This is a genomic window from Neobacillus oceani (assembly GCF_046237595.1).
GTDB classification, from domain to species: Bacteria; Bacillota; Bacilli; order Bacillales; family Cytobacillaceae; genus Bacillus_D; species Bacillus_D oceani.
In genome coordinates, this window is record NZ_CP143543.1 from 1,323,621 (window position 1) to 1,554,306 (window position 230,686).

The window sequence follows — 230,686 nt, forward strand, 5'->3', positions numbered from 1 at the left end:
GAAATACCCATCAATAAGTCCAAGGCTGATTTTATTCTTATTAATGGTAAGGCTGTTGCTTATGAAATTAAAACAGGATTAGATAATTTAGATAGGCTCGAAAGCCAAATCAATGATTATTATAAAGCATTTAATCACGTAAGCGTTATTTCATGTGAATCTAATTATGAAAAACTAATGGAAATGTTTAATGATACTAAAGTAGGTGTCTCAATATTAACCGAGAAAGATACGATTAGTATAAAGAAAAAACCAGTTGAAGATAATTCGAGTTTAGACTATTCTGTCATGTTCAAAATATTAAGGAAAAATGAATTCGAAAATATAATTTTGTCTTATTACGGCTACCTTCCTGTCACAACCCAAGTGGCTTATTATAAAGAGTGTTTTAAAGCTTTTTCAAAAATTGACAAGGGAACAGTATATAAATACTTCATTACCGAACTAAAAAAGAGAACGATAACGGAGAATGAAGAATATAAAAATGTCCCTTACGAACTAAAATTTTTAGTGTATTTTTCAAAATTTAAAAAAAGCGATTATTCAAAGCTAAATAGATTTTTAGAAAGACAATGGAGGGGTCAGTAATGTATTTTCCTTATCTAAGGGGTAGGCAGTATGAACTTTTGGCATTAAGAGAATTAGCTCAAAACGATTTAATTGGTGCAAAAGTAACACCAATTATTGAGCCAATAAAACCATCTGCAACTTTGACAAAGACCATCTTAGAATATATTGATACAAATAAGGAAATTGCATTTATAACTAATCCATTAGTGGGAAATTTTTTTGATGATTTTAATGCCCTTAAGGATGAAAAAGTTAGAGACAGTCTTATTGGTTCGTTACAAAAAGGAAATGTTATTGTTTCACATATATTAAACCAAAAAAGCAATTCCCAAATTCACAGTTTATTAGAACAAGGCTTTGGAAATGAAAAATTATTATTGATTTGTGAAGAAAAAGAGTATTTGAATTACTATTTCGAATTCTTTCAAGAAGAAGCCCCAAGATATTGTTTAATACCAGAAGAAAGTGCTTTTCGTAGAAAGATTAAACATAATAGAGTATTGGTTGCTGATAGATTTTCTAAGCAGGCTAAAAATGCAGATTATAGTGCGATAGATGAAGCGCCTTTTTCAGAAGACCATCTGTATTTCAAGGAAGATGGATTCATTGGATTTTCGGACTATTCAATTGTAGGGAAAGGGTATATTGAGTCGGGTTTTGCTCCTTATGCTGTAGCTATACACATAGTTTTTTTTGCAGAAGATAAAAGTCTAAGAATTAAGCACTTTGTTTCAGATTCAAATGACGACTTCAACGATCCAGCAGGTAAATTTTATGAAGCAATTAGAAAACTTGCGGAATGGCAAGAGGAAATGCAATTAGATACTTTTGGCATGAATGAATTTTTAAAACATTTCAAAAACGGAACATATCCAGGTTTAGGGACAGTAAAAAAACTCTCAATTATGCATCACATTGAGCTAGTTAGTAAGTTTTTAGACGGGGTAGAATAATTATGATATGCTGCGAAAAGTGTTTTAAAGATGCAGAGATTAAAGCTATTATAAAAGGTATTAATATTATAGGCGATTGTGAAATTTGCAATAAAAAAAATGTGTACATATATAATACTGAAAAAAACATGGAACTCGTTGAACATTTTAATGGATTATTAGAGATTTATACAACAAGTGACAGTTTTCCGGAAGATTTCCCTAGGGAAAAAGCAAATTTATTGAAAGATGAACTTAATGATAGGTGGGATATTTTTACCATCGATAAAGAAAAAATTTATACCTTAGTGAAAAATATCTGTTCGGAAAAATATTCAGAAATACCAGATCTTTTTGATCTACCAATTGGGATAACAACTCTTTACCAAACAGGCTATTTGGAGGAAAATTCATTAATTAAAACTTTTAAGTGGGAGGATTTTGTAGAGGAAATAAAGACAGTTAATCGATTTCACACAAATCTAGTTAATACAAAAGTTCTTGAAATGTTTTGTGCGTATGCTACAACTTCTTATAGAAAAGGACAGGTATTTTATCGAGGGCGTATTTCTTCCTCTGAAGGTTATCCTGTAGACAAGATGGGAGCACCACCGCCAGGTAAGGCGTCTGATGGAAGGGCTAATCCATTAGGCATAAGTTGTCTGTACCTTGCTAATGATATTGAAACTACTTTTCACGAGGTAAGGGCAAGTGTTTACGATTATGTTTCCATTGGGGAGTTTGAATTACTAGAGGATATTGAAGTGGTTGATTTTATAGCTTTAGATCGAATTAGTCCATTTTCTGCAATTGACATTGAATTACATTCGGTAAACAAAGAACATTTAAGAAAAATCAGCAATGAAATTGCAAAGCCGTTGAGACGTGGAGATAGTTCACTTGATTACCTTCCGACTCAATATATTGCTGAATTTGTAAAAAGTATTGGACATAAAGGAATAAGATTTAAAAGTACCAGAAATGAAAGAGGTTTTAATTTGGCGGTTTTTGATATAAATTTATTTAATTGTACAGAAGTAAAAATTTACGATGTAAAAAGTATAAAATACGATTATGATTCGGTTGATGATTAATCTACCTTTGATAATAAATATAGTAATATTAATAGGGATATATTTAAATTGCCTTGACTTTCATCAAGGTACTTTTTATTTCATTTTTATACTATTTATTTTTTTATGAAATTTAGTTTTACGTGAATTAAATACAAATAAATTACTCACCTAAACTCCGCTTATTCACTATTGGGATAATGCTCATTAGTCTCCAAATTTAGATGTTTTTATCCTTCTATTTTCCCACATACATTGCCTTATCTTACTTATATACCACCTTATATAATGTTTGGGATCTTTCCACAAGATATATTTTTCGACATTAGAGACATTTCATTACGACCAAATTATAAAAGCCGTACTACTACTTTTACCAGCTATACACCGAACCCATCTCGACAAAGTGAAATCTCTGACATTAATTTAAGATGCCAGGAATTATTGATTCGTATAGGCCAAATAGGAAGCAGGGACAGGCAAAAAACTGTCCTCTGCTTCTTTTTAGTTTATGCCCGATTATATGTGGAAAAGTTGAATGTGAGCATGAAACCTTTAATGGTAGGATGATGATTCACGGAATTGCTGACGCAGTTAATTATAGAATGTTTGATTAGTTAAGAGTTACGCTGTGTCTTCATTCGAAGTTATGCATAGGCGTTCTCCATTTCACCCAATCAATCCCGGAGGAGGAATAGGATGCGAGTTCTTGTGATTGGAACGGATGATTTGGCGGGGGAGCATGTGGTCAAGCTGCTTTGCGAGAAACAGCATGAGGCGGTGGTCTTGGCAGGCACGGAAAACCAGGAGGAAGGATTGATGAAACTGGGCGCGAGCGTGGTTGTAAGGACGGTTGGGAATGATTTTTCCGGCGCTTTCGCGGGTTGTGACGCCGTCATTTATTTAGGCGGAGCAAGCCCCCGGACCGGTGAGAGCAAACCCATCCTCATCGACCATCAGCTCGTTCTCGATTCCATTAAGTCGGCGAAACGGCACGGGGTAAAACGCTTTGTACTGCTTAGCGCTTTAAGAGACGATGAAACTGACACGAGCGGTTCTGGTACAACCGGTGCGAAACAAATGCCTGAAGAACAGTTGAGGCAAGAGGGACTTACTTATACGATCATCAGGCCAGGCGAACCTGTGGACAAGCCCGGTAAGGGGAAAGTCGAAATAGCGGAATCCTTCGCCATGGAAGAAGGGGAGATTTCGAAAGAAGACCTCGCCTCGGTGCTCGTCGAGGCACTGGATGCGGAAAATGTTTTTAATAAAACGATCACAGTTACGTCAGGCGAAACACCGATTCGCCAGGCGTTAACAGAATTATAGAGCGCGTATGGAAAAATAATTATCGAACGAAGGGTGATACGATGACGGAGATGAGGAAAATCCTTCCAGCGATTTTAAAAGGAACCGCCGTTTTGGGAGCCGCGGCTGCAGCCGCATACGTGTACCGGAAGGACGATACGCAAAAGCAGCATTCCATAATGAGGAATTTTCCGATAGTCGGTCGAATCAGGTACATCACCGAGCACATCGGCCCCGAGCTCAGGCAGTATTTGTTCCAGAGCAATCTTGAGGGCACGCCATTCCCGCGAAAGGAATTCGAGGATATCGTCAAGGCGGGCAAATACAAGGAAAGGCTGATTGGCTTCGGTTCGGAACGCGATTTTACAAAAAGCGGCTACTATATCCGCAACAGCATGTTCCCATTGCAGAGGGAGGAACTGCGAATCGACAACAGCAGGAAAATCAATACAATGGTCTATAAAGTGGATGAGGAAGGCCTGATCACCAGGAAGGAACATCGGGAGGAAAAGCAGGTGGACCCGTATTACCTGCATGATGAAGATGCTGTCATCATCGGCGCCGATACGTGCAGGAAACCGTTCAAGGTAAAGGGGCTTGTCGGGCAGTCGGCGATGAGTTACGGAGCGCTCGGCAAACATGCGATCACCGCGCTTTCAAAAGGGCTTGCGATTGCTGGAGGGACGTGGATGAATACCGGGGAGGGAGGGCTTTCCGACTATCACCTGGCAGGGAACCCGGATATCATCATGCAGATTGGCCCCGGGCTGTTTGGCGTCCGGACGCCGGGCGGTGAGTTTTCCTGGGAAGAATTCAAGCGGAAAAGTGAAATTGAGCAGGTTAAGGCGTTCGAGTTAAAGCTTGCCCAGGGGGCGAAAATCCGCGGCGGCCACCTTGAAGGCGAAAAGGTGACCGAGGAAATCGCGCGCATCCGCCTTGTGGAGCCTGGCAAAACGATTAACAGCCCGAATCGGTTTTACGAATTCAGCAATTATCATGAAATGTTTGAGTTTGTGGAGCGTATGAGGGACATTGGCGGGAAACCGGTCGGGATAAAAATTGTTGTCGGAGACCTAGATTCGCTTGAAGAGATGGCATCAATCATGAAGGAAACTGGGATGTGCCCTGACTTTATCTCCGTCGATGGCGGGGAAGGCGGAACCGGCGCCACCTACCAGGAGCTTGCCGATGCCGTCGGGCTGCCAATTCAATCGGCGCTGCCTGTCGTTGATGAAATGCTGAAGAAGTATAATGTCCGGGATCGGGTAAAACTTATTGCATCCGGGAAGCTTATTACGCCGGATAAAATCGCGATTGCACTCGCAATGGGTGCCGACCTTGTCAACATCGCGCGTGGCTTCATGATCAGTGTCGGCTGCATTATGGCCGGTAAGTGCCACACGAACTCCTGCCCGGCGGGGGTTGCAACGACCGATCCGAAGCTTCAGGACGGCCTGGTCATCGAAGAAAAAATGTACCGCGTCGCCAATTATGTCATCTCGCTGCGTGAAGGTCTGTTTAACCTCGCAGCGGCGGCCGGCATCGACACCCCGGTCAAATTCAACCGTAAGCACATCGTATACAAGGACGAATGGGGAAGGGTATCCTCCGTCGGCGACATTATCCTTACTCCCGATAAAGTCGATGCCATCAGGGACAAGGAAAGAGCCGCTAAATGAAGTAGTAAAGCAGGGGACGCGTTAACGCCCCCTGCTCTATTTCTACTGTTGCTGGCTGTGTACGTGGGCCATAAGGTCGTCGAACGCGTTGGACCACCCGTCGTACACATAACGATCTCCTGGATGGCCGGCGAATCCGCGCAGGTGGAAGGTCATCTCGGTGCGGTCGCCTTGTTCGGTGAGAGTTAAGGTCACGACAGGGGAGCTCTCGATAGGAGCATCGGGGTAACCCCATGTGAAGACCAGCCTTTCGAAAGGTACGACATCAAGGAATACCCCTCCGGTGGGGAACTCCTCTCCGGTTTCATTGTTTACCATCGTGTAACGGTACCGTCCGCCTTTGCGGACGTCGAAAGAGACGGTCTCCAGGGGTGTTGAAGGCAGCCATTCGGCAAGTTCCTTGTCTTCTGTCCAGGCGCGCCAAACGAGCTCGCGTCGGGCATTCATCTTGCGGGTGATGGTGAACTCAGGTACGGATGTGGGCATGTTCATTTACTTTTCCTCCTTTTTGGTCATGGTTTTGAGGTGTTCCTCCAGTCGGTCGAAGCGCTGGTTCCACTCACGGCGGTGCTTCTCGACCCAGGCCGATGCCTCATTGAGAGGCTCAGTCCGTATCGTCAAAGTCCGCCATTGGGCTTTGGTTGTGCGTTCGATAAGCCCTGCCCGCTCAAGTACTTTGAGGTGTTGGGAAATAGCGGGTGCGCTTATCTCAAAGAGTTCAGCGACCTCCCCGACAGTCGCGGGATTCTGTGACAGCCTGGACAGGATGTTCCGGCGAGTAGGATCGGCGAGTGCAGCGAAGATGAGGCTAAGTGAATCCTTTGTAGTCAATTAAAAGACTCCTTAATTAAGTGTTTTGTTAAATATAAACTAAACGACTTGCCCTTGTCAAATCGACAGGGAATGGCACTGGATTAAGAACCAGTGCCCACTTTAATAAAAATTATTCAAAAATAGTTAGAAAAGTAGAAAAGGGTTTCATTAAAATGATACTTAACTAAGGGATTAGGCAACATAAGGCTGCGAATAGCCAAATGCATTATGGGCAAAAATACGAAAACGGTACTTCGAATTCAATAAATTCTTCTCTTTTTTCGAAATAATCAACATTTTTTTATCATTTTTAGATGATTTTATGAATTTTCCAGAAGTGGAAACCCAATATAAAACTTACCAATATATAAAGTGTATTTATGTTCAAAATAACGGTAGCAAATGTGCAAATTCGTGCTATAATTATTTCGGAATAATAATGAAAATGAAAGCGTTAACCGATGGCCAACGAAATGACGGTTAACGGCTTGCATAGATGGGAGTTCATCATCATGACAATCTTAATTGGAATTTTAGGGATACTTGCACTCATAGCCACCGCCTGGCTTATGTCAAACGACAAGAAAAACATAAATTTTCGTGCAGTAGGGATCATGCTCGCTGTTCAGCTGTTCATAGCCTGGTTCATGCTTAATACTTCAATAGGGCAAAAAGTCCTGCAAGCAATCGTTAACGTCTTTAACAAAGTTCTTTCATTCGGGAACGAGGGGATCGCTTTCGTATTTGGTGACCTCGCAGGAAAGAACTATTTCTTCGTTAACGTCCTAATGATGATTGTTTTCGTCTCAGCATTGCTTTCTATTTTGACGTATACAAGAATTTTGCCATTGGCCATAAAATACATCGGCGGCGCGGTCGCAAAAATCACTGGCCTTCCGAAAATTGAATCGTTTGTAGCGGTAAACTCAATGGTTTTCGGTGATACAACTGCAATCCTATCCGTGAAATCGCAGATTCACAAGCTATCTCCAAACCGCCTGTTTATCGTTGTAACTTCATCTTTGGTTGCTGTATCCTGTTCGATTTTAGGGGCTTACATGCAGATGATTCCTGCGGAGTTTGTTCTTGTAGCCCTGCCAATCAACGTCTTCTCCGGTTTGATTCTTTCTTCAATGGTTAGCCCAGTGTCGAAAGAGGAAGATGAAGAAATTGAAATTAAAGAAATGATCCCTGAGAAATCACTATTCGAGGCAATCGGGAACGGTACATTAATCGGAGGAAAAACAGCATTGATCGTCGGCGCGATGCTCATTACGTACATTGGCTTGCTGGCAATGATCAACTTTGTTCTAGAGAACTTGGTTGGCATGACATTCCAGGAAATTATCGGTTATGTCTTTGCCCCAGTCGCTTTCATTATGGGAATCCCGGCGTCTGAGATTGTCAGGTCCGGCTCCATCATGGGAACAAAGGTAGCTGCCAATGAATTCGTCGCCATGCTTGATTTCATGAAAATCATTCCTGAAATGAGCCCGAAAACGGTCGGGATCGTCTCAGCATTCCTAGTTTCCTTTGCCAACTTCTCATCCATCGGAATTGTTCTCGGAACCGTACAGGCCATCAACGGAGAACAGGCAAGCCGACTGGCCAAGGTTGGATTGAAAGTATTATTCGTCGCAACGCTAGGCTCAGTCCTAACAGGTACGATTGTAGGATTGTTCCTATAATAATGAAGAAACCCAGCCCTCTTCGGCAAGTTATTGCTGAAGGGGGTTTTTTATGGTGTAAAAAAAACGAGCCGTTTGCTTTAATGACAATAACGCTTAAATCAAATTTGATTTAAAACCGTCCCCATTTGATTGACCGTTGCAATCTTTTGGAAAGGGATAGGGTTCGATCTTTTATTTTCTCAAGGAATATCCAGTGTTTCCGACTCAAAATTCCAAAGTTGTTAGCTAAAGAGTAGATGAAATTAACAATACTTTAACGTTTTACACACCAAAATCTGGTTGTTTTTTGTTAACATGAGGTTTATAGTGTTTAATTTGTAGAAAGAGGGAGAGTAATGGCAGGAAAAGCATTGGAAGTTCAATCCTTAACGAAAAAAATTAAGGATAAGGTAATTGTCAACGATGTCAGCTTCTCAGTTGAAAAAGGAGAAATCTTTGGACTGCTTGGCCCGAACGGAGCAGGGAAAACGACTATTATTCGTATGATTGTTAGCCTGATAGGGCGTACCAAAGGAAATGTTATTGTAAATGGTTTTAATTTGGACACTCAATTTAAAGAATCGATGAGTGAAATTGGCGCAATTGTTGAAAACCCAGAATTTTATAAATACCTAAGCGGATATAAAAATCTAAAGCACTATGCAAATATGGCGAAAACCAAAGTTACCGAAGAGCGGATTCAGGATGTCATTAAGCTTGCCGGCATTGAACACGCCATTCACCAAAAGGTTAAGACCTATTCACTTGGGATGAGGCAAAGATTGGGCGTCGCACAGGCATTGTTACATAATCCATCATTATTAATCCTAGATGAACCAACGAATGGGCTAGATCCCCAGGGAATCCGAGAGTTCCGGGAATATTTGAGGTCCATTGCAAAAGAAGGCATTTCCGTCCTCGTATCCTCTCATTTATTGTCCGAAATGCAGCTGATGTGTGATCGATTTGCCATTATTGAACAGGGGAAATTGATTCATATTTCGTCAATTAATCAACTTCATGACGAAGGAAATGACGTACAAACTGTTCTATTCGTGGTAAATAACCTGGAAGCAGCCATGCAGGTTTTAAGGGAAAACGATTTAGGAAATGAAATGAAGATAGTAGGGGAAGACCAGTTTTCTATAAGCCTAGAAAAAGAAGCGATAGCAGCAGCGAATAAGTTATTAGTCACAAATGATATTAGCGTATATGCCATTAACCAAGTCACCGCTTCACTTGAAGATCGATTCCTCGAATTAACTGCAAAGGGAAACAGGAGGTAAAGAATAGTGTCCTTGTTAATTAAGAATGAGATTGGGAAGATTTTTGGAAAGAAATCCAGTTGGATTTATATGGTTATTATCTTGGTTGCTGTCGTCCTTGGTGGCATCCTTCAGAAAAATTTCACAGAGGAACCTAGTAAAAATTGGCGTGAGGAAACACAAGCCCGTGTGAACCAATTGGAGCAGGATTTAAAAACGGCACCTGAAGAAGAGAAAGAATGGATGATGGCGGATTTACAGCAGCAGCAAAAGTATCTAGATGAGAATATTAATCCCAATGCAATGAGCAATTGGCATTTTATGAATCAGACTGTGTATGGCATCACTACGCTTGTTACACTTTTTGCTGTAATCGTCAGCAGTGCCATTGTATCCTCCGAGTTTTCCGATGGAACAATCAAACAGCTGCTAATCAGGCCCCATGAAAGATGGGCAATCCTTTTGTCAAAGTATCTCTCAGCGATCATTTATTCGTTACTGCTTGTTATTGTTCTCATTGTCTCAGGTTATATTGCAGGCTCGCTTATCTTTGGCAGCGGTGAGTTCAACGCCAAGTTTTTTGAATTTGCCCTTGAAGGCGGGAGAAAAATAGCTGAAATTGGACCGCAATTTTTCTTGAAGGTCCTATATTACCTGCCAAGCCTTTTGGTTTTTATTACAATATCCTTCATGCTGTCTACATTGTTTAAAAGCCAGGCTTTGGCGGTTGGAATCGGGATATTTGTTTTGTTCCTGTCTTCAACTCTTGGTGGCCTGATTGTCATGCTGGCAAAAAAATATACCTGGGCGAAATTCCTAATCTTTCCCCACATGGATTTAACTGTGTATGCGCTTCAAGACAAAATACTTGAGGATGTTACACTGCCAATTTCCTTGCTAACATTATCAGTCTATTATGTTATTTTCATGTTACTCACATTTACCATTTTCCAAAAACGGGATGTTAGCATTTGATTTTTCCTGCAAAGTAACACCCGGTATTCATAAGAAAAGAGGAAGATGAAGAAATTGAACTTAAAGAAATGATCCCCGAGAAATCACTATTTAAGGCAATTGGGAACGGTGCATTAATCGGTGGAAAAACCGCTTTGATCGTCGGCGCAATGCTCATTACATATATTGGCTTGTTGGCAATGATCAACTTTGTTCTAGAAAACTTAGTAGGCGTGACTTTCCTGGAAATTATCGGTTATGTCTTTGCCCCAGTCGCTTTCAACATGGGAATCCCGGCGTCCGAGATTGTCAGATCCGGCTCCATCATGGGAACAAAGGTAGCTGCAAATGAATTCGTCGCTATGCTTGATTTCATGAACATCATTCCAGAAATGAGCCCGAAAAAAGTATTATTTGTCGCTACACTAGGCTCAGTCCTAACAGGTACGATTGTAGGATTGTTCCTATAATAATGAAGAAATCCAGCCCTCTTCGGCAAGTTATTGCTGAAGGGGGTTTTTTTGTTTTGTAAAAAGCCAGCCGTTAACCGGCTGGCGTCAACGCACAAAGCCGTCATCCAACAATCAATCTGCCTACGCAAAACCAATAAAAAGGAGACCGTCCCAAAGAATCGTCGTTTTACAATCTTTTGGATCAGCCTCTTGCTTTATTAAATGTTGTCGGTTATTTGATATATGTTTTAGTCGGAAAGAGAAAAGTAACAGCCTAGAAATATGATACAAAAACAGGAATGATATTATTCCTTTAACTGTTCAATTACCGGGTGCTTATCTTCCACAACACACTAACAAGAAAGCTCATATGGCTCTGAGCTTTCTTGTTATAAAAATGAGCTGGATTTTCACATTTTTCATTAGGTATTATTGAAGGTTTAAGAAAACCTGGCCACCTAACATATCATCGTATCGAAGTTGAGCTGTTTCATCAGTTTTTACAAACCCAATGAAATCTTCTTTTTCATTACCTACATTGCCATATTTCGGAGTCTTCAATGATTGTCTGGATGACATAAAACGCTTCAGCTGATTTCTTACTATCAGAGTTCTTATATTCCTCATAGGTGATTAGAGCCTTCCACAAAGCCCATCCTCGTGCTCGATTCCAGGTTCCTTCATCCATTTCTAAAACATCCTTGAAAACTTTCCTGCTCTCATGATCAAAGAAGGTCCAAGCCATAGCCGCATCACACGAAGGATCTCCGACTCCCAGTATTCCGAAGTCTATCACGGCACTAAGCTTCCCATTCTGTACTAATATATTTCCTGGGGCGATATCACCGTGTAGCCATACAGCCTCCCGTTCCCATTTTGATTCTAATGCCAGATTCCAGAGTCCTGTTAAAACAGTTTCATCAAATACATCTCGATTACTTTGGATGGCATTTCTCGTTTCATGGTCATACACAGATAGATGCGCGCCTCTGTAAAAATTATGGGCTCCTGCCAAAGGGCCGCTACTTGCGTCAATGGACTGCAATTCAATCAAAAATCCGCCTAAATCGGCTGCGAATTCATTGAGATCCACGATATTTTCTCTCGTTACTGTCTCTCCATCAAGCCACTTGTAAATAGACCAGGGGAATGGATAATCATCGTTCGTTTTTCCTTTTGCAACTGGGGTCGGAATAGGCAATGAAAGCTTTTTTGCTAAAATCGGCAACCACTTTTGTTCCTTTTCGACTTGCAGTACATAACCAGGGCCACTCGGCAATCTGACACTCATGCCATTGCCCAAGTGGAAAGTACGATTATCATTACCGCTCACTTTAACTGGTTTAATTTCTAAATGTGCCCACTCAGGAAATTGCTCTGCTATCAATTTCGCCACTAATCCGGTATCAATTTTTATCTTAACTCATTCCTTTCCCTGTATATTTCCAATTTAAGTATAAGCTTTCCGTTCAATGTTGTGCATGCATTTTGTAGCAGGGAAAAGGGATAGCCAAAACCATCAAATTCACCTTCAATCAGTTTCCTAAATGTAGTAAAGTTAATTATATATTGAACCGCAGGGAAGTTAAAAAGAGTCAGTTAGTAGGAACAAATACTAACCCGAAAAAGGTGCCCGATATGAAAATTATTACAAAATACCAACTTGAACGGTTGTACCAAACCTTCCATCCTAAGTTGGATTTATCAAATATAATAACGATCGATGATGAAGAATTGGAGAAGGTCCTGCATTATTTTTTGATATTAAAGGAATTTAGCCGAGAAATAGCAGCCGGCTATTCTTTTACCACCGAACAAATCCTTTACAGCCAGTATTATTGGTTTATCTATTTTAAAAATTGATACTTCTCCAAGTATGGATACGATGGCGGCATGGACCAACAGGCATTCAAGCTAATTGAACACATAGCGTACGAACTTAATGACGAAGTTAACTGGGACTTCCTTGAACAAATCACCAATGATTTGGAGACTGGTCATGAATGTTGAAAATGTACAAGAAGTAAGAAAACCAAACGTATAAGGGTGATATTATGGAACAAGAGGGATACGTCTCATTATGGGTTGGGGAGTTTAGCACGTCTGAAGAGTTAAGGGAATATTTATCGATTGAGTATGACGAAGATGGAGATGCCATTCCTTCCAATTTTGAAAAGGATTTTTTCATTGAGTTTTATGATGAAGATTTCCGTGAGGTTGTATTCCATCAACAGCCACTTTCAAGCCTAAACCAATTAATAGCAGGGGCATCTTATGAAGAAGTCATTTTGTCAAAATTCGACGATATGTTTCTAAAAAACGCACCTAAAAAAATAAATGCCGTTGTGTTGTTGTATAACTTTCAATACGAGCCAGGAGTAGAAGTGGCCAAGAGTGGTTTAAACACTCTGCACTATATAGGGGCTGTGGAATATAAATAAAGGAATGTTCCGTTTTAGCCGATGAAACAATTAAATAAATCGTAAACAACACAGAATAAAAAAGAAGATGAACTCCACTTTTTGTCGAGATTCATCTTCTTTACGTTTGAAAGGGCATTAGTCTACTGCCCCTTGAACTGTTCATTTTTGAGTAACACCTTAAATCTTAATATCAATCTTCGCATTCTTCTTTAATTTTTCAACATGCTGAGCGAGTTTTTCCTGCTGTTTTTGCTGTTGAAGAGATTGTTCGATTTGCGGTTTTACTTCTTCAAGCTTTGGAACTTCTTGTCCGGCACCTTTGCTTTGTTCCGCAAATTGATCATACGTTTTTTGAATTTCTTCATCGGTTATTTTACCAGCCGGCATTTCTTTGTCAAAATACTGCTTAAGTTTAATATCATCAGCAATTTTGGTTTCAAGTGTTTTCATATCCATGCCGGATTGTTCAACAGCATCTTCGAACTCTTTTTCTGTTTTAAACTGCTTTTTTAATTCGTCCAGTTGCTTTTTGACATCTTCCTCTGAAGCTTTATAGCTTTTTTTATCTAGGTCTTGAAGAAGAAGAGTTTGTACGACCAAGCTGTCAATTGTTTGGTTTTTCACTAGTTCTGCAGCTTCTTTAGAAGTCGGATCTTGTCCCATTTGCTGCATTTGTCCTTGGACAGATGCTAAAGCGTTATTATAGTCGCTTCCTAAAATTTCTTTATCATTCACAATCGCAACGGTTATCTTTTCATCTATTTGCTGAGCTTTTAATTTCTTTTGCATTTCTTCCATTTTCTTTTGCTGTTCTTTCTGATAATCGGTTTCCTCTTGTTTTGCCTTATCATCATTTTTAGCATCTTTACCTTCTTCATTTCCTCCGCATGCTGCTAAAACAACGGCCAGTAAACCGGTCATGAGTGTATACATCAATTTTTTCATACTATATCTCCTTACTTAAGCTAGAAGTATAATTTTTACTTTTAAAAAATCATCTAGTGCGCATTATATAGGTAATCTTACAAAAAAGAAACAGAAACGGCTCTTTTTTAATATTTTTCATAGGATTGAAACATTTGAAATGGGAAACGATGCCTGTGTAGAAAAGGAAATTGAAAAGCTCAATTTTAAATAATACCGTTCCCAACGGTTATTCATATGTCAATTTAGTCGACGAAATTCTTTTTAGATGCATGGGTAGGTTGAGTGCCACGATTAGGCATTCCATGAAATAAAATAGACCGCTTCGTATAGATACGAGACGGTCTATTTCTATTTACTCAATTAAGAGGAAAGCGCACCCAACAGCACGACAATCACTGTAAATATTAATGCAATAAGGGTATACAAGAGAACAGCCAAAGAGAAGTTCTTTCTAGGGCTATCTGGCCCAAATCCCCAAACCAATATTAAAATAAAATTCACAATAGGAATCCCGAGTAAAAATAGAGTCCAAAACCACTTTCCGACAGTCAATTGCTTATTTCCCAATGTATGTTTCTCCTCTTCTAGTAAATCTGATGCGCTAGCTTCATAGGCCTCTTCATTCGGGCCTTTTGGTTTGTATTGGCTGTAAAGATAAAAGAACCCGCCCACACTAATGAGGAAGGCGACATGGTTAGTCCAGCCAAAAACACCAATTAGTTTTTGAATCATATTAGCTAATGCGATGGACGGGCTGCCCAAAACGATAAAAAACTTTATATCCATGTAGAGTGATTGCAATAATGTAGAAAATGCACCAATTACAAAAACCAATACTACAGAATTAAAAACGTCTTTCTTAGTTTTAAAAATTGTTTTTTTCTTATAAAGAATCACTAGTCCAGAAATATAAAAACCAAGACCAAAATAAACCTTCCATCCTCCGTTAACAAAGGAAAACGCATTACTCAACAAATCGGCCCTGGTAAAAGGATACTCAGGATCAATAGTGGAAAATAACGCATAAAAAATACTTGGCATCCATGATGCCATTAATGCGATGCCAAGCACTAAAACGGCTAAACCGATTTTTTCAATAGCGCTTAACGATTTTAAAAAACCTTTCAACTGTCACACTTCCCACTATAAAATATTAACTTTTTAATCATACGAAAGGTATTTAAAACGGTCAAACTATAATTAATGGAAAAAACCGAATGGAGTATACATTTCTTTTCGGTCTTCCGATCTTCTTCTGAAGCGTATAATAAATCTAGTTTTAATTGAAAAGGAGCCATGATGGGAATTCATAATTACACGGCAAAAATGATGGCGGTTTGAAGGTTATTCGAAAAGTCATCGCCAAGGTTTTTGTAGTGAAGGAATGTTGGAGATTCGTCTTTGGGGATGGAAGAGGGAAGAACTTAAGGCCAAGGGGAAACCATTCCTCTGAAAAAGCAAAACCAAAAACACTGTTTTTTGATAATTCAGATATTTCCCAACTTCCTAAGTCCAATTTTATACGAATATATGTCCGTATTTATATACATGAGGTGGTATAATAAAAGAACAATAGGATACGTGTGTCCAAGGGTGGCCCGGATACTCCTGGTTGAAAGGGGTGATGCCGGTGACAATATACGAATCGCTGACGCTAATGATTACATTCGCGGGATTCGTTGTCACAATACTGGCTTTTACACAAAATAAATAATCCACCCTTGAGTTGCCACTCGGGTGGATTATCTGCCCCAAAGCCGGCCCCTTGCGAGAACCGCCTATTGGAGACCGGACATGGTACCAGCATGTTCGGTCTTTTATAGTATATACGTCTAACCAGGATTTATTATACCATATTCCATAGAATTTCAAACTTCTATAAACTGTTCTCCGATACTTATGTAATTATCCTATTTTCTAAAAATAAAACATGAATGAACGATAATTCGTCAAACTGTTTTTCGTAGCTTAGCATAATGAACCAAAATAAAAACACAAGGCTGCTTTCCTGGCCTTGTGTTTCCTATTTAATAAAACTCCATATGCCCCTTATCCTCCCGGTAATAAGCCAGCCGATCCTCCAGTGTCCCCGTATGTAACTCAAACTTATGGCCATCCGGATCCACAAAATACACCGACCGCTTATCCCGCTCATCCCGCTCACGCCCAGGCAGAATCTCCACACCAAGCTGCTTCAGTCGTTCAACCATCCCGTCAAAATCCGCCTCATCCACCGAAAACGCCACATGCGTATACGACTCCCGAATCTCATTCCGCGGAACATCCTTCTCCACATTCAGCGCCAGCCACATCCCCGCCAAGTCGAAATACGCCGTACTCCGCCCCTTCACCAGAGTCCTCGCACCAAATACATCCCGATAAAATGCCAACGACCTCTCCAAATCGCTCACCGAAAACAAAAAATGATTCAAACCTTTGATAGCCAAACCCCTCAACCCCCAAGCCCTTTTTGTAAAAAGCCAGCTCTTCGGCTGGCGCCAACGCCAATCATTTTGCACCGTTAATTTGGAAAGCTACGCCACCAGTTGGTATCTACGCTCCAAAGCCAGCACTCAACAATTAGACGGGCAACGCACATCGTTCGTTACCTTTCCGTCGGAGCTGTGCTGATAGCAAAATGCAGAAAAAAATACCGAATCAAATGATTCGAATGCAGGTACTGTACTCATAAATAGTTATGCATATTTTATTTCTTCTCCCGCTTCAGATACATCCCTATAGGACCAGACAAGTGACTCTAGTATATTGTCCCATTTTTGTGTAAGGGCAAAGCTTCTTCCTTCCCGTCCCATACTTTGAAGAAGGGAAGGGTTATGAATCAATTTTATTAGTGCTTCTTTGAAGCTTTCAGGATTGCCGGGCTCACATAAAAATCCGGTTACCCCATTCTTGACGAGGTGCTTCACTCCTCCTGAATTCGCGCACACAACAGGGGTCCCGCTTGCCAGTGCCTCGAGTACGACATTTCCGAATGTTTCAGTTGGGGAAGGAAAAACAAAGACATCTGAAATGGAATACACCTCAGCCAGCTCTTCCCCTTTTAAATAGCCGGTAAAAACCATATTGTCAGGAGCGAGTGCTTCCAATTCCCCCCTTATTGGGCCGTCACCGACAATGATCCATTGCACCTGTCGCTTGATGCCTTCCGGGAGGCTTGCTGCAACATTCATCAGGGTGTTGAGATCCTTCTCAGGTGCAAGCCGTCCGGCATAAGTAAAAAGCAATTTATTACCGGCGTTATACCGCAAACGTCCCGAAAATTTATCATAATCCGGGTGGTAGAGGCTGCAATCAACACCCCGTCCCCACAGTTCCAGATTTGTGAAACCGCGCTGCTGCAATTGATTCATTGTTTCTATTGAAGGGGTATAGATTTTCTGGAAAGGCTTATGGAACCAGGCCATGTACTTCCATAAATACTTTGATAAAAATTTAAGGTTGTAATACTTTAAATACTTATCAAAGTCGGTATGATACGAACCAACTAAAGGGATATTCATTTTTTTGGCAAAATAAGAACCGCATAGCCCAATATTGAATGGCGTGGCAACATGGATCAAGTCAGGTGAAAAACGTTCGAGTTCTGCTTTTACTTGGATGAGATTTGGAAATGCCAGCTTGCACTCCGGATAAAGGAATAATGAAAGGCTGGTAAACTGATGAAGATTGTCTGCCACATAATCGGATGGTGATTTTGGAGCAAAAATCTTGCAGGCAATATTATGTTCTTCCAAATAGTCGGCAAGACGCTTAAGAGTACGAGCAACCCCATTCACATCCGGATAATAGGTGTCCGTAAAAATAGCGATTTTCATACTAACCTCCTGGCGAAAAATGAATTAGGAAACTCCTAAATCAAAAACATAAAATCAAGCGGTAAAACGAAAGCTGTCTGTGCATAGAATCCGCCTGTTCCTTGGGGCATGATCAGGAGGAAGGAATGGTTGAATATTCCCTGATTAGGGCCGGCCTTCCAATCGAAATATACGTTATTGGCTCAACGCTCATTTTGTCTAGTGGAAAGCAATTACGGCCATCAATAATGATAGGCTCCTTCATGTAAGTAGCAAATACAGAAGGGCGGAGGTGCCTGATTTGGTCCCAGTCTGTTGCAATAATCGCTGTTTCAGCATCAGTTAATGCCTGGGTGATATCCAGGGCATAATCGATTGTATCGCCGAAATACCTTTTGGCATTCGGAATGGCAGCAGGGTCATAGGCAACCACTTTTGCTCCTTCATCCAGCAACTCCTGGATAATCCTGATTGAAGCGGACTCCCTTATGTCATCTGTATCAGGTTTATAAGCAAGGCCAAGTACGGCAACCTTTTTTCCTAAGAGTGATCCGGCTGCCATTTTTGCTTTTGTTACAGGGAGTGAATGTTGTTTGTTATTTACTTCGATTACTGATTTAAGAAGGTTGAATGGATGCTCGACATTTCCAGCGAGCTTGAGTAGGGCTTTGGTGTCTTTAGGGAAGCAGGAACCGCCATATCCGATCCCGGCACGAAGGAAGTGTGGCCCTATTCTGCCGTCCATACCGATTCCATTGGCTACTTCGTCTATATTCGCGTTGACCTTTTCGCATAAAGCCGCTATTTCATTAATAAAACTTATCTTCGTGGCAAGAAACGCGTTGGATGCGTATTTAATCATTTCTGCACTATTTCGGTCGGTTTTGACAATTGGAATAGCTAAGGGGTGAAATAATTCTTCAAGAACTGCCGCTGCTTCGTTGCTGGAGGCCCCTATGATTATGCGGTCACCATTAAAGAAGTCGAAAATTGCAGAGCCCTCACGAAGGAATTCAGGCAGTGAAACCACAGCTACCGAAACCGGGGGAGGCTTCAGTCGCAGAATGATTTCCTCGATTTTCGCATTCGTGCCGACTGGGACGGTACTCCTCGTACAAATGATTGCGTCCTTTTCGAGGTGTGCTGCGATTGTGTAAGAAGCTGAATAGATAGATTCCAAATTTGCTGAGCCATCCTTGTTTTCAGGTGTGCCGACAGCGATGAAAATGAGGTCGGCATCTGAATAGGCTTCCTGGGGGCTCATAGTAAAGCTGATTCTGTCGGCTTTCCTGTTTTTGTTGAGAAGACCCTCAAGACCAGGCTCATAAATGGTGGAAATCCCTTTTTGCAGAGTATTGATTTTTGTCTCATCTGTATCAATGCAAACGACTTGGTGTCCCATTTCCGCAAGGCAAACTCCATTTACAAGTCCCACATACCCAGTTCCAGCAACAGTGATTTTCATTCAATCCCTCCATAAAATATTCTTGCTTGTATCCATGTTATTAGAGATATACCCATTCTTACTTGAGACATCGTTAAGGGAATGTAAAAGAACTGTAATATTTTTCTAGATAGGTTTACAAGTTCAGATATAGAAAATAGTTACAAATCTAACCGTAACTTTACTGAATATTTGTAGTATCAACACGGAACATTTACGAGTAGTTAATATTGTTTTAGCAGTGTTTCTGTATTGTAAAAGTACGCTTGATTATTAATGGGGGTAATGATGGTGAAAAGTAATCGGAAATCCAACGTATTTAGCAAGGTTATGCTGGCTGGCAGCATGCTGCTTTTAAGCAGCCAAATGAATGTACAGAATGTGAGTGCGGAAACTCGATTTCCAACTTCAATGGAAGTTAAAAAAATTGCCGGCTATAACATGGGGATGACGAACGAAGATGGGGGCGTAGCTGAGATTGTTAAATACAACGCCGACAATAAAAAGTTCTATGTCATTAACGGAGCTGGGCAAACGATTGATATTGTCAGCCTGAAAAAGTTAAAGAAATCCTCTGGTGAAGAGCAGCAGCTTCAAAAAGAAAAATCGATTAACATTGCAGATGCAGTAAACACAGATCAATTTACATACGGTGATGTAACCAGTCTTGATATTGATACATCCAGAAATGTAGTTGTCGCGGCGGTTCAGGAAGCGGATTATACGAAAAACGGAAAGATTATCGTAATGAACTATGATGGGAAAATCCTTAAGACATACGATGCAGGTGTCCAGCCTGATATGGTTAAGCTGACGGATAATGGGAAGTATATTTTATCTGCAGATGAAGGAGAGCCGCGTGCCGGACTTGAACAAGAGGATCCAGAAGGGTCAGTCACGATTGTTGAAGTAAAAACAGGCAAAGTAACCAAAGTGAAATTCAAAGATGAAAACGTAATTGATGACGATGTGCATATCCGGAACAACGGAACGAAAGCGGATGCAGTGAAGGACTTTGAACCCGAGTATATCGCGGTTTCTAAGGATGGTAAAAAGGCATATGTAACCCTGCAGGAGAATAATGCAATTGCAACGATTGATATTAAAGCAGGCAAGGTACTTTCTGTAAAGTCGCTTGGCTATAAAGATCATTCCATACCGGGGAATGAATTAGATGCAGCTAGAAACGGGAAGATCGAACTTGAAAGGCTGCCTATTTTGGGAGCGTATATGCCAGATTCGGTTGCATACGTAAAAATTGACGGTGTTGATTATCTTGTTACCGCCAATGAAGGGGATGCAACGGAGTGGCCTGAAGAAGATTCCACTTTTGTCAATGTCGCCGATTTTAAAGATGTTAAGGATACGATCGAGTTTGATTCAAGCCTATTCAAAGGCATGACGGCTGAAGAAGCACAGGCAGCTTTTGATAAATTGAAAAATTCAGCTGGCTATCAGAAACTTGAAGTATTGACCGATCGTGGAAATGATGCCATCTATACATTGGGGGGACGTTCTTTCTCGATTTGGAAAGCTGATACAATGGAACTTGTCTATGACAGCGGCAGTGATTTTGAAACCATCACCTCACAGCGCTTCCCGGATGTATTTAACTGGTCCAACGATGATGATGAGTTTGAAAAGCGCAGCACGAAAAAAGGCCCAGAGCCTGAAGATGTCAAAATCGGCAAGATTGGCAATGATGTATATGCATTTATCGGTCTTGAAAGAATTGGCGGAGTGATGGCCTATAACATTTCAAATCCGGAAAAAGCACAGTTTGCAAATTATTTTAACAGCAGGGATTTCTCAAAGGCAATTGCTGGTGACGTATCCCCGGAAGGACTTGAGTTCATTGATGCAAACTCGAGCCCAACGAAAAAACCTCTTGTCCTGGTAGGAAACGAGGTTAGTGGAACCGTTTCTGTGAATGAAATTCAAATTGAAAAATCACATCCTGGTAAACGGAAGTAAAAAAGCCTTCAGCAAAAACTAAATCTTCAAAAAAGCCCTATCCGCAACTGAGCTGGATAGGGCTTTTGATTTTAGACACTGACCATAATCCCGACATTCTATGAATTGTTCCACTAGAAAAAAACAAAGAGATACAATCCAGTCCTGTGTCCGTTGAATTAAACGTGACATAAAGCTCCGACTTACATTTAGCGGGTAACGCCAACTGTTGGTTAGTAGTGTTGAGTTCTTAAAAAACAGTAATTTTTATTTCGTTACTGTAATATCGCCGTTTACAGTTGTTAATTTTATCAAGCTCTTTCCGTTTCCAAACACAGAGTTTCTACTGGAATCGCCCAATATATCAACCTTTCCGTTGACTACTTCTACATCGATTGTGGCATTCGTTGGCTCTTTTACAGTTTGAATTTCGATTTTACCATTCACATTTTCAAAATCAATGTTGCGGTCTAAATGATCTGTTACAAAAGATATACTCCCATTTATGACACTCCCGGAAATATCACCTTCAATGTCTTCAAGGAATATTTTGCCGTTATCAGTTCCGACGGTAATTGCAGAGGTTTCCAAACCCCTTAAATCAATTGTTCCATTGATGGTTTTAGCTGATGCATCTTTTATATTTATCTCTTCTGCGTTTACACTCCCATTGCCAACTTCTACCCTCAATGTATTGTACAATTTTTTAGGTACATAAACCTTTATAGCCAGTGCTGAATCTGAAAAGCCAAAGTTGTAGAATTTAAGCTGCTTTTCATCTAAATTCACTGAGAGTGTATTGTTCTGAATATCAGCATCAAAGGTATATTCTCTATCCTTTTTGGCATTCCCTAATAATTCTACTCTCGTTGTTGAATTGTTTGCAGGAATAATTTCTACCCCAGCGTTATCTGCCTTAATATCAATATTGGCGAAATTTTCATTGTTAAATATTCTTTCTTCTTTGATCGACTCAGAATGATTCTTTGCATCAACCGTTAGAAGACTCCCAGTTATACCGACTAATAAAAGAACTAAAGCAACAATGGATATTTTCTTAATATTGAACATGTTTCATGCCGCCTTTCACAACTCGTACATTGTATTTTAAATAACGGACAAATCCATTTGTTGTTGCACGGGTAGCAAAGAACATTCCGATTAAAATAAATAAACCCAGTCCAGCAAGGCCAATCGAAAAGAACAAGTCGAAAAGCTCAAAAATTTGTGGATGTATGGCTACATTTATTAATACCAATATCGGCGAAGCAACAAATGAAACTCCCGCTATCCAGCCAGCAATTATGACACCTGCTATAGCAACAAATGGCCCTAACACAATAACAAGGTTGAAAAATCCCAATCCAATGACCGCCCAAACCGCTCGAAAAATATTACCTGCAGTTGCCGTTTCCTCAACTTTTTCAACACGATGCGTTGCTACTAACTCTTTAGCAATTTGGTGGGGTGAACCAAGTGAAGCGGAAAGTTGTTCCTCAGTCTTTCCTTCTTCTAATCCAATCTCAAAATACTCCTCAATATCTTGTAAAATATCCTGTCTTTCATAAGATGGAAGTCTCCTCAAGGAAGCATTTAGTTCAGCAATAAATTGTTTTTTATTCACCATTTACACCTTCTTCAATTAAATGATTTACCCCATTTGAGAATTCTTTCCACTCATGGAGCAGGTCATGGAGATACGCTCTTCCGTTATCTGTTAGCTTATAATACTTTCTTGGTGGGCCTTCTGAAGATTCTTTTAAGTACGTCGTAAAGTAGCCTTCTTTTGTTAATCGCCTTAATAGTGGATACGCAGATCCTTCAGATATATCAATCTGTTCGGATATCTTTTGAACAAGTTCATACCCATAACGATCTTGCTTATTCAGTAATACGAGAACACATAATTCCAGGACACCTTTCTTAAATTGTACGTTCACTGTTCAATCACACCTCACTCCTTAACATTTTACTACTACACATTATGCAGTACTGGTTTTTTTAGGGTACCTTCATAAAAAAATATATCATACAGTACTATTCAATGCAAGGTACTGAATGATAATTTTTGCATTATTAAAAAGTTGAAGTTTTTCAAACTCATTTCAATCCAATTTAGATATTTTTAATTAAAGACATTTTAATTGAAAGTATTTTAGGATAGGGATAAAATAAACTTGTACGCTAGTAAAACATAAAGGGGATGCATCAGGATGAGGTTACAGGATAAAGTAGCAGTGGTAACAGGAGGCGCTTCAGGAATTGGTTATGCCATCGTAGAGAAATTTGTTAAGGAAGGCGCAAAAGTCGTTGCCGGAGATATTACAGACAACATTTTTGAGCTGGAAAATACATTTGGTGAAAGTGTTAAAGCTGTAAAAGTAGATGTCTCAAAAGAAGCAGATGTTAAAAATCTAATTGAAACCGCTGTAAATACTTTCGGAAAGCTAGATATCTTATGTAATAATGCAGGGATTATTGGGGCCTATGCAAACATAGAGGAATATACGGAGGAACAATGGAATCGAGTGTTAGGCATTAACATAAATGGTCCATTCTTCGGTATTAAACATGCCGTTCCGTATATGAAACAAAACGGTGGCGGCTCCATTATCAATACTGTTTCTATTTCATCCCGGCATGCCACGCCAGGTTCACCAGCCTACGTTACCTCAAAAGGGGCAGTGCTAATGCTCACTCGCCAGGCTGGGCATGATTATGCTCGTGATAACATTCGTGTAAATGGTATTTCACCAGGTGTTGTTAATACTGGTATTTTGAAAGACGTGGACGATGACATGTTGAAAGTATATTCAGAAGCAATCCCGATGGGCAGAATAGGTGAACCTTCAGAACTTGCGAATGTTGTTTGCTTCTTAGCATCTGATGAAGCATCTTATGTCATTGGCCAGACGTACATTGTTGACGGTGGTAAAGATACCATTTAAATCTTCAAAAATTTTTTTATCTATACCTATCAGAATATAAGGAAAATTTCTTTGTTAATAAAATAATTGAAAGAGGGATAGAAATGAGAGGCTGGGAATTTACAACAACGAACGAACCATTGAAACTGGTAGAGAAACCAGACCCAAAAGCTACAGAAGGCCGCGTATTAATTGAAGTGAAGGCTGCTGGACTATGCCACTCGGATGTTGGTGCATTGCGTGATCCAAAATGGTTAAATATCATTGAGCATACACCTATTATTATGGGACACGAAGTTGCTGGTGTGATTAAAGAAGTTGGTCCAGGTGTTACTGGTTATAAAGTTGGCGATCGAGTAGGGGTTTGTCCTGTAAGTAAAGTTGGGTTGGGACCTGGTTATGGATATGATGGCGGTTATGCGGATTTAGTGTCTGCCCCTGCCGTTGACTTAGTTCCCATGCCAGAAGGAATTACTTTTGCACAAGCTGCGGCAGGTACAGATGCTGGAATGACTTCGTATCATGCCATGTTCCAAACTGGCGGTGCAAAACCAGGAATGAAGGTTGGTGTCATTGGCATTGGAGGCCTTGGACAAATTGCGGCACGCGCCGCGGTCGTAAAAGGCATTGAAGTATATGCAGTGGATGTTAGTCCCAAAGCCCGTGAACTTGCAAAAGAACTTGGCGTAAAAGAAGTCTTTGAAGATGTTAAAGAATTGGCACATATCGCACCTGACCTAATCGTTGACTACGCTGGATTTGGGACAACGACTGCGGGAGCTATTGACGTCATTGCTCCAGGAGGAACGGTTGTTCTAGTCGGGATGGGTAAATTAGAATCAACAATCAACACCGATCCTCTTATTCTGAAGGCAGCAACTTTAAAAGGCAGTGTTGGTGGCGATGTTAATGATATCGCAGAAGTGTACAAGCTAATGGCGTCTGGAGATATTGATCCTGCCCTTTCTGAAATTACATTTGATGAAATTTGGGAAGGCCTTCTGAAATTGGAACGCCATGAGGTAGCAGGAAGACTTGTTGCAACAATGGATTAATTTCATAACATATATGGCTCTCCTAATTTTCTTGTTGGGAGAGCCATTTTATTTCTTAAGTAGTGCAACTGTATTATTAAGGGAACAAATCTTTTTTCCAAACCCAACCGTAATTCAAACGCCTATAATTTTCTCAAAATGAATAGAATAACATGCAAAATCGGTTGCGCTTGCCAATAAGGTAAGCGCCTTTTTAATTGATGTTCGTTGCCTTTCATTAAGAATTTAAAATTTCTAAAGATTTGTAGTCTACTCATTCGACTAGGCCTAGCCTCCAGTTGACTTTTTTCTAAAGCAAAAAAGAACCAATTGTTAAGTTTTGGTATAGTTTCCAATTGGTAGTGCAAAAGTCTCATTTCTTAAGTATAATCTTCCTATATTGCAAGGAAAAAGAATTGGGGGATGTTTATGACATGGTTTACAAAATGGGCGTTGCGGAATAGGGCTGCGGTTGTGTTTTCCGTAATTGTCTCGATTATTTTCGGTGTTTTCAGCTATACCACTATTCCGATGGAGCTCATGCCGTCAGCAGATCAGCCTTACATAACGGTTTCGGCAGTAGGCAACGGCTTGGACGCCGTCACCATGGATGAACAGGTAACGCAGCCTATTGAAAAAGCACTGACAGGCATTAAAGGGAAACGCAATGTGGTCGCTGAAACCGGAAATAACTTCACCCAGATGATGATAACGTTCGATTCAGGCACCGATTTAAAAGAAGCGAAGCAACAGATTCAAGAAAACATCTCGATGGTCAACCTTCCAAACGGGGTCATGAAACCATATGTAGTGCTGCTGAATACATCCCAAATCCCGGTTGTCTATTTGGGGCTTACCTTTGATAAAGAAATCGAGAATAAAGAATTAAGTCTCGTAGACAATGAGATTCTTCCTATGTTCAAGAACATTAAGGGCGTAGGGAATGTCATGAGTTACGGAGGAAAAAACCAGCAGGTCATGATTAAGGTCGATCCTGCAAAACTTGCCGCAGCCCAAATCCCCCTCGAAAAGATGTATATGCTCCTCCAAGGCAAAAACGCTACCGTCGCTGTAGGGGAGCAAACCCTGGATAACCAGGCTACAAGCATCGTTGTAACAGGAAAAATTGACAGCCTGGAAGATGTGAAAAACATCCAGTTGAACCCGGCCACTAAATTGAAAGATGTGGCTGAAGTAACAATGGAGAAGGACACTAAGAGCATTACACATATGAATGGAAAGAATTTCATTCAACTTATTGTGCAGAAAGATTCAACGAGTAATGCGGTCACGATGGGCAAGCAGGTAGAAGAAGTAGCGAAGAAGGTTAATGAGGACTATAAAGGAACGTTAGAAGCTACCATATTCATTAATTTGGCGGATACAGTCCTTAATTCGATTAATGCGATGACAAAGGAAGTACTTACAGGTGCCTTCTTTGCTGCCTTGATTATCTGGCTGTTCCTGAAAAGCTTCCGGATGACCCTGATCACAATTGTCAGCATCCCTCTTTCGCTGTGCATAACGATGATTTTACTTTCCTTCTTTGGGGTTACATTGAACATCCTGACTTTAGGCGGTATTGCGGTATCTGTCGGGCGGCTTGTCGATGACAGCATCGTCGTTGTCGAGAACATTTATCGGAGAAAACGGGAGAAAGTTCTCACCCCTGCCTTCATTGTGGATTCAGTTAAAGAAGTCTCGGCTGCGATCACATCATCGACTCTTACAACTGTGGCAGTGTTCCTGCCAATGCTGCTTGCTTCCGGCGGTTTAAGGGATATAATCGGACCGTTTGCGATTACCATTACATGTTCATTGCTTGCATCCCTGTTGGTTTCTCTAACCGTCGTGCCGATGCTCAGCCAGCGTATGATGAAAAAAGTAAAAATCAAAGAGCACAAGAAAGGAGCGTATTATCCGAAAGTACTGAACTGGTCACTGAATCATAAATGGCTTCCAATTGTGATTTCTGTTTTGGTGATTGTCGGCTCAATCGGGTTGTTTGCTTCGATGCCAAAAGGCTCCGTCGACCAAAAGGACAGCGCCTATCTTTCCATTTGGCTGCGCTATGAAAGTGGAACGCAATTCAAGGATATTGAAAACGGGATAAAGAGGATGGAAGACCTTCTTTCCGAACAGAAAGACGTTGTCAACCATATTGTCCAAGTCGGAAATAATGCCGAAGCAGCGCAGTTTGGCGAGCTTCAGGATCCAAACCAGGTCCAGTTCATGGCCTTCGTGAAAGAAGGAGCCGATTCTGTTAAAATCGTTCAGAAACTGCGAAGCGAAAAAGACCAATTTCCCGGGGCGGAATTAGCCGCCAATACATCCGGACTAATGGGTGAGAATAAAACAACCGTATCTGTGGATGTTATCGGCGACAATGAAAAGGACATTCAACAGGCAGCCGATGAAATCAAGAAAACGTTCGAAGGCATTGATGGCGTCCAAAAAGTAGAAACAAATGAAGAAAATCAAAAGCCAACCGTGACGGTTACGGTGGATTCAAGCGTCGCAAATGCACAGGGAATATCCCAGTCGATTCGAGGAATGATCGAGCCGGCAGTAATCGGCACTGTTGAAATCGACGGCCGCAGCACACTGGTACAGCTTGGCGCTATACAGGAAATAAAATCTGCTGAAGATTTAAAGGATCTTCAATTGATGACACCTGAGGGACCGGTTGCTTTGTCAAGCATCGCAACAATTAAGGAGTCAAACGAACCGGGAACCATTTTTTCAAAAGACGGTAACCATTACCTTCAAGTCAACGCCGTTGTCGACCCGAAGAAAATGGTCGATGTAGCCGGGGAAATTAATAAACAATTAGCAGTCTGGAAACAAGGCAACAAATTTGGGGATGGAACGAGCGCTGAAATCACCGGCGCAGCCATGCAGTCATCCGATGATTTAGTGGAGCTTGGGAAACTTGCTCTTTTCTCGATCGGAATTGTGTTCATGATCCTTCTCGTTACATTAAAATCATTCCGGGCGAGCATTGCGATTTTATTATCATTGCCGCTCGCGGCGATTGGATCCCTTTTGGGGCTGGTTGTATCAAAATCAGGCATTGATATTTCATCCGGAATCGGGATGCTGATGCTTGTCGGAATCGTCGTAACGAATGCAATCGTGCTTGTCGACCGGATCCGCCATAATGAAGAGACGATGACCATAAGGGAAGCGATTATGGAAGCAGGAGCTGTAAGACTCCGGCCAATCCTGATGACCGCGTTTGCAACCATTTTTGCCATGGTCCCGCTTCTATTTGCGCACCAATCCGCCATGAGCTTCAATCTAGTTGGCAAGGGGCTTGCTGTCGTCGTTATTTTCGGACTGCTTGTGTCAACTTTCCTGACACTGATCGTAATCCCGACATTCTATGAACTGTTCCATTTCAAAAAGGCAAAAAAACAAAGACAGCTTTCCAGTCCTGTATCCGGTGAATTAAACGTCTAAAACACCAACTTCAGTGAAACAGAGCATGGCAGTGAAGCAGCCTATCAACCTAGGCTGCTTCTTTTTTGTTCATTTTGTATTCATCAGAATTGTAATGATAGCAGAATAATAGTAATGAATTGGCCAGTTGCCAACAAAGGGAAAGTCTTGAAACAGTCTAATTAGCGTTTAGGCTGTTTTTTTATGCTTTTGTAATGGGATTTTCGTGATTTATTTTAGTTTTCTTGGGGACAGGGAAGATTTTAATTATTTAAATATAATAATTTTTGTTTATTTATATTTAAAGATGATATATAATCGTTCGTAAATAACAAACATTTAGCCTGAAAATTTATAAAAACAAAATATTTTTCGGATTAAATTCGAACATATATATTTATTAATAAATTAATGTTCGTAATTCAGGTTGGGTGATACTGGAGGGGTAGTTATATGAACAAGTTTGAAAATAAGTGGATCCGAGCTGTACTGCCAGCTTTGTTGATTCACTGTAGTATTGGGACAGTTTACTGTTGGTCACTGTTTAAGGGCGATATTGCCTCTTATATTGGGAAACCAATAAGTGAAGTGGAATGGGCATTTAGTATCGCCATTTTTGTTCTAGGTATGTCTGCGGCGTTTGGCGGAAAATTTGTAGAAAAAGACATTCATAAGTCGTCCTTGCTTGCGGCCATCTTTTTTGTTGCTGGCATGGCGGGAACAGGGTTCTTTATTTATCAAAAGTCATTGATCGGTATTTATGTTTCTTATGGAATTGTGATGGGAATTGGACTCGGGATCGGTTATTTAACACCGGTAAAAACATTGATGCTTTGGTTCAAGGAGCAAAAAGGGTTAGCCACAGGCCTTGCCGTTGCAGGCTTTGGCTTAGCGAAAGTCATTGCAAGTCCTTTAATGGAAAAGCTGCTCGGAGAAAGAAACAATGAAGGAATATTAGTAAATCAGGCAAATATCTATACGATGTTTTATATTTTGGCAGGCATCTATTTAGTGATGATGGTTGCTGGCCACTTAGCTTTAAAAAAACCAGCAGGTTATGAGGAAGAAAGTGCCCAAAGCATGAGCTTTAGTTATCGAAAAGCGTTAACAAATAAAACATTTATCGGTATTTGGTTGATGTTCTACATTAATATTACATGTGGATTAGCTTTGATTGCGCAGGAAAAAGGCATTTTGGCATTCATCGGATTTGGGGCAATTGGCCTGGTTAGCTCGTTAACAGCTATTTTCAATGCAGGTGGACGAATCATTTTCTCTTCATGGGGAGACCGTTTAAAAGATCGCAACTCAATCTATAAAATTATTTTTATTTCATCGATTTCAGTTATACTACTGACCGTTGTATTTGATGGTATCAATAACTCTTTGGCATTCCTGATTATCGCCTTGCTTTGTATCGTGAATGCAGGGTATGGTGGTGGATTTTCAACCTTGCCGCCACTATTATCTGACCGCTTTGGTTTAAATAGTATTTCAACTGTGCATGGATTATCCTTATCTGCCTGGGCATGGGCAGGGCTGACAGGCAATCAGCTAAGCGCATATGTTCTCGAAAAGACACAATCCTATGATATGGTTTTATATGTCATAATGGCTTTGTTCACCATTGCCACGTTAATTAGTATATTCATTGTTAAACCTGAAAAAGTAAACGTTGAAAGTGAAGAATTCAATAGGAAAGAAGAAATCGCAATCGGATAAATCGTTATTAGCAAAAGTAAAAAGGGATGCCTGATATGGAAGGCATCCCTTTTACGATGATTGATAGTAAATCCCGAGATCTCCTATTATTCCACCATAACCTTGATTTGATCCATCGCATTATACCCGTAACCCTTTCTATTCCAAAAAGGGTCGGCCGGCTGCGTACGGCCAGTTGAATCTGTCGCTTTTGACAGGATCACATATTCACCTTTCTTCGGTACAGTCCATTCATAAGACCAAGGCTGCCAGCCATAACCTTCATGTTTAACATGCTCCGATGTTGCAAGCCGCCACGTGATCCCACCGTCTACACTTATCTCTACCTTTGAAATGAAACCATTACCTGTCCAAGCAATCCCTTTAATTAGATGTTTGCCGGTATTTAAAATTTTCATATCCAAAGGCTTTTGAATCGTGGAGTTCACATTTATTGACGTAACAGGAAAGGCATCTAGATTATTTTCTTTATTTGGGTAATACACATAATCAATTGTTTGAAAGGGACCTTTAAAAGTAGAATCGATCACACGTATTTGTTTGATCCATTTTACGGATGCCATTGCATACCACTGGGGAACAATTAATCTCAGTGGATAACCATGCTTAAACGGAATCGGCTGGCCGTTGTACTCATATGCAATAAGGGTGTCAGGGTGGAGTGCCTTCTCGATCGGCAAACTCCTGGCATATGAGAAAACCTTATTTAAATCGGTCCGTTCGCCATAATCATATCCTTCCACTACAATTTCCTTTGCTCCTTTTCGTATCCCTGAACGTTCAAGCAGTTTCCGTAATGGCACACCCCTCCAATAGCCCTGGCTAATCGCGCCCTTTTCCCATTGTTCCCCAAATACTTTAGGTTCGAAAAAGCGGCGTTTATCCCCTGAACATTCCAATACAACTTGAAGTGTTTTTGAAGGTAATTGAATAATTTTTTGCATCGAAAGCAGCGATGGTTTCGATACAATCCCATTAATCGGGAGCCAATAATTTGAGTAAGAAAGAGCTGGATAAGAAAAGTGATTCCGCTTATAAAATAATTTATCCGGCGTATTGGCAGTATCGATAAATTGGATAGGTGTCTCCTGATTTTCCGGAAACAAACTACGCGTCAGTAAGTATGGCTTCACTTTAGGGCGGTTTAAGCGGTCCATATGTTCCTCCTATTTAGGTAGGTTCATAATGTATGTTTATGAACGATGGGTTCTAATTATAAAGGAAGGTACTTTTGAATTTTTAGGAAGCAAGGAAATGGGCGTTTTAAATCTATTTTAGGCTCTTACACCAGTAACAGCTGCCTAAAAGGAATCATACTTTGTTGAGGAGAGTACACGAATTATCTGATGGAGTTAAATGCCCAAACTGATTAATTAATTCATTCAGCTCTCGCGTCAGGTGTCGGTTTAACCTGATAAATAAATACAAAGGAGAGGGAAAGATGCATAATTTTCAAAATCCATTGCAAAGCTTGGAATTGGCCCCTTACCAAGCTGGTGAGGTAACTTACCTGGATCCTTATAGTGAGGATGCACGGTTTGGCCGTTGCGGAGGGTTTGGCCGTTGCGGTGGCTTTGGCCGTTGTGGAGGCTTTGGCCGTTGCGGAGGTTTTGGTTTTGGCCGTTGCGGAGGCTTTTTCCGTTGTGGCGGTTGTTTTGGTTGCGGCGGTTGCGGCAGCTGCTTCGGTTTTAGTTGCGCTGGTTGTTTCGGTTTTAGTTGTGTCGGCATTGGCTTTTGGATTTAAAAAAATATGTATTTTATCAAAAAAAGTGTCCCTGCGAGCTTATGGCAGGGACGCTGCTTTTTTTGTGGTAATCATATAGGACAAAGAAAACTACATAGAATAATAGTGCAGAGTTGCAATGATTAGAACTAAGGAGGAGCGGAATGACAAAATTGAACCCGTCCACGCGTCTGAAGGTAAAAAGAGATACATTTTATCTGCCTGATCCAGAAGGTGGTGTGTATTTTAGAAATAACGAAAGCTCATTCCGAATGAAAGGCAGTACGATTTATCAATGGATTGAAACACTGATGCCGATGTTCAACGGGGAGCAAACTTTGGGAGAATTAACAGAGGGACTAACGGCCCAGTATCGCACCAGAGTATATGAGATTGGAGAAACGTTGTACAAGAATGGATTTGTACGAGATATAAGTCAAGATCGGCCACATCAATTAAATCCTGCGGTTCTTGAAAAATATTCTTCACAAATTGAATTTATTGAGAATTTTGTTGATTCTGGTGCGTACCAATTTCAGGAGTTCCGTCAAGCTAAAGTTCTGGCAGTCGGAGCTGGTCCCATTTTAGTTTCATTGGTGGGTACCTTAATTGAATCGGGACTCCCTAAATTCGATTTTCTGGTAACTGAATCGATGCCTACAAATCGGCTGCGGATTTCTGAGCTAGTGCAGAATGCCCGTGAAGCCGACTCCGAGGTGGAGGTTAAGGAGGTCCCATTTGAAAGAGGGGAACACAGGAGTTTTTGGAAACAAGCTGTGAGAGCCTATGATTGGGTTCTATATGTCTCGCAGGATGGGAATGTAAATGAGCTAAGAATCCTTAATGATGTTTGCAAGGAGGATAAAAAGGTATTCCTGCCTGCCATATGTTTAGAGCAGGTAGGGTTATCTGGTCCAGTCGTTCATCCAGAATCAGATGGATGCTGGGAGTCTGCATGGCGCCGCCTTCATCAATCTGCCGTTGGGGTAGAACAGCAGCCTAACAACTTCTCTTCAACAGCTGGATCCATTTTGTCAAATGTCCTTGTATTTGAATTTTTCAAGAAGGCTGCAGGCATTGCAGGTTCGACTCAAAGCAATCAAATTTACATGCTTGATCTTGAAACATTGGAAGGCGACTGGTTATCATTCCTTGCACACCCGTTGGTTACGTCTACAAATATAACTCCCAGGCTGTTAGAAGACCTTGATTTAAGGATTGAACATGAATCTAACAGAAATTCTCCACATACTAAACTATTGGAATACTTTAGTCTGCTAACCTCTGAAGAGATAGGAATTTTCCATCAATGGGAGGAACGAAATTTGACACAGCTTCCTCTGGCACAGTGTTATGTTCAGGCAGTTAATCCAGTTTCCGAGGGGCCATCAGAACTTCTTCCCGAAATAATTTGTGCTGGTTATACACATGAGGAAGCAAAACGGCATGCCGGGCTAACTGGCATTGAAATGTACGTTTCACAATTAAGCGATTCACATGTTAAGGGATTTGAAAATCGGAATGACCATGTTGACTCGAGCATTCCCAAGGGTTTTATGGGTATCGGAGCGGGAGAAACCATTGAAGAGGCCGTTTGTCGAGGGCTACAAAGATATTTAGATGAAGAATTGAAAGAAAGAAACGAAGATCAACAGGGCGCGATTTTAGATTTGCAGCAAGGATTAATAGAAGATCAGCATTGCAAATATTATTTAAATGCACTGAACACCTTAAATGGTCCATCCATCATCGAGTTAAGAGACGATGTTCTGGGCTTCCCTGTCATACGGGTAAGGTCGAATGGCCAAAGCTACACGAAGGCAGGTTTAAATTTAACGTTTGCATTACGAAATGCCTTACAACTAGCACTTTTAAATGCTCAAAACCAGGTTCATTCAATGGCAAGGCAGAAAAAAGAGCCAGCCGATTTTCTGGAAAAAAAGGAATCCAAATTCCACATTCCTTCATGTGATGGAATTACTAAATTAGAGGTGCTACATTCTGCCATTCAGGTCTTAAAAGAAAACAGGAAACGCTTATTTGTGTATGATCTTTCGTTCGAACCTTTTTTAAAAGAGGAACTTGCAGGGGTATTTGGTGTACAGGTTCGGGAGGAGGAATCCTATTGGCAGCCTTAATTCTAATGGATGGAAAGGGTTTATTGGCGGATTTCGTCTATAACCAATTGTCCAAAAGCCATAACATAAAGCGTCAAAGTATAGAAGAAGAAATTCCGGTTGAAACAAAATTAGCTCTGGTGCTCCACGATTCCTGGGATCCATCGGTTCATCAAAAAGCGGAAAAACGCTTTAGGGATGCGGGGGTCCCATGGCTTCGAGGTTTCGTTTCGTTTGGGGAAGGAATCATTGGTCCGTACGTACGCCCAGATGCACCGGGGTGTTCTTGCTGTGCTGATATCCGGCTTATAATAGCGGGGCCTGATCAACGAGAAATGTTGGCGTTTCAAGGGAAAAGGGCAGCTGGAGAAGGACCACTGCGTGATGCCTGGGCATCGAATACGGGATTATCTCAAATATCAAATTTGTTATGTAATGAAGTGCAAAAGATTCTACAAGGAGAAGTCAGTAATTTAGAAGGAAGAGTATTCATCACAAACCTTAAAACGCTATCCACCTCTAGCCACTTTTTCTTGCCTGACCCATTGTGCCCGATTTGCAACTCATTACCCATTGATACATCAGAGTTAGCTAAAATTCGGTTAGAATCTAGTCCTAAAATCAATGGTGGCGGTTATCGAAGCCGTTCGATGGATGATTTAAAAGCTGTTCTAGTCAAAGATTACCTCGATTCCCGTACAGGGATTATGAATGGGAAAATGCAAGATATCAGATTGCCGTTTGCTGATGTTTTAGTAATCATGCCTCTCTTTGGTGGAATTGAGGGAGTAGCAGGGAGGACTAATTCTTATGAAATAAGTGAGCTGACTGCCATTTTGGAAGGTTTGGAACGATATTGCGGGATCGAGCCTCAAGGAAAAAGGACAGTCGTTCGTGATAGTTATCACCATTTAAAAAATAACGCATTAAATCCCACAAGTGTTGGTGTTCATGAATCCGAAAACTATGAAAAGCCTCATTTCCCTTTTAAAAAGTTTGAGCCTGACGTCCCAATGGATTGGGTCTGGGGTTATTCATTAGTACAAGAACGGTCGATTCTGATTCCAAAGTTACTTGCCTATTATAGTTTAAGCTGCGGGGAGGGTTTTGTATATGAAACCTCGAACGGATGCGCAGTAGGCGGGAGTTTGGAGGAAGCCATTTTCCATGCCATCATGGAGGTAGTCGAGCGGGATTCCTTTTTGTTAACTTGGTACGCCAGGCTCCCACTCCCACGGCTTGATCTACGTTCTGCAAACGATACAGAATTACAGCTCATGGTGGACCGTATTCAAGAAGTGGCGGGGTATGATCTATATTTTTACAATTCAACGATGGAACATGGAATTCCAAGTGTGTGGGCCATCGCAAAAAACAAACGATCCCACGGCGTAAACATCATTTGTGCGGCAGGTGCAAACCCTGACCCTATAAGGGCAGTAAAAAGCGCGATTTTCGAGCTTGCGGGTATGATGTTTAGGGATGACGAAAAATTGGAGGCAAACAGAGAGAAATATGAAAGGATGCTGCAAGATTCGTTCGCGGTCCGGACCATGGAGGACCATGGGATGCTCTACGGTCTGAGAGAGGCAGAGGAACGACTGAAATTTTTATTAGATGATCATGGTCCCCTACGTACGTTTGCTGAGGAATTTAAGGAGCCGCCGGCCAATGCTGATTTAAAGGATGACCTTCAGGATATCCTGAAGAGGTTCCGGAATTTGAACATGGACGTGATTGTAGTCGACCAAACCTCGCCTAACATCAAACGGAATGGATTATTCTGTGTAAAGGTAATCATTCCCGGCATGCTGCCAATGACATTCGGGCATCACCTTACCCGGGTGAAAGGCCTCGAAAGGGTGCTCACGGTACCCATGCAGCTAGGATTTGAGGATAAACCATTAACGTATGAACAGCTTAATCCATTTCCCCATCCATTCCCTTAGTGGAAGAGTAGGAGGACAAAGATTTGGAGATAGATACATTTCTGCATCAACTGCATTTTGACACGGAAAAAGTCTTTCCGCCAGATTGGGAGGTAGATTGGGAAGACGCGCCGCTTCCTTATAAATTGTACCGTGGCTTACCAGCGATTCCTCTTACTGCTGAAGTCCCCTTAACTTTAAGGAAGAGAGAAGATGATCTGAACCCTGGTCTGGAAGAGCTTGGCCATTTCTTATGGTATGTATATGGCATAACTCAATTCTCTCAATCTCCATTTATTGATGGAGCCAAGGGCGAGAATGTGAGCTTTATTCAGTCGTTACGAAGGTTTGTTCCGTCTGGAGGGGCGTTGTATCCGAATGAATTATATGTGTATGTAAATCTGGACGACGCCCCAACAGGGATTTACCATTACGATGTGGCGCATCATCGGCTTATTTTGCTGCGGGAAGGCAATTACGATGACTACCTATCCAGAAGTCTTGATAACGATTTTCCTATTTCGGACAGTTTCTGCACCGTTTTTGTCTCGACCGTTTTTTGGAAAAACTTTTATAAGTACAATAATTTTTCCTATAGGCTCCAGGGGTTGGATGCGGGTGTAATCATTGGGCAAACACTGGAAGTATCCAATCAGATGGGGTTCTACCCGCGTGTATGTTACCAATTTCTTGATCGGTCTCTTAATCATTTGCTTGGATTATCCGACCACGAAGAAAGTGTTTATGCGGTAATCCCAATAACGTTGAAACCGCATCGGGCCAACGATCAAAAAAGAGAAGAAACCGTGTCTGCATCTGAACTGTGCCGGGAAGTTCCGGTGTTGAATCATGCTACCTATAATCGTTCAAAGAGAGTCATTGATTATCCGATGCTAAGAAAACTGAATGAAGCATCGATGTTCGAAACAACTCAGTCCTTTGTAAGAGTAAACAAAAAGAATGCTGAGGCTCCGTTAGGTCCGGAGATGATCTTCCTGCCAGCTGCGGAGCGCTTTTCATATGATTTCGCATCTGCTTGCAGGAACCGGTATTCTCCAGGTTTTGATTTTACGTTAGGAAAAGTAAGCCAAACACAATTATCCACTTTATTAAAAGAGACATTTTCTTTCCTATATCAAAATGATCTAGACGATACACAGGGACAAATTGGAACTCGTTTTTCTTTATATGGAAGTTTTTATCATGTGGAGGGAATTCCTGATGGTGCTTATTCTTATGACAATGGGACTCATGCACTTCAGAGCATAACCAAGGGAGATCACCGGGAGTTTTTGCAAGCTGGATTAACGATGCCCTTTGTAAATATGAATCAAATTCCACTCTGCATGAATGTAGTTGGAGACAAGGATCACCTCAAAGATATACTGGGTGTTAGAGGATACCGTATACAACAGATGGAAGCGGGCATTCTCGTCCAACGGCTGCTCTTGTTATCGTGTGCTTTAGGAATGGGGGGGCATGCACTATTGGGATTTGATGCGAACCAAAGTGATGAGCTTTTTAGGATCGGTTCGAAAAGAAAAACCTGTTTGATTCAAATTCCCATCGGGCCAACCAATCCTCATGCCTGGTTAAAAGGGAGTTTGCGTAGCTAGGAAAATATTATAAATGGCCAGAGTACTCATTTAAAGCTTTTCTCCGGAAAATTGTTTGATGCCTATACAGACCAAAAGAGCAGGATAAATCATTTCCTGCTCTTTTGGTTTTTACAAAGTAATAGAAATAGCCCTTTAACAACAGATAAAATGTAGATAGTTAGTTTTTGTATTAGGAGTTACTTATTTTTTTCCAGCATATACGTTATCCATAAATAAATGGCAATCCCGCCGATACTAATCCACTGGCTTGCCTGTAGTTGTGTAACTTGTTTCAACGATGTCATACTCAGTAAGTAATCAGGTAATGTTAAAATGGCAACGATAATGATTAATGTCCAGGTTTTTGCCCAAAAGGACATTACTATGATAAAGAGTGCAGTAATAATTCCGATTATTAGGCTTGCCGTATGGCCAAAATGAATAACTGGGGTATAGATGGCTTTATTTAAGAAAATCAAACCGACAAACAATGCAATCGGCAGCAGTACTATAGCATATAAGATCAATAATTGTTTTTTGGCAGATTGATTTGTGGTTGAAAGATATTTAAATCCTGAAAAAACGCTAACTATAAATATCCCCGCAATGACAAGATGCCCGACAAGTTCCAAAACAGAATAAGAAAGCGTGCCTTTTAATAAATCTGAAAAAATGGTAAAAGAAAATGACCCAAAAATAATGAGGCAAATATATTTGGCCCATGTTCGATAGTCAATGACCATTTCATTAGAAACCATTTGCATATATTCCTTAGGAGACTTTCCGATAATCTTTTCAATAGACTTGCCACTTTTTTCTGTTTCGAATAAATGGACCTCCAATTCCTCGACAATTTCATCGATTTCATTCGAATTCTTTCCACTGGAAAATAAGTATACGCGTAAATTTCCCAAAAACTCCTTACTTTTATCAGATAGATTTAATTCGTTATTCAACTGCACCATCCCCCTTTATTTGTTTTGTGTCCGATTCATGGTGTAAAACCCGATTGACATTACTTTGTAAATAATTCCAACGCTCCATGAACATTTCCAATTCAGCTTCACCCTTCGGCGTAAGTGAGTAATATTTCCGTCTTGGTCCTGCTATTGATTTTTTTAATGTGGAAGTGACCCATCCTTCTTTTTGCATCCTCATTAACAATGGATAAATCGTACCTTCACTGAAGGAATCAAAACCATAGCTTTCAAGCTTTTCGGCCAGTTCATAACCGTAGACTTCCTTATCCTTGATAATAGCCAAAAGGCAGCCATCAATGATTCCTTTTAACATTTGTGTGGTTGACAACAATTTTCACCCCTTTATATACCTTGTATTACAAGAGTTAAAAATAAAAAAAGGCTTGCATTACAAGATATATAATAAGTATAGCTTCATCTATCTTGTAATGCAAGGTAATTTAATTATTTCGATGTGGATCACCGTTAATTTCCCAGTAAAAAGGAATTAATATTTTGTTAGCTCCGTCCTAATTTTAGAGTGAAGTTATTTCCTTTATAGAGAAACCTATAAACTCTAAAAAACTTTTTGCCACTCTTTAGGAGAACTTTTCAATATATATATGCTATTTATAGGTTTTTTGGTTAGAATGAAGGAGGAACATTATGGATTTCCACTAATTGATAGGAGTGATTGAAATGGCTGTTGATGTTTATTTGAACTTTAATGGGAATTGTCGTGAAGCTGTAGAGTTTTATGCGGAGGTTTTTGGTACGGAGCAACCGCGTATTATGACGTTTGGTGAGAATCCTCCAAATCCAGAATATCCACTTCCGGAAGAAGCGAAAAATTTAGTCATGCATGCTCGTCTTAATATTGATGGAAGCAATGTTATGTTTTCAGATACGTTTCCCGGTTCACCATTTACGGTTGGAAATAACATAAGCCTAGCTTACCATGGCTTTGACGAGGACAAGCTTAAAGCTGTTTTTAACAGACTGAAAGAAGGCGGAACGGTTGGCATGGAGCTTCAAGAAACCTTCTGGGCAAAGCTTTATGGCCAAGTAACCGATAAATTCGGTGTTATTTGGCAATTGAATGTAAATAACGAAAAGTCAGCTTATTAATTTTGATCTAAGAGGGGTCCCGAAAGTAAAATAGGGGTCCCTTTTGTGATTTTTCCACTCTTACTACTCCCCTTGAGAACTGTTGGCCGAAGGAAATTACACAGCATTCAGAGAGCAGCTTTCGCAGAACAGATGAAAATAAAGCCGACTTTTTGAATGTGTAACGAATGGAGAAAAATATCTAACAGATCCTCAACTAATAAGAGTGATATGCTCCAATTTTGCGGGTGGCCAACTGCTCCAAGCGTCTATACTTACCAAACCATTTGTACGTACTCAAAACCAGAGAGGAAGAATATCTTATTAATGCAATAAAAAACTCTGGAGGGGGATGTTACAGTGGGAAATGTCGACCAGGCAGGGACTACTTCCGCATTAAGTGACCCAAGTAATGGGCAGATTCGTCTGGCTTCCATTGGGGCAATAACAGGCGGGTCACTTTTGGCCATCAATAATATTTGGCAAGGATACCTCGATGTGACAACTGGAAATGACGGGATTCTGCACGATGTGACTCATTATGCTTATTATGTTAATAACTCCATGCTATTGTTGGCAATGTGTGGTTTACTCCTTGGACTTTACGCACTCAACAATCGAGTTACAGCTGCAAAAGCAGGATTGATGTGGCGAACCGGGGCCTTTCTTTCTGGACTCGGACAGGGGATGTTTGCACTCGGGGCATTAGCGTTTATTTTACACGGCTTCTTTGACTTTAAATCTTTAATGGATTTAATCAACTTAGCCGCCGGAATCGGCAATATTGTAATGTACCTGGGTGCCCTTCCACTTGGTCTGGTGCTGCGCCGCAGGAATGAATTTCCTCGTACCGCAGCTATTTTATTCCTTCTGACGGTACCAGCAGTTGCCGTCGCCATGATTATTATATACGGCATTAATCCGCTCGTCGGTGGTTTATTATCCGGCGGCTTGTACGGCTTGGCTTGGATCATGACAGGGTTGTATTTAAAGAAATAACGAAAGCGAATAGGAATCTAGGAACTCTTCGAAGCAATTTTTAAATTCTATAGTATAGGGGACAACCCATACTTCAGAATCGTCCCCTATTTCATAGTAGGTTAACAATACCCCTTAACCCCCCTTTATGGAAAAAGCCAGCCGATAGACGTCTAACACAGAACAATGATTTTATAGGGAGTAGTCTGGGCTGGAATGCTAAATGTGGCAGCGCCATATACAACTAGTAGATTCCGGTTTCCGGGATTCCTTGTGAAGGGCTGGCCGTTTTGTAATAAAACAAGAGTATTACTAGAAATATTCAACTGTAACTGACCATCACTACTCATCAGCTGGCTGTTAAAATAGTCTACTTTTACATTTTGATAAGGGTTATCTTTTACGATTATGAGTGCTTGATATTGTGGCGGGTATATAAGAAGAACCGGTACGTTGACATCATAAAAACCAGTCACACGGTCTCCAACTGAAACGATAACATGGTCTAGAAAATAGGTGGTTGGACTAATGACGAAATTTACTACTGAACCATCTCCTCCTTGTAGGGACATTAATTTAAAACACCCTTTTAATTCCTCATCAGATCCTACTAAGTAATCTTGAATCATGGTAACCGTACCAGAAAAAGAACCGTATTTTTTCATTTTTTCCCCTCCATTTTGATTATCCATTGATGAAATACAATCCCTCAGGAAACTTTGAGGGTGGGGAGCTTATAATATTCAAATAAATATTCAGATTGGTCTTATAAATTTTATGATGAAGGAGAATAGATATTACTTACTACGGGCCGCCACTATTAATACGATAAGTCGTTACTTAGTAAAAGTAAAAAGGGATGCCGTGATATCGAAGGCATCCCTTTTACGATGATTGATATAAAATCCAGAACCTCATTTAGATGAGTTAGGGCGAACCCAATATCATCTTTATCAATGTGAACTAAATATGGCTTCACTTTAGAGTGGCTTAACCGGTCCATATGTTCCTCCTAATTAGAAAGGTTCATAAACTATGTTTATGAAAATGCATTCTAATTAGATGTATTTTGGTAAAATCTAAGAAATAATATGGGGCATCCTCTACATGTCAGGTGAAACCAATAAAATCGTCGAGAAGAAAGTTGGCCGCATCGCCTAAGGAATAGAAGAGGAGATCGGCGTTGGATGCGAGCTGACCTATACGCCAGAATATCCGCCACTTTTATAGGGTAGTGTAATTTCATTATAAAAACAGCAAGGTCCGTTTTGGGCCTTGTTTTTTATTGTAGGAGAGATAATCAGAAAGCTCTAATTACCTATGATTAAACATTACTGTTAGCTAATAAATTTGCTAAAACACAGCTGCAAAGTTTCGTGCTAATTTATAGGTAATAACAAATATTGGAGGCGGTCTTGTGAATATTGGGAAGCTGGAAATGGCACTAAAATCGATTGGAAAAAGATCTTTCGTTGATGATTATGAAATCTATAACAATAAGCAACTTTCTAAAACAAAAAAAATTGAAATGTTATCGGAAATATATACTTCCAATGGTGCTACCATAAGAGTTTCTTTTGCAGAAGATACTTTTGAGCATGGTAAACAAAAAGAGGCCTTGTTGCTAATTATGGATTCACCTCGACTTTCAGCAGAAGTAAAAGAGAAGGCTAAAAACCTTCTAAGGTTGGAGTAAAGGAACAATCCTGTTTTAAAATCGAGTTAATTAAAATCCTAATTTTATTAAAAGGGGTAATTTGGTTGATTGAACAAGTCTGGAAAAGAATTAGTCAAAATGAAGGACAAGTTTTCAAGCAAATTAAAGGAGGTGAATTTACCTATAAAGTATCTGGAAATACAATAGAACTGGACCGAACTAATCGTAATGTTTCGAAGGGTACATTTGCAGAAGCTTTAAAGTATGTGCCTCTTGAAAATACTGTACCACTTCAAAAACTACAGGCACCATCTTACTTGTTTGCCATCCTAATGGACCAAAGAATCCGAAAAAATGATTGGTAATTATATAAAATGGAAGGGAGCTTAACTTGTCATGTTTTGGATGAACGTTGATTTTCCCGAAAAATGTTGTACTGTACATAAACAATACTGTTCATTTATCTTGCAAAACGAAACCGATAAAAAAGGTATTGGACAAAATCTAGAGGATGGCGGTTGGCATCAGTTTGCATCTCTAAGTGAAGCAAACGAAAAATATGAAAAATCTTATTCGCAATTAAAATACAAAAAATGCAAGAAGTGTTTCTAATCCGCTAATAAATCTCTTGAAAAAACAGTAAAATCCAAAAGCTCTCTCTTATGTAAAAAGCCAGCCGATTGCCCGGCTGGCGCCCACGAACCATGTCAGCAGCCATCAATCCCACATGCTTCGCCCGCAGCTGGCGGCTCCTTGCCAAGCTCGCGCTCAATAAACCTTTCCAGCATCTCCTTCGTATTTAATCCTTGAACCCGTTGATCCCCAATAAAAAACGTCGGAACAGCGGTAATCCTGGCTTCCTCATACGCATGGCGGAGAGCTTCCTTGTGCGCCTGCTTATACTTCCGCGTTTCAAGTGCTTCTCGGAACGTCGCTTCATCAAGTCCAACTTTTCCCGCTATCTCTGTCAGAACATCGATATCACCAATATCACGGCCTTCCGCAAAGAAAGCAGCCAGCACAGCCTCACTATATTCGTTCCCTATCCCATGTTCCTTAGCCAACTGCGTTCCTTCATGTGCTAGATGTGTATGTGGCTGCGGATCAACATCCGGAAGGACAATCTTTACGTTAAAACGCTCAGCTATCGGCCAAACCGAACCATGCCAAGCATTCTGAATATAATCGCCCTTTGGCGACAGCGTCTTATGGGGAAACGGCCGCAGCTCAAATGGCATCCATTCCAGCTCAACATCCTTACCCTGAATCGCTTCTTTTAGCGGAGCCTCCGCTATATAACAAAACGGTCACACAAAATCTGAATACACACGGATCTTTAACGTCACTTGAATCCCTCCCGAATAGTAAGGTGTTCCCCAATAGTGTAAGCGGAGGGGGGAGGGTTATCCAAATCATCTGCTTTAAGTTGAAAGTCTACTTTTTGAATCGAATTTAATGAAAAGGTATTGACTTTAACTTTGTTTCTTAGTATAGTAATTATTGTCCTCACCAAGAGGAAAACTTAATAACGATTCCGTAGCTCAGCTGGGAGAGCACTACCTTGACAGGGTAGGGGTCGCTGGTTCGAACCCAGTCGGAATCATACTAATCCTAACATCAATCGGTGTTAGGATTTTTTATTTATTTCTATAACTAAATTCCGATTATTGCGAACGTATGTTTCAATAAAGTATTGAGCAATTTGCAGAACCGAGGTAGTCATGCTTAGTCAGATTTTTAGTAAGATTTCCGCTATTAAAAGAGTCGATCAATCAGACACGCTATATTTTTTACAAAGAGAAAAATCTACTATTAGGAAAGCAATAAAGCCGACTCTATTGACCAGAAATTTGGCAGAGAGCCGGCTTTTCTATTAGGACTATATGATCAGGAGCCCTATTTATAGGTGCTCCTTTTTTAGGATGACTGCTCATAGGCCCGTAAAATCAAGAGTTTAGCTCAACTAAAGTGGAATCCAATATGAAATTAACCTTCTCATTAAAACACTTACGTCTAAAAAATGTCAAATAAATATCTCTTTTTACCTATATAAAACTACCTAATTTATGTATAATAATGCTAAAAATATCTAGATTACTAGGAAAAAAGACTATTTTTAGTGTTTTTGGTTAGTTATCGGGAGAAGGAGAAGGAAAATGCTGCATCTGAGAATTTACTTCAAGAGTTTTATTATTATATTAATTGTGACCATGCTTTGGCTGCCCAATACATCGGTGGTTGGTCAGGGTTTGATAGACGATAATAAAAATGGCATAGATGATAATTGGGAAAGGGAGTATGGCCTGAGCTCAGGTATAGAATTTGAGGATTTTGATAATGATGGACTGTACAATCTTGCAGAAGTAAAAATTGGGCTTAATCCGCAAGCGCCAGATAATGATAAAGACAAAGTTATACGTGTGTCAGATATGATTGACAATAGCCTCGCTAACAGTGATTTTGATATGACGGATCAATTGCAAAAGGCAATAAATCTTGGAGCCGGCAACATTGTTGTTTTGCCGTTCGATTGTTCATATAAAGTCAGTGGATTAAAAATTCCAGACAACACTATTCTTATTGGGTACGGGTCAAAGATTTATAATGATACTACACACCAAACCCTGTTGACTATTGGCAGTGGGGTAAAGCTATATGGTATTGAGCTTCAAGGAGCAGGCAATAAGATGGCAGATAGTAAAGGAATCGGGATAAGGATTCAAGGAGCGGGTGCTGCTGGCTATGCCAAAAATATTGTCGTAGAAGATGTAAAGATTCGCAATATAGGCTTTTATGGTATCCTTGCTGAATTTGCTGATAATGTAAAGATTTCAAATACTATTATTCATGATATCGGTTTTGCAGGCTTTGGAGGCCTTTCTGTTAGAAATATACATATTGATAAGAGCCACATAAAGGGAATTTCGCCAGGAAGCAAAGGGAACGCCTATGGCGTCTTCTACTCGCGTAAGGGTGCTGAGAGCAGCTTGGAAGCACATCCGAGAAGTGCGGATAGTTCAGTGACCGACAGTATAATAGAAGACATTCCGTTATGGGAGGCTTTAGATACTCATGGCGGGGAAAATATTACATTTAACAATAATACAATACGAAATACCAAGGTTGGAATCGCATTTGTTAATGCAACAGGAAATGATGGAACGGATGTATATGGCTCCCAGAAATGCACGGCCAAGGGCAACCGAATAGATGGAATCGGTAAGGGATATGGGATCGTAGTGGCTGGAGCTTCATCCGATAACAGCAGAGACTGTACTATAGAAGGTAATCAATTAACTGAAGCGGGACAGCAGGGGAATAACATCTCGGGTGCTATTCAGGCGTCATATACTAAAGACTTAGTGATAAAAAATAATACTTTGGTCAATTCATATGCAAATGGGATCCACTTATATACTCAAAATCAGCAGTTTTCAGTTTCCGGGAACAAAGTAGAGGATGTCCAGGATAATGTGTATGTGGCGCCATCCGCCATCGCCTTTCGTTCGGGCAATAATTCCGGTACGATTGCAGGAAATAGCCTCATAAGAAAAAATGAAAAATTAAATGTTTATGTTTCACTGAGAGGAATCAATATTTCCACACCAGCCGGAATGGAACTGTTGATTGGCCAAAATACAAACAACTGTGTTCTTCCCGTGGCAGGAGGAGCAGGTAAACATGTAACATACATATTAAATTAAAAGCTGCCTACATAGAAAATTGCATTTTTGCCGCTGATGATGGAAAGATATCTTCCTTTTAGTGGCCAATATACTATCATTTTTAGATAAGGGCATTGAGTATTGCGGAGAGAATGAGCCAGCTATGGACCCGGCAATTGCTGACAATTTAACCAGTAACTGCAGGGGGCCATGAAATATTAACAGCCATTGGAGACTTGAAATTCTCTGATGGCTGTTATCATTTTATTTGAAATATTATCCCTCTCAATGGTGTTCTATAAAGTCTAGCGCTATTTTAGCCAGCTCATCTTTATCCATTTCAACCTTCCTACAACCATTGGGCACCATGGAAGAAGAGTTCATCTTGTGAAGCTATTTTTGTTTGAGTCTGTTTTGAATCGTGAAATTTGACATATGACACTGTGTCACGCTACCATTATAAGTGACACGGTGTCACAATATGTTAGGGTTAATAATTATATGGAAAGTCTTGAAGAACTTAGGGTTATTACCAACAATGAAAGGTTTCAACTACCAGATAATTTGTTAATACCAATAAAAAGAGCTTATTCTGATTCATAGCAAAGAGGAGAGATAGTTTGATACAATTCATGAACGATATGCCCAATTCTGTGAAAAGAGAGATTGAAAAACTTGAGGAAATCATATCCCCTTTTTTGAAAAAAGCTTCTAAATACGCTTTGTTTTCATTTCCTTTAATTACTTTATCCATCTTTAATCTGTTCATTATATTATTTGCTTCTCCAAATCAGCAATACACCGCAACCTCGATTGTCGTCTTTGCTGTCATCGGTGCAATCGGTATGGCGTTTTCCAAAGAGGCCAAAATACAGCGTATTGAGATTCAGAACATTAGTGCCGACTACATGATTGAAAGAATTAAAAAAAGTGAGCTAGTGCCAGAACATCTAAAAAAAGAGTATGCTTCCCTTATAAAGGACCAGCCTTCAATGGCCATGCAGCATTTCATCACTTTTTTGAAAAAAGAACACCAGCAGCGCAGTACATTTTTTAATAACACACCATAAATACGATTATCTAAATAGGCGGGGATGAAAATTTGCCGAAAGTTACTTTTTTTAATTTGCCCGAGGATAAAAGACAAACATTAATTCAAGCTGTTAGACAGGAGTTTTCAAGGGTACCATTAAATCAAGCCTCGATTACGAATATCATTACAGCTGCTAACATCCCGCGAGGCAGCTTTTATCAATACTTCGAGGATAAAGAGGATGCGTTTTTCTTTCTATTAAATGAACTTATAAAAGAAGATAAGGAAAATTTTATATCACTATTAAGACAAAATGATGGCGATTTATTTGATACGATGTGTGATTTTTTTCGGTTAATCCTCACTAAGGAGGATACACACCAATTTTTGAAAAACATTTTTTTGAATATGACACATAAAATCGAAAGTGCTTATGCCAGAATCTTTATCGACATAGAAGAGGATGGGAGTTTTAAGGAAGCGGTTAGTTCATTCATAGATCAATCTGCCTTAAATATTTCCAATGACAGGGAATTACTCTATGTCATGAAAATCATTATAGCCGTAACGCTTCGCAATCTAATTGAGAAATTTGCACGGGATTTACCATATGAAGAAGCAATGAATCATTATTTGGTGGAAATCGATTTATTAAAGAGGGGATTGAAACAGTAACCGTACAAAAATACAATCTACACGAACATGATGTAATTAGAAAGGAATTCTATATGGATTTTAGCAATTTAACTACACTCATTGTAGCCATCATCATGGTAAGCAATATTTTGTTTGCGGGGATTGTTGTATTTATTGAACGTAGGGATATTGGATCAACTTGGGCTTGGTTGATGGTCCTGCACTTTATTCCGGTCATAGGTTTCATTGCCTACCTATTCCTGGGCAGACAATTAAAACAGAAAAATTTTTATCGATTGTCTGCGGAGGAAAGAAATTATCTTCAATCAGAGGTTGTTGAACAACTTAATGAATTAAAAACGAGTGAATGGTACAGGAACGATACACTAAAGAAATACGCCGATTTATTAAAAATGAATGTAAAGTCTTCGAATGCATTAATCACGTTGAACAATGATTTGGCCATATTTAGTGATGGCCATGATAAATTCCGGTCCTTATTTGAAGACATCCGAAATGCGAAAAAAGAGGTTCATCTTCAATATTATATTATTCAGCCGGATTCCCTTGGAAAAAAACTGCGGGATGAACTTACGAAAAAAGCAAAAGAAGGAGTAAAGGTTCGTGTTCTCTATGATGAAATTGGCTCTAAAAGGATTTCCCGTTCCTTCTTTAGGGAGCTGATTTCCTACGGAGGGGAAGTTGAGGCATTTTTTCCTTCTATTTTAAAATTGATTAATTTCCGGATTAATAATCGAAATCACCGAAAGCTTTGTATCATTGATGGTAGGATCGCGTATATCGGTGGTTTCAATGTAGGAAACGAGTATCTTGGATTAAATAAAAAGTTTGGATATTGGCGTGACACACATTTAAGAATTGTCGGAGATGCGGTAAACGATATTCAAGGAAGATTTATTTTAGATTGGAATTATACGGCGGAACATCAGCTGGATCTTGGGCGTCTTTTCATACAAACCGAAAAACATGACACGAATGTTCCAATCCAAATCATTGCAAGTGGGCCGAACTCAGAAACGGAACACATCAAAAACATGTTCATCAAGTTGATCATGTCTGCTAAACGGAGTGTCTACATACAAACACCGTATTTTGTTCCAGATACAAGTTTTATGGATGCTTGTAAAATGGCGTTACTGTCTGGAGTTGATGTAAGAATCATGTTTCCAAATAATCCGGATCATCCCTTTGTTAAATGGGCTTCCGGAGTCTATGCAGGAGAACTTTTAAAATATGGCGCAAAAATACTTCTGTATGAAAATGGATTCATGCACGCAAAAACGATTGTAGTTGATCAGGAAGTTGCTTCTGTTGGTACCGCCAATATAGACAGGAGAAGCTTTTATCTAAACTTTGAAGTAAATACCATCGTTTATGATAGAAAAATAGCGGATCAACTTACTCAACTATTTTTTCACGATAGCCGAAATAGTAAAGAATTAACGCTGGACATCTATCAAAGGCGTTCCATTTTCATCAAAATTAAAGAAGCAATATCCCGGCTTTTATCCCCCATCTTGTAATCTTAGGAACTTTCTCCATTTAGATAGAACCCATATTTTCTACAAGAAGAAGGGAGTAAGAATACTTCCTTATTTGTTGCACACAAGAATTAAACGAAAAAGAATACGGAAATTGAGGATAGATAGAGCACGTTTATTGTGCTTTATCTATCCTTTTAATTTTGCCTTTTCTATATAGCCTCTACGAGGAAGGAATAAAAGTTAGAGGACCAGGCGCAAGCCCGAAAATAGAAGAACTAGTCCATTTTTAGATTAGAAGACTACATATTTCTATTAATTGTTTACCAAAACGGGTTGTTCAGGATATAATGTACCAATGTGAAATTTCGGTTAACGAAATTTTTAACTTAGGGCTTCAGCAGGAAAAACATAAAGAAAGGGGAGACCGACATGAATGAATCTAGCAAAAAGAAGCGGCTGCAACTCGCTTTGCTTTTAGGCTCGCTTGGCATTTTGGGGCCATTTACAATCGATACGTATTTGCCGGCCTTCCCTACCATTGTAAAGGAATTTGATACGACGGCTTCACTCGTCCAAATCAGTTTGACTGCCGCTTTATTGGGGCTTGGTTTGGGGCAATTGGTTATAGGGCCATTAAGTGATGTGAAAGGGCGCAAAAAGCCATTGTTGTTCTTTCTATGCCTTTACATCCTGACTTCCCTGGCATGCTCAATCGCACCAAATATCTACCTCCTTATTGCGGCTCGATTTGTGCAAGGGTTCGCGGCGTCTGGCGGGATCGTCCTATCCAGGGCTATCGTAAGGGACCTTTATACCGGTAAGGAACTGACAAAGTTTTTTACTTTAATGGTGTTGGTAGGAAATCTCGGCCCAATCATTGCCCCGATTGTTGGAGGGGCCATCCTTTCTTTTCAGGATTGGAATTGGGTATTTATTGTTCTTGCATGTATTGGTGTCGTATTGACCATTACCGTTTCATTTAAGTTAAAAGAGACTCTGCCGCCAGAAAAACGGGTTCCAAGTAATTTGCCTCAAGTTCTAGGCAATTTTGGAACATTATTTAAAAACAAAGAGTTCATGGGGTATGCATTTACCCAAGGATTCATAACGGCTGGGATTTTTGCCTACGTTTCTGGCATTCCGTTTGTTTATCAAAACATTTACGGTGTAACCCCTCAACAGTTTAGCCTTTTATTCGGGATTAATGGCTTAGCGTTGATTATCGGAAGCCAGTCCGTCGGGCGGTTGACAAACATCATTTCGGAACGGACTTTCTTGAAAATAGGCCTAGGGTTAGCGAATGTATCAGGCTTCTGTTTGCTCATTGCACTCCTATTGGAAGCCCCGCTGATAGGTGTCATAATCCCGGTTTTCTTTTTCCTGACTTCGATTAGTATGATCGGAACAACATCCTTCACATTAGCCATTCAGTCACAAGGGCATATGGCAGGCAGCGCTTCAGCATTACTGGGGGTATTGCCGTTTGTCATGGGATCTTTATCTGCCCCGCTTGTAGGAATTGGGGGAGCCTACACAGGAGTTCCCATGGCAGCCGTCATTTTTGGCGCCAGTACTTTGGCATTCATGTGTTATTTCTTCCTGGTTGGAAAAACCAAAGTCCAGGAGCCGGTTCCGATGCTAGATAGGAAGGCTTGAAAAATAGTAAATTAAAATTCTTTCTACAGCAGTAGTTAACAATTTTGTACAAAAAAAGGAGAGGCCAAATAAATGGTTTCTCCTTTTTTCGTCGTATTAGTGGGAAGAAATTCTTCCGAATCATCAAATTCTTTGGTTAAGAAATCTGGCAGAGAGCAGGCTTTCTTATTAGAACAATATGCTATAAGACCTATAGATCAGGAGCCCTATAATTAGGGGCTCTTTTTTTTAGTATGACTGCCAAATCAATAAGACTAGTATAATCATAACATTCGCTCAACCGCACAGTAGAATCCATTATGAAATTAACCTTCTCCTTAAAACCTACCTTTAAAAATTTACAAATAAACGCCTCTTTTTACCTATGTAAAAATGGTTATTTATGTATAATAATGTTTCATAGGCATTCCCTTTGCTTCCTGGTGAAATTCCCTTGATGTGGCTCTTATCAATATGTATATTTCTAACAGAAAGGCCCCCAATACCTGCAAAACCGATATCATGAATAATAGTATTTGAAATCTTTACATTATCTGCAAATTCAGCAAGGATACCATAAAAGCCTATATTGCGAATCTTTACATCCTCTACGACAATATTTTTGGCATAGCCAGCCGCACCCGCTCCCTGAATCCTTATCCCGATTCCTTTACTATCTGCCACCTTATTGCCTGCCCCAGACTCAATACCATATAGCTTTACCCCACTGCCAATAGTCAACAGGGTTTGGTGTGTAGTATCATTGTAAATCTTTGACCCGTATCCAATGATAGTAGTGTTGTCGGGAATCTTTAATCCAGTGACTCTATATTAACTTTCACACGGCAAAACGACAATTTTGCCGGCTCCAACAATTATTGCCTTCTGTAATTGATCCGTCATATCAAAATCATTGTTAGCCAGGCTATTGTCAATCATATCCGACACAAGTATAACTTTGTTTTTATCATTATCTATCGCTTGCGGATTAAGCCCCATTTTATAATCTTAAGAAAGGCATTAATTCGCATTGACAGGGTAGGAGTCGTGGGTTCGAATCCCTCTCAGATAATACCAAACCTAACATCAATCGGTGTTAGGTTTTTTTATATCCTTTTCATTTTACAAAAACTTACTCGCTCTCTTGGAGTATTAGCTATAATAATTTTACTCCTTTTTTAATGTAGAAATGACCCTCTTTCTGTAGTATATTGGAATTATCTCTCATAATTTGGAGGTTATGGTAATGGATATTTTGACAATTCAGGAACGAATTCGATTAAACATAGGTTTACGAGAAAGCCAATTTAGAGAATTTAAGAGTGCCTGGGAAGGAAGAGCTGATAATAGAATATTTAGAGAGCCACGTGAAATTGCGCAAGATATTGGTAAAACGCTAGTTGGATTCGTGAATGCTGATGGTGGAGAGCTTTTAGTTGGCGTAGAAGATAACGGTGAGATAACAGGCGTTCCACATGCACAAAAAACGATAGAACAATTGCTACGGGCACCTGTGGAATATGTACATAGGGACACCCCTTTACCTACTAGTTTTATAGCTCAAGGTGTGACCATAGACGAAAAACTTGTTCTTTATTTTTATGTGGACAAAGGAACGGACTATGTACACTTGACAAGTGATGGTAAATGTCTTCAAAGGAAAGATAGAGAAACATTGCCTGTTTCTGTTGAAAAATTAAGATTTGAAAGGCAAGAACAGATTTCTAGAGAATATGATCGTGCCTTTGTAGATGGAGCCTATGTCCATCACTTAGATATTGCTCTTTTGATGGAGGTTTCTAAGAAAGTAGGAAGGGGAATATCTCCTGAAAAGTTACTACAATATTTTGATTTAGCTGAACCAGATGTTGGTGGCTTACGTGTCAGAAGGGCGGCACTGTTACTGTTTGCAAAGGATATTAAAATTTGGCATCCCCGATGTTCTGTTAGAGTAGTAAGAGTTAGAGGAACTGAACTATTACCCGGAAGAGGGTATAACGCTATCTCTGATGAAATCCAAACTGACAACATATTGACTCTTTTACAGACCGCATGGATAAAAATTAGACCTCATTTAACAGAAACGAGATTTTTTGATGATGGGTTATTTAAGGAAGATACGATGTATCCTGAAGATGCTGTTTTCGAAGCTTTATTAAATGGACTTGCACATAGAGATTATAGTATTGAGGGTAGAGGTATAGAAATTTTTATATACGATAATAGAATGGAAATTCAATCTCCAGGTGGTTTGCTTTCTTCAGTAACTATAGAAGAAATAAAAAAGTTAAAGGGAGCTCATCAATCTAGAAATGTTAAGATAGCTAAAGTGCTAGTTGAATTAGGCTTTATGCGTGAAATGGGAGAAGGCATGCGAAGAATCTTCCGTTTAATGAAAGAGAGAGACCTAGTTGCGCCTGAATTGATTGGAGATCAAAACCAATTTACAGTTGTTTTAAAACATGATTCAATATTTTCAAATTCTGATCAGCGTTGGTTAAGCGGCTTTTATGATTTAAAATTATCAAGAGAAGAAATGCTAGTTGCATTACTGGGGAAAGAAGGAAACTTAATTTCTACTCAAAAAATAATGGATACATTAGGGATTGTTGATACGGCAGAATATACAAGTTTGACTTATATAATGCAAGTCAAGGGTATTTTGTTTAGAGCAGTAGCAAGGAAAAAAAGAGGGGGGAGGAAAACCCCTGTATATGGAATTAGAGAGCCTCAGGTATGTGAAGCGTCCCTTTCAGACCTATATACCTTAATCGCACGATTAGGTCCTGTTAAAGAAAGTAATTCGCAGTACATTGATAATCTTCTTAATATGTTAGATGAAAATAATATTTACAAAACAGATAGAACCAAATTTATTAAATTTTTAAACATTATTGGGTTATTCAACGAACATCGAGAACCTACTGAACTTATTCAGGGTATTTGGAAAACTTTTCAGAAAGGAGAGAAAAGCCAGGCAATATTTGAAAAGGCAAAGGTAAGCTATTCTCAAAAAGGAAAAGTAAAATGGTTCAATAACATAAAGGGATATGGATTTATTGAAGAGGAAAATGGAAATCAAATATTTGTCCATTATTCAGAGATTGAAGGGGACGGGTTCAAAACGCTTAAAGAAGGACAACCTGTTGGCTTTAATATGAAATTAGGTGGAAAAGGTCCGATTGCTGAAAAAGTAGTGTTATTAAAAGGTTAGAAGCAAATTAAATAAGATTAAAATCCTGTCATTTAGATTGTGGCAGGATTTTATATTGTATAGAACTAATGTATTGTGATGGTTATGTATATCATTAAGCAGGGATTCGGCTATGAAAAGGGTCTGGACGTACTACTTTGTCTCTACAAAAAATCAGGTTATTCATCATGATGTAACTTTACAAAGGAAAGCTTGCATGGCAATGCCCACCTGCTTCGGGAATGCTAGGGCATTATCGAACGACAAACATAAATGGGCAGCGGGATGTAAGATGTAAGACTCTCCTACTAGAAATCTTTATTTGTAAAAAAGGTGATGATATTAAAGACGAAGTTTTTCGGGTTTGTTTTGGGGAAAAGATTTTATTTGATTTGCCCAAATTCTCGAATTCTTTCCACAGTTCAAAAACAGGATACGAATAACTTAAATCCGTGAATCAAGGCCATTTCTGTTTGTTGGACCTTAATTGTAATGTTTATTGTTATAATGTAAAATAATGCTTGCTTATATGGGGGATTTAGGTAATGACAATTGACACTTCAATGTTGGCTATGAAATTAAAAAAGTATCGGGTGCAATTCTTATTAACAATAGAAGAACTATCATATTCTACCGGTATACCATGTGAGAGGTTAATCGAATTTGAATTAGGGAAAAGACTACCCACTGGTGATGAAATATTGATTATATCAGACTTCTATAAATGTGATTATAAGTTTTTTATTTCAAATGAACAATTAACCGCTTTTGAGCAAACTGAGCTTTTATTTAGGAGGTTTGGTGAATCTTTATCTAAAGAAGATCGAATAGCAATACAAGAGGTCCTATACTTGGCAGAATGTGAAGAATTTCTTCTTCAAGAGTTAGGAATTACAAAAAAAGAATTTAAGTTTATTAAACAAGGGGCATTATTCAAGCAACATGGGATAGAAGCTGCTAAAGCTTTAAGAAAGCATCTCAATTACCAAGATAGGAAAGTACCGAAAGATGTTTTTAAAGATTTTAGATCAATCGGGATACATATTTTTAGACGACATTTGCAAAACTCTAATATATCTGGCATTTATATCAAGCATCCAGTGGTTGGTAAATGCATTTTAGTTAACTACAATGAGGATGTGTATCGCCAGCGGTTCACTTGTGCTCATGAAGTAGGACATAGTATTTTAGATGATAAAGAAGAAATTATTGTCTCTTTCAATGATTGGGATAAGAAAGACCTTTCTGAAATAAGAGCAAATACTTTCGCCTCAAATTATCTATTACCTCCTTTGTTTTTGAGAAAGCTTTCAGAAACTATAAACTGGGATAACCAAAAAATCATAGAGTGGTCGAACGAATTAAAAGTGAGTACACAAGCGTTGATTATTGCTCTAAAAACAGAGGGTTTAATAAATGAAAATCAATTCAAAAGTTTTAAGAGTCTAAAAGTTCCTAAAAGTTTAAAAGTAGACCCCGAATTATCAGGTGATCTATCCAATAATGAAATATTAAGAAAGAAAAAGTTTCTTGAATTGGGCTTATCACCAACTTATGTTTCGATATGTTTTGAAGCCCTAAGAAGAAATATTATATCTTTAGATAGAATGTGTGAGATGCTTCTCATAGGAGAAAGGCAACTATTCGAAATTGCAGATTTATATAAGGAAGTGGTAATTTGAAGGTAAACATTAAAGATTTTATTAAGATTAATGTGGTTGATACCTGTTCAATTTGGAATCTAATTAGTTCGTTTAGATTTTATAACGCTTCAAAAAAAGCTGGATGTCATTTTTCGTGCACAGCTTTTATTATGTATGAGTGTCTTTATAAACCCAGAAAATCAGTTTCTGAAACAGAACAAATTCTAATAGGACGTCTTAAAGGGTTGCATCAACGAGGGGAGTTTAAGGAATATCATATAGAGATAGACGATTTACAAGATGTTGATCTTCTAAAGAAAAGAAAAAATTTATCAAAAGGAGAGCTTTCCGGTATTGCATTTGCGAAAAAAATCAATCAAGCCTTCATTACTGATGATCAGGGAGCAAGACTTTTAGCCGAACAGGTGATGCCAGGAAAAATGGTTCAAACTATACCTCATTTGTTTGGGTGGTTATTTTTTAATGAAATGCTGATTGATTCAGATAAAGATGAAATTATTAATGAACACAAATATTTTAATAGACCCCTCTCAAAGTATTTGGAGGATACCTATACGAAGGCTTTAGAATTAAAACTAGCGTCAAAATATTAAGATTTGAGCATCTCAGCAAGAAACAAAAATGACCAAGTTAGAACACATAAGGACTCATATTTGACTTCGGTCAAGCGTTAGCGATATCTTAATATATGTTCATGCCCCTTTAACCAATGCTTATTTATGTGGGTTCTTTTATTTGTTTGGAAAAAATTAATGTGAGCGTCAATCTCTTCCCACCTTTTTCCTATTTCGGTGGCAAAGCTGATTTCTTTCTTTCATTATCATTGGGAGCCCCTGACAAATTCTATTGAAAGGGGAAAAGGAGTTTTAGAACCCTATTCTCCGTTAAGAAGGGCAAAGAGTGGCAAGGGAAATATCCAACGGATTACCAACACTTCCAACATTAAAAACTGTCCGACTACTCGTAAAGCCAATCAATGAGTGCCACTTAGAATATCACCAAAGCCTACAATGTTCGGTTTCTCGTTCTCTTCTAGTGTAGCTATCCAATCCATATTTTTACACATAGCTTCTTTTTCCTGAAGCATGGTAAAGCCTAAGATATTTTCGGCTTATGTAAAATCAACATGATAGGGCAAGGTGCGGAGACAGCTACTCGCTCTTGTCCTTACTGCTTTGGTCCCACTAGATCACATCGTTATCCCTTGTTTCTGAATAAAATCCTCATAATTGCCAAGGACAACTACTTCACAAACCTCTCGTATCCGGTCCACTGTATGAATTGAATTTGGCCCTTAGCCTATTATATCCCAAAAACAAAAGATTTTGGTGATACCACGCTGCTTAATATGTTAAAAAACGGTTCCAATGCCGTCATTTTCAGTGAAAATCAGATATAAGTGCAAAAAAGCACATCCAATGTTTAATATCCGTCTTCAAGATTTTTTGATCTTTCTAATATCCTGGTAATATAGTAAGATTTTAGAAAAGGACTTAGAAATCAGGAGAAGCATTGTGATAATTGAAAAAAGATTAATCGTTAATTCGGATAAAGGGAATTTGCTGCAGGAATTGATAGATTCCATGAATGAGTGCAGGAAGTTCTATTTTAGTGTTGCCTTCATCAATTTCAGTGGACTTCAGCTTTTGCTTGATCCGTTGCGGGAGGCGGGGAAAAAAGGGGTAACTGGGAAGATTATTACCTCGACGTACCTCAATTTCACTGATGCAAAAGCATTGGAGAAAATAAACGAGTTTGAGAACGTTGATTTAAAGGTGTTTGTGACAGATAAGGAGATCGGCTTCCATACGAAAGCTTATATTTTTGAGTATATAGATTCTTATAAGGTCATCATTGGTTCATCCAATATTACGCAGAGTGCGTTGAAGAGTAATGTTGAATGGAACGTGAAGGTTATATCCAAGAGTGATGCTTCTTTTATTAAGGAGGTCTTGAAGGAATATGATGCTCTATGGGAAAGGTCCCAGGTTGCTGACGAGAAGCTGATTGGTGAATACGAAGAATTCCTCAAGACTCTTAAGGGAAATCAAACTTCACAGCAATTGATTTTTGAAAAACCGGAGTACATTACTCCGAACCGGATGCAGCGGCGCGCCATTGATAATCTTGCCAGGCTTCGGGAATTTGGTGAAAAGAAGGCGCTTGTCATTGCAGCAACCGGTACTGGAAAAACGTATATGTCCGCATTTGATGTGAAAAGCTTCCGGCCAAAGAAGCTGCTTTTTGTTGTACATAGGGAAGAAATTTTGAAAAAAGCAAAAGAAACCTTCGAAAAGCTGCTACCAAATGAACGAATTTCATTTGGGCTGTTAACAGGCAATCACAAGCAGAAGAATGCTGATTATATTTTCACAACGAACCTTACAATCTCAAATTGTTATCACGAATTTAGGAGAGATGAATTCGATTATATTATCATCGACGAAGCCCATCACGCCACGAGTTCAACATACCAAGCCGTTTTAGATTATTTTGAACCTAAATTCACTCTTGGGATGACAGCAACACCTGAACGGAGCGACGGGAATAATGTATTCGACCTTTTTGACAATAATGTCGCGCTAGAGGTTCGTCTTCACGAAGCGCTTGATGACGAGCTGGTCATCCCGTTTCATTATTTCGGTATCACCGATATTGAAGGAGTCGATCTGAGTGATGTTTCAATTGATGACATCGCGGAAGTAACAAAGCGCCTAAAGGTGAATGAGCGGGTTGATTTTATCATTGAGAAGATGGAATTCTACGGATATGACGGCGAAAAGCGTAAATGTCTTGGGTTTTGTGCGAGTATTGAGCATGCCCAGTACATGGCTGCCGAGTTTAATCGGAGAGGCTACAAGAGTACTTGCCTGCATGGCGGGGATTCAGCTAGTACACGTGAAGAGGCCATTAACCGATTGGAAAATGACTATGACCAACTAGAGTTCATTTTTACCGTTGATATTTTTAATGAAGGGGTCGACATTCCTTCAGTAAATTCTGTCCTCATGCTAAGGCCGACTAACTCGCCGATCATTTTTATCCAGCAACTTGGCCGTGGGTTGCGGAAGCACGCAGGTAAAAGTTTTTTGACAGTGCTTGATTTTATCGGGAATCATAATAAAACGTTCTTGATTGCCCTGGCCCTTAATGGCAGCCGCTATTATGATAAGGAGAGCCTGAAGGTTGCTGTTGCGACCGGTTTTGCCAATATCCCTGGATGCACTCACATTCAAATGGACAAGATTTCGCAGGAACGAATCCTGATGCAGATTGACCAGGAAAACTTCAATTCGATGAAGTATTTAAAGGAAGAATATTTTGAGTTTAAAAAGCTGAACCAGGGAAGGATTCCTTATTTCTTGTTGGATTATTTGAAGTATGATGGAGCGCCCGATCCAGTAAAATTCATCGATAAAGAGAAAACCTATTTGCAGTTTGTCGCTAAGGTGGAGAAGACAGAGCGGTTGAAAGCCTTGTTAAGCGATGATTCGTTCGAACAAGCGATGAAAGAACTATCAAGCAAGTTGCCGCTTAAGCGAGTTTATGAGTTTGTTGTTATTAAGTATCTGCTTGACCATGACTACATCTCTTTAGCTACGGCCAAAAGTGAAATTTTAAAGTGGGTTAAACTCGTTGATGATGATAGTGTCCTTCATGCATTTCAAACCTTAAATCAGGATTTTTATGACAGCGGGGAATTGAGCAGGAATCTGAAGTTGTTCAATTTTCAGGATGAAATTCTTATGAAGACCCCGGTATTTCAGAGCATTCTTACGAACGAGGAATACCGGAAGTACATTGAGGATATTGTCATGTACGGGATTTTCCGTTATGAAAAAGAATTCAAGAACGAATACTACGGAGTCCCGCATTTGAAACTGTATGAACAGTATAAAATGGCGGATGCCGCTTTGCTTTCAAATTTCCGGAAAAGCCACAGTTCCTTTAGAGGCTCAGGTCTTTTAACAAACGGGAATGACTATTTCTTGTATATCGACCTGCACAAGGACGCTGATGTGGAGGAAAGACTTGCGTATAAGGATGAAATTAAGAGCCTACGCGAATTCCAGTGGCAAACTCCCCACACAACAGCCCAACACACAAATACAGGGCAGAATATTATTTACAATAAAGCCCGAGGGATTAATCTTCATTTGTTTATCAGGAAATACAAAGTCATTGACGGTAAAAATGAACCGTTTATTTATATCGGGAAAGGGAACACAACCAGCTTTGAAGGTAACAAGCCCATCACCGTACAAATGGAATTGGAACATGAGCTGCCCTACAATCTTTATATTGAATTTACGAAAAAAGTATAGTCTTCAAACGACTATACTTTTTTCGTTTATCAACTTTTCAACCGCAGGTACATCCGCAGGTGCCCACACGAGCGAGCTTAGATTTTCCCTCTTCAACCAGATTAACTTTGAATGTTCTGTCGGGGTTGGCGTACCGCCAGTGATTCTGCATTTAATCGCAATCAAATTTATGATGAACGTATCATATTCATGAATAATGTCATTATGTAATTCAATCGGTTCAATCTGGCAATGCAATTCCTCTTCAATTTCCCTCGTGAGGGCAGAAAATAAATCTTCATTAGGTTCGACCTTCCCACCCGGAAACTCCCACATATTCGGAATCGACATTTCCGGTGACCTTAGTGCACAAAGGATTTCATTTTGTTCATTTTCAATGATTGCTGCAACAACTTTTACTGTCTTTTTCATGAGAACCTCCGTTTAAAATAGTACTAATAAACATAATAGCATTTTTAAAAAAACATGCCAGGTTATTGGAATTGTTTATGGATACAGTTGTTACACTATCCACTCCTTGTAACCTTGATAATGCAAGTGGAGACAAGGCTTACTACGGGTTTTTCTCTGTCCTAAAGTACTCTCTGTTTCCATCTTAACCATATACTCCTCCCAAATTATTCGATTAGTGATGCAAAGCAAAAGTTGCGTGAATTAGAATCCAGCAGCAATTTTGAAAAGCTGGTTTTTGTCGCTGCCATCCTTAATGGCTGTTTGAAATCCCTAAATTATATTAAGTGAGATGTGAGATGAGGCGGGGGCACTTCTCATTTTCTTTTTATAATATGTGCAAGGCACCACTATGGAATTTCAAATTTTTTGTAAAAGTGGGAGCGAGGGGACGGTCCGCATGTTAAAATGAGTATTATGAATTATCTTAACTTTTGGGAGGATTTTTAAGTGGATGATAGGTTTAGCAAGCCAAAGAGTGTTGGGGAAATATTGGATCACACGTTTACGCTGAGCAGGAATCATTTTAAGAAGTTCATGACCGTGCTTTTGTCTATCATGGGACCGGTTTATCTCATTGATGCGTTGTTTCAGGTGGGTGCGGGTAAACCATTGTTTCGTGATAAGAGTGGCGAGGGAGATTGGTTTGAGCAGATGATGGCTAGCTTTGAGGGATCAGGGGAAGTTGACCCCTCTTTTATGACGGCTGAATTTGTTGGAATCGGCGTGACCGCGCTGCTTAGCCTGTTTTTATTTCCGATTGCCCAAGCTGCCATTCTTTTCGCGGTTAACCATGTTCGTAAAAACGAAGAGTACACGGTTGGTTCGGTATTCAAATTGGCGTTGTCACGCTATTGGGCAATGCTTGGAAGCTCGATTTTGTACTTTCTCATGGCCATCGCCTTTATTACCATCCCGACTATCGGAATAGTCGCAGGCGGTATGATTGGAGGGTTATTCAATGATGCTACGGGCATCATCCTGACCGTCATAGGTTCGATTGGCCTCTTCCTTGTCGTGGTACTGTTGTTGACGCGCTTCAGCTTTTACTTTGGCTCAGTTGTACTGGACCGGAAATCGCCAGGGCTCGGCCGCAGTTGGAAGTTGACGAAAAAGCGGACATGGAAGCTGCTGGGCATCTATATTGTCTTTTCCCTGATTACGACTATTATCTCAGCATCCGTCGAGATGGCCTTTACCGCCTTTTTGGGGAGCAGTGTATTGCTGTCGGTCATCATCAGTCTAGTCTCTATTTTGACAACGATGTTTTTCTCCGTAGGCTATTGTGTCATCTACCTTGATTTAAAAGTGAGAAACGAGGCGGATGACCTGAAGGAATTGCTTTCAGAATATGAACCTCTTTCTTCTTGATGGCAAAAATCGAATTTGAGTTAGGTGAAGGTTTTGATTGATTCTACTGAGGCAAGGAAAGAACTTGAAGAAATCCTTAAACAAGATGAATATACTGTTTATTCCAAACCGCCCGGCTTCGTTGAAAAATGGTGGAATCAGGCGATGGCTTGGCTCGCTGATCTTTTGGAAAGCTGGTTTCCTTCCCTGGAACAAGGGTCAAGGTCAGCTGCGGCGCCGGTGCTCATTGCGATTATTGCCATTGCTGTTCTCCTTCTAGCCTGGATTGTCTATCTGCTGATCAGGAATAGCCGAAGGAAAATGCTGAACAGGGAATTTAAGCCGCTTCAGTTTTCCCGGGAAATTGACTGGACGTATGAGATGCATATGGAGAGGGCTTCCAAGCTTGAAGCTGAAGGCCAGCTCCGTGCGGCTGTCCGCCATTTTTTCCTCGCCCTGCTATTGTTTTTGCACGAGCAAAAGTGCATTGAAGCAAGACAGTGGAAAACGAATTGGGAATACTTCGCTGAACTAGGTAAATCCAGCAGGGCTGATGCAGATCGTTTCTATGAGCTTGCTTCTGTTTTTGATGAAGTGGCATACGGTGAAAGACAAATCAGCAACAATGATTTTCTCTTCTTCCGCGGCAAAATTGCTGCATGGCTGGAGGAAGGGAGGGTGGACCGGTGATGGGTAAACGTGGTTCACTCCTGCGCTCATGGCTTCCCTTTGTTGGACTGATTACGGTTTTTATAGCCATTCTTATTATTGGATATCAGCCTGAAGCAAGAAATTATCCCAAATACATCGCCTCATCGCCGGCACCAACCGGAGTGAAGGCGATTTATACGTTCCTGCAAGAGAAGAAAAATGCGAAGGAATGGGTGCACCAGCCAAAGGTACTGCCCAAATCTGCCCAAGGCCAGCTTCTAATCATGGTGGAGCCGCTGAATATCTCGAAAACCGCAGAAATGGAGCAGTATGAGGAATTCATGGAGGCGGGGAATTCAATCCTGCTTCTGTCACACATACCGGACGGTTTTTTCGCCTTGAAAACGTCAGCCGTAAAACCGGTGGAAAAACCGAACCTGCTGGAAGACGAAGAAAAGAATACATACAAAGTGAATGTAAACCTGCCTAACAGGCTGATTCCATCAAAAAAGGATAAGATTCTCCTCAACGACAAGGAGGGTGCTGTCGCCATCCAAAGGGAGGTTGGAAAAGGTAAATTATATGTTCTCGTAGCGCCAGAACTTATCACGAACAGTGAAGTGCTGAAGGAGGACAACCTTGCCGTCTTTTTGAAAATCGTGAACGATGCCGACCCTTCTGCCGTTTTATTTGATGAGTATGTGCACGGTGAACGAAGCGTATTGTCAGGAGTCCTCGTTTATCCGAAATGGTTTTTGCTCCTCATTCTTCAGGGGACGATTGCCGCCGCCATTTTCCTTTGGCTAAAAGGGAAACGGTTTGGTCCGGTTTACGCACCGCGTGAGGAGTACGTACGTTTCAGTGACGAAGGCATCCAGGCACTCGCAGCATGGTATATCCGCGGCAGGCGTTACGGGGACAGCATCAAGATTCAGGCCGATTATACGAAGCAGTTGCTTCAGGAAAAATGGCGAATTCCTTATTCAACGCCATGGATTGATGCGGCAGAATATTTGGAAAGGAAATGGACTGTGAAATCCGCAGAGGAAATAAAAGAGTTTTCACAGGGGTTGTCCGCCGTTTTGGCGAAAGACGGGCTGAACAAACAAGAATACCTGCTTTGGTCGAGGCTTCTCGACGACTTGAGGATAGAGGTGGAGAAAGGTTGAATAAACAGCTGCAAGCATTATTGGATTCCTACGAGGAAAGGATTCTTGGCCAGGCTACGAATCTGCGCCTGCTATTGTGTGCGGTCCTGACAGGAGGCCATGTGCTGCTCGAAGGAGTACCAGGCACCGGAAAAACAAAAATAGTGCGGACACTTGCCGGCCTGCTCGGCGGGGATTTCGGCCGCATTCAGTTTACGCCAGATCTGCTCCCGAGCGATATTACCGGAAGCATGATTTACAATATGAAGGAAGGTAGCTTCCAGACACTAAAGGGGCCTATATTTACGAATATCCTCCTGGCGGATGAAATCAACAGGACACCCGCCAAAACACAGGCTGCATTGCTTGAAGCGATGGAGGAGAAGCAGGTGACGATCCAGGGCGATACCTACCGTCTGCCGGATGTGTTTTTCGTTGTCGCCACGCAAAACCCGATTGAATTCGAAGGGACGTACCCACTTCCAGAGGCGCAGCAGGACAGGTTCCTGTTTAAGCTGGCCATTGGCTTTCCATCCTTTGAGGAGGAAAAACAGGTTCTGAAAAACGACCTGCACCATGTTTTTGCTGTGGAAGACATACAGACGGTCCTTGATCTTGAAACGTTTATCTTTATTCGAAATGAAATCGCGTCGATTACAGTCGAGGACAAAGTGCTCGATTATATGATGCAAATAGTCAGGAAAACGAGGGAGTCCGACTATATCCGCTTTGGGGCGAGCACACGTTCCGCGATTTCCATCGGAAAAGCAGCGCGCGCTTGGGCCTATCTGTCGGGCCGGCAGTATGTGACGCCCGATGATGTGAAAATGGTGGCAAAACCAGCACTGAGGCATCGGATTCAGCTTGCACCGCATATGGAATTGGAGGGAGCGGCCGTTGACCAGATCATTGAAGAACTTGTGGGATCGGTTCCTGTTCCGAGATAGGGGCATTGTCCCGACAAAAAGGCTGCTAATAGCTTTTTTGCCGCTATCCGCCCTTTTATTGGGTGCAGTCATAGTTAAGGTTTCCTGGTTGATGATTTTTGGTGCGAATGTGCTTTTCCTTGCACTTAGCCTGGCCGATTTGCTTTTTACACCGAAGCGGAAGGAACTGTCCTTCCAGAGGGTATTCCCAGGCGAAATGGAGAGGGGAATACCAGCCAGGATTGAGGTGCTGGTAGCGAATAAGTCGCGGCACGCATTTTTGTTCCGCTTCATCGACGGAGTACCGCAAACCTTTAGGCAGCCGTTTCCTGTCACAGGCAGTGCAAATGGACAATCGGAAACAATCATCCCATATGAAACGGTCGCTTCTGTCCGCGGAGATTATCAGATTGGCAACTTATTCTTTCGTTACCGCAGCAGTCTCGGGTTATGGGAAAAACAGGTGACGCCTCATCTTTCCGACCAGGTCAAGGTGATCCCTGACTTGACGGAAACGCGCAGGTATCTGGAAAATGCCCAGCAATTCCTGTTGCATGAAGGTACGGCTATTCGCCGAAAAAGGATGGGCGAAGGCGATTTTGCCAAGGTGCGGTCCTATGTGCCCGGCGATGATCCGCGGAAAATCAATTGGCGCCAAACTGCAAAGCTGCACGAAGTAATGGCGAATGAATACGAACCCGAACATGGGAAGTACATCACGCTTATGATCGATTGCGGGAGGATGATGGGAGCCGAAATGAAAAAAGGCAACCGCCTGGAACAGGTACTGGAATCAGTGATGACAGTGGCGGCGGCTGTGCTGCAAAAAGGCGACTATGTATCAGTCCTTGCTTTTTCAAAAAACATTAAGGTGTATGTCCCGCCTGCAAAGGGGATGAATCATCTTCAGACAATTCTTCAGGCGATTTACGGTCTTGAAGTCGATCCTGTCGAGCCGAATTACGGAGCAGTGCTACAGTATCTCGAGAATGTCCAAAAGAAGAGGAGCCTCCTGCTGCTGTTCAGCGATGTCCGGACCTTCCTTCATGAAGAAAACGCGCTCGTTTATTTGAAACGGCTGCGGCAACGGCATTTGTTTTTCATGGTTGGAATCGTGGATGGAACCTTAAAAGAACGGATCGCAATGAGGCCTGACGAAGTGAAAACGGCGATGATCAAAAGTATCGCCCAGCAACAGGAGCTGCTTAAACATAGAGGCAAAAACAAATGGGAAAAGCAGGGCCTCCAAATGGTGGAGGCCAAAGAGGAACATCTCGCCGTCACGGCGATTTCGCATTATATCGACATCATGAACCAAAATGCTCTTTAGGAGTTGTTTTTGGCTAATCAGAATTTATATCCATAAATTCTGACCGCATAAGAAAAACTAAGCCATCCGCCGAAAGGACTGGCGGATGCCAGTTTTTCTAAAGAATCTCAGTCCTCCGACAATGGCATAAAGCAGAAGTGCAAGGACGGTTAAAACGGCCACCGCGTACTTCGCTTCGAGCGAAATGCTTGCAGGAGTGATATAGCCTTCAATGATCCCGGCGATGACGAACAAGGGAATCGTTCCGAGCAGCAGCTGAACGGACCGTTTTGCCTGCCTTTTCAGCTGGTACCCGCGCGACAGATTGCCGGGTACAAACAGTTTGTAGCCCATCAAAAGGCCTGAGCCGCCAGCGATGAAGATGGCAGTCAATTCGATCATGCCGTGAGGTACAATATATGCCCAGAAATCATACGTTTTCCCAGAGTGCCAGAAAAGGGCGGCAAGGGCGCCGACGATTACACCGTTGTAAACGAGCAAATACACAGTCAAAAGCCCAAAGGTAATGCCGCCGGCAAATGCGAGAAACGCGACCTGTATATTGTTCGTCATGATTTCCGTAGACATGACGGCCGAATCGATGGCTTCATGCCCTTCCCCGAGCCGGTCCGGGTCGACCGCATGCGAGATGCTATCGGGAAGAAGTGTATATATATGGAGCGGGTCGTTCACAACCGCAACAAAGCTGCCGGCCGCCCCAACGGTAAACAGCACGAACGCGATAAAGACGAACCGCCATTGTTCAAGCAGCAGCCCAATGAATTTTGTGCTGAAAAAATGGCGGATTTGCTTGCCGCTTGAGATTTGGTCTTTATACAGGAGATTATGAGACTTCGAAACGAGGCCATTTAAGTATCCGGTGACGTCATCATTCGGAAAATGCGTCTGGCAATAGGATAGGTTTTGGGAGGCTTTCTGGTAAAGCCGGTGAAAAGAGTCGATTTTTTCTCCGGTGATTCCCTTTTTGCACCCGCTAAGCTCGGCAATGAGCTGTTCAAGCTGTTTCCATTCTTCACGATGTTTTTTGATCAGCTGTTTTATGTCCATATAGGCACCTGCTTGTACTGGATTTCTTTGGCATTTATCTTCATTATAGATTTTTTTGCCGAGAATAGAAAGATTAATAGAAAACTGTAAGAGCCGGAGGAGTAGCATGCAGCAGGAAAAAATCGATATCAAAACACCGGAATACGTTTCTTTGCAATTCCAAACCGCAGGACTTGGCAGCAGGGCGGCTGCGTTCCTGATTGACCAGGCGCTGTTAATGGCATTCAATATTGCTGTTGTACTGATTGTTTTACTTTCCCTTGGGGCTGGCTTTGAGGTCTGGCTGATCCGTTATACCGAATCGTATGTACTGGGATTTCTTATTATCGGGCTGTTTGTCGTCAATTGGGGATATTTTTTTGTCTATGAGTTTTTCTCCGGCGGCAGGACGCTTGGGAAAAAGCTTCTAGGCATCCGTGTCATGCAGGAAAACGGGCACAGCATCACACTTCTGTCGAGCCTGATCCGAAATCTGATTCGCATCATTGACATGCTGCCCGCCTTTTATTTCATCGGCATTGTCATGATTTTTTTCCATAAACAGCACAAGCGGCTCGGTGACCTCGTCGCCGGAACGATTGTCATTCATGAGCGAAAGGTGAAAAAGGGAAAAAAGAGTTCACCGCTGGAAACGGAAATGAAGAACAGGGGCGTCAGCAAGGAAACGCTGGCACTTGACGACTGGACAATCAAATCCTTCAGTGCCAAGGACTGGAAGCTCATCAACACATACGCCGCCCGCTTCCTCCAACTCCCCAAAAACGAAAAAACCGAACTAACAAAGCAAGTTGCTGCCATACTACTTACAAAAGCAGGAGTCGAGTGGCACACCCAAACAGAGGCAGAACTCGAAAATAACCTTCTCGCCATCTACCTCCATTTAAAGGAAGAATGGGAGTTTGAGATGTAGCAACTATGACATACTTTTACCAGAGAAACGGGAAAAACCTTCTAAACGGAACAAGCGCCCATGATATGGTATTTTAATGTTAAAGGATATTGATGGGACAGCCTAAGAGGACAAATGGAGGTGTCTTGTGTCTGTACTTTTTGCTTTGTTATTTATCATCGGTATTTATTGTCTCATACGGGATTGTATAAATCTTAAGAAGGCAATTGGCCTTGCTGAAAATGCGTTGTTCCCCGTGACGGAAGAGGATTTTTCCAGTGTCCTTATTGCGGGGGAATGGAAAATCGCATCGAGGCTGTCTAAACGGACTAAATCCTATCTAATCGTCAAATGGGGAACAGCTGCGGCCCTCATCCTTTTGGCAGCCTTGCTGGTTATTGTTATTTATACCAATTGGTTAGGTTCGTATCTCTTCAGTTCTGCCTATTTGTTCTACATGCTCCTAAATGCAGTCAAGCACCCCGGCAATTTTTATATTGTACCGAATGGAATCATTCTACAGAGTAAATTCATATCTTCTTCGGATATAAAGGAATACTCGGTGGAAAGGATTGTCCGCTGGCATGCTTTATATGGTCTTGATTCCCGGGCAAACAATGGATATAAAGTCAGTTTCGATTTTAAAAATAAGCTTACTCTGCCGGATTATGTAGTGATAACTGAGAAAAAGGAGCTCGAGACCGTTATCGAACTACTTGACGCCCAGGGGATCCATTTAAAAATCCAGATAGATGAGCCTGCTGTTGCGGCTGGTTTTAAGGGAGATAAAGGATGAGACTCGCGTAAGGGATGAGACATAGCATAAGTAGTTCCGATAACGTGGAGAAAAAGAAAAAAACTCCTGAAAAAGCAGGCTAAATAAAATCCGAAATCACACATTAAACAGCAATGGAATTAGCAAGAAAAACCGACCGACAATTTTCTTGAGTCGATCGGTTTTTTCTAGTGTCATATTCAATTAATGCATCCGTAAGCTCAATAATAACAGTCTGTTTTTTAGGAAAACTTTTTCATTTATCTTAAAGTGTTTGTTTCATTTCATCAAATGCTAAAGGAACGTTATCTTCATTATGTATGTATTCTTTAATCATCAAAGCACATTCTCTTGTACTGGAATTTGAGGTGTCCACTTCGTAATCATAAATTATATGCCTATGCACTTGCTCAAGTTGTGCTTTAGCGGAACCAATTTTTCTGTTTCCCCTTGATAATTCTCTTCGTTCAAGTTCTTCTAACGAACAATGAACACCAATAAAATAAACCGAGTGGTCGGATAATAATTCACAGCATTCCTTCAACCATTCGGGTAATAATACAATGTGGTCTACAATCACATTTTTCTCTAACATAGCTAAGAATTTAATAAAATGATGAAATAAAGAAAACATCGAGGGTCTAATCATATAAAATGCTTTTATCATCTTTTCGTCATATGGATTATATCCCTCTGGTATAAAACTCTCAAGAAACTCTCCGATTTGGTCTGCAGACAGATAAATGTATGGTTCTTCAAGGATGTTCACAAGTTCATTTGCAAGACTTGTTTTTCCAGAACTCGATGCACCGTTAAGAAATATGATTTTTCCATTACTACTCTTTGCCGACCTTTTTAGTTCCATAATAATCCTCCACGGAGTTTTTCTATTTAAACTACATTGACCAGAAAAATTTTCGAAATATTTATTTTATTTTAACATAAAACGTGTTATTCCCTTACTTTTTATTAAAATTGTCTTGAATTGGCATAGCAAATAACGATGGAATTAGCTCCCCAATTTCCAAAATGACATAATTATTGTCACACCGTTATAAGCCACCAAAATACATGTAAGAAGGACACGCTTTTCAGCAAGCCTATTTACCCTGTTCTCGAAAAAGAGCTAGGACTAATTATTCAAAATTTAAAATATTCCGTCAAATAACTTGCTAATTTTCTTCGCTTTTCCCTACCATGGAAATGAAATGATTTCAAGGAGGGGTTTGCTTGAAGAAAATATGGCGAGTTGGTTTGTTTGCTTTACTCTGTGTTCTGTTATTGGTTGGTACATTACCGATTACCGGGGAGGCAAAAAATCCAAAGTTCAGTTATGGCAATTACAATCAGGTGGACCTTGGCAAGGATGGCATGGTGGCGACGGCCCATCCCCTTGCTTCTGAAATTGGAGCAGACGTTCTCGAAAAAGGGGGCAATGCCATTGATGCGGCTATAGCGATTCAGTTCGCACTAAACGTAGTTGAACCAATGATGTCCGGGATAGGCGGCGGGGGATTCATGATGGTGTATGATGGCAAAACGAAGGAAACAACCATCGTAAACAGCCGGGAACGTGCCCCAGGTGGCGCGACGCCTGATATGTTCCTCGATGAAAATGGCAATCCGATTCCTTTTGCAACACGATCGACTGGCGGAACAGCCGTTGGGGTTCCCGGCACATTAAAGGGGCTTGAGACTGCTCTTGACATGTGGGGAACGAGAAACATGGAGCAATTGATTGGGCCAGCCGTCAAGCTTGCTGACAAAGGGTTCCCGATTGATTCTGTCCTTGCAGAAGCAATAGCGGAAAATAAAGAAATGCTGTCTCGTACTGCTGCCAAAGATGTCTTCCTTCCGGGCGGCAAACCACTTCAGGAAGGTGATATCCTCGTTCAAAAAGATTTGGCTAAAACCTTTAAGCTGATTCGTGCAAAAGGGAGCGATGCTTTTTATAAAGGAGAGATAGCGAAAGCCATTGCGGACGTTGTCCAGGATTTCGGTGGTTCCATGCAGGTCAGTGACTTGCAGAAGTATGATGTCACAATCGACAAACCTATTTGGGGAGACTACCAGGGTTACCAAATTGCCAGCATGCCTCCTCCAAGTTCTGGCGGGGTATTTCTTTTGCAAATGCTGAAAATCCTCGATGGATTTAATTTATCTCAATACGATGTAAATTCTGTTGAAAAGTATCATTTGCTGGCGGAATCGATGCATCTTGCCTATGCGGACCGTGCCGCATATGCCGGCGACCCTGAATTTGTCAACGTGCCGATCAATGGGTTGCTGCATCCTGACTATATCAAGGAACGCCAAGCGCTTATCAGTCTCAACAGTGTAAATAAGAATGTAACAGCCGGCAATCCATGGAAATATGAAACTGGCTCAGCGAATTACTCTCAAACAAGCCAGCCAAATGATCGGAAATATGGTGAGACTACCCACTTTACTGTAGCGGACAGATGGGGAAATGTCGTTTCGTACACAACGACAATTGAGCAGCTTTTCGGGACAGGCATCATGGTTCCTGGCTACGGAATTATGCTGAACAATGAACTGACCGATTTTGATGCCGTTCCTGGCGGGGCGAATGAAGTTCAGCCAAACAAACGGCCATTGAGCAGCATGACCCCGACAATTGTGTTTAAAGATAACAAGCCAGTATTGACCGTTGGTTCACCAGGAGGGCCAACCATTATCACTTCCGTCCTGCAGACAATTCTCCATGCTATCGAATATGACATGGAGCTGAAAGGGGCTGTCGAGCAGCCACGAATATACACAAATAACATTAATTCTTACCGTTTTGAAGAGGGAATCAGCAATGAAACCATTGCCAAGCTCAACGAAATGGGGCATAAATTCGGGCCTGAGCCAACCACGATTGGCAATGTTCAAAGCATTCTCATTGACAATGAAAAAGGATTCTTTAAAGGAGTCGCAGATTCGAGCCGAAACGGCGCGGCAATTGGGGTCAATTTAAAAGGGAAAAAGAAGTAGGTCAGGTCGCAAAGGATTACCTTAAATAGGGGTGATACTTCCGCTCTTGTTGAATGGGTAACGCAGTTTGTAAGACCTAGATCACTTTCGTTACATCTTTCATGCAAAAAGCTAAGCCTGGTCATTCCGCTTAGTTTTTTGCATTTATGGAGGGTTATTTGATGATTTAATTGAGATATGGAGGAAAAATCCTTGAAAACAATATTAAGTACGAAGAAATTAAGCTATATTCTTCTGTTTATAATCCTTTTAACGCCTATCTTTCATCATCCCTTTTCAGTAAGTGTCCAAGCTGCCGAGCCGTTTAAAACGGAAGATGTTGATAAATTTGTCGCTACGTATATAGATCGTAATGGGCTGCCCGGTGCATCCATTGTAATTGTTAAAGACGGTAAATTAGTCTATGAGAAAGGATATGGCCACGATTCTGAAGGGAATCCTATAACAGAAAAGTCGTTAATGAGAATCGGTTCCGCGTCCAAATCATTTACTGCATTGGCTGTTTTGCAACTTGTAGATGAAGGGAAAATCCAACTGGACGCTCCAGTCATCAACTATTTGCCAGAAGTAAAACTTGACGATTCAAGATGGAAAGATGTGACGATACGTCAACTATTGAGCCACACATCAGGAATTCCAAATCCGACTATTGTTCCGCCAGCCAGCACCTTAAAAGCGGGGGTAGAACGAGTGAATGATTGGAAGCTGCAATCAAACCCAGGAGAGAAATACTATTATAGCAATGCGAATTACTGGGTCTTAGCGCTTTTGGTGGAGAAAGTAAGCGGAATGGAATTCTCTCAATACCTTAAACAAAAGGTATTCTCTCCGCTGGGAATGAATGACTCACTCACTACTGTTAACTCTGGAGATTTTGTAAAAGGACTTCCTAAAGGCCATGTAACAGCATATGGAACTGCAATTCCTTGGACAGAACTTGAAGCGATGAATATGGGGGCCGGAAGTATCATATCAACGGCATCCGATATGGGAAAATGGCTTGCTATGCAAACGAACGAGGGAAGGACTGGAACAGGAGAGCAGTTATTATCAAAAAAGTTATTGGAAGAATCCTATTCGCCACAGCCTGGAAGCAAAAGATACGGACTTGGATGGGGGTTGAGTTCACCGAATGTGAAGCCAGCACGCATTTCACATAGCGGAGTGGTATCAACATATCAAACTCAACAAGACCTGATACCAAGTAGTGGTTATGCCGTTGCTGTTTTACTAAATAGTTATACCCCTACCGTTGAACACGCTTATGAGATTAGTTCGGGTATTATTCAATTGACAGAGGGGCAAGAAGCCGAATTGAAAGCACCAGTATCTAAAATAATTGATTTATCACTTGGCGTTATCACATTGATTTATTTGATTTTAGGAATGAAAGGGATTTTGCGAAGTAAAAATTGGTCGGATAAACGGAAACAGCATCCTGCTTGGCGGTTTATCCTTCGGTTAATTCCCCAAATGGTTCCAACATTATTAATCGGCTGGCTGTTTTTTATTGTACCAACGTTACAAAATAACAGTTCGACCACGATCGATGCATTCGGCCTATATCCAGCAGCGATGATTCTATTGGGGATTGTTTTCATTATTGGATTGGCTCTTACAATTTTGAGAATCTATTATCGAATAATAATAAAATAAAGGTAAAAAATCACGCGAAAAAAGCTCAGAATGAATGAGGTTTTTTGTTGAATTCTATGTAATAAATTTGGGGGTAAAGATTTGAGTGAGCCATTAAGTGAGCCTTTAATAGAAAGTGAAATGCTTAAAAGTTACCCTTAATTGAAAGGGTTCGAGGGCTTGTCATTGTCTTATTTGAAAAAAATAATATAGGGATTGTTCGATAAGTTAAGGGGCTGTTCTCAAGGTCAATATGACAATGGTACAGCCCCCGTTGTTTAAGGTTTATCCAATGCTAATTTGATTCGTTCAGGCCGTTTTTTCTTATTCGCTTCGGATGGTGACTTTTTTCTGCTTCCAATGAGATACAAAAACAGGATAACCACCATAAATGCTGCTGAATAACTGAACGTCATCCCGTACCCGACATTTTTTGCTAAGAATCCGAGGCCTACTGACCCTAAGGCCAAGCCAAAATCGATAAAAATAAGAAGCATGGAATTGGCGGTTGCTTTTTTCTCTGGCGGAACAAGCGTTAATGCCCAAGCCTGGATAGTTGGATGGACGATCCCATAAGCGATTCCAAATAATATTCCTGAAACCCAAACCATCCCCATACCAGTAGAAAAACCCAATAAGACCAAACCTGCAGCACCTGCGATACCGGCCGGAATAATAAGGATCCTATGGCCCCATTTATCGAAAATTTTGCCGGAGACTAACCGAACTAAAACCATCGCAATTGCCTGTGCGATAAAAAACTGTGAAATCTTTCCTCCGACATTGATTTCTTTTCCAAACGCTCCTATAAAGTTGACAGTTCCGGCGATTGCCATATAATTGAGTGCCACTAAAATACATGGAAGAAGGACACGTTTATCGAACATGTACTTGTAAAACGGTTCTTTCTTTGTCTCCTGCGGCTTTTCCTCTTCCTTTTTAATCGTATTGTTTTTTGTGAAGAAGCTGCACACTAACGAAAAAGCCATAAGCCCGAGGGTTAATACGATCATGGAATTGAATGAAAAATTGGCTAGATAGGAAATTGCGATTAGCGGCCCCATTGTTGTCCCAACGCTTGTAGACATTGCGAAAAAAACAATGCCCTCTCCTAACCGCGATCGAGGAACAATATTGCTTGATATCGTAAAGACTAATATCGTCAGCATGCTAAATCCAATACCCTGCAGGGCTCGAATGAATATCAAAAATCCAATCGACTGGTTTACTAAAGTAAGCCCGATTGTACCCAAAAAGTAAACAAGCGAAATGATGAGGAGCAATTTCATATTCACTTTTTGGATAATCACACTTGCAAAGAAGCGTGTAATTAATGATGCCAGCATCAAGGTTGTGGTCATGATCCCAGCAATCGCAGGATTATTGCTTTTAGTGGATACGAAAATGGGGAAACCAGCTGTAATCATATAAAAAGAAGCGAACATGACCGAAGACAGTAAAATAATGATTACATATTGGTTTGTCCATAACTTAACTTTACGCATAGAGAATAAGACCGCCTCCTAAGGCTATTTTTACGAATAGTGATGATTTACGTGTAAAAAGTATTCTTCCCTTTTTTTTATAAAATATTTGAGTTGTTTTAGCCTTTGAGCTAAGGAGATGCCACCCTAAAACCTGCCTGGCCAAAAGATTTTATTAGAGAAACCATTTTTTATATAGTTCGATTATTTTAACCCTTAAAGAGACGGCCATATGGTATTATTTAGTAAAATGTACCTAAAAAGGGGTAGTTCTATGGCGAAAAAACACTATCTTGATTTAATGCAATTCTTTGAGGGATATGTCAGGAATTATCGGAGATTGAACATAAATGAAAACCACAACCTCTCAATGATGACCAATCGGGAAATCGAGTATTTTGCTAATTTGGGTGAAATGCTTGGCTTTGATTCGTTTGTCGAGGATTCGAAGTTTGATAAAAGTAAAAATCGTTCCCGCCCTATGGATCTTGCCTGGTGGAAGTGGGACTTGCGGAATGACAAGGAGTATTATGACCATCTTGCTTTACACTTGGAACGAGAAAATTTATCAAATAAAGATATGGATACAATTGATAAGCTGTTTTCTAAAACAGAAGAAGGGTATATTCCGCATAATGTTATTGGAATTCAGACGGTCAGCTCAAAGGGTAGAACTGAACAAATGAATAACCTGATTGAAAAGAGGAATACATACCAACAGTCGAATGTGCTCATGGTTTATCGCTATTGTGATGTTGAGAAAGATTTGGAGAGGGTTAGTGCTTATCTCTTTAACCCTAAAAAACCGGTTATTGAACGGCACGCTGTTTGTACGAGGGATAATTTTGGCTATTGGTTCATGTGTTTTAAAGAGGAATACGAGCAATATGAAGCTGATAAAGCTAAAAAAGAGGTACAGCTAAATTAAAGATTATCCAATGAAAAATATAGTTAAAGAGGAGGCTCTGCGGGTATGACACAGTGCGAAGCAATTATTGAGGCACTTCAGGCTTTGGGCGGAGAAGCAACGATTAGTGAAGTTAACGACTGGGTTAATCGAAAGTATCCGAATCGCTGGAAAGATACAGGTACTTGCCTTACTGACATGGTGTCTGAAGAAAAGGGTGGCAATGGCTCATCAACAGTTCCTTCATATTTCCGCGTGTTAGAGAGAGTAGAACGTGGTCGGTACAAATTGAGGTATGTTTTGTAGGCATGAATGAAGGTTTATTATGACCGGGACTGAAGAGGGAAATGTGTTCCTGTAGACAAAGAGCGAATTAAAAAAAGACCAGGCATCTGTGCTGAACCCTAAAAGTTAGACCAAAATATTTAAGCAGCTAGTTGGCTGGTATGAAGACGGTATTCAACCGGGCTCATGCCAGTCAATTTTGCTTTTATTCTTTCATTGTTATAGTAAAAAATATAATCAGTCACTGCTTGCTTAAGCTCGTCAAATGAATGATAAACTTTACCGTAATACATTTCCTGCTTCATTATTCCGAAGAAGTTTTCCATTGGTGAATTATCGAGACAGTTTCCTTTCCGTGACATACTTTGAAAGACGCCATTATCTTTCAGTTTCTTAACGTACGTGTTCATTTGGTAACCCCAGCCTTGATCAGAGTGTATAGTAGTTCGATAGGGGCAATCTTTTGTTATTTCAATTGCTTCGTCTAGAGCATCCAATATTGCTTTTGCGTTGGGGCGTTCCGAGAACCGAAATGATAGAATTTCCCCATTAAATATATCTAGGAACGGATCTAAATAAGCCTTCTTGATAATCATCTTCCCATCAGAGTCGGTCATGTAGTATTTGAATTCAGATGTATCAGTTGTTAATTTTTGATGCGGGATGCTTGTATGGAATCTGCGGTTGACAAGGTTCTTAGAAATTTTACCTATGCTTCCTTTATAAGTGCTATATTTGCGAGATTTACGTGTGTATGAGGTACAAATAATACCCAGCTTATTGGTGATCCGAAGGATTTTTTTGTGATTTACGATATAACCTCTCTTACGTAATTCCATATCAATTCGACGATAACCATAATTTCCATTATGTTTATCTACAATATCCTGGATAATACTTTCAATCTCTTCATCTGGATTAGGTTCATTAAATCGCTTTTGCCAATACATATAGGTTGCCTTTGGAAAACCTGTAGCTTCAAGGATAACAGCTAATTTGAATTCTTTTCTGAGTTCATGGATGATCCTGGATTCTGTTTTAGCAGTCGGCTCGGAATATTTATCCCTGAAGCTCGGAGCTTTTTTAAATAGGCATTCTCCGCGCGCAGTAATTCTATTTCTTTTAAAAGTTGTTCTTCCTTCGTCATTTTCTTTTCGTTTTTCTTGTTCTTCGGCTTGTTGGACACGGATGGACGCCCCTTTAATTTAGAGAGCCCTTCAATACCTTCATTTTGCCATTTCCTCAACCAATTAAGAATCATAGGCGGTTCAGTAATGCCAAATTTTCTAGCAACCTCTTCAAGGGAATCTCCTGTTCTTACCTTATAGTTTAGGACATCTAATTTAAATTGAACAGGATAATTCGTAGATGCTTTTTTAGTAATTAAGCCCTGTTTCCCGAATTGATGGAACGCACTGACCCATTTTCTTATATTGGTTTTACTTCGAATTCCAAACCTAGTCGCCAAGGAAGCATATCCACCTTCACCGGCTAAATAAGCGTCTACTACCTTTTGCTTAAATCCCTCATCATATTTGACCATAAAAAACACCCCAAAAGTTAGAATTTGTTCGTCTAACTTTTGGGGTGCACATCAATCCCAACCAAAAGAGTTGCTTGGTCTTTATTTATTAGGAAAGTATATTCAAAAAAGCTTACAATATAGATGTTCTAAAAACGAACCGCTTTTTCGAGCCATTCTCTACTCCGCCACCGTTTCTTTAACTTTAGAAGGCCATCTATAGATAGCTTGACGCAGTTCTAGCGCATATGTATCAACATTGGGCATACCCATTTCGATGGCGATGCTTATTTCTTTTTCAATATCATACGGAACTCTGACTATCTCGATCGAAAAAGGACCAGGTGTTTTAGAACCATATTCCCCGTGGAGGATGGCAAAGGTCGCAAGGGGCATATCCAATGGATTACCTACACTTCCAACATTGAAAAGTGTGCGATACTCATCAAGCCAATCAATGAGTGCCACGTGAATATCACCAAAACCAACAATGTCCGGTTTTTTGTTCTCCTCGAGAGGTGTAATCCATTCAGTATTTTCGAACATTGCCTCTTTTTCCTCAAGCGGGCTCTTTATAGGAAATACCCGATGATGAACGCTTTTAGCAGAGGCATGATACAGTCTAATATATTTTCCGCTCATGTAGAAATCAACATGATAAGGCAAGGTGCCAAGATAAGCTAATCGCTCTGGTCCTAGCTGATTTTGGTGCCATTGAACCATTGCGTTTTCTTGCGGTTTTGGAACAAAATCATCCCAATTGCCAAGGATAACTACTTCGCAAACCTCGCGTACCCTGTCCACTGCTTGACTTGAGTTTGGACCTTTTCCTATTAAATCCCCTAAACAAAAAACTTTAGTGATTCCCCGCTGATTGATATGTTCCAAAACAGTTTCCAGTGCCGTCATGTTTCCGTGAATATCAGAAATAATTGCAATGTTTTCCAACGTATTTCGCCCCCTTTAATACCGTGTTATTCTCTTTTAAAATTGAAATCCCTGCAAATTAGTGTAAAAACTAAAAGGTAAAGGAGAACGACGGGTTGATTTGATGAATAGAGAATGAACTATCTTAGGAAGCTTTCGTCTGCTGCCCTACAATCCGACCCATAAGCACCATCAAAATTGCCTATATTTTTCTTTTGCCATATTTAGAAATGCTTTTGCGGGAGCTGATAAGGGCTCTCCTTTTTTATAGCTGACCGTGACATGATTTTTATAAATCGGGTTTCCTAGCGTATAAAAAATAGCATCGGTCTTAATTTGATCCCGTGTAATCACACTTTCCGGTATGATGGTTAAGCCGACCCCTCTAATCGCTAAGCGGAATGCGCTTTCTATGTTCTGCGTTTCAATGACAATATCGGGATTGATCGAGTATTCCTTGAAAATTACATCTGTCAGCCTTCTTAAACCAAGCCCTTGTTTAAGCAAGATGAATTTTTCCCCATCCAGCAAACGGGGGTGGAATGGAATATGGCTGATTTGTTTTTTCGGTTCGTTATAGTATTTATGGCTTGGATGGATGACTAGATACAATTTTTCTTCATAGAGGGTTTCGTATACAATTTCCGAATTGAAGATCGGGAGCATGTTTAAACAAATATCAATTTTTCCCTCCAGCAGCATGGCCTCCATGTCATGCGCAATTTCCTCAATAAGTTCAATTTCGATCCCAGGGTAACTAAGGATGAATTCAGGCAAAATATTATAAAGGGTGTGGGAGCCCAAAATTGGGTTAATGCCAAGTTTTAGCCGCCCTTTTTTTAAATTTGATATCGATTGTATTTCATTATGCAATTTCACATACGACTGTTCGATTTCATTCATATAAGCTAAATAACGTTCCCCTGCATATGTCAATAAAATCGGATTTACTTTCCGGTTCACCAATTCAATCCCCAATTCATCCTCGAGGCTTTTAATATATTTGCTGAGGTAGGGCTGAGAGATATACAAAGCTCTGGCTGCTTGTGAGACATTTCCGTGCTCTGCAATCGCCTTTAAGTATTTTCCTGATAGATCCTTCATCGCTCGATTTCCTCCTTTAGAACAAATGCGAAAACCAATTCGTTCAAAATCGTAACTCAATGTTGTGGTTTTTACAAATTGCCGTTACACAGGCAGGGGTCCGTGTGAATATACTTATAACTTTTTTAGCATAATTGTTATAACGGAATTAGTATTTCTGATTGTGAACTTTCTGTGACATAATGAAATCGAACCAAACAAGAGGGGGTAAAAAAACTTTAGAAAACGCCATCATTTAGTTTTTGTATAAAGGGATATGGAAATTCAGGTTGGCCCTGACCGCCAGCCACTCGTATCAGAAGTAGCAGCTTATATATTTTTTCTTAAATATCTTTAATTAAAGATTTTTTAGTTAAAAGCATTAACTAGAGAAGGGTTTGCGAAAAGGGGAAGATTTTATGGAGATTATTCAGGTCATAGGCATTTTGCTAGGAATCGTATTAATCATTTACGGGGCAATGAAGGGGTTTAGCATTTTAATCGTTGCACCAATTGCATCAATAATCGTGATAGTGACAAACCAGCTTGATTTTTTCTCATCCTTGATAGGAAAAGAGAATTCTTACATGACCGGACTTACCGGATTCATTATTAATTTCTTTGCTGTCTTCCTGTTGGGAGCCATTTTGGCAAAATATATCGATAAGAGTGGAGCCGCACAATCGATCGCGGAAAAAATCCTTAACAAAACAGGAACGAAAAATCCGTTTTCCGTACTGGTGGCGCTCCTTATTATTACAGCGATTTTGACATATGGCGGGGTTAGTTTGTTTGTCGTAGTATTCGTGCTACTTCCGCTGGCGAAGCCATTGTTTAAGCAACTGAATATTGCGTGGAACTTGGTTACAATTCCGATTCAGCTCGGACTTGGCACGTTTACGATGACGATGCTGCCTGCCACACCATCCATTCAAAACGTTGTGCCTACCGCGTATCTTGGCACAACCCTGACAGCGGCACCGCTTTTGGGAATCATTGGGGCGGTCGTCGCACTCGCGTTTGGCCTCTGGTATATGAAATTTACGTTAAATAAAAGCTTGGCCAGAGGGGAAACATTCGCGGACTTTAATGTGAAAGAAACAAACGAGGAGCTAAAAGAGAACATTCCGCCTTTCTTCATTAGTATCCTGCCTATCGTCGTTTTGATCGGAATCATTGTTGCCGGAAGCGTCATGGAAGTACCGAATATAATCGTGATTGGCCTCGCCGCTTCGGTCATTGTTTCGGCCATTCTTTTCAAAAAATACATTCCAAGCCAGAAAGCGGTCATCAATGAAGGGGCGAGTGGTTCCATCATGCCGGTTTTCCTGACATCGTCAGCCGTAGCATTCGGTGTCGTCATCACCCTTGCACCCGGATTTACGTATATTTCCAAACTGATTTTAAATATCCCGGGCAATCCGCTCATCAGTTTGTCAGTTGCATCCGCTTTGTTTGGCGGAATTACAGGTTCAGCATCAGGCGCGCTGGGGATTGTCATGGAAGCGTTTGGCCAAAGTTATCTGAATATGGGGCTAGATCCTGATGTCATCCATAGGGTATCGGCCATCGCATCTTCAACAATCACACTAATGCCTCATAACGGCGCGGTTTTGACATTCTTGGCTTTAGCAGGCCTTACACATAAAAACGGCTTTAAGTATCAGTTTGTCGCGGTAACAGGCGCAAACGTACTAGCACTGGCCGCTGTTTTAATTGCAGCGATTTTGATCTATTAAGAACCTATTAACCTTTAAGGGGGTGACCGAATCAAAGGGGATTGTTTTTTGCAAAATAAGATGAACAATAATTTAACTTAGGGGGATTTCAACATGACAACGAAAAAAGACCGGACAGTAATCGTAACAGGCGCAGCCAGAGGGATTGGCTTTGCCATTGCAGAAGAATTCGTCAAAAATGGCGACTTTGTAGCCATCTTTGATTTAAATGAAGAGGCGGCAAAAAGTGCTGCCGAAAAATTAAGCAATGCAAAAGGCTACAAAGCAAATGTAGCAGACGAAGCAAGTGTGAAATCAGCAGTCGAGCAAGTTGTTGCGGATCGTGGATCAGTCGATGTTCTCGTAAACAATGCAGGACTTCAGTTTATTTCACCGACTGATGAATTCCCAGAAGAAAAATGGGATCTTGTGGTCGATGTCATTCTAAAAGGAACTTTCTTAGCAACCAAACATGTCCTTCCTGCTATGAAAAAACAAAAATATGGCCGGATCATCACGATTTCTTCAGGACACGGCAGAAGACCAGATAAATATAAATCTGCCTATGTCGCGGCAAAATACGGCCAAATTGGTTTTACGAACGTAGTTGCAATGGAAAATGCGGAGTATGGCATTACAGCGAATTCAATTTTGCCTGGACCAACTCGTACAGAACTAATTGAAAAACAATTACCAGTACTTGCAGAAAAAGATGGAACTACCGTCGAAGAAGCATTAAAGACCCACATCATTGGTAACCAATGGCTGGGACGCTTACTTGAGCCTTCCGAAATTGCAGCTACCGCACTATTCTTAGCTTCAGACGGCGCAGCAGCAATTACAGGCGAGGCACTCGGCGTTACTGGCGGGGAATAAGCAGACATACACCAGTTGGCCTAGCAGAATAAAATGAAGAAAGAAAAGGGAGCTTACCTCATTCAGCAGGGATGGCTCCCTATTTTTTTGTAAAAAAGACATCAATATTAGCAGTCCAACCGCATTGTAGACATCTCAGAAGGGGTATATGCGTTTCTTTAGTTGTTTGAAGTTAGTGCACCTTGTAACCAATGCTATAATTGAATTATGTAAAACATCCTGTACAGTTCCCACTGAGGTTCCGGCATAATTCACAACTCTTTTTTAGAACTGTTCGGAGGATTGATTTGGAAGTACATAGTGGGACAAATGGAGGTATCTTGTGTCTATACTTTTCGCAATCATTTCTATAATCGGTATTTATTGTCTCATACGAAATTTTATTAACCTTAAAAAGGCAATTGATTTGGCTGGAAATGCGTTGTTCCCTGTAACAGAAGAGCAATTTTCAAGTGTCCTTATTGCGAGGGAATGGAAAAACACATCGAGGCTGTCCAAAGAGACAAAATCCTATCAAATTGTAAAATGGGGAACAGGAGCGGTCCTCATTCTTTTAACAGCCTTACTTGTACTCGTTATGTATATTGATTGGCTATCTTCGTCTCTGTTCAGTTCTGCCTATTTGTTCTATTTGATTCTAAACGCAGTCAAGCACCCCGGAAATTTTTATATTGTGCCTAACGGAATCATTCTGGAGAGCAAATTCATATCTTCTTCGGATATAAAGGAATACTCGGTGGAGAAGATTGTCCGTTGGCATGCTTTATATGGCCTCGACTCCCGGGCAAACAATGGGTTTAAAGTCAGTTTCGATTTTAAAAATAAGCTGACGCCACCTGATTATGTAGTTATTACTAATAAGAAGGAACTAGAGACGGTTATCGAACTGCTTAACGCCCAGGGAATTCATTCGAAAATGCTTATAGATGAGTCGACTGGTACGGCTGGTTCTAGGGAGAATAGGAAGATTCGGTAAAAAAATAATTTCTGGCTACTAGTAAAAGTTGAGGCCTGTGCAAGAGCTCAGATATGGCACCGGTCTTTTTTATTTCAATTTAAAACAATAACAGCTTAAACAGTACAAGAGAGCGCCGATTTACTTGGCGCCCTTTTGCTGTTTTTGGCGGATAAATAATGGGAATAGTATAGAGAACGCATACTGGTAAAGGAGGCGAACATTTTGAATGATGATAAGCAAAAGCTGGAGGAAGTCCTTAAACATACGCTTGAAGTGGAAGAGGACCTGATGCGGACCTATTTAATCACAGCCGACAATATCCATGAGGATCCTGAGCTAAAGAATCGGCTCGAAAATTTCGCGGAAGGCAATGCGAAGCGTACTGACCAGTTGATAAACGAGCTTAAGGAGCTTAAGAATAAATAATTTTGTATAGCTGCTTTGGAAAAAAATACGGCAGTTTTTCAATATTGCACCACCTGGATATTCTATAATTGAATGGTTCCACCACGAAAACCATAAGTAGGCATCCCCATCAATATTTAGGATGGGGATTATTTTATTCAAGAAGGCAAAAATGAAAACAAAAACGCAAAATAACTTTCGAGTAACGGGTTCGGTTTTCGAGTACAAAAACTTAATTCGCATTCAAATTAGCAGTCCAATTGGCAAATGAATTGGACCGCATCTTTTTATTGATAAAACAGGGTTTCTGTGTAATTTGTTGCATTCCTTATTGAACAAACGGGCAGGATTATTTAATAACAGTTGAAAATTAATTAGAAATAAATTACAATATTCATATACCTAGATATTCTATATACACTATTTATCTAGGTATTATATTTTTTATAAAAGGGGTGGCATTGTGATCAAAACATTGAAGGTAGGAGTCGCAATTTTATTTCTTACTTTTTTGTCCGCTTGTACACAATATTTTAGTTCTCCTTCTCCACTTGTACCAAGTAAGAACAGTATGGTAATCGATATAAAAAATAACACTAATTTTGATGTTTATGGACTTGAAGTATTTCTGTCGAATCATTCACATAAAGCAGTATCACAGACAACTGTGAATGGGGATGGGTCCAAAATAAAAAAAGGGGAATCAATTAGGTTTGAATTCTTTGAAGATGATTTTGCCTTAGATGGAAATGCTGAAATGAAGGTCGAGGTCCTGGTTGATAAACCCAAAGGGAATAAAACAGAGAAAAAGGACATCACCCAAAAAGTTTCATTTGAATTAGACAATAATAAAGGAGTGTTTTTTGAGATTACTGGTGATTCGATAGAGAAAGCTGAAATAAAGAGAGTAAAATAAAATTGTGCGTAAAAATTGCTTTAACTCGAGTGCGTTGTTCCAGCAGGAATAACGCATTTTTTGTGGAATTTTTTATTGAAGTAACGGATGATAGTTGAAAAAGAGTTCGGAAATATTTGTATTAAACAAATCACCCTTATTTAGTTATAAATGGTAAAGTTTATATAAAGTGAAACAAAACATTATAAATGGGTGGTTGATTATATTTAAGGAGAGATATGGTTGAATGTGAAGTTATTTCTTGATTCAGTTATTCCCATTGAGAAAATAAAAGAAGAAAGCATATTAAAATATAAAAGTATTATATCAACATTGTCAGTTTCTGTTCGTTCACTTAATGATATAAATAATGCCTTAATTCAAATCCTTGATGTGGAGAGCAGCCTTCCTATTTTAGAGTTCAGTATTAATGATATTTATCAAACATCTAATCCAATTATCGAAGCATTTGAAATGTCATTTGAAGAAAATTTTTATGGTTTTCCTTCATTTGGGATTGTTGAAATCACAAATATAAACATATTAAAAAAGGAATCACCATACAACAATTAGAAGGTATAATGTTTCTTTTCAGAGAATTAATGAATCATTCCTTTAATTGTTTTATTATTTCAGATGATATTGTCAAACAATTTGAACTTGATAAGATAGTTGGTTTTCTTGATTACCTTGCAGTAAAATTTGACTTCAATAACGATAAATATTTTAGAATTATTAATGATAAACACCAAATGTAATGCTAAACACTAATTAGCTAGAAGGTGCGTTGGTCCAGTAAGGATTAACCACCTTTTTTGTTGAATTCCTTATTGAACATACGGGGCAGTTTAGCGGAAGAAGGAATCCGTAGTAAATACTAGAATAAATGTAAATAACGGCAGGTAATTGAAAAAGGGAGTTGGGGAGTTATGTCCAAGTTATTTGGATTTTTAATAATTAGTTTATCACTACTTACAGCCTCAATTTTATTGCAAGTTGCTATGGCAGCAGGGCAAAGTTTGCATACTGTTTCTGTTTTGCTCATTTTAATCGTTTTTATTCTTGGGATTTTAATGCTGATACCTAAAGGTAAGGATCAAAACACTGAAAAGGTATTAGTGCCAGATGAAGAAATAGAGGCAGAATTACTGAATTCTAAATCTAAAAATCAATAAAATCGCTGGATACAATGAACTGCTGAAGAATGATGTAGTGAATTCCTTCTTGTACTAACGTGGCAGGATAGTTTAATTAAAATTGGATTTTCTTTAAGTATTAAATGTGAAATTGAGAAGAAAAGACTGTGAAGGGGGAATGAAAATGGTTGCTAATATTTGGTCAGGTTCAAAAGTCAGATTACGTCCTGTGTTACCATCGGATTGGAAATGTTTTCATGATAATGACCAGGATTCGGAAGGTGCAAGATTATCTGATTCCATTTATTTTCCGAGGTCTGAAGATGGAACTAAAGCTTGGGCGGAACGCACATCCTCTAAGGCATCGGAAGGTGATAATGTATTTCTTGCAATTGAAACACTCGATGGCACTCTTGTTGGAAGTATCAATACAAACAGCTGTAGCTCTCGTAATGGCACTTTTAAATACGGGGTAGCTATATTTCGTGAACATTGGCGAAAAGGATATGCTTCCGAAGCTATAAGGATTTTACTTCGTTATTACTTTACGGAATTACGTTACCATAAGGTAAACGCTTATGTTTATGCCTTCAATGATGGGTCATGTGCTTTGCAGGAGCATCTTGGATTCGTCCAAGAGGGAATACTCAGGGAAATGATTTTTACGCAGGGCAAGCATTATGACGAGTATGTTTATGGACAAACAAAAGATGAGTTTGATAAACTCAATCCTTTTTAACGGGTGCTTATCTTCAACAATGTACTAATATAAAAAAGCTCGAAGCAATGGCGCCGAGCTTTTTGTGTGCTAATTTTACTGCTAAAGTGTGGGCTAATACATATGCGAATTACCGTGCGAAATGCACTGCTTATTCGAATTTTGAACTTAAAAACATAACCCGTTAACTTTCTAGGGATTTGCTTTTATAAAACATAAAGGAATCCCTTGGAAAAATAGTAAAAAGTATTTCTGACTAGGAGGATTGACTGTTATTTTAGAATAGTTTACGATAGATGTGTAAACGGTTACACATTGGGACGTCATATTAATTTTTAAAAAAATTTCACACCTAAGAGCATACACAAGGAGGCACTACATAATGAGGAGAATTCCAATTGTTATTGATACAGATCCAGGCATTGATGATGCCGCGGCGTTGGGATTGGCATTTTACAGGGATGAACTGGACGTAAAATTAATTACAACCGTATCAGGAAACGTAGATATTCACAACATCACAAGAAATGCACTGAAGCTTGTCACATTTTTCGATAAAGATATTCCGGTTGCAAAAGGGATGGAAACACCTTTATTGAATCCTGCACTGGGAAACAAAGTTCATGGTGAAACGGGGATGGATGGCTACAACTTCCCTGAGCCAGGGCGTACCATTTTAAAAGAGCATGCGGTGGAAGCGATGCGTTCCTTGTTGGAGGAATCGGAAGAGAAAATTACCCTTGTCCCGGTTGGTCCATTAACAAATATCGCGGCGTTGTTGCTAATGTATCCACAGTTGAAAAACAAAATCGAGCGAGTCGTTTTAATGGGTGGTTCGCTATCGGGTGGAAATGTGAATGGTGCCGCCGAGTTTAATATTTGGGCCGACCCCCATGCCGCAAAAATTGTGTTCGAATCCGGTTTGAATATCGTCATGATTGGCCTGGATGTTACACTGAAAGCCCGTATTGGGGAGGATGTATTATCGAAATCCCCAAATAAATCTGCTGAAATGTTCAATGCAATCTTCCGCAATTATAGGGATGGAGATATGGCACAAGGTGTCGCGATGCATGACTCTTGTACGATTGCTTATTTAACTAATCCCGAGATGTTCACGGTTGAGCCTAGACACGTAAAGGTAGTTACTGACGGCCCGGCGAGCGGCATGACGATGGAAGTGTTTAGACACGAAGAACCGAACGTACATGTCGCAGTTGGAATTGATGTTGAAGCCTTCAAGGAATGGTTCCTTGGCACATTAACTAAAATGGTTTAAATTCTGAAAATCCGGACGTTTAATAACGAGACCAAGCCACTCATAGAAGCGGCTTGGTCTCGTGCTGTTTAATAAGGTTCAACAGTCCGTAAAGGGAGCAGTGTTCTAACACTTCTCCCTTTTGTTTATCCATTTTATAAATTTATTCGGAAAATGAAGAAAAACCAGCAAAACTCTTCTTATATTCCTTTTTAAAACATGCTGAGCCTATAATAACTGCCCATTACCGGCGTTGTTAAAATACTGATTTTTGGCTCGACTACAAGAAAGTGCACTAATGGATGGTTGGCTATCTATTGTTTCTATCGTTCCTTCTCAAACCTAAGAGACCTGCAAGGCCAATTATCCCAATCCATCCCCAATCCGTATCATCATCATCATTATCATTGTTATTCATGTCTTGTGCACTTTCAGTACTTTTGAAAAGGTCTGTAATTGGATTTTGAGCAAATCCAGTGTAATTCCCAAACATCATGATGGCAACTAAAAGGGCACAAAGTGAATACAGAAGTTTTTTAAACATCAATTTTTCCTCCTTTCGAAATTACACTTATAGTTTGTAATTAATGGAGTAATTATGCATCAAATTTTTATATAAAAGCCCGTGCGCAGGAGTATATGATATTTGACATACAACTTTTTAACCAGGAAGTCGCTCAGCCCCATCAAGAAGCTTTAGAACAACCATCTTGATGGCGGATCCCCATGGGGCAAAAATGGTGTACTAATTCGGTATGGATATCGTCAAGATTGTTTAAAAGGGAAAATATTACTTTTGTCGAATTATTAGTTAGTTAACATTAATAAAGGGGAGGAACAATGGAAATCCATGATGTGGTTAAAGTAAATAACATTACAAGCGGGAAACTTGAGAATGGAGTCTTCAGTTTTACCTATGGAAAGAAGAATCCCTCGAACGGAAAGCAGGTGAAATACCTGCGTGAAGGAGAAATTGGGATATATAACTACAGGTATCACATTTCTGCTAAAGACTTAGAGGCGTTGGATTTGCCAGATAAACGTACATATCAAAATAAATACGGAAAGAATTATTTGAATAATTGGGGACAGGACGTTAAACAGGAAATTGCCCGGAGGATGAAAGATGGAGGAATATTTCTTGAACGCGAATTGGAAAACGGTGAAACAGTTATCGTTAAGTTCGTTTGGGATGGGGAAATACCCAAGGAGTTTGTAGTTTAAATCATGTAACCGTAATGCCGATCAAAAGTGTAAACGGGACTTCTTTAATTAGGCTTTTATAAAACGGAAAGGAGAAGTGAATATGGGGAAATACTTTGTTCCAACAAAAGGGGTAGAGTCTTGGAGAGAATTGTTGGCGAATCCGGATACGCAATGGAAGGAGGGCTGCTCTGCATACGAATTGGCACACTGCTGGGAATATGCAGATAACCTTCCTTCTTGTGTGGTAAGAGTATTTAAGAGTAGTAATATTCCTCTCTTTCAAGATGTGAAGGTACTTTATGGATTCCCGGAGTACAAAGTTTCTTTACAAGGGCGAGGTAAGATTTCTCATAATGACCTTTACCTTCTAGCCAAAGCCAATAATGAATTAATGACGATCATGGTAGAAGGAAAGGTATTCGAACCATTTGGAGATAAAATGGTTGCAGCCTGGAAAGGGGATACACCTTCTGATGGGAAAACAAAAAGATTGGCTTCTTTGTTAGGATTGTTGAATTTAAAAGAAGAAGGCGTTGGAGAAATAAGGTACCAATTACTGCATAGGACAGCTTCAGCAATAATAGAAGCGGAAAATGTTAATGCCAAAAACGCTCTGATGCTTGTTCATTCCTTTAGTGACGAAGGCAAATGGTTTGACGACTACGCCAAATTTGTTAAATTGTTTAATTTGGAACCGTTGATGGATGCTGTTGTGGGTCCAGTGATAGTTAACGAAGTCAATCTTTATTTTGGTTGGGTAAAGGGGACAAAGGTGTTGCCAAGGGAGGATTCTTCAACGAGTTATAACCGAGAAAACTAGAATGATAACAAAGAAATCAATGACAATCGAGGCTTCCTAATAAATTGGAGGCCTCTTTTTCATTTCACCAACTTTCAAACAGACTTTCCCCTATAAATAGATTGTTAACATTTAATGGCGGAAAGGTGTCCAAATTTTAACACTCGTAAAAAAACATCATAGAATGATTGACTGATAATGATTATCATTATATATTATGAGTAGCGAAAGAATTGAAAAAGATTCTCAATTAAAAATCCAAACAAGAGGTGCAGAAATGAAGAAAAAGGTATTTGGTTTTAGTTTAATCTTTTTGCTAGTTTTCGGTGCATTAGCTGGTTGCGCTAGTTCCAACAATACTGCAAAAAAACAGCCTGCAAATGAGTCCGAAGAAAAGAAAGAGCCTGGAGTGGTCAATCTTTATACAAGCAGGCATTATGAGTCTGATAACGATCTGTATAAAATTTTTGAAGAAAAGACGGGCATTAAAGTAAATGTCGTTGAAGGAAAAGGCGACGAATTGATGGAGCGCCTGAATGTAGAAGGGGAAGCAACTGAAGCTGATCTTTATTTCACAGCTGATGCTGGCAACCTTTATGTAGCGAAAGAAGCTGATTTGCTTCAGCCTGTAGAAAGTGAAGTCCTTAATAAAAACATTCCTGAAAAGCTTCGTGACGATGAGAACTACTGGTTCGGTATGGCAAAAAGGGCCCGTGTCCTTGTCTATGCGAAAGACCGTGTAAAGCCTGAACAATTATCAACTTATGAGGCCATGGCACAGCCTGAATGGAAGGGAAAAGTTGTTGCGCGCCCAGCGGACAATATGTACAACATTTCACTACTATCCTCTTTTATTGAAGTAATGGGTGAAGATAAAGCAAAAGAATGGGCAAAAGGATTTGCAGCAAATATGGCTAGGGATCCTCAAGGAAATGACCGCGACCAGGCAAAGGCTGTTGTAGCCGGTGAAGCGGATGTAGCGCTTATGAATACGTACTATATTGGACTTATGTCAGTATCTGAAGATCCAGAAGAGAAAAAAGTAGCAGAACAAGTAGGCGTATTCTTCCCGAACCAGGAAACAACAGGAACCCACATTAACGTTAGTGCAATTGCAGTGACAAAGCATGCAAAGAACAAAGAAAATGCAATCAAGTTCATGGAGTTCCTTTCAAGTGAAGAAGCACAGGGCAAATTTGCCGAAGTGAACTTCGAGTATCCGGCTAACCCTAACGTTGAGCCATCTGATTTCCTAAAATCATGGGGCGAGTTCAAAGAACAGGATATTAATCTATCCGTTCTTGGGAAAAATCAGCAGCGGGCTATAAAAATCTTCAACGAAGTAGGCTGGAAATAATCATCTAAAACAAGTGCCGGAGCGCCCTTAGGGTGCTTCGGTAAAATCGTTCACAGAAAATACTATTTCAAATGAGAATGATTTTCGTTATAATTTAATATAGAGAGTAATTCATGCAAACACCGTTTGAATAGGTAAAAGGAAGTGTCACCGTTGAGACTGGGCAGATATGTAAAACAACAACTTAATATTTGGTCCCTGCTCAGCCTGGTCCTCATCATTCTCATTCTTATACCGAATATCATCATTGGGGCTCAGCTTTTTTCAGAGCCGAACGAAAACTGGCAGCATATAAAGGATTATTTGTTAATAGATTATATCCGGAATACCCTGATCATTATTTTTTTCACAGGCATTGCGACGACAGTTATAGGAACGAGCTTGGCGTGGTTAGTTACAATGTATGACTTCCCGTTAAGGAATTTCCTGAAGTGGGCATTAATCTTGCCCCTAGCCATCCCTCCGTATATCGCTGCATATACGTATCATGGGATTGTGAATTACACAGGCGTCATTCAAACGACACTCAGAAATTCATTTGACATGACGGTAAATCAAAAATACTTCAATATCATGAACATTCAGGGGGCTGTATTCATCTTCACAGTGTGCCTGTTCCCTTATGTATATACAATCACAAAGAGCTTTTTTCAAAATCAGTCATCATCGATGATTGAGAACGCAAGGCTTCTTGGAGGAAGTTCATTAGGAATATTTTTCCGAGTCGCATTGCCGATTTCCAAAGCTTCCATCGTGGGGAGCGTGACGCTTGTCATTCTGGAAGTACTTAATGATTTTGGCGTTGTTGGCTACTTTGGAATCCAGACGTTCAGTACTGCAATATTCCGGACATGGTACGGGATGAAGGACCTCGATTCGGCGCTTAAACTTGCCGGTTCGCTCATGCTTTTGGTCATCATTGTCCTGGTCCTGGAGAAAATATTGCGGGGGAGAAAGCGGTATAGCTTTTCCACAACGAAAGTCCGGCCAGTTCAGCCTAAAAAACTGAAGGGCATAAAGGCTTGGCTTGTATTTGCTTATACCTTTGGGATCTTTTCCATCGCCTTTATCATTCCGCTTCTCCAACTGGTTCGATGGGCGTTCATGACATATGAGAAGGTTCTGAACCAGGATTTCTTGATTCTCACCTATAATTCCATCTATGTGGCTGCCATTGCCGCTATTATCATTGTGATAATCGCACTTGTGATTTCCAACTATACGAGGCTGCAGCAGGGGCTTGTCGCAAAATTTTTCTCAAGGGTGACAACGCTTGGCTATTCCATCCCGGGAGCCGCGATCGCTATCGCCTTCATTATGATTTTTCTATGGTTGGATACGACAAACAAAGAACTTTTGGCAGCAATCCAGATGGAGCCGACCATCATATGGCGGACTACACTGGTCATGCTCGTTTCCGCCTATATCATCCGATTTTTGGCGATTGGGTATAACTCCATCGAAACAGGGTTTGAAAAGGTTGGCAATAGTTATACGGAAGCATCCCGCATGCTTGGTGCGTCCACTATAAAAACTTTTTTCAGGGTAGACCTTCCAATGATAAAAGGAGCGGTTTTCAGCGGCTTTATCCTCGTCTTTGTCGATATCCTGAAAGAACTGCCATTAACTTTATTTTTACAGCCGTTTAATTTTTCAACCCTTGCTACCCAGGCATATAAATATGCAAACGATGAGAGGGTACAGGAAGCATCATTGGCATCACTATTAATCATCCTATTAAGCGGAATCTTTATTTTCTTTTTCCATAAACTCGCAGATAAGGAGAGCAGCTAATGTTTATTCAAATTAGAGATTTACATTATAAATATAAAAATGCGAAAGAAGCTGTCATCAAGGACTTTTGCCTCGATATTGAAAAAGGCGAAATCGTTTCGATTCTCGGGGAAAGTGGAAGTGGAAAGAGTACGATTCTTAGGTTGATTGCTGGGCTTGAATGTCCTCAAAACGGTTCGATTAACCTTTGCGGCAAAACAGTTTGCAATCATGCGTGTTTCATCCCGCCGGAAAAAAGGGGAATTGGTTTTGTATTTCAGGATTATGCTCTCTTTCCGCATATGACTGTAGAAAAAAACATTCTGTTCGGCTTAAAAAATAAGACGAGGAAAGAAAAGCGCGAACGCTTGGAAGAAATGCTGGAGCTGGTGAATCTATCTGATTACGCCAACCGGTACCCACATGAGTTAAGCGGAGGACAGCAGCAGCGGGTGGCGCTTGCAAGGGCACTGGCTCCAGAGCCTTCCTTATTGATCCTCGATGAGCCATTCAGCAACCTCGATGCGGGCTTGCAGGAAAGAATTCGAGGCGAACTCAGGGATATCATTAAAAAGACTGGCATTACGTCTATCTTCGTCACACATGACCAGGAAGATGCAAAAGCCATGGCTGACCGGATTGTCTACATCGAAAACGGAAAAGTAAAGTCATCCACAGTGAGGGTGGAGAAACAGAAGACAGCGCTGTCGATCGTTCGCTAGTTCCCAGGCCAGCGAATCTACGCGAACAGTGCTATCTATCAAAAGAAAAATAATGATTATACCCATATATAAGATCCACGCCTGCTCGTTAAGGTGTGGATCTTTTTTGTATTTTCCCTTTTAAAAAGTAATTTGAGAGACTTAAACATCGGTAATTATTATCCGGCGGTTCCAACTTATTACACGTTAGATAATTGAAAAAGATTTATGTCGAATTTATTTCAACTAACTTGGCAGTTTTAAAGTGATTCGAACGTATGTATAGATTATGATGGGATTATAACAAATATGGAGGAAGTATCCAGATGTTTAAAAAGCTTAATTTTGACATCATTTATCGTGAACGAGATGATATCACCCCTCTGGTGGTAATGATGTGTGGTGTGGCTGGTTCCGGAAAGACTACATTCTCACAACAATTAGAAAAAGAGGGTTTTGTACGTCTTTCTATCGATGAGGAAATATGGGCTACTCATGGCCGTTTTGGGATTGATTTCCCAATTGAAAAGATTGAAGAATACAAGATAGAGGCAGAACGAAGATTGTGCAATCAGTTAACCGAGTTAATTCGCGATAAACAACAGGTGGTAATTGACTTCAGTTTTTGGAATCGTGCAAAAAGGGATAAATATAAACAACTTATTGAAGAGTCAGGAGGTAAATGGAAACTAATTTATTTAAATGTTCATCCTGATGATTTGCGTGAACGGCTTAAGATACGAAATAAACGCTTTGATGCTAATGCGTTCCCTATTAGTGAGGAAATCTTATCTTCTTATCTTAATGGTTTCGAAACTCCAAAAGGCGAAGGAGAAATTGTAATTGAAAATTAGGCCTTTTTACTTCAACGAAGTGGCAGCTTAGTGGAAGGTGCAATTTTTCAAAAAAGGGGGTTTTAATATAGCAAAGCGATGGGGATTCACATATCTATTTTGTTACGATTTGGAGAAAATGAAGTGGTTTTACTCAGATATACTTCATTTAGACCTCATATGGGATGGTGAAGGTTCGATTTCATTTAAGATTGGTGAACACCAATTAAGTATTAGTTACAATGAAGATTTTAGCCAGCCCTCCAATAAGTTTTCCATTCAACCAGGGTGGGAAGGTGGGACAGAACCTAGGACAGGTTGGTCTTTAGAATGTGATAAAGAAGATTTCAAAGACATTGTCCATTCGGTATTAAGGAATGAGATTCCAAAATTTTATAATGAGCCCAAATGGAAAGGGTATTGGAGTTTTCCTATTTTAGACCCTATGAATAATACAATAGAAATTACTTGTACTGAAAAGAATATCCATTAAAACCCTATAGAGTAGACACTTAAAAAGGTCTGCCTAATAGGGTACTTTATTTGTCATGATGAAGGAATAAAGCTAGATAAGCCGAATTAATTTATACTATCGTCATATTTTTTCTTGTCTTTAACTTTGAAAGATTACACTAAACAGTGAGGAGAGTGGTTGTATGCAAGTTGTATCCAAAATGTTTTTAGAACAACTCGACATGCATTGCCATGAGAATGAATGGTTTGCATCCATGGATCAGGCACTTCATGGTGTCACCGCAGCTGAGGCAGCATGGACAAGTTCGGACAGCAATTCAATTTGGCAGATTGTCAACCACCTGATATTTTGGAATGAAGACGTAATCCATCGAATTAAGGGCACAGAGAATCCGCATAAGCCAAAAGACAATGAAGAAACCTTTGGAAATCCGGGGGATCCAGAAGACGAAATTGGGTGGGCTCAGACAGTGCAGCGCCTTAATGAAGTCATGAATAATTTAAAAACGGCTATTGCGGACCTTGATGATGAAAAGTTAAAAACTCCGTATGCAGCTAACAGGTACTCTATTGAGCGTTTACTCAGCAATATCATGATGCACGACACGTATCATATCGGCCAAATTGTTCTTTTGCGAAAGTTGCAATCCTCTTGGGGTGGCGTTGACTGGTCCTAAAGCACCCATAATTCAGAGACCTTCCTCGCCCTGCCGTAAGAGCAGTATTGACGCGGTGAAGGTCTTTTCATTCTGTATGGTGAAGCCGGGTGAGTTTCCTCCTTTATGGATAACTCCTTATCGAAATAAAATTCAAGGGTTTCCGAAAGTAGATTCCTAACGAGAGCGGGGAGTACCATGAAAAAACAAGTTTCTTTAATCCACTCTTCTACACTTCCTACTGTGGAATATGCTTATGCAAGTAAAGTCCCTGAAGGAATGAATCTTTTATTTATGACGGGGGCATGCCCACTGGACAACAAGGGGAAAGTACCCGAGGATACCGACTTTGAAGTGCAGGCGAGGATGTGTGTATCCAATTTGAAAGCTGCACTAGAAGAAGCGGGTGCCACTATACAAGATATCGCGTATACGCGTGTATTGGTTGCCTCATCCAATCAGGATGATTTAGTCATGGCTTGGAATGCCATCCGAAAAGAGTTAGGAGAGCACGATGTTCCAAGTACATTGTCCGGTGTAACTTTGTTAGGATACACGAATCAATTAGTGGAAATCGAGGCTGTTGCTGCAATAGCTGATAAAAAAGATTAATCATTGTATTCAGAACTTGGTAACCAAAATCGGTCCAAGTTTTTTATTTTTTCATACAAATTTTGATTCATCATTCGTCCATAGATATAAAAGCGGCGAGACACTTATATTTTGTAGCGATTATAGAAACCTATTATGAGTGTAATAATCAATACATAACATTTATAATGTAAAATCCCAATTTCGGCTAAATTGGACCCCCAAGGATGTTTGAGTTATGAATAACCAAACCATGGGCGATTTAGTGCAGATAAGTAACTGCACTAAATATTTTTTTGCATTAATCCTAAGAATTGTCTGTTCCTTAATTGGCAAACCTATCGTTAGCGAAACTCATAAATGACATTTTAGTTAATGATAGGGGAGAAGTAAATGGAGTCAATATGGCTGGAATATGCTTGGGCATTGTTAATCCTAATTGGATTGGAAGGGTTGTTATCGGCAGACAATGCCCTTGTGCTTGCAGTAATAGCCAAGCATTTACCAGAAGAACAGAAAAATAAGGCTATAAATTACGGAATCCTTATGGCTTTTGCATTCAGATTTGTTGCACTCTTTGCGATTTCCTTTATTGCAAACGTCTGGCAGATTCAAGCGATAGGAGCTGCTTACCTTCTTTATCTTGGATTAAAGCATGTCATTAAGGCAAAGTTCGGGAAAGACAATAAGAATATTCATAAAGACGATGAAAAGGAAGCTGCTGGGAAAGGTTTTTGGCCCACTGTAGGGAAGATTGCATTAGCGGACCTCGCTTTTGCCATTGATTCGATTCTAGCGGCAGTTGCTATTGCCCTTGGCCTTCCAGATTCACCTCTAGGCAATTTCGGGGGTATGGACGGAGGACAGTTCCTTGTTGTTGTTCTAGGAGGTATTGCTGGCCTTGTGTTGATTAAGTTTGCAGCAGCGTGGTTTGTACAGCTTCTTGAAAAACGTCCAGCATTGGAAACAACAGCTTATGCGATTGTCGCCTGGGTCGGTGTCAAACTGGCTGTAGTTACCCTTGCTCATGAAGATATTGGGGTCTTAAATCATGACTTTCCACACAGTACCCCTTGGACTCTAACCTTCTATGGAGTATTAGTGGGTATTGCCTTAATCGGATGGTTTGCACCTGGAAATAAGTCATTAACAGAAGGTAAATCCTAAAAGGTAACAAGGCCATTTTTAATCTTCGCTAATTTTTCCTTTAGGTAGTAGTGGTGAGTTAATCAAAGACGATTAACTCACATTTTTTTGTACCGGGATAGTTTTAACAAGGAAATACCTCCAGAAGGTTCTTTCGTGTGTCTCTTGAAAACTGAATTGTCAGTAAACTGTTGTGTATATCGAACAACTTTAATATATTTATGGTACAACCCGGAGAAATGCGCACTCTTGCTTAATAGATTGATAAGGAGAATGAATGATGGAAGAAAGAATTGAAAAAGCAATACAAGATATCTACCCAGATGATTTTGCTTGGTGTTATGGCTGTGGCCGGTTAAATAAAGATGGCCATCATCTTCGTACTGGCTGGCAAGGCGATAAAACGGTTACAATCTTTACCCCTGAATCAAAGTACATGGGAATTCCGGGGTTTATTTATGGCGGCATGATCGCTTCGTTGATTGATTGCCACGGAACAGGGTCCGCCTCACTTGCTTTACACCGAAAGAATGGGAATGAAATAGGAGATGGGTCCGAACCCCCCAGGTTTGTGACTGCTTCCCTCAATGTGGAATTCCTTAAACCAACGCCCCAAGATGTTCCTTTAAAAGCAATTGGAACTGTGGAAGAAATCCATCCTAAAAGATGGAAGGTTCATACGGAAGTATTTGCGAATGAAATCCTTTGTGCCCGGGGAGAGGTCGTTTCTGTCGTCATGCCCAGTACGTTTTTAAAATAAATTGGTGCAAGGCATCGCCCGAATCATAATGTGGGAATTTTATAAGTAAATGGAAAGCCAGGGCTGGTAACATAGCTGCCCTGGCTATTTTTAAAAAAAAAACGAAAAAAACCCCCCTGATTTCTCAGGGGGAAGGTTGAGGGACTAGATCGAATTAATTGATTACAATCTTGTGCGTTGTGGAATTGGTTGCACCTTTTTCGTCCGTAACAGTCAACGTGACGGTATAGGTACCTTTCTTATTAAATGTGTGATTAACAATCGCCCCGGAACCGGTTGTTCCATCACCGAAGTTCCACTGGTAGCTTACAATATTTCCATCTGGATCGCTTGATTGTGAACCGTCAAATTTCGTAACCTTTTTCTGCTTGGCTGTTGCCTCTCCTTTGATCACTGCGATTGGTGCTTTGTTCTCCGCTGGAGGTTCGGCTACATATAGCTTCCCTGGTGCTGCTGCTTCAACCTGGTTTCCTGATTGATCTGAAACCCGGATGACAATAACCCCGCCATCAACCCTAAAGGTGTCAGGTGTTTTATAGGTTCCTTCGTAATGTCCCGGAGATGTTTCCGTCATTGTTATCCCATTATTACCGCTGGAAGGCATTAATGGCAATTCGATCCGGAAAGAAGCATTTAGTCCTGGTTCACTGTCGAAGGACACATGCACGTTTTCACCCGGCTTTATACGAACGTCGGTAGCTGGTGAAATGTTTGTAATCTCAGGTGCGCTAAGGTCGACGACTACATTACGGGTAATTGTAGTTGTGTTGCCCGCGCGGTCGGTTGAGGTTACAGTAATCTCATTTTCACCGTCGTTGACTAGTATTTTGTGTGAGAACGTACCGTCGGCGTTCACTTTTACCGGTTGGCCGTTCACCGTCAGAGCATCAAAATGTTCATCGCTTGTTGACCCTGTTACGTGAACCATTTCAACATTTGTTTTGTAATCTTGAACTGGCGCGGTAACATCGAGGACCGGTGCTGTCTGATCCAATGTCACGACAGTAGGCACGGAACGATCTGAAATTTTCCCGTTTACGACTACTTCAACGGATAATTCATTCGCACCCATATTTAGCGTCGCTGGGATGCTGAACTTTCCGTTTTCAACAGTACCTGTGCCAACCTGTTCTGTACCGTTGTACAGCTTAACTGTCGCACCATTGGCTTGAGAAGTACCCGCTACCGTAACATTTTCATCCTTTGTAATGGAGCCGTTTACAGGAGAAGAAATCATTGGTGCGCCAACAGGGTATTGGACAATCGCGCGGATCATATAGTTTCCTTCAGCTGAAGGCGATTGGCTCCACGCTCCGCTGACCCTTTGCCAGCTCCGTAAAGCTTTCGTGCCATTTTCATCGGTAGCCAATCCTGGTGTGTTAGGGTTCGCGAATGTTTGGATATAGACAACGTAGAAATCTCCTTCAACCATAACCGGTTCTTGGAATTTAACCGTTGTCCATGTGCCATCTCGTTTAGCTGTCCCGTTGAGTGGGCCAGCGAGTTGTCGGCCTGGTGCACCGCCCGCGCCAGTAGCATCATAAATCGCATATTGGAATGCTGTGCCGCCCGGAACCGGCCATTCTGTAGTCCAGAAGCGGAACATAGCGCCTGTTACTTGCGCCGCGCCATTTTCAGGAGTCATCTTTACAGCCCAGGCATTGCCAGCTGCGTTCCATGCACGGGCATTTTCAGCTGTGCCGTCATCGTATCCGATTGTTCCTTCGAATCCGATAAATGGTTTCAACCCGATATTTGCTTCAACTGATCCATTTCCATTAACGGTGACAGTTGTATTTTTATTGTAGTATTGGTCGGCTGAAACCGCGAGAGTGTACGTTCCTTCCAATACTTCAAGGGAGAATGCGCCGTTTTCATCTGTTGTTACTGGTGTAATCCGGGCATCTTCCATTACCATTACTGTTGCTCCTGGAATTGGTTCGTGGGATCTTTCATCTGTCACAACCCCTGTAATGATGCCATATGGGATTGGTTCAAGTGTAAAGTTGACTGATGTATCCCTTCCGTCAACAATTTGTATCGGACGGGTTTGTGGATAGAACCCATAGGCGTCTGCACGAAGGGTGAAGTCACCGGCCACATGAATCATGCTAAAGCGTCCGTTGCTTGCATCCGTTCTTGTAGATCGTCCTGTTTCCAGAACAGTTACAGTCGCATTGGCAGGCAGGCTTTGTAGCTCAACTCCGCCTTGAGGTTGTGTTGGCAATGCATCCGGTTCTGTTCTTGTCAGTTTCAGTGCTGGTTCACTGTAAACCGCTTTTGGCTTAACCATTTCTTGAATATCACTTTCAGCTTTTTGCGGGCCAGCAGCTGCCAAAACCATAAAGTTATCGATATACCATCCGAGCTTTACGACACTGCCATCGGATGTTACGCGGAATCGTACTTGAACCTGGTGGCCGGAATACGCGCCAATATCATACGTAACGGTAGACCAGTTTTTGCCGTTTGTAGAGTGGCTGAATACGCCAAGCTGGGTCCAGGATGTACCGCCATCCTTGGAAATTTCAACGAAGCCTTTATCATAGTTTGTCTCAAGCTCATACCAGTGTGAGAATGCAAGTGTTGCGTTTGTTGTTTGTGTTAGGTCGATGACTGGAGAGACGAGTGAGAAATTGCTGTTGCTCTCATAATTTCCATCCAGATCTGTCCCCCATACATTTGGAGCGGATGGAGGGACCGGCGCACCAGTTCCGGAAGGAGTACCGCGCTCCCATTCATCCCGTGTACCGGAATGTGTCCAGCCATTATCCGTTTCGCCATCAAAATTATCACTGTATACTGTTACCGGGGCGGTGATGGTGACAGATACCTCGTTGGAGTTTCCGCTTTCGTTGCCAAAGTAGTCTTTTGCTCTTACGACATAGAAATATGTCTCGCCATTGGCAGTGTTGGAATCTGAAAATCTATTGTCAGTTGTCGTTCCGATTTTTTCATAGCCGCTGCCTGAGACAGAAGAGCGATATACATTGTATTCTTTGAAATCTGCATCGGCAACAGCTGACCAGTTGAGTGATACAATTCCCAGTGAATTGGCCTGGGCGGTTAAGTTAGCTGGTACAGCAGGTGCTGCATCATCCGCTCCAATAAGCGCAACATCGTCGATATACCAACCATCCCGTGTTTGGGTTCCATCGGAATGCAGGTTGAAAATAACATATACCTGTTCACCTGCAAATTGCGTAAGGTCAACTATTTGGTTATTCCAGCCATTGCTGAGCCCTGTGAACTGAGCCAGAGGGACGAACTGATAATCCGTTGATTCCGCGGCTGCATACACAACGCCTCTGTCAAAATTCGTCTCCAGGTTGAACCAGTGCTTGAAGGAGAGAAGGGCGCCTCTGTTGCTATCCAAGAGATCAATCGGCGGCATCATCATGTAGGAATTGGAATTATTGAGATATTGTCCGTTAAGTTTGGTTGCGATGAGCTTTTCACCAGAGGCTGCGGAACCAGGTCCGCCGACAGGAACACCCCATTCCCAGGTGTTATTTGTCCCGCCAGTTGTAAAGCCTGTAATATTTGTTTCGAAGTCCTGGAAGTAACCTGGCTTAACGCCGTTTGAAACTGCAATTGAATACTTATTTGTTTCAAAGCCGTTATTGCCGTAATCGTTGACGCGGATATAGTATTCCGTTCCCGCCGTATGCACAAGGAAGTACGGAATCGCGCCTTGGTACTCTCCGGCCTTATAATCTCCGGATGTCCGTGACATAGGAATGTATGTCCAATGCGTGCTGCCTTTTATTCTCGCATACGCTTCTACTGTCACAACGCCAACATTATCAGATACACGGGCTGAAAATGGAATGTCCATTCCAGTGTAAGCAATTGTAACAGGCGTGTGTTCAAGCACAGGAGGCTCAAAGTCGTCGCCTGCGGTTGCTACACGGCCGGACACTGAACCAAGTCCGCTCAGAATGGAGCCTACTGCATCAGCCACGTTGATTAATCCGCTTCCGTACCCGTTGTTCGGGCTTGTAGGGTACTCGGCATCGGTTAATGGTATTGCTGTTGTTTGAATAATGTGTTCAAGTTGGTCAACCGTGAGGGATGAGTTTACTTGAAGCAGCAAAGCGGCTAGTGCCGTCGTATGCGGGCCGGCCATTGATGTCCCGTTCCATCCGCCTTCATAGCCTCCGCCTGGTACAGATGAGCGCACATTTACTCCTGGCGCGGATACTTCAGGCTTAATTTCCCCATAAGGAGATGGGCCTCTTAGTGAAAAGGAAGCTACTTTGTTGTTGATGTCCGTTGCGCCTGTTGCAAATGATTCCGGATAATTGGCAGGATTCGCTACAGAACCAGGACCGCCAGGGTTACCGGTACGGACATTTCCCGCTGAAAACTCTGGGAAAATTTGTGCCGCGCGCCATGCCTGGACCATTGGCCGGAACCACTCGTCAAGGCCAGGGCCGCCGCCCCATGAGTTGTTCACGACATCCGGAGCCATTTCCGGGTGGCGATTGCCATTTCTGTCAAGCGGGGCAGTCAGCCATTGTGCGCCTCGCAAGATAATTTCATCCGTAGTAGATGGATTGAAAATCCGGACTGCCATCCATTTGGCTCCGGGTGCAACCCCGATTTGGTTGGAACCGTTCGTTTCCGAGCCAACCATTGTTCCCATCGTATGGGTGCCGTGGCCATCCGTATCGACAGGCATGGAAGCGCCACTGTGGGCGTCGAACCAGCTGAACTCGGGATTTACCACATTGCCGTTCGTATCATATCCTCGCCATTTGCGCTTCAACGCAGGGTGGTTCAAATCGACACCTGTATCGAGGTTCGCAACCACTGTACCAGTTCCATCGATTCCCATTGCCCATGCTTCAGGAGCTCGGACTTGATTAATGTTCCACTCAATATTGTTAGGTTGGATATCTGCTGTTACATTCTTTTCCTCAGTAGCCGTAGACTTTTCCGCTTTATTTAGGAACCGCTCTTCATTCGGCAGAATTTTGTCTACTTCAGCGCGTAAAGCGATTTTTTCCATAACGTTTTTCGTACTCGTTACGGACATTGCGTTAACTATGAAGAAGCTTTCAAACTTTTTTACTTCTCCTTTTTTTTGCATGCTTTCTAAGTATTTTTCCAAACCATATTGTGTACGGGAGGCTGTTTCCAGCAAAGAGGAAACAACAGCGTTACGCATAGCAAGCTTGGCAACGGCCGGAGGTTCTTTTTTCTTTCGTGATGCTTCATTGGCGTTTTTCGAAACTGCATTAACATCCGCTTGTTCTTTCATCTTAATGAGGTAGGTGACGTACTCATCGTCTTCAAATTGTTTAGCTAGTTTAGGAGCGATTTTGTCAGCAGCTAGTTGGGGTGCGTTAGTTTGAAGATCAACCTTTTGCATAGAAGCACTTCCTGAAGCAGAGGCCGGTGCAGTAAGTGTTGTTAGTGCAAGTATGAATATAAGCCATTGAGAAACCCATTTTCGCAATCTCTTGCTTTTTACCAATACATTTCAACTCCCTCTCACTTAATCAATTTCTTAGCAATAAAAATAAAAAAAGCAGACATACCTCCTTTCTTTTAACAAGAGTAAAGGAATCTGAATATTTAGACAACACATAAAAATTCACTATTGTTTATATTTTGGTATGATTTTCCCAATGTGAGAAATAGATGAAATGCTATTGTGGTAGAAAGAAAATGAAGCAAAATAGTAGGGTGTTTGGATGAAGCAATTTGAGAAGGAAAATTGAAATCACTTTCAAGACTATGTTTTTCCTGTTAAAGATTTCGACAAAATACAGGCTATCTGCCCAGTAAACCGTACGAACAGCCATTTGGTACGTTCTAACAGAGATTTACGTTGCTTTATCAGCTGTTTGATCAATTTTATCTGTAGCCTTGGCACCGTGCACATTCTTCCCCTTTTGACAAAAACCGCTTCGATCAGCCTGAATTTAATATTATGGAATACCGTAACTTTTCAGTTCAAAAGGATGATGGATGGACCACTAGGACTGTAAAACTGGCAGATAAGGATACCAGTTTATTGGTAATTATTATTTTAGTGAAAAGAAGTAAGACCTAATGGAATAATTTTAAAACTAAAAAGTTTATAGTGAGGGAGGTTATTTAGATAAAAATTTTCCCAAAAATTCAATGTCTATCCTATCCTTTTAATAGAAATAAAAATTGAAGGCAGTCATCATATGAGGAGCTTAAGGATGATAACATTTAACAATCAGTTACTGGTAGGGCACGTTTTATGGATAACTATGTTAATAGCCGGAGTATTAGCTCGGGGTGTGGGAGGCGCTGTTCTATGAAGCAGGAACAAGGGAAAACATATTTCTGATTGCTCAATTCAGTTTAGTGGCCAAAAATATTACGACTCTGTAATGTTTCTGTTCCTTTTGTAACAAAAATAGTTTTTAAGTGTAATGTGATTGTTACATTGACTTGCTATCATATTCCTATCAAGGAAGTTAAAGGAGAATAGAATTTGAAAAAGACCATCTTGAGCTTAGTGACAGCGATTGTTGTACTTTTCAGTTTTTCGAATGCTTCTTTAGCCGCTGGAGCTACATATAAGGTTCAAAAAGGTGATAGCCTATGGGGCATCGCCAAAAAACATAACATAACCGTAAATCAAATGAAAAAATGGAACGACTTGAAATCAGATAAAATCGAGCTAAATCAGGTTTTAAAACTAAGCAGCACGGAAGCGGCTCCCGCGAAAAAGCAAGCTGCCAAACCAGCAGCTGCGCAAAAGGGCTACAAGGAAATCACGGTAAAGGCGACAGCCTATACAGGAAGCTGCAAGAACTGCAGCGGCATCACTTCCACAGGCATCAATCTGAAAAAGAACCCGAACGTGAAAGTCATTTCGGTCGATCCAAAGCTGATCCCACTTGGAACAAAAGTATATGTCCCAGGATACGGCGAAGCCATTGCAGGTGATAAGGGTTCCGCGGTGCGTGGAAATAAAATCGATGTTTTCATCCCTGACCACAATAATGCGCTCCAGTGGGGAACGAAAACGATCAAGATTAAAGTATATTATTGAAAATGAGAGTTTGCCGATATTGCGGCGGACTCTTTTTATATTACTGGTCCTATTTGCCTTGTCACTGTAAGAAGCTCTTTAAACGTATGTAAGATTGGCACACTTTCAGAATCTTGACATAGGGGTCTCCTGCAACTTTAGTCGTATACATTTAAGGAACATAAGTAGAAAATGATTCTGTCCCAATGGAGGATTTTACGGAAGGGAAATCCTATTATAATTAGGGTGTAAATTATTAAAGGAGCGATCTTTATGAAATTTTCTAAACTAGCATTGTTGACTTCAAATTTAACAATAATGAAAGATTTCTATAGAAAGGTACTGGAATTGTCCATCTCCGCTGAATCGGATGACGAGTTTACTGTCCATATTGGGCAAACAGACCTAAATTTTCGGGAAAGTGACGATGGCAAACCTTTTTACCATTTCGCCATAAATATTCCCGAAAACAAATTCAGCGAAGCGGTAGCTTGGGCTAAATCCAGGATTTCACTAAACAGTGAGGATGGGAATTTCGAAGTCCATTTCGAAAGTTGGAACGCACATGCGATTTATTTTGAAGATCCTTCTGGAAATATCGTCGAGTTAATAGCCCGCCATAATTTGAGTAATGGGAGCTGCAACAACTTTTCTTCAAAGGATTTCATCAATATAAGTGAAATTGGAATTACCGTGGATGAAGTAATCCCCTTTGTGAGAAAACTCAATGCGTTAGGTTTTCCTAATTGGAGAAACGATAGTGAAGGCTTGACGCCTGTTGGTGATGAAAATGGTTTGTTTATTATTGTGGAAACAGATAGAAAATGGTTCTTTTCTGACAAACATGCACGATTCCATCCTCTTTCAGTTTACGTGGATGGATTTGGAAAAGTGGAATTTGAAAAAAACGGAGATAAAGTTGAAATCCTTTATGATAAATCGACAATAAGAATGGTTAGATAGAACTGAATTATCTTTTTTAGGAGTCCAATGGCCTCCATAAGTGCTATAATGTTTTTCAGAAGATTTAAAAAGATGCATAATTCATATACATAATGGAGGGAATCGGCTTGTTGGAGAATTGGAATGTGAGATTGGAAGAATTGTTTGGTGAGATGGTGGAGTGGAGACGGGATTTCCACATGAACCCGGAGCTGTCCTTCGAGGAAGTCAGGACTCCGCAGAAAATTGCCGATTATCTCGAGAGCCTGGGCATTGAAGTGAGAACTGGCGTTGGGGGGCGCGGAGTTGTCGGGACGATCAGGGGCGGCAAGCCGGGGAAAACGATTGCTCTCAGGGCTGATTTTGACGCCTTGCCGATTCAAGATCAAAAAGACGTTCCTTACAAATCGACCGTCCCGGGGGTCATGCATGCATGCGGGCATGACGGGCACACTGCCACGCTCATGGCGGTTGCAAAGGTGCTGAGCGAGAACCGTGAACAGTTGCATGGGAATGTGGTCCTTCTTCATCAGCATGCGGAAGAGGTTGCCCCAGGGGGAGCGGCCGCGATGATTGCGGATGGATGCCTGGATGGCGTTGACGTTGTGTTTGGTACGCATTTAAACGCGAGTCTGCCTTATGGTCTATATGGATATCGGAAGGGGCCTATGATGGCTGCCGCGGACCGTTTTGTTATTAAAATTAACGGAAAAGGCGGGCACGGCGCGTATCCACATGAAACGGTCGATTCCATCGCGATCGGCACCCAGATTGTCAATCAGCTCCAGCATATCGTATCGCGCCTCGTTGATCCGCTCAAGCCTGCGGTTGTTTCGGTCGGCTCGTTCCATGCAGGGAATGCTTTTAATGTCATTGCTGACTCGGCCGAGATTTCGGGAACGGTCAGGACATTTGATCCCGAGGTGCGCGACCAGATTGAAAGGGAAATGAAAGTCATTGTGAATGGGATTTGCGCGGCGTTCCATGCCACCGCTGAAATCACCTATGAGCGGGGCTATCCGCCGGTGGTGAACCACGAAGCAGAGACAAATATCTTTTATGAAGTAATGAAAAACGTGGTTGGCGAGGAAAAGCTAGTCGAGCTCGATCCTAAGATGGGCGGAGAGGATTTTGCCTATTACCTTCAGGAAAGGCCAGGGATGTTTTTCAATACGGGGGCTGAGAATCCGGAGGTGGGAGCGTGCTACCCGCACCACCATCCGAAATTTGATTTCGATGAGCGGGCGATGGCCCTGGCAGGGCAGGCATTCCTTGCGATCACCCACTATTATCTGTATGAGATGGCGGTGGAAGACGAAGCGGCAATTGCTGTGGAATCAGTTTAACTAGGGGATATATCATTCAAAAACAAGCCGTAATCTGATTGATTTCGGCTTGTTTTATTTTGTGTAGCTGAAGAAACATTTTTCCCTTTGGCCGCTCAATCTTATAAAATAAAATAGACAACAACCCAAAAGGAGCGAAATGCTAAATGTACAGTTTTAAAAATGATTATGGTGAAGGGGCGCATCCGCGGATCCTGAATGCGCTGGTGGAGTCGAATTTGGAGCAAGAGGATGGCTATGGGGAGGATTCTTTTACAAAAAATGCCGTCGAGCTCATCAAAGCAAAGCTTGGCAGGAATGATGTCGATGTTCACTTGCTGTCAGGCGGCACCCAGACGAATCTCATCGCGATTTCCGCTTTCTTGCGTCCGCATGAAGCAGCAATCGCGGCGAGCACCGGCCATATTGCCACGCATGAAACCGGCGCCATTGAAGCGACCGGACATAAAGTGATTACCGTTGAAACGGCGGATGGCAAGCTTACTCCGGATCATGTTATTGCAGTGGCGGACGGCCATACCGATGAGCATATGGTCAAGCCGAAAATAGTCTACATATCGAACTCGACGGAAATCGGTTCTATTTATTCGAAAAAGGAGCTGCAGGAGTTAAGGGATGTTTGCGACGCTCGCGGTTTCATTCTTTTTATGGATGGCGCCCGGCTCGGCTCTGCCTTATGTTCCGAAGAAAATGATTTGCGCCTTGAAGATTTCCCCGGTCTTGTTGATGCTTTTTACATAGGGGGAACAAAGAACGGGGCCCTTTTGGGAGAAGCGCTTGTGATTTGCAGGGACCGGCTGAAGGAGGATTTCCGCTATCATATGAAGCAGAAAGGAGCCTTGCTCGCCAAAGGGCGGCTGCTCGGCATCCAGTTTCAGGAGCTGTTCCGGGATGGCCTCTTTTTTGAACTAGCGGAGCACGCGAACCGAATGGCCTGGCTCATTCGGAGTGCGTTGGAAAAAGACAATATCCGCTTCCTGACCCATTCCCCGTCCAATCAGCTTTTTCCAATCCTGCCGAACAAGCTGATCGCAGAGTTGCAAAAGAAGTACGCATTCCTCATCTGGGAGAAAGTTGATGAAGAGTCTTCCGCCGTCCGGTTCGTCACATCCTGGGCAACGAAAGAAGGGGCTGTGATGGATCTGATTGAGGATTTTAGAAGGCTGAAGTTATAAAGAGTAGAGTATCGAGTTAAGGTAGGTTCAATAAACTTTTCAACCAGCTTTCGTTTAATCACGGGAAGTTGCGAACCTTTCAGCATTCAAAAGATAAACCACCAGAAGGAACCCTTTCAGAAAATAGGGTTCCTTTTTTGATGAGGTGTTTAAATGTAGATGGTTATCACACACCGCTGGATAATCAGTCATATTACATTGCTCAACAAACTACCTTGACTGTCATAGTAATATGTTGTAAATTATTGTTAAGGAGGTGGAAAGCTCCAGTGAGTCTAAAACTCTCGTCCGATTTATTAAGGGGACACACAGACACGATTATCCTCAAACTGTTGATGAGCGGGGATAAATACGGGTATGAGATATCCAAATTGGTCCATTCCGGGTCGAATGGCCGCTATGAACTGAAAGAGGCAACGATGTATTCCAGCTTGAAAAGGCTTGAACAGGAAGGAAACATTGCATCTTACTGGGGGGATGAAACGCAAGGAGGCCGCAGGAAGTACTATCAGCTTACTGACAAAGGCAGAACGACATACTCGGAAAACAAAAGAAATTGGGAATATGCCAAAGAAATCCTCGATTCGTTAATTTGAAAGGTGGAAAAACGGGATGAGTGAAAAATTAAAAACATACCTGGATGGCATCTTTTCTCCTTATGAAGACATAAAGGCCATTAAGGAGATCAAACAGGAGCTTTATCAAAATCTACTGGAAAAGATGGATGACTTGAAAAAGGAGGGTCTGCCGGAGGAAATCGCTTATCATAAAACCATCGATTCGATTGGGGACATTTCGGAAATTGTAGAAGCAATCCATGATAAAACGAGAGAGCTGCAGCAAAGGGCAGGGATGGATTTGTCCAAAAGCAACATGCCGAATTCGGATTTTTCAGCTGTGAAAGTTCATGACGGCAAGTTCAACTACAGCAATCTCCAAGGCAGTGACTTCACAGGTTCGGACTTGTCGAACAGCACGTTTAAATGCAGCAATTTAGACAAGGCAATATTCGATCGAGCAAATTTAAGGGGAGCAAAATTGAACAAGTCCAATTTAGATGGAGCAAGTTTTAAGGAAGCTATTTTGGATGATACAGATTTTTCTTATTCCAACTTATCAGGAGTTTGTTTTGACAATCAAACCTTCAATGGGACCATTTTTAATGATGCGGGGTTAAAAGGAACTTCTTTTAAAAATGCTGTTTTCCGAAATGTTTCTTTTAAAACAAATGTGAAGAAAGCTGTTTTTGATGGTGCCACCATGGATAAATTGACTTATGCCATTCTAAAGGGGAATAAGGCAAATCTGGATAATGTCACAGTTGTTTAATCAATTAAATTGAACTGCCTTTTTCACTATGAAAAAAGGCTGCCTGGCCGCTTCAGTTTGTAATGCATTGAGAAGCGGCCTCCGGCATCATAATGTTGTCCGAATATCCCACAGTTCGGGGAAAAAGCGCTGGTCGAGCACTTTTTTTAGGTAGCCGACTCCCGACGAGCCGCCTGTGCCGGTTTTAAAGCCGATGATTCTCTCAACCGTTTTCATATGGCGGAATCGCCATTGCTGAAGGGAGTCTTCGATATCGACAAGTTTTTCAGCGAGTTCATATAGCTCCCAATTGGCCTTTGTGTTTTTGTACACACTCATCCAGGCGGACCGTACCGAATCGTTTTCCTTGTAGGACTTCGTTACGTCACGGGCCAGGATTTCTTCGTCGATTGGAAATCCTGCTTTATGCAACGCTTGGATAGCGGCATCATAGATACTCGGGGCTTCATACGCTTTCTTCAGCTCGGCATGAAGTGCCGGGTCTTTTTGATAAATTTTCAGAATATGGCTGTTCTTGTAGCCAAGCGCGAATTCAATCATCCGATTTTGATACGACTGGAAGCCGGACGCCTGGCCAAGCGTTTCCCGGAATTCCATATACTCAGACGGTGTCAGCGTTGACAGCACATCCCACGCCTGGATGATTTGTACCTGAGTCTTTGAGACGCGCGCCAGGCATTTTTGCGCGGCGGAGAGACTATCGGCTTTGATAGCGGCAATCGCCGCGTTCAGTTCGTGAATGATCAGCTTCATCCACAGCTCACTGACCTGGTGGATGATGATGAACAGCATTTCATCGTGATGGCCAGAAAGCCTCTTTTGGGCAGACAGGACTTTATCAAGCTGCAAATACTCGCTGTATGTCATATTGTTTGTAAAATCAGTAAGTATGCTTTTTTCTCCGTTTGTTGGATTTTGGTCTTCTAGAACCATTTCGAACCTCCTTGGTGTTTTCCGGCACGATTGTCAGGTACCTTAAGCCCGGTGCATGGGCCCATTTTTACCAAAATACGCTTCTACAGCTTCTTGATGACCGCGCGGACCGGGCTGCCATCCGCGTCCTTGAGGGGAAGCGGAAGGGCGATTAGTTCGTAGTCTCCTTCCTCGACACCATCGAGCATGAGGTTTTCGAGGATATAGATCCCGTGTAGATACAGGGCGTGATGGGTCGCCATGTCCTTACTGTCGAGCGGGTCGACGGAAGGGACATCGACCCCAAGCAGCTTTACGCCTTTTTGATTGAGAAAAGCCGAAATATCCGACGTCAGTTCCTGAATTCTTTCCGGGAAGTGGTCCGGGTTGTTCGGGACGGCCGTTTTAAGAAGCAGCCGTTCGACTCCTTCAAGATCAAAGCCCAGGAGCGTTTCGGCATCAACCTTTTCAAACGATGAGACGTCGATTATCCGCGCAGGGCCAATGAACACGTGAATGTCCAGGCCAAGAATTCTTTCACCTTCATTGTCAAAATGAAAGGGCGCGTCAACATGGGTGCCTGTGTGAAGGCTCGTTGTAATCCTGCCGATATTGACGGAGCCAGTCTGTTCTTTTGTGTATGCGGTTTCATAATGGAATGGTGTGTCGCCTGGCCAGTGGGCGATTCCGTCATGAAGTGGTTGCGAGATATCGATCCACTTGTTTTTTGTCATGCCACAACTCCCCGCTTGTTTTCAAATTGCTTGTATTTCTCCTCGTCCATAATTGTCTTCAGGGTTTGGACCGTTTGCCATACCTCTTCAAACGTATTGTATAGGGCAACTGGGGCGAGCCGGATTCCGTTTGGCGCCCGGAAATCGGGTATGATTCCGTCTGCTTTCAACGCCTTGCAAATCCTCGGTGCTTCCGGATGCTCAAGAAAAATATGGCCGCCACGCCTATCATCGTCCATTGGGTTCCGGAGAATGAAACCATGGCCGTCCAGTTCTGTCGTGATAAGCTCCATTAAATATCGGGTGAGCTTGAGTGACTTTGCCCGGATTTTATCCATACCAATTTCATTGAACATCGACAGCGAGCCGATGATTGGCGCCATGCTGAAAATATTCGGAGTACCTATCTGGTAGGAACCGGCATCGTCTGCGGGGGTGAGTTCATGCTCCATGTCGAATTGCTTCTCCTTGTTGGAGCTGAACCAGCCGGCCAGGCCCGGCAGTTTTCCGAAATGCTTCTTGTTTACATATAGTCCGGCCGTCGAACCGGGACCGCCATTTAAATGCTTGTAATGGCACCAGAAAGCGAAATCGGCACCCCATTCAGTGAGGCGGTGGGGGATCGAGCCGATCGAATGGCACAGGTCGAAGCCAATCGGGATTCCGCGCTTATGGGCCTCTCTTGTCAAAAGCTCCATATCAAGGATCTGGCCGCTCCGGTACAGGATGCCCGGAAGGACGATTAAGGCAATTTCATCGGTCATTGCTGAAATGATGTCTTCTTCATAAAGGGTATGGCCGTCAGGGCTTTTTACTTGTATTAGGTGGGTTGCAGAATCGAAACCTTTCAGCTTCAGCTGGCTCTGTAGCGCGTAAATGTCGCTCGGGAAATTCAGCTCGTCAGCGAGGATTTTCGTTCGTTTCCCGTTTGGCTGATAAAAAGTGGCGGCGAGCTGGTGAAGGTTTACTGTAGTCGAGCCTGTGACAACAACTTCGCCTGCATCGGCACCGACAAGCGGCGCCACCTGGTTCCCAAGATTTTCTGACAGATAGAACCAAGGATGATCTCCTGCCGTCCAGCCGTCTATGCCATGCTCTTTCCAAGCTTCGATCATCCCGAGCAGTGATTGTTCCGCCCGTTTGGATAAAAGCCCGAGCGAATTACCATCGAAATAAATTTTGTTTTCGTTTACGTAAAATTCATTCCTGTACGGTGCGAGAGGATCCAGCCTGTCAAGGTCCTTGGCATACTCGTATGTATTTATCATCGTTTTTCAACCTTTCCGAATTTTCCTTCAATTTAAAGTATAGTCTGTTGGCCGAAGGTGCGTCAAAAATAGAATGGGAAAGGGTTTTCGGATCCCGGAGATTATTGAAGTTGATTTTGCATAAAATTCCACTGTTTAGCCGCTTTTTATTAGGGAAAAGGCCTAAAGTAGGCCTAAACCTAAAAAAACAACAGGAGGAAAATTGTGAGTAAACCAGTAGAAGGAATAAGTGAAGAGGCTATTACGGTAGTTGATTCGCGCGTTGCAAAAAAGTCAATGATTGGGACATCTGTTGGGAATGCAGTGGAATGGTTTGATTTTGGTATTTATTCGTTTTTGGCAGTAACGATGGGGAAGGTGTTTTTTCCCGAAGTAAATCCTTCCTTTCAATTAATTTATGCTTTCGCGACTTTTGCGGTTGCATTCATTGCCCGCCCACTTGGAGGCTTATTCTTTGGAATGATGGGCGACCGGATTGGCCGGAAGAAGGTTTTGGCATTTACGTTAATTTTAATGGCTGCGGCTACGTTAAGTATCGGGCTAATCCCCAGTTATGCATCAATTGGGATTACAGCGCAGGTATTGCTGCTGATTTCAAGACTGGTACAAGGATTTTCTACGGGAGGGGAATATGCCGGTGCAATGACATACATTGCCGAAACGACGCCAGATAAAAAACGGACTTTCATGGCAAGCGGCCTGGAAGTAGGCACACTCGTAGGTTTCATTGCTGGAGCAGCCTTGGTTACATCCTTAACTTACATATTGGGGCCTGAAACTATGGTCGCCTGGGGATGGCGGATTCCGTTTATTATTGCAGCTCCGCTTGGACTGATCGGATTTTACCTTCGCAACCATTTAGAGGAAACACCGGCGTTCGAAGCGATGAACGAATCGATTGAAGATGGAAAGGAGCGAACTTCCCTCAGAGAGATATTTACCGGTCATTGGAGGGCGCTCTTGATTTGTACAGGCATTGTCATTTTTTATAATGTGATGGTCTATACTGTCCTTACCTATATGCCTTCCTATTTATCAGAGGACCAGGGATATGGGGAACAAACAGGGCTCCTCTTGCTGATCCTTGTTATGATTGCGATGATTCCGTTAATCATGGCGATGGGATATTGGAGTGACAAAATAGGCAGAAACCGTATTCTGACCGGAGCGCTGATTGCGACAATTGTCCTCAGCATCCCTGCATTTATGCTCGTCCGGTCCGGGAATATCGTTGGAGCATTTTTCGGATTATTCATCTTGGGAGCTCTTTTATCCGCTTTTCAAGGCTCTCTCCCGGCAACTCTGCCTTCATTATTTTTTACAAGAGTTCGATATGGAGCACTTGCTATCACGTACAATACATCCACTTCCCTGTTTGGGGGTACGACCCCACTAGTCGTTGCGTGGCTCGTAGCTATGACAGGCAACAAAATGTTGCCGGCCTATTATCTGATGGGCATTTGCGCCTTCGGACTCATTATCGTCACCCTGTTTGTAAAAGAAACAGCTGGAAGGTCGCTGCGTGGTTCCGCGCCGGTAGTAGAACATCCAAGGGAAGCCAAAGAGGTATTAAAACATCCAAGGAAAGCGTTTTGGTGGGTTGAAGAACTCAGGAAAGGGAAAGGCGACAAGGTTGACAAAAAGCTCGTCACAGCCATTATGAATAAAAACTAGTTGTTTGTCAGGTTTCTAGTTTTTTAAAAAAACCTTAGGGAATAGGAAGATTGAAACAATACCTTAAGGAGATGTACCAATGAGCATAAACGCATTAGTTTTGAATTGCAGCCTGAAGGACAGTGCGCAGCCATCCAATACCCGGGCGCTGATTGATGAGATTGTGGGGATTTTTGATGAGAACGGCGTCGTAACGGAAGTGCTGAGAATGGCTGATTATAACATCGGCCTTGGCGTTACCCATGAGGCGGTAAATAATAACGACGAGTGGCCGGAAATTTTTGAAAAAGTGAAGCAGGCGGATATCCTCTTGCTTGGATCACCGATCTGGCTTGGCGAACAGAGTAGCCTGGCCACTTTGGTTGTGGAAAGATTGTATGGCGGCAGCAGCCTGACAAACGAAAAAGGCCAATATCTCTATTACAACAAAGTAGGCGGAGTGGTTGTCACTGGGAATGAAGACGGTGCGAAAAACGTTTCAAGTTATTTGATTTATGCGCTGTCGCATATCGGATTCACGATTCCCCCGAATGTGGATACGTATTGGGTAGGCGAAGCAGGTCCCGGGCCTTCGTTCATTGAAGCAAATGGCAGGGAGAACGATTTTACGATGCAACACGCAAAAATTACCGCCTATAATCTCTTGCATTTTGCCCGGTTACTGAAAGAATATCCGATACCAGCAGAGGGAAATGTGATAGAGAGCAAATAAGTCACCGCTTGAAAATTCGATTAAAAAACTTCAAAGTAAAATGCAACATTAGCAATCCGATTCTGAATGAATTGGATTGCTTCTTTTTTTAAAAAAACTGAAAATTCACACTAAATAACTGGGTAATTATGTTAAAATTTAAAAAATACACTTCATCATACTTTGCTTAACTAAATTTAAACGAATGCCAAAAATACCATTAATGGGGAGGGTATATGCATACTCTGCGCAATTTGATTCGGTACATGATTAGCTTATTGGCGTTATTGGCTCTAGCAGCTATACCCCATGTTTTTTACTACACTGGCAATCCTATGCTGGGGCAGCAGCAAATTGCATTTGAACCAGGGATGATTGTCATTGCCGTAAGGGGATTTTTCGAAGGGATTCTCTCAGGAGAGTCGTTTTATTACATTTCAGGCAGCAGCAAAAGGTTTTTTCCCGCTGATATTGTGAGCTATTTCAATTCGTCCTATCTTTATGTAGCTGGTTCGGGAATTATTGTCATCCTTCTTTCATTTGTATTTGGCATATGGCTTTGGAAGGCAAGTGGGAGATACTTAAACGGAATACTAAGTTTTCTCGGAATGATTCCTGACTTTATTTTTATTTTGATTTTACAGCTTTTGGTTAGCGGTATTTACAAAAGTACAGGTATAAAGACAGTGAAAGTCGCGTCGTTGAGCATGAATGAACCGGCCATTTTTCTTCCAATCCTTACGCTTGTGATTATTCCATTTGTTTATTTAGTCAGGACATTAAATGAAAGGACATATGAAGTCATAACCGAAGATTACATTGTCACAGCTGTGGCGAAGGGGCTAAGCAAGATCGAAATCTATTTATACCATATAACAACGAATGTCATTCCATTTCTTAAAGCGGATTTGCATAAGGTAACAAGCATTATGATCAGCAATCTGTTTATCGTTGAGTATTTGTACAACACCAGGGGAATCACGGCGATGTTATTCCAGCTCCAAGTACAATTCGGTTATCAATACAATGTCGTCGTTCTAAGTTTGTTCACGTTGGTTCTTCTTTATATCGCTGTTTTCCTTTCTTTTAAACTACTGATTATACTGATTGAAAGGATTCTTAGACATGCTTAAGAATAAAAAGCTTTTGGCCGGCCTGCTGTTGCTAACAAGTTTTATTGTTGTTTCCTTCATTGGCCCGTGGTTTGCTCCGTATGATCTTGAGTACAGCAAGAAAATCGGATACATCGAAACTGAGGAAGGAGAGAAATTGACCTCCGCGCCATTCCCGCCCTCGAAGGAATTTATTTTTGGGACAGATAAATGGGGATATGACATATTAACCCTGATGCTTTACGGTGCAAAATATACCGTGATTGGAACAATCCTGATTGCGGCAACAAGGGTGGTGATTGGTTCCGTTACAGGGATATTCAGCGGTCTTCAAAAAGAGTCTATAAAACGAAAAACGGTTTCCATTTCAGTATGGTCCAGTATCCCGACCTTCATTATTATTTACTTCATCATGATTGGAATCAACATAAATCCAATCATTCCGCAATGGAGCCTCGTTTTGATACAAAGCTTGCTTATGATTCTCCTCGGTATTTCAGGTGTACATCATGTTATATCATTAAAAACAAATGAAGTTAAAAAAGAGCTATATGTGCTGGCTGCCAAAACCCTTGGTGGGACTAACAAGCATATCCTTTTTAAACATATTCTGCCTGCACTAAGGGGGAATCTGTTGATTATGCTGGTAAGTGAAGCCATCCTTGTTTTGCACTTAATTGGGCAACTAGGGATTTTTAATGTGTTTTTTGGGGGAACTGAACTTCAATTCGTTCCGCCAATTTATCTTTCTATCACTCATGAATGGTCAGGATTGATAGGGCAGGCAAGAGGGTTTATGTATCATTCTCACTGGATCATCCTCTTCCCCCTAATTGCCTACATCATGTTTCTTTTTTGCTTGTATTTAATTTCCGCAGGCCTTAATGACATTCAAAAATCAAAAACAAGGAAAGCCAGTTTACTATAAAGAGTCAGAGAAAGGCAAACAAATTACGAGTGGCTGGCATTTTTCGTTTTTATTCAAGGAAACATTAAAACAAAATAGGTCGACCCCTTACATATTATTTGGCGCAAAAGAGTGTCAATATAGCCGACCACCATGCTTGTTCGACATTACTATTATTCAATGGAGGAATCAAGAACAGAAAGAAGAGGCCACCATTTTTTGAGTTTTTTAGTCAAATAGGACTAGAATCCATCAGCTTAACCATGAGACCAAGTAATCATTTTCCCTCTATAACAACCCGCTTTACAAAACCTTAAGATTCTCTTGTCAGGCTCTTAACAAATCCTCCTTATAATTACGCTGTATTCATTATTATAAGGGGGAAAAATTAATGGCGATTTTAGGCAACAAAGTAGTAGCTGCTTCCTTGTCAGTTAGTCTATTCATGACTGGGATGATTGGCAGTTCGGTTTCAGCTAAAGAACAAAAGGTTCCGCTAGGCCTAGAGAAGAAAGAAAATGTAAAAGTACAAATATTGAGCGTAAATGACCTTCACGGAAAAATCAATGTAAGCGAACAGTTCAAGGATGATCCAAATACATACGGAAACGCTGCTTACCTTGCTGCATATCTTCGTGACCGTGAACAAACCAACGAAAACACGCTCATCGTCCATTCCGGAGACATGGTGGGAGGAAGCCCGCCTGTTTCGGCTCTCTATCAAGATGAACCTACCGTTGAAATCATGGAATCGATTGGATTTGATGTAGGAACTGTAGGAAATCATGAATTTGACGAAGGTGTTGACGAACTGCTTCGTTTAACCTACGGCGGAGACCATCCGAATGGGACAGCTAACTATGACGGAATCGATTTTCCAATGGTAGCGGCCAATGTAGTATATAAGGACAGCGGGGAACTTGTACTCCCGCCATACTATATAAAAAATATAAAGGGTCAGAAAATCGGATTCATTGGCGTTACGACAACAGAAACACCAAATATGGTCGTAGCAAAAGGAATCACAAATGTTGATTTTACCGATGAAGCAGAAGCGATCAACAAGTATGTCCCAGAACTGGCCAAGCGCGGAGTGGAGGCGATTGTCGTTCTGGCTCATGTTCCTGGAAGCCAGGCAGGTGAATCTGCAAGTGGGGAAATTGCTAAGTTGGCTACAGAAATCAATGATAAGGTCGATGTCATTGTTGCTGCCCACAACCATCAAAAAGTAGATGCTCTAGTGGACAATAAGCTGATTGTTCAAGCTGGGGAATACGGAAAGGCATTTGCTGATATCGATCTTGAAATTGATCCATTGACAGGGGATATTGTGAAAAAAGAAGCAGAAATCGTGGATGTCATTCAAGAAGGAGTCACTCCTGACCCTGAGGTTTCCGCTATCTTGGAAAAATACTCAACTGCCATCGCGCCTAAATTGAATGAGGTCATCGGCCAGGCAGCCAACTCTATGCAAGGCGGATATATTACAAAAGATTATTTTGGCGACAATGCTCTTGGGAATCTGATTGCGGACGGAATGAATGCGGCAATGGGAAGCGACTTTGCTATGATGAATGGCGGCGGAATTCGCGCCAATCTGAATGCAGGTGAGATTACCTGGGAAGAATTGTACAATATTCAGCCATTTGGCAACACATTGGTCACAATTGAAGTGCAGGGATCGGAAATGGAGGAAATAGTGAATGCGCAAATTTCTTCGTACGGCCCAGATGCATCCATTGGCGGTTTCCATTACAAATGGGATAGCGCAACTGGCAAAGTGACTGAAATTACCTTGCCTGATGGGACCCCTATTGATCAGAACGCAACGTACACACTTACAGTCAACAATTACATGTACGACCACTACTCTGACAAGTACAAGCTTCGTGCCTACGGCAAAAATCCTGTTCAGGGACCTGACGACCTTCAAGCAACAGTTGATTTCGTAAAGAGCTTCACATCTCCAATTGCTTACGAAGCAGAAGGACGCATTATCAATATTTCAGGAGCACAATAATAAATATTTTAAGGAAGAGTTTGCCTTTTTAAGGCAAGCTCTTTTTGTAATAAAGCGGATGAAAGTAATAGAAAAATGAAGAGAAAACGGTGAAAACGAAACTAAATGAGGCAGCTAGTACAATACTTAGCGGGTTCAATAATAGCAAATAAAGAAAAAGCGGGTTTAGTCCGGTCCCTTTTTAAATTTCCAAAACCAAAAAGGTGGTATCTGAAATGGCAGAGAAGGGTAAAGGTCTTTATTATCGATTAATTACTTTAATTCAAAATATTTGAATTAAAATATTATTATCCTATAATTATTGATAGATGCCCGTAGTACTCTATTCATTGTGTAATTCTTTCTTTTTTTGATAGAAATGATTTTCATCAAAAGATAGGCACCCGGGTTATCATATACATCACGAAGGGGGAAGTTATATGAACATTCAAACTGCATTAGTTGAAGAAAAAGGGGATATTCAATTAGAAAATGTACAGATCGCAGAACCTAAATCTGATGAAGTTCTAGTAAGGATGGTTGGAACAGGGATATGTCATACAGATTTAAGTGTCTCTGAACAAGAAATCACTACGCCGCTCCCGATTGCATTAGGACATGAAGGGGCAGGAGTTGTTGAAAAAGTAGGACCAGGCGTAACTGATTTTAATGTAGGAGATCACGTAGTAATTGGATTTACCTTCTGTGGTACTTGTTCTGCATGTAAACAGGGAAAACAAGGAAGCTGTGAGAATATAGGTCCTCTTAATTTTGGCGGAACGATGAAAGATGGGACAACACGTTTATCTCATGAAGATAAGGAAGTAGCTACACTTTTTGGTCAATCTTCTTTGGCGACGTATTCTATAGCTCATGTTGATAGCCTCGTAAAAGTTGATAAAGATGTTGATTTAACTATTTTAGGTCCATTAGCATGTGGGATTCAAACTGGAGCAGGTACGATTTTGAATGTATTAAATCCAGAAGAAGGTTCAACTATAGCTGTTTTTGGATGCGGTGGAGTGGGTCTTAGCGGAATTATGGCGGCCAAGTTGTCAAACTGTGAAACGATTATCGCGGTAGATATTGATGAGGAACGCTTAGTCCTGGCAAAAGAGTTAGGCGCAACACATACCTTAAATGGCAAGGAAGTTGACGTTGTAAGTGAAATTCATAAAATTACAGGAAAAGGCGCGCAATATGCTTTTGAAGCCACTGGCGTTCCAGCATTAGTCCTTCAGTCTATCAAAAGTTTGGCAGTAGGTGGAACGGTTGCGGTCGTTGGCGTAGGTGGGGAAGCATCTATCCATATACATGATGACTTGGTTGCCCCAAATCGTACCGTTGTAGGGGCAACAGAGGGACATTCTAACCCACCTGTATTTATCCCTCAATTAATTAATTATTATAAGGAAGGTAAGTTTCCATTCGACAAATTTATCAAAAAATATCCGTTTGAACAAATTGAAACAGCTATTGCAGATATGAAGAGTGGAAAAACAATCAAGCCAGTAGTAACATTTGAATAATGAAAAATATGAACAGGTACCTCGGCCTTTTAAGTCAAGGTACCTGTTTTTGAATTTGGGAAAATATAGGGTAATTTTAACTTGGGCTGTGCCAATAGTAGATTCCTCATATGTTACCATTTATTTAAAAGACGAAGTTGCTATTAAACATATATATTCTAAGGCAATAACTGCTGGTTATAAAAATATAGAATACACAACTGATGAGAATGATGAAAGGACAACATTGACAGCTTTTAAAAAATTTTCCCAGTAACCTTAGGTGTCTGTCAATCCCCTTTTTTTCGATGAATATTTCGACATTTTTCGAGCTGTGCCAGGCGACTCTCAAGAACGACAGGAACTAATAAAGTCATCATTTGGTAATCACCTCACATTTATGGTAACCAGAAGATATTGAATAATGAATGCAATCAGTTAAGATATTAGATTATTAATGATAGGTCTTATTTTGTGGCAGATATCTAGACCTGTTGTGATCGGGTCTTTTTTTATCAGCTAATCCAATGAATGAGGCAAGCAATGGGACTCCCATCTCCCCGGTAGAACTCAGGATGGGATCATTGTTCGCCACTGGCTTAGCAAGGTGCTGGCTGGGAGTGGCCAGGCGTTCAGTGTGCTTGCCTGAGAACAAAGCCAGAACTGTCCCCAATTTGCCGGAACTCAGAACCGCTCCGAATTTGCCATGGCTTCTTCGAGGAAAACGATGACCTCTTTGTTAATAGGATATAAGTTCAATTCAGAAGAGGTCTCCTCTGATTTTCGTGCTTCCCAGAACTTGTTGGCTAATTCCTCATTACCCTGAAAGGTTTCATTGGATAGTAGAAGAGCATCCTCCGCAATTAATTGGGCTTCTCGGGAGGAAGGTGTTTTCCCTTCTTCTAAGCATAGTTCGACTCGTTTAATTATATTTATCCACTTGGCGATTTGATCTGGATTGTCTTCCATTTTAGGAAGTTGCTCTATTAAGGTGGCTTGTTCCTCTTCGCTGAATAATTTTTCAAAAACCTTCTTTTTTCTTTGCTGTGTTATGAATTGATTTTCCTCCGAGAGAAGTGGCAATAACTGATCCCACTGAATATCACCTTCCAGCTTTATTATGTTGATCAGTGTATTTGTATGTTCAAGGGATTGTTGCAATTGTTTGATGTTGTTTTCAAGCTGCTCTTTATGGATGGCAAGCGTTTTCTCAGTGGAGATCCGGTTAATGATTTTTTGGATATCCTGTAACGACATGGAAGCAGCTTTTAGAAGGAGAACCTTCTCCAGGAGCAACATATTCTCAGGGGTATAATATCGCTTCCCGTAATCCTCTTTCAATGCTGGCTTCACTAGCCCGATTTGGTCGTAATATCTTAGGGTACGCAAGGACAAATTCAGTTTTTTGGCAACTTCTCCTGTTGAAAAATAACTCATATGAATAATTCCCCCTAAAAAATGCTTGCAGGTTACGTTGCGTAACCATTTATTCTGAATGTAGCACAATTTAAGTATAGGGGGAATCTTTTTGAAGAAAGATACTTTTTCATCGATGGTGTGGTCGTATAAGGAGCTTGGGCTATTGCTTTTGCTTACTCTCGTTATTGTTCCTGTTGGAATTGAATTTTTATTGCATGATTTTCTTTTGCAAATATTTCAAGATAGACTTTATTCTGGGACGGCTACAGGTTTTGTGATGGCGGTTGTGTTTACATTGGGCGTTTATTTCATTGCGATAAAACCCAATCGTCTGAGTTGGGATGCAGTAGGGCTGCGTTCCTTTTCCGGTGCCTATTGGAAATGGATCATCGTTTGGACTGTTGTGTTAATATTGGCCAGTGTACTGATCGTAATTCTAATGGAGACATTTCAGATAGGCGTAGACAACGTAAAAACAGAATCATTGAAGGCAAATTTGAATTGGTTTACTTTTAGTATCGGGTTTATTTCGGCAGCTATCATTTCTCCGATATACGAAGAAATCTTTTACCGCGGTTTTGTCTATAAATGGTTTAGGATGAAATGGGGGGTAAGCGCAGGAATATTCATTAGCTCTATTATCTTTACGATTGTTCACATTCCTACTTACAACACCCTGCCTGTAAACCTCATTTCTGGAATGATATTTGCGTGGACATATGAGAAAACGGGTTCGGTTTTGCCTGCAATGATTATTCATGGAACTTTTAATGGGATTGCTGTTATTCTGACTTCCCTAGCTTAAAATGGTTCTGAATGAATAAACAAAACGTATTTTTTAACATGAGTTTCATAGATAGGAACATGGGGACGGCGCTCTTTTATTATGTTATAAAGAGGTGAGCCGTCCTTTATGCTGTAACTTTAGTTAGCAGTACCAGTACCACCAAATTGCAAGCCTTTAAAGCATTGAAAGCGGAAAGACAGCTACGTCTACTTTGGTGAATAAGCATCACGCTCCAAGAGAAAACTACAAAAAAAACTCTGGAGGAAAACCAATGAGTGATAAAAAAGTAAAACAAGAAGAAACCAATATTATAAACAATGTTCAAAAGGACGAGCGACTTGAAATAAGTGAAGCGGATTATGGACTGGAAGCGGTTGAAATAGGGACTGATTTTGCGGAAGGGGATCAAAATAACCCTCCAACCTGTGGCGGTTTATAACAAAAAAAGGGCCATTTCTAAATAAAAGAATGGGTATCATCCCTGACCAAAAAGAGCTTTAAAGAGGAACGACGACTATTAAAATTAAAGTGTAGACTAATAATTAGGAGGCTGTCCCGAATAATCCTTTTGGGACCGCCTCTTTTTTTGCCAGCAATATTAACTCATTATTGTGCACAAAACGTCATATGAATTTATTAACGATTGGCACTTTCCTTATCAAGACCGGGACCGCGATTGGACCAGGTCTGGCACGGTGGTACTTGTCCGGAATCGCTGCTGTAAAAGCAATAGAACGGAACATCGGAGAGTTGGAGGCAGTGTAATAATACGAGATGAGGAGGATATCATGCCAAGGGGAGTTCACAGTATTAATTTAAATGTACCGATTGAAAAAGTATGGAAGTTTGTTAGTTCCATTCATAATTGGGCGCCACTTGTCCCTGGGTATATCGAACATGAAATCATAAGTGATACAGAATCTACATGGGCTTTTCAAGCGGAATTTGGTTTTATAATGAAAACAATTGAAATAAAAGTTGAGATTACAAGGTGGGAAGAGCCTGTCCGAGTCAACTTTGACCTAACAGGCCTTTCTGATAACTTTGCCGGAAACGGCTATTTTAAAGCAGAAAGGCTAAACGGTACTTCCACTCGAATGACCGGCTGCCTGAACATTACAGCATACGGAATAACAGGGCCAATGGCCAATAGCATTCTAAAAAATTCCGTACCACAAACTACTGAAGAACTGACAACTGCCGTCGCGAATAAAATTTTGGAACTTCAAAATCCCAGCGGCTAATTTCAAGATTGGTGGAGCCCGCCCTACGCTTGTTTATTTCTTCATTATGCGGTCAAAGTACATCCGTCAGATAAAAATTGATATTCGATTATGTTGTGCATTCGCCAAAACACCGAAAAAGGTTAGCTTTTTCGGGTATTATTCTTATTGGATTTAGTGTAAAAATGTAGGCTGTCTATGGGAGATATAGAACCAAAGCCGAGCGGGGTTAACCCTGGCGGCTTTTTTTAGTGCCATGTATACGTTAGTAGTTAGAGGGTTCGTTCCTATTGCAGAATTTTGCGAGGAATCCTCAATACCCTGCGGCAGATCTACCAAAATCGTGCGGGTGGCAGCATGCACGTTTGCGGTTTTGGCAAACCCTCTGTTGATTACAATGAAACTACCAAAGCAAATTCAACTATTAATGGAGGGGAAAAAATGATTCAGATTCAAAGTGTATCAAAAGTGTACCAATCCGTGATGGCGTGGTAGTAGAAGATGGACGCAAAGGAGGTTTTAAGAATGAACCAGTGGCGAATCGCATGGCGTAATCTTATGCGTCGCAGGATGAGGACATGGCTGACGATTCTATCCATTATTATAGGGGTCGCTTCAACCTTAGCGGTCATTGCGGCGGTCGATACGGCTGAAAAGACCTTCCCAGCTTATTTGAAATCAGCTTTTGGAAAAGCGGATTTCAGTATTAATGGAACGGATGCTTATTTTTCAGAGAAGGTATTTGAGGAAGCCTCACAGCTCGCCGATGCTGATTCCGTTGCGATTCTGAATGAAAGTACGCAGCTTGAAATAAAAAAGAAAGGCATTTCCGGGATACAGAAACGGGTTAAGCTGACGGGCTAAAGTGATTTTGATACCCCCTTGACAAATTTCAAGATTATTGAAGGAAACCTTGAAAGAGATGGGGCAATTATTACCGACAGAACTGCGAAATCATGGCAAAAGGAAGTTGGCGACAGCCTTTCGTTCAAAACAGATAAAGGGATTAAAAAAATAAAGATTACTGGAATTGTTAAGTACACACAGGAATTAATGGGGCCTCCCAGTTGGAGTATGGCAAATTACCATCATTGATCTGTGGCTGCACCGCTTCATGTTGTTCAGGAATGGTATGGCAATGAGGGGAAAATCGAAGCCATTCAGCTAAAGGCGAAACTAGGATCTGATCTGGGATTGCTTGAGAAGAAAGTGGAACAAGTTGTAAAGAATTCTTCTGATGGGGTTTTCATGCAGCCAATTGTGATTGATTTCGAAACACAGTTGCAATCGATTTATTCATTTTTCATGGCTCTATACATCGCTGGCTTTCTTAGGATTGCTTTAAGTGCATTCATTATTTTTAACTCCCTTTATGTCAGTATCAGGGTTTTTGGCTCGAAATGTGTCTGATTATGCGGTGTAAAAAAAATAAATTTGAATAATCAATCTGTTCTTTATAAGGGTATATGTTATAATTTATAAAGAACAAAATAAAATTATGGGGTGATATTTTGGTAAAATCTAAAGCATCAATTGCATTAATTGCAGTAAGTTCAACTATCCTGACTGCAGGTATTATTGGCGGTTCAACCTTCGCATTGTTCACAAGTAGTGCATCAAATACAAATAATACTGTTACAGCTGGGACTCTAGACATTTCCCTTGATAAAGAGGACCCTACAGGTGGAGCTTATTTTAATGTAATGAATATGGCACCTGGTGACTCAGAAATAAAACCAGTTGTTGTAAGCAATGAAGGAAGCCTCCCACTTGATTACACAATGTCACTTTCCATAGAAGGAGATTTAGGAACAATAGACTCTAATAGTTTAAAAATCACAGCCTATTTAAGTGAAGCCGATGCACAAGCAAATTCCAACTCAATTAACCTAGATGAGTTCCGACATTTAGATGCTAAAGGTGGAGCAAAAGAAAAGGAAACAATCTATGTAAAAGTCCAACTACCTCTAGCTGCAGGAAACATTTATCAAAACAAAAATGGTACAGCGAGTATTGTAGTAAATGCACAACAAATAATTAAAGATGACTTTTCAACATTGATTTGGCAAAAATCAGGAGTCGGCACCACTACTATTACTCCATCTACAGATAAAGGCGTTAGCTTTATTTATAATACGGGTAATCAACAAATTTTCAATGGAGAATGGAAATATAGTACTATAGCCGAAGAAACTAAAAATGTTAGTTTCAATTGGAATTACAGCGGTCTTCACGGATGGTTTAGAGCTAGTGCCAAGGTAACATTCTTCGTAGATGGGCCAAATGGAACAACATATAAAGATTTATTTAATTCTAGTGTTTATGATGGTTTTAATTTAAATGGTCAAGAAATAATTAAAGTAAATAAAGGGTATAACTATGGTGTTATTATTTCTGGATCACACTTTGATAGTTCATATCATCTTTTTGGAACCTTTAAAATGACACCGAATAATTAATTTCACTAAATAATCTTTTGATTTTTCTTCATCAAGCTATTCCTTGATGAAGGAAAATTTTTATAATCAGATTAAATATTTCATAATTTCACTGAATAACATTAAGTTTTGTGTTGATGGCGTCGCTCATTTCAGCTCTTTTGCAGACATATGAAAGGGTCATTTATGCCTCCTACGGTGGAAACCTGGATGTCATGCTCCATCATATTGAAAAAGATGATTTGGAAAAGCTGAAAAAGACAGACGGAATTGCCGATGCCGAAACCTATTCCATGCAGCCAGTTGTCTGGATGCTCGAAGGCCAGAAGCGGAGACTGCCGGTATTCGGGGTTGGAGAAGAATGGATTGACAGATACCCTCTTTTTTCTGCGGAAATAGGGCAGTTCAGTTTCAGCTAAAGTACAAAAAGTTGTGGCTTCCATTACAAATGGGACAGCGCAACCGGCAAAGTGATTGAAATTACCTTGCCTGATGGGACACCTATTGATCAGAACGCAACATACACACTAACAGTCAACAATTACATGTACGATCATTACTCTGACAAGTACAAGCTCCGTGCCTACGGCGAAAATCCTGTTCAGGGACCAGAAGACCTCCAGGCAACAGTTGATTTTGTAAAGAGCTTCACAACTCCAATCTCTTACAAGGCAGAAGGCCGTATTATCAATATTTCAGCAGCACAATAACAGCTTTTTTAAAGAAGAGTTTGCCGTTTTCAGGCAAGCTCTTTTTTCATATTGAAGCAGATTGAAATCTATTTGGGTTCTTTATATTTCTGGTTAGGTGCATGTTACTTTCCACTTTTTGCTGTATGAAAGTATGTCGGCGATTTTTGGATGTCCCAGGCACCTATCCAATTTATGCGAGTTTAAGAATGATAGAAAATACGTAATACATCGATAATAGAAAAACGAAAATTAAATAGGTCAACATGCTTCTTCTAAATGCACGCGGTGAAATTCCTGAAGTGAGAGCGTAATGGGTAGCTGTTAATCCGGCCAAAATGCCCATGATCAAAAACCACGGCTCATAAAACAATAGGGACCATAACGCCAGGCTGTGGACATCAAGTGAAATCCATCCAGTGAACTGAATAGTAATGATACCTGCCAGAAAAAGTGCTTTTGTAATCATCCCGCTGATTCCATGTGCAATTAAAATAGCAGTACAAAAAAGGGTAGGTATTAATATGAAAATACGGTGGATGTTTTTTCCTCCAATGAACGGCACCCAATTTGGGACCACTCTTCCCCATGGCTTGACAAGGGCAATTAAAATGAACCCACAGGCCATGATCAAGACGCCGGCAACGTAACTTGCCATTTGCAACGCTTCAGGATTCTTGTACTGGCCCGGAAGACCTAAAGTTCCGCCTGCAGCTTGATAAAATCGGACAAAAACGGCATACATGACTGCCCAAACGCAACCGAAGTAGGCTGGCCATACGGCTTTCCTCGACCATTGTTCAAAGACATTTAGCCTTTCGGTTTGAGCGTTCATATTGTTTGTTTTTTCATTCATCACGTAATCCTCCTTTTAACATCTTCCACAGCTTGAACATTGGCCGCGCCTGCGATAATAGTAGGCAATTGCGGCAAGCCCGAGAGCTACACCCCATGGCACCCAAAAAATCATCGGTCCCATCGTTCCCCAGCCTTGACTGAGTATAATATCGTCCATCGGCACGAGATGAAATGCAATGGCGAGGATACCAAACGTAAAGACCAAGCCTGCTGCGGTTACAGCTATGGCAATAATGGAAGCAGGGATCACTGCCAGCATGATGGGGACTCTTTTTCCACCAATTAACGGGAACCAGCGCGGAAAGACTTCACCCCATTTTTGAATCAAACCAAGAGTAAGGATTCCTCCGATTATACATAGAGATCCAAACACCCACTCTGTCAGACGTGCCATCGGATTAGCTCTCGAGAAATCCTTAAGGAATTGAGGATCAACTCCTAAGGGGATATCGAGTGCCCACGAGAATCGTATGAATGCATATGGAATGGGGGCAAACACTGCGATCATAGTCAGCCACCTCCCCCAACGAATCAATAAAGGTGTTTCTCCGTCATCGGTCCGCCCGCAATAGTCACAAGCATGACGCGTTTTTCTTTGGTAAACAAAGCAGACATCATCCAAAAAAGCGCGCCAATCACACAAAAAATTTGGTTCAACATTTGCCAGTTAAAAGCGAATTTAAATAAAAAAGCGTAAGCCATCGCGGCAATTAACCTGGTATCCGGAATAAACAGGAGCAAAGCAAGTGAGAACCCCCATGAATAGGTAATAACAATCCACTGATAAAAGGTCTTATATTGTGGTCTTTGAATGACCAGACCTATTCCAATTCCTATGAGACATAAAGTGACAAATACAATACCGCCAACTTGTACCGGAAGATGGGTAACCATGGCCGCGAACACTCCCATACCGTCATTTTTAAACGGATATCCGGCACCACCCGATAACCAATAGAGATGGAATGCTCCATACAGTGCCGACCATAACATGGCGGCATGGCCGATCCATAAGGGCCAGCTGTTAACTATTGTTTTTACCTCGTTATTCAGTGAGGTGATGTGAAATTCAACGTAATCATCCTTTCTTTTTCAAAAAAAATAACCTCACCTTCATCCTAATCAGTAAAGGTTAAAATGAAGGTGAGGTTTAGTTTAAATTTTGTTTAATTCATTTTTTTCATAGAGATAGATTTTCGTGCCCTTGGATGAACTTGTTAGTTTCCAGCCTACTTGCATTTCCTGAAGCATAAGTGACACGATGGAAAGGCCGATGCCGGCCCCTTTTTTGTCTGTTGTTACGTCCAGGCCAGGGCCTCTGTCTTCGATCAAAATGGCAGGTTTCCCTTCGTATTCGACGATTCTGACACCGATATAAAGTCCGGCTTTAGCGTGTCTCATGACATTTTGGTAAAAATTATCGAGGATGCGCATGAACCAATTCCGATCGATAGTCCAGATCCAAACCTTTTCGGGCAGATGAACATCTACATTAAAGCCTTCTTTCTCAAATACCGGATACCATCCTGCCATCGATTCCCGAATGAACCGAATCATATCCGTTTCTTCTTTTTTCAATGTGTATCTTCCGGCGGATAATAACGTGTACGAAAGGAGATTATCAAGCAAATGGCTTAAGAGATCTACCTTGTTTTCAATTAAATGAACTGAATCCTTCCCATTTGGCGTTAAAGGTTCTTTTTGTAATGAATAGGCATGCCCGCGAATGGCTGTGAGAGGTGTCCGCAAATCATGGGATATGCTGGCGATCAGCTGTTTGCGCAGTGCTTCTTCCTCTTGTTCATGTTGCCTGCTCTTTATAAGTTCATCGATCATATGATTGAACGCTTTGCCCAATTCACTAATTTCGTCTTTTTTATTAACTTTTATTTTATCGGGAATCCCGTTTTCCTTCGTTTTTGTCATGGCGGTTTGAAGATGAACGAGCCGTTTTCGAATCTTGAAGAAAAATAGCCACGAGACAAATAGAAACAGACCAAATACGAAAAAAGCATAGAGTGCCAAGTACTTGTCATCTACAGGGGAAAGAGTCGGAAGTTCTGCAACGGAGGCTGGTATTTGGAAAACCATAAATCCGTTGCTCTTGCCACTGCCAATATAAGAGACAAACGTAATCGGATCTTTATCGCTTTTATTCATAAACTCAATACTGTTTTCCAAGGTCCATTGACCTGGAATATTTTTTTGATCGGAAAGGATTATTTGGGTTTTACCCGACCCGTCCACCCAGAACATCCAAGAGAGCGGATATTGTTTCTTTAAAGCTCGGAGCTTCTGGTCAATCTGTTCTGAAGTGGCGCCATCCAGTTTAATCGCTTCCTGATGCCACATTTTCTTTAATTTGTCCCTATCCATATAATCGGTTTTTTGTTGAAAGTCCTTATCCAGTAGATAAGACGGCAGTAAATAGGCAGGTAAAACAAACGGCCAAATGATTAGTGCCACAATAATGATCAATAGATATTTTGCCAATAGAGAATGCCGGAATTTCATTGCTTCACCCTATATCCGATTCCACGGATGGTTTCAATAATTTGCGGCTCGCTCGGATTTTCCTCTATTTTTTCGCGTAAGTGCCGTATATGGACCATCAACGTCTTATCACCGGTTAAATAGGGAGTTTCCCAAATCGCTTCGAAAATTTGCTCTTTTGTGAGAATTTGGTTCGGATGGCGAAGCAAGTAAGTGAAAATTTGAAATTGCTTTGCCGTTAGGGTGATTTCATTATTAGTTCTTGTATCGACAATGCGGTTTTGGTCTAAGTAAATACTAAGATGGGATAGTTGAATAAGAGGCTGTGAAATCTTTCCGAACCGCCTTAACAGCACTTCCACACGTGCCGCCAACTCATCAGGATGAAACGGTTTCGTCACGTAATCATCGGCAAAATGGAGGCCTTGCAATTTATCGTCAATAGAGGTTCTGGCAGAAAGCATCAGAATCGGTGTTTCTGGATTTTCCTTCTTTAACCGCTGGCCGATCGAGAATCCATCTAATCCGGGAAGCATAATGTCAAGTATAGCCAGGTCGATGTCCTCCATATGATTTGGCGCGCGATCACCCGAGGTAAGCCAGGTCACTTGGTAGCCCCGTTTAGTTAAATCTTCGCTTAGCCAGGAGCCGATTTCCTTGTCGTCTTCAATGTACAGGAGTTTATTTTTCATGATTCCTACCTTTTGGATAATTTTTATTAGGGATTCAAGTTAACCTCATTTTATTAAATAAAGAAGTTTTTATTTGGTACAGGATTTTTGTCGAAATTACCTATAAGTATTCGATTCTACTCTAAAGTGGAATTTTCCTTCTTCTTTTGAAAAGTACCTGCCAATAAGCAGTGTCCTGTTTGCTTCTTTCAATCTTTCTAGATCTATATATATAAAGAAGCCGGGCATCCGAATGGGAGTGCCGGGCAAGATCTTCCTTTATAAAAGAATAACCGCTTCTTCGGTTTCCAGAAACCGTTTAGCGCATTTTGGGAATACTGCCCCTGTTGCACACCACTTCCAAAAGAAATCATTATTGTTTTTTCCAATCGCGCCTTGTAGCAGCAATCCTGGCAAAATACTCCCTGGAAGCCCTTTGGTGTGATAGGTCCTTCCATCTTCCAAGTCGTTTAGGACGAACACGCCTTCTATCACTGTATGTACCTCAAACACGGTGTCGAAATAGAGGTCGAATGCGCGCTGCTGTTTTTGGTACGCTTCAAAATCGTTTTGAAAACTGAAATCGGGATTATGGATATGGGGGAAATGCTGTAGGATAAGGGCATTTATTGCGGTTTCCCCGATTTTTATATCGGACTTATAAATATCGATATATTCCTTAACAATAGGGAGCCAGTCCGTTCCCGCTCTGCGATCAAGCCAGCGGACAAAGGTTTGGAGTTCTGCAAGCAGTTTTTCAGTTTCACGCCCGGTTTTTGATATCGGAATCCTGCTTGAGAGATGGGTAGTGAGGAATTCTTCCCAGAAGAGCGGGGTACATTCCTGCCAGGAAGTGGGACATAAATCTTCAAGATAATCAGTGAGATAATTTGAGAAGTGGAAGAGAAATTCATTTCTGATGGGGTCTTTCGGCTTGCGGAGTTTGTAGGCAATGAGGTCGTCTCCATAAAAGAGGGCAATCGCGCGGTTTCTCATTTTAAATGCAGCCCCGATTTGGAGCTTCTTTAGGAATTTTTCGCGTGTTTCGGTCTCGGTGATGGGGAGGGCAAAGGAATGGATTTGAAGTTTTTCGCAGCAATGTTCTGCGGCTAACCTGCTTCCGCAGCTGCATAACGGCCTTTTTCTCATACTGTTTTTCAACCTGCTTTCCTAAGGGATTTTTGCCTGAAAGTGGGGTAGATGGATTGTGGGGTATAGAGGCAAGTTCATTATACCAGTAAAATACAAAATTCTGGAAGAGGATTTTAGTCCGACAGTTGGCGGTTTTGTGACAATGAACCATTTCCCTGTACTAAGTAATAGTGGCATAAACAATGCCCTGAACAAAAATAGCTCCGAAAAGAGATTTTTGGCCCAGGTGCCTGAGACCCGGGCTTTTTGTAAAAAGAAACTAGTCGACAAATTTCGGGGAGTGCCAGTGAACCTTTATAGCGTAAGTCCAAACACATCCTTGGCCAATTTCTTAAATTGGTCGGCATTGATTTCTTCTTTTTCCATCTTTCCTTCTGTCCAGATTGTGGCTGAATTCCCCGCCAATGTGATGCTTCCTTTATCGGTCAGCCTGGTGATTAACAGCCTTTTATTGAAACCTGATGCCGGATGACTGGCAATAATCTGCTGGATTTCGTTTAAATCACTTAGGTCACGAACTGTATCCGCGGAATCAAAGGCATAGCCCTTTTTCCACTCTTTATCCTTATGCTTTAGCTTGATGTACAAACAAAAATCCCCATGTTCACTTGCTTCTTTTTGAACCTTAAATTCTCCGTTTCTTGATGAGACGGCTTCTCCTTCCAGTGGGACTGGTTTTAGCGGAATATTGATGCCAAACCCGGTATCCACAAGGTATTGCCTGCCTTTTTCCCGAAGTAGGATGGCTACATGTGTTTTTCCGGTTTCACTCCACTTCTGAAGTGTTTGGTTAAAAACAACCCCTCGTATTAACTTGGTGTCAAAGCCGTTTTCTAAAAGGAACAAATAGAGAATGGAATTCAGGTCATAACAAAGCCCTCCCTCATTCCTCTCGAGTATCTTTTCTTTGAGGGATTCCTCCGTAAATTCAGTCGTACTGCCATTCATAATGCGCACATTTTCAAAGGGAAGCGCCAGCGCGGCTTTTTCAAGTATCGTATCCAGGTTATTAAAGTATAGTGGTTCATCCCTTGGAAACCCAGTCCTTTTCCGAAACGTTTCATTAATCACAGTCATCTGACACACCTCCATACTACATTTAGTATATAAGGAAAAGAGGGGCTCCGCTAATGCGAAGCCCCCTATTAATCGGCGATCCGAATTTATCTGCTATGGGACATGGTTATATGCCTTTTGGGACCGCAACCTTTCTTTCCGAGCGTGTACCGGTGAGATGAATTTTTTCGAAAAATTCCTTGTTCATTTGTCCATAAAGCTGGTAAATGTTTAATCCCGGGTATGCTTCCAGCAGCCGTTCAATTTCCTTTTCTTTCGCTTTCACAAAAAGTGCCTTTTGCGGCACCCGGCCGGTTACTTCAATGGAATCAGGCATGGATAGGTTCGTTAGGTTTGTTAAAAGAACCCAATTGTGATGAGGTTCTTTTTTAAAACGGACATTTTCGTCCTGGTCAACGTAACCGAAGTGCTTTGGGTTAAGTTGGATTAAATCCTCGACAATGGCGCTTGCAGTTGGAAACTTTCCGGCGCCTGGCCCTTGCAGGGTGATGTTCCCAACGATATCCGCATCGATTGAAACGGCGTTTTGGACGCCCTCGACTGAGTACAACGGATGCGCTGGGCCAACGAGAACAGGTTTAACGGAGCAGCTAAGGCCCCGTACCCCTTTTTCTAGCGAGATCACATGCTTTACGCGGAGCCCCCATTCGGAAAATAAGCCGATTTCGGAGTGGGAGACCGCTGAGATACCTCTCCTCTTTACTGATTGCCATTCGGGTTGTTCCCCAAACGCGATTTGGCTTAACACCATCGCTTTATAAAAAGCGTCGTATCCTTCGATATCATTGGTAGGGTCTGCTTCGGCATATCCTTTCTCTTGGGCTGCTTGAAGTGCCTCCTGGAATGCTACGCCATCCTCGCGCATTTTGGTCAAAATATAATTCGAGGTGCCGTTAACAATTCCATCAATCCGCTCGATTTTGTTTACATTCAATAGGGTCCTCAGCGTTTGGATTGCCGGTATTCCTCCGGCGACAGTCGCTTCATATCCGCATGCAACACCATGTCGGGAAGCATGTTCCAACAGCTCATTTCCGTGGTAAGCAAACATTTCCTTATTCGCCGTAATGATGTGGCAGCCTCTTTCGATTGATTTTTTCAAGTACGAAAAGCCCGGTTCCCGGCCTACGATTGCTTCAATGACTACATCAAGGTTAGGCAGGTTTAAAATGTCTTCGAAATTTGAGGTAAGAAGGATGTCATCTTCTGGGAGAGTGTGTTTTTCAACGTTTCTCACCAGTATGCCTACTACCTTTACATTTTTCCCAAGGAGTGCCTTTAGCCTTGATTGATGGGATTTGATTGTTTCGTATACTCCTTTGCCGACTGTGCCAAAGCCCAATAAGGCCACATGGATGTCCGCCACTTGATCTCCTCCTCAACTATTACAGGGCAGCCTGAAGGATTCCTGCCCATTTTGAAAACTCGGCAAGGAATCCATCATGCCCAAATTCAGTGCTCACTTCTACATAATCCGCTTCTTTCCCTGCCTCCTCGAGGGCTTCCGCGATTTCTTTCACCTTTTCGGGAGGATACAGTAAATCGCCTGTAAAGCCTAACAGCAGGGTTTTCGCCGTGATCTGCCCGATTGCCTTTTTCCAACCCTGCCTGCCTCTGCCGATATCATGGGAGTCCATCGCCTCGAGCAAATACAAATAGCTATTGGCGTCGAATCGGGCAGAAAGCTTTTGACCCTGGTATTTCAAATAGGATTCTACCTGAAACGTATCCGCGTTCTTAAGCTCTCTGTTGAATCTTTGATTGAACAGCGCGCCAGTCCGGTAGGTGACCATCCCGACCATTCTCGCGATTTCCAGCCCCGAAATCTTGTGGCCATCTGAATAAGAGCCGCCATTCCAGGCCGGGTCCCGCTTGATGGCATTCCTGCCGATTGAGTTAAAAGCAATTCCGTAATCGCTGAGGTAGGGGGTGACTGCCATTGGAATGATCAGCTCCGCGAAATTGGGGTAGGCGGTTGCCAATTCAAGCACCTGCATCCCGCCAAGCGACCCTCCGATTGCAGCTTTGATTTTGTCGATGCCAAGTTTCCGGAGCGCCAAAACTTGTGAATCGACAATGTCCCGTATCGTTATTTTCGGAAAATCATACTGGTAAGGCTTTTTTGTCAAAGGGTTCAGGCTGGTAGGGCCGGTTGATCCAGAACAGCCTCCGAGTACATTGAACGTAATGACTTCGTATTGGCTCGTATCCACATACATTCCCGGGCCGATTAGGCCATGCCACCATCCGGGCTGTTCTTCCGTGCCGACTGTATACTGGTTGCCTGTTAGGGCATGGCAGACCAAGATGGCGGGGCCGCCTTTTTTCCCGGCCTTCTCAAAGGCGAGTTCGGCATCGGGGAGCACCACGCCCGATTCAAGCCGAATGTCTCCAATGTAAATCTTTCCATATTCCGGCGATAGCGCCAAATCGAACCTTATTGATAAACCCTCGGCTTTCATTGCTGTAGCTGTTCCTCAGGCTTAGCTGAAATACCGGTCGCTTTAAAGAAAGCCTGGTCCAAGTCATCCTTCAAATCCTTAAGTGATTCAAGCCCCACAGAAAGCCTGATCAGTTCTTCGGTAGTACCGCTTTTTGCAAGGTCTTCTTGACTCAATTGCTGATGTGTGGTGGACGCAGGATGGATGATTAGTGATTTTGCATCGCCGACATTCGCCACATGCGACCACAATTTGATGTTGTCGATCACTTTTTTACCCGCATCACGGCCGCCTTTGATGCCAAAAACAATAATCGATCCAAAACCGCCGCCAAGGTATTTTTTCGCAAGCTCATGGCTTGGGTGATTCTCCAGGCCAGGGTAGGAGACCCATTCAACAGCTGGATGGTCTTTCAAGTAGTTTGCAATTTCGAGCGCGTTTTCACTATGCTTTTGAATTCTCAAGTGCAGTGTCTCAAGTCCCTGCAGCAAGAGGAAAGCACTATGCGGGCTTAACGATGAACCCAAGTCCCTTAACAGCTGCACGCGAAGTTTAATGATGAATGCCAGCGCGCCTACATCCTGGGCAAAACGAAGGCCATTATAGCTTGCATCCGGCTCGGTAAAGCCAGGGAACCTCTCATTATTCCAATCAAACCGGCCTGCATCAACAACAAGGCCTCCAATTGTTGTTCCGTGCCCTCCGATCCATTTGGTCGCCGAATGGACAACAATGTCCGCACCCCATTCAATCGGCCTGCAGGCGTATGGGGAAGCAAAGGTGTTGTCAATGATGAGCGGAACGCCATTTTCATGGGCGATTTTTGCTACAGCTTCAACATCGAAAACATTCAGGCTTGGGTTGCCAATGATTTCGCCAAAGACCGCCTTTGTTTTTGGCGTGATGGCCTCGCGGAAGTTTTCTGGATTGGTCGAGTCAACAAAGCGGACTTTAATGCCGAACTTCGGAAGCGTCACGGCAAATAGGTTGTATGTGCCGCCGTATAAGTTTTCCGCGGCGACGATTTCGTCGCCAGCCTCCGCGATGTTCATGATGGTCAAGGCAATCGCAGCCATTCCGGAAGAAACAGCAAGAGCTGCCGCGCCGCCTTCAAGAAGGGCAATTCTTTTTTCCAAAACATCTGTTGTCGGGTTCATGATCCGGGAGTAAATATTTCCTGACTCGGCAAGCGAGAAGAGGTTTTGGGCATGATCCGTACTGTCAAATACATAAGAAGTCGTCTGGTAAATAGGGACGGCGCGGGATCCTGTTACGGGATCAGGGGTTTGCCCGCCGTGCAATAAAAGTGTTTCAAGGCCTAAGTTTTCATTTTGATTTGTCATTGTGTCTTTCCCTCCAATTTGTAGTTCCAATGTAATTCGGGCAGTTAATGGATTCTTTTTAAAACAAAAAACCCCTCTCCATAAGAAGAGGGGGGTTCCTCCTCTTATCTTCCAGGCAAAAACGCCTGCAGGAATTAGCACCTTTTCAAGCTTTCGCCTGAAGGTTGCCGGACTTCATAGGGCCTGACCCTCCGTCACTCTGGATAAGAGATTTCATATATAGTTTTTTGATAAGTTTTAACCGCCGGGTGTTATAGAGGATTATAAGTGAAGACAAGAACAAAAGTCAACCGAAAATTCGAAATGTTTTCGTTTTTCATTTTTTTGTAAATGGGTTATAGGCGTTCCCATATAGGATTTGAATTTCAAATGTACAGCGTGAAATTGTAAAATTTACTTTGCTTTTTTGAAGAGGAGGTTCTCAGTTTTGGGCGAAGGATATAGTATAATTGTCGGAGAGAAGGAGGTGATAGGGAAATGGAAGAACGGCTGGAAAGAATGGAAACGATGTTGGGCCAATTGGTTGGCATGGTCGGCAATGTGATTGCAGAGCAACTGAAAATGCGGCAGGAATCAAACGGTTTGCGTCAGGATTTTGAATCCGAAAAACAGAAGAACGCAGAACGCCACGAAGAAATACTCGGCAAGTTTAAGGCAATGGAACTGGACCGGGATTTCATCTAGGAAAAAACCGCCCGCAATGAGCGGGAGATTGAAGTCCTCAAAAGAAGGCTCGGTTAATCTCTCCAACACGATTCCCTCAGAAAATCCCCAATTACTTATTCAACTAAATAGAAAAAGGTGCGAAACCTTGTCCACAATAGGATGGTGTTTCGGACCTTTTTAAATCCAGAGGCAGCCGCTTGATACATCCTAACTATGTTTACCAGCAAAAAAATTATCGTCTTAATAAACTACCTTGAATGACGAGACATTTTCGGTTGTTTTTGTCAAAATCAGGGTGATGCCAGTCGCTTGAAAGGGTTTTCAGAGTGTGATACATTCATTACGTAAACGTTTTCGTTTTAGAAGGCAGTACGGATAAAGAAGGTGGGAAATGGCGGGTATGGCTTCTACAATAAAAGATGTCGCGAAGAAGGCAAATGTGTCAATCGCAACAGTTTCAAGGATTTTGAATGGCCAGCCTGGTTATTCAGAGAAGACGAAACAAAAAGTTCTTCAAGTGATTGAGGAACTTGGATATCAACCGAATGCTGTTGCAAGAGGCTTAATCAATAAGAAAACTCATACAATTGGTGTGTTGTTTCCATCCTTGTGGGGTTCGCTGGTGACAGATTGGTTAAGCGGAATTGAAAAGGCGGCAAGTGAGCAAGGTTCGAGTGTCATTGTATGCCACACGGAATCCAATGGTGAGAAGACGATAAAGTACCTCCAGCTTCTAGGAGAAAAGCGCGTGGACGGAATTATTTTCGTAAGTGAAGTATTAAAGAAAGAATACTTTCAAGTAATTAGAAAAATGAATGTTCCACTTGTCCTTCTATCTACTAAATCTGATTCATTACCCGTTCCCTATGTAAAGGTTGATGATTTTCAGGCAGCTTATTCTGCAACGGAGTATCTAATCCATAAAGGGCATAGAAGCATTGGTATGATCAGCGGTAACAGTGAAGATATCATAGCGGGTAAGCCAAGGATTGATGGATTTATTCAAGCCATGAAGGACAATGAAATTCCTCTTGATGGGAATAATATTGTCAAAACAAGAGGCTTTGGATTTAATGAAGGGAAGACCGGCCTTCGGGAACTATTAAGCCAAAAACCAGATACCACTGCCATTTTTGCTGCAAGTGATGAAATTGCGATTGGGGCTATTTCGACAGCCACTCTTCTTGGAAAAAAGGTTCCGGAAGATATATCCATTATCGGGTACGATAATATCAATCTTGCAAGCATGTCAGTTCCACCGCTGACAACTATCCACCAACCATTCATTGAGATGGGCGAGATTGCCGGGAAGATGCTGCTGAACATGATGGGAACTGACAAAGTTCCTGAGAGCAAAATTATCGAACATACGGTTATTGAACGAAACAGCGTAAAGGAAATATAATTCCATTCCTTTACTTGCCGTTTTACGTAAACGTTTACTTTTGTTTTGAGTATTTACGTGAACGTTTACTTGTTTTTTAGATTAAGATAGAGTTCTTAGAATCAATTTTTTTATTTATTTACGTAAACGTTTACTCAGTATCTTTCTAAGGGGGAATTCCTATGTTAAAGAAAAAAATTGCAATGGGTTTTATGAGTGTTGCCCTTGGCGCAGCCATTTTGGCAGGCTGTTCTTCTGGTGATGGAGCAAGTGGGGATGGGAAGGTTACGCTTCAGCTATTCTCGAATAAATCGGAAAACATAAACACCTATAAAGGGCTTATCAAAGAATTCGAGGAGCAAAATCCGGATATTAAAATTAAGCTCGATACCCCTCCAGAGGCTGAAACGGTCCTCAAAACCCGTCTAACGAAAAATGATCTTCCTGACTTGATGGCAATCGGAGGGAACGCAACTTATGGAGAATTGGCAAGGGCTGGGGTCCTGCATGACTTCTCTGATTCCGAAATGCTCAAAACTGTGCAGCCTTCCTATGTGGATATGATCGGAAGATTGGTTGGCCCGGATACAGAAGGAACCTTTGGATTGCCATATGCGACGAATGCAAATGCGGTCATCTATAACAAGGAAAAGGTCGATGCGCTTGGCATTGAAGTACCAAAAACATGGGATGAATTTGTTGCGGCATTGGAAAAAGCAAAGCAAGCTGGCGAAATTCCAATTTACTTTACATTAAAAGATGCCTGGACTGGGATGATTGCTTGGAATTCACTGGGCGCTAATATTGCCGGCGAAGACTTTGCAGAGAAGAAAAATAAAGGCGAAGCGAGTTTCGTAGAAAGCTATGATGAAGCTGCGGACAAAATGCTGACACTCACGAGCTTTGGGCACAAAGATAACATGGGAGTTGGGTACGGTGACGGCAACAATGCGTTTGCAGGCGGAAAAGGGGTCTTCTACCTGCAAGGTAACTGGGCTATCCCTGAAATTAAAAAAGCAAACCCGGATATTCAGCTTGGCGTATTCGCGATGCCTGTTACAAACGACCCGGCCCAAAATAAACTCGTATCTGGCGTCGACGTTGTCCTGACAATGAATAAAGACACTAAGCACAAAGAAGAGACGACTAAATTCCTTGAATTCATGATGGATAAAGAAACGGCGAAAAAGTACACGGACGAACAGAAAGCATTCTCTGCCATCCAGGATGTTTTCCAGGAAGACCCGGTATTTGAAGGGATTAAAGAAAACTTTGAAACGGGCGCTCTTACTAGCTTCCCTGACCACTATTACCCTGCAGGAATGGGAGCGGACGGCTACCTGCAAGAATATGTAGCGAAAAAGGACAAGCAAAAGTTCTTGAAAAAACTGGATGCTGAATGGGAAAAGGTCCAAAATCGTTGATTGGAAAGACAGGGCATCGGTTGTTTTGATGCCCTGTCCCTTCTATAAAAGGGGGAACTACCTTAATGAAGAAAAGTAACTTTTACTTGTTGGTTGCTGTCCCGGCATTCGCCCTTTTCTTTATTTTTCATACTTATCCTGCTTTACAGGGGATATTTTATAGTTTTACAGATTGGAAGGGTTACGGAGACTGGAACTTCGTGGGAATCAAAAACTATATAAATGTCTTGAAGGATGACCGGGCAGGGCATGCCTATTTGTTTACGTTTAAATTCGCAATTGTAACGACGATTCTAGTAAATATCATTAGCTTGTTGGTTGCGATGGGATTGAACTCGAAGATTAAATTCCAAAAAACATTAAGAGCCGTATATTTTCTGCCCTATATTTTAAGCATCCTGATTGTGGGATTTATCTTCAACTTTATATTCGCCCATATGCTTCCACAAGTCGGCGAGACCCTTGGCTGGGGTTGGCTTGCGAAGAATATATTGGGGGACCCGGACCTTGCCTGGCTTGGTATCGTTTTGGTTGCCGTCTGGCAGTCGGTAGCGTTCAGCACGATTCTATACTTGGCAGGACTCGTTACGATTTCCGAGGATTTGTACGAAGCTGCCAGCATTGACGGCGCCGGAGCTTGGAGGAAGTTCTGGAGTATCACTTTCCCAATGATTGCCCCATTTTTCACCATTAATATGGTTTTGGCAATGAAAGGGTTTCTTCAAGTATTTGACCAAATCGTCGCACTTACTGGAGGAGGCCCGGGAAGAGCGACAGAATCGATTGCGCTCCTCATTTATCGGGGAGGATTTGAAGGCGGGGAGTTCGCTTATCAATCAGCCAATGCTGTATTGTACTTCATCGTCATTGTTGCCATATCGGTCTTCCAACTGAGAGTTTTGAACAAAAGGGAGGCTAGGTATGAATGACTCAAAATAGGACTAACTGGACCGTCACGATTCTACTAATCTTAGGCTCATTACTGATTCTTTTTCCATTGTATCTTACCATTACTATTGCGTTTAAAACGCCGCCAGAAATGGCGGGGAACTTGTTGGGACTTCCAAAATCCTGGTCGTTCGATAATTTTACCCGGGCTATTGAGATGACTAATTTTTTCAACGCATTAAAAAATAGTGTAATTGTCTCTGTGGTTGTCACTTTTTTCACCGTGCTTACAAACTCTCTGGTTGCTTATGTAGTGGCGAGGAACATGCATAAAAAGTTCTATAAATCTTTGTTTTATTATTTTCTGAGCGCGATGTTCATACCTTTCCCGATTATTATGCTCCCGCTTGTTAAACAAACAAGTGCCTGGGGTATGGATAACTTGGGAGGTTTAATCATTTTATACATTGTCTTTAATCTTTCCTTCAATGTTTTTATTTACATTGGTTTCATTCGCTCGATTCCTCTCGAGCTGGAAGAGGCAGCGATAATGGATGGTGCCAGCCAATGGAAAGTTTTTTGGAAGGTTATTTTCCCTTTGCTTGCACCAATGAACGCAACTGTAGCGATTATTACTTCGCTTGGCGCATGGAACGATTTCATGCTGCCGCTGGTGCTTCTCAGCGACCGGGAAATGGCGACACTTCCATTGGTACAGTACGTCTTCCAATCCCAGTTCAGCACCGACTATAATTTGGCATTCGCATCGTATTTAATGGCGCTTGCCCCGATGATTGTTGTTTATATCTTTGCCCAGAAGTGGATTATTAACGGGGTCATGAAAGGTTCTATAAAATAGTAGTAGAAGAATGAAAAGTGACCGGAATGGAGTGGTTTTTTTGCAAAAGAAATGGTGGAAAGAAAGTGTCATCTATCAAATTTATCCTCGAAGCTTCAAGGATTCGAACGGGGATGGAGTAGGTGATTTGAACGGAATTACTGAGAAATTACCGTACTTGAGCAAACTGGGCATCGATGTTATCTGGCTTTCTCCGGTATACAAATCCCCTAATGATGATAACGGATATGATATTTCGGATTACCGGGATATTATGGATGAATTTGGCATAATGGCAGACTTTGACCGAATGCTTGAAGAAGCCCATAAGCACGGAATAAAAATTATGATGGACCTTGTTGTGAATCATTCAAGCGATGAACACGATTGGTTTAAGCAATCCAGATCGTCCAAGGATAACCCTTACCGGGATTATTACATTTGGAAAAAAGGAAAGGATGGGCAGCCGCCAACCAACTGGGGCGCTGCATTCGGCGGAAGTGTTTGGGAATATGATGAGCGGACAGGTGAATACTACTTGCACCTTTTTAGTAAAAAGCAGCCCGACTTGAATTGGGAAAATCCTGTCCTAAGGCAGGAAGTGTATGACATGATGCGCTTTTGGCTCGATAAGGGTGTCGACGGGTTCCGGATGGATGTAATCAACTTCATATCCAAGGATACGAATTACCCGGAGGGCGAAATTGAAAATGGGCTCCCATATGGAAATGGCAGCAAGTATTTTATGAATGGGCCAAGGATCCATGAATTCCTCCAGGAAATGAACCGCGAGGCTCTAAGCGGCTATGACACGATTACAGTTGGTGAAATGCCTGGGGTATCCATTGAGCAAGGACAGCTTTATACAGGCGAATCAAGAAAAGAACTGAATATGGTTTTCCATTTCGAGCATGTTGGGCTTGGAGATGGAATGTATGGCAAATGGGATCCGAATGAATGGAAACTGACCGATTTAAAAAAGATTTTTACAAAATGGCAAAAAGGCCTTGAGAACGACGGCTGGAATAGCTTGTACTGGAGCAACCATGATCAGCCGCGCGCCATTTCCCGCTGGGGCAACGATTCGGACGAATATCGGGTGATTTCCGGGAAAATGCTCGCCACCTGCCTTCATATGATGCAAGGCACGCCTTATATTTACCAGGGCGAAGAAATTGGGATGACGAATGTAAAGTTCGATTCGATTGAAGAGTATCGGGATATTGAAACATTGAATGCGTATCGCGATTTGACCCCATCGTTCCTGTCACATGAGGAAATTTTCAAAGGCATCCATGAAAGAAGCCGGGATAATGCACGGACCCCGATCCAATGGGATGGGAGCGCGAACGCAGGCTTTACAGAAGGGACGCCCTGGATCAATGTCAACCCTAATTATAAAGACATTAATGTAGAAGCGGCTCTTGCAGACAAGGACTCGATTTTCTATTATTATCAAAAATTGATCCAACTTAGAAAACAGAATGACATCATTATCTATGGAACGTATGATATCATCCTTGAAGATGATGAACAGATATATGCTTTCACAAGGACTCTTGAAGATGAACAGCTCCTGGTGATTTGCAACTTCAGCAAGAAGACTCCTGGCTTTATTTTGCCTGAGGGGATTGAATACTCAACTAAAGAGCTGCTGATTTCAAACTATGAAGTAGATGCAAATGAGCCAATCGGACAATTGCAGCTAAGGCCGTATGAAGCAAGGGTTTACCGGTTGAAGAAGTAAGATTTTAAGAGGGGGGCGATGCGGTTGCCCCCTTTTTTGGGGAGGGAAAAGAATGAGGAAAACGTGGTGGAAGGAAAGTGTCGTTTATCAAGTCTATTGGCGAAGCTTCCTGGATACGGACGGAGACGGGTATGGAGACTTGCGGGGGGTTATCGAGAAACTTGATTATATCCAAAACCTCGGAGCCGATGTAATCTGGCTGAATCCGTTTTACGTATCTCCCGACAAGGATAACGGCTACGATATTGCAGATTACTACTCCATTATGCCAAAGGCGGGTACAATGGAGGATTTTGATGAACTCCTCGCCGAGGCGAAAAAGAGGGGACTCCGAATCATCATGGACCTGGTTGTCAATCACACCTCCAATGAGCATCCCTGGTTTATCGAATCGAAATCCAGTAAGGATAACCCTAAAAGGGACTGGTATATTTGGAGGGATGGCAAAGACGGCAATCCTCCAAATAATTGGCGATCCTACTTTTGGCCTTCAACGTGGGAATACGACAAGGTTACCGGACAATATTATTTCCACTCATTTGCAGTAGAGCAGCCTGATTTAAACTGGGAAAACAAGGAGCTCCGCAACGCGATTTATAACATGATGCATTTTTGGCTAAAAAAAGGGATTGACGGGTTCCGCCTTGATGCCATTGCTCTTCTTTCAAAACCTGCCGGATTCCCGGATGCGGAAGTGCCTGAACATATTGGCTATCTTGCAAACAATCCTGGCGTCCACGATTATTTACAGGAAATGAACAGGGAGGTTTTCAACCATTATGATGCCCTGACAGTCGGGGAAGTGGCGTTCGTTTCGCCTGAAGAAGGGTTGAAATATGTAGATGAAAGCCGTGGTGAATTAAATACACTATTCCATTTTGAAGTTTGTGACGAAATGCCGGAGTGGGATTTGAAGCGGTTCAAGGATATTCAAAAACGCTGGTACCAAGGATTATGGGGCAAGGGCTGGAATTCACAGTTCCTAAACAACCATGACCATACCCGCCTCGTGACAAGATACGGCAATGATGGAAAATACCGTGTAGAGTCGGCAAAGCTGTTTGCCGCCATGCTCCATACGCTTCCTGGCATGCCATATATTTATCAGGGTGAAGAAATTGGTATGACCGGCGTCCGTTTTGAAACGATTGACGATTATCAGGATATCGCCATGAAAAATCGGTATTTGGAATTGACAAGTAACGGCGTGGATCCCGATGAAGTATTAAAGCTTCTCCAGCCGCTAAGCCGGGATAACAGCCGTACACCAATGCACTGGGATTCCAGCCCGAATGCCGGATTTACAAAAGGGAGCCCGTGGTTAAAAGTCAATCCGAATTACAGGGAAATCAACGTAGAAAAAGCACTTGAGGATAAAAATTCGATTTTTTATTTTTATCAAAAATTAATCAAGTTGAGAAAAAGCCATCCTGTTTTTGTTTATGGAGATTACCAGCCGATTCAGGAAGCGCGGAATGAAATTTATGTGTATAAACGCAAGCACGAACAGGAAAGTTTGCTTTATGTCGGGAATTTTTCCGAATCGGTACAGGAAATAAATGTGGAGGCAGAATTTGATTTGACTGGTGCGGAATTGCTCTTAACCAATTACAAGGGAAGCGAAACTCATGGTAGCATTTTACGTTTAAATCCTTATGAAGCGAGAGTGTACCTGAAGTAAAATTCCATTGTATGAAAAATAGATTAAATGAAAAGGCAGTCCTACAAAATGAAGGGCTGCCTTATTGCGTGTATGGCAGAAAAAATCACGAGAAAAATAGTGGCCATTGCATCAATATAGAGAGGGAGTATAGCTCAGTTTTTGTTATCATAAGGATAGGAAGTCGAATTACCAGGATTGCCCCATAGCATCCTACTAGCACTTATTTGGAGGCGGAACATGAAACAGCGAATTGTTTTTATTGGCGACAGCATTACGTTTTCGGGAAAAACTGAAACCGATTCCATCGGTACCGGCTATGTGCGTTTGCTTCACGATTGCTTAAAGGTAACCTATCCGGAACGGGATATGGAGATTTTTAATAAAGGCATTAGTGGGAACCGGGTGAGCGACCTGGCAGAGCGCTGGGAGCGGGATGTCCTAACCTTGCAGCCGGATTTCGTGTCAATTTCCATCGGTATCAATGATGTTTGGCGGCAGCTGGATTCACCTGAAATAGAACAAATTTATCCCGAACAGTATGAGGTAATTTATGATTCGATACTGGCTGATTTGAAGCGAAAAACAAATGCAGCTATTGTATTAATGGAGCCTACAGTGATTGTTGAAGATAGCGAGAGTGAGGGGAACCGGAAGCTCGTCCCTTATGTTGAAATTGTACATAAATTGGCGGACCGTTATGGCGCGACACTTGTGCCCACCCATCAGGCGTTTATCCGCTATTTGAAAAATGGCGGCGTCCATCCTATTACAACCGACGGCGTCCATATGAACAGCATGGGCGATATGCTTATGGCTAAAACCTGGATACAGGCGGCTGGGGGATTATTCAAGTCCTGAACTAAAATATTTAAGTGCCGAAAAGGAAAGCTGATTACGATCAGTCATTTGAAATCGGAGTAGTATAGTGCGAGGTCATCCTTCTTTCCGTTTCGGAAAGGAGGCGATAATTATAAAATGAATAGTTAACGGTCCTTTTTGTATAAAAAGGGCTGTTTTTTCTTTTTGGTAATCAATTTTAAAGGGAAGCTAGGCATTTTAGGTTATTTTACCGAAATTCACCCAGATAACACCCCATCATAAAACCTCAAAATGAACGCTTTTTAAGAGAGTAGGAAATATATCCGGGTTTTTGTAACGAATATCCGGGATTTTTAAAATATATCGGGGTTTTTCGTATGGTTATCCGGGAATTCAAGGCATGTTACCGGATTTGTCACAATTTATCCATTTTATGGAATGTGTTTTCCTGAGAAACGGACAGCCAACCCCACAGTGCCAATCAACTACCCGCAACGATCCGGTTGAATGCTCCAAATCCCAAATCAGTTTTCCGCATGAACAAAAAAAGACTAAATTCTTTCATAAAACCTTCACTCTTTCGCCATAGATTCCTTCTAAAAAATGTGGGTTTCCCTACTATACTCATTATATAAGAATACCACTGTATTTATCGTGAAAAATGGGAAAATTATCAAACTTCTACTGCGGAAGGAGAATGAAATGGAATTGGCAAAACGTATAGTTTCCACATGGCATATTTACCGACGGAAAGAGAAATCCGTTAACCATCAAAAAGAGGGCCTGAAAAACAGGATTCAGGAAATATGAATGAAAACCAAAGATAAAGCTTTAAATGGTTCTTTACCCGGAGATAGGAGTTTTTAGAGCTTGATCGTATTTTATGCATAATAACCATTTTTAAACAGAAAAATGTCTAAGTTATTGTGAAATATTGAACAAAGTTTGGCGGGTATCCAGCCTGTGAAGAGTCTATCTATACTTCTACTTTTGTTCATTATTTAGCCTGATAAAAAAATAGAAGGGAGTTAATGAAATATGAAATATATTTTAATCCTGATTGTACTGTCCGCTTCACTGCTAGGTTGTGAGCAACAAGGAGACAACAGCATGAAAGAGAAAATTAATTTCGTTCCAAACGAGGAGTATGTTGGAGACCCATACCCTGAAGTAAACGAGGAAATGAAATTAACAAACGAAGAAAAGGCGGATTTCGAGAAGCTGCAAAAGGAAATCCAAAAAGAAAAAGAGGCCGAATGATATGGCCGCTATAAAGGAAACAGTGATGTCGTTAGATGAACAGTTGTTATATTATCAGTTGTTTTGCCATTACTATCGAGGGGATATGCTCCATTTTGGTTCAGCAGAATGGAAACAACTTGGAAACGTTTTAACAGAATACAAGCTTGCAAAGTTAAATGGCGAAGCGGGCAAGGCGATACAATGCCTTGAAGAAGTCGATGCCGCAGCCATCCAGGCATTTGAATATGACTACAACAGGCTATTTGTTGGCCCGAATAAATTGCTGGCGTCCCCGTATGAATCGAGTTACCGGAATATTGAAGGGACTGTTTTGCAGCAGGAGACATTGAAGGTGCGGAACTTTTACCATCATGCCGGACTTCAGGTAGCGGATGAAGGGCAGATGCCGGATGACCATATCCAATTTGAATTGGAGCTGATCCTGCATCTCTTAAATGAACGAAATGACCAGCTTTATAAGATGTTTTTGAAAAAGCATCTTTTGCAATGGGCATTCGAACACTGCGCACGGATTATTAAAAATAGCGATAATTCAATCACCCGTGCGATGGCTATTTTACTAAAAGAATTTTTGCATTCTGAAAAACAGATGATTGAAGGTGAAGATAGATGTTGACTGAAAACTTTTCCCGCCGGACGTTTTTAAAAGGTTCCGCGGCCCTAAGCTCGTTGTTGGACCTTGGAGCGATTGGGAATAAAGCTGTGCGAGGCCTTGTCCCAACCGCCAATGCGAGCTCAAACGGCAAGAAACAGCAATTTTACAATGCGTGCCCGCGAAATTGTTATGATACATGTTCGATTGTAACAACAGTCGAGGATGGAAGAATCACATTTATTACAGGCAATGAAAACAACAACTATACGAAAGGCCGACTGTGTGTAAAAGGGAATACGTATCCGCGTGTTGTGTACTCCCCGGACCGGATTAAATACCCAATGAGGCAAAAAGGGCGCGGTTCGGGCAATTGGGAACGGATTAGCTGGGATGAGGCGTATACGATTATAGCGGAGAAAATTCTCGAGATTAAAAAGGAGTACGGGAGCACGCTGCCAATTTGCCTGAATAAGTATTCCGGAAACTTTAACATTCTCAACTATGCAACAGAAGGCATGCTATCGAGTATCGGTTATACGACAAGGGCCCAGGGGACGCCATGTGACCCGGCTGGTTCGGATGCGCAAACGTTTGATATGGGAACCGCCTACCCAAATGATCCCGAGCAATTTATGAATGCCAATTATATCATTCTATGGGGAGCAAATCCGGCATGGACATCCGTCCATTCAATGTACTTTATCGAGCAGGCGAAGGAAAAGGGTACTAAGCTTGTCGTTATCGATCCGCTCATTACCCAAACGGCTTCAAAGGCAGATGAATACATCCAAATTAACACGAGTACGGATGGGGCACTGGCTTTGGGGATGATTCGCTATATTCTTGATCATCACTTATACGATGAGGTGTGGGTCCAGAACCATTCGATTGGGTTTTCGGAATTTGTATCCTATGTGAAAAAGAATATTACCGTTGAATGGGCTGCTGAAAAAACAGGGGTGCCAAAGCCTGTCATTGAGCGGATTGCCCGTGAATATGCGACAGCGAAACCGGCGAATATTTGGATTGGGTTCGGCATGCAGCGCCATACAAATGGCGGTTCGATGGTCCGCGCGATCGATGCGCTTGCGGCAATAACAGGCAATATCGGAAAAAGAGGCGGCGGTGTGAATTATATCGGCGGTGAAACATGGGGCTTCAACTACCATACGATGAGCTTTGGAGTACCTGAAGGAACAAAGGGCGAAGCAGACCGTTATGTGAATATGAACAACTTTGGCGCGCAGGTGCTGGATGCCAATGATCCGCCAATCAAAATGATGTGGATCGCCTGCCGCAACCCAATTGCCCAGGATCCTGAGCCGAATGTCGTGAAAAAAGCTTTTGAAAAAATGGACTTGATTGTAACGGCTGACCTGTATATGAACCAAACGGTTGAGCTTTCCGATATTGTTCTTCCTGTCACAACTCCTTTTGAGACGGTAGGAGTTAATGTCAGCTACTGGCATTATTGGATGAATGTGAATGAGAAGGCGATTAAGCCGCTTTACGAAACAAAAAGCGACCTCGAAATTGCCATGGGGCTGTCGAAGAAGTTAAATGAGTTGGCACCGGACTCCTGCACATTCCCGGTTTCAGGCTCGCTTGAAGAGTGGGTCGAAAAGGAATTTAACGAGGGCATCAGGGAGTTGTTCGGCGTCAAAAGCTGGGACGATTTGCGTAAAAACGGCGGAACGGTGAAGGCGAAGGACAAGGTAACGGTCGCTTGGAATGACTTTAAGTTCAGGACCCCATCCGGGAAGTATGAGTTTTACTCGAAAAAGGCAGCCGAATATGGGCACCATCCGCTGCCGGTATTTGTTGAAGAATATAAAGCTCCGGAAGGTTATCCAATTCGCTCTATTTCCCCGCACTGGAAGCTAGGCATTCATAGCCAATTCCAGCATATTGACTGGCTCGATGCAATCCACAGCTACCCGGTAGTCGAAATGCATCCTGATTTGGCGAAGAAGTACAACATCAAGGATTTGGACATGGTTCATGTTAAAAATGAAGCAGGGTATTTAACCTTGCCGGCAAAATTAACGAAAACCGTTCCAACAGATACAGTCGTCATGTATGAGGGCTGGTGGAAAGACGTGAATTACACGGAAAATTTCAACGTGAAGGCCATCCCTTCGGATATGGGTGATTATAGTAAAGGCCAGCGCGGAATCGCCTTCCATGATAACTTTGTCAAAATTGAAAAAGCGTAAGGAGGAGGGGAGCCAATGGCCAAAAAATTAGGCTTTTTAGTTAATATTGATCGTTGTATCGGCTGCCACGCCTGTGAAATATCATGTAAAAGCTTTTATCAGCTTGAACCTCAGATGAGGAGGAGAACGGTAAGGGAACTGCCAGAGGACCTGGTCGGATCTCCTGTCCGCGCCTTTGTATCAACGGCATGCAACCATTGCGATGAGCCTGCCTGTAAAGCGGCTTGTCCGGTTGGGGCTTATACAAAGCGCGAGGAGGATGGCATTGTTGTCCATAACCAGGAGCTTTGCATCGGCTGCCAAATGTGCGGAAAGGCTTGCCCTTACGGAGTACCACAATACAATCCTGTTAAGAAGAAAATGGATAAGTGCAGCATGTGTTACGAGCGGCTTGATGTTGGTGAATCTCCGATTTGTGTCTCAAAATGCCCGCTGGAGGCAATTGAAATCGTCGATTACAATGAAGTCCAGCTGGCAGGTACGGTGAGCGTGGTACCGACATTTGCGGATCCGTCCATTACGCGACCAACCACTCAATTTATTTTGCCTAAACCGGGCAAGCAGTTTAGGAGGGCCTAACGATGCATGATCTTCCACTTGTAATCTTCACCGTAATCTCACAGCTTCTACTAGGCGGGTTTGTGGCCTTTTGGTGGCTCGACCGAACAAAAGTCGGCATTTCGAAAAATACAGGGCTGCTAATTTTACTTTCGCTCCTTGCTCTAGGAGGCATTTCACTGTTGGTATCGATGCTCCATTTAGGCCAGCCGCTGCATGCGTATCGTGCGATCTTGAATTTCGGCGTCTCCTGGTTGAGCCGAGAGATTGTGTTTTACGGAGCATTCCTTGGATTCATACTCCTTTACACATGGTTTTGGTACAAAGAGGATGCCGCAAAGCGGGGCGTAATCGGATGGATTGCTTCCGTTATTGGAGTCATCGCAATATTTTCATCGGCAAAAATTTATATGATCCCTGCGATTCCAGCTTGGGATAGTGCCAATACACTGTATGCCTTCTTTTTAACAGCGCTTTTGTTGGGCCCATTATATGTAGCCGCGTGTTTAGCGATCAGAAGGGAGCAGGCGGTTAATATTTCACGCCTTTCAATTCCAGCGCTAATTGCGGCAGCCATTGTCGCGGTTGTCTATTTTTCTACCTTGCTCGCAGGTCTGCCAGAAGCAGTGGAAACAGCGAAATTAACGTTCGGCCATGTCTTCTTCTGGGTAAGGGTCGTGACATTCCTTGCAGCCTCGGCTCTAATGCTTTTATCGTATAAAAATAGTGGGTTTCGGAATGTGAAAATCTATTCGGCCGCTTTCGCAGTCCTTCTGGCCAGTGAATGTTTGGGCAGGTTTTTATTTTATGAAACAGCGGTCCATTTGTAAGTAGAACAAGGGAGGGGGGAAGGAAATGAATCTATTAACCTGGGTAAATGTCATCGATAAAAAAATGACAGCATTAAGTGTGGAGGCCAATCTTTGTACGAAATTGATTTCTCCAAAAAGCACCTGTAAAAGCTGTGTCGATCATTGTCCCAAAACTAGCATTTCCTTCGCAAATAAGGATATTGTTATCGCTGACACCTGTGTGGATTGCGGCCTGTGCGGGACGGCATGCCCGACAGGCGCCATAACAATGAACCAGCCCCCTCTCACTCAATTTGTTGAAGAAGCCATCCATAAAAGCGAACGGCATGATAAAGTTTACCTCCATTGTGAACGGACGCCAGTTTCGAAAGGACGTGCCACAACGGTTGCGGTGCCATGCCTCGGAATGATTCCAAAAGAAGCATGGGTGACATTATTGAATAAATGTAAAAATCTATCAATTTATCAACCTCAACAGGCATGTGCTGGCTGTGAAATCAGCACTGGCGAAAAATTGTGGAGAAGGGAACTTCAAGCTGGGGAAGCGATTAGTTGCCAGAAGATGAAGATTACCTCCGAAATAAGCGGTTCAAAGGAAAGTGTCGACTATAATGTTGAACGAAGGGATTTTCTTTCTGCTCTTTTTAAGGAAATAAAATCAACTAACAAACTGGCAGTAAAAGAAATGCTGGGCGGCTCTAACAAGATTCCAACTTATCAAGAGAAACTTCAAGAGGACTCCAAGGCAAAACTACTAAAAGAGTGGAACGAAGTAGGAAGTCAGTTTGTTGAAAAAATGACGAATGAATCCGTGTATCCATATATGAAAAAACGCTCACTCTTTTTGGCGGAATTGCAGGAGAGGGAAGCACTGCGTTATCAAGAGGACATCCGTTTGCCTCAAATAAACGAAAGTTGCCATTTCTGTGGAGCATGTGCGATTCTTTGTCCGACCGAAGCCTTGACGATGAAAACCGAACGCGGCCACCAAACAATCACCTTACTACCGTATAAATGCGTGGACTGCTCTTTATGTGAAGAAATTTGCTACACAAAAAACATCCAATTACAACAGGCCAAAAACCGAACACTTCTGGAAAATGAAATTACATTAGTAGAGAAACACGGGCAGGGCTTATGAAAGGGTCACGAGCTACTCAAATCAGGATGAGTGACAAAGATTGGGCGAAATCCGGATAGGTAGTCACTCAAATCCAGATGAGTGACATTGAAAAGGCAGAACCCGAAAAGGAAGTCACTCAAACCCCGTTGAGCGACATTGTTTAGGCAAAAGCCGGAAAGAAAGTCACTCAAATCCCGTTGAGCGACATTGTTCAGGCAAAAGCCGGAAAGGAAGTCACTCAAATCCCGTTGAGTGACATTGTTCAGGCAAAAGCCGGAAGGGAAGTCACTCAAATCCCGTTGAGTGATATTGTTCAGGCAAAAGCCGGAAAGGAAGTCACTCAAATCCCGTTGAGTGACATTGTTTGGGCAAAAGCCGGAAAGAAAGTCACTTAAATTCCGTTGAGTGACATTGTTTGTGCAAATTTCGGAAAGGAAGTCACACAAATCCCGTTAAGTGACATTGTTTAGGTAAAAGCCGGAAAGGAAGTCACTCAAATCCCGTTGAGTGACATTGTTTGGGTAAAAGCCGGAAAGGAAGTCACTCAAATCCCGTTGAGTGACAAAGATTCGGTAAAATCCAAAAAGGTGTCACTCAAATCTGTTTGAGCGACAAAGATTTGCTGAAATTCTGAAAAGGTGTCACTCAAATCTGTTTGAGCGACAAAGATTTGCTGAAATCCAAAAGAGGTGTCCCTCAAATTCGTTTGAGCGACAAAGATTTGCTGAAATCCTGAAAAGGTGTCCCTCAAATTCGTTTGAGCGACAAAGATTTGGCGTAATCCAAAAAAGGTGTCGCACAAGATCCGTTGAACGACAAAGATTCCCCGATATCCCGAAAATGTGTCGCTCAAAAAATGGGGCACAATTGTTTGTCTTATTCGCAATTAATTTATATAGGAGACTGGCCGCTTGTTGTCACAAGGACATGCAAGCGGCTTTTCTGTCCAGTAAAGCATCCATATTTCGTCTTTTCCTCAAACCGAGCCGAAAAAATGAAAACAAAAAGTATTTATGCTAATAATAGGTTTGATACAGTTTAAGAGGAGTGAGTTTATGTACAGAACAGTAAATGACTTTTTGGCTGAGTGGTCTCGTGCAGCGAGTGGAACAATCAGCGTATTGGAGTCTTTAACAGATGAAAAATTGAACCAGTCAATAGTGGAAGGTCATAGTACGCTTGGATGGTTAGGCTGGCATTTGGCAGCGAGCATTCCGTTCTTTGCCGGTCAGGTAGGCCTGAATGTATCGTTTCCAGGGGATGTAAAATCAGTTCCGTCCAAGGCAAGCGAGATTGTGGAGGCATATAAAAAGGCATCCGAGGAATTAAAAAAAGAAGTGGAAAACAACTTAACCGACGAGAAAATTATTGAAGCAGTTGAGTCACTTGGCCAGTTAATGCCAAGAGGTGCGACACTAAGACTGTTTATCGATCACCAGACCCACCATCGCGGGCAAATGACCGTACTTCTTCGTCAAGCAGGATTGAAAGTTCCTGGCATCATGGGTCCAACTGTAGAAGAACAAATGAAGTAGGTACATAATCTATAAACCGTTCTGGTTAAGGGACATCTCGAATAAAACACGGAAGTCTTTTGTCCATGAAAGGTTATCTCATACAAGGCTGTTCCATTTAAAATCGGAAATCCAACGATTTAAATGGGGACAGCCTTATTGTTTTCTGATTTCCCGAACACGGAAGCTCACTTCTTTTGCAGTTGGGATAGTTAGGGCAAGAAAGGACTCTATACTAAAAAAGCAAAACACCCGAATCCGAAAATTTCACATTCGTACGTTTTTATATTCTGTTCCGAGCACAAAAACAATTGTCAAATATTCTCATTTACGATTTCCCAAAAGTGATGGGCTGCTTTTGAGATTGGTTCATCTTTTAACTTTACAAAGATAGGTTCAACACTAAAATCCAATTCCTGCAGTTCAAAAAGCACGGTGTGTCCTAAAAAAGTAGATACATAATCCATTCTTGGAATAATCGATAAGCCTAATCCTCTGCTAACTAGTGAGACAACCATTGAAATATCTTTTGACTCGATAATAACATTCGGCTTAAGGCCGCGTTGTTCAAAAGCGTTAAGGATGTTTTCAGTGAAAGAATGTCCTTCCATCGCACCTAACAAAATCAAGGGGTATTGGGCAATTTCCTTCAATGAAGCGCGCTCTGAAAATGACGACGACCAACTAGATGGGACAATCACGGCGGCTGGCTGTTTTTTAAGTGTTTTCATACTAAACTTTTCACTTTTCCCAGACCGTAACAGTAACGCCACATCGATTTGCCTTTGTTCCAATTTTGTCAGTAGTTCCTCTGAATTGCCTGGTATAATAGTAATTTTCACATTTGGGAACTGCCCTCTGAACGTGCTGACATAGCCAATGACCATATTCGAACATGCAGACGATACACCTAATCGCACGGTTCCAGCTGTACCTTGTTCAATTTCTTCGATTCGCTGTTTCACATCTTCCATTTGAATCAACATTTGCTCGGCATACTGGTATAAAAGTCTGCCTGTTTCAGTAAGCTCCCATTTCTGGCGATACCGCTGAATAAGCGTGGTTCCCAGCTCCGTTTCAAGCTTTTTCAACAATTGGCTCAGAGGCGGCTGCGCCATATGAAGGACCTCTGCCGCTTTTGAAATACTGCCCTGCCTTACAATTTCCTTAAAGTAGTATAGATGCCGAATATCCATTTTATAACCCCGCTATATCATTTTTCATATGACTAGTTTATCAAATATATATTTTTAATATGTTGAATTCAGTGTTACATTTATATTTATGATTTTAAAAAAGTGAAGGATGTTATGACACAAATGAATATTACGAAACGACTCGCTCTTTACTGCTTTGGCTTATTCTTTTTGTCGCTTGGAGTGAGTTTTTCAATTCAAGCAGGGCTCGGCGTATCGCCTGTATCCTCGCTCCCGGTTGCCGTTTCTCTTACAACAGGCCTATCCGTCGGTGCTACAACAGTGCTTGCAAATGTCCTGTTTATTATTGTCCAAGTTATTTTAAACAAACGGATAGAAATTAGGGAATATACAGTTCAATTAATCGTTGCGTTCTTATTCGGGTTCTTTATGGATGTCACGCTATTCATCGTTCAACTTCTCCCGACACCTGAAACCATAGTTGCCCGTGTTCTTTATTTTATTGTAAGTTTATTCGTTTTACCGGCAGGCTTGTTCGGTTATATAAAAGCAAAACTTCCTTTGATGCCATACGATGCGTTAACGTATGTGATAAGTGAACGATTCAGTATGAAATTCGGCAAAGCAAAAATTACGAGTGACCTTCTTAACGTTGTGGTTGCTGGATCGGTATGTTTAATTTTTATAAAATCTTTTGGATCAATTGGAATTGGTACACTGATTGCTGCCTATTGCAACGGAAAAATTCTTGGATGGATGCTTGCAAATTACCAAAGAATCTTTCGGCAGTGGGTATACAAAAGTGAAAGTGAAGTTGAAGCATAGATTTCCGCTCGGTTTCAAAACTACGATGAATAGTAAAAGGCATTGGGATGATATCGTTCCCAATGCCTTTTTCATTAAGCTATATTAACTTTGGCTGTTGATTGCGACCACGACACACGCTTTCCACGGGGATAAGAAAACCATCTTACTATAATCCAATAGTGATGTCTTCATTTTTTGAACACAAGCTTTTGTATGCCATACAGAAGATAACTTCTTTTTAAAAGCAACTTTATTGAATCTACGATCAGCTTCCAGTACTATGGGCATTATATTGCTATTATATAAAAAAGGAGAATCAAAAAAATGAGGAAGGTTTATGAAGCAAAGAGTGCAACAGCATCCGGCCCATATTCACATGCGGTAGATGCGGGAGAATTTGTTTATTTTTCAGGTCAAACAGCAATGAACTCCATTTCAGCGGAAAACCTGAAAGGGGATATTGGAAAACAAACTGAGCAGTGTTTCAAAAATTTATTTGAGGTATTAGAAGCTGCTGGCCTCACACCTGATGATGTGGTAAAAGTGAATGTATATTTAACCGATATGAATAATTTTGCTGCCATGAACGAAGTATATGAAACACAATTCACAAGCCCGTTTCCTGCACGGACGTGCGTAGCAGTATTAGCTTTGCCGTTAGGTGCTGAAGTTGAGATCGAAATGATCGCCAAAAAAAGAAAATGAAATAATACAAAGGAGTGACTGTTTCATAAAACATCACTCCTTTTTCTGTGCCAAGCTAGTTTGTTCAGATTTTATTGATTCATTTATTAGTCCTTCAACATATACAAACCGCTATTGCGTTTAATTTCCAGCGATTGAATAGGAAAAGGTAAAAATACTTAATTTTGTATTGTTCAAAATGTACAAATGGTTGTTCATTATCCATGTTATTTTAAAATAATTTATGCATTATCAATAGTGGTGGTTTGTTTATTTTGTTTAATAGACATAAAGACCTAGCTGAAAAAGGTATGTATAATACCTATTGTTAACATAGAAAACGTGTTTAAGGAGGAAGAATTGTTAAGCCTAATGCTCTTTAGGGAGCTGAAAATTATTATTTAACTAATTTGGGTGCCGATGGCTATAAAGAAAGCAAATTGACATTCCAATTACAGCCTCTTGCAATAAAAATAATTTTACAGTAATTGGGTTAAACTTTTGCTAAATGGTCGAATCAAACGGGGTTTTAAATACGGCATACGATGAAAAAGGGGTATGAAATATGTCTACAACAATTGAAAGTCACGATACAAATGAGATTGAACGTGTCGCGGGAGTGGATGAATCATTATATCCGAAAACCGATAAGGATAGGACAGTCAGCGCAAAAGACTATATTTTCATGTGGATTGGCGACGGCGTTAACTTAGGTAATATGACGCTGGGGGCTAGTGTAATTGTCGCGGGTGTTGCGACATTAAACATCTTCCAAACAATTTTAGCAGCGATCATTGCAATTGGAATCATTTCAACCATTTTTGCATTGAATGATCGTCCTGGCTACAAATTAGGAATTCCATATGTTGTACAGCTTAGAATGTCCTTTGGGACTAAAGGGACTGTAATATCGTCACTTCTACGTGGGGTCCCCGCCATCGTGTGGTACGGGATTCAAAGCTGGATTGGTGGGACTGCCTTAAATGAAATTGCCAAGATTGTTACAGGTGGAAGTTTTGATAACGTTGCTATTTGCTTTGTTGCGCTGCAATTATTTCAGATTGTGCTTTCATTATTCGGTTTCCATGCAATTAAATGGGTAGAGACGGTTGCATCTGTTGTTTTCATGGCAGCACTTATTTATGTTTTCGGAATTCTTTTAACATCACATAGCACTGAGATTGCCCAAAACTGGGTTCAAGCAAAAGGCTCATGGGGCTTGCCGTTCTTTGGACTCATTATGGTCTTTTTAGGAAATTATGCAGGTATTTTTGTTAGTGCAGCGGACTATTCCAGGGAACTTAAAACGGGTTTGAGTGATGGAAAACGCGGAGCATTATACTTCTTGCCAATTACCTTATCATATGGTTTTGTTATTATAATCGGGGCAATGCTTGCTGCTGCAACGGGTGTAACGAATCCTGCACAAGCACTCCCAATTGTAATCGATAATCCTTATATTTCCGTTTTTGTATCTGCCTTTATTGTAGTTGCGGTTATTGCAACAAATATGGTTGCTAACATTATACCGCCCGCTTATGTCATTACATTGCTTACAAAATTAAAGTATAAAGCATCTGTAACGGTAACAGGATTGCTTGCATTAGGTGCATTTCCTTGGTTGCTTATACAGGAGTCATCGTCTAAGGGCCTTAATATGTTCATTCTAATCTATTCCGCATTTTTAGGACCTGTTATTTCAATATTATTAGTCGATTATTATATTTTAAGAAAACAGAAAATAAATACGGCAGAATTGTATAAGGAAGAAGGTTCTTTTGCTGGGTTTAATCCAGCAGGCTTGGTTGCAATGTTTATCGGTGCGGGTGCTGCCTTCATAAAGGTTGAGCTAGCATGGATCATCGGTTTAGTAGTAGCAGGTACAGCTTATTATCTTCTATCGAAGTTTGCCTTTAAAGGCTCAAGCTTCAAAACAGGGACGATTTTTGAGAAATAAAAAAAGAACAATAAAGAATACTTTGCAGAGAATCCTCTGCAAGGTATTTTTTTTGTAATCAGTACATTTTACACAACCCCATAATCCTATTGTATATAGGACGTTCAAAGGTATGACACTATTCGCAAGATGTTAATGTGCAAATTGCACTAGTGTTTGTTTGAAGTGAATATAACCGTAAAATTTTTATGCATAATATATAAAAAAAGATATTTGTTTTGTTTAATGAACCTAAAGAAGTTAAGCCAAATACTATTGTATAATAGTAATGGCGGTAATAAATAAAGAAATGTTTTCGACATGATTCGATGAACCCCATTGCATTTTTTTATTACGTACGCGAAACATAAGTTCAAGTAAATATTGAACTTGAACAAAAAGCTTCGATGGTTATTGGAGTTACCCAGGGAGGGATTCATTTGAGTCATTTTGATAGGGAGCAATTAAGGGCTGCGGGATATAGTGAAGACGTTTTGCCGACAAAAGAAGAAGAGAGAAAATGGAACATTGGGAATTTTTCAACTGTTTGGATGGGTGCCGTCCATAACATTCCTAACTATATTGCAATAGGTGGGCTTTTTGCATTAGGATTGTCAGTTGGCCAGGTTTTTGCCGCAATTATGGTTGCCTCCATAATAATAGCTGCAATGCTCGTTCTTAATGGCCATGCGGGCTCAAAGTATGGATTGCCATTTGCGATGCTGCTCCGTTTGTCCTTTGGAACGAAAGGTGCAATGATTCCAGGAGTATTAAGAGGAGTTATTGCGGCGATCATGTGGTTCGGTTTTCAGACCTTCGCAGGAAGCCAAGCATTATCCATTTTAATTGGAAAGCTTTGGCCGACGTATTTAACGTTAGGCGGAGATTGGAGCCTTCTAGGATTATCATTGCCCGCATTGCTTTCCTTTTTGATTTTTTGGTTATTGAATGTTGCTTTAATTTATGGAGGAATGGGCTTCTTAGGGAAATTTTCAAATATCCTTTCACCGCTTGTTTACATCGTTTTTGGTGGAATGGCGATTTGGGCCATTAACTTAGCAGGTGGTATTGGACCAATATTAGCTTATACCGGCTCAGGGGTTACCGGTAATAAAATGATTATCTTTATTGCTGCTGTGACAGCTGTAATTGCTGCTTGGGCAGCACCAATTGTAAATGTTTCAGATTTCACAAGGTTGGCGAGGTCTACGAAGGACCAAGCAATCGGCCAAACAATTGGTCTTGTTGTGTCGTATTTATTATTTGCGATTGCAAGTATCGCGATTATTGTCGGATCTGAAATAGCTTTTGGGACTCCAATATGGAATGTGCTTGATGTTGTAGCTCGGTTTGAGGGAACTTTCGCAATCGCAATTTCCGTTGTTACTCTTTGCTTAACAACATTATCTGTTAACGTTACTGGAAATATTGTTCCTGCAGGTTACCAGTTAGCGTCCTTATTCCCGAAAAAATTAACGTTTAAGTCGGGTGCAATGATTGCAGCTGTAATTGGCATTCTTGTAATGCCTTGGAAACTTATGGAGAATGCGACAAGTATTTTCACCTTCTTAAATATTGTTGGCGGGATATTAGCTCCAGTAACAGGAATTATGTTAGCGCATTATTTTATCGTTTCAAAAACCACTATTGACTTGAACGAACTATATGCAAAAAAGGGCAAATACAATTACAAAAATGGTTTTAATGTGAATGCCATCATAACAATGATTATCGCAGGATTCCTTTGTTTGGGCGGTAATTTCCTTCCATTTTTGAAGCCGCTTTATGATATGTCCTGGTTTGTCGGAATCATTTCAGCGTTTATTATTTATACAGTGTTTGAATGGCAACATTCAAAAGGAACTTTGTTTGTAAAGACGCCGAAATTAAATGAAGAAAATAGATAAATAAAGAAATGGCAAAACTAATGATTGAAAAAATTCTTGATCCTGAGAGGGGTATTTCACATGGCATTTGATTTGGTTATTAAAGGCGGAAATGTTGTATTCCGGGATGGCGTACGTAAAGTTGATATCGGCATTAAAAACGAAAAAATTTCATGCATTGCTGAGCAAATTACTGAGGATGCAAAAGAAATCATTGATGCGAATGGGCAATATGTCATGCCGGGAATGATCGACACACATGTACACATTAGTGAACCAGGCCGGACAGAATGGGAAGGCTTTGAAACTGGATCGAAGGCTTTGGCGGCAGGCGGTACGACGAGTTATGTGGAGATGCCATTGAACGCACTCCCGGCAACAATCAATAAAGAGGCATTGGATCTGAAGCTTGAAGCGGCAAAAACTCAAAACTATGTTGATTATGCCTTTTATGGAGGGCTTGTACCAGAAAACCTGGACAAGCTGGAGGAATTGGCTGATGCAGGGGTTCTGGCGTTTAAATGCTTCATGTCTGATATCACAAGCGATATTCCTGGAGATTTTACAAATGTCGATGATTATACCTTGTATAAGGGGATGCAGAAATTAGCGGAACTGGATCAGCTGCTGTGCATCCATGCGGAAAATCCATCGGTTACATCCGGGCTTGCAAAAGAATTTGCTAAAGCAGGCAAGAATTCCGGGGTCGAATATGCGGAATCCCGCCCTGTTTTTACAGAAGTGGATGCCGTCCAACGCGCCCTTCTTTTTGCAAAAGAAACTGGCTGTAAATTGCATTTAGTACACATTAGTACTTCCGAGGCGATTCAAGCTATTTTAAAAGCCCGTGAAGAGGGTGTGAATGTAACAGTTGAATCATGCCCACACTATTTTGCCTTTACTGCCGAGCAGGTAGATGAAATTGGCCCTAGGGCAAAATGCCAGCCTCCAATTAGAAAAGCAGAAGACCAAGCAAAGCTGTGGGACGAGCTTCTAAACGGGAATATTGACTGGCTGACATCCGACCATTCACCTTGTACTGAGGACTTAAAGCAAGGGAACCTTTGGGAAGCATGGGGCGGAATCAGCGGAGCGCAAAATAACGTCGACCTCATGTTTGATTTGGCTGTGAAACAACGTGGACTATCTGTACACAAGTTTGTCGATTTAATCGCAACCAACCCAGCTGAGCGCTTTAACTTGCCTCATAAAGGCGAAATAGCCGTTTCAAAGGACGCGGATATTATTTTGGTGGATCCTAACCAATCTTATACGGTGAAAAGGGAAGACCTGTACTATAAAAATAAACACAGTGCATATGAAGGCAGGAAGATTGACTGCCGTGTGACGAAAACAATCGTGCGCGGGAATGTAGTTTTCGACTTGGAAAAAGGCATTGTTGGCAACCCTGTAGGAAAGCTGATTTCTGCTAAATAATTAGTTTTAAAAACGAAATATTTACCCGCTTTGCCATTGTCAGCTGTTGGCAATGGCAAAGGGTTACTAAATGGCAGGAGGTATGAAACATGGCTACATACGAATTAATTATTAGAAACGGGAATATTGTCACATCGGAGTCAACCGTCCAAGGCGATATAGCTATTAAAGATGGGAAGATTAAAGAAGTATCCGTGGGCAAACCACTCGAGGCAACAGCAGATAAAGAGATTAACGCTGAAGGGCTTCATATCCTTCCAGGTTTAATTGACACACACGTCCATTTTAATGAACCAGGCAGAACCGAATGGGAAGGGCTCGAGACCGGGAGCAGAAGTTTGGCTGCTGGCGGTGTGACAACATTCTTTGATATGCCGCTGAACAGTACGCCTCCAACCATTAACAAAGCTAATTTGGAGCTGAAAAGCTCAGCTGCCGATGAAAAGTCGATTGTTAATCCTCGTTTCTGGGGTGGGCTAGTGCCGGAAAACATTGCCGACCTTAAGGAACTTCATGAGAATGGCGTCATCGGATTCAAGGCATTCATGTCACCAAGCGGGATAGCTGATTTCGATAATGTTGATGACGAAACACTCTATAAGGGCATGAAAGAAATTGCCTCCTTTGGCTCTCTTTTAGCTGTCCATGCGGAAAGCACGGTTATTACGAATCAAATCGCACAAGAAAAGCAAAGTCAAGGCAATATCACTGCAAGAGATTATGTTGAATCACGGCCGATTATATCAGAAATTGAAGCGGTTAGAAGGGTAATTTCCTATGCTGAAGCAACTGGATGTAAACTCCATATCGTCCATGCGAGCAGCCGAAAAGTAGTCGCAGTAATCAATGAGGCTCAACAAAGGGGCGTGGATGTAACAGTCGAAACATGCCCGCACTACTTATCTTTGACCGTTAAGGATTTAGAAGAAAAAGGAGCTTTGGCGAAATGTGCTCCTCCTTTAAGGGATGAAGAAGAAGTAGAAGATCTTTGGGCGGCTGTTGCCAGCGGTGAAATCACAGTGATCGGTTCCGACCATTCACCCGCTCCGGCTTCAATGAAAAAAATAACAGACAACTATTTTGAAGGCTGGGGCGGAATCTCCGGTGCTCAGTCCACTTTGAATATTCTATTGACTGAGGGACACTTTAAACGGAATCTTCCATTAGAAAAAATCGTTGAACTGACTGCGACAAACCCGGCAAAACTGTTCGGGCTGACAACGAAAGGAATAATCGCGGAAGGCTACGATGCTGACTTGGCCATTGTTAACCTAAACGAAAGCTTTGAGCTAAAGAATGAAGATTTGTTCTACCGACATAAGCACTCACCGTATGTTGGCATGACATTTAAAGGGAAAGTCAAAACAACGATTGTCAATGGCGAAATTGTCTTTGATAACGGAAAAATCATTGTTGATGGAAAAGAAGAAGTTCAAGCATAAATAAAAAAACCAAAACCCGATGTACAAGGGTTTTGGTTTTTTTACTCTTGGTTTTCGTCTTCTTTAAGGATGGTTCCAATTACTAGAGCAACACGGATTCTCAGTGAATCTGCTGGATCGCGAAAAGAACAGTTTAACATTTCCTCTGTTTTCTCAATACGGTACTTAACCGTATTTCTATGGATATACAATCTCCTTGATGTCTCGGAAATTTCACATTGCGAATCAAGGTAGACTTGTATGGTTTTAATTAGCTCCTGTTCTTCTTTTGTTTTTGGGTAAGCAAGTGACTTTAATGTATTTTCGTAAAGTGCTTTTAAATCCTTTTTTGGAACGGAGCTCAGTAATTCTTCAAGCTCCTTCGGTTTATAGAAATTTATGAATCCCAGCTTGTTCATTTCATATCCAGCCAGTAATGCTTCCACCGCTTCGTGATAGGCAGTAGAAATATCTTTTATTGAGAAGACTGGATTGCTGACTCCGAAGGAAATGGAATAATCGCCCTGCAAGTTCTTTTGGCAATTCTCAATAAATCTGGTTAGATTATTCAAATCCATTTCGCCAAATTTGGGGAATTGGACAATCATGACAAAATATTTTTCTTTTGTAAATAAAATAGCTTCAATATTATTATGGACGATTTCGTCCTCGAGCTGATCGTAAATGCTATTGTATAATTCTCCGACTTTTTTTTCATACAGCTGCAATGATTCATAATTTTGTCCTTTTTGATCAATGGTACAAATCATGCAAATATTATCCATGTTTTCTTTCAATCCGTAATAATTTCCACGGCTTAAAATCTCTTCCTCAGAGCTAATCCTCATTTCAATTAACTCATCAAAGAAATTATTTTTTAATAATCTCGAATTTTCTTCGATAGCCTGTTCTTTGATAATTGTAAATGAAATGACGTTCCCAGCCTGTTCAATCGCCATTTGTGAAGAGGGATAGGGCAAGGTTAAAGAATCAAAGATAACCAACATACTGGGATATAGCCGTTTGGTTTGTACTGGAAATGTAGAGATGGATTGATGGTCTCGTAGAGGGATCGTAAATGTCATGCCTTGCCGGGCAGCGACTAAATCTTCTTTAACTTTTTGAATGATTTCCCTTTCGACATTTTTCATCGTTTCCATTCCAAAATCATGGCTAGAGGCGATTTTTTCTCCTCTGTGATTTAATAAAAGAGTTGGGCGGGACAAAAAATGGCCTAATTGTTCAATCAGTGCATTCAGGCTGTATCCTTTTATCATCATCTTGGAAAACTCTTTTTGTACATGCAGGGCATAATAAAGTTGCTCAGTTTCGTCATCATTTAAGTAATTCAAAATGTGGCGGGATACTTCACCTAAAGTATGTTTTGTAGGTAAATCTATAATTGGAAAAGCCAAGTCATCGGCAAGCAATTTAACTTCCGTTGGCAATTCCTTTAAAAATCGATTAATTTTAATGACCATTCCCGAACAATTTAACGCATGCATTTGTTTTATCAACTCACACATTAGCTGTATATCGTCTTTAAACGCATACCCTGTGGTGAGAAGTAAATGATTGCTGTCTAAAAATTTGGTAACATCGGGTGTATCTGATATGTTAACGAATTGAACATTTCGAGTAAGCCCTCTGTGGCCAGCGAGGACCACACTCTCTTTCATACCTTCTAAAATAAATAAATCATTGATTGTTTTCATGATTATCCCTCATTTACTACCGATTAATTCGTAGTTTTACGTAAAATATATACAAAAAGCAAGTGAATTTTAGTTACTTTGAACAATGACAGTAGTCCTATTGTACCTTACACTTGTATATAAGGTAAAACAAAAAGTTTATAGCAATTTCTTCAAGGAACTATTTAGTGCGGGGTGAATTGGTAATGAATTTAGTGCAAAGGAAATATAAAGAGAATTGCTGGCCTGCTCGCGCTTTCAGTGATGAAATATATAAAATCCTAAAAAGTAATCCTAATGGCTATGTCCATAGTATTTTTAACAATAGTTTTAACCTAGCTTTTGATAATTATTTAGTCCATGTTGGTCCTGTCGAAAACGGGTTATCTCCATTCAGTATTGGTTTGGTTCGTCATGATGTACAACAGCTTATCATGAAGATAAGCAATAAACAGGAAGTAGCTTGGGATTTGCCATCAAAAACGATCGTTTTTTCTGAAGGAGCTTCCATTTCGTTAGAACAGGCAGAAGTGACAAATCATACGCTTCATGGGTATTTGAACCATCGCCACCACTTAAAAGAGAATTTTCAGTTCGTTGCCAACAGCCTGCTCCATGCGGATTGGCAAACAGGCCTTGCAGAAACCAACGATGATAAAAGGATGTTAATCAAGTTTTTGCTAGACCCTATGTTTGGCCTAAAGGATAATTTGATCCTGAAGGAATTGGACAACCTAAAAAAACTTGCCCATGGCGACGAAACGGTAGTAGCAGAAACAGTATTTAATTATTGGATTGGAAGAGGCCTGGGGCTTACTCCAACCGGGGACGATGTCATCACTGGGATTTGTGCCATCCTTTCTGCAATAAAGAAAACAAATAAAGCTTTTCAGCAGCAGTTGAAAACCTATTTGGTGGAAAAAGGAAGGAAGAGGACAACGCATATTGCGTTAGAATACCTTTTATATGCAACTGAGAGTAAATTTCACTCTCATCTTATTCAGATGTGTGATGTCATGGATAAACCTCGTGGGCCAGAGTTTATGGCCGCTCTTGAAGACATGAGGAAAATTGGCCATACATCCGGGGCAGATACAATAATAGGGATTTTGGTAGGAATTAAAGCCACGTTTGATAATAGTTAATGAAGGAAAAGCCATGATAACGATTATAAACGTTTATAAAAATGGCCATTACGTAAAAGGGCAGTTCATCCTTCAACAACAGGAGTTAAAGAGGACTTTGAGTTTATCTCTTAGTCCTTTTTGCCTAAAAAGACTCAATTACATGCGGAAAGGTTCGTAATGCTCATGGAATTCAAAGTAAAAGATTTGTTAAAGGTTGGCTCCCTAAAAGATGCAGTGGTACTTAGTGGGAAAAACAATTTGAATAAAGTGATAACTGGGGCAACGATCATGGAAGCACCTGATATTACAGACTGGTTGAAGGGCGGAGAATTAATTTTAACCAGCCTTTACCCCATCCGAAATTTTAATGAAGACCAACAAAAGGAATTCATTATTCGGTTGGCGGATAAGGGAGTGAGTGCCCTGTTGATTAAAAATCACCGTTTCGTGGCTGGGATCCCGGAGATAATAATTAGAACGGGAGAAATGAATGGGCTGCCTATCCTCCAGCTGCCAAAAGAGGTACCTTATATTGATGTAATGTACCCAGTCATGGGGGAGATTTTGAATAATCAAGTTAAGAAGCTCCAATACTATAAAAATATCCATGATCAGTTTACGGCATTATCTTTAGCCGACAAAGGCCCCGAAAAAATAATAGAAACATTGGAAGGGCTAATTGGGAATTCTGTTGCTTTATTTGACCGTAACTTCCATTGTATTACATCAACGGAATCATCGATAACCAGATTCCAAATTGTCGAAAAAATCCCCTATTACAATAAAACGGAGGAAATAAAGTTTCCGCATTACCGGCAAATTGTGAAATACCCACAACTGGATGGGCAAAAGGGTTACCAAATCGTTGTTCCAATCGAAACAGTTAACAATATCAAAACATACTTATTAATAAGTGAAATGAATAAACCTTTGGGAGAACTCGATTTTATTGCTGTGGAAAATGCCGCAACCGCGCTCTCGCTTGAATTAGTCAAGCAATTTGCTGTAGCGGAAGTGGATAAAAGATTTAAAAATGATTTATTAGAAGAGTTGATAGAGGGGAAAATTCGATCAACCGGCTTTTTCCAGAATGCCAATTTAATTGGCTGGGATATAGAAGGTTCGTTTGCGGCGGTTTTGTTCAAAATTAGTAAAAATAATGGGCCTCTTTCAAAGAAACAGATTAAACGAGGGATGTCAAATCGAAATGAGACATTGCTTTATGAGGCTATTCACCAACACATCCCAAATTGTATTGTTGGCAGTAAAAGCGGCTTAGTGGTGGTACTTTGGAAAATAGATGAGGACGATACAAATAATTATGTATGGATGGATAAAATAAAAGAAACGGCAGCAAAAATTCAGCAATATCTAAAAAAACAACACAACCAAATCGTTGTTCAAGTAGGTTTGGGGAATGTAGCAAGCGGAATACTGGAAGTTGGGGAAAGTTATAAAAAGGCTCAAGAAGCACTGGAACTTGGCGAGATATTAAATGGAAAGGAAGCCATTACAGCATATTCGGAATTAGGGATATATAGGCTTCTTTGCGAATTTGATGATCCATCCCTTTTACAGACGTTTATCCCGCCCTCTCTCAACAAGTTATTGGGTTACCCGCAGTCGAATAAATACGATTTGTTGGAAACATTAAAAATCTTTTTAGAGTGTAACCAAAATGCTACTAAAGTATCTCAACTTCTCTTTATACACCATAAAACCGCGGTTTATCGTTTAGAAAGAATAAAAGAAATAACTGGAATGAATTTTGAAGATTCGGAGGAGATGTTATCCGTTCAAGTAGGACTAAAAATTATCGATTTTCTAGAACGCAAAAAAATGTATAAGGATTAAATTCAGCTCAAATCGTTTTCTCATTACGGTTTAATTTAGAATCACAAAGAGACAATTATATAGATGGAGATTAAATAGTAAGCAAGCGAATGCTTACTATTTTTTTCGGCTTTCCAACCAGTGGATAACCTTCCATTCACCTCATATGTCTATGGAAGATAGCTGCATCATTGTTTCCTGTGGGTGTCATTTGTTAGCAATATTGTACATAATGCACTAAAATCAATGGTGTTTTTGTCCACTTTGTAAATTGAAAGAAACATGAGAAAGTTGTACATTATAATTTGTGAGCAAATAGTTATCCTAAAAAAGTAATTGTTTTCCGTTTGGAGTGCAAATTTCTACGAATCCGTGGAGGTGAAAAACCCACACGGTTTGATGTTCACTTTATGCCATGTAGAAGGAGGAGAACAGGGAATGGATTTACCTGTGAATATATTGATGTGGGTAATGGCGGTTTTACCTATAGCAATACTTATCGTATTAATGATCAAATTCCAGTGGGGAGCTGCCGAAGCGGCACCAATTGGACTATTGGCGGCTTTTATCATTTCCATCGTTTTTTATAAATCCGATCTTCAATTGATTGGATTGGAAAGTGCGAAAGGGATATGGACTGCTCTCACAGTAATCGCGATTATTTTGCCTGCGATTCTGATTTATGAAGTAACCACTGAGGCAAAAGCATTCGATTCGATCCGGAATGGATTGAAAAAGTTTACTTCAAACGAATTGCTTCAAATCATCGCTATCGGTTGGGTGTTTGCCAGCTTTTTGCAGGGAATCACCGGTTTTGGTGTACCAATCGCAGTTTGTGCTCCATTATTAGTCGGGCTCGGAGTAAGGCCGCTATGGGCTGTAGTCATTGCTTTATTAGGACAGGCTTGGGGAAATACGTTTGGAACTTTGGCTGTAGCTTGGGATGCGCTAGTTGCCCAAACAGGTATTCAAGGTTCCACAGTAGTAGAAGCTGCTATCTGGGCTTCTCTATTCATTTGGATTATTAATATAGCGACGGGAATCATGATTAGCTGGGTTTATGGCCGGATGGAAGCAGTTAAGAAAGCCTTGCCTGCAGTACTGATCATAACGCTTATCCAAGGTGGAGGACAAATGATTTTATCACAGTCAAATCCTTCATTAGCAGCATTTATTCCATCATTACTGTCACTTGTTGCAATTCTTTTCATAGGCAAACTAAAAATGTACAGAAATGCATGGAGTATTCAGGATAGTAAAATGATGCTTCGCCAAGAAGCGGGAAATAAGCAACAAGCCGAAACGGGTGCGGAAGGCTCACTTTCGATGAATCAAGCCTTTTTCCCTTTTTACGTATTAACTGCTATTACGTTGCTGGTTTTACTGGTCAACCCATTAAAGAACTTTTTAAATCAGTGGAAGTTAGGTCTTAGCTATCCGGAGACATCAACCGGATATGGTGTAGTTAATCATGCTTACGACCTGTTTTCACCTGTTATGCCATTAACGAACTCGGGTTTATTTCTGCTTCTTGCAGCAATCATTGGTTTTGTTTATTTCAAAAGTAAAGGGCAAATCCAAAAAGGCGGAGGAATACGGGCTATCAGGAGAACAATCGAAAAATCGATCCCTTCAACGATTGCGGTTATCGGATTGATTATCATGTCAAAGATCATGGGGGGAACTGGCCAAACAACCGAACTTGCAATGGGAACTGCAGGAGTGATGGGCCAGACTTACGTAATTTTGGCTCCAGCCATTGGTGTTCTTGGATCATTTATGACTTCAAGTAATATGTCCTCTAATATTCTATTAGGTGGGTTCCAGCAGGCTACTTCACAGTTATTGCATATAAATGAAGCTGCAATATTAGGGGCCCATACAGGGGGTGGAGCACTTGGTTCCGTTTTTTCACCAAGTAAAATCATCCTTGGGACAACAACAGCCGGAATTCTTGGCCAAGAAGGCCTTGTCTTAAAAAAGATATTGGTTTTTGTTATCACAATTGCTATTTTGATGGGAATAATACTAACGCTCGCTACACAGTTTATTTAGGGTGGTGACAAGGATATGAAAGATTTTTTTTCAACCAAAATTGGACATCAAACGATTGCAACCCTCGTTACGCTTTTTTCCTTTTTGTTTCTTTATACAGGAGGAACTCAGGATAATAACAGCATGTTAATGATCGGAATCATAATGATGCTTGGGGGAATGTTGGCTGTTCCAGTCATAGGGTTTAGGCATGCAAAAAAAATGCCGAAAAAAGAACAAACAAAGGGGTAAGCATCCTCGAAACTACGGGACAGTGAAAGCTAGGCTTTCCCTTTGTATCCGAATCCCCTATGTCAAGGTAAAAAACAAAAAATCACGACATGCGGTGCTTAACATAGACAAGCCGCAAACTATGACCCGGACGAAGGGACTAGTGAGAGGCGCATGAATAACTTTATGCGCCTGCTCTATTTTATCCATTGTAGATAAATCGTGGAAACCCATTACCTGCCGCACATCCATTTATCCTTTTCGGATAAAAATAACGAATCATCTTTATCCATTCGTCATAAAGACTATCCCGTTCAATACGCTTACAATTATAGGGAGGCAAGAAACCGGGATTGAAATGAAATCGAAGTTTGTCCGGGTGGTTAGGATTAGCGTGAGTTGGAACAATAAGAGGGATGTTTTGAAAACAGTTCCAAGATTGAACTATTTTACATAATGAGGAAAGGTAGATGGAAGTTGGGGAACATACTAAAAGCAACCGGGAAAGAGCTTGAAGCACTGGCGGAAGAAACGGCCCAAAAGCTTGAATGGCTAGGTAGCTTCGGGGCGGATTTCGAAGGTGGAGTATCACGTCTGCTTTATTCAAAAGAATGGGTCGACGGCCAGAATGCCCTGAAAGAATGGATGGAAAACGAAGGCCTTGAAGCTCACTTTGATGAGGTCGGCAATCTATTCGGTACATTAAAAGGAAAAAACACGGGTGAAACGATCCTGACTGGTTCGCATGTCGATACAGTTAAAAATGGTGGCAGATATGATGGAGCATATGGGATCGTAGCTGGTATATTGGCGCTAAAATACTTGAAAGAACAGTTTGGCCAACCATTGCGTAACATTGAAGTTGTTTCAATGGCTGAAGAAGAAGGAAGCCGTTTCCCTTATACGTTTTGGGGATCAAAAAACATTGTTGGGTTAGCAAAACGTGAAGATGTCGAAACGATAACAGATTTTGATGGGGTTCCATTTATCAAAGCAATGTCTGATGCCGGATTTAGTTTCAGGGACGAATCAAAAGGGCAGCGCAATGACTTAAAAGCTTTTGTCGAAGTTCATGTTGAACAAGGAAACGTCCTGGAAACTGAAAAGAAATCAGTTGGGGTTGTCAATAGTATTGTTGGCCAGAGGCGCTACACTGTTGAAATCACAGGCCAGGCAAATCATGCTGGGACGACACCAATGGGCTACAGAAAAGATGCGGTTTTCGCAGCCAGCCAAATGATCGTTGAAATTGTCACCATGGCAAAGGAAGCTGGAGATCCGCTTGTCGCAACAGTTGGTAAAATCGAAGTTCAGCCAAACATTGTCAATGTCGTGCCTGGAAAAGCGATTTTCACCATTGATGTTCGCCATACTGATAAAGAAGCGATTGTGTCCTTTACGGAAAAAATGACTTCCAGAATGAATGACATCTCAAAAGAGCATGAAGTTGAAACGGCAATCGATATGTGGATGGATGCGGATCCGGTCCCAATGGATCCAACGGTTGTGGAACTTATTGAAAAACAATGTAAAGAAAATGGCCTGAATTATAAGCTAATGCACAGTGGAGCGGGCCACGACTCGCAAATTTTCGCACCGGTTGTGCCTACAGCCATGCTTTTTGTGCCAAGCCTAAAGGGAATTAGCCATAATCCGGCGGAATATACAGAACCGGCTGATTTGGCGGAAGGTGTAAAAGCACTGATTGGCGCCCTATATGAATTGGGGTATAAAGAGTAATCAATGTTCTTTGTAGCTAGTTATTATTAGGTTTTAAACCTTTTATAAAAATAGTGGAAAAAGGAGAATGTAAAGATGGGTTATCCAAAAGATATACTTTCAAGCAGGTCAATTATTAAACACGGCAAATATGCTCTTATTGCACCTGAGGGCTTAGTTAATAACGTTGTTCCCGGGTTTGAAAATTGCACAATGTCCATTTTAGGTTCACCGAAATTGGGTGCAAGCTTTGTGGATTATATCATCACAATGCACGAAGGCGGCAAGAATAGTGAAGGCTTCTGTGGACAAGAAGATGTTGAGTCGTTTGTTTATGTCCTAGGTGGAAAAGTGAAAGCAACTGCTGATGGCCAGGAATACATTTTACAAGAAAGCGGCTATCTATATTGCCCGCCAGGAGTAAAAATGTATTTGGAAAATGTTGAATCCGGCGATTCCCGCCTGTTCTTGTACAAACAAAAATATAAGCCACTAGAAGGCCGTAAGCCATGGGTCGTTTCCGGCCATGCGAATGATATCGAATATAGGGACTATGATGAAATGCATAACGTTCACATCAAAGACCTTTTGCCGATGGATCTCGATTTCGATATGAACTTCCACATTCTTTCGTTCGATCCTGCGGCAAGCCATCCATTTATTGAAACACATGTCCAAGAGCATGGTGCGTACCTGCTGTCCGGAGAAGGTATGTATAATCTTGATAACGAATGGATTCCGGTTAAGAAAGGCGATTACATTTTTATGGGCCCATATGTTCATCAGGCTGCTTATGCAGTTGGAAGAGAACCATTAACATATGTTTACTCTAAAGATTGTAATCGGGATGCGTCATTATAATATTCCCAACGAAGAGGTGTCACCATGAGATTATCTAGAGAGGACTTGAAAAGTCTAATCCAAAATAAGCTTCACAAGGCAGGCCTTAACGAGGACCACGCCGAAATTGCAGCCGACGTTCTTGTTTTTGCAGATGAAAGAGGGATTCATTCCCACGGAGCCATGCGTGTGGAGTACTATGCTGAAAGAATCGCAAAGGGTGGGATTAATACAAATCCTGACTTTAAGTTCGAGAAAACCGGACCAAGTACGGGCATCTTCCACGGCGATGGCGGGAATGGCCATGCTGCCGCAAAGCTCGCTATGGACGAAGCCATCAAAATGGCAAAAGAAAGTGGCGCTGCGATCGTCGGTGTCAGAGATATTTCCCATAGCGGAGCAATATCCTATTTTACTCACCAAGCAGCTGACCAGGATATGATTGGTATTTCGGTATGCCAATCCGATCCGATGGTTGTTCCATTCGGGGGTGCTGAGCCTTACTATGGTACGAACCCAATTGCCTTTGCCGCTCCAAGCAGCGATGGGAGAAAGATTACGTTGGATATGGCAACAACTGTCCAAGCCTGGGGGAAAATCCTTCATGCGAGATCGAAGAATGAGTCGATTCCAGATACATGGGCTGTTGATAAAAACGGAGAACCGACAACTGATCCGTTCAGCGTGAACGCATTATTGCCAATTGCCGGACCTAAAGGCTATGGCCTGGCAATGATGGTCGATGTATTGTCTGGAATCCTTTTAGGTCTCCCGTTCGGCAATAAAGTTACCTCAATGTACGAAGATTTAACTGAATACCGGAAGCTGGGACAACTCCATATTGTCATTAATCCGGCATTCTTTACAGGTATAACTGGCTTCAAGAGAGATATAACGCAAACTATGGATGACTTGAATCAAATTAAACCTGCCCCAGGTTTTTCAAAGGTTCTTTTCCCTGGACAGAATAACGATCTTGTCATAGCAGATTATAAGGAAAACGGGATCGAAATCGTAGATGATATCCATGAATATTTAATCTCGGATGTCATTCATAACAACCAATATGATCATAAAGACCCGTTTGCTAAATAAGCATCAAATTTAATAAAAAGATCAAACTGGATTGGGTTACCGATGTTAGGGGTGAGTAGGAATGAGATTGTCTAAAGAGCAATTGAAGGATTTAATCACAACAAAGCTCCACAAGGCCGGATTAACAGAAGACCATGCTGCCGTTGTGGCAGATGTGCTTGCTCATGCGGATGCTAGAGGCGTTCACTCTCACGGCGCCATGAGAGTGGAATATTATGCCGAAAGAATTGCTAAGGGTGGAATCAATAACAACCCGGAGTTTACGTTTGAAAAAACGGGTCCATGTACAGCGGTTTTTGACGGAGATAATGGGGCAGGGCATGTTGCGGCAAAGGTTGCAATGGATGAAGCCATAAAAATGGCTAAAGAAAATGGAGTCGCTGTGGTAGGTGTCAGGAGAATCGGCCATAGCGGTGCGCTTTCTTACTTTGTTCAACAGGCTGTCAACGAGAATTTGATTGGTATTTCCGTATGCCAGTCCGATCCGATGGTTGTTCCTTTTGGCGGATCGGAGCCTTATTACGGAACAAATCCAATTGCATTTGCTGCACCAGGGAAGGACGGCAAGCATATTACATTCGATATGGCGACAACCGTACAGGCCTGGGGGAAAATTCTTCATGCCAGATCGAAAAATGAACCCATTCCTGATACATGGGCTGTCGATAGCAACGGAGAGCCAACAACCGATCCATTTAAGGTAAATGCATTATTGCCTATTGCGGGTCCAAAGGGTTACGGGCTTATGATGATGGTAGATGTTTTATCTGGAATATTGCTTGGCCTTCCGTTTGGAAACAAGGTTTCTTCCATGTACCATGATCTGACTGAGTATCGGAACCTTGGACAGCTACATATTGTTATTAATCCTGAATTTTTCACAGACCTCAATGCATTCCAAGAAGGCATTGCAACGACAATGAAGGATCTTAATAGCATTAAGCCCGCTCCTGGCTTTGATCACGTTTCTTATCCTGGTCAAAGAAGTGCTGAAAGGGAGAAGAAATATGAAGAGGACGGCATTGAAATTGTCGACCATATATACGAGTACTTAAAGTCCGATGTGGTCCACAACAATGCGTATGACAATAAAAGTCCTTTTGCAAAGTAAAAGCAGAAGAAAGAAGGGTGGTCTCATGCGAGATGCCACCCTTCTTACATGGCGATTAAGCAGCTTTTTTTCACCAAGAAAAAATTACAAGAAGAGGTGCGTGAACCAATGCTTCATACCATTATAAAAGAGAATTCCTACCAGGATTCCGTTAACTTAATGCTTCTCACAAATAAAATCTCGACAATGGAAGGAATCAATAAGGTCCAGGTCATGATGGGGACTCCGGCCAATAAGGATATTTTCAAAAGCTCAGGGCTTTACACTGAAGAGCTTGAAAAAGCGGCTGCAAATGACATGTGTCTTGTTGTTGATACCGACCAGGAAGAAAAAATCCAGGAAGTTCTTGATGAAATTGATGACTATTTAAACAATCAGGCAATTAGCAGCAGTAAAGAAGAATTTGAAACAGTACGTACATGGGATAAGGCGCTTAAGGCATTGCCAAGTGCAAATATCGCTTTGATATCAACACCTGGTCAATACGCGGCAGAAGAAGCGGACAGGGCGCTTGACAACGATTTGCATGTCCTTATCTTCAGCGATAACGTTTCAATTGAAGATGAGCGCCGCCTTAAAGAGAAAGCCCACGATAAAGGCCTTCTAGTAATGGGACCTGACTGTGGTACTGAAATTTTGTCTGGCGTTCCGCTTGCGTTCGCGAATGTCGTTAAGCAAGGAAATATTGGACTTGTTGGTGCTTCCGGAACAGGTATTCAGGAAGTTACTGTCCAAATCGACCGACTTGGCGGCGGTGTAACTCATGCGATTGGAACAGGCGGCCGCGACCTATCTGATAAGATTGGCGCGATCACAATGATCGATGCAATCAAAGGACTTGAAGCACATAAACAAACAGAAGTGATTGGAATCGTCTCCAAGCCACCAGCAAAAGAAGTGCGCGACCAGGTAGTTGAATTGCTTCAAAGTCTATCTAAACCAGTTGTCGCTATCTTCCTTGGTGAAGAGCCGCACAATCATGAAGGTAACATCTATTATGCGAATACCCTTGAAGAAACCGCAGCAATCGCTGTAGATCTTGCAAAAGGTAATCCTGTAAAAGGAAACTACAACAAACTTGTTGGAGAAGTACCTGCTGTTGAATTGAAACCAGAACAAAAAACAATTAAAGGCCTTTATTCCGGCGGTACGCTAGGATATGAAGCAGCCACACTCATCAGCAGAGGCCTTGGCCTTGGCAAGGATGACTCTCATGAGGAAGGTTACTTGTTAAAAGCAAACGGTTATGAAGTCGCTGACTTGGGTGACGATATTTATACTCAAGGAAAGCCGCATCCAATGATCGATCCTGATACACGAATCAAATTCTTCCAAAAGGCTGCAGAGGATGAGTCTACAGCGATTATTCTATTTGATGTTGTTCTTGGTTACGGATCACATGATGACATGGCTGGCGCGTTGATTCCTGCAATTCAAAAAATCCAAAGCAATGCGCGTGAAAACGGCAAGAACATTTACTTTGTTGCAACTGTTTGCGGTACAGAGCAAGACCCGCAAAACATTCAGGAGCAGAAGTCAAAGCTTGAACAAGCGGGTGTAATTTTACGAGGCAGCAATAACCAAGCAATCCGCACGGCTCTTGCAATGCTTGATATCCAAATTGAAGAGAAGGATAAAGAATTGGTTTCTGGCAAAGCGGCTGCAAAAGCAGAAATCAACGTTTCTTCAGCTATCGAAAAACTATTGAACGAGAAACCGAATGTTGTCAACGTTGGCCTGAAGAAATTCGTTTCTGCTATTACAGAAAACGGCGGCAGGGCTGTTCAATTCGATTGGCGTCCAGTAGCTGGCGGTAACGAGAGAATGCGTAAAGTCCTAAGTGTTCTTCGTTAATCCAATCGCAAATTACACTAACGTGAAAATCAGGAGGAAGCAAAATGTACGGACAATTTAAAACAATTGATGAAGCAAACCGCGCAGTAATCGATAAAGTTGTATCAAGTGCACCTTTCTTAGTAGATGTAGTGCCTGCAAAATCTGTCATTCAAGAACTAAACGGAAAGGTCCTGCTTCATGCAGGACCACCAATCAAATGGGAAAACATGACAAGCCCGATGCAAGGATCTTGTGTTGGGGCTGCTTTATTCGAAGGATGGGCGGAAAATGCTGAAGAAGCATTTAAACTATTCAAGAATAATGAAGTTGAATTTATCCCATGCCACCATGTAAATGCTGTCGGTCCTATGGGCGGGATTACATCCGGGAATATGCCAGTTTTTGTTGTAGAAAATCGTGACGGCGATAATCAAGCATATTGCACAATGAATGAAGGTATTGGTGCGGTCCTGCGTTTCGGTGCGTATTCTGATGAAGTAATCAACCGATTGAAATGGTTTAGGGACGTACTTGGTCCGACAATTGCTAAAGCGCTAAAAGTTAAAGGCGACGGATTAAACATTAACGTTATGATGGCAAAAGCAATTACAATGGGCGATGAGTTCCACCAACGTAATATTGCTGGATCTCTTATTTTCCTAAAAGAAATCACTCCGTATATTTTAAAAACAGATGCATCTGAAAAGGATAAAGAAGACGTTATTCAATTCCTGGCTGATACAGACCAGTTCTTCTTGAATATTGCGATGGCAACAACTAAGGCTGTAATGGACACTGCACGCCAAATCCAGCATGGAACAGTTGTAACAGCAATGTGCCGTAACGGTTATGAATTCGGTATCCGAATTGCCGGTATGGGTGACCAATGGTTTACAGCACCTGTAAATACGCCTCAAGGCTTGTTCTTTACAGGTTATGATCAAAGCTTGGCTTGCCCTGATATGGGTGACAGCGCCATTACCGAAACATTCGGGGTAGGTGGCTTTGCGATGATTGCTGCACCAGGCGTTACACGCTTCGTAGGCGCTGGCGGTATGGACGATGCGGTTACTACAAGTAATGAAATGATGGAAATTTGTATTGACCATAACCCGAACTTCTCTATTCCTACTTGGGATTTCAAAGGATCCACCGTTGGAATCGACGCAAGAAAAGTTGTTGAATTAGGTATCGAACCAATCATCAACACTGGTATTGCACATAAAGAAGCGGGAGTTGGGCAAATCGGTGCGGGTACTGTCCGTGCGCCATTAGCTTGCTTTGAAAAAGCAATCGATGCTTACGCAGTAAAGCTTGGCCTAATTGAAGCTCAATAATAAGTTCTTGATGGAGAGGGAAAGGAAAAACAATTCCTCTCCTCCTTTTATGAAGAGAAGTATTTTATTTGAAAATTTGGATAAATACTTGGTTTAAGAACAAAATAGGTTGAGGCAAATAAGTAAATTTACAGGAGAGATATGACTATGAGCAAAATTGTTTTAGCCATCGGTGGAAACGCCATTATTAAAGAAGGACAAAAGGGCACACTTGAAGAGCAGAAAATAAATATCGATGAAAGCTGTGAACCTGTTCTAGGCCTAATTGAGCAAGGAAATACGGTTGTAATCACTCATGGCAATGGTCCGCAAGTTGGAAACTCATTGATTAAAAACCAAATGGCTGAATCAGTGGTACCAGCTTACCCGCTTGATGTTTTAGATGCAGAGACTCAAGGAAATCTTGGTTACTTGATCCAGCAAGCTTTCAGGAATAAGATGGTTGAACGCAATATCCAGAAAACAGTTGCGACAGTTGTTACACAAGCTGTTGTTTCTAAAGATGACCCAGCTTTCTCCAACCCAACTAAACCAATCGGGCCTTTTTATACAAAAGAAGAGCTTGACAAGATTCTCGAAACCGAAGAGATTTCTTACATTGAGGACAGCGGCCGAGGATACAGACGTGTCGTTGCTTCTCCAAAACCAGTAACAATTGTTGAAAAAGAAGCAATCCAAGCGTTGCTTGACAAGGAAATCACCGTCATCACAGCTGGCGGCGGCGGTATCCCTGTAATTGAGGAAAATGGGAAGCTGCAGGGAACAAATGCTGTCATTGATAAGGATTTCGCAAGTGCGCTTCTGGCTGCTGAAATCAATGCGGATTATCTATTCATCCTAACTGGTGTTGAGCAGGTTGCCATCCACTTTGGAACACCTGAACAAAAAAATCTATTTGAAATGACCATTGATGAAGCAATGCGTTATATGGACGAAGGCCATTTTCCAAAAGGAAGCATGGGGCCGAAAATCGAAGCTGCGATCCTGTTCCTGAAAAAAGGCGGTAAAAACGTCATTATTACATCTATGGATAAGCTTCAAGATGCCCTCGAAGGTAAAACTGGCACACGTATAACTTTATAATTCAAAGAGGTTTGGTTTTTACCTAAGACAATCCTTTTAGAAAATTGATAAAAGCCCGTGAGAGGATCCTCTTACGGGCTTTTGATTTGCGTTTTGTTAAATTGTTGATTTACGCTACAGGTACTTTGCTTTCCGTGGGGCGTCAGGGGAGCCTCCTCGGCGCCCAAAGGGGGCGGCCGGTGGGGTCTCCCCTTGCCGCTTCATCCCACAGGACGTTGAATAATCTTCCATGAAAAAGCACCGCATGAGAATATGAATAGCATTTTCGAACGAGTCTTCGTGTCTTCCGCTCCAATCCTCTTATATATGATTTTAAATAATAAACCAACACTTATTGTGTAACAGGTTCGGCTTTCGAGTACAAGAACTAAATTCGTACCCCTAATAGCAGTCTGATTCACAACTGAATTGGACGGCACCTTTTTTGATATATCAAGGTTTTCAGTGCATTTAAGAGTGTTTTAGCACCTATATTCGCGTAACTTTTAGCAGGATGACACAAGTTTTTGTTAACTCGTGAATTTGAATACTAATTGCTACTCGAATTGATTTGCGATGATAGGCCGAATTTTGGATATTCATGTTAAAATGATAGGGAAGCTTATTCAACTCCCGGGTGCGTTGATCCAGGAAGGATTAACGTTATTTTTGTGGAATTACCTTAACAAACGAGTTGAATAAGTATACATATAAAGACAAGATTAGCCGAGTTCATTGAACTGGGTTATTTATTTATATCAACAAAATTATTCAAGAAAAATGGATCAAAATTTTAAACAAAGGAAAAAACTGCTTTTAAAGTCAATTCAATTATTTTCATATTTTTTACGAAGTGTGCATCCTAAGCACCCTTACCATCGCCTAAAAGATAGAAACAAAAGGGGGTCTTCCTCATGGGACAGAAAACACTGATAACACGGATTAGGAACGGCGAGGACGAAGCTTTCACTGAATTAGTCAACCCCTTAATTGAAAAGGGGTACAGGACCAGTTTCGGTATCCTCAAGTCGAAGGAGCAGGCAGAAGAGGTTGTCCAAAATGCGTTGATTGAAGCATATCGGAACATTATGAACGGAAAGGATATTACCTATTTCAACACTTGGTTCTATAAAGTGATCTGCCATCGTTCAATCGATGTTTTGAGAAAGAATGACCGTGTGAAGGAATCACAACTTGAAATCGATGTGGCGGCAGACAAACTTGGAGTGATTGAAAGCGTACTAAAAGAGGAAACAGATAACGAAATTAAAGAGGGGATAACCTCCCTCAATAACAGGGATTATCGAAACGTCCTCATTCTCTACTATTACCAAGAACAAGCAGTCCATGAAATCTCAGATCTGCTGGGTCTCAAAACTTCGACGGTCAAATCCCATCTTCGCAGAGCAAGAAACGCCCTGAAAAAAAGGTTGATCGAAAATAAGTTTATTGGGGTGAATTCACAATGAAGATCGATGAAACGATAAAGAAAGAAATCAATGAAGTGATGGACTCAATCAAGGCACCATCTTCCTTATACGAATTCGTCAAGAATATTAAGGAAGAGTCGGAAATAAGATCGGATTTAGAAAAATTGAAAGCGAGAAAAAATAGTTGGAGAAAAAATCAATTTGCAGCTACAGTGGTAGATGCGGTGAAAAAGCGAAATCTACGAAAACGGAGTACTATATCAATCATCATTGCAGCGATATTACTTATTTCATTTGCAACTTCAATTCGAGTTTCGCCAGTTATCGCAAAAACAGTAGCTTCAATTCCTGGTATGGAGCGAATTGTAGCACTCATCCAAGATGATCGAGGATTAATCGCTGCGGTAGAAAATGATTTTTATCAGCCGATTAATCAATCTCAAACAATAAATGGGGTAACGGTTACGCTTGATGGTCTTATTGCTGACAAAAAAGGAATGGTAATCTTTTATAGCATAAGTTCTGATCGATTTTCTGAGAATATAGGATGGAAACACATTCACCTAAGAGAAGGTTTTAAAAAAATCGGTAGTGAGTATAAAAGTTTCACCCAACCTTTTCCAATCAAATTCAATCAAGAAAATGTATTTAGTTCTTCAATGGATATAGAGTATTTAAGAGGGGAAACACCCGATTCCTTTGTTGTTGCATTACAAATTGGTGATAAAGTAGAACATTTCAAAATTCCTTTTACGTATGAGAAAAAGAATGTAGACAGTAAGATTGTTGAAGTTAATAAAGTAGTAACAATTGAAGGTCAACGTATAACTGTTAAGGATATAGTAATTGACCCTATCCGTACTATAGTAAGGTTAGAAGCAGATCCTAATAATACAAAGAAATTTTTATTAAATTCATTTGATGAATTAAAAATTGTAGATGATCAAGGTGAAGTATGGGAAGCAGAGAATGGGATTTCGTTGCAATATTCGTCAGAAGGCAAGTTTGAATTAACACTTAAAGATAGTTTGTATTTTTATGAACCCAAAGAGTTAACATTATCATTTGGGAAAATTGCTGCTATTGATAAAGATGAAGCCTATATATTAATCGACACAGAAGCAAAGAAATTTATAAAAGAACCTTCTAATTCAATTTTTTCAAACTTAAAAGCTGAAAATGGAAAAGTGAGTTTTTCTATTAATGTTAATGAAAACTATGATACTGTAGCATTTAATCAATTTATCGATGTAAATGGTAAAGAATTCTCAATAAAATATTTTAAAACACAATTAATGGGGAAATCGAATTTCGTAAATGGTTCAATAACTAAACTATCAGATGATGAAGTGAAATTTGAGTTCGAACTGCCATGGCAATCCTATGGTAATCCAATACGATTTGAAATTGATGCATATCCATCTTGGATAGAAGAAGATGTAGAAATCAAAATAAAATAACATCTATAAAGGATTTTCCGAATGTCTCTGAAAATAGACGAAGGGGAATCCTTTTATTTTGCATCTTGACTTTATTTAACGAACTTGGTACTTATGTACAACAACGCACTAATATAAAGAAAGCTCACAGCATAAAGTCTATGAGATTTCAGCTTGCGTACTAAACGATTTCAGGAACTAATTCATCGATGGTCATCATATCAAATTGTTAACGTTCATTCGGTTGATTTATATTCGTGATGGCAGGTCACCTCAGACATTGTGTTCTTTAATAAAGTGAATTTTAGTTGATTGGAATGGAGGGTGGCGACTCCTCGAAAATGCTACGCATTTTCTTCGTGTATGGGCAGGATTCGAGGATGCCACTCAGTGTCCTGCGGGAGTAGCGGGATAGTCGAGGCCCTGGACTGAGCGTAGCGAGGGAAGCGGCTCGGCTCCGCCCGCGGAAAGCGTCCACCAGGAGTGGAAATCTAGACGCACTGTTGTTTCAATTTATATTTCCAATTAATAAAGACTATAGACAAACCCGGAACTCCTGCGAGTTTGTCTAAGTCTGAGAGATCAGAGCATTGAACGGTAACATGGATAATTTTTAATGACCACTCTTGGCATGATAGATATAGTGAATTAATTGAATACCATTCCGCCATCAGTCAGAATATTTTGTCCTGTGATGTAATCAGAGTTTGATGACGCCAGGAATGAAACCAGATTAGCTACATCTTCTGGGGTTTGAGGGCGGCCAAGCGCGATGCCTTGAGTGAATTTGGCAAATGCTTCTCCTTTTTTCGTCCCCATATGTTCCATCATTTTTTCGTCCAAGCGTTCCCACATACTCGTTCCTACTATTCCTGGACAGTAGGAGTTAACGGTGATCTTATGAGGGGCAAGTTCCTTCGCGGCTGTTTGTGTTAACCCTTTTACTGCAAACTTAGTAGCGGAGTATACCCCCAGCATCTCAAAACCTTCCTGGCCTGCGATTGAACAAGCATTTATGATTTTGCCGCCGGTCCCTTGTTTGATCATTTGGTTCGCAGCTGCCTGGATACCATAGATTACACCTTTAACGTTAACATCTAAAGTAAAATCAACCGATTTAGGTTCTACTTTAGTTAGGGGTGCCACTTGGCCTTCCACGCCAGCATTATTGATAAAAACATCTACGCTTCCGAAAGTATCGACTGCGTGCTGAACAAGTGCTCTTTGGTCTTCAGGATTTGTAACGTTCCCAACAAATGATGTGACTTTAAATCCTTTATCTTTAAGTTCTGTCTCAGTTTCTTTTACCGTTTTTTCATTAAGATCGCTTAATACGATTGCAAACCCTTCGTTCGCTAAGCGTTCCGCTAATGCTTTCCCAATTCCTTGGCCTGAACCCGTGATAACTGCTACTGGTTGTGTACTCACTGTGCCGTATTCCTCCCTGCTTTTTGAATGGTTCAATAGCTGCTAATTAGTATTCTAGAATACAATTTAAGTATAAGCCTTAATTTTTTGTTTTTTCAAACAAAGTGCCTACCCGTGTTTTTTAAATAACTTTTTTGGAGGATTCTAATTTTGTAACCCGGCCTTTTCTCCTATTCAAATGAAATGTTCCATACAATTGGTTCTTTTGATTAGGGTAAATGTTGGTGATTCTAGGATCAGGCAGGCGAGAGTCGCCAACAAGCTGATATTATGTTATACTATTATTATTGCGGAAAAATTCTTACTGAAGGAAGGGGGGAGTAAGGAGTTTTTTTAAAATAAAATAATCAAATAAAAACACATTCTGTTATCCTTCAAAACAGGCATTCTTTTTTGGGAGGGTAGAGTGGAATGTGAAAATTAAACAAATGAAGGAGACAGTCTGTGTAGAGCACTTTGAAAGGATGATTGCATGAGTGTAAACCAGACAACAGATCTCACAGTAGAAAAAGACGATTATTCATTTGATAGGGTTCCAGTAGAAAAACGGAACATGGGGTGGTTTAGTGTAACCAACATAACATTTGGCATTGCCACCGCGATTTTTTATTTTCAAACAGGTAGTGTTATGGCACTTCAGTTTGGCGCAATGAACGCCATTATTTCAGCCATTTATGCCATCGTGATTGCGGGAGTCTTAGGTACAGTCATTGCCTATTTATCCGCGAAATCAGGGATGAACGTAAATCTTATGTCAAGACAAGGTTTTGGATATATTGGTGCTTCGTTAACCTCTTTAATATACGCATCCAATTTCATCATGTATTGTGCATTTGAAGGTATGATTCTCGTTACCGCTGTACATGCATATTTCCCCGCAATTCCATTATGGCTTCTAATTATCGTTTTTGGATCAATTGTCATCCCCCTAAATTGGTTCGGCATTAAACAATTAGACAAGCTACAAAAATGGTCATTACCGATCTTCGGTATCTTCTTAATTACCACAATAATCGTCGCCTTCAATACCCCATCTAATTTTGGTGGGCAATTTTGGACATATCTGCCAGATGGTGTGCAGATTGGCGGAACAGCATTGCTTTTATGTATAGGAATGCAGCATGGCATTATGGGGTTAACAGCGTTAATCGCATCAGATTATGCGCGTTTCCTTAAGCCTAAAGATATTAAACTTGGGTCCATTATGATTGGATTTGTGCCACAGGTATTCTGTTTCGGTATCATGGGTTTACTTGGAATCTGGTTTGGAGTCCGGTTAGGTGAATCGAATCCGGGTGTCTACATTGTCACACTTCTTGGACTAGGTGGAGTCGTTTTTACGATGCTAACGCAATTACGCATTAACATTACAAATATTTATAGTGCTTCCCTGTCATTGTCCAATTTTTTTGAGAATGTATTTCATTTCAAACCGGATCGGCGTTTTTGGGTTGTTTGCTCAGCCGTGGTTTCGATGGCGTTAATGCTTGGCGGCATTTTGGATCATTTAGCCAGCGCGATGACGTTCCAGGGAGTTCTCCTGATGGCGTGGGCCGCAATTTTAGTCACAGATGCACTTTTCGTGAAGAAATTGTTGAAAATCGTCCCAAAAGAATATGAAGCAAGACAGGAAAAATTATATAAATGGAATCCAGTTGGGGTCGTTCCACTCCTTATCTCAAGTGTGATTGGAACAATCGCGGCATTAGGATACATGGGTACATTCCTGCAAAATACAGCGACTTTCTTTGGTGCCGTATTAGCCTCAATCCTTACCATAGCCATAGCCATCTTTACGAAAGGCAAATACTACAGTAAGAATGAAGCTATGGCTCCAGAAGTAAAAGTGAAAAAAGAAAGACAAATGTACACCACTCCAAGAGAAAAGACCAGTTAATCAATCTGGGGACGGTTCTTGCTTGCCTATTGGCAAATGAGAGCCGTCCCTCTTTTTTTTGTTTTAACATTTTCAAAAAAGTAGCACAACAATTCTATGATTGTATAATAAAAAAAGATGATTGCTTAAATAACCATGCGTAGGCGAATGGATTTTGTAAGTTCTATAGCTATCCAATTTTATAATTTTAAGGGAGAAGAAAATGAAGGAACGGATCGCAATTTCATGGAGCGGTGGAAAGGACAGCTGTTTCGCTCTTTATAAGCTTTTGCAAAGCGATCAGTATATCGTCGATTTCCTTTTTACAACAATCACCGAAGAATATAATCGGGTAAGCATTCACGGCGTTAGGGAAAGCTTGTTGGACAAGCAGGCGGAAAGCCTCGGTTTCCCGTTGCGGAAACTGTACATACCAGCCAACTGTTCAAATGAGGTTTACCGGGCTAGGATGAGTGGAATGCTGGAGTTGCTAAAAAAAGACGGGGTTACGACGGTGATGTTCGGCGATATCCTGCTGGAGGATGTAAAGGAATACCGGGCAGGTCAGGTACGGGAACACGGATTGAAGGGGGTATTTCCGCTTTGGGGCCAGAATACGGAAGCCCTCATTCAACAATTTTTATCACTTGGCTTCCAAACGATCACTACATGCATCGATACGGAAAAATTGTCCGATGAGTTTCTTGGCAGAGTGATCGATGAACGATTCCTGAATGAGCTGCCGGCCACAGTAGACCCATGCGGAGAAAATGGCGAATTCCATACGTTTTGTTTTGCCGGGCCGCTGTTTAAGCGCAAAGTTGATTTTACATTAGGCGAAAAGGTGGAGAAAGGCCGATTCCATTTTTGTGATTTGCGATAGCCCACTTAGTAAAATAAGAACCGCTTTTAGTTTAAAGTTGTCACCGGATTTATGATCCGAAATTTTCATCATTTGTACTATACATAAATGGCTCGCCCGTTAATATACCTAGAGTAACTCCATCTTTTTCGGAGACGCTTGGGCTGTGGACAGTTTTCCATATATCATAACGGGTGGTGGGGTGTATGTCGTATTCAAGCTTTATCCGTATGACAGGGTTGTGCGGGATTATTTCTGGGCTTCTAACTATTTCGCTGTCGGTCTGGGACAACATATCTATGGGTGCATTAGGGTCATATGTTAGTTTGATTGCCATGCTGTTTCTGCTTTTTGCACTTATTGGGATTTATCTTGTTAATGCGAAGCAGTTGGGGAAACCTGGTTTTGGCGTCTTTTTATTAACGTTTTTTGGAGCGGGCATGTGGACCGGGCACGGCTGGGTAATGGCGTTCGTTGTTCCTGTCCTTGAGGAAAGTGCCCCAGCGATATTGGAGAAGCCTCCAGCTTTATTAATGACCGGTGTATCCTTATCGCTCTATCCATTTTTTATTGGGTTGATCTTATTCGGCATTTTACTTGCTCTAAAAGGGATTCTTCCGAAAGGGGCCGCGATCTTGATGATCCTCGTCCCTATACTGGATTTTATCCCATATGGGTCCTATGTCGCCCAACCTCTCTCCGGCGTTGCAATCCTCTGGCTGGGGTGGGTGCTCTGGAAAGAAAAATACAATAAAACGGCGGCATACGGCGGCAGCTAATCATTTCGCAAATGGAATAATTTGATCATTCGCTCCAACCCGATGGAACGGGTTGGGGCTTTTTTGCTTTTAAGGCAAGAGGCCATTGAATATTTAATGTATGTTTTTCCCTTCTCATGTATAGTTAGATTAAGGTTTTAGCAGTTTTATATATACGGAAGGGGACAGACAATGAGGCGTATTATTTTGTCGACAGAGAGTGGAGCGGATTTGCCAAGGGATTTGGCTGAGAAATATGCTGTTCAAGTAGTGCCGATGCATGTGATCATGGATGGGAAGGATTATTTGGATGGCTCCTTGCCTGTAGTGAATATTTACGAGTATTACGAGAGGACAAAAAAAATACCTTCAACCGCTGCTACGAATGTCCATGAGTATCAGGAATTTTTTTTGAAAATAAAAGAGCAATTTCCTGGATGTGTCATTGTCCACATTGGTTATACGTCAAAAGCTTCCGCTTCCTTTCAAAGTGCGGTGATTGCCTCGGAGGATTATGAGGATTTGCATCTGATTGACGCTTTGAACGTTACAGGCGGATTGGCCGCAATCGTCTTGTATGCTGTGAAGCTGCTGGAGGAGGAGCCTTCGATTGAACCTGAACGGTTAATTGAAAAGATTGAAGCAGTGGTTCCGAAGTCAAGACTTGCTTTCATTCCCGGCAGCCTCGATTTTTTACGCGCGGGTGGACGGGTCAGCAATATTGCCTATCTTGGCGGTGCTTTGTTAAAAATAAAACCAGTAATAGAGCTGATTGACGGTAAGCTTGTATCCACGAAAAAGTATCGTGGGAAAATGGGCGCGGTTGCTGAAAGGCTGATGAGTGAATATTTGAGTGAATACAATATTGACCGAGAGCAGCTTTATCTTCTGTATTCACTTGGGCTTGATGCAAGCATCAAGGAACGGATGGATGAAATTGCAAAAGAGGCTGGATTCAGGAACGTCCGGTGGATCCAGGCTGGTGCGATGATTTCAACTCACGCCGGGCCTGGCGGGTTTGGTATCGCCGGTTTGGAAGTTTAGACATTGAAAAATATTTAAGAGGCTGAACCTAATTGAATCCTATATTAAAAACGGCTTGGCCAGTAATATGGCCAAGCTGTTTTGTTTTTTTATAAAAACGACGATTTCTGTATCAAGTTCCGCCAGTGTAAGTGATTTAGCATTGAAAAATGGTTGCAGGAATTGTTGCCTGAACCAGTTTTTTACATGCCATTTTCTTTACATAAGCATCTTTTGATGAAGAATTTCCAATAACTTTAACCATTAAGGAAGGATTTACTCTTTACCTATTTTTCTGCTTTCGAGTATCAAACAGACAATATAAATAACCAATAATGTCATTGAAACGTTGATTGATATATCATAACCTGTCTTAAATAAAGCGGAGTTCCAGTGTCCAAAATGATCTTCACCAAAAACGTAATGTGCCAACCAGTTGGAAACTGAAAAGCCATCCTTTTCTGGGTATGGAATTAAACTGTAATTATAGTTCTGTGCTAATGCAGTATTAAAGACCAATGATGTTATTAATAAAACAAGTGTTGATTTTGATTTACTATCCTTTTTATCTAAAATCCTTAGTAGAAGGTAAATCAAAAAAATAGCTGGAAGTAAGAACTTGATTAGAATGATTAGCATATTTTGCCTCCTACTGTCTATAAATCAAAACCCAAACTGATAACCTTCCATTCGTTATTTTCAAATTTAAAAGTTAAACTTAGGAATGTGGGAGGGCTTACAGATTCACCGTTTTCATCTTTGTAGAATTCTCTGATGTAAAGCAAATAAGTATCACTATCACTATTATATTGGAATCCCTGAATTACCCAATCATCCAATTGCTTACCACTGAAGGGGTATAACAACCATTGATCATTAGCGTTATTGTTGATATAAAGCTTATTCTCCTTATCCTCAATGAAAAGGTCACCTGAAACGAGTGATTGGATTTTATCCTTATCACCTGAAGTATGGCCCTTCACAAAATCTTTTGATAAGTTGCTAATAACGCTAAACAATTCTTTTTCCTTTTTATTTGTATCCAGCTGTTTTTCCAAGTCTGCAATTCTTTTATTTAATTCATCTCTAGTCTTTTCACTCTCATTTAGGCTCAATGATAATTTTTCTTTATCTTCTCTTAGTTGACTAACAACCCCTTCACTAATTGTACAACCTGACATTATTGTAATACTGCAAATAATCATCAAAAGAAAAAACTTATTCATCCTCATCCCCCTAATATAAAAACACTCTAGATATACGTCACTGTAAAATGCGCCTTGAAAATATAGAGTCATTTTTAAACAAAATTCTCATTGTTTCTAAAATCCCGCTTATTGCATAATCACTGACTAAATCAACTAGTTATTTCAAATTATTCCGTACTTTTTTAACGCATAATGAATACCATCTTCACTAGATTTTTTCGTAATAAAATCTGCAACGTTTTTCAACTTTTCATTCCCATTCCCCATTGCAATACCAAGCCCAACAAATTCTAGCATATCAATATCATTCTCCCCATCACCGAAAGCAATTGCCTCCGACTTATCAATCCCAAAGAATTCTAGGGTTTTCAGGATAGCGAAAGACTTTGACACATCCTCCTGTAAAACATTCAATACAAATGGATGCCACCTTTTAAATGTTAGTTGAGGGAATTTTTGTATGTACTTCTCAACAGTTTCGTCATTTCCAAACAAACACAATAAAAATACCTCTTCGTTATGAATTGAACCCTTAGTAACAGGATAATCATTGAGAAACAAAGTTTCCTTTAAAGCGGTTAAAATTTCATTTTGTGTTACACCATTCATACTAAATTCTTCAGTATAGAAAGACAGACCATTATTCTCTACCTGAGCGAATTCCATGACTTCATTAATGACTTTTTTATTCATTGGTACTTTGTGAATTACTGTTTCGCCGTGTTTCACATACCCGCCGTTTGCAGTTATGAATGTTTCTATACCTAATTCCTGTAATTCATTACACATTGATAATGGTCTTCCTGTTGCAGCGACAACCTTAATTCCTTTGCTTTTCAATGTTTTTATAGCTTCAATAGTCGAGAATGGAATACTTCCATCTTCATGGTTTGTAATAGTGCCATCAACATCAAGAAATACGATTTTATAATCCATTATAGAAACCCCCTTTCTCTTTTCAACTACAAAAGATATTTAGCAAATTGTACCAAATAAATCAGTAGCCGGCATTACAAAAATGCTGCGTTTAAGGAATTAACATACGAAATAGCCTACTATCGATGACTTTTATCACCCTGGTAAAAGGGGGGGGAATTACTTTTTTGTAAAGATTGGTTGTTAATTCTGAAAATTCCTTTACTACCCTGTTTGGCCTACTATATAGTAGAAGGTGGTTGCAAAACCAAATAATTCAAAGGAGGAGAGCGAAATGATGATAAAGGGTGCAGTTTGCAAAGGAAAGGGTATCGATGAAAATAGGAAACTGGAAACCTAGCGGGGCTGGGGATTGGATTGGAGGATTTATTTTATGGAATTGACTAAGGATAAAATTAAGATAGTGGAATACCATGAAGGGCTTGCTGCCGGTGTTGCAGAGATGTGGAATCTTAGCCGCGAAGGCTGGGGCGGGGATGCGCAGGTAACGTCAGCCGAAAAGGTCCGCGTCCAGGAAGCGAATTCCGGCAACCTGAATCTTTTTCTTGCGATGGACGGCGAAAAGGTCGTCGGCTATTGCGGACTTTGCGAGTACCGGGAGGATGAAGGGGCGCTGTATATTCCGCTCCTGAACGTCCGTACCGATTATCATGGAAAGAAAATCGGCAAAATGCTTGTCCTGAGGGCGCTTGAACGGACGGTTGAACTCGGCTGGCCGCGGCTTGACCTGTATACTTGGCCGAGCAACACGAAGGCTGTTCCGCTCTACAAGAAATGCGGTTTCTTCTGGGAAGACCGGGATGATACGACTCATCTGATGAATTTCATGCCGACAGTGCTGAATACGGAAGCGGTCCGGGACTATTTCGCGGACATCGATTGGTATAACGAGAGCACGAGAGCCATAGACGTGACACCGGATGGCAGGAAGGACAACGATTTCTCATATTACGATTATAGCTGGAAGTCGGACGCCGGAAGCCTGCGGATGGAGTTCGAGCGGACCGGCCGGGGGTTGCGTCTGATTGAAACGGACGATTACCTTATTTCCGTATCAGTCGAGGATTTCAAACTCGTTTGTGGGTCAGAATACACGGTGACTTATCATATTAAAAATAAGTCCGGGAACCCGCTTCAGGTAGAGCTGGAAGGCGAAAGCCACAAAGCTGTCACGTTCGATTTTAAAAAGAGCGTGGCGGTTGAAGGCGAAGAAATTGTCGAAGCGAAATTTACGCTTGGCGAGCTTGAGGAGGAGCAAAGCAACTGGCGCACCCACCCATCAGTCGTCACCAAAGCGCTGATTAACGGGAAGGAAGCGAAGTTCGCGGTTGGCATCCTGCCGAAGCAGCCGGCGAAAGTGGCCGGGAAGGTGCCTGGTTCGCAAAGCTACCTTCATGAAGAAGCGGTTTTCTATCTAGACGTTGAAAATAACTTCAGCGAACCGGCTGCTTTCACGATTCAGTTTCCGGAAAGCGGGTTTATACAGCTGCCAGAGAAAACGTTCAGGATTGAACTTGGAGCGAGAGGGAAAACGTCGATTGCGATTCCCTATGTGTTGAATGGCTACGGTTTCTATGCGCAGGAGTTGAGGATTGATGCGGCCGCCGAAAGCGGTGCGTTGTCCACTTTTACCAAAAAGCTTGGTCTTGGCTTTAAGGGGCCCGGGGCGCGTTTCAGCGGTGAGTGTGATGATTACTGGCATATTTACAATGGGTTGTATCATACGTATTTGCGGAAGTTCAACAACTGGGTTGTTCCGGGCAGGCTGACGAAGGGCGCGCAGAAAACGATGGGCATGTTCCCGAAAATCGGGAAGCCGTATTCGAGCGAGTTTTCGAAGAGGAAGCCCGTTCGCGTCGAGTATAGGGAAGAGGGCGCGGCGATTGTGATGTCGGCAGTTTATGAATCGTCCGATTTCGCGGGGCTTGAGCTTGTAAGCGAGTCGAAGCTGTACGGAGAGGGTTTGCTTGAGCAGTCGTATATCATCCGCAATACGGCCGATTCGGAGACGGATTCGCCGATCAGTGTTTCCCAGCCGATATACCACGAGCTGAACAGGCCTGTTTTTGCGATGGACGGGGAAATCGTGGCATTCGATGAGAAGGCTGATGCGGAATACGGGCTTTGGGACAGCAAGCGGCTTTCGGAAAACTGGCTGTTCTCGAGGCATGAGCCGTATGCTCACGGAGTCGCGTGGCCAGAAGGTTCGTCCGTGAATTTTGAGTCATGGTACATGTATGTTGAGCATGAACTCGGCCATATTCCGGCGGGAGGCGAGCTGAGGACGGAGCCAGTCGCGCTGTCGTTCGGGGCGTATCAAAGCTGGGAGGAATTCCGGGAGTTCGCGACTAGAAGGAAGCACAGGGCGGATACTCCTGTTGGCCCAATTGAGGTTCAAGTGGCCAGGAGGGAAGACGGGTCTGAAGAGGTTATCCTGTCGGGCCGGAAAACGAGTTATATTGATGGTGAAGTTGGCTTTGAGCGGGATGGGCAGGAATTTTATCAAACGAGGATTACGCTTGATGAAAGAAGGCGTGAAGCATCGGCGTTTGCCGAGAATAGCGGGGAGCCGCTTTCGGTATTGTCGGCAGCATACGAAATCAACGGAATCAGCGACATGATAGATGTTCTCGTCCTGAACCAAACGGATGGCTCGGTTCGCATCCGGGAAGAGGAGCGGGATGGCTTGCCGGTATTGACAGCCGGGAATGGTGTGCTGACAATTGCGGCGTCGGAACGATTTTACCCGTCGTTGTTCTCGCTCGAGGTATTGGGCCGTGAATGGCTTGATTCGTCATTCCCTTCGCTTGAGCCTAGAGCGTGGTGGAATCCGTGGAGCGGCGGGATGGTAGCCGGCATCGAAGGCATCAACACAAAGTCGTTCGCGAAGGAAGAAACTCGTGTTGGCCCCGCGGTGCTTCTAGACGATGAAGGCCGTGAATGGCAGGGAATAAGGGTTTCGACTGTTTTTGAGAAGAACGAGATGTGGAATGGACTTGGGATTCATCAGTATTTTTGCATGCTGCCGGGTATTCCGGTGCTTGTGAATGTGACGAGAATCAGCCAGCAAAGCGGAACCTACTTCCATAATAAGAACTGGTTCAGCCAGCTGTTTTTCAAAAAAGGCTGGGTAAAAAACGCCGGAGGAACGAGGAAGTATTCAGCTGGGAAGTCAGAAATCATGACGCACCTCTCTGGCCATGCGATCGTCGGCTCGAGAGAAAGCGCCGAGTTTCTTCAGGTGATTGCTGACCGAGAATCGACCGGGATGGACACGTACATGAACAAGGAAGTCATGCTCATAGGCGTGGACCGCGAAATCGACCTTGCCCATGGCTCCGAATGGCTATCCGCTCCGTCGTTTATCGTCGCCGGAGACCGGGTACTATCCGAGGATGAAGTGAAGGGCCTGAAAAAACTGACTTTTAAAGAGGTAAGCAATGAAAATTATTGATGCACATATCCATTATTCCGAAATCGGGAGCTTTCATGAGACGGCCCAGAACATTTCGAAGGTCGACTATTCATATGAAGGAATCCAGAAGGAGTTCGCCGAAAATGGCGTCGTGCTTGGGATTGCGATGGGAGTGACGGAAACAGCCGGGGAGGGTTTTCCCGACTCGGCTTCCGAAACGCCGATGGGCATCGACCTGACGCCAAACATTCCGAAAAATATCGTATATTGCGCGGGCATCAATCCGTTCAAACTGGACAAGGCGGCGCTTGCCCGGCTTGAGCGGGAAGTCCAAAAACCGGAGTGTGTCGGAATTAAAATCTATCTCGGATACTATCCTTTTTATGCGTATGACGACGTGTACGAGCCGGTGTACCGAATCGCGAAGGAGTACGGGGTTCCAGTCGTCTATCATACCGGGGATACTTATTCCGAGCGTGGCAGGCTGCGGTTTTCGCATCCGCTGGCGATAGATGAAGTCGCCGTGAAGCATCGGGACATGACGATCATGATGGCGCACTTTGGCGATCCGTGGGTGCTTGATGGTGCGGAGTTAGTGTATAAGAACAGCAACGTGTATACCGACCTATCGGGCCTAGTTGTCGGAGAGGACGGGGACATCCGGAAGCTGCAGCGGACAAGGTTCTTCGACCATCTGCTCCATGCACTCACGTTTACTAATAATTATGAGAAGTTCCTATTCGGGACCGATTGGCCGCTCACGCCAATCAAGCCGTACATTGAATTCATCGCCGACATCGTCCCGAAGGAGTACCATGAGGCTGTTTTTTACGAGACGGCGCTGAAGGTTTTTCCGAAAATTAAGGGGTTTTTGTAAATCTTGTTCTCATTCCAAAGTCTTAGTTATTTCCGTTACAAAGGCCAATGTGTATAAAACGGTGGCCTTGTAAGATAGAGGTAACAAGAACAAGGGAGATGGAACAGATGTATAGCGATATTTATATGATTGAAAAAACGATGCAGCATCGTGAACAGGAATTTCGGAAACTGGAATTCATAAGCCGGGATATCGAACTGGTGCGAAAAGAACCATTTTATTGCAGGCTGCCGGTTGTGAATCAGATGAGCGTGTGCAATTGCGGCTGACAGGTTCTGGGTGGTTGGATGATATATTTAAAAGGAAGCCGATTCGGAGACATTCTCCATTTCGGCTTCCTTTCTTTTTGCTGTTATTGGGCAGGAAGGAGCGGATAGTAATTGTCGAAAACTCCATCGACCAACGTTCTGAAATCACCCTTTACATCATCCCGGCCATTGTTCAGGTCATCAGCAAGCCGGTTTAACCTCATATAAAACGCCCGGTTGAATGAAATGTAAACCGTTTGAACATGTTTCTCGGCTTTCGCAACCTGATGGGCAATGTTTATTTTGAATGAAGCTGAGATGCCCGCATACGATGAGTCCAACACAATGGCAGGGCTTGCAGAACCCGGTAGTAGGTTGTCGTCAGGGTTGTTCACTGCTGTGAAGTTTCTCCCTCTTTCTAGGGGATCTGCGATTATTAGTCCATCGATGCTGCCTCCGCCTATTCCCGTGCCGCTGTATTCACCAGCTTGAGTCCCGTTGCCATATCCACGATAGCCGGGATTTCCGAATGTGCCCGTATTTTCGCCGCGATTATCCTTCTTGTTCGTTTCATACCCTTGCGCCCTCATGTTCTCGCTGCCATCCATCCTCACCGCTACATAAGCGTCCTGATTGCTGATGATGACAAGAGCGCTTTGTACTTCAACCAGGCTCTCCACCGAGCGGGCCGCTTCCATGGAAACCCTCAAAGCACGGTTCCCTCCGGCCGAATTGTTGTTTAACCTGTTTATTCCGGCCCTGCCGCCGTGGTCGTTATTGCCGGTGCCGCAACTGCTTAATGAGAGAAGAAGTAAGACTGTCAGCATGATTTTCGACGCTTTTTTCAAAAAACAATCCTCCCTTCCTATCGTTTTGTCAATAGTTTGGGTTTCCATGAGGAAAACTATCCATTATTTGGAGGGTGGAGTCTTTTACCTAGATGGATTTGTTTAAAATCTTTCGGCTAGGGCAGGGAAGGGAGAGGCATTTTTGAGCTTTCTTTTTAATAATTCAAACCCCTCTAGCCGGGCAGTGTCTGTTGACATCTTCCCGGATTGGCGACTACTCAGGTCAGATAGAAGAAACCATGCTTGCCAATGACAAGCATGGGCTCAATAGCAAACAACCCGGGTTTGATGTTAACCCAGGTTGTTTTTTAGTGTTGGTTGGACTTGGCGGAAATAGTGGCACGCCCGACTGCCCATTACTTATTTTGCTTCGTCTTCTGAGCCTTTAAGGCAATCCTCTCGAGCCCATGATCCGCGAATTCCACATCAGCCTTAGGCATAGCCTTCTTGCTTTCTTTATCGTTTTTCTTCGCCATACACTCACCACCCGAGTTTGTTGAAACCAAGCTTAGTTTGCAACGAATTTCAACAAATGATGCATCAGCCCCACACTTGCTACCTTTTCAGGGGCGGGGGCGGGGGAGTTATTTCGTGCTACGAATGAAGCGAAAGTTCCTCTCCCGCTTCACCTTATCTCCGGCGGAGGAATTTTTCGTTGATGATCAGGACTTTGCTGTTATCGGTTTTGACGTATTTGCGGTTTAGGAATTTGTATTTTTCATAGGCGAAGTGGCCTGCTATATAGATTGGTATGATGATTGCTAAGAGGATGGCCAATTGCAGCAAATAATTGATCCCAGTCTGCAGCATATAATCCGTCACGGCATGAACAGCAAAGGAAGCCATTAAGATAATCAGCACATTGCATACATGAAAGGCAAATACTTCTTTCTTTTCCCGGAACATCCGCTCCAGTTCGGATTTGAAGTAAAGCGTGACCATGACAGAAATGAAAATCACAACAAGGGAAGCCAAATATGTAAGGACTGTGCTCATTTTCCTAATCCACCTCCAATCATTTTTCAAAAAAGGCCTGTTGTTATTAACTAATTATACCATTGTTAACAGGATTATATTATTTTGGAACACAGGTTTTTCCGGTAAGCTGGACACTGATTCTTTTTTTAAAAAAACCGACCGGCAAGCCATCGATTATTCGGAACCGGCCAATTTAAGCGCGATTGGCATTACAATTTTCCCAACCTCGACATGATGCCTTTCAATCCCTTTTTAACTGACAAAATAGTTTTCGGAATATTACAAATTAAGCTACAGGATTTAAGATTTCGTTTCTCGAATTTAAATCTTGTAATTATTTATGACCTGGCAGCTTGATACTCGCGCCGGGAGTTACATAAGGAGGGGAAAGGATTGAAGTTGTTCAAAAGGTTCAGGAACGTGTTGGGGATTTTGCTGATCCTGCTGCTCATTATGAACGCGGGGCTTCCTGCTGAGGCGATTGTCAAAAATAGCGATAGCCCGATGAATGCTGCGTCGACGGATCAGGAGTATGTGTTCGTACAATTCGGCGATGCGCCAATTGCTTCCTACGATGGTTCAATTTCCGGTTATGAAAAGACAATGCCAGCCAAAGGGCAGAAGGCAAACCTTAATTCCCCCGCGGCGAAGAAGTACGGAAAGAGGCTTGAGTCGCAGCGGGAGAATTATAAAAAGTGGCTCGCAAAGCAGCTTCCAAAAGTTGAAGTGGTGGCGGAATATGACGTCACATACAACGGCCTTGGCCTGAAACTTAATGGCGCAACGCTTAAGGATATTAGCCGTGGACCGGGTGTCGTGAAAGCCGGAGTAAGCGGTACATACCGCAAGACGATGAGCGAAAGTACGGCCCTCATCAATGCCGGTCAGATTTGGAATGGGCTTGGCGGACAGGCGAATGCCGGAGCCGGAATGAAAGTCGGCGTCATCGATTCCGGGATTGACCAAGGACATCCTTTTCTCCAGCCAAATGAGGGGATGAAAGCGCCTGAAGGATTCCCTAAGGGTGACAGGAGATTTACGAGCGATAAAGTCATTGTCGCCAAGGTGTTCAACCAGAATCCAAAATTAAGTGCGGAAGCGGTTGACAGCCATGGGACACATGTAGCCGGCACGGTTGCCGGAAAAGCGGGCACGCTCCCGACTCTTGGTAGCAAATCGATGAGCGGTGTCGCACCTGGAGCCTATCTTGGAAACTATAATGTATTCCCGGGAAATGTGGCTGATGCGAAAAGCTTGTTCATTGCGAAAGCAGTTGAAGAAGCGGTTGAAGATGGAATGGACGTCCTGAACCTTAGCTTGGGCGGGACGCCACATAAAGGTGCCGACCTGCTAGATATGGCGGTCAATGCCGCTGTGGATGCGGGCGTTGTTGTCGCGATTTCAGCGGGGAATGAAGGGCCTGGGGACTATACCGTCGGTTCACCGGGAACAGCGGATAAAGTCATCACAGTTGCCGCTACCACAAACAGCCGCACGTTTGCCATGCTGTTAAAATCAGCTGCTTTCGATGGCGGACAGACGGTAGCCACGACTGGTACCCAGGGCGGCGAGGTAAAAGGACAGATTGAAGGCGAATACGCTCTTTGGAGCGAGGTTGCGGGCGGGGATAGACTTGCTTGTACGCCAGTAGCTGGAAAGCCGTTGGATGGAAAAATTGCGGTGATTCAGCGCGGTACATGTACATTTACTGAAAAAATTAATAACGCAGCTGCTGCCGGAGCGGTTGGGGTCATTGTATACCAGAACAGTGATGCAGATCCAATTCCAATGTCTACAGATGGCGTAAATATTCCGGCTGTTATGCTTAGCAAAGCAGCCGGCGAAAAGCTAGCTGATTGGGACGGGGAGAGGACAGTTACAATTGCCTATCCTCCAGTTGAAACCGAATCTGTCCCGAACGAACTCTCTGACTTTAGCTCGTGGGGGCCGACGCCAAATTACACGCTGAAGCCGGATGTCGCGGCGCCTGGGGTTAATATTTATTCCTCGGTTGTCGGCGGGGGCTACGAATTGTATCAAGGTACCTCCATGGCATCGCCGCATGTTGCCGGGGCGGCTGCCGTCCTTCTTGCTTATAGCAAACAAGAACTTCTAGGCTGGGGACCGGCGGAGGTTAAAGCGGCCTTGATGGGAACCGCACGAAATGTCGAGGGATCCGTCCTTCCGAATATTGATGTGAAGTCTCCTTTAAAGATAGGCGCGGGCATCATTGACCTTGGCAGGGCGATGAACACTCCTGCAATGGCATTCCCATCCTCCTTAAGTTTCGGATTGGTGCGTCCGACTGGGAAACAAACGTATCAAATGTCGATTACATTAGTAAATCCGACCGACCACCAACTAGATTACAGTTTTTCCGGGGATGAAAATCTGAAGCTTAGCAAATCTGGCGTTTCAATTGCCGCAAAGGGCAAGGCGGAAATCAAAGTGGATGTAGTAAACAGGGGAACCCATTCCGGTGGTAAAAATGGAGCCGGTGAATTCCAGAGCGGATACATTACAGTAACATCCAGTGATGGCGATATCCGTATCCCTTATATGTATGTGATTGATTATAATCGTTAAGCTTTTTTGGGAAATCTCCTTCTGGCTTTTAGGCGGAAGGGGATTTTGTTTATTTAATGAGAATATGGCAACTGTGAATTCTGGTAACAGTCCATGGTAGGTATAGTAAGTTTATTGTTAACCCAACTTCTGACACCTTTCTAGGATTTTACCTAAATCGAGTCAGAGGTACCTCTAACTTCTGACAGCATTTCAGGATTATGCCCCCATCGAGTCAGTAGTTTCCCAACTTTTGAATCCCTAACTTTGGACATCCTTGAATATGTTGACAATCCAATAAAAAGTAAAAATATTTACTTTTAAGAGTAATTTATCATTGCTTTCAAACGTAAAATAAATTACACTAAAATCAAGGAGGGGAAAAAGATGGAAGATTTAAGGTTGAATGTTTCATTGCTCCGAAAAAGGGTGCCGAATTTAACGAGTGCGGCAAAGTCGGTTGGGCTCCGGCCGGCGACGGTTTCAAACCTATGTACCGGGAAGATTCCGATTGGGCGTGCGGAGGTGCGTACATTGGCTGCACTCGCATCGCTGGCGCAATGCAGCCTGGATGAGTTGATTTTAAAAGGGGAGGCGTTTGAAATGATTGAAACGAAGATTAAGACGCTTGATTTATTCGCACCAATTGTAAAAGGCGGCACGGTTGGCCTGGTGGCGAGGCCGGGGATGGGGCAATTAGTGGTCCTTTCAGAGTTGTTCCTAAGGCTAAAGAAAGAAGGGTATCTCAGCATCGTGCTACAGCCGGAAGCGGAAGGCTATCCGGGGCTGGAAGATTTGAATGAACATGTTGATGTTATCGTCACCTCAATCGAAGACGCATTAAAAAAGATTTCCGAGTTTGGAAAAGACCGCGAGATCATTTTTACGGCAGATAGGTCACATGTTTTAACAGGGGAAATCTTCGAATTACAGGAAAAATTGCAGGATGAATCAATCCGGACGGTCACCACCTTCCTGCTCGATTTGAAAGGGGAAGCGGTTGACGAGGAACTTCCGTACGGGCCGCTTGAAACGGTATGGAACTTCGATGCGGACCTTGCTGCAAGGTTCAGGTTTCCCGCGGTGAATCCAATCTCGTCGACCTCGTCGATTCTTGAAGGGGCGTATCTTGACCAAAGCCACCTGACTGTAAAGCAAAGGGCCCAAAAATTGTTGCGCCGGTACAGGGAGGTTCGTTCACTCGTGAACGTTAAGGGTATTGCGGGTATTCCTGAAACCGAAATGCAAACATACCACCGCGGGGAAAGGCTCGAGGCTTATCTGACACAGCCGTTTTACGTTGCGGAGGCTTTTACGGGCCAAAAGGGCGTCGATGTTGACCTGAAGGAAACAATCGAGGATGTCCGTAAAATCATTGATGGGGCCTACGACTCCAAGGAACCGGCTGAACTGTCGTTTTTAGGAAAGCTATAGGCCGGCCGCTTTGCAACCAATAAAATGGAGTTAAAGACTAGAATGGACAGCTGTTTTAAACAAAGACCAGACGTTTACGAGTCTGGTCTTTGTTATTTAGGTGAAACAAGTACGAGCTTGTCGTTATGGGGGGAGCCTTGCTCTTTATTCAAAATCCAGGCAAATGTAAGAAATAATAGCTGCGGGTAAATACAATGCCCTTGCACCCGGTGAATCTTGAAGTGAATGTCTGGAAACAGGCGACGGAAAAGGCAGCCATGGGCGAGATCGTTTAATGTCCCGGGAAATTTTTTGCAAGAAATGCTTGAATAATGTTGAAATCAATCAAGCTTTTTTCAATTGCAACGGCTTTTCAGCCGGTCCAAGAATGCCTGGTCTTAATAAAATTGTGGCCGGTTCGACGAAGTTCATAACTTTATAAAAGAATCGTAGATTTTCTCAACCTCGGTACTGCCTCCCATGATAAGTCCTCTACTGTTTTCGCTCAATGAATGAATCTATTCTCTATCAATTTCTACCCGTTTCTATTTAATTTGCTATACTTTGTATGTTCTTTACAATAAGGCGATTATGATATTATGGAAAAAACACAAAAAACAGGAGGCATAAAGATGGCAATCATCGACATTACAGTAATTCCAATCGGGACGGAAACGCCGAGCGTAAGTGAGTATGTGGCCGATATACATAAAGTCCTTAAAAAATACGAAGGGAAAATTAAGTACCAATTGACGCCGATGAGTACATTGATTGAAGGTGACTTGAAGGAATTGCTTGATGTTGTGGGGGAAATCCATGAGGTTCCTTTTCAGAAAGGAATTCAGCGAGTCGCCACTAATATTCGAATCGACGACCGTCGTGACAAGGTAAGCACGATGGAAGCGAAACTCAAAGCCGTAAACGACAAACTAGCATGAAGCAGACGTATTCTTTGCAACATTTTCTTAGTGATTCGTGACAACCAAGTGTTGAAAACCGGGATTGGGTTTTACGCAAAGTTCTGATTCGTGACAACAAAGAGCTAAAATCCGTTTTAGTTGTCACTCAAGCATTTTAACTAGGGGGGAAAGGGAATGATTTTCAACAAAACAGAGAGAACGATCGAAACGGATCGTCTGATCTTGCGATTATTTAACGAGGGGGACCCGAACGAAGTCAGCAGGATGTGCAATAATTTTAATATTTACAAAAGCACGCTGACGCTTCCATTTCCGTACCCGTTAGAATGCGCGGTTTCCTGGATAGCCAACCATGAGGAAAATTTCAATTCAGACCGTATGTACGAATTCGCAGTTACGGACAAAGAGAGCGGCCGATTGTATGGAGCCATTGGGATATCCAATAAGAAACAGCACAAACATGGCGAACTCGCTTATTGGATTGGCGAAGAATATTGGGGAAATGGCTATGGAACGGAAGCCGCGAAAGCCGTGATCGAATTTGTTTTTAAAGAAAAAGGCTATCACCGGGTCTACGCGCGCTATTTTACATCTAATCCCGCATCGGGAAGAATCATGCAAAAATGCGGGATGGTGTACGAAGGCACACTTAAAGACCATGTTTTTAAGAACGGGACCTTTGAAGACCTTGATTTATACGGAATTATCAATCCCGATGGACACTCTTAAAAAGTGGTGAACTATCTATTGAGGCTGTCTGCCGAGGCAGCCTTTTTTCAATGAGTAAACGATTGGGACAAATTAGGAACTAAAAATTCCACAGTTTTTTTATTTTTACATGCATACTCTCTTCCATATAGGGTATAGGACCAAGTGGTTATTTGGTAAATCCTTCTATAACATCCATTCTAAAGATTTGTGAATTAGAAAAATAGAACTGAAAGGGGATTAGAATGAAAAGAGCTAAACTAGTTGTTGCTTTATTTTTTACAGCGGTATTGTTGCTTGGCTGCCAGGGAAAAGACGTGGGCGGTGGTTCTAAAAAACAGGAACCAAACGAAGAAGGAATCGTCCCGGGGAAGGCGATTGCCACTTCAAAGCCTGATGAAGTAGAGCTTCCGGCTACCACTGGCGAAGAATACATACAGGAAGACAAAGGGAACTTTTATCAGAAGTTCATAGAAGGCAAAGAATTTACCGATGACAAGGAAGCCTTAGAAAAATCGACTTCTGACGCCGTTGATGCTTACATCCAGGAAGTTGGAAAGAAGAATACGAAAAAATGGGATGAGAAAAAGTGGGCGACATCCATCACTGGAGCGTTGCGGGCAGGCTATAAAGATGTCGCAGAAGAGCTGGAAAACTACCCTGTCGTTTATGAAAAACTGAGGTTGCCGGACGGCCGCCTGCTCGAGGACCTCACGATGGACGAAGTAACTAAGGATGAAGATAAAAAAGTGAATGTTGTCATGGCCATCGATTCGAGCGGCAGCATGAAGGTGAAGGTGGATGGGGAGGCCAAGATGGCCCTCGCCAAAAAAAGTATCGAAAGCCTGGCTAAAGATCTTCCCGAGTCTGTCAAGGTTTCTCTCATAGCCTTTGGCCATCAGGGAACAGGCAGCGATGCGGATAAGGCGAAATCATGCAATGCAGTGGAAACGATGTATCCATTGAACACATTTGATGGAACAGCCTTCGGGAATTCATTGAAAAAGTTTGATGCAATGGGCTGGACTCCTCTGGCGGCCGCGATTACAATGGCAAACGAGCAGTTGGCCGCGGAAAGGGCTGAAAATACGGAAAACTTTATTTATGTTGTCAGTGACGGGATTGAGACATGCGATGGCGACCCGGTTGCCGCAGCTAAAAAAGCGGTCCAGGACAATACAAATGTCAAAATCAATATCATTGGATTTGATGTCGATGATGCTGCTGACCAACAGCTTAAACTGGTAGCGGAGGCTGGAGGCGGTGAATATTCCTCTGTTAAAACAAAGCAGCAGCTTGAAGAAATTAAGAATGTGTGGAAAGAAAAAATCAACATCAATACATGGAGATGGTGGGCCGTCCACCGTTTTGCCGACAATGTGTGGACGACGCTGGACCACAATAATGCTGTAGATCGGCTAATGGGGAAATCTTTTACGATTAGGAAGAATGAAGAAAAGCGATTCAAGGAACTGCTGGACCGGCTTGAGGAAGCAGGAAAAATTGATGCTGTAAAGAAGAATGCGATTTCCAAGTGGCTCTGGGACCGGAATGATAAAATCAACACGTATTTCTCGGATTTGGATAAAAAGAAAAGCGACGAAATCAAAGCCAATCTAAAGATTTATCAAAAAAATTGGACGCGATTAAGAAGCAGGTTGGGCTGTAACCACTTCGAGAATATCGCTTGGCGAACATTTTTTTAAGACCCCGCTCTGGGTCTTTTTTTATGGGGATTAAGCCGGAATGTGGCTCGTCCTAAAATCGCAATGTTTCTCTGTTGGGCGCAATGGGAACAGGAAATTGGCATGCCATCACATAGGAGGGATTCGAAATGAGCAAGACCATTTTCATTACTGGTGCGGGAAGCGGGCTTGGGAGAGGTGCCGCGATTGGCCTGGCGAGGAAAGGCCACAGGGTAATCGCGACAACTGAACTGACTTCGCAAAAAACAGACTTGCTGCGTGAAGCAAAGGATTTGGGTTTGGATATGGATGTCTTCAAATTGGATATTACAAATCTGCGGGATCGGGAAGAGATTCCCAAATACGACTTTGATGTATTCGTCGCCAATGCTGCCATCAATGAACGGGGGCCAATCGCTGAAGTTCCGATGGACCGCTTCCGGGCTATTTTCGAAGTAAATGTTTTCGCAACGCTTGAAACAGTCCAACTGGCGGCAAGAAAGCTTGTCGAAAAAGGGGATGGGAAAATTGTGTTCATAAGTTCAATGGCAGGAATTATGTCATCTCCATATGGCGGACCGTACGCAGCCACGAAACATGCAATTGAAGCAATCGCGCAAACACTTAAGCAGGAGCTTGAAGGATTTGGAGTGAAGGTTGCCACCATAAATCCTGGGGCGTTCTATACCGGCTTTAACGACCGCGCCGCCGAAGAACTTTGGAAATGGTACGATGAGGAAAAGAATTTTACGAAGAGAGAGGATCTGTTAAAGGCTGAAGAAGGTTTGGAAAATCAATTTGATCCTCAGGATATGATTGATAAAATGGTCGAGATCATCCCAGCGGATTCCCATCCATTCCGAACCGCCTACCCTGAAGAAACCAAAAAGCAAATGAAGGATACGGAAAAAAAGTGGTGGGAGATGGATATTTAACTGTTTTTTCCGAACGTAGCCCGTGCATTTGCATGGGTTTTCTTAAAAAAAAAACATATATCTTGCAGCTAAGCAGAAAATAGGGTTTAAACAAACAGTTTGGAAGTGCCAATGATGAAAAAAACGATAATAGCCTTTTGTTCCTTGTTCATCCTTTATATGCCTGTGGCAAAACCAACCCATGCAAATGAAATTAAACGCTGGAAGTATGAGAAAACCGGCCTTGTTTTCTGGGAAGCGGATACGAAGGAAAAGCTGATCGCGCTTACCTTCGACGACGGGCCTGATCCACTTTATACAATCCAAATTCTTGATGCGATGAAGAAATACAATGCGAAAGGAACCTTTTTTGTCATTGGGAAAGAAGCGGAGCGATTCCCGGAAATTCTGAAGCGACAGGCAATAGAGGGCCATGAAATTGCCAACCATACGTATCGGCATAAATTTCGGGATATGAAAAACCCGAATGTCCTTAAAGCGGAATTAAGGAAAAACAGTGACCTGATTAAAAGAATTACTGGCAAGGCCCCGACACTGTTCCGCCCGATCGCCGGATATTATGACGAGCAGATTATTGAGACTTCAATTGATAACGGCTATTATGTCGTTCTTTGGACCTGGCATCAAGATACAAGAGATTGGAAAAAGCCGGGCGCCAAAAGAATTGCGAGAAATGTCCTTTACGATACGAAGCCGGGTGACATTGTCATACTCCATGACGCCGGGGGTGACAGGTCGCAAACGGTGAAGGCTGTAGAGTATATATTGGAAAGCCTCTACAAAAGGGGCTATAAATGTGTAACCGTTTCAGAACTGCTTTCCCATTCGAATTCAGTGGTCCCCGTCTTATTGCTTAATCCTTAGTGCATTCCTTCTGTAAAAAGGTATTTTTCTCACTGGTCCCCCAATGGTTTTGTGTTATATTTTGGATATACAGAGTAAAATACAATATTGGGGGAAATGGGATGAGAAAGCCGGTAATTGGGATTACTTCTGCCTACGTAAAGCATAATGAAAATATGGAAGGCGTCTATGTCCATCACGATTATCATAAGGTTGTAGCTGCGAATGGGGGAATACCGATCATTCTTCCATACATCAGCCCGGAAATGGCGCTTGACATGCTCCCTCTGGTTGATGCGGTTATCCTCAGTGGCGGCGAGGATGTCAACCCGGATTTGTATGGGCAGGAGCCGCATCGTAATTTGGGCCCTACCATTCTTGAACGGGACTTGGCCGAAATTGCCATCGCGAGGTATGCGATTGAACATGATATTCCGTTGCTCGGCATCTGCAGGGGCAGCCAAATCCTAAACGTTGCCCTCGGCGGGACATTGATCCAGGACATTCCGAGCCAGATGCCTGAATCAATCCAGCATGGGCAAAAGATTGCAAGAAACAAGGATTCACACTGGATTTCAGTCTCTCCCGACAGCAGGCTGTTTCAAATTTTCGGTACCGGCCGGGTTAGGGTGAACAGCATTCACCATCAGGCGCTGGACATAGTGGCCGATGATTTGAGCGTTGTGGCGCGGTCGGCGGATGGCATTGTGGAGGCGGTTGAATACGCAAAGCCTTCCAGATTTACGATTGGCGTCCAGTGGCATCCGGAATCGCTCGCCCCAACTGATGAAGCCATGAACCGGCTATTCAAGGAATTTATCGCTTGCAGCGTGAAGGTTCCTGTTTTTTAAAATATAAAGTCGAAATCCCAGGAGACGGTATAAGGCCGTTTCCTGTTTTTATTTTTTTGAAAAGTAAAAGCAGGCGTCGGGACAAGGGTGGTGGAGATAAAGAAAAACATGTCGTGCCAGTTTAATTAAATGGAAATCCTTCATCATAAAATTTTCTGTCTTTTCTGATTTTAAATGGCCGAAGCAAAGGATTTTCCACCATCAATGTAGAATAATAGAATAGATTGGTTCTATTACTAGAAAGGAAGTCCTGTTTTTGTAACCTTTTTTCCCAGGTCTGAATCAAATAAAATAAAGAGGGCTTCCTGGAAAGGCCCTTACAGAGAAGCGGCTGTTGTTTGCTCAGGGGCCGAATAGATAGGCTAATTACAGTTTTTTTCTATGTACACTTGCTTAGGCGCTTTGCATTAATTCTCTGGGAGGGAACAGGGATGAAGGATAAAATCAAAAGGTGCATCAAATGCAAGACACAGCTTACCAATTCGTCAAAGGTTTGTTTCCGTTGCGGAAGCATCAATCTGGAAAAAAAGGTACTAACGGCAAATGGCTAAGGAGAACTTTTTTAAAATTATAATACTCATTGTCACGACAGAGAGATGAATAGGGGATTATATGTTCATTAAGTTACCGCAGAAATTTAACAAATAATTTATCTATGAAAAAGGAGCCCGATTTCTGATAATCGGGCTCCTTTTCGATTTTTCAAGAGAAATTCCTACTAGGCGCTACTCCTTAACGACCGGAAGGACAACGTGGGATGGATAAGTTTTGTTGCTTAGTATGGTTGCTATGCCGCCAAGCTGGTTTAGAAGATTTGGTACAGGCGAAATCGAATGCGGGAAGTCGCTTGGACCTATAGCGACGCGGAGCCTGTGCCCTTCTTTTATAACAAAATTTGAAGGGAAAATTTCAACGTTCAGTTCCATGACTTCTCCCGGTTTGACCTCCCTTACAGTGGCCTTCGTGAATGGATGCCATGGCTGGATGTTTTGCCCATCCAAAAACCTGCTTTTCCTTTCATCCACTGCCCGATGGGAGGCGGCGAGCCAGCCTGCCGTTATTTCCTTCGAGCTTCCATCTGGCGCGACATCTGTCAGCCGGACAGACAGGACAAGTTCCCTGGCTGTTGTTTTTGCGAAGATATTCGCGGCAATTGGCCCGGATACCATGAGGTCTGAGCTTGCGGGTGCAGTCGTATAGGTGATCTCCGTCAATTCGGTCAGGCGATTGTCCTTTGTACATGGAATGGCGCTTGGCGTACCAGCCATCCATTGATTTGTACTGCCAGAGCATATCCCATTCAATGGCTGTTGTAGCATCGACTTGGAAGGTTCAAGCAACGCAGGGGTGTCTTTCGTAAGAAGATTTCCCGCCCGCAAGTAATATTTTTCAGCTGCTGTTTTCTGATGTGGCCAGCCAGGCTGGACGATAAATTTATCTTCTCCAATTACGTATTGTGTGACGTCCGGAATTTTGTTGATGTTCGTGTTAATCCCCATCAAGTACTGGTCGAACCACCTAAGCGCGATTTGATCGAGGGCAGGGACATTGCCATCAGGAAGGCCGCTCCCATAATCCCCGTGCGTCCAGTTCCCCATGAGCAGCTTCGTTGTGATGCCGTTGGCCCTTAGTTTTTCATAAAGAAGGGGCGTTCCCCGCTGGAATAAATCATGAAGGCCGCCTGTAAAAAATGCAGGTACGTTGATTCGGTCTGCCACAGTGATTGGAGACCGAAGCCATGATTGCGGGCCGTCATACGCAAATTCCCCTCCAGTCAAGACGGAACTTAGGGTACTGGCAGGAAACCCTGTCGTTTGCCCGGCATGGCTTATCAACAGGGTGGAAGCCATGATCGGCTCTGAAAGTGTGTATGTTGGCGGAAGCAAACCGCTTCCGGTTACAAGGCCAAGCCAGAGCGGAATGAAGCCTGTATTAACGAGGCCGCCCGACATCAGGATGTCCCGGTACATGTCGGCCATCGGGACAATCGGAAAAATAGCCTTCAAACCGTCCGGCTGATGTGAAGCGGTTAGAAGCTGATTAATTGCCCTGTAGGATGAGCCGTACAGTCCAACTTTTCCGGTGCTCCACGGCTGGCGGGCCGCCCATTCGACAAGCTCTTTTCCATCGAGCTGCTCCGCTTCGCCAAAGGAGTCCCACGTGCCCTGGGATGTACCGGTCCCCCTGACATCGACAACCATGTGGGCATAGCCGCGCTTAATAAAGTATTCGTTTAAATTTTCCTTATTGCTGACATTTTTATTATAAGGGGTTTGTGTAAGGATGACAGGGAATGGGCCTGGCCCGTCCGGGAGATGCACGTCTGCTGTGAGGATGACTCCATCGCGCATCGTGATAAAGAGGTCTTTTATTGTTTTATAGCCTGAGAATTGCTCCGGCCGGTCATAAATTGTTTCCTCCCATTGGTGCAAACTCGCTGTTGGCTTTGCAGGGGAGGTTCCTTTTGAAGAAGCATTGCTTAAGGCGGGGCTTGCTAAAAGCGCAAACATCAACAACAGTGAGATACATGCACGGATATTTCTCCACTTCATAGCCGTTCCTCCTTTATTTAAAAAGCTTACATTAATAGTAGGCAAGCGGGCTGTATTGTTAAATACTGTAAAGGTACTAAATAGAAGGGTACTTATGGAGTATTTTGCAAATTTACACGCTGGTAGTGTAGAAATGTGGCGAGAAAAAATCGAAGAGGCCATGGGAAGTGGAATTACGTAAGGCAGAGGATCCTATCTCTTTTACAAAATAAAAGAGGCAGAGGATTCTGTCCTCTGCCTCACTTTAAATTAGATTGCTTTTTTCATACTAATGCTTTTTCCTTCTTTTCGGCGTTCCCTGTACTCAGCCGCCGCTGTGAACAGGACGTCAGTTGAAGAATTGAGCGCTGTTTCAAAAGAGTCTTGGAGGACGCCGATGATAAAGCCAACGCCAACGATTTGCATTGCAATATCGTTTGGAATCCCGAACAAGCTTGCAGCGAGAGGAATCAGCAATAATGAGCCGCCGGCTACTCCGGATGCGCCGCATGCGCAAATTGCTGCAACTACACTAAGAATGATCGCTGTTGGGATATCAACCTGAATTCCGAGTGTATGGACAGCCGCGAGTGTTAAAACGGAAATTGTTACAGCAGCACCAGCCATATTGACGGTTGCGCCTAGCGGAATAGAGACGGAATACGTATCCTTGTCCAATCCAAGCTTTTCGCAAAGTCTCATATTTACAGGAATGTTGGCAGCAGAGCTGCGTGTAAAGAAGGCGGTAATCCCGCTTTCGCGTACAACTTGGAAAACCAGCGGATATGGATTCATGCGGGCTGTAAAGTATACGATCAGCGGATTGACAATGAATGCGACGAACAGCATGCAGCCGATTAAAACGGCCAACAGTTTGCCATAGCTCAACAAAGACTCAAGGCCACTTGTTGTGATCGACTCAATAACTAGGCCCATGATGCCGAGCGGAGCCAATTTTATTACCCATGTAACAACTTTTGTTATAGCATCGGAAAAATTGGAAATAAGTGTTTTGGTTGTATCCGGAGCATTGCGCAGGGCAATCCCCAGGACGATTGCCCAGGCAAGGATTCCGATATAGTTCGCATTGAAAATGGCTTTTACAGGATTGTCGACAACGTTCAGAAGCAAGGACTTCAGGACTTCGACAACTCCACCCGGAGCCGCCAAATCCTCCGCGCCTTCTGCAAGTGTCAAGCCCACAGGGAAGATAAAGCTTACAATTACCGCGATTAATCCAGCAAGGAAAGTTCCCAATAGATAAAGGACAATGATTGATTTCATATTCGTTTGTTGGCCGCTCTTATGCTGTGCGATGGCCGCCATGACCAGGAACAGAACCAAAATTGGCGCGATTGCTTTCAGGGCGCCTACAAATAATGAACCTAAAATAACTAAAGGCTTTGCTGCGCTGGGAATCGCAACAGCCAGGATGATGCCAACCACCAAACCGATGATGATTTGCTTGACCAGGCTTAATTGATTCCACTTCTTAAATAGACCTTTCATATTCTCCCCCCGTTTGTGCGAATTGACTTGCTGCTTCTTGATGATAGCCTTTAAAGCTATCTATGAATAACTTTAATTTAGATTATTATATTGAAAATTTAGAAATATTACAATGAGGAAAATCACTTTGTCCGAAAGAAACATGGAAATAAAACCTTTAAATTACATTTGTTCAATAAAAAACCATTAATATTTTCGTTAATATAAAGATTCAGGAGCCTACCCGTGATTCCTGAGCCTGTTCATTTCTGTACTTCTTTTATTATTTCAATATAAAAGAGAATGGGATTCATTAAATTTTCGAAGGTGACATGCTCATTTGTTCCATGCATTCTATTTACACCGTCCAGGGTGATTTGGACCTGAAGGAAACGGTAGGTATCTTTTGCAAATCTGCTATAATGCCGGGCATCCAACATTTAAATATTAAAATATTGTGTAAATTATATTTTTATAAAGAAGGGATTTTTTAGCGATTTGCCTAAATATCATTAAATAGGATGGTAGGAAAAGAATGGAGGGAATGAAGTATATGTCAAGTGCAGCTGGAACGTATATTGAAGTCGAACCGGGAGTGGAGTTGTTTGTCCAGGAGGCTGGGAGTGGGGATCCAATCGTTTTCATCCCTGGTTTTACGTTCACTACAGAAGTATTTTCTGCGCAGATGGAGCATTTTTCAAAAACGAACCGTACGATTGTTTTTGATCCGAGGAGCCATGGGCGTTCTTCAATAACGCTTCATGGGAATGATTATGTAACCCATGGATCTGATTTGGCCGCGGTCATGGCAGCATTGGAACTTGAGAACGTTACTCTTGTAGGCTGGTCGTTCGGATGTTTAACCATTTGGGAATATATTAGGCAGCATGGGACAGAAAATATCAAGTCGCTAATATTTGTGGATATGCCGCCAAAATCATTATCGATAAACCAGGAGACGGAATGGGTAGAGGGAACTCTTGATGATATTGGAGGAGCTTACAATGCGTTCCTTAGGAATCCAATGGGGCAAAGGGAGTTTATCAATGGCTATACAACCGGCGTCATGATTCAAAGGGAGTTAGGGGAAGAAGAACTGAACTGGATTGTTGAACAATCCATGAAAACTCCATATTATATAGCCGCGAATTTGTTTGCCAGTGGGATGTTCTCAGACTATCGTGAAGAAGCAAAACGTGCAGGCAGCTCTGTTCCTACTCTCAACATTGTTGCTGAGCATTGGGCAGATAAGGCAAATGAATACCTCCAAAAGCTGACTCCGAATGCAAATGTAAAGGTTCTCGGAGGGCACATGATGTTTTGGGAGCATAGCGAGAAGTTTAACGAAATCGTTGCCCAATTCCTTAGCGGCCAAAAGTAGGAGAGGGACGTTCCTGCTGGATCAAAGGAAGAGGAAATGGCAGGAGGCAGTGTTGCCTCCTGCTTTTTTCAAACTGGTTGGCAAATTCTCTTTGGAAATATTCCTGCAGGCCATGAAAAAAGAAAAAGGGGAAACCGTTTGGAGAGTGGTCAGTTTTTCTTCCTGTCATTTTACAGCCTTCTTTGGAAGTGTCGAAACAGTTTATCAGGGTGCAAACTTACATAGAACGGGAAAACATCTGGCTTGTGCGATGAAAAATTAAAGGATAGGAATCTCGGAAAGAGAATAAATACAGTAAACACTCGGGGGAGGAAGAAGGCTTTGGCGTTTCATGAGTATAAAGATTACGATGGACTTGGGTTGGCTGAGCTTGTAAAAAAGAAAGAAATTCACCCAAGGGAGTTGGTGGAGGAAGCAATAAAAAAGATTGAAATGCTGAATCCCAGTTTGAATGCGGTCATCAACAAAATGTATGAAAAGGGGCGTTTGGCGGCAGAGGAGACGAGCGATGATGGTGCATTTGCGGGAGTTCCGATGCTCATGAAAGATATTACACAGGAAATTGAGGGAGAGCCGTTGACTTCCGGATCCCGGTCGTTGCAGACCTACAGGGCAAAACGGGATTCGAATTTTGTACGGAAGGTAAGGGAAACAGGCGCAATTTTCCTGGGCCAGACAAATGTTCCGGAATTCGCTTTGATGGGCATAACGGAACCTGTCCATTATGGACCCACTAGGAATCCATGGAATGATGACCATACACCGGGCGGATCGAGCGGGGGCTCGGCGGCAGCGGTTGCTTCGGGAATGGTTCCTATTGCGGGAGCGAATGACGGAGGAGGGTCCATTCGAATACCTGCTTCCTATTGCGGTTTGTTCGGAATGAAGCCTACAAGGGGAAGAACGCCTGTAGGGCCATCTTTCGGAAGGCATTGGCAAGGTGCTTCAGTCGACCATATACTCTCCAAATCCGTAAGGGACAGTGCAGCCATGCTGGACGAACTTGCTGTAAATGAAAAAGGGGCAGCTTTCCTTGCTCCTCCAAATAATGGATCCTATCTTGAAGAGGTTGGCATTTCGCTTGAAAAGGGGAGGCGATTTGCCTTTTCAGTGAGTTCGCCAATTGGCACGGAGGTCGATTCGGAATGCAAGGAAGCAGTTTATAAAACTGCAAAGCTGTTGGAAGGAATGGGGCATCATGTCGATGAAGTGCATGCACCCGTCAATGGGAAAAAGATCGCAAACAGTTATTTAATCCTGTATTTCGGTGAAATTGCAGCAACACTGGCCTCCCTTGAAGATACTCTCGGCAGAAGAACGAGGTTCAGAGATGTCGAACCAACCACTTGGCTGCTTGGGCTTTTAGGAAAAGCCACGACCGCTGAGGATTTTGTCCTTGGACTCAGGGAATGGGATCGGGCGGCATATCAGATGGAAGAATTCCATGAAACCTATGACTTTTACATAACTCCAACGACAGCGTTTCCACCGGCAAAAATAGGCGAATTGGAACCCGGGCCCGCTGAAAGGATGGCGATTCAGATAGTTGGGAGGTCAGGAATGGGAGGTGTCCTCAAAAAAATAGGGATTGTCGACCAGCTTGCCGAGAAAAGCCTGATGAGGACCCCTTTTACCCAACTGGCGAATTTAACTGGCCAGCCTGCAATGTCCGTACCGATGCACATGACAAAAAACGGTCTCCCATGCGGCGTTCAATTTATGGCGGCCAAAGGAAAAGAAGACACTCTATTCCGGCTAGCAGGCCAGCTCGAGCAAACGAGCCAATGGATAAGCTTGAAGTGAGTGAAGCAGGGGAATTTCCTCTGCCTCACTTAATCGCCCTTTATGGTACAAAACCAGGACGTCCGGCTTGCTGTTCTTCGTTGATGACCATCTCTCCTCCAATCGCTTCAATTGCGGCGCCGATCGATTGGAGCCAGTCACCGGTGATGGCAATTCGCTGGGCCTCTGGCAGAACACTTGGTGCCCGCAGCGTCACTTCTTTGGTTACACCTATCGACTCCACAATTTGCCCAATCATCTGAATCACAACCCCGGTGGCCAGCGTTTGCTCTCCTTCTGTTTTTTCACTTAAAGCTAATAGCTTTAAGACGAGTATTGCTTCCATTATTTGCCCAATTGCCTGGATCCAAATCGAGATTGCGATTTGCTTTTCAAGAGTTAATTTAAGCGCCTCAAGTTCTTTCTCCTGAACACTCTTTTCTTTCTGTTTTGTTGACTTGGCATACTCCATTTAAGACACCGCCCCGGCAATGATACTTTTAATGTATTCAACAGGCGTCTCAATTGTTTGAACAGTAACTGATATTCTGGTTGGTAATCTTTCCGGAAAAACTTTTTTCCATTAAAAAAGTGAAGCCGAAATGGCTTCACTCTTTATCGTTCACAGGCGTAGTTGTCTTTGTCCCTGTCCATTTTTGCCTGATAGGCTGGATGCGTCGATGGCACGCCGTTCGGATACTTTTTCCTTAACTCCGTACAGTTTTTGAAAAACTCGGATTTCGTTCCGGCGGGTGGTGTCGTTGCAGTTGATTTAGCAGGCTGGGACGCAGCGGGCTTAGGTTGTGAAGTGCCTTGTGCGGACGATTTCGGATCAAGGTCGCCTTTTGTTGTCCCGTTCGGCCCATATGTCCATAGCCCCTTATTGTTTTGGCGCGCCTCCCGTGCGAACTTCACGAAGTAATTGCTGTATTTTACGTCAGGAGGGTAGGTGGAAGGTTCCGCGTACCCGTTCAGGACGAGCTCTGCATTGAACATTTTCGCGCGGATTTCCTTTTCGTCCATGTCATTCGTTGGGACAGCTAGCCAGATGATGCGAAGCAGGCGTCCGTACCGGTCGGTATCGCTCACATCTTTTTGGATCCAGATTTGTTTCCCATTTAATCTCGATTTCGTATAATCGCTTGCTTCCTTGCCGTAGGGTTCGTGCCTAGTCGTTGACTCCGGCGTATTTACTCCGACGAAGCGGATTTTCCTGCCGTCGGTTGTATGGATTGTATCCCCGTCTACTACACGGCCAACGGTAACCTTTTCAAGTGCAAGGGCGGCAACGAGCGCATTTGTTTTTTCTTCCTGCGCTTTCGCCTCAGTTTCAGCTTTACGTTTCGCTTCCGCTTCAGCCTTTGCTTTTTCCTCAGCCTGTTTTTTCGCTTCTGCTTCGGCTTTTGCTTTCTCTTCAGCTAGTTTTTTTGCCTCAGCCTCAGCTTTTGCTTTCTCCGCTTCCTCTTTGGCCTTTTCCTCAGCGGCTTGTTTTGCTAAAAGTTCTTCCTTGTCTTTTTCGTCCGCTTTCTCTTTATCTATAGCGGCTTTCTTTTCGCCAGCATTCTTGTCAATTTTTACAGCTGGCTTGGAAGAGGCCTGGCCCTCGGTAGCCTCGGCAAACGTCCCGACAAGAATAAAGGTCAAAACGACTCCCGCTGTCACGAACAACCAGGGTTTTTTAAAATAAACCTTGCCCTTTGACTTCTGGTGGCTCAGCCAAAAACCTGCCCCGTAAACAGCCACGCCAATCAGAGCGATTGGTGCCGCAGTCGTAAGGATCAACAAAAACAACAGCAGCAAAATCATCATAATGGTCTTAATAAGCTTCAACTTCTCTTTCCCCCTAATAATCATTCGCTACCAATTATACCAATATTTTTAAGTTAGATATGTTGGTATTTAATGGTTTATAGGGAAATAAGTTACTTCGTCAAGCAACAGTGGATCGATGAAAAATCCTATTAATAGAAAGAACCACTATAAACCGGCAATGGATATGCGATATTTTTTTACAAAGAAGGGTCTAACAAACGTTTTGTGGAACTTAAATAATGAAACGCCTATGGAAGGGAGGAAAGCAGCTTCATGCGGCAATCAGACTATGCAAGAGCAAAATGGGACAAGAAGCATAAAGAGCGGTTGGAGGACATGGCGGACCCTTTGCCAAATGAGAGGTTGAAAAACCTTACTCCGACTGTTCTGGGAGGGACTGCACTTGACCTCGCTTGTGGCCTAGGCGGGAATAGCCTGTTTTTGGCAGAACAGGGTTACGTGGTTGAAGCTGTCGATATTTCGGAAACAGCCATTGGGTTTGTACGGGAGCTCGCTATGAAGAGGGGATTAAATGTCCATGCCTCGGTTATGGACCTGACCAATTTGGAAAATTTGCCGTTTAAAAATGGCACCTATGACCTCATTGTGATTACGAATTATTTGGACCGTGCCTTGTTTCCTTATCTGAAACGCCTTTTGAAGGAAGGAGGCCATTTCTTTATGGAGACGTATTATGATTCTCCTAATAAGGCAGGTGGGAAGGTTTCAGAACAATTTCGGCTTAAGCCGAATGAACTGCTGGAGCAATTTGGAGAGTGGGAGGTTCTCTTTTTTGAAGAAAGTGAACTAGAAGGGCGGCAAATCATTTTTTGTAGAAAGCCCGGTTTGTTATGATGATGATAAGATTACTACATATTGGGAGGATGGTTGGGAATGGTACGTAAGACGCGGCTTGGGAGGACGGAATTAGAGGTGAATCCGATTGGCATGGGAACGAATGCGGTCGGGGGGCATAATATTTATCCGAATATCGATGAAACGGCAAGCTTTGACATGATCCGGGTCGGTTTGGAAAATGGCCTCAATTTTTTCGATACTGCATACTATTACGGATTGGGGCGGTCCGAGGAAATTATCGGACAGGTGGTAAAAGAGGCAGGTAAACGGTCGGAAACGGTCATTGCCACAAAAGCTTCCTATACATTTGCCGGGAATGAAGTTGTCCATAACAATGACCCTGCATTTTTGACCCGTTCCGTCGAGGAAAGCCTAAAACGCCTACAGTCGGACTATATCGATTTGTTTTATATTCATTTTCCGGACAAGGATACGCCAAAGGACGAGGCGGTCGGAGCGTTGAAGCGGCTGAAGGATGAAGGGAAAATCCGCGCGATCGGCGTCTCCAACTTTTCACTTGAGCAGTTGAAGGAAGCAAATAAGGATGGCTACATCGATGTTTACCAAGGCGAATATAATTTGCTGAACCGCAGTGCCGAGCAGGGCTTATTTCCATATTTCCGCGAAAAAAATATTTCATTTATCCCTTATTTCCCGCTAGCAAAAGGGCTTTTGACCGGGAAGTACGACAGGAATACAAACCTTGAAGGGAAGCGCGGGAAATTTTTCGAGAAGCAAACCTTTGAGGCAGCTTTGGAAAAAGTAGATAAGGTTAGGGAAATCGCTGAGCAAAAGGGAGCGGATATTGCAAATGTCATTCTCGCCTGGTATTTGACACGCGATGTCATTGATGCGATTATCCCAGGCGCAAAACGTCCAGAACAAGTTCTGCATAACCTGAGAACTTTGGAGGTCGGCTTAACGGAAGATGAAATACGCCAAATCGACCTTGCGTTTAGGGAGTAGGTTTAATGGCTTTAGCTTCGATACTGACACTATTATAGGCTTTATGGTTGGAGCCCCAACTGCACCTTGCATAAAACGAAAAAGGAAGGCACGGTAAAAGGCCTTCCTGGCAGACTGTAGACAAACTCGAAGGTCCGGGTTTGCCTACAGTCTTTTTTATTTCACCAGGAAATTTTTAAAATGAAACCTTGTGGATAACTCGAAATAAGTTATTGTAATCCAGCTCCACAAGGAAAGCTACCGCAGCATAGCATCGCACGAAGGAAAAGTTTTTTTCTTTTCCGAGGAGCGCCTAGCCAGTTTTCATCCAGAAAAGGCATCGTTGAGTATCTTGTAACAAATCTTCGCTTGATAAAGCGATGATTTGTTACAGCTCGAGGTCATAAGCCGGTTCCCTCCGGAGGGCAGGCCTTGTAAAAGTCTGAATAATAAAATTTTATCTTCGGTCGGTTATAAGTAACATAAGCAAAAGGAAGGCCCATTATAGGCCTTCCTTGGAAAATTAAGCAGATGCCGGTTTGAAGTTAATATGCAATTCGAGAAGAGTTTTGCTTGCCGCGGCAATTGCTTGATTCTGCGCGTTTATTTTCGCATAAACCGATAATGAAGCTTCTGTATTCCCGTGTTTTTTGACATATTCATCGAGCTGCTTTTTCAGTCCAGCAAGCTGGACGGAGCTTGTGGCAAGTTCGCCCGTCATGCTCACGTAAAATTCAGCTTCTGCTTTTGCAGTAACAGGAGTGGTTGCTGCTTTAGCATAAAAATCGACGATTGCCTTCGAATTTGCAGCAACTTTTGCTTCGACTTTGGCCACCTCGCCGGAAATCACGGCTACTTGTTTCGCTGCTTCAGACTTCAGGTACTGGCTGTGCAATTCGTCAAGCTTCTTTTTCAAAGCGGCATTAGCCGTTGTTTGGACGGTGATTTTTGCATAAATGGCAGCCGACACATCGTTCTTCCCGGTCACCTTGACTTGAGCGTCAAGCTGCTTTTTTAAAGAAGACAAGAGGACTGCATGCGCATGAATGTCGCCTGCCGCCTTTTTGTAAAAATTAGCTTCTTCTATTGCGGGGACCGATGTGCTTGCAGCTTTCGCATAGAAATCCGAAATATTCTTAGAAGTGGCTGAGAGGTTTGCTTCTGCCTTCAGCACTGCTTCATTGATCGAAGCCAGCTGCTTTGCGGCCTCTTTTTGCAGATACTGGTTGTGCAAATTATCCAGGTTCTTTCTCGCCACGGCAATTGCCTCATTCTGTGCCGCTATTCTTGCATAGAGGGCTGTCGTTGCATCTGTTTTGCCGGATGACTTCACTAGACTATCGAGCTGCTTTTTCGCATTAGCAAACTCGTTAGACACAGAAGTTAAATCAACCGAGGTTTTCTTATAAAATTCCAACTCAGCCTGGGCCGTGACAGGAGTGGTTGCCGCTTTCGCATAGAACTCGGCTGTTGCCTTTGAAAGTACAGCCACTTTTGCCTCAGCCTTTAGCACGGCTTCATTGATCGAAGCGAGCTGCTTTGCGGCTTCTTTTTGAAGGAACTGGCTGTGCAAGTCATCCAGGTTCTTTTTTGCAACGGCAATAGCAGCATTCTGAGCGGTGATACGTGCATAGAGCGCTGTCGTTGCATCTGTCTTCCCATACGACTTTACTACCCAATCGAGCTGCGTTTTTGCATTCGCGAGCTCTTTTGATGCGGAAGCTAAGTCAGCTGAGGCTTTTTTATAGAAATCCAATTCTGCCTTGGCCGTAACAGGCGTGATGGCCGCTTTCGCATAGAACTCAACCGTAGCTTTCGAAATAGAGGAGACTTTTGCTTCAGCTTTCACGACATTTTCCTGAATGGAGGCAGTCAGCTTGGCCGCTTCTCTTGCTTTATCCGCATTTATAAACTGGTTGTGCAAATCAGCAAGCTTTTTTTGTTCTATGGAGATTACATTTGTTTGCGCTGTAATTTTAGCGTAGGCCGCGATGACTGATTCAGTTTTTCCATATTTTTTGGCCACCTTGTCGACCTGGGTTTTCAACGCTCTTAGTTGGTTGCTGTTTGCCTTCAATTTGCCCGATGTGCTCGAGTAAAATTCAGCTTCGGCTTTTGCCGAAATTGTACCGGTTGCCGCTTTCGTATACAGCTCGGCCGTAGCTTTTGCCAGTTTGCTCGTGCTTGCTTCTACCTTTGCGATATTCTTAAGGGTGGAAGCAAGGCGCTTTTTTGCTTCTTTATCCTTGGCGGACGCCTTGACTGTGACGGAGGCCGAAACCTTTACGTTGGATTTTTGTCCTGCGGTAGTTGCCGAAACGTTCGCTACGGAACTGAATGCCAATCCAAGAGCAAGGGCAGGTACTGCAATCTTCAATGACTTTTTCAAATGTAAAACCCCCTAACCGAATTTACCATACGTTTCGGTGGGTGGAATTTCTTTATGTGGGTAAAAATGTGAAGAAAGTGTATTTTATGGAAATTTATTTTCCTGTTAAATGGAGCACAAGCTTCTACGGCAATATCCCAAAAGCTTTTCTGAAACACTGTCTTCACGAGCAAAACACCAATATCAACGGAGAGTCAAGGGTATACTATATTTGACGATTTTTTTTAAAAAGGGGAGGGGACCGATATGGGCATTGTCATCGTGGATATATGCCAGAGCAACCGTATCAACGTGCTTGATATTGAAACGATTCTTGAATCGGAATACCCGGAAGTGTCTGTCCTCCAGAATGAGTGCCTGTCCTTTTGCGGGATGTGCGCGAGGAGTCCGTTTGCAATTGTGAATGGAAAGAGGGTTTTTGCCAAAACTCCTGAGGAATGCCTTGAAAAAATCCGGAGGCAGATTGAAAAGGAGCTTGAGTTTTTTAAATGAAGCCGAGCAGCCCGCTAGATGGACGGAACTCGGTTATTACATTGGAATTCGCGGAAATTTATTAAGTACTGGCTTTTTAAGGCTGTATTGAAAAAAGGCGATATTTTTTATACAATGTTTTTATGCCTTTTGGTATAAAAATATCCATACGCCGAATACTGGCGTTATTTTAGATAGGAGTAAGGAAAATGACAACACATCCATATAGAGTTTTGCTCTATTATAAATATGTCCATATTGACAATCCGGAGGAATTTGCAGCCGAGCACCTGTCGTTTTGCAAGGAGCTAGGTTTAAAGGGACGTATCCTGGTTGCCGAGGAAGGCATCAACGGCACGGTTTCCGGTACGGTTGAACAAACCGATGCTTATATGAAGGCGATGCGGAAAGACGAACGCTTTGCCGATATGGTTTTCAAAATCGACGAATCGGATACACATGCGTTTAAGAAAATGCACGTCCGTCCACGTACAGAGCTCGTTACCTTAAGGCTCGAGGATGATGTTGACCCGAATGAACTAACCGGCAACTATTTGGAGCCGAAGGAGTTCTTTAAAGCGATGCAGGATCCGGAAACAGTTGTAATCGATGCCCGGAATGACTACGAGTATGACCTGGGCCATTTCCGCGGCGCTATTCGCCCTGACATCAAGGCATTCCGTGACCTTCCTGACTGGATCAGGGAAAATAAGGACCAATTCGAAGGCAAGAAAATCCTCACCTATTGCACAGGCGGCATCCGCTGCGAGAAATTCTCGGGCTGGCTGAAGAAGGAAGGCTTTGAAGATGTCAGCCAGCTTCATGGCGGTATCGCAACATACGGGAAAGACCCTGAGGTGAAAGGGCAGCTGTGGGACGGAAAAATGTATGTCTTCGACGAAAGGATTTCCGTGCCGGTCAACCAGGTCGAACATGTTGTTGTCGGGAAGGACTATTTTACAGGTGAACCATGCGAGCGCTATGTAAACTGCGCCAACCCCGAATGCAATAAGCAAATCCTTTGCTCCGAGGAAAACGAGCACAAATATATGCGCGGATGTACGCACGAGTGCCGTGTCCATCCACGGAACCTTTATGTAAAAGAACATGGTTTGACCGAGGCGGAAGTTGCCGAGCGCCTAAAAGAGCTTGGTGAAGAAGCGCCTGTCCACCATGCTGGTGAATAAAAACACAATGGGACGAACCTTTAACCGGTTTGTCCCTTTTTTATTACGGGATATAAAATTCGTTCAGCCGCAGAGGCGGATTTTGTTCGGCTAAATCATCCAATCGATTCAAGAATCTCGTTCGTTGTGGTGATGGTCGCAAACTCCTTATGAAGCATCGCCAGTTCAATTTTGTGGATATCTTCAGCGGGATGCTTTACGTTGTCAGGGCCGGTAATTTCGAACGCTGCGGTTGCATCCGAAACGAGGAAGTTCGTATACCCCAAATTGCCGGCCATCCGTGTTGTCGTTGAAACGCAATGTTGGGTCGAAAAGCCGGTAATCACAAGAGTTTTAATCTGATGCCCTTTTAAAAATTCCTCCAAAGCGGTTCCGATGAACGCGCTGTTGACGTTTTTCGTGAACACTAACTCGCCTTTTAGTGGCCGGATGGGCTCCTTGATTTCAATATTGACGCCATTTTTGTAGTTCAGCGGTGAATCGGGTAGCAGGGAGAGGTGCTGCGAGTAAACAACAATCCATTCCCGCTTCCTCCATTCTGTTAGAAGCCTATTAATATTTTCCTCTGCCTCGGGATTGTTCCGCTCTCCCCAATAAGGGTCGTCAAAACCCTTTTGGACGTCGAGGACGAGCAGAGCCGGTTTATCGAATAGTTGTGGCAAAAAAGTTCCTCCTTATCTTATGGTTCTCTGGAATATAGGTTTCCTCCGGCCATAAAAAAACATGCCCATTCGGCATGCTGAAGGTTATCCACCATCTTCAACTTTGCGTCTTTTCACTGCTTTTTAATAAATAATGGAAGGGACAGCTTACGGGACTAGATTCGTTATCCCTGAGGAAGTATTGTTTCCATTCAAAATTGTTTTCATTTCCGTACGTATTCAAATCCGGGTGTATTGGGGCGCTATCATAAGCGACAAGTCGTTTCCGGATATCCGCCTTGATTTTCACGGCGCGAGCCTCCACCGAATTAAATTCCACCAGAACGGACCTCGGGGTTATGGCGAGCATTAGATAAGGAAAATGCCTGCTTTGCCTCTGTTGGTGAGCGGGCGTTCCGCAGTATACGAAAAACTGCTCACCATTAAAACAGTACTCCCATAATGGATTGCCGGCATCTGACGGTATATGGGCCGGCCATTTGCCGGAGTCAAGTAAGGAGCACTCCTTCATCTGTTCCCAAAAGAGCTTCTCATACTGTGCAACACTTAAAATATCCCGGTCAGTATCTTTATAAAATAGAACGAGGGAAGTATACTTTCCATATTTTCTATAGCTCTTTGCATATTCTCCAAGCGCCAGCGCCAGTTTGGAAGTGGAATCGGCCTCCTCGGGGTAAGGAAGAAATCCGAATCTGAAGTGCCCGAGGTGCTGGCCAATCGTAGCTGGTATGCAAGGGAATGGCTTTTCCTCATTGCTTATCTTTTCCGAAAATTTCTGTACCGCATCCTTTTTCCATGGCTCCATCTCAAGCCGGACGACTTCCTCTTGCTTATATAAAACCATACATGGCCCTCCTCTCCTCATTAGAGTATTCAGGGACCTTTTCGGAGTGAGTCGGCAAGGCTTTTTTAAAGGCATCAGAAAAAGAAAGTATGAACTTTAAGGTAGATTAGCAAAGGGTAGCAAACGGCCGGATACAACGGTAAGCTGGATGCGTACACAGGAGTTTTTATACTTATTAGTTGAAAAAGTAAGAGGACAGTTTTATAATCAAATCGTATAGAACTAAAACTACATAAAAGGGGATATTGAAATGGCTAAATACGAACTACCTGCATTGCCTTATGCAAACGACGCGCTTGAGCCTCATATCGATGCGCAAACAATGGAAATCCACCATGATCGCCACCATGCGACATATGTCAACAACCTGAATGCGGCTCTTGAGGGCCATGAAGATCTATCCGGAAAAACAATCGAAGAGCTAATCGCGAACCTTGATGCTGTACCGGAAAATATCCGCACGGCTGTACGCAACAACGGCGGCGGCCACGCGAACCACAGCCTGTTCTGGACGCTTCTTTCGCCAAATGGCGGCGGTGCCCCGACTGGCGAAGTAGCGGATGCGATCAACGAAGCATTCGGAAGCTACGACAAGTTCAAGGAAGAATTCACAAAAGCCGCAACTACACGCTTCGGCTCAGGCTGGGCATGGCTAGTTGTCGACAACGGCAAATTGGCGGTGACAAGCACGCCGAACCAGGACAGCCCGCTGATGGAGGGCAAGACTCCAATCCTCGGCCTTGACGTTTGGGAGCATGCTTATTACCTGAAGTACCAAAACAAACGCCCTGATTACATCGGAGCATTCTTTAATGTAATCAACTGGGATGAAGTGAACAAGCTTTATTCCGCAGCGAAATAAGAAACAACAAAAAAACACTTTTAGGACGGGGCTTCCCCGGCTAAAAGTGTTTTTTTATTTATTTACGGTAAACTCGATTCTAAATCGGCAGTGGTCATCCTCGTCCGCTTTGCAGCTAACCCGGTTGATGTTTTCCGTCTTAAGGACATTCTTCAGCATTTGCGTTTCGCACTTGCACGCTGTTTTGTAATGGTTGGCAACCGCAAGGATGGGGCAGTTGTATTCGACCAGCTCGTATGTGTGATCGTCAATTTTCGTGGCAGCCGCCATATAGCCTTTTTCATTTTGCAGGCTGACAATTTCCTTGATTTTATCCGGATTCGATTTGTCGCCGATTTTCCGTGAATACTCCTCTGTCAGGCGCTTCTCCCTTTTTTGGAAAAGATCTTTTACGGCGTCTTCCCCGTATAATTCCTGGATATCCTGTAGGAAATCAAGGGTAATCCCTTCATAATTTTTGGGGAATAGAGCTTCTCCTTTAGCTGACAAAGAATAGATTTGTAGAGGCCTGCCCATTGGCTGCCTAGCCTCGCGTGAATTGACCAACCCATCCGTTTCCAGGGCATTCAGATGCTTCCGAATTGCCATATGGGTGATATTCAGATGGTTTGTAAGAGATACGACCGTCATGCTGGTTTCCTTCTTTAATAATTCAAGAATTCTTTCCTTAGTTGGTTTCCTTAGCTCCACCATCCTCATCACCCCTCTCTGTTAAAACCCGCAGACCGGCTCACAGCGTACGGTTAAAATCAACTAATTATACAATAAAGTATAAAAAATGGAAAGGGAATGGGAACTGTGGCCTGAATCGAAGTCTTTCTTCAAAAAGCGGGCATTTTTGGATTTTCAGTAAGGAAAAAACGTTGGTTAATTTATTTAGGCAGTCGAAACAATATTGACAAATGGAAGAACGTTTATTAATTTCAGAAAAGGGGGATAATTCGGAAATTAATTTATTGTACCTTCCATGTCTCAACAGCTATTTGAGTAGAAGCGTACCCGGACTCCTTTTAAAGGCTTAAGTGAATGTTTTTAAAAGAAAACGAGGGAGATGAGAATGAATGCTTTTATCCATTCCGAAATCGGAGATTCTTGAAAGGCAGCGGAAGTTTATCTCGCAGCTGGGCCAGAGGAACGCGGATTGCGCGATTTTGTTCAGCGTGACCGATATTTTTTATTTGACCAACTTCCACTTTCACCCAACCGAGAGGCCGATCGGCTTTTTCGTGGATCCGTCCCATAAGACCCATCTGTTTGTCCCGGCGCTTGAGCATGAGCATGCAGAGGAGTTTGCTGTTGTTGATCACGTCCATTCGTATCCTGAATATCCGGGGCTTCGCCATCCGATGGAATATTTGAAGGATGCTTTGACCGAATCAGGCTTTTCCGGAAAGGCTGTTGGCTATGACGCGATTGGATACGGATCATCGATGGGATATCGGGGGCCGGCCGTAAGTGATTTTCTTGATGCAGAGTTTGTCTCTTTGAAAGGGCTAGTGGAAGAAATGAGGTTTATTAAGTCTCCCGCAGAAATTGAGTTAATCAAGGAATCATGCCGCTGGGGGAATCTCGCCCACCGCCTTCTGCAAAAATATTCAAAGCCGGGATTGAGTGAAATCGAGATTACGAGCAAGGCTTCCACCGAATCAACGATGGCAATGATTGAAACGCTAGGGAAAGACTACCGCCCTCATGGAAGGACAGCTTACGCGATCTTCCGTGGCCAGATCGGGGAAATGTCCGCCTTCCCTCACGCCGTGACCCAAAACCTAATTTTGAAAAAAGGGGATACACTTGTAACCGGCGCTGCGGCTGATGTATGGGGTTACCACAGCGAATTGGAAAGAACGATGTTTGTCCAGGAAGCCAGCAAAGAGCAGGAAAAGTATTTTCATATCATGTATGACGCACAGGAGGTCGCATTCGCGGCAATCAAGCCTGGCGAACCGTGTTCCGTTGTCGAACAGGCCGTTCAAAAGTTCTGGAAGGAGTCGGGGGTCGAGCATCTAGTCCAACACCATACGGGACATGCAATAGGACTTTTGGGACACGAAGCGCCATTTTTTGATCTCGGCGACCAGACGATCATGCAGCCGGGCATGGTATTTACCGTAGAACCCGGAATTTATGTCAGGGGCCTCGGCGGGTTCAGGCATTCCGACACCGTCCTCGTAACTGAAAACGGCATGGAAATGCTGACGTATTATCCAAGGGACTTTGATTCGATGATTTGCTATTAAACTATATTTTTTGTGGAGGAGAGAATCTTGAAGATTACTCTCTTTCTTTTTGGCATTGGTTGAGCAAAATCCGGAAAGGAAGTCACTCAAATCCAGATAAGTGACATTGTTTGGGCAAAATCTGAAAAGGAAGTCACTCAAATCCCGTTGAGCGACATTGTTTAGGCAAAATTCGAAAACGAAGTCACTCAAATTCGTTTGAGCGACAAAGATTTGCCGAAATCCAGAAAAGGTGTCACTCAAATTCGTTTGAACGACAAAGATTCGCCGAAATCCCAAAAGGAAGTCACTGAAATCCACATGAATAATAAGAGATTTATAAAATCAATACCGATTCCAAATGCATTGTTGTTTAATTTTCTGAATTATCGGAGTATAGTTAAGGTTGATAGCCTATGACAACACGGGAGGTAGGAAAAATGTCAAAAGAGTTGAAGCTGGCCGAGGAAAATCCAGTTGAGCTGATTTCCGAACATGTAAAAGGCATTTATGAATCGCTTGTAAAAGATGCATTCGTACAGCAAGGGTTGGATTTCCTGGAGCATGATAATGATTATACGACAAGCGAGCAAATTTCAATAACCGAGATTCCGGCACCTACGTTCGATGAGTCGGTTCGGGGTTTGGACTACAAACGGAGATTAATCGGGTACGGCCTTCAAAATGTAACGACTGATAAACAAGGGAACGTATTTGGGATCCGGAAAGGGAGCGGCAATGGGCCAACGCTTGTTGTGTGCGCCCATCTCGACACCGTTTTTCCTGAAGGGACCGATGTGAAGGCGAAGCAGCGGGATGGAAGGATTTACGCGCCGGGCATTGCCGATGATGGCCGTGGGCTAGCGGCTGTCCTTACACTGCTTCGTGCTTTTGAAAAATCAGGCATACATACTGTAGGAGATATCCTATTTGGCGCGACCGTTGGGGAAGAAGGCCTTGGCGACCTGAACGGAGTCAAAGCATTGTTTGAAAATAACAACGGCATTGATGGTTTCATTTCAATCGAACCGGGAAGCCCCGAACGGATTACGTACCTTGGCACCGGAAGCCGGCGCTATCATATTACGTATACTGGTCCGGGCGGGCACAGCTTCGGGGATTTTGGAAAGCCAAGCGCAATCCATGCCTTGGGCCGGGCAATTGCGGGGATTAGTGATATCGAGACCCCTGCTGAACCGAAAACAACATTTACCGTTGGGACGATTAATGGAGGAACATCGGTCAATACAATTTCGGCCAGCGCCGAGATGCTCCTTGATTTACGTTCTGTCTCACCTGATGCCCTTGCCGAGCTTGAGGACAAGGCACTTGGAATTGTAAGGGAAGCGGCTGAGGCCGAAAATAGGCGTTGGGATACCGACTCAATCCGGGTGGATAGTAAGCTTGTCGGGGACAGGCCCGCCGGTTCTCAGCCCGAGGACAGCATAATCGTTCAGGCGGCAATGGCCGCATCCTCCTCGCTTGGCTTCGATCCTATATTGAACGGGCCGGTGAGCACTGATTCCAATGTTCCGATCAGCCTTGGCATCCCTGCGGTTACACTCGGAGGGGGCGGAGCGTTCGGCGGCTGCCATACCCTCGAGGAATATTACGAGCCAGCCGGCGCATATCAAGGAGTGCAAAATATCTTTTTAACTATTCTCGGTCTTGTCGGCGTCGAAGGGGTAAGCCAGCCTCTTTTGCCGAGGCGGTGATAGGAGGGGGAGACGGATTAATCGCCGCCTCTCCTTTTTGCATTATGATTCCAAGGATGATTCTATCACCAAATCTTTTTTTAAAAGAATATTTAGAAAACTAGAAGGGATTAGTGCTTCGGGTGTCGAAATATTTATTGGCATATTTTAAAAAGGGGGCAGGTTTATGGCCAGGCTACAGTTAGAGGATTTGAAAAACTATACGAAGGAGCAGGTGCCGGGGGCGTTTGAGATTTTAAAAGAGTATTTAAGGCTGCCAACGATTTCTGCCCAAAATACAGCGATTCCGGAAACGGTTGCTTTTGTTGTGAGAATAATCCAGGATGCGGGCGGTGAAGCCCAAGTTCTCGATGACCTTGGGGGGAATCCGGTTGTTTACGCCTTTTTCCCAGCGGGAGGAGGCGGAGATGCTGAGAAGACGCTTTTGTTCTATAACCACTACGATGTCCAGCCGCCGGAGCCGCTTGAGGAGTGGCATTCCGAACCGTTCAACCCGGTCATTGTCGATGGAATCCTCTATGCGCGCGGCGTAGCGGACAATAAGGGCGATCTTGTCGCAAGACTTACAGCCATCAACGTGCTGCAAAAAGCGGAAGGCGGACTTCCATGCAATATTAAATTCCTTATCGAAGGCGAAGAGGAAATCGGCAGCCCGAATCTTGCGCCATATTTGGAAAAATACAAGGATTTGTTTGCGGCTGATGCGTGTATTTGGGAGTTTGGCGGAAAGGATGGCGAAGAGCGGATCAATATGGTCGCCGGCATAAAAGGGATGGCGTACCTCGAACTTTCCTGCACCGGTGCCGATATTGATATGCACTCGTCCGTTGGCGCCTATGTGGATAACGCGGCTTGGCGGTTGGTCCAGGCTCTTGCTACAATGCGGAACGAACGGAATGAGATACTGGTAGAGGGCTTTTACGACGGGATTATCCCGCCGACGGAAGAAGAACTGGAGGCGGTCAGGGCGCTTCCATTTGATGAAGAGGCAACAGCAACTCTTTACGGCCTAAAGCGTCCGCTCATTACAGCTACCAAGGGAGAGGACCCGCGAGAAGCGATGGTTTTCCATCCAACAATGACGATTTGCGGACTGGAAAGCGGCTATACCGGGGAAGGTTCGAAAACCGTCCTTCCGAAAAGCGCGAAAGCAAAGGTTGATTGCAGGCTCGTTCCGGGCCAGGATCCGGACCATATCCTGCATTGTGTTGAAAAGCATATGGAAAAGCATGGCTTCCATGACGTAAAGGTTACATCACTGAACGGACAGAAAGCATACCGTTCGGATTATAACCATCCATTTATTCAGCATGTTATCGCGACCGCCAAAGACGTGTACGAAGCTGGATGTGTCCTTGCGCCGAATTCCGCTGGTACAGGGCCAATGTATATTTTCGGCGAAATGCTTCAGTTGCCAATCGTCAGCACCGGGGTGGGTTGGGTGAAATCAAAGGCGCATGCGCCGAATGAATCGATCCGCCTGGCGGACTTCGAACAGGGAATCGTCCATATGGCCCATATGCTCACCGGATTCCCGGAAGCCATGAAGCTCGCCTCCGAAACCATCGAAGCTTAATTTTACAGACGCCCGGCGGAAAAAGTTTGTGTCGAAGAGGAAATCTACATCCAAATAAAAAATAGTTTTTAATAGAAAGGACCTAACCAAAATGACAATAGGAATACAGCCATTTTTGCATGTCCGGACGGCGAAGAAGCCGATTTACCACCCGGAGGGCACGAAAATCAGTTTCATCACCGATTATACCGGCCTTCCACAAGTGTGGGAGCTCAGCATGAATGGCGGCTGGCCTTCGCAAAACTCGTTTACGGAAGAAAGAATTATGTTTGTCAGCTACATAGCCGGAACATCCAAACGTATTATCGGAATGGACGCCGGAGTGAACGAAAAGCAGCAGCTGTTCCTGTTGAATGACGATGGAACCCTTGTACCGCTTACCGATTCTCCTGACCATATCCATCACTATGGCGGAAGCTCCCCAGATGGAAGCTGGATTGCGTGGGCGAGCAACCGGAGGAACGCGGCACAGTTTGATATATATATCCAAAACCTTGAAACATTAGAATTTAAAAAGATTTTCGAGGGGGATGGCATGTATCATGCTGTTAAATGGTCCCCTGATGGCCAGTCCCTCCTGATTGACAGAGTCAACACGAATCTCGATAATGACCTCGGCCTCCTCAATCTTGAAAGCGGGGAAGTTTCCTGGCTGACTACCCATGAAGGTGAAGCGAAATTCGAAAACCCCGAATTCAGCAAGGATGGAAAGGATATTTACGTTTTAACAAACAAGGATCGGGAATTCGCTGCCTTGGCCGCCATTAAGGTTGCCACGAAAGAACTGGCGTGGCTTGACGAGAGGGAATGGGACCTCGAAGGGCTCGCGATTAGCAAGGATAAGAGCGTCCTTGCCTATACGGTGAATGAAGGTGGGATTTCCAAAGGAGTTCTTTATCATCTTGAACCCGGCTCCATTGAAACATGGGAAACACCGGCCGGAGTGATTACAGAGCTT

Annotated in this window: 203 protein-coding genes, 1 tRNA gene, 4 pseudogenes and 1 riboswitch (2 of these 209 only partly in view); of the genes and pseudogenes, 151 read left to right on the forward strand and 57 right to left on the reverse strand. The window is 42.1% G+C overall.

All coding sequences use genetic code 11. The features are described 5' to 3' along the window. The 5 genes from V1499_RS06765 to V1499_RS06785 all read left to right on the forward strand — a co-directional run. Nucleotides 1-588 carry the 3' portion of a sce7726 family protein gene (locus tag V1499_RS06765; protein ID WP_409274843.1) on the forward strand. 270 nt of this gene lie to the left of the window's left edge, so only the last 588 of its 858 coding nucleotides appear in the window; the start codon falls outside the window, past its left edge; it ends in the stop codon at nucleotides 586-588. Then, entirely contained in the window at nucleotides 588-1,523 is a 936-nt protein-coding gene (locus tag V1499_RS06770; protein ID WP_409274844.1) for a sce7725 family protein, read from the forward strand. The genes V1499_RS06765 and V1499_RS06770 overlap by 1 nt, the downstream gene beginning before the upstream one ends. A 2-nt stretch (nucleotides 1,524-1,525) precedes the next feature. Then, on the forward strand, nucleotides 1,526-2,596 hold the full coding sequence (locus V1499_RS06775) for an RES family NAD+ phosphorylase (protein ID WP_409274846.1): 1,071 nt from the start codon (nucleotides 1,526-1,528) through the stop codon (nucleotides 2,594-2,596). Between the two features lie 678 nt (nucleotides 2,597-3,274). Further along, the gene (locus V1499_RS06780; protein WP_409274847.1) at nucleotides 3,275-3,904 is read left to right on the forward strand and encodes an NAD(P)H-binding protein; all 630 of its coding nucleotides are present in this window, start codon (nucleotides 3,275-3,277) and stop codon (nucleotides 3,902-3,904) included. Between the two features lie 41 nt (nucleotides 3,905-3,945). Continuing rightward, nucleotides 3,946-5,562, forward strand: coding sequence for an FMN-binding glutamate synthase family protein (locus V1499_RS06785; protein WP_409274849.1), 1,617 nt, complete (start codon nucleotides 3,946-3,948; stop codon nucleotides 5,560-5,562). Between the two features lie 42 nt (nucleotides 5,563-5,604). On the opposite strand, the gene V1499_RS06790 is transcribed toward V1499_RS06785, so the two are convergent. Beyond that, a complete protein-coding gene (locus V1499_RS06790; protein WP_409274851.1) occupies nucleotides 5,605-6,054 on the reverse strand; it encodes an SRPBCC domain-containing protein in 450 nt (149 codons plus the stop codon). After that, nucleotides 6,055-6,393: an ArsR/SmtB family transcription factor gene (locus V1499_RS06795; protein ID WP_409274852.1), complete on the reverse strand. Its 339-nt coding sequence runs from the start codon at nucleotides 6,391-6,393 to the stop codon at nucleotides 6,055-6,057. 494 nt (nucleotides 6,394-6,887) lie between these two features. On the opposite strand from V1499_RS06795, the gene V1499_RS06800 reads away from it, so the two are divergent. The 4 genes from V1499_RS06800 (at nucleotide 6,888) to V1499_RS06815 (ending at nucleotide 10,734) form a co-directional block, all read left to right on the forward strand. Beyond that, entirely contained in the window at nucleotides 6,888-8,063 is a 1,176-nt protein-coding gene (locus V1499_RS06800; protein ID WP_409274854.1) for a NupC/NupG family nucleoside CNT transporter, read from the forward strand. A gap of 338 nt (nucleotides 8,064-8,401) precedes the next feature. Next, entirely contained in the window at nucleotides 8,402-9,331 is a 930-nt protein-coding gene (locus V1499_RS06805) for an ABC transporter ATP-binding protein (RefSeq protein WP_409274856.1), read from the forward strand. A 6-nt stretch (nucleotides 9,332-9,337) separates the two neighbouring features. After that, nucleotides 9,338-10,285 (forward strand): ABC transporter permease, encoded by a 948-nt coding sequence (locus V1499_RS06810; RefSeq protein ID WP_409274858.1) that lies wholly within the window; start codon nucleotides 9,338-9,340, stop codon nucleotides 10,283-10,285. A 68-nt stretch (nucleotides 10,286-10,353) separates the two neighbouring features. Further along, nucleotides 10,354-10,734, forward strand: coding sequence for a nucleoside transporter C-terminal domain-containing protein (locus V1499_RS06815; RefSeq protein WP_409274859.1), 381 nt, complete (start codon nucleotides 10,354-10,356; stop codon nucleotides 10,732-10,734). Nucleotides 10,735-11,245: 511 nt separating this feature from the next. Here the strand turns inward: V1499_RS06815 and V1499_RS06820 are convergent. Further along, entirely contained in the window at nucleotides 11,246-12,133 is an 888-nt protein-coding gene (locus V1499_RS06820; RefSeq protein ID WP_409276247.1) for an aminoglycoside phosphotransferase family protein, read from the reverse strand. A gap of 221 nt (nucleotides 12,134-12,354) precedes the next feature. Here V1499_RS06820 and V1499_RS06825 point away from each other — a divergent pair, with 221 nt between their 5' ends. Together V1499_RS06825 and V1499_RS06830 are read left to right on the forward strand one after the other, a co-directional pair. Then, the gene (locus V1499_RS06825) at nucleotides 12,355-12,579 is read left to right on the forward strand and encodes a hypothetical protein (RefSeq protein ID WP_409274861.1); all 225 of its coding nucleotides are present in this window, start codon (nucleotides 12,355-12,357) and stop codon (nucleotides 12,577-12,579) included. Nucleotides 12,580-12,770: 191 nt separating this feature from the next. Continuing rightward, nucleotides 12,771-13,157, forward strand: coding sequence for an immunity 22 family protein (locus tag V1499_RS06830; protein ID WP_409274862.1), 387 nt, complete (start codon nucleotides 12,771-12,773; stop codon nucleotides 13,155-13,157). A gap of 159 nt (nucleotides 13,158-13,316) precedes the next feature. On the opposite strand, the gene V1499_RS06835 is transcribed toward V1499_RS06830, so the two are convergent. Both V1499_RS06835 and V1499_RS06840 read right to left on the reverse strand, forming a co-directional pair. Next, complete coding sequence (locus V1499_RS06835; protein WP_409274864.1) at nucleotides 13,317-14,084, reverse strand: SurA N-terminal domain-containing protein; 768 nt, start codon at nucleotides 14,082-14,084, stop codon at nucleotides 13,317-13,319. A gap of 342 nt (nucleotides 14,085-14,426) precedes the next feature. Then, the gene (locus V1499_RS06840; RefSeq protein ID WP_409274865.1) at nucleotides 14,427-15,194 is read right to left on the reverse strand and encodes a hypothetical protein; all 768 of its coding nucleotides are present in this window, start codon (nucleotides 15,192-15,194) and stop codon (nucleotides 14,427-14,429) included. 496 nt (nucleotides 15,195-15,690) lie between these two features. On the opposite strand from V1499_RS06840, the gene V1499_RS06845 reads away from it, so the two are divergent. Continuing rightward, nucleotides 15,691-15,780, forward strand: coding sequence for a putative holin-like toxin (locus V1499_RS06845; protein WP_396954774.1), 90 nt, complete (start codon nucleotides 15,691-15,693; stop codon nucleotides 15,778-15,780). A 313-nt stretch (nucleotides 15,781-16,093) separates the two neighbouring features. Here the strand turns inward: V1499_RS06845 and fosB are convergent, their stop codons facing one another. The 3 genes from fosB to V1499_RS06860 all read right to left on the reverse strand — a co-directional run bounded on the left by fosB (nucleotide 16,094) and on the right by V1499_RS06860 (nucleotide 19,346). Further along, nucleotides 16,094-16,513 carry a metallothiol transferase FosB gene (gene fosB, locus V1499_RS06850; protein WP_409274866.1) on the reverse strand — a complete coding sequence of 140 codons (420 nt, stop codon included), beginning with the start codon at nucleotides 16,511-16,513 and terminating at the stop codon, nucleotides 16,094-16,096. A 249-nt stretch (nucleotides 16,514-16,762) separates the two neighbouring features. Continuing rightward, entirely contained in the window at nucleotides 16,763-17,902 is a 1,140-nt protein-coding gene (locus tag V1499_RS06855) for a glycosyltransferase family 4 protein (RefSeq protein WP_409274868.1), read from the reverse strand. A 112-nt stretch (nucleotides 17,903-18,014) separates the two neighbouring features. Next, nucleotides 18,015-19,346: a UDP-glucose dehydrogenase family protein gene (locus V1499_RS06860; RefSeq protein WP_409274870.1), complete on the reverse strand. Its 1,332-nt coding sequence runs from the start codon at nucleotides 19,344-19,346 to the stop codon at nucleotides 18,015-18,017. Between the two features lie 267 nt (nucleotides 19,347-19,613). Between V1499_RS06860 and V1499_RS06865 the strand changes: the two genes are divergently transcribed. Next, nucleotides 19,614-21,299: a choice-of-anchor I family protein gene (locus V1499_RS06865; protein ID WP_409274871.1), complete on the forward strand. Its 1,686-nt coding sequence runs from the start codon at nucleotides 19,614-19,616 to the stop codon at nucleotides 21,297-21,299. Between the two features lie 246 nt (nucleotides 21,300-21,545). Here the strand turns inward: V1499_RS06865 and V1499_RS06870 are convergent, their stop codons facing one another. The 3 genes from V1499_RS06870 to V1499_RS06880 are packed head-to-tail and all read right to left on the reverse strand — an operon-like array spanning nucleotide 21,546 to nucleotide 23,218. After that, nucleotides 21,546-22,349 (reverse strand): DUF4097 family beta strand repeat-containing protein, encoded by an 804-nt coding sequence (locus tag V1499_RS06870; protein ID WP_409274873.1) that lies wholly within the window; start codon nucleotides 22,347-22,349, stop codon nucleotides 21,546-21,548. Further along, a complete protein-coding gene (locus tag V1499_RS06875) occupies nucleotides 22,336-22,902 on the reverse strand; it encodes an HAAS signaling domain-containing protein (protein ID WP_409276248.1) in 567 nt (188 codons plus the stop codon). Before V1499_RS06875 ends, V1499_RS06870 begins: the two co-directional genes overlap by 14 nt. Next, nucleotides 22,895-23,218, reverse strand: coding sequence for a PadR family transcriptional regulator (locus V1499_RS06880; RefSeq protein ID WP_409274875.1), 324 nt, complete (start codon nucleotides 23,216-23,218; stop codon nucleotides 22,895-22,897). Before V1499_RS06880 ends, V1499_RS06875 begins: the two co-directional genes overlap by 8 nt. 273 nt (nucleotides 23,219-23,491) lie before the next feature. Between V1499_RS06880 and V1499_RS06885 the strand changes: the two genes are divergently transcribed. The 4 genes from V1499_RS06885 to V1499_RS06900 all read left to right on the forward strand — a co-directional run bounded on the left by V1499_RS06885 (nucleotide 23,492) and on the right by V1499_RS06900 (nucleotide 30,402). After that, entirely contained in the window at nucleotides 23,492-24,226 is a 735-nt protein-coding gene (locus V1499_RS06885) for an SDR family NAD(P)-dependent oxidoreductase (protein ID WP_409274877.1), read from the forward strand. An 83-nt stretch (nucleotides 24,227-24,309) separates the two neighbouring features. After that, nucleotides 24,310-25,260, forward strand: coding sequence for a zinc-binding dehydrogenase (locus tag V1499_RS06890; RefSeq protein ID WP_409274879.1), 951 nt, complete (start codon nucleotides 24,310-24,312; stop codon nucleotides 25,258-25,260). Between the two features lie 408 nt (nucleotides 25,261-25,668). Continuing rightward, the gene (locus V1499_RS06895; protein ID WP_409274881.1) at nucleotides 25,669-28,701 is read left to right on the forward strand and encodes an efflux RND transporter permease subunit; all 3,033 of its coding nucleotides are present in this window, start codon (nucleotides 25,669-25,671) and stop codon (nucleotides 28,699-28,701) included. Nucleotides 28,702-29,133: 432 nt separating this feature from the next. Beyond that, nucleotides 29,134-30,402, forward strand: coding sequence for an OFA family MFS transporter (locus V1499_RS06900; protein WP_409274883.1), 1,269 nt, complete (start codon nucleotides 29,134-29,136; stop codon nucleotides 30,400-30,402). A gap of 86 nt (nucleotides 30,403-30,488) precedes the next feature. On the opposite strand, the gene V1499_RS06905 is transcribed toward V1499_RS06900, so the two are convergent. Then, nucleotides 30,489-31,559, reverse strand: a complete 1,071-nt coding sequence (locus V1499_RS06905; RefSeq protein ID WP_409274885.1) for a sulfite oxidase — start codon at nucleotides 31,557-31,559, stop codon at nucleotides 30,489-30,491. 284 nt (nucleotides 31,560-31,843) lie between these two features. Between V1499_RS06905 and V1499_RS06910 the strand changes: the two genes are divergently transcribed. The 4 genes from V1499_RS06910 to V1499_RS06925 all read left to right on the forward strand — a co-directional run bounded on the left by V1499_RS06910 (nucleotide 31,844) and on the right by V1499_RS06925 (nucleotide 37,786). Further along, the gene (locus V1499_RS06910; protein ID WP_409274887.1) at nucleotides 31,844-32,146 is read left to right on the forward strand and encodes a heterocycloanthracin/sonorensin family bacteriocin; all 303 of its coding nucleotides are present in this window, start codon (nucleotides 31,844-31,846) and stop codon (nucleotides 32,144-32,146) included. Between the two features lie 143 nt (nucleotides 32,147-32,289). Continuing rightward, nucleotides 32,290-34,263: a putative thiazole-containing bacteriocin maturation protein gene (locus V1499_RS06915; RefSeq protein WP_409274889.1), complete on the forward strand. Its 1,974-nt coding sequence runs from the start codon at nucleotides 32,290-32,292 to the stop codon at nucleotides 34,261-34,263. Beyond that, entirely contained in the window at nucleotides 34,251-36,191 is a 1,941-nt protein-coding gene (locus V1499_RS06920) for a TOMM precursor leader peptide-binding protein (protein ID WP_409274892.1), read from the forward strand. The genes V1499_RS06915 and V1499_RS06920 overlap by 13 nt, the downstream gene beginning before the upstream one ends. 23 nt (nucleotides 36,192-36,214) lie before the next feature. Then, nucleotides 36,215-37,786 carry a SagB family peptide dehydrogenase gene (locus tag V1499_RS06925; protein ID WP_409274894.1) on the forward strand — a complete coding sequence of 524 codons (1,572 nt, stop codon included), beginning with the start codon at nucleotides 36,215-36,217 and terminating at the stop codon, nucleotides 37,784-37,786. A 179-nt stretch (nucleotides 37,787-37,965) separates the two neighbouring features. Here the strand turns inward: V1499_RS06925 and V1499_RS06930 are convergent, their stop codons facing one another. Beyond that, complete coding sequence (locus V1499_RS06930) at nucleotides 37,966-38,724, reverse strand: HAAS domain-containing protein (RefSeq protein WP_409274896.1); 759 nt, start codon at nucleotides 38,722-38,724, stop codon at nucleotides 37,966-37,968. After that, a complete protein-coding gene (locus tag V1499_RS06935) occupies nucleotides 38,717-39,076 on the reverse strand; it encodes a PadR family transcriptional regulator (protein WP_409274898.1) in 360 nt (119 codons plus the stop codon). The genes V1499_RS06930 and V1499_RS06935 overlap by 8 nt, the downstream gene beginning before the upstream one ends. 350 nt (nucleotides 39,077-39,426) lie before the next feature. Between V1499_RS06935 and V1499_RS06940 the strand changes: the two genes are divergently transcribed. Further along, the gene (locus tag V1499_RS06940) at nucleotides 39,427-39,855 is read left to right on the forward strand and encodes a VOC family protein (RefSeq protein WP_409274899.1); all 429 of its coding nucleotides are present in this window, start codon (nucleotides 39,427-39,429) and stop codon (nucleotides 39,853-39,855) included. 339 nt (nucleotides 39,856-40,194) lie between these two features. Further along, nucleotides 40,195-40,833 (forward strand): hypothetical protein, encoded by a 639-nt coding sequence (locus tag V1499_RS06945; RefSeq protein WP_409274901.1) that lies wholly within the window; start codon nucleotides 40,195-40,197, stop codon nucleotides 40,831-40,833. 152 nt (nucleotides 40,834-40,985) lie between these two features. Here the strand turns inward: V1499_RS06945 and V1499_RS06950 are convergent, their stop codons facing one another. Next, entirely contained in the window at nucleotides 40,986-41,477 is a 492-nt protein-coding gene (locus V1499_RS06950; protein ID WP_409274903.1) for a hypothetical protein, read from the reverse strand. Between the two features lie 752 nt (nucleotides 41,478-42,229). Between V1499_RS06950 and V1499_RS06955 the strand changes: the two genes are divergently transcribed. The 3 genes from V1499_RS06955 (at nucleotide 42,230) to V1499_RS06965 (ending at nucleotide 43,081) form a co-directional block, all read left to right on the forward strand. Next, nucleotides 42,230-42,508: a hypothetical protein gene (locus V1499_RS06955; protein ID WP_409274904.1), complete on the forward strand. Its 279-nt coding sequence runs from the start codon at nucleotides 42,230-42,232 to the stop codon at nucleotides 42,506-42,508. Nucleotides 42,509-42,573: 65 nt separating this feature from the next. Further along, nucleotides 42,574-42,834, forward strand: a complete 261-nt coding sequence (locus V1499_RS06960) for a hypothetical protein (protein WP_409274906.1) — start codon at nucleotides 42,574-42,576, stop codon at nucleotides 42,832-42,834. A gap of 31 nt (nucleotides 42,835-42,865) precedes the next feature. Further along, complete coding sequence (locus V1499_RS06965) at nucleotides 42,866-43,081, forward strand: hypothetical protein (RefSeq protein ID WP_409274908.1); 216 nt, start codon at nucleotides 42,866-42,868, stop codon at nucleotides 43,079-43,081. Nucleotides 43,082-43,176: 95 nt separating this feature from the next. Here V1499_RS06965 and V1499_RS06970 read toward each other — a convergent pair whose 3' ends face one another. Beyond that, nucleotides 43,177-43,815, reverse strand: a complete 639-nt coding sequence (locus V1499_RS06970) for a DsbA family protein (protein WP_409274910.1) — start codon at nucleotides 43,813-43,815, stop codon at nucleotides 43,177-43,179. Between the two features lie 184 nt (nucleotides 43,816-43,999). Here V1499_RS06970 and V1499_RS06975 point away from each other — a divergent pair. The 6 genes from V1499_RS06975 to V1499_RS07000 all read left to right on the forward strand — a co-directional run bounded on the left by V1499_RS06975 (nucleotide 44,000) and on the right by V1499_RS07000 (nucleotide 50,964). Continuing rightward, nucleotides 44,000-44,072, forward strand: a tRNA-Val gene (locus V1499_RS06975). A gap of 553 nt (nucleotides 44,073-44,625) precedes the next feature. Then, nucleotides 44,626-46,173, forward strand: a complete 1,548-nt coding sequence (locus V1499_RS06980; RefSeq protein WP_409274913.1) for a right-handed parallel beta-helix repeat-containing protein — start codon at nucleotides 44,626-44,628, stop codon at nucleotides 46,171-46,173. Between the two features lie 581 nt (nucleotides 46,174-46,754). Continuing rightward, nucleotides 46,755-47,204: a DUF5392 family protein gene (locus V1499_RS06985; RefSeq protein ID WP_409274915.1), complete on the forward strand. Its 450-nt coding sequence runs from the start codon at nucleotides 46,755-46,757 to the stop codon at nucleotides 47,202-47,204. A 32-nt stretch (nucleotides 47,205-47,236) separates the two neighbouring features. Further along, on the forward strand, nucleotides 47,237-47,842 hold the full coding sequence (locus tag V1499_RS06990; protein WP_409274916.1) for a TetR/AcrR family transcriptional regulator: 606 nt from the start codon (nucleotides 47,237-47,239) through the stop codon (nucleotides 47,840-47,842). A 53-nt stretch (nucleotides 47,843-47,895) separates the two neighbouring features. Further along, nucleotides 47,896-49,347, forward strand: a complete 1,452-nt coding sequence (cls, locus tag V1499_RS06995) for a cardiolipin synthase (protein ID WP_409274918.1) — start codon at nucleotides 47,896-47,898, stop codon at nucleotides 49,345-49,347. 390 nt (nucleotides 49,348-49,737) lie between these two features. Further along, the gene (locus V1499_RS07000) at nucleotides 49,738-50,964 is read left to right on the forward strand and encodes a multidrug effflux MFS transporter (RefSeq protein WP_409274920.1); all 1,227 of its coding nucleotides are present in this window, start codon (nucleotides 49,738-49,740) and stop codon (nucleotides 50,962-50,964) included. Between the two features lie 330 nt (nucleotides 50,965-51,294). Here the strand turns inward: V1499_RS07000 and V1499_RS07005 are convergent, their stop codons facing one another. Further along, nucleotides 51,295-51,627: a right-handed parallel beta-helix repeat-containing protein gene (locus V1499_RS07005; protein ID WP_409274922.1), complete on the reverse strand. Its 333-nt coding sequence runs from the start codon at nucleotides 51,625-51,627 to the stop codon at nucleotides 51,295-51,297. Nucleotides 51,628-52,189: 562 nt separating this feature from the next. Between V1499_RS07005 and V1499_RS07010 the strand changes: the two are divergent. From V1499_RS07010 to V1499_RS07030, 5 genes and pseudogenes are all read left to right on the forward strand, one after another. Beyond that, a pseudogene (locus V1499_RS07010) lies at nucleotides 52,190-53,389 on the forward strand (ATP-binding protein); the annotation flags it as partial. 534 nt (nucleotides 53,390-53,923) lie between these two features. Continuing rightward, entirely contained in the window at nucleotides 53,924-54,157 is a 234-nt protein-coding gene (locus V1499_RS07015) for a cold shock domain-containing protein (RefSeq protein WP_409276249.1), read from the forward strand. A gap of 524 nt (nucleotides 54,158-54,681) precedes the next feature. Beyond that, entirely contained in the window at nucleotides 54,682-55,818 is a 1,137-nt protein-coding gene (locus V1499_RS07020; RefSeq protein WP_409274923.1) for an XRE family transcriptional regulator, read from the forward strand. Further along, entirely contained in the window at nucleotides 55,815-56,393 is a 579-nt protein-coding gene (locus V1499_RS07025) for a hypothetical protein (RefSeq protein ID WP_409274925.1), read from the forward strand. The genes V1499_RS07020 and V1499_RS07025 overlap by 4 nt, the downstream gene beginning before the upstream one ends. Before the next feature lie 921 nt (nucleotides 56,394-57,314). Beyond that, on the forward strand, nucleotides 57,315-60,125 hold the full coding sequence (locus tag V1499_RS07030) for a DEAD/DEAH box helicase (RefSeq protein ID WP_409274926.1): 2,811 nt from the start codon (nucleotides 57,315-57,317) through the stop codon (nucleotides 60,123-60,125). A 3-nt stretch (nucleotides 60,126-60,128) separates the two neighbouring features. On the opposite strand, the gene V1499_RS07035 is transcribed toward V1499_RS07030, so the two are convergent. Then, a complete protein-coding gene (locus V1499_RS07035; RefSeq protein ID WP_409274929.1) occupies nucleotides 60,129-60,536 on the reverse strand; it encodes a (deoxy)nucleoside triphosphate pyrophosphohydrolase in 408 nt (135 codons plus the stop codon). 489 nt (nucleotides 60,537-61,025) lie between these two features. Between V1499_RS07035 and V1499_RS07040 the strand changes: the two genes are divergently transcribed. Genes V1499_RS07040 through V1499_RS07060 form a run of 5 tightly spaced genes read left to right on the forward strand, consistent with a single transcriptional unit; the run spans nucleotide 61,026 to nucleotide 65,980 of the window. Further along, nucleotides 61,026-61,946 (forward strand): hypothetical protein, encoded by a 921-nt coding sequence (locus V1499_RS07040; RefSeq protein WP_409274931.1) that lies wholly within the window; start codon nucleotides 61,026-61,028, stop codon nucleotides 61,944-61,946. A gap of 33 nt (nucleotides 61,947-61,979) precedes the next feature. Further along, nucleotides 61,980-62,615: a DUF4129 domain-containing protein gene (locus V1499_RS07045; protein ID WP_409274933.1), complete on the forward strand. Its 636-nt coding sequence runs from the start codon at nucleotides 61,980-61,982 to the stop codon at nucleotides 62,613-62,615. After that, nucleotides 62,615-63,745: a DUF4350 domain-containing protein gene (locus V1499_RS07050; RefSeq protein ID WP_409276250.1), complete on the forward strand. Its 1,131-nt coding sequence runs from the start codon at nucleotides 62,615-62,617 to the stop codon at nucleotides 63,743-63,745. The genes V1499_RS07045 and V1499_RS07050 overlap by 1 nt, the downstream gene beginning before the upstream one ends. After that, nucleotides 63,742-64,671, forward strand: coding sequence for an AAA family ATPase (locus V1499_RS07055; protein WP_409274935.1), 930 nt, complete (start codon nucleotides 63,742-63,744; stop codon nucleotides 64,669-64,671). The genes V1499_RS07050 and V1499_RS07055 overlap by 4 nt, the downstream gene beginning before the upstream one ends. Then, entirely contained in the window at nucleotides 64,622-65,980 is a 1,359-nt protein-coding gene (locus V1499_RS07060) for a DUF58 domain-containing protein (RefSeq protein WP_409274937.1), read from the forward strand. The genes V1499_RS07055 and V1499_RS07060 overlap by 50 nt, the downstream gene beginning before the upstream one ends. A 57-nt stretch (nucleotides 65,981-66,037) precedes the next feature. On the opposite strand, the gene V1499_RS07065 is transcribed toward V1499_RS07060, so the two are convergent. Beyond that, nucleotides 66,038-67,027, reverse strand: a complete 990-nt coding sequence (locus V1499_RS07065; RefSeq protein WP_409274939.1) for a stage II sporulation protein M — start codon at nucleotides 67,025-67,027, stop codon at nucleotides 66,038-66,040. 106 nt (nucleotides 67,028-67,133) lie between these two features. On the opposite strand from V1499_RS07065, the gene V1499_RS07070 reads away from it, so the two are divergent. Then, nucleotides 67,134-67,937: an RDD family protein gene (locus V1499_RS07070; RefSeq protein ID WP_409274941.1), complete on the forward strand. Its 804-nt coding sequence runs from the start codon at nucleotides 67,134-67,136 to the stop codon at nucleotides 67,935-67,937. Between the two features lie 127 nt (nucleotides 67,938-68,064). Beyond that, nucleotides 68,065-68,712, forward strand: coding sequence for a hypothetical protein (locus V1499_RS07075; RefSeq protein WP_409274943.1), 648 nt, complete (start codon nucleotides 68,065-68,067; stop codon nucleotides 68,710-68,712). Nucleotides 68,713-68,956: 244 nt separating this feature from the next. Here V1499_RS07075 and V1499_RS07080 read toward each other — a convergent pair whose 3' ends face one another. After that, nucleotides 68,957-69,556, reverse strand: coding sequence for a chloramphenicol phosphotransferase CPT family protein (locus V1499_RS07080; protein ID WP_409274944.1), 600 nt, complete (start codon nucleotides 69,554-69,556; stop codon nucleotides 68,957-68,959). Nucleotides 69,557-69,921: 365 nt separating this feature from the next. Here V1499_RS07080 and ggt point away from each other — a divergent pair, with 365 nt between their 5' ends. Further along, the gene (ggt, locus tag V1499_RS07085; RefSeq protein ID WP_409274946.1) at nucleotides 69,922-71,691 is read left to right on the forward strand and encodes a gamma-glutamyltransferase; all 1,770 of its coding nucleotides are present in this window, start codon (nucleotides 69,922-69,924) and stop codon (nucleotides 71,689-71,691) included. A 192-nt stretch (nucleotides 71,692-71,883) separates the two neighbouring features. Continuing rightward, complete coding sequence (locus V1499_RS07090; RefSeq protein ID WP_409274948.1) at nucleotides 71,884-73,347, forward strand: serine hydrolase domain-containing protein; 1,464 nt, start codon at nucleotides 71,884-71,886, stop codon at nucleotides 73,345-73,347. A gap of 257 nt (nucleotides 73,348-73,604) precedes the next feature. Here the strand turns inward: V1499_RS07090 and V1499_RS07095 are convergent, their stop codons facing one another. Further along, nucleotides 73,605-74,831 carry an MFS transporter gene (locus V1499_RS07095; RefSeq protein ID WP_409274951.1) on the reverse strand — a complete coding sequence of 409 codons (1,227 nt, stop codon included), beginning with the start codon at nucleotides 74,829-74,831 and terminating at the stop codon, nucleotides 73,605-73,607. A 253-nt stretch (nucleotides 74,832-75,084) separates the two neighbouring features. Here V1499_RS07095 and V1499_RS07100 point away from each other — a divergent pair, with 253 nt between their 5' ends. Together V1499_RS07100 and V1499_RS07105 are read left to right on the forward strand one after the other, a co-directional pair. Next, nucleotides 75,085-75,738 carry a hypothetical protein gene (locus V1499_RS07100; protein ID WP_409274953.1) on the forward strand — a complete coding sequence of 218 codons (654 nt, stop codon included), beginning with the start codon at nucleotides 75,085-75,087 and terminating at the stop codon, nucleotides 75,736-75,738. Between the two features lie 45 nt (nucleotides 75,739-75,783). Continuing rightward, entirely contained in the window at nucleotides 75,784-76,023 is a 240-nt protein-coding gene (locus V1499_RS07105) for a hypothetical protein (protein ID WP_409274955.1), read from the forward strand. 119 nt (nucleotides 76,024-76,142) lie between these two features. On the opposite strand, the gene V1499_RS07110 is transcribed toward V1499_RS07105, so the two are convergent. From V1499_RS07110 to V1499_RS07125, 4 genes and pseudogenes are all read right to left on the reverse strand, one after another. Then, complete coding sequence (locus V1499_RS07110; RefSeq protein WP_409276251.1) at nucleotides 76,143-77,207, reverse strand: IS3 family transposase; 1,065 nt, start codon at nucleotides 77,205-77,207, stop codon at nucleotides 76,143-76,145. 44 nt (nucleotides 77,208-77,251) lie between these two features. Further along, nucleotides 77,252-77,545: pseudogene (locus V1499_RS07115) on the reverse strand (helix-turn-helix domain-containing protein); the annotation flags it as partial. A 159-nt stretch (nucleotides 77,546-77,704) separates the two neighbouring features. Next, nucleotides 77,705-78,472, reverse strand: coding sequence for a metallophosphoesterase family protein (locus tag V1499_RS07120; protein WP_409274957.1), 768 nt, complete (start codon nucleotides 78,470-78,472; stop codon nucleotides 77,705-77,707). A gap of 171 nt (nucleotides 78,473-78,643) precedes the next feature. Continuing rightward, nucleotides 78,644-79,555 (reverse strand): LysR family transcriptional regulator, encoded by a 912-nt coding sequence (locus V1499_RS07125; protein WP_409274959.1) that lies wholly within the window; start codon nucleotides 79,553-79,555, stop codon nucleotides 78,644-78,646. Between the two features lie 398 nt (nucleotides 79,556-79,953). Between V1499_RS07125 and V1499_RS07130 the strand changes: the two genes are divergently transcribed. The 9 genes from V1499_RS07130 to rihC all read left to right on the forward strand — a co-directional run bounded on the left by V1499_RS07130 (nucleotide 79,954) and on the right by rihC (nucleotide 87,519). Then, entirely contained in the window at nucleotides 79,954-81,273 is a 1,320-nt protein-coding gene (locus V1499_RS07130; RefSeq protein WP_409274960.1) for a GntP family permease, read from the forward strand. A gap of 93 nt (nucleotides 81,274-81,366) precedes the next feature. Beyond that, nucleotides 81,367-82,128, forward strand: coding sequence for a 3-hydroxybutyrate dehydrogenase (locus V1499_RS07135; RefSeq protein WP_409274961.1), 762 nt, complete (start codon nucleotides 81,367-81,369; stop codon nucleotides 82,126-82,128). 322 nt (nucleotides 82,129-82,450) lie between these two features. Continuing rightward, nucleotides 82,451-83,104: a hypothetical protein gene (locus tag V1499_RS07140; RefSeq protein ID WP_409274963.1), complete on the forward strand. Its 654-nt coding sequence runs from the start codon at nucleotides 82,451-82,453 to the stop codon at nucleotides 83,102-83,104. 204 nt (nucleotides 83,105-83,308) lie between these two features. Continuing rightward, entirely contained in the window at nucleotides 83,309-83,512 is a 204-nt protein-coding gene (locus V1499_RS07145) for a hypothetical protein (protein ID WP_409274965.1), read from the forward strand. A gap of 442 nt (nucleotides 83,513-83,954) precedes the next feature. Next, a complete protein-coding gene (locus V1499_RS07150; protein WP_409274966.1) occupies nucleotides 83,955-84,407 on the forward strand; it encodes a hypothetical protein in 453 nt (150 codons plus the stop codon). Nucleotides 84,408-84,629: 222 nt separating this feature from the next. Further along, nucleotides 84,630-84,959 carry a hypothetical protein gene (locus V1499_RS07155; protein ID WP_409274967.1) on the forward strand — a complete coding sequence of 110 codons (330 nt, stop codon included), beginning with the start codon at nucleotides 84,630-84,632 and terminating at the stop codon, nucleotides 84,957-84,959. A 356-nt stretch (nucleotides 84,960-85,315) separates the two neighbouring features. Next, nucleotides 85,316-85,561: a hypothetical protein gene (locus V1499_RS07160; protein ID WP_409274970.1), complete on the forward strand. Its 246-nt coding sequence runs from the start codon at nucleotides 85,316-85,318 to the stop codon at nucleotides 85,559-85,561. A gap of 145 nt (nucleotides 85,562-85,706) precedes the next feature. Further along, nucleotides 85,707-86,261: a GNAT family N-acetyltransferase gene (locus tag V1499_RS07165; RefSeq protein WP_409274972.1), complete on the forward strand. Its 555-nt coding sequence runs from the start codon at nucleotides 85,707-85,709 to the stop codon at nucleotides 86,259-86,261. A 361-nt stretch (nucleotides 86,262-86,622) separates the two neighbouring features. Further along, complete coding sequence (gene rihC / locus V1499_RS07170) at nucleotides 86,623-87,519, forward strand: ribonucleoside hydrolase RihC (protein ID WP_409274975.1); 897 nt, start codon at nucleotides 86,623-86,625, stop codon at nucleotides 87,517-87,519. Between the two features lie 289 nt (nucleotides 87,520-87,808). Here the strand turns inward: rihC and V1499_RS07175 are convergent, their stop codons facing one another. After that, nucleotides 87,809-88,042 carry a WGxxGxxG family protein gene (locus V1499_RS07175; RefSeq protein ID WP_409274977.1) on the reverse strand — a complete coding sequence of 78 codons (234 nt, stop codon included), beginning with the start codon at nucleotides 88,040-88,042 and terminating at the stop codon, nucleotides 87,809-87,811. Nucleotides 88,043-88,338: 296 nt separating this feature from the next. Between V1499_RS07175 and V1499_RS07180 the strand changes: the two genes are divergently transcribed. The 11 genes from V1499_RS07180 to V1499_RS07230 all read left to right on the forward strand — a co-directional run bounded on the left by V1499_RS07180 (nucleotide 88,339) and on the right by V1499_RS07230 (nucleotide 97,794). After that, nucleotides 88,339-88,722 carry a hypothetical protein gene (locus V1499_RS07180; RefSeq protein ID WP_409274979.1) on the forward strand — a complete coding sequence of 128 codons (384 nt, stop codon included), beginning with the start codon at nucleotides 88,339-88,341 and terminating at the stop codon, nucleotides 88,720-88,722. Nucleotides 88,723-88,804: 82 nt separating this feature from the next. Beyond that, nucleotides 88,805-89,524, forward strand: a complete 720-nt coding sequence (locus tag V1499_RS07185; RefSeq protein WP_409274981.1) for a DUF6946 family protein — start codon at nucleotides 88,805-88,807, stop codon at nucleotides 89,522-89,524. A 256-nt stretch (nucleotides 89,525-89,780) separates the two neighbouring features. Beyond that, on the forward strand, nucleotides 89,781-90,860 hold the full coding sequence (locus V1499_RS07190) for a Fe(3+) ABC transporter substrate-binding protein (RefSeq protein WP_409274983.1): 1,080 nt from the start codon (nucleotides 89,781-89,783) through the stop codon (nucleotides 90,858-90,860). 153 nt (nucleotides 90,861-91,013) lie between these two features. Beyond that, on the forward strand, nucleotides 91,014-92,654 hold the full coding sequence (locus tag V1499_RS07195; RefSeq protein ID WP_409274984.1) for an ABC transporter permease: 1,641 nt from the start codon (nucleotides 91,014-91,016) through the stop codon (nucleotides 92,652-92,654). Further along, on the forward strand, nucleotides 92,654-93,355 hold the full coding sequence (locus V1499_RS07200; protein ID WP_409274985.1) for an ABC transporter ATP-binding protein: 702 nt from the start codon (nucleotides 92,654-92,656) through the stop codon (nucleotides 93,353-93,355). The genes V1499_RS07195 and V1499_RS07200 overlap by 1 nt, the downstream gene beginning before the upstream one ends. A 305-nt stretch (nucleotides 93,356-93,660) precedes the next feature. Continuing rightward, entirely contained in the window at nucleotides 93,661-94,188 is a 528-nt protein-coding gene (locus V1499_RS07205; RefSeq protein WP_409274987.1) for an AAA family ATPase, read from the forward strand. 37 nt (nucleotides 94,189-94,225) lie between these two features. Beyond that, the gene (locus V1499_RS07210) at nucleotides 94,226-94,660 is read left to right on the forward strand and encodes a VOC family protein (protein ID WP_409274988.1); all 435 of its coding nucleotides are present in this window, start codon (nucleotides 94,226-94,228) and stop codon (nucleotides 94,658-94,660) included. Nucleotides 94,661-94,823: 163 nt separating this feature from the next. Continuing rightward, complete coding sequence (locus V1499_RS07215) at nucleotides 94,824-95,318, forward strand: DinB family protein (protein ID WP_409274990.1); 495 nt, start codon at nucleotides 94,824-94,826, stop codon at nucleotides 95,316-95,318. Between the two features lie 177 nt (nucleotides 95,319-95,495). Then, complete coding sequence (locus V1499_RS07220; RefSeq protein ID WP_409274992.1) at nucleotides 95,496-95,909, forward strand: RidA family protein; 414 nt, start codon at nucleotides 95,496-95,498, stop codon at nucleotides 95,907-95,909. Nucleotides 95,910-96,281: 372 nt separating this feature from the next. Then, nucleotides 96,282-97,055, forward strand: a complete 774-nt coding sequence (locus tag V1499_RS07225) for a TerC family protein (protein ID WP_409274994.1) — start codon at nucleotides 96,282-96,284, stop codon at nucleotides 97,053-97,055. A gap of 259 nt (nucleotides 97,056-97,314) precedes the next feature. Then, nucleotides 97,315-97,794 (forward strand): PaaI family thioesterase, encoded by a 480-nt coding sequence (locus V1499_RS07230; RefSeq protein ID WP_409274995.1) that lies wholly within the window; start codon nucleotides 97,315-97,317, stop codon nucleotides 97,792-97,794. A gap of 154 nt (nucleotides 97,795-97,948) precedes the next feature. On the opposite strand, the gene V1499_RS07235 is transcribed toward V1499_RS07230, so the two are convergent. Continuing rightward, on the reverse strand, nucleotides 97,949-103,276 hold the full coding sequence (locus tag V1499_RS07235) for a S8 family serine peptidase (protein ID WP_409274997.1): 5,328 nt from the start codon (nucleotides 103,274-103,276) through the stop codon (nucleotides 97,949-97,951). Nucleotides 103,277-104,272: 996 nt separating this feature from the next. Here V1499_RS07235 and V1499_RS07240 point away from each other — a divergent pair. The 6 genes from V1499_RS07240 to V1499_RS07265 all read left to right on the forward strand — a co-directional run bounded on the left by V1499_RS07240 (nucleotide 104,273) and on the right by V1499_RS07265 (nucleotide 109,607). Beyond that, the gene (locus tag V1499_RS07240; RefSeq protein WP_409274999.1) at nucleotides 104,273-104,836 is read left to right on the forward strand and encodes a 3D domain-containing protein; all 564 of its coding nucleotides are present in this window, start codon (nucleotides 104,273-104,275) and stop codon (nucleotides 104,834-104,836) included. A 252-nt stretch (nucleotides 104,837-105,088) separates the two neighbouring features. Then, complete coding sequence (locus V1499_RS07245; protein ID WP_409275001.1) at nucleotides 105,089-105,778, forward strand: ring-cleaving dioxygenase; 690 nt, start codon at nucleotides 105,089-105,091, stop codon at nucleotides 105,776-105,778. Between the two features lie 107 nt (nucleotides 105,779-105,885). Then, nucleotides 105,886-107,103, forward strand: a complete 1,218-nt coding sequence (locus tag V1499_RS07250) for a M20 family metallopeptidase (RefSeq protein ID WP_409275002.1) — start codon at nucleotides 105,886-105,888, stop codon at nucleotides 107,101-107,103. A gap of 146 nt (nucleotides 107,104-107,249) precedes the next feature. After that, on the forward strand, nucleotides 107,250-108,278 hold the full coding sequence (locus V1499_RS07255) for a threonine aldolase family protein (protein ID WP_409275004.1): 1,029 nt from the start codon (nucleotides 107,250-107,252) through the stop codon (nucleotides 108,276-108,278). Nucleotides 108,279-108,547: 269 nt separating this feature from the next. Further along, nucleotides 108,548-108,874 (forward strand): PadR family transcriptional regulator, encoded by a 327-nt coding sequence (locus V1499_RS07260; protein ID WP_316571459.1) that lies wholly within the window; start codon nucleotides 108,548-108,550, stop codon nucleotides 108,872-108,874. Nucleotides 108,875-108,890: 16 nt separating this feature from the next. Continuing rightward, nucleotides 108,891-109,607: a pentapeptide repeat-containing protein gene (locus V1499_RS07265; RefSeq protein ID WP_409275007.1), complete on the forward strand. Its 717-nt coding sequence runs from the start codon at nucleotides 108,891-108,893 to the stop codon at nucleotides 109,605-109,607. Between the two features lie 87 nt (nucleotides 109,608-109,694). On the opposite strand, the gene kynA is transcribed toward V1499_RS07265, so the two are convergent. The 3 genes from kynA to kynU form a co-directional block, all read right to left on the reverse strand. Next, nucleotides 109,695-110,540 carry a tryptophan 2,3-dioxygenase gene (gene kynA, locus V1499_RS07270; RefSeq protein ID WP_409275008.1) on the reverse strand — a complete coding sequence of 282 codons (846 nt, stop codon included), beginning with the start codon at nucleotides 110,538-110,540 and terminating at the stop codon, nucleotides 109,695-109,697. 83 nt (nucleotides 110,541-110,623) lie between these two features. Then, nucleotides 110,624-111,253 carry an arylformamidase gene (gene kynB / locus V1499_RS07275; RefSeq protein WP_409275010.1) on the reverse strand — a complete coding sequence of 210 codons (630 nt, stop codon included), beginning with the start codon at nucleotides 111,251-111,253 and terminating at the stop codon, nucleotides 110,624-110,626. Continuing rightward, nucleotides 111,250-112,521: a kynureninase gene (gene kynU, locus V1499_RS07280; protein WP_409275012.1), complete on the reverse strand. Its 1,272-nt coding sequence runs from the start codon at nucleotides 112,519-112,521 to the stop codon at nucleotides 111,250-111,252. Before kynU ends, kynB begins: the two co-directional genes overlap by 4 nt. A 201-nt stretch (nucleotides 112,522-112,722) precedes the next feature. On the opposite strand from kynU, the gene V1499_RS07285 reads away from it, so the two are divergent. The 7 genes from V1499_RS07285 to V1499_RS07315 all read left to right on the forward strand — a co-directional run bounded on the left by V1499_RS07285 (nucleotide 112,723) and on the right by V1499_RS07315 (nucleotide 120,689). After that, the gene (locus V1499_RS07285; protein WP_409276252.1) at nucleotides 112,723-114,195 is read left to right on the forward strand and encodes an MFS transporter; all 1,473 of its coding nucleotides are present in this window, start codon (nucleotides 112,723-112,725) and stop codon (nucleotides 114,193-114,195) included. A 79-nt stretch (nucleotides 114,196-114,274) separates the two neighbouring features. Further along, nucleotides 114,275-114,907, forward strand: coding sequence for a flavodoxin family protein (locus tag V1499_RS07290; protein ID WP_409275014.1), 633 nt, complete (start codon nucleotides 114,275-114,277; stop codon nucleotides 114,905-114,907). 215 nt (nucleotides 114,908-115,122) lie between these two features. Then, nucleotides 115,123-116,019: an ABC transporter permease subunit gene (locus V1499_RS07295; RefSeq protein ID WP_409275016.1), complete on the forward strand. Its 897-nt coding sequence runs from the start codon at nucleotides 115,123-115,125 to the stop codon at nucleotides 116,017-116,019. Next, nucleotides 116,012-116,926 carry an ABC transporter permease subunit gene (locus V1499_RS07300; protein WP_409275017.1) on the forward strand — a complete coding sequence of 305 codons (915 nt, stop codon included), beginning with the start codon at nucleotides 116,012-116,014 and terminating at the stop codon, nucleotides 116,924-116,926. Before V1499_RS07295 ends, V1499_RS07300 begins: the two co-directional genes overlap by 8 nt. A 370-nt stretch (nucleotides 116,927-117,296) precedes the next feature. Continuing rightward, entirely contained in the window at nucleotides 117,297-118,925 is a 1,629-nt protein-coding gene (locus V1499_RS07305) for a bifunctional metallophosphatase/5'-nucleotidase (RefSeq protein ID WP_409275019.1), read from the forward strand. A 419-nt stretch (nucleotides 118,926-119,344) separates the two neighbouring features. Continuing rightward, complete coding sequence (locus V1499_RS07310; RefSeq protein ID WP_409275021.1) at nucleotides 119,345-120,433, forward strand: NAD(P)-dependent alcohol dehydrogenase; 1,089 nt, start codon at nucleotides 119,345-119,347, stop codon at nucleotides 120,431-120,433. After that, the gene (locus V1499_RS07315) at nucleotides 120,426-120,689 is read left to right on the forward strand and encodes a DUF2691 family protein (RefSeq protein ID WP_409275023.1); all 264 of its coding nucleotides are present in this window, start codon (nucleotides 120,426-120,428) and stop codon (nucleotides 120,687-120,689) included. Before V1499_RS07310 ends, V1499_RS07315 begins: the two co-directional genes overlap by 8 nt. Before the next feature lie 407 nt (nucleotides 120,690-121,096). Here the strand turns inward: V1499_RS07315 and V1499_RS07320 are convergent, their stop codons facing one another. Beyond that, nucleotides 121,097-121,849, reverse strand: coding sequence for a MerR family transcriptional regulator (locus V1499_RS07320; protein ID WP_409275025.1), 753 nt, complete (start codon nucleotides 121,847-121,849; stop codon nucleotides 121,097-121,099). Nucleotides 121,850-121,940: 91 nt separating this feature from the next. Here V1499_RS07320 and V1499_RS07325 point away from each other — a divergent pair, with 91 nt between their 5' ends. The 8 genes and pseudogenes from V1499_RS07325 to V1499_RS07360 all read left to right on the forward strand — a co-directional run. Next, nucleotides 121,941-122,636: a lysostaphin resistance A-like protein gene (locus tag V1499_RS07325; RefSeq protein WP_409275027.1), complete on the forward strand. Its 696-nt coding sequence runs from the start codon at nucleotides 121,941-121,943 to the stop codon at nucleotides 122,634-122,636. 253 nt (nucleotides 122,637-122,889) lie between these two features. Beyond that, the gene (locus tag V1499_RS07330; protein ID WP_409275029.1) at nucleotides 122,890-123,057 is read left to right on the forward strand and encodes a hypothetical protein; all 168 of its coding nucleotides are present in this window, start codon (nucleotides 122,890-122,892) and stop codon (nucleotides 123,055-123,057) included. A gap of 349 nt (nucleotides 123,058-123,406) precedes the next feature. Further along, on the forward strand, nucleotides 123,407-123,862 hold the full coding sequence (locus V1499_RS07335; protein WP_409275031.1) for a CoxG family protein: 456 nt from the start codon (nucleotides 123,407-123,409) through the stop codon (nucleotides 123,860-123,862). A 504-nt stretch (nucleotides 123,863-124,366) separates the two neighbouring features. Then, the gene (locus tag V1499_RS07340; protein ID WP_409275033.1) at nucleotides 124,367-124,705 is read left to right on the forward strand and encodes an ABC transporter permease; all 339 of its coding nucleotides are present in this window, start codon (nucleotides 124,367-124,369) and stop codon (nucleotides 124,703-124,705) included. Nucleotides 124,706-124,939: 234 nt separating this feature from the next. Further along, the gene (locus V1499_RS07345) at nucleotides 124,940-125,251 is read left to right on the forward strand and encodes a hypothetical protein (RefSeq protein WP_409275035.1); all 312 of its coding nucleotides are present in this window, start codon (nucleotides 124,940-124,942) and stop codon (nucleotides 125,249-125,251) included. Nucleotides 125,252-125,352: 101 nt separating this feature from the next. Then, entirely contained in the window at nucleotides 125,353-126,300 is a 948-nt protein-coding gene (locus V1499_RS07350; RefSeq protein WP_409275037.1) for a TasA family protein, read from the forward strand. Nucleotides 126,301-126,416: 116 nt separating this feature from the next. Next, complete coding sequence (locus V1499_RS07355) at nucleotides 126,417-126,698, forward strand: hypothetical protein (RefSeq protein ID WP_409275039.1); 282 nt, start codon at nucleotides 126,417-126,419, stop codon at nucleotides 126,696-126,698. Nucleotides 126,699-126,725: 27 nt separating this feature from the next. Beyond that, nucleotides 126,726-126,989 (forward strand): annotated as a pseudogene (locus V1499_RS07360) (hypothetical protein); the annotation flags it as partial. 172 nt (nucleotides 126,990-127,161) lie between these two features. Here V1499_RS07360 and V1499_RS07365 read toward each other — a convergent pair. The 10 genes and pseudogenes from V1499_RS07365 to V1499_RS07410 form a co-directional block, all read right to left on the reverse strand. Beyond that, the gene (locus tag V1499_RS07365; RefSeq protein ID WP_409275041.1) at nucleotides 127,162-127,824 is read right to left on the reverse strand and encodes a DUF3995 domain-containing protein; all 663 of its coding nucleotides are present in this window, start codon (nucleotides 127,822-127,824) and stop codon (nucleotides 127,162-127,164) included. Between the two features lie 15 nt (nucleotides 127,825-127,839). Further along, a complete protein-coding gene (locus tag V1499_RS07370) occupies nucleotides 127,840-128,220 on the reverse strand; it encodes a hypothetical protein (protein WP_409275043.1) in 381 nt (126 codons plus the stop codon). Between the two features lie 137 nt (nucleotides 128,221-128,357). Continuing rightward, nucleotides 128,358-128,720: a hypothetical protein gene (locus V1499_RS07375; protein WP_409275045.1), complete on the reverse strand. Its 363-nt coding sequence runs from the start codon at nucleotides 128,718-128,720 to the stop codon at nucleotides 128,358-128,360. 261 nt (nucleotides 128,721-128,981) lie between these two features. Further along, nucleotides 128,982-130,340, reverse strand: a complete 1,359-nt coding sequence (locus tag V1499_RS07380) for a histidine kinase dimerization/phospho-acceptor domain-containing protein (protein ID WP_409275047.1) — start codon at nucleotides 130,338-130,340, stop codon at nucleotides 128,982-128,984. Next, nucleotides 130,337-131,011: a response regulator transcription factor gene (locus tag V1499_RS07385; protein WP_409275049.1), complete on the reverse strand. Its 675-nt coding sequence runs from the start codon at nucleotides 131,009-131,011 to the stop codon at nucleotides 130,337-130,339. The genes V1499_RS07380 and V1499_RS07385 overlap by 4 nt, the downstream gene beginning before the upstream one ends. Nucleotides 131,012-131,269: 258 nt before the next feature. After that, nucleotides 131,270-132,139: a hypothetical protein gene (locus tag V1499_RS07390; RefSeq protein ID WP_409275051.1), complete on the reverse strand. Its 870-nt coding sequence runs from the start codon at nucleotides 132,137-132,139 to the stop codon at nucleotides 131,270-131,272. Between the two features lie 297 nt (nucleotides 132,140-132,436). Then, the gene (locus V1499_RS07395) at nucleotides 132,437-133,219 is read right to left on the reverse strand and encodes an arylamine N-acetyltransferase family protein (protein WP_409275053.1); all 783 of its coding nucleotides are present in this window, start codon (nucleotides 133,217-133,219) and stop codon (nucleotides 132,437-132,439) included. Between the two features lie 106 nt (nucleotides 133,220-133,325). Next, nucleotides 133,326-134,585 (reverse strand): homoserine dehydrogenase, encoded by a 1,260-nt coding sequence (locus V1499_RS07400; protein ID WP_409275055.1) that lies wholly within the window; start codon nucleotides 134,583-134,585, stop codon nucleotides 133,326-133,328. 19 nt (nucleotides 134,586-134,604) lie between these two features. Then, the gene (metX, locus tag V1499_RS07405) at nucleotides 134,605-135,681 is read right to left on the reverse strand and encodes a homoserine O-acetyltransferase MetX (protein WP_409275057.1); all 1,077 of its coding nucleotides are present in this window, start codon (nucleotides 135,679-135,681) and stop codon (nucleotides 134,605-134,607) included. A gap of 8 nt (nucleotides 135,682-135,689) precedes the next feature. Then, a pseudogene (locus V1499_RS07410) lies at nucleotides 135,690-137,003 on the reverse strand (O-acetylhomoserine aminocarboxypropyltransferase/cysteine synthase family protein); the annotation flags it as partial. Nucleotides 137,004-137,104: 101 nt separating this feature from the next. Next, nucleotides 137,105-137,213, reverse strand: a riboswitch (SAM riboswitch). Nucleotides 137,214-137,480: 267 nt separating this feature from the next. On the opposite strand from V1499_RS07410, the gene V1499_RS07415 reads away from it, so the two are divergent. The 16 genes from V1499_RS07415 to V1499_RS07490 all read left to right on the forward strand — a co-directional run bounded on the left by V1499_RS07415 (nucleotide 137,481) and on the right by V1499_RS07490 (nucleotide 154,534). After that, nucleotides 137,481-137,687 carry a hypothetical protein gene (locus V1499_RS07415; protein ID WP_409275058.1) on the forward strand — a complete coding sequence of 69 codons (207 nt, stop codon included), beginning with the start codon at nucleotides 137,481-137,483 and terminating at the stop codon, nucleotides 137,685-137,687. A 382-nt stretch (nucleotides 137,688-138,069) separates the two neighbouring features. After that, entirely contained in the window at nucleotides 138,070-139,074 is a 1,005-nt protein-coding gene (locus V1499_RS07420; protein WP_409275060.1) for a LacI family DNA-binding transcriptional regulator, read from the forward strand. Nucleotides 139,075-139,235: 161 nt separating this feature from the next. Next, nucleotides 139,236-140,477 (forward strand): ABC transporter substrate-binding protein, encoded by a 1,242-nt coding sequence (locus V1499_RS07425; RefSeq protein WP_409275062.1) that lies wholly within the window; start codon nucleotides 139,236-139,238, stop codon nucleotides 140,475-140,477. 65 nt (nucleotides 140,478-140,542) lie between these two features. After that, the gene (locus V1499_RS07430) at nucleotides 140,543-141,406 is read left to right on the forward strand and encodes a carbohydrate ABC transporter permease (protein WP_409275064.1); all 864 of its coding nucleotides are present in this window, start codon (nucleotides 140,543-140,545) and stop codon (nucleotides 141,404-141,406) included. Continuing rightward, the gene (locus tag V1499_RS07435; protein WP_409275066.1) at nucleotides 141,403-142,224 is read left to right on the forward strand and encodes a carbohydrate ABC transporter permease; all 822 of its coding nucleotides are present in this window, start codon (nucleotides 141,403-141,405) and stop codon (nucleotides 142,222-142,224) included. The genes V1499_RS07430 and V1499_RS07435 overlap by 4 nt, the downstream gene beginning before the upstream one ends. 40 nt (nucleotides 142,225-142,264) lie before the next feature. Next, entirely contained in the window at nucleotides 142,265-143,950 is a 1,686-nt protein-coding gene (locus V1499_RS07440) for a glycoside hydrolase family 13 protein (RefSeq protein ID WP_409275068.1), read from the forward strand. A gap of 52 nt (nucleotides 143,951-144,002) precedes the next feature. Beyond that, entirely contained in the window at nucleotides 144,003-145,631 is a 1,629-nt protein-coding gene (locus tag V1499_RS07445; RefSeq protein ID WP_409275070.1) for an alpha-glucosidase, read from the forward strand. 219 nt (nucleotides 145,632-145,850) lie between these two features. Then, on the forward strand, nucleotides 145,851-146,471 hold the full coding sequence (locus tag V1499_RS07450; RefSeq protein ID WP_409275071.1) for an SGNH/GDSL hydrolase family protein: 621 nt from the start codon (nucleotides 145,851-145,853) through the stop codon (nucleotides 146,469-146,471). A 999-nt stretch (nucleotides 146,472-147,470) separates the two neighbouring features. After that, complete coding sequence (locus V1499_RS07455) at nucleotides 147,471-147,692, forward strand: hypothetical protein (protein ID WP_409275073.1); 222 nt, start codon at nucleotides 147,471-147,473, stop codon at nucleotides 147,690-147,692. A 1-nt stretch (nucleotide 147,693) separates the two neighbouring features. Continuing rightward, a complete protein-coding gene (locus tag V1499_RS07460) occupies nucleotides 147,694-148,311 on the forward strand; it encodes a molecular chaperone (RefSeq protein ID WP_409275075.1) in 618 nt (205 codons plus the stop codon). Beyond that, nucleotides 148,305-150,506: a molybdopterin-dependent oxidoreductase gene (locus V1499_RS07465; protein WP_409275077.1), complete on the forward strand. Its 2,202-nt coding sequence runs from the start codon at nucleotides 148,305-148,307 to the stop codon at nucleotides 150,504-150,506. Before V1499_RS07460 ends, V1499_RS07465 begins: the two co-directional genes overlap by 7 nt. A gap of 15 nt (nucleotides 150,507-150,521) precedes the next feature. Beyond that, nucleotides 150,522-151,085 (forward strand): 4Fe-4S dicluster domain-containing protein, encoded by a 564-nt coding sequence (locus V1499_RS07470; RefSeq protein WP_409275079.1) that lies wholly within the window; start codon nucleotides 150,522-150,524, stop codon nucleotides 151,083-151,085. Nucleotides 151,086-151,087: 2 nt separating this feature from the next. Continuing rightward, nucleotides 151,088-151,894, forward strand: coding sequence for a dimethyl sulfoxide reductase anchor subunit family protein (locus tag V1499_RS07475; RefSeq protein WP_409275081.1), 807 nt, complete (start codon nucleotides 151,088-151,090; stop codon nucleotides 151,892-151,894). A 25-nt stretch (nucleotides 151,895-151,919) separates the two neighbouring features. After that, nucleotides 151,920-153,017 carry a 4Fe-4S binding protein gene (locus V1499_RS07480; protein ID WP_409275083.1) on the forward strand — a complete coding sequence of 366 codons (1,098 nt, stop codon included), beginning with the start codon at nucleotides 151,920-151,922 and terminating at the stop codon, nucleotides 153,015-153,017. 179 nt (nucleotides 153,018-153,196) lie between these two features. Next, entirely contained in the window at nucleotides 153,197-153,394 is a 198-nt protein-coding gene (locus V1499_RS07485) for a hypothetical protein (RefSeq protein WP_409275085.1), read from the forward strand. 660 nt (nucleotides 153,395-154,054) lie between these two features. After that, on the forward strand, nucleotides 154,055-154,534 hold the full coding sequence (locus V1499_RS07490) for a DinB family protein (protein ID WP_409275086.1): 480 nt from the start codon (nucleotides 154,055-154,057) through the stop codon (nucleotides 154,532-154,534). Nucleotides 154,535-154,827: 293 nt separating this feature from the next. Here V1499_RS07490 and V1499_RS07495 read toward each other — a convergent pair whose 3' ends face one another. Further along, nucleotides 154,828-155,709, reverse strand: a complete 882-nt coding sequence (locus V1499_RS07495; RefSeq protein ID WP_409275088.1) for a LysR family transcriptional regulator — start codon at nucleotides 155,707-155,709, stop codon at nucleotides 154,828-154,830. A 114-nt stretch (nucleotides 155,710-155,823) separates the two neighbouring features. Here V1499_RS07495 and V1499_RS07500 point away from each other — a divergent pair, with 114 nt between their 5' ends. The 6 genes from V1499_RS07500 to V1499_RS07525 all read left to right on the forward strand — a co-directional run bounded on the left by V1499_RS07500 (nucleotide 155,824) and on the right by V1499_RS07525 (nucleotide 163,862). Further along, a complete protein-coding gene (locus V1499_RS07500; protein WP_409275089.1) occupies nucleotides 155,824-156,495 on the forward strand; it encodes a YczE/YyaS/YitT family protein in 672 nt (223 codons plus the stop codon). Between the two features lie 306 nt (nucleotides 156,496-156,801). Then, entirely contained in the window at nucleotides 156,802-157,182 is a 381-nt protein-coding gene (locus V1499_RS07505; protein WP_409275090.1) for a RidA family protein, read from the forward strand. A 544-nt stretch (nucleotides 157,183-157,726) separates the two neighbouring features. Continuing rightward, complete coding sequence (locus tag V1499_RS07510) at nucleotides 157,727-159,118, forward strand: NCS1 family transporter (RefSeq protein WP_409275092.1); 1,392 nt, start codon at nucleotides 157,727-157,729, stop codon at nucleotides 159,116-159,118. A 419-nt stretch (nucleotides 159,119-159,537) separates the two neighbouring features. Further along, the gene (gene allW / locus V1499_RS07515; protein WP_409275094.1) at nucleotides 159,538-161,004 is read left to right on the forward strand and encodes an allantoin permease; all 1,467 of its coding nucleotides are present in this window, start codon (nucleotides 159,538-159,540) and stop codon (nucleotides 161,002-161,004) included. A 60-nt stretch (nucleotides 161,005-161,064) separates the two neighbouring features. Then, nucleotides 161,065-162,420 (forward strand): allantoinase AllB, encoded by a 1,356-nt coding sequence (gene allB, locus V1499_RS07520; protein WP_409275096.1) that lies wholly within the window; start codon nucleotides 161,065-161,067, stop codon nucleotides 162,418-162,420. A gap of 89 nt (nucleotides 162,421-162,509) precedes the next feature. Further along, the gene (locus tag V1499_RS07525) at nucleotides 162,510-163,862 is read left to right on the forward strand and encodes an allantoinase (RefSeq protein ID WP_409275098.1); all 1,353 of its coding nucleotides are present in this window, start codon (nucleotides 162,510-162,512) and stop codon (nucleotides 163,860-163,862) included. A 41-nt stretch (nucleotides 163,863-163,903) separates the two neighbouring features. Here the strand turns inward: V1499_RS07525 and V1499_RS07530 are convergent, their stop codons facing one another. Further along, nucleotides 163,904-165,556, reverse strand: a complete 1,653-nt coding sequence (locus tag V1499_RS07530) for a PucR family transcriptional regulator (protein WP_409275099.1) — start codon at nucleotides 165,554-165,556, stop codon at nucleotides 163,904-163,906. Nucleotides 165,557-165,741: 185 nt separating this feature from the next. Between V1499_RS07530 and V1499_RS07535 the strand changes: the two genes are divergently transcribed. From V1499_RS07535 to V1499_RS07595, 13 genes are all read left to right on the forward strand, one after another. Further along, nucleotides 165,742-166,680: a DUF2877 domain-containing protein gene (locus V1499_RS07535; protein WP_409275100.1), complete on the forward strand. Its 939-nt coding sequence runs from the start codon at nucleotides 165,742-165,744 to the stop codon at nucleotides 166,678-166,680. A 165-nt stretch (nucleotides 166,681-166,845) separates the two neighbouring features. Continuing rightward, a complete protein-coding gene (locus V1499_RS07540) occupies nucleotides 166,846-168,516 on the forward strand; it encodes a PucR family transcriptional regulator (RefSeq protein WP_409275102.1) in 1,671 nt (556 codons plus the stop codon). A gap of 417 nt (nucleotides 168,517-168,933) precedes the next feature. Further along, entirely contained in the window at nucleotides 168,934-170,550 is a 1,617-nt protein-coding gene (locus tag V1499_RS07545) for an L-lactate permease (RefSeq protein WP_409275104.1), read from the forward strand. A 15-nt stretch (nucleotides 170,551-170,565) separates the two neighbouring features. Next, complete coding sequence (locus V1499_RS07550; RefSeq protein ID WP_409275106.1) at nucleotides 170,566-170,781, forward strand: hypothetical protein; 216 nt, start codon at nucleotides 170,566-170,568, stop codon at nucleotides 170,779-170,781. 456 nt (nucleotides 170,782-171,237) lie between these two features. Further along, nucleotides 171,238-172,500: an allantoate deiminase gene (gene allC, locus V1499_RS07555; protein ID WP_409275108.1), complete on the forward strand. Its 1,263-nt coding sequence runs from the start codon at nucleotides 171,238-171,240 to the stop codon at nucleotides 172,498-172,500. Between the two features lie 75 nt (nucleotides 172,501-172,575). Next, a complete protein-coding gene (gene allE / locus V1499_RS07560; RefSeq protein WP_409275110.1) occupies nucleotides 172,576-173,340 on the forward strand; it encodes a (S)-ureidoglycine aminohydrolase in 765 nt (254 codons plus the stop codon). A 24-nt stretch (nucleotides 173,341-173,364) separates the two neighbouring features. Then, on the forward strand, nucleotides 173,365-174,414 hold the full coding sequence (allD, locus tag V1499_RS07565) for an ureidoglycolate dehydrogenase (RefSeq protein WP_409275112.1): 1,050 nt from the start codon (nucleotides 173,365-173,367) through the stop codon (nucleotides 174,412-174,414). 61 nt (nucleotides 174,415-174,475) lie between these two features. Then, on the forward strand, nucleotides 174,476-175,525 hold the full coding sequence (gene allD / locus V1499_RS07570) for an ureidoglycolate dehydrogenase (protein ID WP_409275113.1): 1,050 nt from the start codon (nucleotides 174,476-174,478) through the stop codon (nucleotides 175,523-175,525). Between the two features lie 108 nt (nucleotides 175,526-175,633). Next, nucleotides 175,634-177,379: an acyl-CoA synthetase FdrA gene (gene fdrA, locus V1499_RS07575; protein WP_409275115.1), complete on the forward strand. Its 1,746-nt coding sequence runs from the start codon at nucleotides 175,634-175,636 to the stop codon at nucleotides 177,377-177,379. 44 nt (nucleotides 177,380-177,423) lie between these two features. Then, nucleotides 177,424-178,698: a DUF1116 domain-containing protein gene (locus tag V1499_RS07580; protein WP_409275116.1), complete on the forward strand. Its 1,275-nt coding sequence runs from the start codon at nucleotides 177,424-177,426 to the stop codon at nucleotides 178,696-178,698. A gap of 147 nt (nucleotides 178,699-178,845) precedes the next feature. Continuing rightward, nucleotides 178,846-179,781, forward strand: coding sequence for a carbamate kinase (gene arcC, locus V1499_RS07585; protein WP_409275118.1), 936 nt, complete (start codon nucleotides 178,846-178,848; stop codon nucleotides 179,779-179,781). 893 nt (nucleotides 179,782-180,674) lie between these two features. Next, nucleotides 180,675-181,229: an RNA polymerase sigma factor gene (locus tag V1499_RS07590; RefSeq protein ID WP_409275120.1), complete on the forward strand. Its 555-nt coding sequence runs from the start codon at nucleotides 180,675-180,677 to the stop codon at nucleotides 181,227-181,229. After that, nucleotides 181,226-182,650, forward strand: coding sequence for a DUF4179 domain-containing protein (locus V1499_RS07595; RefSeq protein ID WP_409275122.1), 1,425 nt, complete (start codon nucleotides 181,226-181,228; stop codon nucleotides 182,648-182,650). The genes V1499_RS07590 and V1499_RS07595 overlap by 4 nt, the downstream gene beginning before the upstream one ends. Before the next feature lie 627 nt (nucleotides 182,651-183,277). On the opposite strand, the gene V1499_RS07600 is transcribed toward V1499_RS07595, so the two are convergent. Beyond that, on the reverse strand, nucleotides 183,278-184,057 hold the full coding sequence (locus tag V1499_RS07600) for an acetoin reductase (protein ID WP_409275124.1): 780 nt from the start codon (nucleotides 184,055-184,057) through the stop codon (nucleotides 183,278-183,280). 472 nt (nucleotides 184,058-184,529) lie between these two features. On the opposite strand from V1499_RS07600, the gene V1499_RS07605 reads away from it, so the two are divergent. The 4 genes from V1499_RS07605 (at nucleotide 184,530) to V1499_RS07620 (ending at nucleotide 188,597) form a co-directional block, all read left to right on the forward strand. Beyond that, nucleotides 184,530-185,954 carry a purine-cytosine permease family protein gene (locus tag V1499_RS07605; protein WP_409275126.1) on the forward strand — a complete coding sequence of 475 codons (1,425 nt, stop codon included), beginning with the start codon at nucleotides 184,530-184,532 and terminating at the stop codon, nucleotides 185,952-185,954. Nucleotides 185,955-186,156: 202 nt separating this feature from the next. Continuing rightward, nucleotides 186,157-186,816, forward strand: coding sequence for a diphthine--ammonia ligase (locus V1499_RS07610; RefSeq protein ID WP_409275127.1), 660 nt, complete (start codon nucleotides 186,157-186,159; stop codon nucleotides 186,814-186,816). Nucleotides 186,817-187,001: 185 nt separating this feature from the next. Beyond that, nucleotides 187,002-187,574 carry a hypothetical protein gene (locus tag V1499_RS07615; RefSeq protein ID WP_409275128.1) on the forward strand — a complete coding sequence of 191 codons (573 nt, stop codon included), beginning with the start codon at nucleotides 187,002-187,004 and terminating at the stop codon, nucleotides 187,572-187,574. 171 nt (nucleotides 187,575-187,745) lie between these two features. Then, nucleotides 187,746-188,597, forward strand: a complete 852-nt coding sequence (locus V1499_RS07620; protein WP_409275129.1) for a DegV family protein — start codon at nucleotides 187,746-187,748, stop codon at nucleotides 188,595-188,597. Nucleotides 188,598-188,852: 255 nt separating this feature from the next. Here V1499_RS07620 and V1499_RS07625 read toward each other — a convergent pair whose 3' ends face one another. The 3 genes from V1499_RS07625 to V1499_RS07635 all read right to left on the reverse strand — a co-directional run bounded on the left by V1499_RS07625 (nucleotide 188,853) and on the right by V1499_RS07635 (nucleotide 190,720). Continuing rightward, nucleotides 188,853-189,215: a hypothetical protein gene (locus V1499_RS07625; protein WP_409275131.1), complete on the reverse strand. Its 363-nt coding sequence runs from the start codon at nucleotides 189,213-189,215 to the stop codon at nucleotides 188,853-188,855. 17 nt (nucleotides 189,216-189,232) lie between these two features. Further along, nucleotides 189,233-189,802 carry a hypothetical protein gene (locus V1499_RS07630; protein WP_409275133.1) on the reverse strand — a complete coding sequence of 190 codons (570 nt, stop codon included), beginning with the start codon at nucleotides 189,800-189,802 and terminating at the stop codon, nucleotides 189,233-189,235. 144 nt (nucleotides 189,803-189,946) lie between these two features. After that, on the reverse strand, nucleotides 189,947-190,720 hold the full coding sequence (locus V1499_RS07635; RefSeq protein ID WP_409275135.1) for a Cof-type HAD-IIB family hydrolase: 774 nt from the start codon (nucleotides 190,718-190,720) through the stop codon (nucleotides 189,947-189,949). 373 nt (nucleotides 190,721-191,093) lie between these two features. On the opposite strand from V1499_RS07635, the gene V1499_RS07640 reads away from it, so the two are divergent. The 3 genes from V1499_RS07640 to V1499_RS07650 all read left to right on the forward strand — a co-directional run bounded on the left by V1499_RS07640 (nucleotide 191,094) and on the right by V1499_RS07650 (nucleotide 195,281). Further along, complete coding sequence (locus tag V1499_RS07640) at nucleotides 191,094-194,174, forward strand: GNAT family N-acetyltransferase (protein WP_409275137.1); 3,081 nt, start codon at nucleotides 191,094-191,096, stop codon at nucleotides 194,172-194,174. Then, on the forward strand, nucleotides 194,161-195,012 hold the full coding sequence (locus V1499_RS07645) for an amidohydrolase family protein (RefSeq protein WP_409275138.1): 852 nt from the start codon (nucleotides 194,161-194,163) through the stop codon (nucleotides 195,010-195,012). The genes V1499_RS07640 and V1499_RS07645 overlap by 14 nt, the downstream gene beginning before the upstream one ends. Nucleotides 195,013-195,119: 107 nt before the next feature. Continuing rightward, entirely contained in the window at nucleotides 195,120-195,281 is a 162-nt protein-coding gene (locus tag V1499_RS07650) for a hypothetical protein (RefSeq protein ID WP_409275140.1), read from the forward strand. Nucleotides 195,282-195,364: 83 nt separating this feature from the next. On the opposite strand, the gene V1499_RS07655 is transcribed toward V1499_RS07650, so the two are convergent. Continuing rightward, nucleotides 195,365-196,108, reverse strand: a complete 744-nt coding sequence (locus V1499_RS07655; RefSeq protein ID WP_409275142.1) for a hypothetical protein — start codon at nucleotides 196,106-196,108, stop codon at nucleotides 195,365-195,367. Nucleotides 196,109-196,738: 630 nt separating this feature from the next. Continuing rightward, nucleotides 196,739-197,104 (reverse strand): hypothetical protein, encoded by a 366-nt coding sequence (locus tag V1499_RS07660; RefSeq protein WP_409275144.1) that lies wholly within the window; start codon nucleotides 197,102-197,104, stop codon nucleotides 196,739-196,741. A gap of 375 nt (nucleotides 197,105-197,479) precedes the next feature. On the opposite strand from V1499_RS07660, the gene V1499_RS07665 reads away from it, so the two are divergent. From V1499_RS07665 to V1499_RS07700, 8 genes are all read left to right on the forward strand, one after another. Then, on the forward strand, nucleotides 197,480-199,672 hold the full coding sequence (locus V1499_RS07665) for a S8 family serine peptidase (protein WP_409275146.1): 2,193 nt from the start codon (nucleotides 197,480-197,482) through the stop codon (nucleotides 199,670-199,672). A 366-nt stretch (nucleotides 199,673-200,038) separates the two neighbouring features. Continuing rightward, on the forward strand, nucleotides 200,039-201,085 hold the full coding sequence (locus V1499_RS07670; protein ID WP_409275148.1) for a hypothetical protein: 1,047 nt from the start codon (nucleotides 200,039-200,041) through the stop codon (nucleotides 201,083-201,085). Between the two features lie 611 nt (nucleotides 201,086-201,696). Then, nucleotides 201,697-202,002 carry an MTH1187 family thiamine-binding protein gene (locus tag V1499_RS07675; protein WP_409275150.1) on the forward strand — a complete coding sequence of 102 codons (306 nt, stop codon included), beginning with the start codon at nucleotides 201,697-201,699 and terminating at the stop codon, nucleotides 202,000-202,002. A 156-nt stretch (nucleotides 202,003-202,158) separates the two neighbouring features. Beyond that, entirely contained in the window at nucleotides 202,159-202,713 is a 555-nt protein-coding gene (locus V1499_RS07680) for a GNAT family N-acetyltransferase (protein ID WP_409275152.1), read from the forward strand. Between the two features lie 224 nt (nucleotides 202,714-202,937). Further along, complete coding sequence (locus V1499_RS07685) at nucleotides 202,938-204,398, forward strand: vWA domain-containing protein (protein ID WP_409275154.1); 1,461 nt, start codon at nucleotides 202,938-202,940, stop codon at nucleotides 204,396-204,398. A gap of 128 nt (nucleotides 204,399-204,526) precedes the next feature. Next, nucleotides 204,527-205,312 (forward strand): SDR family oxidoreductase, encoded by a 786-nt coding sequence (locus V1499_RS07690; RefSeq protein ID WP_409275156.1) that lies wholly within the window; start codon nucleotides 204,527-204,529, stop codon nucleotides 205,310-205,312. A gap of 111 nt (nucleotides 205,313-205,423) precedes the next feature. Continuing rightward, nucleotides 205,424-206,176 (forward strand): polysaccharide deacetylase family protein, encoded by a 753-nt coding sequence (locus V1499_RS07695; RefSeq protein ID WP_409275158.1) that lies wholly within the window; start codon nucleotides 205,424-205,426, stop codon nucleotides 206,174-206,176. A 101-nt stretch (nucleotides 206,177-206,277) separates the two neighbouring features. Further along, nucleotides 206,278-207,006 carry a gamma-glutamyl-gamma-aminobutyrate hydrolase family protein gene (locus V1499_RS07700; protein ID WP_409275160.1) on the forward strand — a complete coding sequence of 243 codons (729 nt, stop codon included), beginning with the start codon at nucleotides 206,278-206,280 and terminating at the stop codon, nucleotides 207,004-207,006. A gap of 725 nt (nucleotides 207,007-207,731) precedes the next feature. On the opposite strand, the gene V1499_RS07705 is transcribed toward V1499_RS07700, so the two are convergent. Next, nucleotides 207,732-209,558, reverse strand: a complete 1,827-nt coding sequence (locus V1499_RS07705; protein ID WP_409275162.1) for a CocE/NonD family hydrolase — start codon at nucleotides 209,556-209,558, stop codon at nucleotides 207,732-207,734. A gap of 249 nt (nucleotides 209,559-209,807) precedes the next feature. After that, nucleotides 209,808-211,046 carry a serine/threonine transporter SstT gene (gene sstT / locus V1499_RS07710; protein WP_409275164.1) on the reverse strand — a complete coding sequence of 413 codons (1,239 nt, stop codon included), beginning with the start codon at nucleotides 211,044-211,046 and terminating at the stop codon, nucleotides 209,808-209,810. 532 nt (nucleotides 211,047-211,578) lie between these two features. Between sstT and V1499_RS07715 the strand changes: the two genes are divergently transcribed. Genes V1499_RS07715 through V1499_RS07725 form a run of 3 tightly spaced genes read left to right on the forward strand, consistent with a single transcriptional unit; the run spans nucleotide 211,579 to nucleotide 214,209 of the window. Beyond that, nucleotides 211,579-212,406 carry an alpha/beta fold hydrolase gene (locus V1499_RS07715; protein ID WP_409275165.1) on the forward strand — a complete coding sequence of 276 codons (828 nt, stop codon included), beginning with the start codon at nucleotides 211,579-211,581 and terminating at the stop codon, nucleotides 212,404-212,406. Nucleotides 212,407-212,458: 52 nt separating this feature from the next. Continuing rightward, nucleotides 212,459-212,668, forward strand: a complete 210-nt coding sequence (locus V1499_RS07720) for a hypothetical protein (RefSeq protein ID WP_409275167.1) — start codon at nucleotides 212,459-212,461, stop codon at nucleotides 212,666-212,668. A 59-nt stretch (nucleotides 212,669-212,727) separates the two neighbouring features. Beyond that, nucleotides 212,728-214,209, forward strand: coding sequence for an amidase family protein (locus V1499_RS07725; protein ID WP_409275169.1), 1,482 nt, complete (start codon nucleotides 212,728-212,730; stop codon nucleotides 214,207-214,209). A gap of 40 nt (nucleotides 214,210-214,249) precedes the next feature. Here the strand turns inward: V1499_RS07725 and V1499_RS07730 are convergent, their stop codons facing one another. Then, nucleotides 214,250-214,660 carry a DUF6944 family repetitive protein gene (locus V1499_RS07730; RefSeq protein WP_409275170.1) on the reverse strand — a complete coding sequence of 137 codons (411 nt, stop codon included), beginning with the start codon at nucleotides 214,658-214,660 and terminating at the stop codon, nucleotides 214,250-214,252. Nucleotides 214,661-214,803: 143 nt separating this feature from the next. Beyond that, nucleotides 214,804-216,018, reverse strand: coding sequence for a thermonuclease family protein (locus tag V1499_RS07735; protein WP_409275172.1), 1,215 nt, complete (start codon nucleotides 216,016-216,018; stop codon nucleotides 214,804-214,806). Nucleotides 216,019-216,273: 255 nt separating this feature from the next. Here V1499_RS07735 and V1499_RS07740 point away from each other — a divergent pair, with 255 nt between their 5' ends. Then, complete coding sequence (locus V1499_RS07740) at nucleotides 216,274-216,855, forward strand: class I SAM-dependent methyltransferase (protein ID WP_409275173.1); 582 nt, start codon at nucleotides 216,274-216,276, stop codon at nucleotides 216,853-216,855. A 39-nt stretch (nucleotides 216,856-216,894) separates the two neighbouring features. Further along, nucleotides 216,895-217,824: an aldo/keto reductase gene (locus V1499_RS07745; RefSeq protein WP_409275175.1), complete on the forward strand. Its 930-nt coding sequence runs from the start codon at nucleotides 216,895-216,897 to the stop codon at nucleotides 217,822-217,824. 502 nt (nucleotides 217,825-218,326) lie between these two features. On the opposite strand, the gene V1499_RS07750 is transcribed toward V1499_RS07745, so the two are convergent. Beyond that, a complete protein-coding gene (locus V1499_RS07750; RefSeq protein WP_409275177.1) occupies nucleotides 218,327-220,192 on the reverse strand; it encodes a hypothetical protein in 1,866 nt (621 codons plus the stop codon). A gap of 246 nt (nucleotides 220,193-220,438) precedes the next feature. Between V1499_RS07750 and V1499_RS07755 the strand changes: the two genes are divergently transcribed. Both V1499_RS07755 and V1499_RS07760 read left to right on the forward strand, forming a co-directional pair. Further along, a complete protein-coding gene (locus V1499_RS07755; protein ID WP_409275179.1) occupies nucleotides 220,439-220,684 on the forward strand; it encodes a DUF1450 domain-containing protein in 246 nt (81 codons plus the stop codon). A 188-nt stretch (nucleotides 220,685-220,872) separates the two neighbouring features. Continuing rightward, a complete protein-coding gene (locus tag V1499_RS07760; protein ID WP_409275180.1) occupies nucleotides 220,873-221,850 on the forward strand; it encodes a rhodanese-related sulfurtransferase in 978 nt (325 codons plus the stop codon). A 95-nt stretch (nucleotides 221,851-221,945) separates the two neighbouring features. Here the strand turns inward: V1499_RS07760 and V1499_RS07765 are convergent, their stop codons facing one another. Both V1499_RS07765 and V1499_RS07770 read right to left on the reverse strand, forming a co-directional pair. Beyond that, entirely contained in the window at nucleotides 221,946-222,512 is a 567-nt protein-coding gene (locus tag V1499_RS07765; protein ID WP_409275182.1) for a cysteine hydrolase family protein, read from the reverse strand. A 97-nt stretch (nucleotides 222,513-222,609) separates the two neighbouring features. Next, entirely contained in the window at nucleotides 222,610-223,356 is a 747-nt protein-coding gene (locus tag V1499_RS07770; RefSeq protein ID WP_409275183.1) for a YqcI/YcgG family protein, read from the reverse strand. Nucleotides 223,357-223,606: 250 nt separating this feature from the next. Here V1499_RS07770 and V1499_RS07775 point away from each other — a divergent pair, with 250 nt between their 5' ends. Next, a complete protein-coding gene (locus tag V1499_RS07775; protein ID WP_409275185.1) occupies nucleotides 223,607-224,218 on the forward strand; it encodes a superoxide dismutase in 612 nt (203 codons plus the stop codon). 54 nt (nucleotides 224,219-224,272) lie between these two features. On the opposite strand, the gene V1499_RS07780 is transcribed toward V1499_RS07775, so the two are convergent. Then, nucleotides 224,273-224,911 carry a helix-turn-helix transcriptional regulator gene (locus V1499_RS07780; protein WP_409275187.1) on the reverse strand — a complete coding sequence of 213 codons (639 nt, stop codon included), beginning with the start codon at nucleotides 224,909-224,911 and terminating at the stop codon, nucleotides 224,273-224,275. 368 nt (nucleotides 224,912-225,279) lie between these two features. On the opposite strand from V1499_RS07780, the gene V1499_RS07785 reads away from it, so the two are divergent. From V1499_RS07785 to V1499_RS07800, 4 genes are all read left to right on the forward strand, one after another. Then, nucleotides 225,280-226,458 (forward strand): M24 family metallopeptidase, encoded by a 1,179-nt coding sequence (locus V1499_RS07785; protein ID WP_409275189.1) that lies wholly within the window; start codon nucleotides 225,280-225,282, stop codon nucleotides 226,456-226,458. A gap of 419 nt (nucleotides 226,459-226,877) precedes the next feature. Next, entirely contained in the window at nucleotides 226,878-228,152 is a 1,275-nt protein-coding gene (locus V1499_RS07790) for a M20/M25/M40 family metallo-hydrolase (protein WP_409275191.1), read from the forward strand. A 166-nt stretch (nucleotides 228,153-228,318) separates the two neighbouring features. Further along, complete coding sequence (locus tag V1499_RS07795) at nucleotides 228,319-229,728, forward strand: M20/M25/M40 family metallo-hydrolase (RefSeq protein ID WP_409275193.1); 1,410 nt, start codon at nucleotides 228,319-228,321, stop codon at nucleotides 229,726-229,728. A 91-nt stretch (nucleotides 229,729-229,819) separates the two neighbouring features. Then, nucleotides 229,820-230,686: the start of an alpha/beta fold hydrolase gene (locus V1499_RS07800; RefSeq protein ID WP_409275195.1), read on the forward strand. The gene runs 933 nt beyond the window's last position; only the first 867 of its 1,800 coding nucleotides appear in the window; the start codon lies at nucleotides 229,820-229,822; its stop codon lies beyond the right edge, outside the window.

Excerpts from the sequence above, each read along its gene's own strand:
- V1499_RS07680 (WP_409275152.1), top strand. The coding sequence starts at position 202,159 with ATGATTTTCAACAAAACAGAGAGAACGATCGAAACGGATCGTCTGATC.
- V1499_RS07265 (WP_409275007.1), top strand. The coding sequence starts at position 108,891 with ATGAGTGAAAAATTAAAAACATACCTGGATGGCATCTTTTCTCCTTAT.
- V1499_RS07695 (WP_409275158.1), top strand. The coding sequence starts at position 205,424 with ATGATGAAAAAAACGATAATAGCCTTTTGTTCCTTGTTCATCCTTTAT.
- allB (WP_409275096.1), top strand. The coding sequence starts at position 161,065 with ATGGCATTTGATTTGGTTATTAAAGGCGGAAATGTTGTATTCCGGGAT.
- V1499_RS07295 (WP_409275016.1), top strand. The coding sequence starts at position 115,123 with ATGCATACTCTGCGCAATTTGATTCGGTACATGATTAGCTTATTGGCG.
- V1499_RS07230 (WP_409274995.1), top strand. The coding sequence starts at position 97,315 with ATGGAAGAAAGAATTGAAAAAGCAATACAAGATATCTACCCAGATGAT.
- V1499_RS07375 (WP_409275045.1), bottom strand. The coding sequence starts at position 128,720 with ATGGTTACCCATCTTCCGGTACAAGTTGGCGGTATTGTATTTGTCACT.
- V1499_RS07715 (WP_409275165.1), top strand. The coding sequence starts at position 211,579 with ATGTCAAGTGCAGCTGGAACGTATATTGAAGTCGAACCGGGAGTGGAG.
- V1499_RS07065 (WP_409274939.1), bottom strand. The coding sequence starts at position 67,027 with ATGGACATAAAACAGCTGATCAAAAAACATCGTGAAGAATGGAAACAG.
- V1499_RS07495 (WP_409275088.1), bottom strand. The coding sequence starts at position 155,709 with ATGGATATTCGGCATCTATACTACTTTAAGGAAATTGTAAGGCAGGGC.
- V1499_RS06775 (WP_409274846.1), top strand. The coding sequence starts at position 1,526 with ATGATATGCTGCGAAAAGTGTTTTAAAGATGCAGAGATTAAAGCTATT.
- V1499_RS07620 (WP_409275129.1), top strand. The coding sequence starts at position 187,746 with ATGAGGCGTATTATTTTGTCGACAGAGAGTGGAGCGGATTTGCCAAGG.
- V1499_RS07080 (WP_409274944.1), bottom strand. The coding sequence starts at position 69,556 with ATGGAACTAAAAAGGTCGGCAAAGAGTAGTAATGGAAAAATCATATTT.
- V1499_RS06870 (WP_409274873.1), bottom strand. The coding sequence starts at position 22,349 with ATGTTCAATATTAAGAAAATATCCATTGTTGCTTTAGTTCTTTTATTA.
- V1499_RS07245 (WP_409275001.1), top strand. The coding sequence starts at position 105,089 with ATGAAATTTTCTAAACTAGCATTGTTGACTTCAAATTTAACAATAATG.
- V1499_RS07590 (WP_409275120.1), top strand. The coding sequence starts at position 180,675 with ATGGGACAGAAAACACTGATAACACGGATTAGGAACGGCGAGGACGAA.
- V1499_RS07130 (WP_409274960.1), top strand. The coding sequence starts at position 79,954 with ATGGAGATTATTCAGGTCATAGGCATTTTGCTAGGAATCGTATTAATC.
- V1499_RS07035 (WP_409274929.1), bottom strand. The coding sequence starts at position 60,536 with ATGAAAAAGACAGTAAAAGTTGTTGCAGCAATCATTGAAAATGAACAA.
- V1499_RS07420 (WP_409275060.1), top strand. The coding sequence starts at position 138,070 with ATGGCTTCTACAATAAAAGATGTCGCGAAGAAGGCAAATGTGTCAATC.
- V1499_RS07700 (WP_409275160.1), top strand. The coding sequence starts at position 206,278 with ATGAGAAAGCCGGTAATTGGGATTACTTCTGCCTACGTAAAGCATAAT.
- V1499_RS07705 (WP_409275162.1), bottom strand. The coding sequence starts at position 209,558 with ATGAAGTGGAGAAATATCCGTGCATGTATCTCACTGTTGTTGATGTTT.
- V1499_RS07525 (WP_409275098.1), top strand. The coding sequence starts at position 162,510 with ATGGCTACATACGAATTAATTATTAGAAACGGGAATATTGTCACATCG.
- V1499_RS07545 (WP_409275104.1), top strand. The coding sequence starts at position 168,934 with ATGGATTTACCTGTGAATATATTGATGTGGGTAATGGCGGTTTTACCT.
- V1499_RS07595 (WP_409275122.1), top strand. The coding sequence starts at position 181,226 with ATGAAGATCGATGAAACGATAAAGAAAGAAATCAATGAAGTGATGGAC.
- V1499_RS06815 (WP_409274859.1), top strand. The coding sequence starts at position 10,354 with ATGATCCCCGAGAAATCACTATTTAAGGCAATTGGGAACGGTGCATTA.
- V1499_RS07605 (WP_409275126.1), top strand. The coding sequence starts at position 184,530 with ATGAGTGTAAACCAGACAACAGATCTCACAGTAGAAAAAGACGATTAT.
- V1499_RS07535 (WP_409275100.1), top strand. The coding sequence starts at position 165,742 with ATGAATTTAGTGCAAAGGAAATATAAAGAGAATTGCTGGCCTGCTCGC.
- V1499_RS07730 (WP_409275170.1), bottom strand. The coding sequence starts at position 214,660 with ATGGAGTATGCCAAGTCAACAAAACAGAAAGAAAAGAGTGTTCAGGAG.
- V1499_RS07740 (WP_409275173.1), top strand. The coding sequence starts at position 216,274 with ATGCGGCAATCAGACTATGCAAGAGCAAAATGGGACAAGAAGCATAAA.
- V1499_RS07790 (WP_409275191.1), top strand. The coding sequence starts at position 226,878 with ATGTCAAAAGAGTTGAAGCTGGCCGAGGAAAATCCAGTTGAGCTGATT.
- allD (WP_409275112.1), top strand. The coding sequence starts at position 173,365 with ATGAGATTATCTAGAGAGGACTTGAAAAGTCTAATCCAAAATAAGCTT.
- V1499_RS07385 (WP_409275049.1), bottom strand. The coding sequence starts at position 131,011 with ATGAAAAATAAACTCCTGTACATTGAAGACGACAAGGAAATCGGCTCC.
- V1499_RS06785 (WP_409274849.1), top strand. The coding sequence starts at position 3,946 with ATGACGGAGATGAGGAAAATCCTTCCAGCGATTTTAAAAGGAACCGCC.
- kynA (WP_409275008.1), bottom strand. The coding sequence starts at position 110,540 with ATGGTTCTAGAAGACCAAAATCCAACAAACGGAGAAAAAAGCATACTT.
- V1499_RS07395 (WP_409275053.1), bottom strand. The coding sequence starts at position 133,219 with ATGACTGTGATTAATGAAACGTTTCGGAAAAGGACTGGGTTTCCAAGG.
- V1499_RS07050 (WP_409276250.1), top strand. The coding sequence starts at position 62,615 with ATGGGTAAACGTGGTTCACTCCTGCGCTCATGGCTTCCCTTTGTTGGA.
- V1499_RS07435 (WP_409275066.1), top strand. The coding sequence starts at position 141,403 with ATGACTCAAAATAGGACTAACTGGACCGTCACGATTCTACTAATCTTA.
- V1499_RS06915 (WP_409274889.1), top strand. The coding sequence starts at position 32,290 with ATGACAAAATTGAACCCGTCCACGCGTCTGAAGGTAAAAAGAGATACA.
- arcC (WP_409275118.1), top strand. The coding sequence starts at position 178,846 with ATGAGCAAAATTGTTTTAGCCATCGGTGGAAACGCCATTATTAAAGAA.
- V1499_RS07365 (WP_409275041.1), bottom strand. The coding sequence starts at position 127,824 with ATGAATGAAAAAACAAACAATATGAACGCTCAAACCGAAAGGCTAAAT.
- V1499_RS07200 (WP_409274985.1), top strand. The coding sequence starts at position 92,654 with ATGTTTATTCAAATTAGAGATTTACATTATAAATATAAAAATGCGAAA.
- V1499_RS07305 (WP_409275019.1), top strand. The coding sequence starts at position 117,297 with ATGGCGATTTTAGGCAACAAAGTAGTAGCTGCTTCCTTGTCAGTTAGT.
- V1499_RS06965 (WP_409274908.1), top strand. The coding sequence starts at position 42,866 with ATGTTTTGGATGAACGTTGATTTTCCCGAAAAATGTTGTACTGTACAT.
- V1499_RS06770 (WP_409274844.1), top strand. The coding sequence starts at position 588 with ATGTATTTTCCTTATCTAAGGGGTAGGCAGTATGAACTTTTGGCATTA.
- kynU (WP_409275012.1), bottom strand. The coding sequence starts at position 112,521 with ATGATAAATACATACGAGTATGCCAAGGACCTTGACAGGCTGGATCCT.
- V1499_RS07220 (WP_409274992.1), top strand. The coding sequence starts at position 95,496 with ATGAAAAAACAAGTTTCTTTAATCCACTCTTCTACACTTCCTACTGTG.
- V1499_RS07185 (WP_409274981.1), top strand. The coding sequence starts at position 88,805 with ATGGGGAAATACTTTGTTCCAACAAAAGGGGTAGAGTCTTGGAGAGAA.
- V1499_RS06855 (WP_409274868.1), bottom strand. The coding sequence starts at position 17,902 with ATGAAAATCGCTATTTTTACGGACACCTATTATCCGGATGTGAATGGG.
- V1499_RS06900 (WP_409274883.1), top strand. The coding sequence starts at position 29,134 with ATGAACAAGTTTGAAAATAAGTGGATCCGAGCTGTACTGCCAGCTTTG.
- V1499_RS06825 (WP_409274861.1), top strand. The coding sequence starts at position 12,355 with ATGAAAATTATTACAAAATACCAACTTGAACGGTTGTACCAAACCTTC.
- V1499_RS07340 (WP_409275033.1), top strand. The coding sequence starts at position 124,367 with ATGAACCAGTGGCGAATCGCATGGCGTAATCTTATGCGTCGCAGGATG.
- V1499_RS07685 (WP_409275154.1), top strand. The coding sequence starts at position 202,938 with ATGAAAAGAGCTAAACTAGTTGTTGCTTTATTTTTTACAGCGGTATTG.
- V1499_RS06895 (WP_409274881.1), top strand. The coding sequence starts at position 25,669 with ATGACATGGTTTACAAAATGGGCGTTGCGGAATAGGGCTGCGGTTGTG.
- rihC (WP_409274975.1), top strand. The coding sequence starts at position 86,623 with ATGAGGAGAATTCCAATTGTTATTGATACAGATCCAGGCATTGATGAT.
- V1499_RS07475 (WP_409275081.1), top strand. The coding sequence starts at position 151,088 with ATGCATGATCTTCCACTTGTAATCTTCACCGTAATCTCACAGCTTCTA.
- V1499_RS07390 (WP_409275051.1), bottom strand. The coding sequence starts at position 132,139 with ATGAGAAAAAGGCCGTTATGCAGCTGCGGAAGCAGGTTAGCCGCAGAA.
- V1499_RS07180 (WP_409274979.1), top strand. The coding sequence starts at position 88,339 with ATGGAAATCCATGATGTGGTTAAAGTAAATAACATTACAAGCGGGAAA.
- V1499_RS07095 (WP_409274951.1), bottom strand. The coding sequence starts at position 74,831 with ATGCGTAAAGTTAAGTTATGGACAAACCAATATGTAATCATTATTTTA.
- V1499_RS07445 (WP_409275070.1), top strand. The coding sequence starts at position 144,003 with ATGAGGAAAACGTGGTGGAAGGAAAGTGTCGTTTATCAAGTCTATTGG.
- V1499_RS07105 (WP_409274955.1), top strand. The coding sequence starts at position 75,784 with ATGACACAGTGCGAAGCAATTATTGAGGCACTTCAGGCTTTGGGCGGA.
- V1499_RS07610 (WP_409275127.1), top strand. The coding sequence starts at position 186,157 with ATGAAGGAACGGATCGCAATTTCATGGAGCGGTGGAAAGGACAGCTGT.
- V1499_RS07660 (WP_409275144.1), bottom strand. The coding sequence starts at position 197,104 with ATGAGCACAGTCCTTACATATTTGGCTTCCCTTGTTGTGATTTTCATT.
- V1499_RS06980 (WP_409274913.1), top strand. The coding sequence starts at position 44,626 with ATGCTGCATCTGAGAATTTACTTCAAGAGTTTTATTATTATATTAATT.
- V1499_RS07760 (WP_409275180.1), top strand. The coding sequence starts at position 220,873 with ATGACAACACATCCATATAGAGTTTTGCTCTATTATAAATATGTCCAT.
- V1499_RS07430 (WP_409275064.1), top strand. The coding sequence starts at position 140,543 with ATGAAGAAAAGTAACTTTTACTTGTTGGTTGCTGTCCCGGCATTCGCC.
- V1499_RS07355 (WP_409275039.1), top strand. The coding sequence starts at position 126,417 with ATGGCGTCGCTCATTTCAGCTCTTTTGCAGACATATGAAAGGGTCATT.
- metX (WP_409275057.1), bottom strand. The coding sequence starts at position 135,681 with ATGAAAGCCGAGGGTTTATCAATAAGGTTCGATTTGGCGCTATCGCCG.
- V1499_RS07505 (WP_409275090.1), top strand. The coding sequence starts at position 156,802 with ATGAGGAAGGTTTATGAAGCAAAGAGTGCAACAGCATCCGGCCCATAT.
- V1499_RS07510 (WP_409275092.1), top strand. The coding sequence starts at position 157,727 with ATGTCTACAACAATTGAAAGTCACGATACAAATGAGATTGAACGTGTC.
- V1499_RS07580 (WP_409275116.1), top strand. The coding sequence starts at position 177,424 with ATGTACGGACAATTTAAAACAATTGATGAAGCAAACCGCGCAGTAATC.
- V1499_RS06835 (WP_409274864.1), bottom strand. The coding sequence starts at position 14,084 with ATGAAAAAATTGATGTATACACTCATGACCGGTTTACTGGCCGTTGTT.
- V1499_RS07550 (WP_409275106.1), top strand. The coding sequence starts at position 170,566 with ATGAAAGATTTTTTTTCAACCAAAATTGGACATCAAACGATTGCAACC.
- V1499_RS07160 (WP_409274970.1), top strand. The coding sequence starts at position 85,316 with ATGTCCAAGTTATTTGGATTTTTAATAATTAGTTTATCACTACTTACA.
- V1499_RS07670 (WP_409275148.1), top strand. The coding sequence starts at position 200,039 with ATGGAAGATTTAAGGTTGAATGTTTCATTGCTCCGAAAAAGGGTGCCG.
- V1499_RS07645 (WP_409275138.1), top strand. The coding sequence starts at position 194,161 with ATGAAAATTATTGATGCACATATCCATTATTCCGAAATCGGGAGCTTT.
- V1499_RS07290 (WP_409275014.1), top strand. The coding sequence starts at position 114,275 with ATGAGCATAAACGCATTAGTTTTGAATTGCAGCCTGAAGGACAGTGCG.
- V1499_RS07020 (WP_409274923.1), top strand. The coding sequence starts at position 54,682 with ATGACAATTGACACTTCAATGTTGGCTATGAAATTAAAAAAGTATCGG.
- V1499_RS07225 (WP_409274994.1), top strand. The coding sequence starts at position 96,282 with ATGGAGTCAATATGGCTGGAATATGCTTGGGCATTGTTAATCCTAATT.
- V1499_RS07745 (WP_409275175.1), top strand. The coding sequence starts at position 216,895 with ATGGTACGTAAGACGCGGCTTGGGAGGACGGAATTAGAGGTGAATCCG.
- V1499_RS07755 (WP_409275179.1), top strand. The coding sequence starts at position 220,439 with ATGGGCATTGTCATCGTGGATATATGCCAGAGCAACCGTATCAACGTG.
- V1499_RS06805 (WP_409274856.1), top strand. The coding sequence starts at position 8,402 with ATGGCAGGAAAAGCATTGGAAGTTCAATCCTTAACGAAAAAAATTAAG.
- V1499_RS07675 (WP_409275150.1), top strand. The coding sequence starts at position 201,697 with ATGGCAATCATCGACATTACAGTAATTCCAATCGGGACGGAAACGCCG.
- V1499_RS07530 (WP_409275099.1), bottom strand. The coding sequence starts at position 165,556 with ATGAAAACAATCAATGATTTATTTATTTTAGAAGGTATGAAAGAGAGT.
- V1499_RS07300 (WP_409275017.1), top strand. The coding sequence starts at position 116,012 with ATGCTTAAGAATAAAAAGCTTTTGGCCGGCCTGCTGTTGCTAACAAGT.
- fdrA (WP_409275115.1), top strand. The coding sequence starts at position 175,634 with ATGCTTCATACCATTATAAAAGAGAATTCCTACCAGGATTCCGTTAAC.
- V1499_RS06830 (WP_409274862.1), top strand. The coding sequence starts at position 12,771 with ATGGAACAAGAGGGATACGTCTCATTATGGGTTGGGGAGTTTAGCACG.
- V1499_RS07425 (WP_409275062.1), top strand. The coding sequence starts at position 139,236 with ATGTTAAAGAAAAAAATTGCAATGGGTTTTATGAGTGTTGCCCTTGGC.
- V1499_RS06860 (WP_409274870.1), bottom strand. The coding sequence starts at position 19,346 with ATGAAAATCACTGTTGCTGGAACTGGGTATGTGGGACTTGTAAATGGA.
- V1499_RS06790 (WP_409274851.1), bottom strand. The coding sequence starts at position 6,054 with ATGAACATGCCCACATCCGTACCTGAGTTCACCATCACCCGCAAGATG.
- V1499_RS07490 (WP_409275086.1), top strand. The coding sequence starts at position 154,055 with ATGTACAGAACAGTAAATGACTTTTTGGCTGAGTGGTCTCGTGCAGCG.
- V1499_RS06865 (WP_409274871.1), top strand. The coding sequence starts at position 19,614 with ATGGTGAAAAGTAATCGGAAATCCAACGTATTTAGCAAGGTTATGCTG.
- V1499_RS07415 (WP_409275058.1), top strand. The coding sequence starts at position 137,481 with ATGGAAGAACGGCTGGAAAGAATGGAAACGATGTTGGGCCAATTGGTT.
- V1499_RS06940 (WP_409274899.1), top strand. The coding sequence starts at position 39,427 with ATGGCTGTTGATGTTTATTTGAACTTTAATGGGAATTGTCGTGAAGCT.
- allE (WP_409275110.1), top strand. The coding sequence starts at position 172,576 with ATGGGTTATCCAAAAGATATACTTTCAAGCAGGTCAATTATTAAACAC.
- V1499_RS07615 (WP_409275128.1), top strand. The coding sequence starts at position 187,002 with ATGTCGTATTCAAGCTTTATCCGTATGACAGGGTTGTGCGGGATTATT.
- V1499_RS07785 (WP_409275189.1), top strand. The coding sequence starts at position 225,280 with ATGCTTTTATCCATTCCGAAATCGGAGATTCTTGAAAGGCAGCGGAAG.
- V1499_RS07625 (WP_409275131.1), bottom strand. The coding sequence starts at position 189,215 with ATGCTAATCATTCTAATCAAGTTCTTACTTCCAGCTATTTTTTTGATT.
- V1499_RS07470 (WP_409275079.1), top strand. The coding sequence starts at position 150,522 with ATGGCCAAAAAATTAGGCTTTTTAGTTAATATTGATCGTTGTATCGGC.
- cls (WP_409274918.1), top strand. The coding sequence starts at position 47,896 with ATGGATTTTAGCAATTTAACTACACTCATTGTAGCCATCATCATGGTA.
- V1499_RS07335 (WP_409275031.1), top strand. The coding sequence starts at position 123,407 with ATGCCAAGGGGAGTTCACAGTATTAATTTAAATGTACCGATTGAAAAA.
- V1499_RS07795 (WP_409275193.1), top strand. The coding sequence starts at position 228,319 with ATGGCCAGGCTACAGTTAGAGGATTTGAAAAACTATACGAAGGAGCAG.
- V1499_RS07690 (WP_409275156.1), top strand. The coding sequence starts at position 204,527 with ATGAGCAAGACCATTTTCATTACTGGTGCGGGAAGCGGGCTTGGGAGA.
- V1499_RS07460 (WP_409275075.1), top strand. The coding sequence starts at position 147,694 with ATGGCCGCTATAAAGGAAACAGTGATGTCGTTAGATGAACAGTTGTTA.
- V1499_RS07380 (WP_409275047.1), bottom strand. The coding sequence starts at position 130,340 with ATGAAATTCCGGCATTCTCTATTGGCAAAATATCTATTGATCATTATT.
- V1499_RS07135 (WP_409274961.1), top strand. The coding sequence starts at position 81,367 with ATGACAACGAAAAAAGACCGGACAGTAATCGTAACAGGCGCAGCCAGA.
- V1499_RS06800 (WP_409274854.1), top strand. The coding sequence starts at position 6,888 with ATGACAATCTTAATTGGAATTTTAGGGATACTTGCACTCATAGCCACC.
- V1499_RS06950 (WP_409274903.1), bottom strand. The coding sequence starts at position 41,477 with ATGAAAAAATACGGTTCTTTTTCTGGTACGGTTACCATGATTCAAGAT.
- V1499_RS07480 (WP_409275083.1), top strand. The coding sequence starts at position 151,920 with ATGAATCTATTAACCTGGGTAAATGTCATCGATAAAAAAATGACAGCA.
- V1499_RS07000 (WP_409274920.1), top strand. The coding sequence starts at position 49,738 with ATGAATGAATCTAGCAAAAAGAAGCGGCTGCAACTCGCTTTGCTTTTA.
- V1499_RS07215 (WP_409274990.1), top strand. The coding sequence starts at position 94,824 with ATGCAAGTTGTATCCAAAATGTTTTTAGAACAACTCGACATGCATTGC.
- V1499_RS06905 (WP_409274885.1), bottom strand. The coding sequence starts at position 31,559 with ATGGACCGCTTAAACCGCCCTAAAGTGAAGCCATACTTACTGACGCGT.
- V1499_RS07640 (WP_409275137.1), top strand. The coding sequence starts at position 191,094 with ATGGAATTGACTAAGGATAAAATTAAGATAGTGGAATACCATGAAGGG.
- allD (WP_409275113.1), top strand. The coding sequence starts at position 174,476 with ATGAGATTGTCTAAAGAGCAATTGAAGGATTTAATCACAACAAAGCTC.
- V1499_RS06885 (WP_409274877.1), top strand. The coding sequence starts at position 23,492 with ATGAGGTTACAGGATAAAGTAGCAGTGGTAACAGGAGGCGCTTCAGGA.
- V1499_RS06890 (WP_409274879.1), top strand. The coding sequence starts at position 24,310 with ATGAGAGGCTGGGAATTTACAACAACGAACGAACCATTGAAACTGGTA.
- V1499_RS07465 (WP_409275077.1), top strand. The coding sequence starts at position 148,305 with ATGTTGACTGAAAACTTTTCCCGCCGGACGTTTTTAAAAGGTTCCGCG.
- V1499_RS07125 (WP_409274959.1), bottom strand. The coding sequence starts at position 79,555 with ATGAAGGATCTATCAGGAAAATACTTAAAGGCGATTGCAGAGCACGGA.
- V1499_RS07450 (WP_409275071.1), top strand. The coding sequence starts at position 145,851 with ATGAAACAGCGAATTGTTTTTATTGGCGACAGCATTACGTTTTCGGGA.
- kynB (WP_409275010.1), bottom strand. The coding sequence starts at position 111,253 with ATGACAAAAAACAAGTGGATCGATATCTCGCAACCACTTCATGACGGA.
- V1499_RS07070 (WP_409274941.1), top strand. The coding sequence starts at position 67,134 with ATGCAGCAGGAAAAAATCGATATCAAAACACCGGAATACGTTTCTTTG.
- V1499_RS06780 (WP_409274847.1), top strand. The coding sequence starts at position 3,275 with ATGCGAGTTCTTGTGATTGGAACGGATGATTTGGCGGGGGAGCATGTG.
- V1499_RS07780 (WP_409275187.1), bottom strand. The coding sequence starts at position 224,911 with ATGGTGGAGCTAAGGAAACCAACTAAGGAAAGAATTCTTGAATTATTA.
- V1499_RS07455 (WP_409275073.1), top strand. The coding sequence starts at position 147,471 with ATGAAATATATTTTAATCCTGATTGTACTGTCCGCTTCACTGCTAGGT.
- V1499_RS06910 (WP_409274887.1), top strand. The coding sequence starts at position 31,844 with ATGCATAATTTTCAAAATCCATTGCAAAGCTTGGAATTGGCCCCTTAC.
- V1499_RS07500 (WP_409275089.1), top strand. The coding sequence starts at position 155,824 with ATGACACAAATGAATATTACGAAACGACTCGCTCTTTACTGCTTTGGC.
- V1499_RS07165 (WP_409274972.1), top strand. The coding sequence starts at position 85,707 with ATGGTTGCTAATATTTGGTCAGGTTCAAAAGTCAGATTACGTCCTGTG.
- V1499_RS07330 (WP_409275029.1), top strand. The coding sequence starts at position 122,890 with ATGAGTGATAAAAAAGTAAAACAAGAAGAAACCAATATTATAAACAAT.
- V1499_RS07630 (WP_409275133.1), bottom strand. The coding sequence starts at position 189,802 with ATGAATAAGTTTTTTCTTTTGATGATTATTTGCAGTATTACAATAATG.
- V1499_RS07190 (WP_409274983.1), top strand. The coding sequence starts at position 89,781 with ATGAAGAAAAAGGTATTTGGTTTTAGTTTAATCTTTTTGCTAGTTTTC.
- V1499_RS07255 (WP_409275004.1), top strand. The coding sequence starts at position 107,250 with ATGTACAGTTTTAAAAATGATTATGGTGAAGGGGCGCATCCGCGGATC.
- V1499_RS06845 (WP_396954774.1), top strand. The coding sequence starts at position 15,691 with ATGCCGGTGACAATATACGAATCGCTGACGCTAATGATTACATTCGCG.
- V1499_RS07540 (WP_409275102.1), top strand. The coding sequence starts at position 166,846 with ATGGAATTCAAAGTAAAAGATTTGTTAAAGGTTGGCTCCCTAAAAGAT.
- V1499_RS07370 (WP_409275043.1), bottom strand. The coding sequence starts at position 128,220 with ATGGCACGTCTGACAGAGTGGGTGTTTGGATCTCTATGTATAATCGGA.
- V1499_RS07650 (WP_409275140.1), top strand. The coding sequence starts at position 195,120 with ATGTATAGCGATATTTATATGATTGAAAAAACGATGCAGCATCGTGAA.
- V1499_RS07310 (WP_409275021.1), top strand. The coding sequence starts at position 119,345 with ATGAACATTCAAACTGCATTAGTTGAAGAAAAAGGGGATATTCAATTA.
- sstT (WP_409275164.1), bottom strand. The coding sequence starts at position 211,046 with ATGAAAGGTCTATTTAAGAAGTGGAATCAATTAAGCCTGGTCAAGCAA.
- V1499_RS07770 (WP_409275183.1), bottom strand. The coding sequence starts at position 223,356 with ATGGTTTTATATAAGCAAGAGGAAGTCGTCCGGCTTGAGATGGAGCCA.
- V1499_RS07175 (WP_409274977.1), bottom strand. The coding sequence starts at position 88,042 with ATGTTTAAAAAACTTCTGTATTCACTTTGTGCCCTTTTAGTTGCCATC.
- V1499_RS07635 (WP_409275135.1), bottom strand. The coding sequence starts at position 190,720 with ATGGATTATAAAATCGTATTTCTTGATGTTGATGGCACTATTACAAAC.
- V1499_RS07205 (WP_409274987.1), top strand. The coding sequence starts at position 93,661 with ATGTTTAAAAAGCTTAATTTTGACATCATTTATCGTGAACGAGATGAT.
- V1499_RS07320 (WP_409275025.1), bottom strand. The coding sequence starts at position 121,849 with ATGAGTTATTTTTCAACAGGAGAAGTTGCCAAAAAACTGAATTTGTCC.
- V1499_RS07775 (WP_409275185.1), top strand. The coding sequence starts at position 223,607 with ATGGCTAAATACGAACTACCTGCATTGCCTTATGCAAACGACGCGCTT.
- V1499_RS07100 (WP_409274953.1), top strand. The coding sequence starts at position 75,085 with ATGGCGAAAAAACACTATCTTGATTTAATGCAATTCTTTGAGGGATAT.